Source organism: Paucibacter sediminis (assembly GCF_030254645.1).
GTDB lineage: Bacteria > Pseudomonadota > Gammaproteobacteria > Burkholderiales > Burkholderiaceae_C > Paucibacter_B > Paucibacter_B sediminis.
In genome coordinates, this window is the sequence record NZ_CP116346.1 from 114,573 (window position 1) to 336,807 (window position 222,235).

The window sequence follows — 222,235 nt, forward strand, 5'->3', positions numbered from 1 at the left end:
TCCCTCGGAGACCTCCATGCGCAAGCTCAAGATCATCGAACACATCTCGCTGGACAGCGTGATCCAGCATTCCGCGGATGACGGCGACGGTTTCCCCTACAGCGACTGGACCGCGCCCTACCGCTCCCCGGCGGGCCGGGATGCGATGCTGGCGGCCTATGGCCAGCGTTTCGATTTGCTGCTGGGCCGGCGCACCTACGACATCTGGTCGGGCTTCTGGCCCCAGGCGCCGAGCAGTCCGATGGCCGACGGCCTCAACGCGGCCACCAAATTCGTCGCCACCCATCGCCCGGAAAGCCTGGCCTGGGGCCCGTTCGAGGCCCTGGGGCCGGACATCGTGGATGGTGTGCGCCGCATCAAGGCCCAAGGCGGCCCGGACCTGATCGTCTCGGGCAGTGCCTCGCTGAGCTCGACGCTGCTCGAGCATGGGCTGGCGGACGAAGTCCTGCTGGCCGTCTACCCGGTGCTGCTGGGCCGGGGCAAGCGCCTCATGGCGGAGGGAAGCCCGGCGCGCAAGCTCGAACTGCTCGCCACCCAGGCATTCCCGTCCGGCATCGTGCTCACGAGCTACAAGGCCGCCGGGCCCTTGCAGGCCGGCTAGGCAGACAGTCGGGCGGTCAGATGGAAGGCGGGGAAGGCGGCAGGCGGCCCGGTCCGGCCGGAGCGGCCGCCTGCCTTGGGGACTCTTCTTTGCCGAAACACGTATTTGCTTATTCCGGATAAGCAAATACCAAAACTGTCGTTCCGTGAATAAGCGGAGCTAGGCAAGCTGCGAAGCATCGTCAATCTCGACAGCTTGCCCGTAGCCATCATGTCCCTGCGCTCGAACCGCCGTACCACCCTGCTGTCGCTGCTCGCGGCCCTGGCCGCCGCGCCCTACACGCACGCTTGGGCCAGCGATGGTAGCAATGCCTTGTTGAACGTCTCCTACGACGTCTCGCGCGAGCTCTACAAGCAGGTCAATCCGGCCTTTGCCGCCGCCTGGAAGGCCAAGACCGGCCAGGCCCTGACGCTCAACCAGTCGCATGGCGGCTCCAGCAAGCAGATCGGGGCGGTGATAGGCGGCCTGGAGGCCGATGTGGTGACCATGAACCAGGCCACCGATGTCGACGCCCTGGCCGAGAAGGGCTACACCACGGCCGACTGGCGATCGCGCTTTCCCAACAACGCCGCGCCCTACAGCTCCACCATCCTGTTCCTGGTGCGCAAGGGCAACCCCAAGGGCATCAAGGACTGGGCCGATCTGGCCAGGCCCGGCGTGGGCGTGATCATCCCCAACCCCAAGGTCACCGGCAATGGCCGCTACAGCTATCTGGCGGCCTGGGGCAGCGTGATCGCCAAGGGCGGCAGCGAGGCGCAGGCCAAGGAGCTGGTGGGCAAGATCTTCGCCAACGTGCCGGTGCTGGACGGCGGCGGCCGCGGCGCCACCACCACCTTCACGCAGCGCAGCATCGGCGACGTGCTGCTGACCTTCGAGAGCGAGGCCGAGCTGATCGAGAACGAGTTCGGCAAGGGCTTGTTCGAGGTGGTGAACCCGAGCGTGTCGATCGACGCCGAGGCCCCGGTGGCCATCGTCGACAAGGTGGTGGCCAAGAAGGGCACGGCCGCCGTGGCCAAGGCCTATCTGGACTTTCTCTACACGCCCGAGGCCCAGGAGCTGATCGCCCGCAACAACTTCCGCCCGCGCGACGCCGCGGTCTTCAAGCGCCATGCCCAGCGCTTCGCCGACATCAAGCTGTTCGGCGTCGACCAGCTGCTGGGCGGCTGGGCCAAGGTCAACAAGGTGCACTTTGCCGATGGCGGCACCTACGACCAGATTCAAGCGGCCATCAAGCGCTGAGCCTCCACCATGAGTTCCGCCGTACTGGACGCGCCCCTGGGCGCTCCCATCAAGACCCGCAGGCCGCGCCGTGTGCTGCCCGGTTTCGGGCCCACCATGGGCTTCACGCTGTTCTATCTCTCGCTGCTGGTGCTGATCCCGCTCTCGGCGGTGTTCATCAAATCGGCCGGCCATGGCCTGGACGCCTTCTGGGCCGCGGCCACGGCGCCACGCGTGATCGCCTCCTACAAGCTCAGCTTCGGCGCCTCGCTGCTGGCCGCCTTCATCAACCTGCTGTTCGGGCTGATTCTGGCCTGGAGCCTGGTGCGCTATGAGTTCCCCGGCAAGAAGATCGTCGACGCCCTCATCGACCTGCCCTTCGCCCTGCCCACCGCGGTGGCCGGCATCGCCCTCACCGCGCTCTATGCCGGCAATGGCTGGCTGGGCCGGCTGCTGGAGCCCTGGGGCGTGAAGGTGGCGTTCACGCCGCTGGGCATCCTGGTGGCGCTGATCTTCATCGGCCTGCCCTTCATCGTGCGCACCGTGCAGCCGGTGCTGGAGGACATGGAGACCGAGCTGGAAGAGGCCGCGGCCTCGCTGGGTGCGCACCGCTGGCAGACCTTCCGCCTGGTGGTGCTGCCCACCCTCACGCCGGCCCTGCTGACCGGTTTTGCGCTGGCCTTTGCGCGCGCGGTGGGCGAATACGGCTCGGTGATCTTCATCGCCGGCAACCTGCCGATGGTGAGCGAGATCACGCCGCTGATGATCATCTCCAAGCTGGAGCAATACGACTACGTGGGCGCCACCGCGATTGCCGCGGTGATGCTGGTGTTCAGCTTCGCGCTGCTGCTGCTCATCAACGGCCTGCAGGCCTGGAGTTCGCGCCGCAATGGCGAAGGGGCGCGCAAATGAGCGGCGCCGCATCTACCTTCTCCCTGGGCGTGCCGCAAGCCGGCAGCGGCGGCCGCTACCAGCGCAACCCCGCCACGCGCGAGGCGCCCTGGGTGCGCTTCACCCTGCTGACCCTGGGCCTGGCCTTCTTCGCGCTCTTCCTCGTCATGCCCCTGGTGGCGGTGTTCCACGAGGCGCTGCGCAAGGGCTGGGAGCTCTACTTCGCCTCGCTGGTGGAGGCCGATGCGGTCTCGGCCATCAAGCTGACCCTGATCGCCGCCCTGGTCTCGGTGCCGCTGAACCTGGTGTTCGGCGTGAGCGCGGCCTGGGCGATTGCCAAGCACGACTTCCGCGGCAAGCAGCTGCTCATCACCCTGATCGACCTGCCCTTCTCGGTCTCGCCGGTGGTGGCGGGCCTGGTCTATGTGCTGCTGTTCGGCGCCCAGGGCTGGTTCGGCCCCTGGCTGCAGGCGCATGACCTGAAGATCATCTTCGCCGTGCCCGGCATCGTGCTGGCCACCGTGTTCGTGACCTTCCCCTTCGTGGCGCGCGAGCTGATCCCGCTGATGCAGGCCCAGGGCCGCGACGAAGAAGAGGCCGCCACCGTGCTGGGCGCCAGCGGCTGGAAGACCTTCTGGCTGGTGACCCTGCCCAACGTGAAGTGGGGCCTGCTCTATGGCGTGATCCTGTGCAATGCGCGCGCCATGGGCGAGTTCGGCGCGGTCTCGGTGGTCTCGGGCCATATCCGCGGCCAGACCAACACCCTGCCCCTGCATGTGGAGATCCTCTACAACGAGTACCAGTTCGCCGCCGCCTTCGCGGTGGCCTCGCTGCTGGCCCTGCTGGCCCTGGTGACCCTCGTTCTCAAACAGTTCGTCGAGTGGAACGCCCACCGCACCCTGAAAGAAGCAACGCCATGAGTATTCAGGTCAGAAACATCCACAAGTCCTTCGGCGCCTTCACCGCGCTGGGCGACGTGAGCCTCGACTTCCCCACCGGCGAGCTGGTGGCCCTGCTGGGCCCCTCGGGCTGCGGCAAGACCACGCTCTTGCGCATCATCGCCGGCCTGGAGACGGCCGACCGGGGTCAGGTCTTGCTGGAGGGTGAGGACGCCAGCGACACCCATGTGCGCGAGCGCCAGGTGGGCTTCGTGTTCCAGCATTACGCGCTGTTCCGCCACATGACGGTGTTCGACAACGTCGCCTTCGGCCTGCGCGTGAAGCCACGCAAGCAGCGCCCCAGCGAGAGCGAGATCAGGAAGAAGGTGCACGAGCTGCTGAGCCTGGTGCAGCTGGACTGGCTGGCCGACCGCTACCCGCCCCAGCTCAGCGGCGGCCAGCGCCAGCGCATCGCCCTGGCGCGCGCGCTGGCGGTGGAGCCGCGCGTGCTGCTGCTGGACGAGCCCTTCGGTGCGCTCGACGCCAAGGTGCGCAAGGAGCTGCGCCGCTGGCTGCGCCGCCTGCACGACGACCTGCACATCACCAGCATCTTCGTCACCCACGACCAGGAGGAAGCGCTCGAAGTGGCCGACCGCGTGGTGCTGATGGACCATGGCAAGGTCGAGCAGGTGGGCACGCCGCAGGAGGTCTACGAAAAGCCCGCCACGCCCTTCGTCTACGGCTTCCTGGGCGCGGTGAACCGCTTCGAGGGCCAGGCCGAGCGCGGCGTGATCCATATCGGCGAACACCGCCTGCCGCATGGCTCGCCGACATCGGGCGCCGGCCATGTGCAAGCCTATGCGCGCCCGCACGAGCTGACCATCCTCACCGCCGCCGACGCCCAGGGCCTGGCCGCCACGGTGGAGCGCGTGCTGAGCTTCGGCGCCGCCGCGCGCGTGGAGCTCACCGGCCCCAACGGCCAGCACCTGGAGGCCGAGCTGAGCCGCGAGCAGGCCCTGGCCCTGAATCTGCAGAGCGGCCAGCGCGTGCACCTCAACGCCTCGCGCCTTTCCCTGTTTGAAGCAGCATGAACTTCCAGCAACTGCGCATCATCCGCGAGGCGGTCCAGCAGAACTTCAACCTCACCGAGGTGGCGGCGGCGCTGTTCACCTCGCAGAGCGGGGTCAGCAAGCACATCAAGGACCTGGAGGACGAGCTCGGCGTGGAGCTGTTCGTGCGCCGCGGCAAGCGCCTGCTGGGGCTCACCGCGCCGGGCAAGGAGCTCGCCATCATCGTCGAGCGCATGCTGCTGGACGCCAAGAACATCAAGCGCCTGGCCGACCAGTTCGCCGATGCCGAGGCCGGCCAGCTCACCGTGGCCACCACCCACACCCAGGCGCGCTACGCCCTGCCCCAGGTGGTGGCGCGCTTCAAGGCCGCCTTTCCCAAGGTGCACCTGGTGCTGCTGCAGGCCAACCCGGCCGAGATCGTCTCGCTGCTGCAATCCGGCGAGGCCGATATCGGCATCGCCACCGAGGCGCTCGACCAGGACCCCGGCTTCGTCACCTTCCCCTTCTACGGCTGGCACCACAGCGTGGTGCTGCCCGAGGGTCATGCCTTGACCCAGGCGCCGCTGACGCTGGAGGCCCTGGCCGAGCAGCCACTCATCACCTACCACGAGGGTTACACGGGCCGCGCGCGCATCGATGCCGCCTTTGCCAAGGCCGGCCTGGCGCCCGACATCGTGATGTCGGCGCTGGATGCCGACGTCATCAAGACCTATGTGCAGGTGGGCCTGGGCGTGGGCATCATCGCCAGCATGGCCTTCGAGCCGCAGCGCGACCAGGGCCTCACCCTGCTCGATGCCTCGCAGCTCTTCCCCGCCAACACCACCCGCCTGGCGCTCAAGCGCGGCCATTACCTGCGCGGCTATGCCTACCGCTTTTTGCAGGAATGCGTGGCCGAGCTGAACGAGGAGACGGTGCGCGCCGCGCTGGAGGCCTGAGCCTTGGTCAGTGCGGCGCGTTGCGCAGGCGCTCGGCCAAAAAGGCATCCATGCGGGCACCGTAAAAGCGACGCGCCTGCGGCGTCATCCAGGCCTCGAAACTCCGCTGCGTCTGCGTCAGCGCCTCACGGCGACCCAGGATGCGCTCCACCTTGGCGATCACCGCCCGGCCCCAGTCATTGCGCGGACAGGCCACGCCCGACATCAGCATCTCGCTGGCCCCCTGGATAGGCGCCGTCTCCAGCTTCTGCAGCAGCGGCAATTGCTCGCGCTGCGCGGCCAGCACAAAGTCGTACTCGATGGTGTAGTCGCCGCGCCCCAGGGCCACCATCTGCAGCAGCTTGGTGCCGAACTGCACCGGCGCATACAGGGCTACCGACGGTGGCGGGCGCTGCGCCAATTGCGCGTCCAGCGCCGCGCCATAGCTGCGTCCATCGATCAAGACCCCCTGCAGCTGCGCCGACTGCAATACCTGATTCAGCCCGACCTCGCCCTGCGCATTGCGGGGCAGGCGAGCCATCACCTCGGGCAGGGCCACCAGCTGCGCGGGCGGCACCAGATGGGTGATGTAGAAGAAGGCCCGGGCCTCGCGCTCGGGCGTGCGCAGCGAGACCAGATGGCAGGCCGGCTCACCGGCCTCGATCATCAGCCAGCTGCGCTTGACGTTGGCCAGCACGGCGACATGCTCGGCCGGCTCGGGCCAATGCTTTTTCAGCTCGTCCAGCATGGGCTCGGCCATGCCCCTGCGCGCCGGCAACTTGGCCGCGTTGCTCTCGGCCAGCGCGAACTCGGGCATCAGCCAGGTGATGCGCTGCTCGGCCTGCGCGGCCGGGGCCAGGCCAGCCAGCAGGGCCAGAGCGATTGCGCGCGCCTTGATGAGCATGCGCCGAGCATAGCGCGCCGGCCATGGCTCAGCGGCCGCTCAAGGCCGGCTCAGCCGCAGCACCTCGCCCACGCGTGCCTTGGCCACGTCCTCGGCGTGGAAGGGCAGGCTGGGCCATTGCTTGGCCTCGAACAGGCGCAACTGGTCGAAGGCATGGGGCGAGGCCGGATCGGTGGACTGCCCGTAGGTGAGGATGGCCTGCGCCACCGGGCCGCGCGCGTCGAAGCCCACGGTCTGGATATAGCTGGAGCCATAGTCGATGCGCAGGCCCTGGGCGCCGATGCCGGGCGCGAACTGGTTGCCCAGGTTGTTCAGCACGCCTTCGTAGTCCTCGCCGCCATGCAGGCCGATGGCGGCATCGGTGATGAGCGGCCGCTGCACCTGGGCCAGCGGCGCGTCCAGCGCAAAGCCGGCGCCGCGCACCGCCTTCACCGCCTGGGCCAGCGCCTCCCACAGCTTGGCGGCCACGGCGGCATCGTCCAGCCTCAGGCCCGCGGGCGTGGCCACCGGCTGGGCGGGGTCGAAGGGCAGGCGATGCACGCCGGGGATGGCGCGCGCGTTGCGCCAGAACTCGCGGAACAGATGGGCGCCGCGCGAGCCCAGATCGCTGCGGCGGTCCCAGCCCTGCAGGGCCGCGCAGCCGTCGCGCGCCTCGGCACTGGCGGGCGGCTGGCCGGCGCAGGCGGCCAGCAGATCGGGCAGCACCACGCCGGCCATGAAGTTGCGGTTCTCGAACAGCTGGCCCTGCACCGCTTGCGCGGTGAGCTTGCCGCGCGCCAGCAGCGCGGGGATCTCGCTCAGGCCGGCACGGGTGCGCGCACGCGTCAGGCTGGCATCGCCCACCAGCGGCGAGATGCCGCTCCAGCGCTGCTGCGGGTGGGTGTAGAAGAAGCTGTCGTTGCTGTTGTGCACCCAGTCGCTGCGCACCGCCATGGGCATGCGCGCCACCGGCATCAGGCCGGGCTGGGGCGAGGCCGGATCGCGCTGCCAGTCGCAGTCGCTGCGCGAGCCGTCCAGCACCACCAGGCCGGCGGCCGGCAGCAGCGCGGCCGCGGCCTTGCCGGGCGCGCAGCGCTGCAGCTGGGCCGCGTCCACGTCCGGCACCACGCTGGCGTCGGCATAGAGGGCCTGGCCATGGCGGTCCACCGCCAGGGTGTTGACCCAGGGCGTGCCCAGGTTCTTCAGCGCCTGCTGGATGTCCTGCACGCTGCGCGCGCGGCCGAAGCCCATCGCCGCCTCGGTGCCGCGCACATTGCCCAGGTTGGCATCCTTGAGCGCGTAGGCGGTCTTGGCGGTCCACAGCAGGCCGGCGCGCGGCAGCACCAGCACCGGGCCCCAGCGCGTCGACCAGACGCTTTGCTTGCGCGTCTGCAGGCTGCCGTCCGCGGCGCGCACCTGGATCTGCAGCTCGCGCTGCGTCATCGCCACCGGCTGGCCGTCGAGCAGGTAGCGCGTCGGCTCGCCGGGCACCAGGCTCAGCTCGTGCAGGGTGAAGCGCTTGCCGGTCGAGACCGTGTGCGACCAGGCCACGTCCTTGTTGAAGCCTATCGTGACGGCCGGGAAGTTGCCGATCGCCACCCCCATCACGTCCAGCTCGCCGGGGATGGTGAGGTGGGCCTGCCAGAAGCGGTTCACGCCGGCCCAGGGGAAGTGCGGGTTGCCCAGCAGCAGGCCGCGGCCGTCGGCGGTGACCTCCTTGCCGAAGGCCCAGGCATTCGAGCCCAGCGGCGCATCCAGCAGGCCCAGCTCGCGCAGCGCCGCGCCAGCATCGGCCAGGTCCAGCGCCGGCGGCGCGGCGGCCTGGGCCGGCGCGGGCGGCTTGGCGGCCAGCAGGGCATCGGCCAGGGCGGCGGTGGCGGCCTGCACCGCGGTGAGCTCGGCCTGGCGGCGGTAGTCGGCCAGCGTCATCGGCTGCACCCAGGGCTGGCCCTGGCAGGCCGCCGGCAGGCGGCCGGCGTGGTCGGCCAGGTAGCGGTTGTAGCCCGCCACCGCGCCGCGCGCCAGCGCCTGGGTCTCGGCGCCGGCACCCTGCCAGTGGCGCGCCAGCGCGGCATCGTCCATGTGCGCGGCGATGAAGAAATCGATCTGCTCGTTGGGCAGCATGCGCCGCGCCAGCAGGCCCGGCGTGGCGGCGCCGAAATAACGCGCACGTTCGCCGCGCACCGTCACCAGCTGGTTGGCGGTCATGCAGACGTTGTCCTGGGCATAGGCATAGGCCATGCCATAGGCCAGGGTCTCGGCATCGGGCGCGCTGATGTGCGCGACGCCGTTGGCGGTGCGCTGCAGCGTGGCGCTGGCCGCGCCGCCCTCGCCCTCGCCCGGCGCATGGGCGCAGGCCGCCAGGGTGAGTGCCAGGATGGCGGCCAGGGTGACGGTCTGTTGGCGATGCAGGGTCATGGGCGTGCTCGTGGTGGCGGGTGCTGCGAATGTAGGCACAGCGGGCGGGGCTTGGGAAGGGGGATTCCGCCAAGCCGGCCCGGCGCGCCTGCCCGCGGGCCTCGGCAGGGCCATATGCGCGCGGCGCATGTGCAGCTGCCAATCGCTTCCTTCCGCGCCGGCGCGGGCGCTCCTAAGCTTCGCTCCATCGTCAAGGAGGCCCGCGCCATGAGCATCACCGCCATCAACGTCCGCAACCAGTTCCGCGGCATCGTGCAGGAAATCATCGAGGGACCGGTGGTCTCGGAGGTGGACGTGCTGACGCCCTCGGGCCTGGTCGTCACCTCGGTCATCACCACCCGCTCGCTGAAGGAGCTGCAGCTGGCACCGGGCCGGGCCGTGGTGGCCCTGGTCAAGTCCACCGAGGTGGCGCTGGCCACGCTGTGAGGGCTGCAGCATGGCCTACCAGACCCCACGCCTGCTGATCATTCCCGGCCTGCATGACAGCGGCCGCGCGCATTGGCAAAGCTGGCTGCAGGCGCAGTACCGCGACGCGCGGCGCGTGCAGCAGCGCGACTACGCCACGCCCGATCTGCCGCGCTGGGCCGAGCGCATCCAGCGCACGCTGGAGCAGGCCGGCCCGGGCGAATGGATCGCGGTGGCGCACAGCTTCGGCTGCCTGGCGCTGGCGCGCCATCTGCTGGAGCAGCCCGATTCGCCGATCCGCCAGGCGCTGCTGGTGGCGCCGGCCGAGCCCAACAAGTTCGGCATCGCCGACCTGCTGCCGCAACGCCGCCTGGCCATTCCCAGCACCCTGATCGCGAGCCAGAACGACCCCTGGATGAGCGCCGCCAACGCGCAGCGCTGGGCCGGGCGCTGGGGCAGCAGCTTCAGCAACCTGGGCCCGGTGGGGCATATCAATGCCGAGTCGGGCTTCGGCCCCTTCCCGCTCGCCAAGCGCTGGGTGGAGGCCGCCAGGGCGCGCGCGGCGCGCGAGCAGCGCGCCCGGCACGCCGGCTTCAGCGAATGGTCGTTCGCGGTCTGAGCCGCGCCGGCGCGGCCCTAATGGCCGAGGTGCAGGGGCTTGAAGCCGGGGTGGGCGAAGTGGCTGCCGTAGGCGTTCACGGCCTGGGCGGTCTTGAGCAGGCCCTGCTCGGGGTGCAGCTTGCCAGCCTTGCCGGCCATCGCATCGCTGCCCTCGCCGAGCTCGGCGATCACCAGATGCAGCATCGCGTCGGCGCGCGGCGCGAGCTTGCACTGGGCCACGATGGCGCCCACCTGGGCCTCGACCTGCGTGGCCAGCTCGCGGTAGCCCGCCTCGTCCAGCTTGCCGGCATGGGCGGCGGCGAGCTGCGCCGCCACCAGGCCGCGGATGCGTGACATGCCTTCGCGCAGCGGCGCATCGGTGGCCCATTTGCGGCCCTGGTCCAGGCTCAGCTTGTGCGGCGCGGTCGCCGACTCATGGCTGTGCGCGGCCGGCTGGGCCAGCGCCGGGGCGGCCGACACGCCGGCCATCAGGGCCAGCGCCAGCGCAACGGGCGGAAACCTTGTGTGCGGCGTCATCTGTGGCACCTCCTCAAGAAACGCTGAAATCGATCACGATGGCGCCCGGCGCGCGCTGCTGGTAGGCCACGCTGACGCGGCTGCCATAGCGCTGCGCGATCTGCGCCAGCAGCGGCAGCGGGTCGTGGTCGTTGGCGAAGCGCATGGTCTCGCCGGGCTGCAGTGCATCCAGCGCGCCGAAGATGGCGGCATGCCGGAAGCGCTTGGCCACGCCGCGGGCGTCGAAGGGATAGATGGCGTCGGGGGACAGGTGTTGATGGGCCATGATGACTCCTGAGGGTTGAGGTCGAAATGCGAGGCCTGGGGCTCAGGCCGAGGGCGGCTTGCGCCGCCGCAGGGTGATGGGTTGGGGGGGCTGGGGGTGCCGGGGCGCGCCCGGCTTGGGCAGCGCCGCGGCGGGCGCGGCCAGATCGGCCAGGGTCGCGCCGTCGAGCTCCTTGAGAAAGGCGCGCAACGCGCTGTCGAACAGATGCTTGAGGCGGCAGGCCGGGCTCAGCAGGCATTCGTTGACTTCGGCATCGAAGCATTCCACCAGCCTGAAGTCGGTCTCGGCGGCGCGCACCACATCGCCCACGCGCAAGGTGGCCGGGTCGGCCAGCAGGCGCAGCCCGCCGCCACGGCCGCGCGTGGTCTCCAGCACGCCCTGGCGCGCCAGGTCGTTGACGATCTTCATCAAATGGTTCTTGGAGACGCCATGGCGCTCCGCCAGCTCGCCGATGGTGACGAGTTGCTGCGGGCGCGCCGCGCAGTACATCAGCACGCGCAAGGTGTAGTCGGTGTATTCGGCCAGCCGCATCGATGTCCCTAAAGATGTATGCAGTTTATTGCTTTAAGGCGCGCGGATCTTTAAGATGCATCAAAAATACTTCTTATAGAAATCCCGTTCCCGGAGCCATGCCATGACCTTCGTCGTCACCCAGGCCTGCATCAGCTGCAAGTACACCGACTGCGTGGACGTCTGTCCGGTCGATGCCTTTCGCGAAGGCCCCAACTTCCTCGTCATCGACCCCGATGAATGCATCGACTGCGCGGTCTGCGTGCCGGAATGCCCGGTGGCGGCCATCCATGCCGAGGAGGACGTGCCCGCCGGTCAGCGCGACTTCATCCCGCTGAATGCCGAGCTGGCGCGGCTGTGGAAACCCATCACCAAGACCAAGCCAGCGCTGCCGGACGCCGAGGCCTGGCGCGATGCCGAAGACAAGCGCGCCCAACTGCAGCGCTGAGGCGCAGCCATCCCATCCCTACCGCAATCCCATCATGAACATCGATAAATTCAAGCACCAGCACGCCAGCATCCTGGGCAGCATCGACGCGCTGCGCCGGCTGGCGCGGGCCGGCGTGGCACAGCACGCCGGCGACATCGCCGAGCACATCGTCGCGATGAGCTCGACCATCAAGCTGCATCTGGCGGTGGAAGACCAGGCGCTCTATCCGGCGCTGCAACGCGAGCGCGATGCCGAACTGGCACGCATGGGCCAGCGCTACCAGCAGGAGATGGGCGCCATCGCCAAGGCCTACGAGGGCTTCTCGCGGCGCTGGAACCAGGCCAACAAGCTGCAGGCCGATGCCGAGGGCTTCCGCCGCGACGCCAACCAGGTGCTGCGCATGGTCTACGAGCGCATGCAGCGCGAGAACCACGACTTCTATCCGCGCATCGAGGCGCTCTGAGCCGCACGCCGCGCGGCCGCCTCAATGCTCGTGGCGGTGGTGCGCGTCCGGGTAATGGGCGTGGCTGTGGCGCAGCGGCTCGTGCCGGTGCGCATGGCTGTGGCGCGTGCCCGCCGGCACCGGCGGCTCGTGCGTATGCTCGTGATGCGGGTCGCCACGGCCATGCACATGGCTGTGGGCATGCTCCAACGCCTCGTGCTCATGCTCGTGCTCATGCCGCTCCGTCAGGTGCAGGGCCACGCCCAGCGCCATCAGCGCTCCGGCCAGCAGCAGCTGCCAGCTCACCGGCTCGCCCAGCAGCGCGATGGCCAGCAGCGCGCCGATGAAGGGGGCCACCGAGAAGTAGGCGCCCGTGCGCGCGGTGCCCAGATGGCGCAGCGCGATCACGAACAGCACCAGGCTGGCGCCATAGCTCGCAAAGCCCAGCAGGCCGGCCGCCAGCACCGTCCCCGGGCCCGGCCATGCCGCGCCCAGCAGCAGGGCCAGCAGCAGGTTGGTGCCACCCGCCACCAGGCCCTTGCTCATGGCGATGAAGCCGGCATCGCTGAGCGAGACCTTGCGCGTGAGGTTGTTGTCCAGCGCCCAGGCCAGGCAGGCGCCGGCGATCGCCAGCGCCGGCCACCAGGCGCCGGGCCGGGCCGCGTCGCCGCCGGGCCAGGCCAGCAGCAGGCTGCCGGCCACGATCGCCAGCATGCCCAGCGCGATGCGGCGGTCGACGTTCTCCCTGAAGGCGAACCAGGCCAGCAGCGCCGTCAGCACACCCTCGGCATTCAGCAGCAGGGCCACGCTGGCGGCCGGCAGCCGGGCCAGGCCCAGCATCAGCAGCACCGGCCCCACCACCCCGCCGGCGACGATGGCGCCCAGCAGCCAGAGGCGCTCGGCGCGCGGCAACTGCACCGCCGGTGCGCGCCGCAGCAGCCGGACCAGCCATAGCCCCAGGCCCGAGCCCAGGTAGAGCAAGGCGGCCAGCAGCCAGGGGCTGATGGCGCCCAGCAGCGGCTTGGCCAGCGGCGTGCCGGCGCCGAACAGGATGGCCGCGCCCAGGGCGGCCGCGACACCGGGCTGGGGACGGAATGAGGGGATGCGCATGGTGCCGGCAGTGTAGGCAGTATGGCGAGGGGCGCCGCTACTTCCCGCGCAGCAGGCGCAGGCCGTTGAACACCACCAGCAGGCTGGCGCCCATGTCGGCGAACACCGCCATCCACATGGTGGCGCTGCCGAACAGCGCGGCCAGCAGGAAGGCCGTCTTGATGCCCAGGGCCAGGGCGATGTTCTGCAGCAGCACGCCGCGGGTGCGGCGCGAGAGGCGCACGGTCTCCGGCAGGCGGCCCAGCTCGTCGTTCATCACCACCACGTCGGCGGCCTCCATGGCCGTGTGCGTGCCGGCGGCGCCCATCGCGAAGCCGATGTCCGACTGCGCCAGCGCGGGCGCATCGTTGATGCCGTCGCCCACCATGGCGGTGGGCCCGAAGCGCTGCTGCAGCTCGCGGATGGCGGCGAGCTTGTGCTCGGGCAGCAGATCGGCGCGCAGCTCGGTGATGCCGGCCTGGCCCGCGATGACCTGTGCGGTGGTGAGGTTGTCGCCGGTCAGCATCACCGGCGTGATGCCCAGGGCCTTGAGCTCGGCCACCGCCTGGCGCGACGATGGCTTGATGGTGTCGGCCACCGCGCAGATCGCCAGCACACCGCCCGCGTCGGCCAGCATCGCGACGGTGCGGCCGGCCCGCTCGTGCAGGGCCAGGCCGGCCTCGAGCGCGGCCGAGCATTGGCCACGCTCCTCGATCCAGCGGTGGTTGGCCAGCACCAGCGGCAGGCCATCGACCGCCCCCTGCACGCCGCGCCCGGCCGCGGCCGCAAAGTCATGCACCGCGGCCGGCTGCGCGCACTCGGCCGCCAGGCCGCGCGCAATCGCCAGCGAGACCGGATGGTCGGAGCGGCTCGCCAGCGCCAGCGCCAGGCGCGCCAGTTGTGCGCGGTCGGCGCCCGCGGCCACCGGCGCGAACTCCACCAGCACCGACTGGCCCTGGGTGACGGTGCCGGTCTTGTCCAGCGCCACCACCTTGAGCAGGCGCGCCTGTTCCAGGTAGACCCCGCCCTTGATGAGAATGCCGCGCCGCGCCGCCGCGGCCAGGCCGCTCACCAAGGTGACCGGGGTCGAGATCACCAGCGCGCAGGGGCAGGCGATCACCAGCAGCACCAGCGCCTTGTAGAGCGCCTGCAGCCAACCATAGCCCATCAACCAGGGCGTCAGCAGGGCCACCGCCAGCGCCAGCGCAAACACGGCCGGGGTGTAGATGGCGGCAAAGCGGTCGACGAAGCGCTGCGTGGGCGCGCGGCTCGCCTGCGCCTCCTCGACCGCATGGATGATGCGGGCCAGGGTGCTGTCCGAGGCGGCTGCCGTGACACGGAATTCAAGCGCCGCCGCCTGGTTGATGGTGCCGGCGTAGACCTCGTCCCCGGGCCCTTTGTCGACCGGCAGGCTCTCACCGGTGACCGGCGCCTGGTCGATGGCGCTGGTGCCCGTCAAGATCACGCCGTCGAGCGGGATGCGCTCGCCGGGTCGAATCCGCACCCTTGCCCCGACCGCCACCGAGGCGGTGAGCTGCCGAGCCCAAGAGCCATCGGCCTGGCGTACCTCAGCGTCTTCCGGCGCCATCGCCAGCAAGCTCTTGATGGCATTGCGCGCGCGGTCGACGGCGCGCGCCTCGATCAGCTCGGCAATGGCGTAGAGCGCCATCACCATCGCGGCCTCGGGCCATTGGCCGATCAGAAAGGCGCCGGTCACCGCCACCGCCATCAGCGCATTGATGTTCAGGCGCCCGGCGCGCAGGGCATAGAAGCCCTTCTTGTAGGTATCGAAGCCGGCCAGGGCGATGGCCGCGGCGGCCAGGCCCATTTCGGCCAATTGCAAGATTTGCGAGCCCGGGCCCGCGGCGGCGGGAATGAAGGTCAGGGCCTCGGCGGCCAGCGCACACAGCAGCGATGCCAACAGGCGCGGCAGGCCCTCGCCGGCATGCCCATGATGCCCGTGCGGGGTCGGTGCCGCGGCGGCGCCCGCCAGCGGCTGCGGATCGAAACCCATGTTGCGGATGGCAGCGAGGGCCGCCTCCAGCACGGGCGGCGCAGCGGCCAGGCTCAGCGTGCGCTGGGCCAGGTCGAAACGCAGGCCCTCGATGCCGGCGATGGGCGCCAGCGCGCGGCGGATCTCGCCCTCCTCTACAGCGCAGTCCATGCTGGGGATGTGAAAGCCCACCGCCCCTGCACGCGCAGGCGGCGTCGGCGTGGGCGGTGGCTCTGCAGCGCCGCAGCAGTGGCTGCCGCAATTCGACGGAGCGGGCGTGGATGCAATCGGTGTGTCCATGCTGCCATTGGAAACCCTGCACCTGGACCAGAGTCAAGCGCGCTGCAAAGCAAAGCAGGATTTCTTGGTTCGCGCGCGCCGCCCGCCTGCCTACAGTCGGCAGCATTCCGAACCACTGCCACCCGCCAACACCGTGAACCCCATCCGCCGCACCCTTTTTTCCCTCGCCTCGCTGGCCCTTGCGCTGGGCGCCGCCGCCGCCCATGCCGATGTGAACCTGCTGAACGTTTCCTACGACCCGACGCGCGAGCTCTACCAGGACTTCAACGCCGCTTTTGCCAAGCAATGGAAGGCCAAGACCGGCGAGACCGTGGCCATCAAGCAATCGCACGGCGGCTCGGGCAAGCAGGCGCGCTCGGTGATCGACGGCCTGGACGCCGACGTCGTGACCCTGGCCCTGGCCTATGACATCGACGCCCTGCACGACCAGGCCAAGCTGATCCCCGCCGACTGGCAGAAGCGCCTGCCCAACAACGCCAGCCCCTACACCTCCACCATCGTGTTCCTGGTGCGCAAGGGCAACCCCAAGCACATCGCCAACTGGCCGGACCTGGCGCGCAGCGGCATCGACGTGATCACGCCCAACCCCAAGACCTCGGGTGGCGCGCGCTGGAACTACCTGGCGGCCTGGGGCTATGCACTCAAGCAGCCGGGCGGCAACGCCGATTCGGCCAAGGCCTTCGTCAAGCGCATCTATGCCAACACCAAGGTGCTGGACTCCGGCGCACGCGGCTCCACCACCACCTTCGTGGAACGCGGCATCGGCGACGTGCTGATCGCCTGGGAGAACGAGGCCTATCTGGCGGTGAAGGAGCTGGGCCCCGACAAGTTCGAGATCGTCACCCCCAGCCTCTCGGTGCTGGCCGAGCCGCCGGTGGCGGTGGTGGACAAGAACGTCGACAAGAAGGGCACGCGCAAGCAGGCCCAGGCCTACCTCGAGTACCTCTACACGCCCGAAGGCCAGGAGATCGCCGCCAAGAACTACTACCGCCCGCGCGACGCCAAGGTCGCCGCCAAATACGCCAAACAGTTCGCCGCCGTGAAGCTCTTCACCATCGACGAACTCTTCGGCGGCTGGCGCAGCGCACAGAAAACCCACTTCGACGACGGCGGCGTGTTCGACCAGATCTACGTCCCCGGGGCGCGCTGAACCACAGCCACCAAGCCCGGCAAGACCTGACCCCTTGTCTCCTCGGTAGGCCCCGCAGCGCTCGCGCCGCACTTACCGTTCATGCCCTCGGCGAGCTTGCGCTTGCCGGGGGCTTTTTTCGTCAGCAGAGCGGCGCTCAGGCCTTGCGCATCAACAACAAGGCCAGCGTCACCGCGCTGATCATGGCACCGGCCACGAAGGTTGCCGGCGCGCCGAGCGTCTCCCACAACAGCCCCGCCGCCACGCTGGCGATCAGCATCGCCACGCCGCTGAGCAGGTTGAAGAAGCCGTAGGCGGTGCCGCGCAGCTCGGCGGGCGCGACGTCGGCCACCATGGCGGCCAGCAGGCCCTGGCTCATGCCCATGTGCAGGCCCCACAGCGCCACGCCGCCCAGCAGGGCCGGCAGGGCCGTGCTGCTGGCCAGCAGCAGGTCGGCGGCGATCAGCAGCAGCAGGCTCCAGGCCAGCAGGCTGCGATGGTTGACACGATCGGCCAGCGCGCCGAGCGGGTAGGCGCTGAGGGCATAGACCACATTCATCGCCACCATCACCAGCGGGATCAGCGCCAGCGCCAGCCCGCTCTGCTGCGCGCGCAGCACCAGAAAGGCCTCGCTGAAGCGCGCCAGCGTGAACACCGCGCCAATCATCACCACCCACCAATAGGCCGGGCCGAGCCGGCGCAGCTTGGCGCGGCTGATCGGCGCGCCGCGCGGCGCGGCGCTGGCGGCATGTACGGGCTCGCGCACACCCAGGGCCAGCAGCAGCACGGCCAGCACCGCCGGGATCACCGCCACCCAGAAGATGGCGCGGAAGTCGTTGGCCCACAGCAGCATCAGGCCCACGCCCAGCAGCGGCCCGGCGAAGGCGCCCACGGTATCGAGCGACTGGCGCAGGCCGAAGGCGGCGCCGCGCTGCGCGGGCGGGGCGATGTCGGCCACCAGCGCGTCGCGCGGCGCGCCGCGTATGCCCTTGCCCAGGCGGTCGATCAGGCGCGCCGCCAGCACCAGGCCGGCGCCGCTGGCGATCGCGAACAGCGGTTTGGTGGCCGCGCCCAGGCCATAGCCCAGCAGGGCCAGGCCCTTGCGCTTGCCCCAGTGGTCGCTCAGCACGCCGGAGAACACCTTGACGATCAGCGCGGTGGCCTCGGCCGCGCCCTCGATCAGGCCCACCGTGAACACCGAGGCGCCCAGGCCGCCCACCATGAAGAGCGGCAGCAGGCTGTGGATCATTTCCGAGGAGATATCCATCAGCAGGCTCACGAAGCCAAGCACCCAGATGCCGGCCGGCAGGCGGGGTTTGGCGGTGGAGACCGCAGTTTTCATATGAGCTGTCAAAACATTGTTGTTCGTCAAATCACTGTCACACAGACTCGGCACAATGCAAAGCATCCAAGGCGACAAACCGGCTGCAGATTGGGCAGAACACTGGAACCCGTCACCAGCGCCAAGGGAACCGTCTCGGGGTGCAAACCTCCTGTCCGGTAAGCAGGGCCACCATCGGTGGCCCTTTGCTTTTTGTGGCCCTAAGCGCACAGCTGCCGCGCGGCGCTTGACCGGCGCGGCGCGCCTGCAGCACACTCGCGGCTCGTTCTTCTTCCTTCAACTCAACAGGAGATCACCATGGCCAAGACTGATATTGCCCGCCTCCTGTCGGCCGCGTTCACGACACGCCGCACCTGAGTTGGACCCGCCACGCAGCCTGCGTGGCCTGAGCTAGCTTCCGAGCCGCCCCCCGCGGCCGACGCATTCCCCCGCTGTCACCGGCAAGGCCCGCGCCCTGCCGAGTCTCCACATGCCTGGAATCGTCACTCATGCTCGAAGCAACGCAACAACACCTGACCCTGTTGCAGACCCTGGGTCTCAACCACAGTCTCCGTTCCCATCTGGCCGGCCTTGACTGGCCCGCCAACACCGACGCGATGCGCGTCGTCGAAGTGCAGCGCGACCGCGTCCAGCTGCTGGGCGCCCACCAGCGCGCGTGCAGCGCGCGCATCGCGGCCGAACTGCAGCAGGCGCTGCGCGACGAGGGCCAGTCGCTGGCCGTGGGCGACTGGGTGCTGGCCGGCCCCGACGCCTTCGGCGAGCATTGGGTGCGGGCCCAGGCGCCGCGCCTGAACGCGCTGACCCGCCGCAACCCCGAGGGCCTGCGCCAGACCCTGGTGGCCAATGTCGACACCGCCCTGCTGGTGATGGGGCTGGACCACGACTTCAACCTGGCGCGCCTGGATCGCTACCTGGTGCTGACGCATGCCGCCGGCATTGCCAGCGTGGTGGTGCTGAGCAAGGCCGACCGCTGCGCCCAGGTGCAGGCACGTCTGGCCGAAGTGCAGGCCCACTTGCGCGCCTGCCGCGAGGGGCCACAGGCGGTGCTGGCGGTGAACGGCACGCAGGCGAGCGCGCGCGAATCGCTCTGGCCCTGGCTGGGCGCGGGCCAGACCCTGGTGCTGCTGGGCTCCAGCGGCGCCGGCAAGAGCACGCTCACCAACAGCCTGTGTGACGCGCACTTGCAGGGTACGGGCAGCGTGCGCGAGGACGACAGCCGCGGCCGCCACACCACCAGCGTGCGCAGCCTGCACCGCGCGCCCTGCGGTGCCTGCATCATCGACACCCCGGGCCTGCGCGGCCTGCAGCTGGATGTCAACCAGCAGGAACTGGCCGAGGCCTTCGACGACATCAGCGGCCTGGCGCCGCAATGCCGCTTCCGCAACTGCAGCCACCAGGACGAGCCGGGCTGCGCGGTGCGCGATGCCCTCAGCGCCGCCCGGCTGAAGAGCTATCACAAGCTGCAGCGCGAGCTGGGCCGCGAGCAGCGCACGCCGCTGCAGCGCCAGGCCCAGCTGTCGGAGTGGAAGTCGCGCTCGCGCGAGGCGCGCATCCGCATACGCGCCAAGAGCGGTGGTTAGGCAAAGTAGCCGAGCGTCGGCGTGGCGAAGTTGGCCAGCTGCGGGAACAGCAGCGGCAGGTCCGCCGCGCCCACGCCCAGCCAGCTCGCCAGCGTCGCGCTCATCTGGTCCACCGCGGTGCTGGGCAGCCAGCGGCCCTCGTCCGAGACATCGTCGGGGCCGCCCAGCAGCAGCTGCGGCATGCGGCCATAGAGCCCGCGCCTGACCGCCCCGCCCATGATGAGCTGGTGGTTGCCCCAGGCATGGTCGCTGCCGCCGCCCGAGGCCGGCTGCAGGGTGCGCGCGAAGTCCGAGGCGGTGAAGGTGGTGACCTGCTTGGCCAGGCCCAGCTGCTGGGTCGCGTCGTAGAAGGACCTGAGCGCCGGCCCCAGCTGGCCGAACAGGTTCTCCTGCTGCGCGAGCTGGTTGTTGTGGGTGTCGAAGCCGCCCAGCGAGACAAAGAAGATCTGCCGCGTCACCCCCAGGCTGGCGCGCACCTCCAGCAGCTTGGCCACCGTCAGCAGTTGCTGGGCGATGGCGCTGCCCTGGCCGGCGAACAGGCCCGCCACGCTGCCGGCGGAGGCCAGCGCGCCGTTGAGCGCTTCGCTGGCGCGCAGGGCCTGGTTCAGCACCGCGGCGGCGGCGCGCTGCTCGGCATTCGCATAAGGCTGCTGCAGCAGGCTGGTGTAGAGGCCGTAGAGCGGGTTGCGTGCCGGGTTGGCGCCGAAGCCCTTGATGGCGAAGTTGCCGCCCGCGGAGACCGCCAGGCCCTGGCTGCTGGCGCCGTTCATGAAGACGTTGTTGCCGCTCACCGAGATCACCGCGGGCACGGTGCTGGCGGGCTGCAGGTCGGCGATGCGGCCGCCCCAGCCGCTGCTGCCCTGCGCGCCCGAGCCGCCCTGCTGCCATTGCGCCTGCTGGTCGCTGTGCGAGAACAGATTGCCCGGCACGCCGCTGCCGCCATTGGCGAACTGCGCCTTGCTGAGCGGCCGCAGCAGCGTGCCCACATTGGCCTGCAGGGCCAGATGGCCCTGGTTCCAGAGCTCGGCCAGCGGCGCCAGCGCGCCATGCAGGCCCAGCGTCAGGCCGTCCAGCGGCGCCAGGCTGGAGGCCTGCAGCGCCAGCCCGCCGGCGGCGGCATTGCCGCGCGCCTTCGCATAGGCGGCATAGCCTGCCGCATCCATCGGCACCAGCATGTTGTTGCCGTCGTTGCCGCCGTAGAGGAACACGCAGACCAGGGCGCGGTAGTCGCTGCCCTGCAGCGGCGCGGCAAGACCCGACCCCAGCGCGAAGGGGCCGGCGGCAGAGAGCGCGGCGGCGCGGGCGAGGAACTGGCGGCGGTTGGCTGTGTAGTCGCTCATCTCAGTGCTCCACCAGATACTCAGGGGACATGACGGCCAGGAACAGCGCCGCCCGGGCGCGCTCCAAGGGCTTGCCCGCGGGCGCGAGCTGCGCGGCTTTCAAGAGCGCCTGCTCCAGGCTGCTGCTCATGCGGCCGGCGAACAGCACGCGCCTGATCTCCTTCACCAGGGCCGCGGGGTCGGCCGCCAGGGCCTGCCAGCGCGTCAGGTCGATCTTGCTGCCGGTGCTGCCGGCGACCTTGTCGTCGGGCGGCACGCCCTTGCCGTTCAGCGCGGTCGCGAACATCCCGCTGAGCCGGAAGGCGGCGCTGGCATTGAAGACACCGAAGGCCGGGCCATCCAGGCTCGGATCGTCGGGCAGGTCGTAATCGGGCGGGAAGAAGTTGAACACCGAGGGCGGGCTGTAGATCGGCTGGCCCAGCGCCGCGGCCTGGCCGCGCAGCCAGACGCCATCGCTCTCGCCGCCGAGGGCACGGAACAGATGCGTCAGCTGCAGGATCGGTTCGCGCAGCTTGCCGAAGTTCTGCGGCTGCGGCGGGGCGCTGGCCTCGGGGTCCAGCAAGATGGCGCTGAGCGTGGCCTTCATGTCGCCGCGCGCCGACCCACCCTGAGCGCCGGAGCTGCCATTGAAGGCGGCCGCCACGCGCGCCACATAGGCCGGGCTGGGGTTGGCGGTGACGAGCTGCTGGATCAGCTGCCGGCCGATGAAGGGGCCGACATTCGGATGCCTGAAGACGTTGTCAAGGGCGGCCTCTAGATCGGCCGCGGCGCCCTGCCCCGCCGGCAGGGTCTGCCCCAGCAGCAGCTGCTTGGCGCCCAGGTCGTGGTGGGCGGCATAGGCCAGCATGGGGCCGCTGAAGTTGGGCGGATTCGGGAACCTGTCGCGCCCGCCGGGGCGCGGCGGATAGCTCCAGCCGGTGAACACATGGGCAAAGCCCTCCACCACCTCCTGGTCGTAGCTGGGCAGGGGCAGGCCACGGGCGTCGAGCTGCTGGCTGCCGTCCGGGTTCAGCTGCCACAGGCCGATGCTGAACAGCTGCAGCAGCTCGCGCGCATAGTTCTCGTTGGGCGCGATGCCCTTGGCCGGATTGGGCTTGTCGTTGTTGGCCATGTTGAGGAAGCGGCCCATCGCCGGGCTCAGCGTCACCTCACGCAGGATGTCGCGGAAATTGCCGAAGGCATGGCCGAGGAAGATGCGCTCGTAGTTGGCCATCGCATAGGGCAGCCTGATCTGCTGGCCCGACACCACCAGGATCTGGCTCAGCGCCAGGGCGGTGCGCTGGCGCAGTTGGTCGGGCCCGCCGAGCGCGTTGCGGAAGAACTGCAGCTGCAAGGGGAACAGGCTGTAGTTGTCGCGCTTGCAACCGGGCGGCGCGCCCTCCGGGCAGCCGATCTTGGCGTTGACGTCCACCGCGACGATGCCGACGAAGTCCGAGGCCGGCTGAGCGAACTGCTCCTGCAGCCAGGCCGCCTTGCCGCTGGCCATCAGCGCCTGGGTGCTAGCCTCGGTGGGCCCGAAGCTGGCCTGGGCCAGGAAGCGCCGCGCCTCGCCCTCGTCGAGGCCGGCCGCCCGCGCGCCGGCCATCATCGTCAGCAGCATCGGCGCGCCGAGGGCGCAGGCGCAGATCGCGCGGCGGGTTGTCAGGAGCAAGGTCATGGACGCCTCCGTTTGTGCGCATGGTAGAAAAGTCGCCGGCTGTTGGTGCGCTTGCCGGTGTAATGATGTGTGAAGTTGCGCCAGCCCGGCGCCGCCCCCTCACTGGCGCCCATCACCATGAGCACGCTGCCGACCCGCATCGACGGCCATCTGGCCGCCCTCACCCGCCCGCAGAGCCCCGGCCATGCGGTGGCTGTGGCACGCCACGGCGAGCTGCTCTACGCCAGCGGCCATGGCCTGGCCAGCCTGGAGCAGCGCAGCGGCATCGGCGCGGAGACGCTGTTCCGCATCGCCTCGGTGAGCAAGCAATTCACCGTGGCGGCCGGCCTGCAACTGGCCGCCCAGGGCCGGCTCGATCTGGGCGCCGATGCGCGCGGCATGCTGCCCGAGCTGGCGCAGCTGCCGCAGGCCGTGACGGTGGACCAGCTGATGCGCAACTGCAGCGGCCTGCCCGACTTCCTGGAGCTGCTGCGCCTGGGTGGCGTGGGCCTCGAACACCTGACCCGCCGCGCCAGCATGGCCGCGGCGCTGGCGCGCAACCGCCACCTCAACAGCGCGCCGGGCAGCCGCTTCCTCTACTGCAACAGCAACTACCTGCTGCTGGGCCTGCTGGTGGAGCGACTCAGCGGCCAGAGCCTGGGCGACTATCTGCAACAGGCCATCTTCGCCCCGCTGGGCATGGCGCAGACCCGCATGGTGGTGCCCTGCGACCTGGCCCTGCCGGGCCTGGCCGCACCCTATCTGCGTCAGGCCGATGGCGGCTACCGCCGCGCCCTGCATGGCTTCGAGCATGGCGGCGAGGGCGGCCTGGTCTCCAATGTGCTGGACCTGACGCACTGGGCCCAGGCCCTGCTGGCGCCGCCGCCCGAACTGGCCGCCCTGGCCGAGGCGCTGATGGCGCCCACCTTGCTGAGCGGCAATCAACCTGCCGCCTATGCGCGTGGCCTCGAACACAGCCAGTGGCGCGGCCATGCCTGCGTGGGCCATGGCGGGCTCTGGCCGGGCTACCGCAGCGAGTTCCTGCTGCTGCCGGCCGAGGGCCTGAGCATCGTCGTGATCAGCAACGACAGCGGCAGCAACCCCTACAAGCTCGCCCGCGAGCTGTTGGACCTGGTGCTGCCGCCCGCTGCCATGGCCAAGGCGGCGGCACCTGATTGGGCGGGCGAGTGGATCAACGCCGAGGCCGGCTTGCTGCTGGGCCTGCAGCAGGGCCCCGGCACGCACCTGACGGCGCAGCAATGGGGCCTGAGCTTCGAGCTCTACCCCGAGGCCGATGGCAGCTGGCTGCCGCTGCGCGGTGCCTATGAGTTCCGCCTGCGCGCCGGCACCGGAGGCACGCTGCTGCTGGACAGCGGCGCCGGCCAGCAACATCAGTTGCAGCCCCTGGGCCAGCGCGCCGGCCTGCCCGCGGGCCTGGCCGGCCGCTGGCATTGCCCGGACATCGCCAGCACCTGGCAGATCGCCGAAGACGGCAGCGTGACAGTCGAGGGCCCGCTGATGCGCAGCCCGCAGCCCTGGCAGTTGCTGGGCCTCAGCGACACGTTGATGGAGCTGCGCGCGCCGGGCTACTGGATGAGCAGCAGCCAGCTGCTGCGCGTGGCCGAGCGTGCCGCCGATGGCCGCATCCTCGGCCTCAGCCTGGACTGCAGCCGCATCCGCGGCCTGCGTTTCAGCCCGCTGCCCTGAACGCGACAGCACTGTAAAGAAGTTAAAAAGCCCGGCCTGGCCTTCGGGTGCCGGCGCCGCTGCGTGCGATGCTTCGCCACCTTGCCGGCCCCCGCCCTGCATTCACCCACCCACTCACGCACGATGCGCCGTCTCCTTCCCCTGCAACTCGCCCTGGCCTGCGCACCCGCGCTGGCGCAGCAGGCCGAACCGCCCGCGGCCGCGGCCAGCGCAACCGCCGCCAAGCCCCGCCCGGCCGCCAAGCCGCCCACCGAACAGCTGAACCGCGTGGAGGTCCAGGGCGGGCCCAGCGATGACGCGCTGCGACGCGGCGCCACCGCCGCCAAGATCATCATCGGCCGCGAGGAGATCGAGCGCTATGGCGACTCCACCATGGGCGAGGTGCTGAAGCGCCTGCCCGGCGTCACCACCGGCGGCCGGCCCGGCCGCGGCGGCGAGATCCGCATGCGCGGCATGGGCGGCGGCTATACCCAGATCCTGGTGAACGGCGAGCGCATGCCGCCGGGCTTCGCGCTCGACCAATTGCCGCCCGAGCAGGTGGAGCGCATCGAGGTGATGCGCGCGCCGACCGCCGAGTACGGCGCACGCGCGGTGGCCGGCACCATCAACATCGTGCTGCGCGAGGCGCTGCAAAAGCGCATCAACGACATCAAGCTCGGCTTCGGCGCCGAGCGCGGCCGCATCAGCCCCGGCATCAGCTGGACCCGCAACGACAAGCTCGACGAGCGCGGCGGCGCCTACAACCTGAACGTGAGCCTGCTCAATGGCAGGCGCCTGGACGACATCAACAACCGCACGCGCAGCACCGACCTGGCCAGCGGCCAGCAGAGCCTGCGCAGCCTGAGCGGCCAGACCGAGGGCGAGACCCGCGGCCTGCACGCCGCCGGCCGCATCCAATGGCGCCTGGGCGGTGGCGACACGCTGGCCCTGCAGAGCTTTCTGGTGGCCAACGAGAACGACAGCGAAAGCCATGCGCTGCAAACGCCCCCCCAGGCCTTTGATGTGGCCGATACCAGCAGCCACAACCGCTTCACCATGCTGCGCCTGGGCCCGCAATGGCAGACCCGGCTGGACGAGAGCACGCGCCTGGAGCTGCGCGCCGGCTTGGGCGCCGGCCGGGGCAAGGGCCACAGCCTGCGCCAGGAATACCTGCGTGGCGCCGACGGCAGCCTGCTGCCCGCGCGCACGCAGGACGACCGCACCGACAGCGATGACCGCAGCTGGAGCCTCAACGGCAAGCTCTCGCGCCAGCTAGAGAATGAGCACAGCCTGGTGGCCGGCCTGGAGGCCGAGAGCACGCGCCGCGACCAGACCCGCATCTGCCTGGAGAACGGCCTGGCCTGCCACAACCTGCTGGACTTCGGCGACGAGCTCTCCGCGTCCACGCTGCGCCTGGCCGCCTATGCGCAGGACGAGTGGAGCGTGGGCAAGCAATGGGCCTTCTATGCTGGCCTGCGCTGGGAGGGCATAGCGACCAAGAGCACCGCCGCCAGCTACAGCGTCAGCAACAAGTCCGGCGTCTGGACGCCGCTCCTGCATGCGGTCTGGAAATTCGATGAAAAGAGCCGCGACCAGATCCGCATGAGCCTGACGCGCAGCTACAAATCACCCCAGCTGCAGGACCTGATCGCAAAGCCCAGCATCAACAACACCAATGGCTCCTGCCCGCTGGCCGGCCAGCTCTGCGGCCCCAACACCCCCGACCAGCCCGACCGTGCCGGCAACCCCGAGCTGCGCCCCGAACTGGCCACCGGCATCGACATCGCCTACGAGACCTATCTCAGCAAGGGCGGGGTGCTGAGCGCCAACCTGTTCGTGCGCCGCATCAAGGACCTGATCCGCAGCAATCCGCAGCTCGAGACGGTGGGCTGGGCCAGCGAGCCGCGCTGGATCACGCGGCCGCGCAATATCGGCCAGGCCCGCACCATGGGCCTGGAACTGGAGGCCAAGTTCCGCCTCGACGAATGGTGGGACGAGGCCTGGCCGGTGGCGCTGCGCAGCAATCTGAGCCTGTTCAGCTCCAGGGTGGATGGCATCCCCGGGCCCGACAACCGGCTCGACCAGCAGCCGCGCGCCACCGCCAACCTGGGCGCCGACTACCGTCTGCGCAGCCTGCCGCTGACCCTGGGCGCCACGCTCAACTGGACGCCCGCCAACACCATCCAGCAAAGCGCGCTGCAGCAGAGCCAGACCACGCGCAAGCTGGTAGCCGATGCCTTCGCGATGTGGAGCTTCAACCCGAATGCGCAGCTGCGCCTGTCGGGCAGCAATGTGGCGCCGCTGGACTACAGCAGCGCCACCTTGTTCAATACCGCCAGCCAGCAGATCGCCAGCGAGAGCGCGGGCCGCAGCTACACGCAATGGCAGCTGCGCCTGGAACTGAAGGTCTAGTGCTTCTTGGCGGCAGGCGCCTTGGCCGCCACGGGCGCCAACTGCGCCAGCCGTTCGGGCTCCTGCGACTGCGAGAGCTGCATCCAGCCCAGCAGGCCGGCGCTGGCCGCCAGGGCCAGCCCCAGCGCCAGGCCCCAGGCCGGGCGCTGACGCTGCACGCGCCGCGGCGGTGCCGGCGTGGCCCAGGCCTGGTTGACGACGCGCCTGCTGCGCTGCACCTTGACGGCCTGCTTGCGTCCGTCACGCCCGGTCACAATTTCGAAGCTCAGCCACTCGTCCTGGGTGGGGGGTGCGGCATCCGTTGGGAAGGCCGAGATGTGCACAAATACCGGCTGACCGCCGTTCTCGGGATCAACCAGGCCGTGACCGCGCTCCGCATTCCAAACCTTCAATGTGCCTACGAATCTCATGATGGTCCCCAACAAGGCTGGGGCGCTCCGGGCTGGAGCCGCCTCCGTCAGGCCGTCGTCGCGGCCCATGGAACGCATCATGAGGCGTGCGGCGCGATGGCCTGCAACAGCCTGTAAGTAGTGCAATCTGGGCCGGGCCTGCCAGGCCCTAAGATCGGCGCGCCGCTGACGGCGTCCCAAGTGAGTTGCCCTTGCTGCTTGTTGCTGAAATTCTGAGGCTTTGCGCGCGTGCCCTGCTGGCGCTGCTGCTGTGCATGGCGGGAGCCGCCGCCACGGCGGCCGGCGCGGTGAAGTTGAGCGAGGCCGAGCGCGGCTGGATCGCCGCTCACCAGAAACAGGTTTTCACGGTCGGTTTCGATCCCTTTGGCGGCATGGACAGCTTCGAGTTCCGCGGCCGCCGCGTCGGCCTGCTGCCGGCGCTGCTGGACGATATGCGCACACAGCTGGGCCTGAGCCTGGTGCCCGCCGAGGTGAAGAGCTGGGACGACGCCTACAGCCGCTTCGTGCAGGGCCGCATCGACGTGCTCTACGGCGCCAACGCCACCCCCGAGCGCGAAAAGATCATGCGCTTCACCCGGGCGGCCTGGAAATACCCCTACACGGTGTTTGCGCGCAAGGACTCGAGCGTGCAGACCCTGGGCGACCTGGACGGCAAGCGCGTCGGCTTTCTGGCCAACGACTTCGTGCTCGAGCAACTGCCCAAGGAATTCCCCAACATCCGCTTCGAGCCGCGCAATTTCGAAGACCAGACGGCCGGCCTGGCCGCGCTGGCCGCCGGCCAGGTGGACGGCTTCGTCACCTCGGGCGGCGGCGTCGAATACGAGTTCCTGCACGAGCACCCCACCTTGACCCTGGTGGCCGAGCTCAAGTCCATCACCTCGGACATGACCTTCGCGGTGGCGCGCGAGCAGCAGCTGCTGGGCCAGATCATCAACCGCTACATCGAGCAGCGCCAACCTCATATCCAGCAGCTCGCGCGCGAGGCCGGCCGCCTCTACAACCGCAAGGTGCTGCGCCTCAGCGAGGCCGAGCTGGCCTGGCTGGAGCTGCAGGGCGAGGCGGTGGTGGGCGTGGCCGAGGACTATCTGCCCTTCGACTACTTCCACGAGGGCCAGTACAAGGGCATTGCCGGCGCCACCCTGCAGCGCATCGGCGAGATCGTCGGCATCCGCTTCAAGGTGGTGAGCGGGCCCTTCGCCCAGCTGATCGAGCAGGTGCGCGCGGGCAAGGTCGATGTGCTGAACATGGCCAAGACCGAGGACCGCCTGGCCGACTTCCTGTTCCCGCGCGCCATCAGCACCGAGCGCGACATCATCGTCGGCGCCAAGCGCAGCGCGCCGGTGCAGGATGTCTACGGCCTGGACGGCCAGCCGGTGGCGGTGATCGACGGCTTCTGGCACGAGGAATACCTGCGCAAGAACCTCAAAAACCCGCGCATCGTCAAGACCGCCAACATCATGGAATCGCTGCAGCTGCTGCGCGATGGCGGCGCCGCCTACATGATCGAGAACCCCACGGTGGTGGAGTTCTACATCAACGGTCTGGGCTATACCGACCTGGTCAAGCGCGGCATCACCTCCAAGGACTCCTTCATCTATTTCGGCGTCGGCAAGCGCCAGCCCGAGCTGGCCGGCATCATGGACAAGGTGATCCCGCTGATCCAGTTCGACGAGATGAAGTACGCCGGCATCCAGACCGTGCCGACGCTGCGCAACGAGGCCAACCGGCGGCTGCTGATGCTGCTGGCCGGCCTGGGCCTGGTGCTGCTGGCGATCCTGGCGGTGACGGTGCGCATCGTGCGCAAGCTGATCGAGCAGCGCGCCAAGACCCAGTTCCTGCGCGAGCGCGAGCACCTGCTCTACACCGACAGCCTGACCGGCTTCCACAACCGCAACTACTTCAGCCAGCGCGCCGAGACCGCCGCGGGCGACTACCCGCAGGCCATCGTGGTGGCCGACATGAACAACCTCAAGCGCGTCAACGATGCCCATGGCCATGCCGCCGGCGATGCGCTTATCACCCTGTTCGCCGAGACGGCGCGCGCGCAATGGCCGCAGGCCGACGCCTTCCGCATCGGCGGCGACGAGTTCGTCTTCATCCTGCCCAATATCGGCGAGGCCCAGGTACTGGCCGAACTGGAGGCCTTGAAGACGCGCTGCCAGCAGACGCGCCGCGAGCTGGCGCCGGGCGCCTGGATCAGCCCCAGCGCCGCGCTGGGCCATGCCATGCGCGCCAGCGCCACGCAATCGCTGCATAGCTGCGTGGCCCAGGCCGACGCACGCATGTACGAGGCCAAGGCCGGCATGAAGAAGCGCAGCACCGACCTGGCCGAGCCCTGAGGTCGGCGCCGGCCGCCCCTCCGGCGACCATGTTCTGCGGGATGGTGATGGGAGTGCAGAGTGCCTACGCTGAGCCGGTGGCACGCCAGGCGCGCGGCCACACCCACCACACCAACACCCATGGAGACCCGGTATGGAAAAGCTTTCCTTTCAAGCCAAGGGATCGATCACGCTGGCAGCCACCCTGCTGCTGCTGGGCATGAGCTCGCCCGGTCAGGCGGACACGGCGGTCCTGATCGACGGGGGCACGGCGAATGCGCGCTGTACGCTTGGCTATCCGGGCAGCGGCGGCCCCGACCAGCTCTCGGCCTGCCAATGGGACATGGCGGTGATCAAGGCCGGCGCGGCGCGCGCCAAGGCCACCGGCAAGGGCGTCAAGGTCGGCGTCATCGATGGCGGGATCGACTTCTACCACCCGGACCTGGTGGGCGCCATCGACGTGGCACGCTCCTGCTCCTTCATCTACGGCAGCACGCCCACCGCCGACCCGGCCGAGATCGCCAATGGCGACTGCACGAACAAGGGCGCGGTGCAGGATCTCGGCGGCCACGGCACGCACACGGCCACCACCATAGGCGCGCGCGCCAATGGCATCGGCATCATCGGTGTGGCGCCCGAGGCCAGCATCGTGGCGCTGAAGGCCTGCACCATCAGCGGCTACTGCTTCGCCGACTCGGTGGCGGCGGCGCTGCGCTATGCCGGCGACCAGGGGCTGGACGTGGTCAACCTCAGCCTGTTTGCCGATCCCTATCTGTACTACTGCGCCAACGAGGCCGGCCAGCGCGCCATGCTGCGCGAGCTGCAGGACGCCGCACGCTACGCCCAGTCGCGCGGCGTGGTGATCGTGGCGGCCGCCGGCAACGAGGCGCAGGACCTGGGCCACCCCAGCACCGACGACATCAGCCCCGACTGGCCGCCCGGCGGCGCCATCGGCCGCGTGGTGCGCAACAACTGCCGCGTGGCGCCGGCCGAGCTGCCGGGCGTCATCACGGTGTCGGCCACCGGCGTGAGGACGCTGGCGAGCTATTCCAATGTCGGCACGCCGGTGGACGTGGCGGCCCCCGGCGGCGATGCCAGCCAGACCGCCGGCACAGTGTTTGGCCGCGGACGCGTGCTGGCCGGCTGGTCCATCACCGACGCCACCGGCACCTGGGAGGCCCTGATCGGCGCCAACCGCGCCGTTGAAAGCGGTGGCGGGCGCTATGTCTGGATCAGCGGCACCTCGATGGCCTCGCCGCACGCGGCGGGCGTGGCGGCGCTGATACGCGAGCGCCATCCCGGCATGCCCGCGGGCGCGGTGGCGGCGCTGCTGCGCGCCTCGGCCAGCCCCATGGCCTGCCCGGCCGACTGGCCCAGCGGCGACGCGCGGCAATGCACAGGCGGCATGGGCAACACCTCCTTCTTCGGTGCCGGCATGCTGGACGCGGCGGCGGCGGTGAAGTAGCGCTGGCTAATCGAGCGCGGCGGCGGCGCGCAGGCCCGCCGGATCGAGGATCTCGATGCCGCCGCGCTGCAGGCTCACGATGCCGCGCGCCGCCAGCGCCTTGAGCAGCTGGTTGGCGGTCTGGCGCGACACCGCCACCATCATCGCCAGCTGCTCCTGCGACAGCGCGATGCGCTGGCACGGGCCGCCGGGCCGCGTCTCGAAGCCCTCGGCCAGCATCAGCAGGCGGCGCGCCAGCCGCGGCCCAGCGCCCAGCAGGGCCTGGTCCTCGAAGGCCAGCAGCGCGCGCCGCAGCTTGTCGGCCAGCAGCAGGCCCAGCTCGCGCCAGTACTGCGGCCGCGCGGCCAGCAGGGCGTCGAGCCGGCTGCTGGGCACATGCAGCAGCAGCGCGTCCTGCAGCGCCTGGGCATCGTGGGTGCGCGGCCCCCCGTCGAACAGCGCGATCTCGCCGAACCAGCTGGGCGGCTCCAGCACCAGCAGGCTGCTCTGCCGGCCGGCCTCGCTGACGCCGCTGATCAGCAGCGCACCGCGCAGCACCGCGTAAAGGCCGTCAGCCGGCTCGCCGCGGCCGAACAGCCGGGCGCCGGCAGGCAGGCTGCGCAGCGCGGCCGCGTCCAGCAGGGCCTCGCGCAGCGGCGCCGAGATGCCGGCGAACCAGCGCCCGCGCAACAGCAGCGCCAGGTGCTGGCGCACATCGTCGTTGGCAGCGGGCTGGCTTCGGGCTGGCATCTAGCCGCTGATTCTGCGCTTCACCGCGCGCGTCACCATGCGCAGGCGCTGGGCGAGCGGGAAGCGCCTGAAGTTGACCTTCACCGCGCCCTCGGTGAAGGCGGTGCGGCGGCTGTAGTCGATCGCCACGTCCACCACCGCCACGCGGCCGCGTGCGGCGCTGGCGCGCGCCCGCGCAATGCCCTCGGCCAACTGGGCGTCGCTGGCGATCGCCACATAGTCGGCGCCGGTGGCCTGGGCCACGCCGGCAAAGTCCACCGCGCCCAACGCGGTGCAGGGCTTGCGGTTGTAGGGGATCTGCTGCGCCTGCGCGATCTGCGAGAGCTCGCCGTCGTGGAAGATGAAGCACACCAGGCCCAGGCCCAGGCGCGTCGCCGATACCAGCTCCATGCAGCTCATCATGAAGGCGCCGTCGCCGATGATGGCCACCACCTCGCGCCGCGGATTCGCCAGCTTGGCGCCGATCGCCGCCGGCGCCGCATAGCCCATGGCGTTGAAGTCGGTGGGCACGATCAGCGAGCCCAGGCTGCGCACCGGGAACAGCTCGGCGGTCAGGTAGGTGTGGTTGCCATCGTCGACCACGGTGATGACGTCGTCCGGCAGCACCTCGCGCAGCGCCTGGAAGAAGCGCGCCGGGTTGACGCGGCCGCGGCTGTCGTGCGCCAGCCAGGCGCGCTGGTAGTCGGCCTTGGCGCGCGCGATGCGCTGCTGCAGCGCGCTGTCCGGCGCCCGCGCCGGGCCCAGGCGTTGCAGCTCGGCCAGCAGCGCCGTCAGCACCGGGGCGGCGTCGCCGGGCAGCCGCACCGCGGCCGGGTAGTTGGCGTCGAACACCGCGGGATTGATGTCCTGGTGCACCAGCGCCGCCGGCACCGCCACGCCATAGCTGCCGGTGGCGATCTCGCCGAAGCGCGTGCCCACCGCCAGCATGGCGTCGCAGCCCTCGAAGGCGCCGCGCGCCGCCGGCACCGCGGCGGCGCCGAAGCCGAAGCCGCAGTGCAGCGGATGCTGCGCCTCGAAGGCCGACAGGCCCTGCAGCGTGGTGGCCACCGGCGCCTGCAGGTATTCGGCGATGGCGCGCGTCTGCGCGCCCGCGCCGCGCGCACCCCAGCCGAGGAACAGCCCCGGCCGGCGCGCGCCGCGCAAGAGCTCGGCGGCGCGCCGCAGCGCCTCGGCCGGCGGCAGGGGCGGCGGCTCCAGCCGCGGCGGCGCGGGCAGCTCGTCGCCGACCTCGGCCGGGAACAGCTGCAGCTCCACCGGGATCTCGACGAACACCGGCCCCGGCTCGCCCTCGTTGGCGATGCGCCAGGCCTGGTAGAGCGTGGGCACGATGTCGGCATGGCGCTCGATCAGGAAGCAGGCCTTGGTGAGGCCGCGCATGAAGCCCTGCTGGTCGATCTCGTGCAGCTGGTAACGCCGGCCGCTGTCGCGCCTGATGCCGCCGCAGATCACCAGCATCGGGATGCCGTCGAGAAAGGCCTCGCCGATGCCGCTGGCCGCATGGGTGGCGCCGGCCGCGGGCACGATCACCAGGGTGCCGGTGCTGTCCGAGGTGCGGCTCACCGCGTCGGCCATGAAGGCCGCGCCGCCCTCGTGCGTCACCAGCACCGGGGTGATCAGGGCCGAGCTGTTGAGCTCGTCGTAGATCTCGGTGTTGTGCACGCCGGGGATGCCGAAGGTGTAGCGCACCCCCAGGCGTTCGAGCGCCTGCACCGCCAGCCAGGCACCGGTTCTTTTCTTCGTCATGATGGTCTCCGTCGTGTTCAGGTCTGGGCCGCCGCGCTGCGCCCGGCGATGCGCCCGCTCAGCACGCAGCCGCCCAGGAAGGTGCCCTCCAGCGCGCGCAGCCCATGCAGGCCGCCGCCGCCGAAGCCCGCGGCCTCGCCGGCCGCCAGCAGGCCCGGGATGGGCTGGCCCGCATGGCACAGCACGCGGCTGGCCAGATCGGTCTGCATGCCGCCCAGGCTCTTGCGGCTGATGATGTGCTCGCGCACCGCGATCAGCGGGCCGGCCCGCGGGTCGAGCAGGGGGCGGGGCTTGCAGGTGCGGATGCGGTCGCCCTTCCACTCGCGCAGCTGGGCGATGCGGCGCAGCTGCTCGTCGTTGTGCAGGGCCGGGCCGCGCGCGACGTTGGCGTCGTAGGCCTCGACGCCGGCGCGCACGCGCGCCAATTCCACCGCCTGGTCGCCCTGCAGCGCGTTCATGCGCGCCACCAGCCCGGCCAGGTCGGGGGCCTGCACGAAGTCCGGGCAGCCCGCCAGCATCTCGCGGTAGAGCCAGCGGTTGCCCAGCAGCAGGTCGCGCGCAAAGCCGAGCCAGCGGCGCTCGCGCACCGAGGGGTTGAACTCTGCGCCCGAGACCGCCAGCTCCTTGAGCGCGATGCGGCGGTTCATCAGCTGCCAGGAATAGGCGCGCGGCTCGGCGCAGATGCGCGCCACCAGATCGCGCGTGTCATAGCCGGTCACCAGCGGCATGGGGCCGATGCGATCACCACGCCAGTTCAACCACAGGGCCGAGCGCGGCGGCACCAGCGAGAGCCCATGCTCGGGCTTGCGCGGGCGCGGATGGGCCACGCCGGCGGCGTAGTTCCACTGCCGGTCCAGATGGGTGATGCAGCCGCCCGCGGCGGCCACGGCATCGTGCAGCAGGCCATCGGCATAGCGGTGCGAGCCATTCAGCAGGCGCGCGGGCGGCTGGCCCCAGTCGGCATGCCAATGGGCGCGCACGCGCGCCAGGTTGCCGTTGATGCCGCCGGCGGCCAGCAGCACCGCGCCGGCATGGTGCTCGAACTCGGCCCCCTCAGCCCCTTCAGCCCCCTCGGCATGGCCGGCCACGCCCACCACCGCCCCGCCCTGCTGCAGCAGGCGCTCGACGCGCTGGCCGAAGCGCAGCGTCAGCGCCGCGCGCCGCGGGTGGCGTTCGATGCGATCGAGCAGGTGCTGCACCAGCGCCTCGCCGGTGCCCCAGACGATGTGGAAGCGCGGCACCGAGTTGCCCGGCAGGTAGAGGCCGCGCTCCACCCAATTGGGCACCGGGAAGTAGCGCAGGCCGCCGGCGCGCAGCCAGTCGCCTACCTCGGCGGTGCAGCGGCTCACATAATGCTCGGCCCAGGCGCGCGGCCAACGCTCGTCGGCGCCGAACTCGGCAAAGCTGAGCCAGTCGGCCAGCGCCAGCGCCTCGCTGTCGCGGATGCCGGCGCGGCGCTGCTCGGGCGTGTCCACCAGGAACATGCCGCCAAAGCTCTCCCTGGCCAGGCCGCCGATCGCCTCGGGGCGGTCGCGGTCCAGCAGCAGTACGCGCCGGCCGGCGTCCAGCAACTCCAGCGTGGCGCTCAGCCCGGCGATGCCGGCGCCCACCACCAGCACATCCGCGCCATCGTCTGCACTGCCCATGTCCCGTCTCCTGCTGACTGCGCCGCGTCAGGGGCGAAGGCCCCGCATCGGTCTGGGGCGCAGACTAGGCGGCGCCCCGGACAAGCGTCTGTCAGCTTGCCGACATAGGCGCGCGGGCGCCTCGGCAATCAGGCGGAAGTTTGTGCGACGTCAAACTCGACGGGGCAGCTCAGGGCCGCAGATAGCGGTCCAGGAAGGCCAGCATGCGGCGATTCGCCTCGATCTGGTTCTTCTTCTTGGAAAAGCCGTGGCCCTCGTCGTCGAACACCAGGTACTCGACCGGCACGCCATTGGCCTTGACCGCGGCGACGATCTCGTCGCTCTCGGGCTTGATGACGCGCGGGTCGTTGGCACCCTGTATCACCATCAGCGGCTTCTTGATCTCCTTGGCATGGAACAGCGGCGAGGTGGCAACCAGGAAGTCCCGGTCCTTCACCGGATCGCCCACCTCCTGGTAGAGCGCCTTGCGGAAGCTCTCCCAATAGGGCGGAATGGCCTCCAGCGTGCGCAGCCAGTTGCTGACGCCGAAGATATCGATGCCGACCTTGAAGGCCTCGGGGCGGAAGGCCATGGCGGCCAGCGTCATGTAGCCGCCATAGGAGCCACCGATGATGCCGATGCGTTCGATATCCACCACGCCGGTGCCGGCCAGATAGGTCTTGGCCTCGATGCAGTCCCACAGCGGCTCGCGGCCATGCTTGCCGTCGTCGGCGGTGAAGAAGCTCTTGCCATAGCCCGAGCTGCCGCGGTTGTTGATGCCCAGCACCGCGTAGCCGTGGTTGGCGAAGTACTGCATCAGCGCCGAATAGCCGCGCATGGTCTGGCCGCCAGGGCCGCCATGCACCCACACCAGGGCCGGCACCTTGCGGTTCGGTGACGCTTCCTTGGGCAGGTAGAGCACGGAGGGGATGGCAAGACCGTCGAAGGACTTGAAGCGCACCACCTGCGAGTCCACCAGGTCGGCGCTGGCAATCTCCTTGGACAGGCTCTGTGTCAGCTGCCTGGCCTGCTGGCTGGCAAAGTCGTAGACCACCAGATTGTTGGGCGAGCGGTCGCCGTTCAGGTAGAAGGCCATCTTGGCGCCGCTCCTGGAGAAGCTCACGCCGCGGATCTCGCCGCCCGGCAGCTTGGGCAGTTGCACCGGCTTGCCGCTGACGGCGTCCTGCACGCGGATCGCGATGCTGGCGTCGGCGTTCACGCCGGTGACGCGGTAGCGCCCGTCGCGCGAGAAGTAGCTGTACTCGATGTCCCAGTCGGCCTTCTCGAGCTCGCTGGTCTGGCCGCTGGCCAGCTCATAGGCCTGCAGGCGCTTGAATTCGGTGCCGGCGTCGCTGAGTATCAGCAGGCGCTGCGAGGCCGGATCGAAGGCGGCGGCGCGCTGGCCGGCCACGCCCTCGTGCGGTGTCAGGTGCTTGAGCGCCAGGGTCTGCGTGTCATAGAGATAGACGTCGGAGTCGGCCGTGGTGTTGATCTTGCCCAGCGCGATCCAGCGCCCGTCGCGGCTGACGGCCGAGATCTCGAAGGCCTGCTCGTTCCTGAACACCAGGGTGCGCGCATAGCTCCGAGCGTCGTAGCGATACAGGTCGAAGCTCTTGGCATCGCGTTCGTTGCTGCTGACATAGAAGGCGCTGCCGTCGCCGGCCCAGCCCACGAAGCTTGCCTTGAGCTTGTCGCCCGGGGTCAGGTCTTGCTCCTTGCCATCCAGCTCGCGCACATAGAGGTGGTTCTGCTCGTTGCCGCCCTGGTCGCGCGTGTAGAGCACGCGGTCGTCATCGGGGAAGTAGCTGACGGCGTAATGGCTGTCCTTGGTCGAGTTGGTGAGTGCCGTCGGCGCGCCGCCCGCGACCGGCATGCTGTAGACATTCGGCAGGCCGCTGGCATTGCTGGTGAAGAGGATGCGCTGCTCGTCGGCGCTGAAGGAGGCGCCGCTGATGGCCGTGGTGGCCATGAACTGCTCGATGGTGTAGCGCCTGGGCGCCTCGCTGGCGCGGCTCGCCATGCCTGACTTCGCCACCGCAGCGCCGGCCGCCGTCCCAGCCCAGCAGCCACCCGCCAGCAAGCCGGCCAGCAGCACGGGCAGCGCATGCATTTTCTTCTTCCCCAGCATCTTCATCCTCCACTCCCATGTTTCGAACCAGGCCGACCGCCGGCCCGGATTGGCGCGACTGTAAGGGCAGGCCCCAAGCCATGGCACAGCGTTCGGACAGACTGCGGAATCCGTGGCGTAGGCGGGCTCTTTCCGCTGAAACGCCTTGCAACCGTCTGCACCCCTGCTTGCCGGCTGCCGTGACCACAATGCGGTCCATGAGCAGTCAGAGCAAAGACAGGGACGAGCAAGTGCCCAACGCGGACCAGCGTTTCATCGACAAGCAGATGGCGGCCGTCATCGAGGCCATCATGACCCAGAGCTACAGCATGGCCAACCGCGGCTTCATTCCCGCGCAGCAGCAGATCGCCGCCTATATCGCGGGGCTGGACGAGGCCGCCCTGCTGCAGAAGATCCGCACGCACCCGGGTGCAGCGGCCACGCGCGCCCTGCTGGCGGACGACGCCGAGTTGCTGCGTTGGTCGCGGCTGGTGGGGCGTGACGCGCCGCGCTGAGGTTTCCGCAAGGTAAGAACGGTAAGCGATGGCAGCCATGCCTTGCCCGCCATCGCTGGCGGCGCGCGCCGGCCGGTTTCTACAAGGCTCGTAATCCCTCCCCTGGCCTGTCACTGCTATTGCCGGGTTTCCGATTGCACCGGCGCGGCGGCTCCGGTCTGATCGGATCAGCCTGGCCGCTCTGCAGCGGCTGCCGCGGTCGGGTCGGGGATCGCTGCGTGACCCACCACATTGCGCGCCGCTGGGACGAGCAAGGAGCTCATATGGACACCTACAAGACAACAAGGCAATGGCAGAGGCTGGCCTTGGCCGGCTTGACCGTGACCGGCTTGCTATGCACGGCGCTGCCCGCCGCTGCGGACGCCTCCGACAACAACTGGCCGACTGCCGGCCAGAACCTTGGCAACACGCGTTACCAGAACCAGAGCGGCGGCATCAGCGTGCTGACGGTCGGCGGGCTGAGCCCGAAATGGGTCTTCACCACCGCCGGCGACGTGTCCGCCACCCCTGCCGTCGATGCCAACCGGGTCTACTTCCCCGATTGGGCCGGCTATCTGTATGCGCTGGATCGCAAGACCGGCCAGCAGGTCTGGCGAGTGAAGCTGTCGGATGTGAGCGGCTCAGCCATGGACAAGGCGCGCGCCACCCCGGCGCTGACCGAGGACAAGCTCTATATCGGCACCCAGGGCGGGGCCATCGCCGGCGGTGGCCAGGGCGGCATGATGCTGGCCTTCGACAAGAGCACCGGCGCGCTGCTGTGGAAGACCCAGCTGGACAACCACTATGCGGCCATCGTCACGCAATCGGCCACGGTGCATGACGGCCGCGTGTTTGTCGGCGTCGCCTCGATGGAAGAGGCGCTGGCCGGCCTGGTCGGCTTCTGCTGCAGCTTCCGCGGCAGCCAGCTCGCGCTGGATGCCGACACCGGCGCCATCCTGTGGAAGACCTATACGCTGCCGCTGGGCTATACCGGTGGCGCGGTCTGGGGCAGCTCGCCGGCGGTCGACGTGCGGCGCGGCCAGGTCTATGTGGCCACCGGCAACAACTACTCGATCCCGGACGCAGCACGCACCTGCGTGATCGCCGCCGGCACCGACACCAACGCGGTGCGCGCCTGCCTGGCCGCGGACAACTTCTTCGACGCCGTGCTGGCGCTGGACATCCGCACCGGCGCGATCCGCTGGGGCACCAAGGCCTTGCCGGCCGACACCTGGATCGCCGCCTGCATCGGCTTTGGCGACCCGAGTGCCTGCCCCAGCCCGACCGGCCCCGACTACGACTTCGGCCAGGCGCCGGCGCTGTTCAGCGCCACGCCCAACGGCGCGAGCAAGCCGCGTGAAATGGTCGGTGCCGGCCAGAAGAGCGGCAAGTACTGGGCACTCGACCCCGACACCGGCGCGGTGCTGTGGGTCACCCAGGCGGGCCCCGGCGGCACCGCTGGCGGTCTGCAATGGGGTTCGGCGGTGGACGGCCGGCGCGTCTACACCGCCAATTCCAACAGCGACCTGGTGCCCTGGCCCAGCGCCGGCGGCTCGACCAGCGGGGTCTGGAGCGCGCTTGACGCCGCCACCGGCCAGTTGCTGTGGCAGACCCGGCCCTCGGGCGGCGGCAGCACCTCGGGCCCGGTGACCACCACCAATGGCGTGGTGTTCGGTTGCTCGCTGGACCGCATCAACGGCTATATGTATGCGCTGGATGCGGCCACCGGTGTGGAGCTGTGGAAGTTCAGCAGCGGCGGCTCCTGCCTGTCGGGCGCGGCGATCTCGCGCGGCGAGGTGTTCTGGGGCTCCGGCTACGGCAATCTGTTCGGCACCTTTGGCAGCCCGAACAACAAGCTCTACGCCTTCACCCTGCCCAAGTGAGGAGGTGAAAAAAAGGCCACCGCGCCCGATGGCGCGGTGGCCTTGCTCGTCAGCTGCCGGCGCGCGCCGGGCACGGCCTCACTTGCCGCTCGGCACCTTGCCTTCCACGCCCTTGACGTAGAAGTTGATGCCGGAGAGGAACTTGTCGTCCGCGACCTCGTCCTTCTTCACCATTTCCTTGCCGTCCTGGCCGAGGATGGGGCCCTTCCAGATCGCGAACGTGCCGTCCTTCAGGCCGGCCTTGACCTTGTCGATCTGTTCGCGCGTCTCGGCGGGCACGGCCTCGTTGAGCGAGACGAGATCGATCGCGCCCTCCTTCACGCCCCACCATGCATGCTTGCCGGCGCCGGCCTGCCACTTGCCGTCCAGCGCCTCGCGCACCGCGGCCACGTAATAGGGGCCCCAGTTGATGACGGCCGAGGCCAGGTGGGCCTTGGGGCCGTAGGCGGTCATGTCGGAATCCCAGCCGAAGGCGTACTTGCCGTTCTTCTCGGCGGTCTGCAGCACGGCCGAGGAGTCGGTGTTCTGCATCAGCACATCGGCACCGCCGTTGATCAGCGATTGCGCGGCCTCGGTCTCCTTGGGCGGGTTGAACCATTCGTTCACCCACACCACCTTGACCTTGACCTTCGGGTTGCTGCTCTGCGCACCGAGGGTGAAGCTGTTGATGTTGCGGATCACCTCGGGAATGGGGATCGAACCCACCACGCCCAACGTGCCGCTCTTCGTCATCTTGCCCGCCACCACGCCGGCCATGTAGGCGCCCTCGTAGGTGCGCGAGTCGTAGGTGCGCATGTTGTCGGCCTGCTTGTAGCCGGTGGCATGCTCGAACTTCACGTCCTTGCTGTCGGCCGCCACCTTGAGCATGGACTCCATATAGCCGAAGGTGGTGCCGAAGATCAGCTTGTTGCCCTGGCCCACCATGTCGCGGAACACGCGCTCGGCGTCGGCCGCCTCGGGCACTTTTTCAACGAAGCTGGTGACGACCTTGTCGCCGAACTCCTTCTCCACCGCCTTGCGGCCGTTGTCATGCGCGAAGGTCCAGCCGCCGTCGCCCACCGGGCCGACATAGGCAAAGGCGATCTTCAGCGGCTCGGGCTTGGGCGCGGCGGCCGAGGCCGGCGCGGACGCGGCCGGGGCGGCTTGTTCCTCCTTCTTGCCGCAGCCCAGCAGGGCGGCGGTGGCGGCAACAGTCGTCCAGCCGGCGATGCGGAGGAAGTGGCGCTTGGGGTCTGAAACAGTCATGGGTTGGCTCCGTGCTTGGGCTGCGGGTCAGAAATGGTACTCGGCGCGGATCATCGGCGTCTTGGCAATGGCACCCTTGCCGGCCGGGCCGCCGCTGTCGTTGCCGAACTTGTTCTTCCAGTACTGGTACTCCAGGCCCAGCTTGAAGGTGTTCTTGCCGCCGCTGAGGTCGTACATCAGCTGCATGTCGACATTGGTCTCGCGCGCGGTCTGGCCGCCGAATTCGTCGCGGCCCTTGGCGGCGATGAAGTTGGCATAACCCTCGAAAGACAGCGGGATGCCGACGTTGAAGGGGATCGCCCAGGCCGCCGTCAGCATCCAGTGGAACTTGTAGTCGTAGCGCGGCGTGGCCGTGCCCGAGAAGGTACTGTAGGGCGCATTGCTTTCCTTCAGGCCCAGCAGGCTGACGTTGAGAAAGCCCGGCACGTCCAGCATCAGCGTCGGGCCCGCCACCAGCATGCGCTTCTTGCTGTTGTAGCCAGCATCGGTCTTGGTGTTGAAGTCGAAGCCCGCCGTCACGCCCAGGCCGCGCACCGGGCCGAACTTGAAGGGGCTGCCGCTCACCTTCTCCAGGTCGAGCGTGTGGCGGTACACCACATAGACCTCGTGGGCGCCGTCCTTGGACCCGGCGCTGGAGGGGTCCTTGCTGTCGGACAGCAGCAGGTCGGCATTGAAGAAATTCGTGCCGTATTTGTAGCCGCTGGCATGCGTCAGGTTGAGGATGTTCTTGCTGATGTCCTGCGGGTTGTAGGGCTCGGCGAACTTGCTGCCGTAGCGGTAGCCGATCGAGCTATCGCTCCAGTCGGCGGCCTGGGCGGACAGGCCGGCGGCAAGCAGGCTCAGGGCAAGAAGGGTGCGGGCCAAAGGCATCATCGGGGGGACTCCCAAGGTTGTGAAAACTGCTGACAGACTCGGAACGGAACCGTTGCACGTTCCATGCCAAGGATCTAGGCGCCCGGGAAGAAGGGCTTGCCCAGCGAGGCCGGCATGTTGGCGCGGATGAAGTTGGCATTGCTGGAGATCAGCACCAGCACCGCGATGGTGGCCAGATAGGGCAGCATGCTGAGGAACTGGCTGGCGATCTCGACGCCCTGCCCCTGCAGATGGAACTGCAGCATGGTGACGCCGCCGAACAGATAGGCGCCCAGCAGCACGCGCGCGGGCCGCCAGGTGGCGAAGGTGGTGAGGGCCAGCGCGATCCAGCCCTTGCCGGCGATCATGCCCTCCACCCACAGCGGCGTGTAGACCACCGACACATAGGCCCCGGCCAGGCCGCACAGCGCGCCGCCCGTCATCACCGCGGCCAGGCGGATGCGGCGCACCGGATAGCCCAGGGCATGGGCCGACTCGGGTGATTCGCCCACCGCACGCAGCACCAGACCGGCGCGCGAGCGGTACAGAAACCAGCCCAACAACAGTGCCAGCGCGATCGCGCCATAGACCAGCGGATGCTGGCGGAACAGCGCCGGGCCGATGAAGGGGATGTCGGCAAGACCTGGCACCGCGAAGTTCGGCCGCGGGCCCAGCTTGGCCTGGGTGTAGGAAATGCCCACAAAGGCCGAGAAGCCGCCGCCGAACAGGCTCAGCGCCAGGCCGGCCGCGTACTGGTTGGTGTTGAGCCAGATCACCAGCACGCCGAAGGCCGCCGCCAGCAGCGCGCCCGCGCCCATGCCGGCGGCAAAGCCCAGCCAGTCGCTGCCGGTATGCACCGCGGTGGCGAAGCCGGCGATGGCGGCCACCAGCATCATGCCCTCGGCGCCCAGGTTGACGATGCCCGAGCGTTCGTTGATCAGCAGGCCCAGGGCCGCGATGGCCAGCAGCGTGCCGGCGTTGAGCGTGGCGGCGATCAGCAGTGCGATCGATTCCATCTGGTCAGCTCCTGGCCCGACGAATGCGGTAGTGGATCAGTGTGTCGCAGGCCAGGAGCGTGAACAGCAAGAGGCCCTGGAACACCCCGGTGATGGACTTGGGCAGGCCCAGGCGCGATTGCGCCAGTTCACCGCCGATGTAGAACATGCTCATCAGGATGGCCGAGAAGATGATGCCCACCGGATGCAGGCGCCCCACGAAGGCCACGATGATGGCGGCGAAGCCGTAGCCGGCCGGCACATAGGGCGTGAGCTGGCCCAGCGGCCCGGCCGCCTCCAGCGCCCCCGCCAGGCCCGCCATGCCGCCGGACAGCAGCAGGGCCAGCCAGAGCGAACGCCGCGAGCTGAAGCCCGCATAGCGCGCCGCCGCCGGCGCCAGCCCGCCCACCTGCAGGGCAAAGCCGGCATAGGTGCGGAACAGCAGCGCCCAGCAGGCAAGGACTGACCCCAGCGCGATCAGCACGCCGATATTGACGCGCCAGCCGTCGAACAGCTTGGGGATCTTGGTGACGGCCAGGAAGCTGATGCTTTGCGGGAAGTTGTAGCCGTTCGGGTCTTTCCAGGGCCCGTAGACCAGGTAGCCCAGCAGCAGGTCGGCCACATAGACCAGCATCAGGCTGACCAGGATCTCGCTGGCGTTGAAGCGGTCGCGCAGCCAGGCGGTGAGGGCGGCCCAGGCCATGCCGCCGGCCACGCCGGCCAGCAGGATCCACAGCACGATGCTGCGGCCGCTGCTGGCATCCGCCTGCATCGCCACCCAGCCGCCGGCCAGCGCGCCCACCACGAACTGGCCCTCGGCGCCGATATTCCACACGTTCGAGCGGAAGCACACCGCCAGGCCCAGCGCGATCAGCACCAGGGGCGTGGCCTTGATGCCCAGCTCGCTCCAGCCATAGGCGCTCTTGATGGGCTCCCAGAAGAACATCTGCAGGCCGCGCAGCGGGTCCTTGCCCAGCAGCAGGAACAGCGCAATGCCCAGCAGCGTGGTGATGGCCAGCGCCAGCAGCGGCGAGGCCAGCGACATCAGCTTGGACGGCTGCGGGCGGATCTCAAGCCTGAGCATGCTGCGCGCCCTCCTCCTGCCAGAGCCCGCTCATCCAGGCGCCGATCTTTTCCACCGTGGCCTCGGCCATGGTGATGGCCGGCGAGACGCGCCCATTGGCCATCACCACCAGCCGGTCGCTGATCTCGAACAATTCGTCCAACTCCTCACTCACCACCAGCAGCGCGCAGCCGGCATCGCGCAGCGCCAACAACTCGCCGCGTATCTGCGCCGCCGCGCCCACGTCCACGCCCCAGGTGGGCTGGGCAATCACCAGCACCTTGGGTTTGGCATCAATCTCGCGGCCGACGATGAACTTCTGCAGATTGCCGCCCGAGAGGCTCTTGGCCGCGGCGCCCGCGCCGCCGGCCTTGACCTTGAAGCGCGCGATCAGCTCCTCCGCCAGGCGCTGCACCGGGCCCTGGCTGATCCAGCCCGCCGCGTTGACCGCCTCGGTGCGCGTCAGCAAGGTGTTCTGCGCCAGCGAGAGCGTCGGCACGGCGCCGCGGCCAAGGCGTTCCTCGGGCACGAAATGCAGGCCCAGGCGGCGGCGCTTGCGCGCGCTGGCCTGGGCGATGTCCTGGCCGAACAGCTGCACCGAACCGCGCGGCGCGCGCGCGTCCTCGCCCGAGAGCGCGGCCATCAGCTCCTGCTGGCCATTGCCCGAGACCCCGGCCACGCCGAGGATCTCGCCGGCATGCAGCCGCAGCGCGATGCCCTCCAGCGCGGTGCCGAAGGGCTCCGCCTTGGGCAGGCTCAAGCCCTTCAATTCCAGCGCCAGCGCGCCGCTGCCGCGCGGCGCGGCGTGCCGCAGCTGGGGCGGCTCGGCGCCAATCATCAGGCGCGAGAGTTCGGCATTGCTCTGGCCGCGCGGGTCCACCTCGCCGGTGACGCGGCCGGCGCGCAGCACCGTGCAGTGGTGGCACAGGGCGCGGATCTCGTCCAGCTTGTGGCTGATGTAGAGGATGGAGCAGCCCTGCTCGGCCAGCTTGCGCAGGGTCTGGAACAGCGTCTGCACCGCCTGCGGGGTCAGCACCGAGGTGGGTTCGTCGAGGATCAGCAGCTGCGGATTCGTCATCAGCGCGCGCACGATCTCGACGCGCTGGCGCTCGCCCACCGAGAGCGTGTGCACCGGCCGCGCCGGGTCCACCGCCAGGCCATAGCTCTGCGCCACCGCGCTGATGCGGGCGGTGACCTCGGCCAGGCTGAGCGATTTGTCCAGGCCCAGCCAGACGTTCTCGGCGGCGCTGAGGGTGTCGAACAGCGAGAAATGCTGGTAGACCATGCTGATGCCCAGCTGTCGCGCCTGTGCCGGGCTCCTGATGCTGACGGCCTGGCCGTTCCACAAGACCTGACCCTCGTCGGGCTGCACCGCACCGTAGATGATCTTCATCAGGGTGCTCTTGCCCGCACCGTTTTCGCCCAGCACCGCATGGATCTGGCCCGGCGCCACGCTCAGGTGCACACCATCGTTGGCCTTCACGGCCGGGTACTGCTTGCTGATGCCACTGAGTTGCAGGCGCAATGGTTGGATCATGTGGGTCGTTGGTAGCGCGTGCGGCCAGCCACCAGGCTGGTCACCAGATTGCGTTCATCGGACAGCGTCATCCAGGCAAACAGCTTCTCGTGCAACTCGCGTGCCACCTCGAAGCGGGCCTCGGCCACCGGGCCCCGGGCCCAGTCCCAGACACAAACGTCGGCCAGTGTACCCAGGCCGAAGTGGCCGATCTCGTGCTGCAGGCCCAGGCCCTCGGCGGCGCCGCGCGTGGCCGCGTGCAGGGCCACCCAGGCGGTGAGGCGCTGGCCGGCCATGGCCTGCACCTTGTAGCCGTCGGCGAGCGTGCGCTGCATCGACAGGCTGGTGCCGCCGCCCACATCGCTGGCCGCGCTGACCGCAAAGCCGGCCGCGCGCGCACCCACCCAGTCGAACAGGCCGCTGCCCAGGAACAGGTTGGACGAGGGGCAGAAGGCCACCTGGGCGCCGCTTTCGGCAAGCACGGCGCGGTCCGCCTCGTCCAGCCAGATGCCATGGGCCAGCACCGCCCTGGGGTGCAGCAGGCCCTCGCGGGCATAGACGTCCAGATAGCTGCGCGCCGCCGGGAAGAGCCTGGCCACCCACTCGACCTCGCTGCGGTTCTCGGCCACATGGGTCTGCACATATAGCGAGGCATCCGCCCGGCACAGGGCGCCGGCCATGGCCAATTGGGCCGGCGTGCTGGTGGGCGCAAAGCGCACGGTCACCGCATAGGCCAGGCGCTCCTGGCCATGAAAGCGTTGGATCAGATCCACACAGTCGCGCTCGGCCTGGGCCACATCGTCGCGCAGGCCGTCGGGCGCGTGCCGATCCATCAGCACCTTGCCGGCGATCAGGCGCATGCCGCGCGACCGAGCCGCCTCGAACAGCGCCTCGGCCGAGACCTTGTGCACGGTCGGGAACACCACCGCCGAGGTCGTGCCATGGGCCAGCAGCGCATCCAGAAAGCGCGCCGCGCCGCGCCGCGCCAGCGCCGGGTCGGCATAGCGCTGCTCGGCCGGGAAGGTGTAGGTGTTGAGCCAGTCCAGCAGTTCGGCGCCATAGGAGGCAATCACGTCCAGCTGCGGGGCATGCACATGGGTGTCGATGAAGCCGGGCAGGATCAGGCGGCCGCGGTGGTCCTGCTTGGTCCAGCTGGCATCGGGCTCCTGGCCTTGCGTGCCGGCGATGCGGCCATACTCGTCGATCAAGAGCCAATGGTCGGGCTGGAAGCGCACGGCGGGGCTGTCCAGCTGGCCCCAGGCGGGGCTAGCGGTGAAGTCGAGCAGGTCGCCGCGCAGAGCGAGCTTGGAACGGGAGGTTGCGGAGGTCACGGGGTTCGCAGGAGTCATGGGTCAGGATCGGACGCGCGAGCTGGCGGGCGCCTGCGCCACCAGGGTGCGCGCCACCTCGCGCACCTGCTCGCGCAGCCAGCGCATCGGCGCGCTGGCATGGCTCACATCGTGCCAGAGCTGGTAGTAGGCCATGGGCGGGAAGCTCACCGGGCAGCGCAGCACGCGCACCGGCAGGCTGTCGAGATAGCGCGAGCAGAACAGGCGCCCGGTGGTCAGCACCAGCAGGCTATGGGCCACCATCTGCGGCAGCTGGCCGAAATGGGCGCTGCGCACCGCGATCGTGCGCGCCAGGCCCTGCTTGGCCAGGTGCTGGTCGATCACCCCGGGCAGGCCGGCCGAGAGCGGCATCGGCGCCAGGTGCTGGCTGGCCAGGTAGCGCTCCACGGTCCAGCCCCGGCCGTTGCTCCTGGCCATCGGATGCTGCTCGCTCACCAGGCACACCACCTCGTCGCTGAGCAGGCGCGCCAGGTGCAGCTCCTCGGGCGGCTCCAGCCAGTTGCCGATCACCAGGTCCACCTCGCCGCGTGCCAGCGCGCGGCGGTAGTCGTAGTCGGCCGAGAGCGGCTGCAGGTCCAGCTGCACGCCCGGCGCAAGGCGCAGCAGGTGGGCGGCCAGCTCGGGCAGGAAGAAGGGGTCGAGGTAATCGCTGGCGGCAATGCGAAAGCGCAGCTGGGCGGTGGCGGGTTCGAAGCCGCTCAAGCGCCGCCGCGCGCCGAACAGGGTCTCGGCCTCGCGCAGCAGGCGGCCGGCGGGCTCCAGCAATTGCAGGGCGGTGGCGGTGGGCGTCATGCCGGCGCCGCTGCGCACCAAGAGCGCGTCGCCGGTAAGGGCACGCAGGCGCCGCAGCTGCGCGCTCACCGCGGGCTGCGTACTATGCAGGCGCAGGGCCGCCTTGGAAACGCTGCGTTCCGAGATCACGGTATGCAAGACCCGCACGAGTTGAAGCTCGATCTTGTCGAAGTCCGCCTTCAGGCTCATACGCGCTGCTTGATGAAGTCCATTGTTTGGGTCGTATATTGTCTATGAGCAAAGCCATTACCGTTCGGGATTGTCCGGAGCCAGCCTTTTTTCCTTCTCGTCCATGAACACGCGCCCCATCCGCTTCTATCACCGCGGCCAGATCCAGGAGGTCCAGGGCCTGCCGCCCACCACCACGGTGCTGCGGTGGCTGCGCGAGCATGCCCATCACTGCGGCACGAAGGAGGGTTGCGCCGAGGGCGACTGCGGCGCCTGCACCGTGCTGGTGGGCGAATTGCAGGGCGAGCAGGAGTTGCAGCTGCGCAATGTGAATGCCTGCATCATGTTCCTGCCCAGCCTGGACGGCCGCGCCCTGCTGACGGTGGAAGACCTGGGCTCGGCCCAGGCCCTGAACCCGGCGCAGCAGGCCCTGGTGGACTGCCATGGCTCGCAATGCGGTTTCTGCACGCCCGGTTTCTCCGTCAGCATGCAGGCCGTCTACGAACGCCACCAGGCCGCCGGCACGCGGCCGACGCGCCAGCAGCTCGCCGACGATCTGGCCGGCAACCTGTGCCGCTGCACCGGCTACCGGCCTATCCTCGATGCCGGCGAGCGCATGTTCGATGCGCCCGCCGCGCCGCTGGAGCGCGCCCCCATCATCGCGGCGCTGCAGGCCCTGCGCGCCGACGCAGGCCTGCATTACCGCGGCCCCAACCCGGTCACCGGCGCCGAGGACTGCTTCCACATCCCGCGCAGCCTGCCCGACCTGGCCACCCTGCGCATGAGCAAGCCCGGCGCGCGCCTGCTGGCCGGCGCCACCGATGTGGGCCTGTGGGTCAACAAGCAGCACAAACAGCTGGGCGACGTGATCTTCCTCGGCGCCGTGCCCGAGCTGCGCGAGATCCGCAGCGAGCCCTTCCAGGGCCTGCCCGGCCTGTGGATAGGCGCCGGCGCCAGCCTGGAAGACGCCTGGCGCGCGCTGGCCGAACAGCTGCCGCCGCTGCGCGAGCTGTGGCTGCGCTTTGCCTCGCCACCGGTGCGCCATGCCGGCACCCTGGGCGGCAATATCGCCAACGGCTCGCCGATCGGCGACGGCGCGCCGGCCCTGATCGCGCTGGGCGCCGACATCGTGCTGCGCCGCGGCGATGCCCAGCGCCGCCTGCCGCTGCAGGATTTCTACCTCGACTACATGAAGAACGCGCTGCAGTCCGGCGAGTTCGTCGAGGCCCTGCACCTGCCCCTGCCCGCGGCCGGCACGCAGCTGCGCGCCTACAAGATTGCCAAGCGCTACGACAGCGACATCTCGGCCGTGTGCGGCGTGTTCGCGCTGCGCGTGGAGGCCGGCGTGGTGAGCGAAGCGCGGCTGGCCTTCGGCGGCATGGCCGCCATCGTCAAGCGCGCCGCCCAGGCCGAGGCCGCCCTCCTGGGCCGGCCCTGGAGCGAGGCCAGCGCCCGCGCCGCCGCCGATGCGCTGGCGCAGGACTTCACGCCGCTCAGCGATATGCGCGCCAGCGCCGCCTACCGCCTGCAGGTGGCGCAAAACCTCATGCGCCGCTGCTGGCTGGAAACCAGACCCGACGCACCACTCAGCCCCGCCCAGACCAGCGTCTGGCAGGCCGTGGCCTTCGAGCGGAGCCTGCCATGAACAAGCCCAGCGATCTGCCCCTGATGGCCGAAGCGCAAGTCGGCACCAGCCGCGCGCATGAATCCGCCCACCTGCATGTGAGCGGCGAGGCCAGCTATATCGACGACATCGCCGAGGCCCAGGGCACCCTGCATGCGGCGCTGGGCCTCTCGCCGCTGGCGCATGGCAGGCTGCTGGCCATCGACCTCGAGCTGATCCGGCGCCAGCCCGGCGTGGTGGCGGTGTTCACCGCCGCCGACTTCCCCGGCGAGAACAACTGCGGCCCGCTGCTGCACGACGACCCCATCCTTGCCTCGGACACGCTGCGCTACCTGGGCCAGCCGGTGTTCGCGGTGATTGCCACCGAGCGCGAACTGGCGCGCCGCGCCGCCGCGCTGGCCAGCCAGGCGCTGCGCTGCGAAGCCCTGCCCGCGGTGCTGACGGCCAGGGAGGCCCATGCCCTGGGCCAGTACGTGATCCCGCCCATGCACCTGACGCGCGGCGAGCCGGCCGCAGCCCTGGCCGCCGCGCCGCATCGCCTGGAGGGCGAATGGTCGGTGGGCGGGCAGGAGCAGTTCTATCTGGAGGGCCAGATCTCCTACGCCCTGCCGCAGGAAGACCGCGGCCTCTTGATCCACTGCTCGACCCAGCATCCCTCGGAGATGCAGCAGCTGGTGGCCCATGCCCTGGCCTGGCAGGCGCACCAGGTGCAGGTGCAATGCCGGCGCATGGGCGGCGGCTTCGGCGGCAAGGAATCGCAATCGGCGCTGTTCGCCTGCGTGGCGGCACTGGCCGCGCACAAGTTGCAAAAGCCGGTAAAGCTGCGCCTGGACCGCGACGACGACTTTCTGATCACCGGCCGCCGCCATGGCTTCGACTATCGCTGGACCGTGGGCTACGACGACGCGGGCCGCATCCTCGCCGCCGAGATCGACCTGATCTCCAACTGCGGCCACTCGGCCGACCTCTCGGCCCCGGTGCTGACGCGCGCGCTGTGCCATTTCGACAATGCCTACTGGCTGCCCCATGTGGCCATGCATGGCTATGGCGCCAAGACCAACACGCAGAGCAACACCGCCTTCCGCGGCTTCGGCGGCCCGCAGGGCGCGCTGGCCATCGAGATCATCATCGACTCGGTGGCGCGCCGCCTCGGGCTGGACCCGCTGCTGGTGCGCCAGCGCAATTTCTACCAGGCCGACCCGGCCAAGGGTCAAGACCTGACCCCCTACGGCCAGCAGGTCAGCGACAACATCCTGCAGCCGCTCACCGAGCGCCTGGTGGCGAGCAGCGACTACCACGCGCGCCGCGCCGCCATCGCCGCCTGGAACGCGCAGAGCCCGGTGCTCAAGCGCGGCCTGGCGCTCACGCCGGTGAAGTTCGGCATCTCCTTCAACGTGGTGCACCTCAACCAGGCCGGCGCGCTGGTGCATGTCTATACCGACGGCTCGGTGCTGGTGAACCATGGCGGCACCGAGATGGGCCAGGGCCTGAACACCAAGGTGGCCCAGGTGGTGGCGCATGAGCTGGGGCTGGACTTGGCCCAGGTGCGCGCCAGCGCCACCGACACCCAAAAGGTGGCCAACACCTCGGCCACCGCCGCCTCCACCGGCAGCGACCTCAACGGCAAGGCCGCGCAGGACGCTGCGCGCCAGATCAAGCAGCGCCTGGCGGCGCTGGCCGCCGAGCTGCTGGGCCTGCCGGCCGAGCAGCTGCAGTTTGCCGGCGGCAGGGTCGGCGGCAGCGGCGACAGCAACGGCAAGCAGTCCATCGCCTTCAAGGAGCTGGTGGCCCAGGCCTATCTGAAGCGCATCCAGCTCTGGAGCGACGGTTTCTACGCCACCCCCGGCCTGCACTGGGACCGCAGCCGCCTGCAGGGCCGGCCCTTCTACTACTACGCCTATGGCGCGGCGGTGGCCGAGGTGCTGGTGGACACGTTGAGCGGCGAAAGCCGCGTGCTGCGCGCCGACGTGCTGCACGATGTGGGCCAATCGCTCAACCCGGCGCTGGACATCGGCCAGGTTGAGGGCGCCTTCGTGCAGGGCCAGGGCTGGCTCACCACCGAGGAGCTGGTGTGGCATCCCAAGACCGGCATGCTGAGCACCCACGCCCCCAGCACCTACAAGATCCCCACCGCCAACGACAGCCCGCTGGACTTCCGCGTCGCGCTCTACGACCAGCCGAACCGCGAAGACAGCATCCACCGCTCCAAGGCGGTAGGCGAGCCGCCGCTGCTGCTGCCCTTCTCGGTGCTGCTGGCGATCAAGGACGCCATCGCCGCCTGCGGACCCGCGCACTGCGACCCGCCGCTGCGCGCGCCGGCAACCGCCGAGGCGGTGCTGAGGGCGCTGGGCGCGCTCGCCTAGCGTCAACAGGCCCTAACGCGACAACACCCACTCGATCAGATTGATCAGCTCGGCGTCGTTCTCGACCTTGACGATCTTGTGCGGTGCCGTCTTGCCATCGGTGCCCTTGGCGGGCTCACCGGAGGTCAGGTGGTACTTGATGCGGGCCGCAGCGCCCGTATCCGCCTTGTACTTCCAGGCGACGTACTTGAAGGAAGGTCCTTCCTTCAGGCTGCCGGTCTCGTGGCACTTGAAGCATTCGTTCTGGCGCGCCGTCTGCTCGGCGGCTGCAACGTCAACAGCCAAGGCGCTGCAGGAGCAGAAAGCCACAGCTGCGGCGAACGAGAGCTTGGCGAAGGCAAGAGTTCCAATCCGATTGGTGTCGTACTTCATCGCGATTTCTCCTTTGACCGAGTACCCATTTGAGCCCTGCGATTCCGTCGAGCCCTTGATGTCGGTCAGGAATGAATGAGGGGTGGCGCGCTGAGCTACAGGGCGTTGACCGGGCTGCAGGCCGCGCGGGGTCGTCCAGATCTCGCAACCTTGCCATGCAGGAACAGCAAGGCCGACAAGGCCTGCCGATGCGTTGACGCCGCCACGCCGCGATCGTCGGCGAGCCAGCTCAAGAAGGATTCAACGGCGTGCTTCGCTTCCAGTTCCGGCGGACGCTGCAGCCGATGGAAGCGCATGAACGCCCGGCACCGGTAGACATAGGCCCCCTCGGTCCGCCGGCTGCAATGCAGAAACCGGATGCGCGCGCGCAGCTGATCCAACAAACGGGCGGACCGCAGCGGCGGCAGCGACGGAGCCAGCACGGGCGCTTCCCTCCGTGGGGCGATTGACGTGCCAGGCATGCGCACCTCCAATCCGAGCCATTCGCCATAACGGCTCCGGCACGCGCATACCCTGAGGCCGCAATTGGCTTGAACGGCGAAACTTGCAAGCTGCCGGACTTGGCAGTCTGATCATGCTGTACAAATTGACTGTCAATCACCAGCGAATCAAGGATGGGCGCGGCCTGCAGCGCGGCCACAAGTCCGATGTTAGGGAGATAGTTGCCGGTGTTATCCATCAGAACTGCGCCCTACAACCTAGTTAGGCATTCGTGCAAATCCACCATAGACATATGCGACGACAGTTCTTGATGCTTTTGGCTGCATCGCCGTTTCTTGGATGCTCTCGCGTCGAGAAGGAGGTTCCGACGGACTGGAAGTCGCTCGCACTGCCTGGCAAGTCTCTGGAGCTAATTGACGAGAAGTACGTGGAGAACTATCGCTTCGCGGAGGACGGCATGGCAATCGCCACATTCGGCCTCAAGGACGGCGCGGTTGCGGGCCCAATCGTCTACTGGAAGATTGAAGAAAATCGGCTGGTGATCTCAATTGATCCCGAGTCAGAAATACTTCAAGAGCTTGTATCACCCTCGATCCGAGGAAGCGTCGTGACCGCAACAAGGAAGTCCGGTGCCAAGGCTAAATACAAGTTTGCGTAGTCCAATGCCTAACCAGTCGCTCGAGCCGAATCGCGTAGGCAGGCCGCCGCTCGCGGCTCAGCTTCAACGTTAGCCATCTCTGTTCCATTCTATTTTTCGCGAAGTACCAGAAATGCAAATTCGAGAAGCCTCTTCCGCGGATCGCTCAACGATCGCAATGCTCGTCAGCGAAGCCAACAAGGACGTGGCGGTGCAATTCGGCTTAAACATCGAAAACTGCCCGAAGCACCCATCGTTCTATACGCCGTCCTGGGTGGATGCTGATTTCTCCCGGGGCGAGAAGTATTTCATCGCGGAAGACAACCTAAGTCCAATTGCTTGTGTGGCCTACGAAATTCCAAGCGCCGGTCTCGCTTACCTGAATCGCCTTTCTGTGCTTCCCGCTCACCGCCGCAGCGGTGTTGGCGCAAAGCTCGTGCGACACGTAGTTGATCAGGTTCGCACTTTGTCGGTCAGTACCATCAGTATTGGTGTTATTGGCGAACACACGGTGCTACAAGCCTGGTACAACAAGCTTGGTTTTACGGATGGCGAAATCAAGCGGTTTCCTCACCTACCGTTTTCGGTCAAATACATGGCGTATGCGGTACAGGCTGGCTAACCGATCGCTCGAGCCGACGTCCCTCGGCAAGCCTCGGTCCGCGGCTCAGCTTCAACGTTGGGCATCATGAAATACCTTTTGCCACTTCTCGCTGTATTGGTTTTTCCGCTTGGCCAGGTCGCAGCGCAGCCTGACCTCCAGCGCTCCCACATCGAGGTAAACCTTCCGCCGCAAGAAGTCTTTGAAAGCTACCTCAGGCGCGATCTTCTCGGCTATTTCAATCGGGCTGCCACACAAACCGCGACAGCCGTAGAGTCCCGGCCGCTCCGCAACGGTCCAACCCAATCTGGCACTTCGTATCCAAAGTTTTATATCTGGGTCAAGGTGTATGCGGGCACAACGGTTCAGAACGAAGGCGCCGTTCGAGTGGCCGCAGTCGAGCGCACTCACTTCGACGTCACAGACTTCCTGTCCAAATCGAACATTCAGGCCAATCCAAGTGAGGTCGGTGGCATATTCCCCGCAGCCTTGGTCCCCGCCATCCTCGAACTCGCAGGAGCGCCCCAGAGATGATGCCCAACCATTCCATCGAGAGGGCAGCCAACAGCGAGCATGGTTTGCGCCGGTTGTCGAAGCTGCCGCCGCCGTCGTCTGCCCGTCATGTCAAACGTTATGCATCAAATACCATGTTCCGAATAGTTCTATTTACAGCCATTGCCGCCGGGGCTTCCGGTTGATGACCACACCTGTCAGTACTGAAATAGTCGCGTCATGGGGCCAGAGGCCGGAGGAGCGAGGCCGGTTGCCGGTGGGGAAAGTTGTGTCGGTTGAACGTATCGACTTCACCAATGAACACCGTGCGCTATCTAAAGAGCAACAGGCTGGACTTGTCGGAGGAATGGGTATTGGAGCGGGCGGAGCCATTGTCGCTGCGATCAATTCCGCCCGAACTGCTGATGCCCTCTTCAAGACTAAAGTTCTAATGAAAACTGGAGAAGAGTGGGTTCGCGACTTGAACTACATGCTCAAGCCTGGAGATTGCGTTGCATTCCGATCTGGCCTAACTCCGGATGACGTACTTGCGATTCCCGCGCTGCCAGATGAGTGCTCCTGATGCATAACCTTTCGCTCGAGCCGATTCGCAACAGCAGGCCGCTCAAGGCCCCATTTCATTCTGGGCCTTGCGCAGCGTTCTGGCGCTCGCGGCTCAGCTTCAACGTTAGCCGTCAATCATGCTCAAGTGCCCAACATGTTCGCGAGAGGCCGTCTCCCTTGGGGGCGCATGGCGTTCCAGCGTATCCAGCCCGGCCGCGTGTAGCGCGTGCGGATCGACTTGCTATGTCCCGAGTTCCTCGTCTGGGATTCCACTCGTTTCAGGCGTTGTTGTCGCAGTTGCAGGACTATGGATTGCGGGGGCAATGCAATCCCTACTGGCGCTCGTGTTGGGTATCGCCGCGGCGGGCGTTTGCTACGCCCTGATCTGGAGCAGGCTCAAGCCTGTGTCTGTGGTTGCTATGTCAGTTCCCCCGCCAACCAAGGCCACCGGGCTCTGGGTCATATTCGAAGTTCTCACGGTGTTTTCCTTGTGGAAATAGTCCTCTGTACGGTGTCGGTTGCCTTGGTTGCGGCCAGGCGGTCTGATTCCGATGTGCCGACTACATTCCTCGCAGAGCTATCTGTCCCCGGTTAAATTCGAGCCACAGCAGCGCCAGCGATGATGCGTCAACTGAATCGGTGCAAGCTCCCTCGCTTCGGCAGTCTGAAGGCCAGTCGCCAATAGCTGCCTCGCCACGCGTCCCGGTCGGAACAAACGCGCATGTCCACCAAAACCAAGCTGCTCGCAGGCGGGAATCCGCAGATCGCCAAGGGCGATGGTGATGGCCCGGTCCAGGCTTACATTGCGGCCATGCCTGGCTGGAAGGGCAATGTCGGCCGCGTCATCGATGCCTTGATCGACCGCACCGTGCCGGACGTATCCAAGGCGGTCAAATGGAACTCGCCCTTCTACGGCATGCCGGGCCAAGGGTGGTTCTTGAGCTTTCACTGCTGCGCAAAGTACGTCAAGGTCGCCTTCTTCCGTGGCAGCGCGCTAACGCCGCTGCCGCCTGTCGAATCCAAGCAGCAGCAGGTGCGCTACCTCCACATTCGCGAAGGCGAGCAAGTCAACGAGGCCCAGTTTTCCCACTGGGTCGGGCAAGCCAGCAAGCTGCCTGGGTGGGGTGGCGTCGAACACCAGAGAGCATCGCCATGAATAGCGCCATCCCCGGCAAGCGCTCGCCAACCAAGCCGCCTGCCCGTCCCCGCGCCCTCGGCTTGATCGCCGCCCTCGTCACGGCGGCCGCGGTGTCGTGGTCCACGCCGGACGGCAATCTCGTCGTGACCTTGGTGCCCGCGCTGGCAGTCGGGCTGGCGGTGTTCGGCATCGCTTCGTGGCGTTGCCGTCGCGATGAGTCGGAGTGATCCGTGCAAGGTCATCCGGGCGCTGCAAGAATAGTGTCGCCCCGGCCTTCGCCCGCCCCGCAACCATGCCGCTGCCCTTCGAATATCAGAACGCCACGCTGGAGTTCGAGCGCTTCATGGTCGACGCGCGCGATCTCGCGGGCCTGAACACCACCAATATGGCGTGGAACATGGTCGTCGGCGTGCTGCACACCTTTCGCCGGCGGCTCTCGATCGACCAGGCGCTGCGATTTGCGGACCTGCTGCCACCCGTGCTGCGCGCCATCTTCGTGGAAGGCTGGCGCCCCGGCGAGCCGGTGGCCGGCTTCGGCACACGGGAGGAACTTCTGGCCGAGGTTCGCGCCGTGCGCCCGGCGCATAACTTTTCACCTCCGGACGCGATCGCCGCGGTTGCGGCCGCGCTGCGCCGGCATGTCGACGTGGCCGCCCTCGAGCGGCTGCTGCCAAGCCTGCCCGCGGGTGCGAAGGAGTTCTGGTCGGGCCAGGTCTCTTGAGCCCGGCCCGTTCCGGCGCGCGCCACCCCCCGATTCAACCGCCACTGAGGGCCAGCACAATGGCCACGGCGTCGTCCGGCTGCAGCTCATGCCGCAGTTCCCGCACACCCAAGCCGTTGACGAAGATGCGCATATTGGGCCGCAGCAGGCCGCGCTCGTCGACGACGCGAAACCGCAGCCCGGGGTAGCGCTGCTCGAGGTCCGCGAACATGGCGTCCAGCGAATCGCCCGTGGCCGCCACCCGCGCAGCGCGCGTGTAGGACTGCAGTGCGGCGGGGATCAAGACCTGCATGCTGCCGGCTCCGGTACGCGGGCGCCGCCACTCATGCAGCGAGCTCGGCCACTTCCACGGCGTAGATCTCCGGGAGGTGGCGGGCGATGTTGCTCCAGCTCGCGCCTTCGTCCCTGCCGATCCACAACTCGCCGCTGGTGGTGCCCAGGTAGAGGGCCGGCGTGGCCAGGGCGTCCGCCGTCATGGCCTGGCGCTTCACGGTCCACCAGGCCTGACTTTCCGGCAGGCCCTGGTCCAGCCGCTGCCAGCTCTTGCCGGCATTGCGCGTGACATAGGCCGCCGGGCGCCCGGCCGGGCTGGTGCGCGGCCAGACGGTCGTGCCATCCATGGGGAAGACCCAGGCGGTATCGGCCTCGCGCGGGTGCACCACCATCGGGAAGCCGATGTCGCCCACGCGCTTGGGCATCTTGCGGCCGATGCGCTGCCACACATCAGCCGCCGGGCTGGCCGAGGTGCTGCCCGACCTGTCCATCCGGTAGATGCCGCAATGGTTCTGCTGGTAGAGGCGATCGGGCATGGCGGGGCACAGCCGCACGCAATGCGGGTCGTGGAAGGTGACGGTGCCCGGATCGAAGCCCTCCACCACCTCCAGGCCCTGGATCAGGGTGGACCAGCTGGCGCCGCCGTCGCGCGACTCGTGCACGCCGCCGCCCGACATCGCGAAGTAGAGATGTTTTGCATCCCGCGGGTCGACGATCACCGAATGCAGCTTCGGCCCGTCCGGCGTACCGTCCTGCACCGAGCCCATCCATTCGCGCAGCTGCGGGTTGTCGTTGACGGCGGGCAGCGGCAGCCAGCTGACGCCGCCATCCTCCGAGCGGAACAGGCCCTGCGGCGAGGTGCCGGCATACCAGCTGCCCGGCTCGCTGGCATGCCCGGGGGTCAGCCAGAACACATGGTCCACGGCGCGGCCTGGCAGGCCGCCGCTCGGCTGGGCGAAGGCGGGCGGCTGCTGCGCCTCCTTCCAGCTGCGGCCGAGGTTGGTGGAGCGGAAGATCGTCGGGCCGAGGTGGCCGGTCTTGGCCGCGGCCAGCAGGGTGCGGCCGTCGCGCGGGTCCAGCTGCAGGTGGCTGATGGTGTGGCCCAGGAAATGCGGCCCATCGGCCGTCCAGGTCTTGCGCCTGGCATCGCCGTGGAAGAGCCAGGCCCCCTTGCGCGTCGCCACCAGCAGCACGAGGCGCGTGGCGGCCTTGCGCCGGCTGGACGAAGAGGAAGAGGCAGGCGAGGCTGGGGGGGCGGTTCGGCGCATGGCGGCTCCTTGCTATGGGCAGACGAAGGGGGACTCACTCCACGACGCGCCATCGTGGGGGATTTCGACAAGCGGCGCGCAGAAATATTCACGCTCTCGCAAACTACTGTATATTCGTACAGCATCAACGCAGCCCCGCGCTGCCCCGTTCGAGGAGCGTAAAGCCATGATCCTGAATCTGAACGATCCCGCCAGCATCCTGGCCTGGTGGCAGGTCCTGCCCCAGCGGCATGGTTCACAGCTGCTGGCGATGGCACGGCTGCGGCCGCAGTTCGCGGCGCCCATCCAGGCGGCGCTGCGGCGCATCCGCGCCGACGCGACCCTGAACGCCCAGTTCGAGCGCGGCCTCACGGACGCCGCCCTGCTGCCCATGCGCCCCGCCGGCCATTGGCAGACCGCCGCCGACGAAGACCGGGCCGAAACGAGCGAGTGCCAGGCCGAGGCGGTGCACTGAGCCGCGGCTGGCTCACGCCATGAGCCAGCCGGCCATGAAGATAGCCCCATGAGCAAGACTGTTGAATTCTGGTACTGGCTGCTGCGCGACCCCGCCACCGGGCGGCGCAGGCAGTCGCTGTGCCGCCTCACCGAGGCGGATGCGCTGCGGCGCGACCCGCAGGCCCAGCGCCTGGCCGGCAGCTGCGAGCTGCGCGTGCTGCCCAAGCATCCGGACGACTATTTTCCGCGCCTGGCCCTGGGGCGCGGCCGCTTGCAAGCAACTGCAGCGCGGGGTAACAGCGGGTAAGGCGGGGCGGCAAGCGCGCCCTCAGGCACTAGCATCCCGGCACTCGGCACACCCGCACGAAAGTCGGGGTCGCAAAGTTTCCGGTCTAAAGCGCTGCCGGTCGCCGGCACCGCCATGACAGCGGGGCCGCCTGCATCTGCTGCAGCGTTCCCGGCGGTCGGATCGGCCTGTTCTCGCCCACGGAGTCCGCCCCACCATGAAGCCGATCAAGACGCTGCTCGTTCTGCCCACCCTGCTGGCCATGGCCTGCACCGCCTGGGCCGCCGGCCCGGCCAGCCCGGCCGTGCCGCATCTGCAGAAGCCGCCCTTCCCGTCCGTCAGCCTGCCCGACAAGCAGGCGGCGGGGCAGCGCGCCATCGACCTGCTGGGCAGTCGCCTGCCCGAGGTGGCGGCCTGGTATCGCAAGTCGCCCGACGAGTTCAAGGCCCTGCTGCTGGCCGACAAGCGCATGCGCATCGACCAGCGCGGCCGCGTGTTCTTCGTCGAAGAGCTCGACCAGGCCTTGCCCGCGGCCTCCAGCCCGGGTCTGCTGGACGGCAGCCTGGCGCCGCTGGAGCAGAGCTTTCTGCTGCACAGCCGGCCCGGCGCGCAGCGCACCATCTACCTGAACTTCAAGGGCGCCACGCTCAGCGGCACCGCCTGGAACGGCAGCGGCGGCAGCATCATCGCCCCGCCCTTCGATCTGGACGGCCTGCCCGGCAGCTTCTCCACCACCGAGCTGCAGCGCATCCAGTACATCTGGCAGCGCGTGGCCGAGGACTATGCGGCCTTCGATGTCGACGTCACCACCGAGGCGGTGGCGCCCGAGCTGCTGACGCGCGCCGGCAGCACCGACCAGGTGTTCGGCACCACCGTGCTGATCACCAGCCGCACCGGCGTCTACAGCTGCAGCTGCGGCGGCGTGGCCTACCTGGGGGTGTTCGACGACACCAGCGACTACTACAAGCCCGCGCTGGTGTTCTACGACGCCCTGGGCCCCGGCAACGAGAAATACGTGGCCGAGGCGATCTCGCACGAGGCGGGCCACAACATGGGCCTGAGCCATGACGGCACCGCCACCACCGGCTACTACCAGGGTCAGGGCAGCGGCGCCACCGGCTGGGCACCCATCATGGGCGTGGGCTACTACCAGGCCCTGGTGCAGTGGAGCAAGGGCGAGTACAGCGGCGCCAACAACGTGCAGGACGACTACGTCGTGATGCAGAGCAACGGCCTGCCGCTGCGGCCCGACGACCATGGCAACAGCGCCGCCACCGCCACCCCGCTCACCGGCAGTAGCAGCGGCGGCATCACCAGCGCCAGCGCCCAGGGCGTGATCGAGCGGCCCGACGATGTCGACGTGTTCGCCTTCTCGGCCGCGGCCGGCCCCGCCAGCTTCAACCTCAGCCCGGCGGCGCGCTCGCCCAATCTCGATGCCCTGATCAGCCTGCGCAACAGCGCCGGCGTGCTGCTGGGCCAGGCCAATCCGCTCGACGCCCTGAACGCCAGCCTCGGCCTCACGCTGCCGGCCGCCGGCAGCTATTACCTCTCCGTGCAGGGCACCGGCAAGGGCGATCCGCTCGTCACCGGCTACAGCAATTACGGCAGCGTGGGCCAATACGCCCTCAGCGCCAGCTATCCCAGCGCAGGCAGCCAGGCGCCCATCGCGGCCATCAGCGCCTCCACGCTGCGCGGCACCGCGCCGCTCAACGTGAGCTTCTCCGGCGCCGGCTCCAGCGACCCCGACGGCAGCCTGGTGGCCTATGACTGGAGCTTCGGCGACGGCGGCAGCGCCAGCGGCGTCAGCAGCGCGCACAGCTATGCCAACCCCGGCAGCTACAGCGCGCAATTGCGCGTCACCGACAACAGCGGCCTCTCGGCCGCCAGCAGCGTCACCATCACGGTGGACGCGCCGGTGGCCATCGTCGAGATGCGCGTGGCCGACATCGCGATGAGTCTCAACGTCGCCAAGAACGGCAACGCGCAGGCCGGCGCGGCCGTCAAGGTGCTGAGCGCCGCCGGCCTGCCGGTGGCCGGCGCCACCGTCACCGGCAAGTGGAGCGGCCTGGTCTCGAGCAATGCCGTCTCCGCCGTCACCGACAGCACCGGCGTCGCGCGCTTCAGCTCGCCCAGCACGCGCAAGACCGGCGGCAGCTTTGTCTACAGCGTCACCGGCGTGAGCCTGAGCGGCTACAGCTACGCGCCGCTGACGAATACCGAGACGAGCGACTCGATCGCGCGCTGAGCGCCGGCGCTCAGCCCGCCGCCTCACCCTCGGCATAGCGGAAGCAGCCGCGCCCGGCCGCCTTGGCGGCGTAGAGCGCCTGGTCGGCCCGGGCCAGCAGGCTGGCCGGGTCGGCCGGCTCCTCACCCTGGTAGCAGGCGATGCCGATGCTGGTGGAAAGCTGCAGCGGCCCCTGCGCCAGCTGCAGCGGCTGGGCCACGGCATCGAGCACCTTCTGCGCCACCAGCCCCGCCTCGGCGGGCGCGTGCAAGCCCTCCAGCAGCAGCACGAACTCATCGCCGGCCAGGCGGCACACCAGGTCGGTGCCGCGCACGCAGGCGCGCAGGCGCTGCGCAAACGCCTGCAACACCGCATCGCCGGCCGCATGGCCCAGGCCGTCGTTGATGCTCTTGAACTTGTCCAGGTCCAGGAACATCAGCGCCATCAGCTGCTGGCCGCGCTGGCAGCGCGCCATCGCCTCGGGCAGGCGTTCATCGAAATGGCGCCGGTTCGGCACGCCGGTCAGGCTGTCCACCCGGCTCAACGCGGCCAGCACGCGCTCGGCGCGCTTGAGCCGGGTGATGTCGAAGCTCATCAGGTAGAAGCCCTGCACCAGGCCGCCGGCGTCCAGGTCGGGCACCAGATGGGCCTGAAAGTGCGCGTCACTGCCGCCCAGCTCCAGCGCGCCGATGAAGTGGCAGCTCTGGCCCGCCAGCACCTGCCGTACATAGGGTTCGTGCAAGGCGTAGCTGGCCTCGCCCAGGCCGGCGCGCAAGCTCATGCCGAGCGCCTGGCTGGCGCTCAGCCCGTGCACCTTGAGCGCCTGCGAGTTGGCGAAGTGGCAATGCTGCTCGCGGTCGAAATAGCCCACCATGGCGGGGATGTTGTCGGTCACCGCGAGCAGGCGCTGCTCGCTGGCGGCCAGCTGGCGCATGGCATCGCGCAGCTCCGCGGTGCGCGCCTGCACGCGCTGCTCCAGCGAGGCGTTCAGCTCGCTCAGGGAGGCATCCTGCTCGGCCTGGCGCTGCGCCAGCTCGGCCAACGCGTTGGAAAGCAGCTGGGCCTCGCGGTAGCCCCCCACGCGTGGCAGCTCGCCCTCGCCCAGATGGTGGCGCGCGGTGATCGCCGCGGCGAGCTGGCGCAGCGGCGCCGACAAGCGCCTGGCCAGCCACCAGCTCAGCGGTAGAAACAGGATCAGCAGGGCCAGCGCGCAATAGCCGATCTGGCGCCGCAGGCTGAAATAGTCGGCCAGCGCCACCGCCACCGGTTGGCGCACCAGCACCTGCCAGCCCAGGCCGGGGTAGCGCTCGTGGCCGCGCGTGGGCAGCACCGCGACATAGAAGGCCTCGCCATCGAACTCGCGCTCCACGCGGCTGGGCCCGCCCTGGCTGGGCAGTGGCTGGCCCTCCAGCGCCGGCGGGCCGAGGATCACCTTGCCATGGCGGTCCAGCACCAGGGCCTCGGCGCGGTGCGAAGCCAGCGTGGCGTCGATCAGCTCGGCCTTGACCTCGCGCGCCCAGGACCAGCTCAGGTGCGCACCCAGCACGCCCGCGCCCTCCCCCGCGGCACCGGGCAGCGGCAGCGCGAAGTCGACGAAGCGCCAGGGCTCGGTCTGCTTGGGCAGGAGGCGCTCCAGCAGCACCGCGGCATGCACATCGCCCACAAACGGCGCCTGGCGTCCGCCCTGCCACCAGGGCCGGGCCGACACGTCCACGCCTTCCAGCAGGCCACCGCTGGCGGCCAGCACCCGGCCCTGCGCGTCGGTCACGCCCAGCCAGGCAAAGTGGCTGAAACCCTGCTGGATCTGCTCCAGCGTGCGGCGCAGGGCGGCAGGCCGCGCGGTCTGCTGCAGGGGCTCCAGCTGGGCCAGCACGATCAGCTGCCGGAACTGCTGGGCCATGCCGCGATCCAGCGCGTCGCGGAAGTCGGTGGCCACCAGCTGCAGCGCATCGATGGCACGCCGCTCGGCATGGGCGCGCGCAAAGTTCTCGATCAGCAGCACGGTGCCCAGCAGCACCAGGCAGACGGCGCTCAGCAGCAGGCCGGCCAGCCAGCTGCCCAGCGAGGGGATGTAGCGCGGCGCGCGCTCGGCGGGGATGAGCATGCCTCATTGTGTCTTGGGATCCGGGCGATCCGCGACATGCTGCCGGCTAGACTGAAGGCCCGTCCGCCGGCCTCGCCCATGAACACCAGCCCCCTGCCCATGCTGCCGCCCCCCGCCCGCCCCGGCGATCCGCTCGGCGCCATCGACACCCCTGCCCTGCTGCTGGAGCTCGATGCCTTCGAGCGCAACCTGGCGCGCATGCAGGCCGCCGCCGCGGCCGCCGGCGTGGCGCTGCGCCCGCATGCCAAGGCGCACAAATGCCCGGCCATCGCGCTGGCCCAGCTGCAGCGCGGCGCCGTGGGCATCTGCTGCCAGAAGGTCAGCGAGGCCCTGCCCTTTGTGCGGGCGGGGGTGCGCGACATCCACATCAGCAACGAGATCGGCGGCGCCGCCAAGGCGGCCCTGCTGGCGCAGCTGGCCCTGCACGCGCGCATGAGCGTCTGCGTGGACCATGTGCAGCAGATCGAGGCGCTGGCGTCCGCCACGCGCGCGGCCGCCAGCCGGCTCGACGTGCTGGTGGAGATCGATGTCGGCCAGCACCGCTGCGGCGTGGACGACGCGCCCGCGGTACTGCGCCTGCTCGATGCCCTCGGCCCGCACGCGCAGCTGCGCTTTGCCGGCCTGCAGGCCTACCAGGGCTCGATCCAGCATCTGCGCGGGCATGGCGAACGCCGCGCCGCCGCGGCCCTGGCCGCCGAGCGTGCCGGCGCGGTGGTGGCGGCGCTGGCGGCCGCGGGGCAGCGCTGCGAGGTCGTCACCGGTGGCGGCACCGGCAGCGTCGAGTTCGATCTGGCCAGCGGCGTCTACACCGAGGTGCAGCCGGGCTCCTATGTCTTCATGGACGGCGACTACGGCCGCAACGAGGTCGCGGGTGCGCTGCGCTTCGAGCACAGCCTGTTCCTCGCCAGCACGGTGATGAGCGTGGGCAACGGCGAGCGCTGCGTGCTCGATGCCGGTCTCAAGTCGCTCGCCACCGATTCTGGCCTGCCCGGCGTCTGGGGCCAGCCGCAGCTGCACTATGTGTCGGCCAACGACGAGCATGGCATCGTGCAGTGCGGCGTGGACGGCGGTGCTGTGGCGCGGCCGGCGCTGGGCAGCCAGCTGCTGCTGGTGCCCGGGCATTGCGACCCGACGCTGAACCTGCACGAGCAGCTGGTGGCGGTGCGCGCCGGCCGGGTCGAGGCGCTGTGGGAGATCGCGGCGCGCGGGCTCAGCCGCTGACGGGCCAGTTCAACTGAACCAGAGCCGCCACAGGCCCACGGCCACATGGCCCCAGATCAGCAGGTTGATGCCGAACATGCCGGCGGTGCGGCTGACGTTCCACAGCGCCCTGGCACGCTGCGCGGCACGGTCGTCGCCCGTGATCGCATACAGCAGCAGATAGAACACCGAGGGCACGAACGTGCCGACGATGAGCAGGCCCATGACCCAGTAGAAGATGACCATGGCTCGATGTTACGACGCCGGCCGGCCGCCGGTGTCAGGTCTTGCCCAGGCTGACGCGGTTGCGCCCTTCCTGCTTGGCGCAGTAGAGCGCGGCATCGGCCAGCGCGAACAGCGATTCGGCCGAGGCCTGCTCCGAGGGGATGCAGGAGGCCACGCCCAGGCTCAGCGTGATCACCTCGCCCACCGGGGCGGCGGGGTGCGGGATCGCCAGCGCCTCGCAGGCGGCGCGTATGCCCTCGGCCACCTGCAAGGCGGCGGCCGCGTCGGCCCCTGGCACCAGCACGACGAACTCCTCGCCGCCATAGCGCGCCGCCAGGTCGCCGGCGCGCCCCACCGCATGCGCGAACACCGCGGCCACCGCGGTCAGGCAGCGGTCGCCCTCCAGATGGCCCAGGCGGTCGTTGTAGAGCTTGAAACCGTCGATGTCGGCGATCACCAGCGCCAGCGGCACGCGGTTGCGGCGCGCGCGCCGCCACTCCTCGGCCAGCACCTCGTCGAAACGGCGGCGGTTCGCCAAGCCGGTGAGCGCATCGACGAAGGAGAGCCGCGAGAGATGCTCGTTGGCCTGCCGCAGCTCCTCGGTGCGCTGCGCCACCAGGCGCTCCATCTCGACATGGCGGGCGCGCAGCGCGTGGGTGCGCAGGCGGAACAGCGCCACCAGCGCCGCCAGCGTGCCCAGCAGGACCAGCGCCATGAACCAGCCAGTCTGGTAGACATAGGGCCGCACGGTGATCAGCAGCGGCGCCGCGGCCTCGCTCCAATGCACGCCATCGGTCGAGGCGGCAACGCGGAAGCGGTACTGCCCATGCGGCAGCGCCGGGAAGGCGGCCTCGCGGCTGCGGCCCGCGTCCACCCAGTCGCGCGTGATGCCCTCCATCTGGTAGCGAAAGCGCACGCGGTCGGCGTTCAGCAGGGTCATCGCGGCATAGCGGATCGTGAGCGGCACCGAGCCCGGCGGCAGCAGCACCTCGGCATCCAGCGGCCGGCTCACGCCATCCAGCAGCACGCCCTCCAGCTGGGTCTGCGGCGGCTGCCCCGCGCCCGGCAGGCGGGCCGGGTCGACGATCACCAGGCCGTTGGATGAGGGCAGCCAGAGCTGGCCGCGCGCGTCGATGGCACCGGCAGGCTGCAGGCCACCGGCGAAGGTGGTGCTGCGCAGCGCATCGCCCGGGCCGAAGCCGCTCGAGCTGACCTTGGCCTGGCGCCCTTCGACAAAGGCATTCAACTCGGCGCGCGCGACGCGGAAGAAGCCGCGGTTGCAGCTCATCCACAGATAGCCGGCGCGGTCTTCCAGAATGGTCAGGGCGATGCCGTCCCAGAGCCCGTCGGCCGGGCGTATCGCCGTCAGGCGGCCGTCGCTCAGGCGGTTCATGCCCTCGCCGTTCGTGCCTATCCAGAGCTTGGCGTCGGCGTCCTCGTAAAGCGCCATGACCCAGTTCGAGACCAGGCCGTCGGCCTTGCTGAGGGTATGAAAGCGCCCGTCGCGCAGGCGCACCAGGCCGTCGCCGGTGGTGCCGAACCAGAGCGTGCCCTGCCGGTCCTGCAGCATCGCCGCCACGCCGCCGCGCGGTGCGCCCTCGTCGCGCACCGCTTCGAAACCCTTGCCGCTGAAGCGCGCCAGCCCCGACTGCGTGCCCGCCCACAGCGTGCCGCTGCGGTCCTGGAACAGCACCCGCACCTCCGCGCTGGGCAGGCCCTGGGCCGGGCCGAAGCGCTCGATCTTGCCGCCCTGCAGGCGCGCCACGCCGGCGGTGTAGCTGCCGATCCAGAGCGCGCCATCGCGGTCCTCGAGCAGGCTGGAAATCTCGTCGGTGGGCAGGCCATCGGCCTTGCGCAGCGCGCTGATGCGCTGGCCCTCGATGCGGTTGAGCCCGCCGCCCGAGGTCGAGACCCAGGTGACGCCCTGGCGGCCATGCAGCACCGCGCGCACATTGTCGTGCGACAGGCCCTCGGGCGTGCCCAGCACCCCGAAGGCGCGATTGCGCAGCCGGTTCAGGCCGCCCACCCAGGTGCCGATCCAAATGCTGCCCTCGCGGTCGGCCTGCACGCTCCAGATCTGGTCACCGGCCAGGCCGTTGGCGCTGGAGATGGTGCTGAAGCGGCCGTCCTCGAGCATGCGGCTCACGCCGGCGCCCCAGCTGCCGATCCAGAGCGCCCCCTGCGCATCGCGCGCCAGGCTGGTGAGCTGGTCGGTGGGCAGGCCATCGGCCACCGTGTAGACACGGATGCGGCCATCCTCCTCCACACGCGCCAGCCCGCCGCCGGCGGTGGCGGCCCAGATGCCGCCGGCGGGGTCGGCGATGACATGGCGCACCTGCAGATGCGGGAAGCCCTGCTCCGGGCCCAGGGTGCGGAAGCGCCCGGCGGCAAGCGCCACCAGGCCGCCGCCCGAGGTGCCGATCCAGAGCGTGCCAGCGCGGTCGAAGGCGAGCGTGCGCAGGCGGTTGGTGGGCAGGCCGTCGGCCTGCTGGTAGAGCCTGGTAGCGCCCTTGCCCGGCCCCTGTTCCCAGCGCACCAGGCCGTTCTCGGTGGCGGCCCAGATCACGCCGTCGGCCGCCTGCGCAAAGGCCCAGACACGCCGGCCATCGGTGACCTCGCTGCCGAACATGGCCTGGAAGCTGCCCTTGCGGTAGATGGCCGCGCCCTTGCTGTGGCCGATCCAGAGGTTCTGCTGCGCGTCCTCCATGAAACCGAACACCGGCTCGGAGGCCATGCTGGGCGCCTGGCGCGCATCGAAGCCGGTGAAGCGGGCGCCGTCGAAGCGCGCCAGCCCGCCCGCCGTGCCGACCCACAGATAGCCGTCATGGCTCTGGTAGAGCGCCTGCACCGTGTTGAGCGGCAGGCCCTGCTCGGTCTGCCAGCTGTCCACCTTGTACTGGCTCAGCGCCCTGGCCGCGCCGCCCGGCCCCAGGCCCTGCGCCCGCACGGGCAGCGGCGCCGCGGCCAGCATCAGCAGCAGGCCAAACATCCAGGCCAGCAGGCGGGCCAGGGCGGCATGTGGGGCTGGTGGCAAGAGCGAGGGGACAGTCACGCCCGAGAGCATAGCCGCCCGCTCCGCTTATGCTGCGCCGACAAAGCAGGAGAAGCGATGAACGATGAGCAATTTGACAAGGGTTTGGCCATGCGCAAGCAGGTCATGGGCGAGGACTTCGTGGCGCGCGCCTATGCCGGCGCGAGCGAGTTCAGCGCGCCGATCCAGCAGCACATCACCCGCAATGCCTGGGGCGATGTGTGGCAGCGGCCCGGGCTGGACCTGAAGACGCGCAGCCTCGTCACCGTGGCCATGCTCACCGCACTGGGCAAGCAGCATGAGCTCAAGGGCCATGTGCGCGGCGCGCTCAACAACGGCGCCAGCGTGCAGGAGATCCAGGAAGTGCTGCTGCACGCCACCGTCTACTGCGGCGTGCCGGCGGCGGTGGAGGCCTTCCGCAGCGCGGCCGAGGTGGTGGAGGCGAGCCCGCCGCGCTGAGCCGCTTCAGCGCCGCTGCAGCAGCTGCGTGAGCTCGCGCGCCTGCGCCAGCTTGTCGGCCGGCACATGGCGGCCCAGCACCACCACGCGCGCGCGGCCCGGCAGCTCGGCGGCGTCGTAGACGCGCTGCGCGAGGTCATCGAGCGCCTCGTCCGAGAGGCCGGGCCGGCATTGGAGCCAGAGCGTGAAGTGGCGGCGCGCCGGCTTCACCTCCAGCGCCTGTTCGCCCACCCAGGCACCGCGCAGATCGGCCTCGCGCAGCGTGATGCCACGCAGCCCGCGCAGCTGGGCCTCGTCCAGCTGCGCCGGCATGCCTTGCTCCCAGGGCATGAGCTGCTGGAAACGCTCCCAGGCCGCCTCCTCCAGCGCGCGGCTGCTCTCCAGGCGTTCGCGCCAGAGGCGGCGCTGCTCGGGCGGCAGCGGCGCGTCGCGCGCGCTGCAGGCATCCACCCAGGTCTGCGCCAGATCGGCGGCAGCCCAGGCCAGCGCCTCGTGGCGCTGGTACAGCGTCTCCAGCCAGGCCCCCACGCGCGCATCGCCGCTGGGCGCATGGCGGCGCGCCAGCCGGTGCAGCGCTTGCGGGTCCTCGGGCGCGAGCAGCAGGGCGCGCTCCAGCCAGGGTGTGGGGTCCTTGTCGCTGAGGCTTTCCACCGCATCGGCCCAGCGCAACCACTCGGCGGCGCTGAGTTCATGGGCGCGCTGGCTGAGCGCCTGCGCCTCCGCGTTGAGCGCGCGCAGGCGCTCGCCGTGGCTGCGCCAGTCGGCGCGGTTGGCCTGCCACCAGGCGGCGTCCAGCGCCAGCGCGATGCGCGCCCGGCCCTGGCCCAGCAAACGCAGCGAGTGCATCGCCGAGAGCCGCTGCAGGCCGGCGGCCTGGCCGAGGCTGGCGAGGCGGTCCTTCAGCACCGGGTGGGTGTCGTCGAAGCCGGCCAGGCGTTTGAACTCGCGCTTCAGGGCCTCGCGCTGCCAGGCCGCGTCCAGCGGCTGCTGCAGCAGCTTGTTCATGCCGGCATAAGGCCCGACGCAATGGCCGGTGCTGGCGGCCTCATCGGTGCGCGCGCGGCGCCACCACAGGCGCCAGAAGTCGCTGCCGAACCACTGCGCCTTCAGCGCCACCTCCTGCAGCGTATGGGCGGCCAGCTCGGCACCGAACAGGCGCGCCGACACGCGGTCGGCCTCGTACTCGTCCTGGCGCGCCAGCGCGAAGCTCATCGCGTTGAAGCGCGGGAAGTACCAGGCCACGAAGCCGGCCATCAGCCAGCCCAGCGCCGAGGAGCTTTCCTCATAGCGCTGGCTCAGCCTGGCCCAGGACATGCGCGTGCGGTAGATCCAGGCCGAGAGCTTGCCATGGTCGCCGCGCAGATGGCCGTATTCATGCGCCACCACGGCGAACATGCGCTTGGGCTCCAGCGCCGCCAGCAGCGGCCAGCCCAGCAGCAGGAAGTTGCGATGCCACAGCCCCAGCAGCATGGGCTGCTGCACGATGGCGGCGTTGAAGTCGTCGGTGATCAGCACCTGGTGCAGCGCCGGGCCCTGCACCTTGGCGCGGATGCGCGCCAGCCCGGCAAACAGCTCGGGGGCCTCCTGCGCCGCGACCGGCTGGCCCTCGGGCAGCCGGAACGGCACGCGCAGGCCCTGCAGCGTGGCCCACAGCAGGCCCAGGCAGGCCAGCCCGCCCCAGATCATCCAGCCCGCCAGCCTGGCCCCATGCTGCCAGCGCCAGCCCAGCCACAGCAGGCCGGCCAGCGCCAGCAGGCCGAACAGGAACACCGCCACATAGCCCAGCACCGCAAAGCGCAGCACGCGCTGGCGATAGCGCTCGGGCGCTTCCCGGCTGGCCTGCTCGTTGAGCCGCAGCAGGTGCACATAGTCCGCACTCTCCATCCCTCGCCCCCGGGGTCACATCGTCGTTGGAGGCGAAGGATAGCCGCGCGCGGCGGCCGCCCGGCGCAGCGGCCTGGCCTACACTCGGCCGGACAGGCCCGCCACCCGCTGTATGTCCGCGCCGTCCGACCACGCCACCGCCTCGCCCGACCCGGCCTTCCCGGCCCTGCTGGCGCAGGCGCGGCGCTGCATCCTCGTGAACCGCAGCGCCGACGCCTGGCGCTGCCTGGGCCTGTGCCAGGGCCTGGCGCCGGCGCAGGCCGATGTGGCCTCGGCCCAGCTGGCAGTGCAGGCGCTGGACCTGCGGCTGCGTGCCAGCGCCGCGCCGTCGGTGTCGCTGGACTGCGTGGCCGAGGCGCAGCGCCTGGACACCCTGGCCAACGCCGGCCTGACGGCCTCCACCTGCGCCGAGATCGCCATCACCCTGGGCGAGGTGTTCGGCCGCCTCGGCCTGGAGGAGCCCGCGCTCAGCGCCTTCGGGCGCGCACGCGCCTGGCTGCGCGGCGGGCACGACGCCGAGGCCCTGGTGGTGCTGGACGTGAGTGCCGCCAACGCGCTGCTACGCTGCGGCCTGCAGCGCGAGGCCATCGAGCTGCTGCAACCGCTGGCCGAGACGCTGGCCGATGCCGAGCTGCGCCTGCTGGTGTGCAGCCAGCTGGGCTCGGCGCACTACTTCCTGGCCGAGGCGGGCGGCGCCGACGCGGCCGCGCACCGCGATGCCAGCCTGCACTGGCATGCGCGCTCGCGCCTCGATGCCGAGGCCAGCGGCCCGCCCTATGCCCGCTACCGCGCCGCCGTCAACCTGGCGATCGGCCATGCGCGGCGCGGCGACATCGCGCTGGCGCGCCAGCATCTGCAGCAGATGCGGGGCTTGCTGGACCTGGTCTGGCCGCCCAGGGCGGATGGCGGCAGCGAGCGCGCACGCGATGAGCAGCGCAGCTGGACCGCCTTTGTCGAGGCCCTGATCGCCCTGGGCGAGGGCCGGCGCGATGCGGCCATCCGCGGCTTCCAGACCATCCTGGCGGAGTTCCGCGACGTCGGCATCAACAGCTATCTGGGCATGCTGCAGCTGCGCGTGGCCGAGCTGCTGGTGAGCACCGCGCACCAGGCGGGGCTCGACAAGCTGGCCTACCAGGCCCAGCTGGAGCTGCAGGCCCTGCAGGAGCGGCGCAACCGCCAGCGCCAGGAGCTCAGCTCGCGCCTGCTGGCCGATGCGCTCACGCTCTCGCAGCTGCGCGTGCAGAACGATCTGCTGCAGCAGCATGGCAACGAGCTGCAGGCGGCACTGGCGCAGCGCCATCAAGAACTGACCCTCACGCTGGACCAGCTGCGCGCCGAGGTCTCGATACGCCAGGCCACCGAGGCCGCGCTGCAGCAGGCCCATGACGAGCTGGAGCGGCGCGTGCGCGAGCGCAGCGCCGAGCTGCACCAGACCCTGCAGGCCCTGGCCCACCAGGAGCGCCAGGCGGCGATGGCGCATATCGTGGTGGGCGTGGCGCACGAGCTCAACACACCGCTGGGCAATGCGCTGCTGGCCCTCTCCACCGAGGCCGATGCCACCGCCGAGCTGCGCCGCCGCCTCGCCGATGGCCAGCTCAAGCGCGCCGAGCTGCACGAGTTCCTGGCCCTGCTGGACAACAGCCATCTGCTGGGTCACAAGGCGCTGACGCGCGCCGCCGATCTGGTGCAGCGCTTCAAGGAGCTCTCGATCGAGCAGATGCCGGAGCCACGCCGGCGCTTCGACCCGCGGCGGCAGATCGAGCAGGCGCTGCAGCGTTGGCATGGCAGCGCCGGCGCGCGCGGCGTGACGCTGCGGGCGCTGCTGCAGCCGGTCGGCAAGGTCGACGGCTATCCGGGCGCCCTGCTGCGCATCCTCGACCAGCTCATCGACAACGCCCTCACCCATGCCTTCGAACCGCCCCTGCCGGCGGCGCCGGCCATCGAGGTCAGGCTGGCCCGCGAGGCCGAGGGCCTGGAGCTGTGCGTGCAGGACAACGGCCGCGGCATCGCCAGCGAGCTGCGCGAGCAGGTGTTCACGCCCTTCATGACGACGGCCCGCGGCCATGGGCACGCGGGCCTGGGCCTGCATGTGGTGCAGGTGCTGGCGCAGCAGCAATTGGGCGGCAGGCTCGGCATCGAGGCCGCCTGGCCCAGCGGCACCTGCGTGCGCCTGCACTTCCCGGCCGAGGCACCCACGCGCGCTCAGCCGGAGGCTAGTCGCGCGCCAGCGCCTGCAGCGCCGTCAGGCACAAGACCTTGACGCTGTAGCCCTGCACCTCGATCACGCCCTTGCGGTTGAGCTGGCGCATCATGCGCGACAGCGTCTCCGGCGTGATCGCCAGCTGGGCCGCGATGTCGCGCTTGCGTTCCTTCAGCGAGATCGCCGCGCCGCCATCGGCCTCGGGCACCGCGCGCTGCAGCAGCCAGGCGGCCAGGCGCTTCTCGGCGTCCTTGTGCATCAGGTCATGGGTGACACCGGTGAGGCTGTGCACGTTCTGCGCCAGCGCCACCAGCAGGCGGTCCAGCATATCGGCCTGGCGCGCGATCAGCTGACGCATACCCTCCACCGGCAGCCTCAGCACCAGCGCCTCGTTCACCACCCGTGCATCCTGGCCGTAGCCGCCGCCCAACCAGGCGCTGCTGACGTCCAACCAGTGCGGGCCGCGCACCGTATGCTCCAGGTGGAAGGGCGCATCGTCGCGCGCCAGGCCGAGGCCCACCGCGCCGTCCACCACCGCCACCAGGTACTCGGCGGGTTGCAGGCGCGTGAACACCATGCTGCCCACCGCCACCTGCTGCAGTTGGGCCATCGCATTGAGGGCCAGCAACTCGGTGCTGCTCAGGCTCTCGCCACCCAGCACCGCCTGCCACTCGGCGGCACCGAGCCGAAGATCGGCAACCGCTACCGAGCCGGTCACCGGCTTGCGCGCCGGGCGCGCCGCTGTGAGGTTGAGACTGTCCACGATGTTGTTCTGCTATGTGTGCTGAGATGATTCGCAATGTGGGCCAGGGCCTGGCCGGTGTCCTTGCGTTGCATCAAACCGCCCACATTCGGGCGCTCAGCGCCCCGCGGGCCAGGGACAATCCCCACATGCCCTTGATTCAGCCCAAATCCGCCATGAGTTCCGGCACGCCGGCCCTGCAGCCTGGCAGCAGCTATGCGCAGCCCTTCGAGCTGCTGGGTGCCTGCCATGAGCGGGTGCAGCGCAGCCTGGATCTGCTGGAGCGCCTGCTCGCGCATCTACAGGAGCAGCAGGCTTGCGACGAGGCCGCCCGCAGCGCCGCGCGCGATGTGCTGCGCTACTTCGACGTGGCGGCGCCGCTGCACCACCAGGACGAGGAGCTGCATGTGTTCCCGGCGCTGGAGGCCGGCGGCGATGCCGCGCAGAAGCAGGCCTGCGCCGAGCTGCGCGCCCAGCATGTGCAGATCAGCGCCGCCTGGCAGGCGCTGCGCAGGCCGCTGCACGAACTGGCGGCCCTGCCCGATGGCCCGCTGGACTCGCACCTGCTGCAAGACCTGACCCCGGCGGCGACACTGTTCGTGCGCCTGCACGATGCCCATCTGCGCACCGAGGACGGCCTGGTCTTTCCGGCCGCCGCGGCGCTGCTGGCCGAGCCGGCGCAGACCGAGATGGGGCGCGAGATGGCGGCGCGGCGCGGGCTCGCTATCTAGGCAATCAAGAGCGCCCGGAAGTCGTTCACATTCGTGTAGGTGGGCCCGGTCACCAGCAGATCGCCCAGGGCGCCGAAGAAGCTGTAGGCGTCGTTGCGGTCCAGGTAATCGCGCCCCTTCAGTCCCAGCGCCGCGGCGCGCGCCAGCGTGTCGGGCGCGACGAAGGCGCCGGCGTTGTCCTGCACGCCGTCGATGCCATCGGTGTCGGCGGCCAGCACATGCACGCCGCCCACCCCGCCCAGCCCCAGGGCGCAGCCGAGCAGGAACTCGCTGGCGCGGCCGCCACGGCCGGACTTGTCGCGCACCGTCACGGTGGTCTCGCCGCCGGAGAGGATCACGCAGGGACGGGCAAAGGGCGTGCCGTGCAGGGCCACCGAGCGCGCCAGCGCCGCATGCATGGCACCGATCTCGCGCGACTCGCCCTCGATCTCGTCGGACAGGATATGCGCCGCCAGGCCCAGCTCACGCGCCCGGGCCGCCGCCGCATCCAGGCTCATGCGTGGCGTGGCCAGCATGCGCAGGGTCTGGCCCTGGAAGCAGGCGGCGCCGGGCTTGGGCGTTTCCAAGGCGCCGCTCTGCAGGCCGGCCAGTGCGGCCGGCGGCAGCGCGATGCCGTAGCGCGTGCAGATCGCCAGTGCCTCCGCGCAGCTCGTCGGATCGGGCAGGGTCGGGCCGGAGCCGATCACCGCCGCGTCGTCGCCCGGCACATCGCTGATCAGCAGGGTCAGGACTTGCGCCGGATGGCAGGCCGCCGCCAGCCGCCCGCCCTTGATGGCGGAGAGATGCTTGCGCACGCAGTTCATCTCGGCGATGGTGGCACCGCTCTTCAGCAGGGCGCGGTTGACCGCCTGCTTGTCGGCCAGGCTCAGGCCCGGGGCGGGCAGGCTCAGCAGCGCGGAGGCGCCGCCGGAGATCAGGCAAATCACCAGATCATCGGGGGTCAGGCCCTGCGTCAGTGCCAGCATGCGCGCGGCGGCCTGTTCACCCGCCGCATCGGGCACCGGGTGGGCGGCCTCCACCACCGCGATGCGCCCGGGGCGGGCGGCATAGGCGGGCGGGGTATGGCCGTAACGCGTCACCACCAGGCCGCTGAGCGGGGCCTCGGCCGGCCACAGCGCGTCCAGCGCTTCAGCCATCGCGCCGCCGGCCTTGCCGGCGCCCAGCACCAGGGTGCGGCCATGCTGCGGGGGCGCCGGCAGTTGCCCTGCCATCACCTGCAGCGGCTGGGCGCGCGCCACCGCGGCGTCGAAGAGCCGGCGCAACAGCTCGCGCGGCGGCAGCGTCATCGGGCCGGCAGCGCCTTGGGCGCAGCGTCCAGCGGGAATTTGCTGCAACCCAGGCGCGCCGAAATGTCGCGGCTGGCGGCGGTGAGCATGGCAATGATCTCCGGGGCCTTGGCTTCGTCGTAGCGGAAGCTCGGGAAGGACACGCTCATGCCGGCAATCGGCTGGCCCAGGCGGTCGAAGATGGGGATGCCCAGGCAGCGGATATGGTCGTCGAACTCCTCGCGGTCCTCGCCATAGCCCTGCGCCTTGACACGCTCCAACTCGGCCAGGAACTCGCTTCGATCCACGATGGTCTTGTCACGAAAGCGCTGGAACTCGGCGCCGTCGAGCACCCGATCGCGCCGCTCGGGATGCTCCCAGGCCATCAGCACCTTGCCGATGGCGGTGCAGTGCAGGGGCGCGCGCCGGCCGATGCGTGAGTACATGCCCAGGGTGTGGCGCGAGTCGATCTTGTGCACATAGATGATCTCGCTGTCGATCAGCGTGCCCAGGTGCACGGTCTCGCCGGTGGCGTCGGCCAGCATCTGCATATGGTGCTTGGAGAGGTCCACCAGATCCGGGTACTGCAAGGCCTTGGCACCCAGCTCGAAGGCCTTCATGGTCAGGCCGTAACGCTCGCTGCCGGACTCCTGGCGCACATAGCCCAGGGTCATCATGGTCTGCAGAAAGCGGTAGACCGTGGCCTTGGGCATGGCCAGCCGTACCGAAAGCTCGGAGATGCCGGTTTCGCTGCGCTCGGAGAGCGCCTGCAGGATGGCAAACACCTTGAGCACCGCGGCCACCGACTCGGGCTGCTGCTTGGATGAATCAATCGAATCGTCGTCCATGCGCTGATTGCTGCTTGTTGAATGCTTCGGTCGGGTGTGTCAGATTCAGAGCGACATTGTCCACTGTGTGCGGCCCTGCTACAGCGCCGACTGGTTGCGGTATTCACTGAGGCGCTGCGTCGCCGCGTCAAAGGGGCGCCGCGAGGTGGAGGGCCCCCAGCCGCGCAGGTGCGGGCCGAGCTGGCTGTCGCGGATCAGGGCCTGCCCGTTTGGCGACACGCCCGCCTGCCAGGCGCCACGCGCCACGCCGGCATCCCAGACCCGCCCGAGCGCGATGCTGGCTGAGGCCACACCGGGCTCGGCCAGCAGGCGGCTGCCCTCTACCAGGATGCCGAAGGGCTGCTGCGGCGCCGTGCTGGGCGCGAGCAGATAACCGCCGCTGCCCGGCACGCGGCGGCCGGCGCGGCTGAGGACGGTGCTGTCGCTGATCACCAGCGTGCCATTGCCGAAGATGAAGTCCACGTCGCCCGCGATCAGGCTGGCCCGCAGCCACACGCGCGACGGTCCGCCCCGCGGCTTGGCACGCACGAAGAAAGTGTCCTGGTGGCCCAGCAGGCGCACGTCCTGCATCTGCAGTCGGTCGCCCTCGGTCATCAGGGCCACGGCCTGGGCGCCACCGCTCTCGCCCACCGCGGCCGGGTAGCCCTGGCCCTCGCGCACCGCGTCCATGGCATCGTTGACCACGCTCAGGTGCGCCAGCTGCACATCGTCGCTGAAGATCGCCAAGGTGGCGCTGCCGGCGGTGCCGTACTGGCTGGCGGCGAGGTCCGGCGTGCAGGGATTGGCGGGCGCGCCCACCGGCTTGGGCTCGGAACTGAAATGCCCATGCGCGATCTGCACCGCGGCGGCATCGCCGGGCTGGCCATAGAGCGTGAACGGCGCCTTGCCCTGGATGCACAGCTGCTCGCGGTAGCGACCTGGCTTGAGCCGGATGTAGCGGCGCCGGCCCTGGGCGGGCAAGGCATCGATGGCGGCCTGCAAGCTGCGGTGGGTGCCGCTGCCATCGGCGGCCACCACGAAGTCCGCTGTCCAGGTGCTGGCGTCCAAGGGGGCAGGCTGCCAATCACCGAGGTAGTCGGCCAGCCGCATCGCGGCGGCCTGCGCCTCGCTCAGCTGCGGGCGTTCCTGGGCCTGCACCGGGCTGACCCACACCAGCAAGGCGACCAAGGCGGCCCGCATCAAAGATCGGCCAGGAACAACGCCGGCTCGCCGTCGCAGTCCGAGCTGTAGAGCACCTGCTGCTGGTCGGGCGTGAACGAGGGATGCGGGTGCGTGACCTGGCGGTTGCCCTTGTAGACGCGCCAGCTGCTGTCGTGCCGCGCGACCTTGCGCTCCGTGCCCGCCTTGAGATCGAAGAGATGCAGGTAGGGGTCGGTCTGGATCTGGTGGCTGCCGGTGTCGGCCACATCGGCAGGCGAGTCGCAGCCATCACCGATCAGCAGCGTGCCGTCGAAATTGCTCATCAGGTGCGAGCAGGGCGGCATCAGGGCCAGGCGCTTGCTCTCCAGCGTGACCGGGTCCAGCGAACAGATCCAGCGCTCGCTCTGGCCCTTGAGGTAGGAGACATAGATCATGGCCGAGCCGTCGGGCACCCAGAACTCATGCGTGCAGGCCTCACCCTCGAGATGCTGCTTGCCGCAGCGCATGTTCGTGCCGTCCTCGTTGATGAACCACATGCGCGCATCCACCAAGTCATGCGGGCCTTCGTGGCAATAGGCCACGGTGTGATCGTCAAAGGGGCGGTACTGCGGATGGCCCAGCCAGCCCTGCTTTTCCAGGATGATCTCGCGCGCGCCGGTCGCCAGGTCGATGCGGATCAGGCGGCAGCGCGGCTTGGCGTGGAACATCTGGTGGAACTTCTGCCAGTCGGAGAGCGGGAACCAATCGTCCGCATGGATCTCGATGCCCACCATCCGGGTGCAGGCGCTGTTGGACACCCAGGTGCCATAGCCCACCCAGCCCTGCGGCACGGTGTAGACCAGCTCTTCGCTCAGATCACTCAAGGCCAGGCGTATCAGCTGCCGCTCGGCGCGCACGAAATAGAGATACCGGTCGTCGGGGCTGAGAAAGCCGCCAAAGGTGTTCTCGCCGGCCTGGTCGGTGAGCTGGGTGGCCACCTGGGTGCGCAGATCCAGCAGGTGGTAGTTCCAGGCGCTGCCCGGTCCGAATTCGGCACCGAAGATCAGGCGCTCGCCATCGTTGCTGAAGCACTTCTGGTAGAAGTAGTTGCGATGGCAGGTGACGTCCGCCGGCGTCAGGCGCGTGATGCGTGCGCCGGTGTCGGGATCCTCGCGGGTCTCAAAGCTGAGTTGTCGGCTGTGGTGTTTCATGGTGCTTCGCTATTTGATTCGCTTCAACAGGGCATTGCCCTCGTCGACCAGGCGGCGCGCGGCCTCCTCGTTGCTGGTCTTGCCATAGGCGACGGTCTCGAACACCTCGCGCATGAACTTGTGCAGGCGCGCATGCTCGAACAGCGGCGCCGGCACCGGCACGCGCCCGGCCTCACGCTGCGCCTTGATCTGTTCATGGGCAGCCAGTTCCATCGCCGGCAGCTTGTGGGCCTTGGCCAGCACCTCGAACTGCCGCGCCGCGGCCGGCACGCCGCGCGTCTTGCCCAGGATCAGGGCGGCATCGGGGTCGGTGAGCAGGTAGTTGATGAAGCGCGCCGCCAGTTCGGGCTGCTTGCTGTGGCGCCCCAAGGCCAGCATCACGGTGGGTCGGCCGAACATGCCGCTGGTCTTGGCATCCGGCAGGGTCGGGAACTCGCCCAGCACCAGCTTCTGCTCGCGGTTGAGCGTCGCGGCACGCAAGGGGATGGCCGAATCCCAGGTGAAGTTGCCGGCCCAGTTGCCCACCACCCAGTCCTGCTGCTGTTCGGTGGGCTTGTCGGCGCCCCCCAGGCTGGCGCGCAGCGGCAGCGGCGTGGCCACATGCTCGTCCACCAGGCGGCGGTAGATGCGCACCCAGTCCAGCGCCGCGGCCTCGCTCATGGCCACGCGCGGGCTCAGCGGGTCAACATAGGGCGTGCCGTATTTCTGCTGCACCCAGGCCTGGGCCAGCAGGATCATGTCGTAGAGCTCGCCGTCCAGCGGATAGGCCTGGGCCCCTAGCCGCTGCTTGAACAGCGGGCCGGCGGCGAAGAGATCGTCCCAGCTACGCGGCAAGGGCACACGGGCGCGCTGGAAGGCGGCCTCGTTCCACAGCATCACACGCGCGCTGTAGGCCGTGGGCAGGGCGTTGAGCTTGCCACCCACCATGCCGGCGGCCAGATCGTCGGCGCGGAACTGGTCCAGCGCCAGCACGTTCGCATGGCGGTTCAGGTCGGCAAAGCCATTGCCGCGCTTGCTGAACATGGCCAGCCAGGCCCAGTTGATCTGCATGATGTCGGGCTCGGAGCCGCCCGCGATCTGGGTGGTGAGCCGCTCCAGATAGCCGTTGAAGCCCATGTACTCGGCCTTGATCTTGAGGCCGGGATGCTGGCGCTCGAAGGCGGCGATGGCCTTGAGCGTGGCCTCGTGCCGACCGGCGCCGCCCCACCAGGCGAAGCGCAGCACGGTGGGTTCGGGCTGGGCACGCACCAGCAGGGGGCTGAGCGCCAGCGCGGCGCTGAACTGTCGGCGCTTCACAGCAAGAGGTTCGCGCCGGTCTCGGCATCGAACAGATGGCAGCGCTCGAGCTGCAGGTGGAACACATGCGCTGCACCGCGCGTCTTGCCGGCCAGCTCGCCCAGCTGATCGGCCGGCACACGCGCCGTCATGGCGGTCTCGCCGATGCTGAAATGCACGAACACCTCGCTGCCCATGTGCTCGACAAAGCGCAGACTGCAAGGCACGGCCAGGCTGCCTTCGCGCGGCAGTGCCGTCACATGCTCCGGCCGCAGGCCGAACTTGACGGCGCCGCTGCGGCTGCGCAGTGGCTGCGCCTTGGCAGCCGGCAGCGGCAAGACCTGGCCCCCGAGCACAACAGCCAGACCCTCGCCCTGCGGCTGCAGCTGCGCCTCGTGGATGTTCATCTCGGGCGAGCCGATGAAGCTGGCGACGAAGGCGTTGGCCGGATGGTCGTAGAGCGCGGTGGGCGTGTCCACCTGCTGGATCACCCCCTCCTTGAGCACGCAGATGCGCTCACCCATGGTCATGGCTTCCACCTGGTCGTGCGTCACATAGACCACGGTGGCGGGCTGGCCCGACTCGCGCAGATTGCGGTGCAGTTCGGTGAGGCGCACGCGCATCGAGGCGCGCAGCTTGGCATCCAGGTTGGAGAGCGGCTCGTCGAACAGAAACACCTCGGGCTTCTTGACGATGGCGCGCCCCACCGCCACGCGCTGGGCCTGGCCGCCGCTGAGCTGCTTGGGATAGCGCTCCAGCAGATGCTCCATCTCCAGCAGCTGGGCGGCATGGCGCACGCGCTGCGCCACCTCTGGCTTGGGCGTGCCGGCCAGCTTGAGCCCGAAGGCCAGGTTCTCGTACACCGTCATGTGCGGGTACAGCGCATAGTTCTGGAACACCATGGCAATGCCGCGCTGCTTGGGTGCGAGTTCATTGACCTTCTTGCTGCCGATGTGCAGCTCACCGCCGGTGATGCTCTCCAGCCCCGCGATCATGCGCAGCAGGGTGCTCTTGGCGCAGCCCGAGGGGCCCACGAAGACCATGAACTCGCCGTCGCGCACCTCCAGGTCCACGCCATGCACGGCCTTGAAGCCATTGGCATAGACCTTCTCGATTTTCTTCAGGCTCAGATGGGCCACGACTCTATCCTTTGATTCCGCTGCTGGAGGCGCCTTCGATGAAGTGCTTTTGCGCCATGAAGAACACGGTGACCGAAGGGATCAGCGCCACCACCGATATCGCGATCACATTCGCCCACTCCACTTCCTCGGTGGCACCGATGCTCATCTTCAGCGCCAGCGAGACCGGGTATTTCTCCACCGAGGCCAGGTAGATCAGCGGGCCCATGAAGTCGTTCATGGTCCAGATGAACTGGAACACGACCACCGAGATGATGGCCGGCTTGAGCAAGGGCACGATGATGTGCCAGAGCAGTTGCAGCGCGTTGCAACCGTCGATCTGCGCGGCCTCTTCCATGTCACGCGGGATGCCGCGCAGGAACTGCACCAGCATGAAGACGAAGAAGGTGTCGGTGGCAAAGGCGGAGGGAACGATCAAGGGCAGGTAGCTGTCCAGCCAGCCGAGCTCCCGAAACAGCAGGTACTGCGGCAGGCGTAACACGATCAGCGGCAGCATCATGGTGCCGACCATGACGGAGAACAATAACTTCTTGCCCCAGAACTCGAAGCGCGCGAAGGCATAGGCCACCAGCACGCAGGAGATCACCGTGACGATGATGCGCGGGATGGTGATCAGGAAGCTGTTGAGGAAGTAGGTGGCGAAGCTGTATTCCGTGCTCGTCTTCCAGCCCTTGGCATAGGCGGAAAAATCAAAACGACTGGGCCAGAAGCCGATCTCGCTGAAGATCTCGCCATTGCTCTTGAAGGATGCACCCACCAGCCACAACAAGGGGTAGAGCATCACCAAGGCCACCAGGCCCAGAGCCAGGTAGCGCAACCAGGGGCGGCCGCGCTCGCGGTTGAGCACCAGGGTCTCTGTACTGCTCGTCATTTGCGCTCCTTCTCACCGGCGTAGAAGACCCAGTACTTGGAGCTCCAGAAGGAGAAGGCGCTCAGGCCGCCGACCAGGGCGAACAGCACCCAGGACAGCGCCGCGCCGTAGCCCAGATTGAAGAAGCGGAAGCTCTGGTCGTAGATGTAGAGCGCCAGCACATAGGTGGAGCTCAGCGGGCCGCCCTCGGTGATCAGGTAGGGCCCGTTGAACTCCTGGAAGGCATGCACCATCTGCATGATGAGATTGAAGAAGATCACCGGCGTGATCAGCGGCACCGTGATGCGCCAGAACTGCTGGAACTTGCTCGCGCCATCGCATTCGGCCGCCTCGTACAGCGAGACCGAGACGTTCTGCAGCGCCGCCAGAAAGATCACCATGGCCGAGCCGAACTGCCAGGTGAACAGCAGCACGATGGTCCACATGGAGTAATGCTCGTCGGCCAGCCAGGCGATGGGCTCGATGCCGAGCTGCGAGAGCAGCAGGTTGACCAACCCGTTCTTGGAGAAGATGAAACGCCACAGCACCGCCACCGCGATCGAGCCGCCCAGGATGGAGGGCAGGTAGAAGGCGGCGCGGAAGAAGTTGATGCCGCGCATCTTGAAGTTCAGCACATGGGCGATGAAGAGCGCAAAGCCCACGCGCAGCGGCACGGCCAGCGCCGCGAACAGCAGCGTCACGCCCAGCGATTTGCGGAACAGCGGGTCGCCGGTGGCCAGCTCCTGGTAATTCGCCAGGCCCACGAACTCCGGCGGGTCGATCAGGTCGTACTGGCTGAAGCTGAGCGCGAAGCTCGCCACGAAGGGAAAGAGCTTGAACAGCAGCACGCCCAGCACGAAAGGCAGGACGAACAGGAAGCCGAGGCGTTTGTTCTCGTACATGGCATGCGGCCTCGGCCGCCTCAAGAGGTGTGATCAGCGCGCAAGCCAGCCGCCGTCGACGGCGACGGTATAGCCGTTGACATAGTCCGATGCCTGCGAGGCCAGGAACACCACCGGCCCGGCCAGATCATCGGGCACGCCCCAGCGCCCGGCCGGGATGCGCTCAAGGATGGAGGCATTGCGGCCCTCATCGGCACGCAGCGCCGCGGTGTTGTTGGTGGCCATATAGCCTGGCGCGATGGCATTCACATTGATGCGGTGGGCCGCCCATTCATTCGCCATCAGGCGCGTGATGCCCATCACGCCGCTCTTGCTGGCGGTGTAGGACGGCACGCGCACACCGCCCTGGTAGGACAGCATCGAGGCCACGTTGATGATCTTGCCGCCACCGCCCTGGGCCAGGTACTGGCGCGCCACCGCCTGCGAGAAGAAAAACACCGTCTTCAGGTTCAGGTCGATGACGTCGTCCCAGTCCTTCTCGCTGAACTTGATGGCGTCCTCGCGGCGGATGATGCCGGCGTTGTTGACCAGGATGTCCACCCGGCCGCTGAGGCTCTTGGCCTGCTCCACCAGGCCCTCCAAGCAGCTGATGTCGGAGAGATTCGCGCGCAGGTCCAGGAAGCGGCGGCCCAGCGCCTCGACCTGGGCACGGGTTTCATCCGGCTCGGAGACGTTCACGCCCACGATGTCTGCGCCTGCCTGCGCCAGCGCGCGGGCCATGCCCTGGCCCAGGCCGGTGTTGCAGCCAGTGACGATGGCCACGCGGCCGTGCAGTTGGAAGTTATCGAGGATCATGCTGCGGCTCCCCTCAACGCAAGGCCGTCATCGGGACATGGTCCATGTCCTTGAAGACCTGGTTTTCGCCCACCATGCCCCAGATGAAGGTGTAGGCCTGCGTGCCGACGCCCGCGTGGATGCTCCAGCTCGGGTTGATGACGGCCTGTTCGTTGCGCACCACCAGATGGCGTGTCTGCGTCGGCTCGCCCATCATGTGGAACACCGCGGCGTTCTCGCTCATGTCGAAATAGAAGTAGACCTCCATGCGCCGATCGTGCGTGTGGCAGGGCATGGTGTTCCAGAGGCTGCCGGGCTCCAGCTGGGTCATGCCCATCAGCAGCTGGCAGGTGGGCAGCACATCGGGCACCAGGAACTTGTAGATGGTGCGGCGGTTGCTGGTTTCGGCGGCGCCCAGGGTCTCGGGCGAGGCCTCGGCCAGTGTCACCTTGCGGTGCGGGTAGGCCGTGTGTGCCGGCGCGCAGTTGAAGTAGAGCTTGGCGGGCACGGCGGCATCCACGCTTTCGAACTGCAACTGCTGGGCACCCTGCCCCACATACAGGGCTTCGCGCGGGCCGATCTCGAACACCTGGCCGTCCACCGTGGCGCGTGCGGCGCCGCCGATATTGATGAGGCCCAGCTCACGGCGCTGCAGAAAGAAATCGGTGCCGGTGTGGCGCCCCAGCTCGGGCGAAAAGCTCACCGCCTGAGTCACCGGCATGATGCCGCCGACGATGATGCGGTCGATCTGGCTGTAGGTCAGCGTGGCCGCATCGGGCTTGAACAGATCTTCCACCAGAAAGTGGCGGCGCAGGCCTTCGGTGTCCAGGGTGCGCGCATGTTCGCTGTGGATGGGTTGGCGGATTTCCATCGTGCTTTTCCTTGCTCTGGCAGGGTTCTTGGCGGCCCTGCCGAGGCGACAGGACGGGGTGATTGGACGCAAGCTTAGACAGCTCGGGACTTTCCCGGAATTATGGTTTCTATTTAGTGAACCACTGTTTCATTTTTCTGTGCGGCCGCTATAGTAATTCGAAATCGCAGCGCCAGGAGTGCCCGCATGAACCCGTTTTTCGACGCCGCCACCACCCCTTGGGAAGAACTGGGCGACGGCATCCGCCGCAAGATCGTGGGCCACACGCCCGGCTTGATGTCGGTGCTGGTGCAGTTCGACCAGGGCGCCATCGGCACCCCGCATGCCCATGACGAGCACGACCAGATCGCCTACGTGATCAGCGGCTCCTTCGAAGCCGAGGTCGCCGGCCAGAAGCGCGTGCTGCGTGCCGGCGACGCCTTCATTGCCCCGCGCCTGCACGCGCATGGCGTGGTGGCCCTGGAAGCCGGCAGCACCTTGCTGGACCAATTCACCCCCCGCCGCGAGGACTACCTCTAGCCCTCCTAGCCACACAGCGGCGGGCGGCACTGCAGCAGCTCTCCGAGTCACCCCAGGCGCCCTGCGCGCGCCCCCATGGTCAACCCGACCGAGCCACGGACACAGAAACCGGGCCAGGGCAAGACTTGCAAAACAATCGGAGACATCGCACATGCAGACCCGCCAACGCCACACCCCGCCCCGCCTTTCCAAACTGAACGCCTGCCTGCTGGCCGGCAGCAGCCTGCTGATCGCGTCCGCCGCACAGGCCCAGCAGACCGCCAAGAGCGAACCTGCTGCGCTGGACCAGGTGGTCGTCACCGGCCTGCGCGCCTCGCTGGAAAGCGCCCTGCGCACCAAGCGCGATGACAGCGGCATCGTCGATGTCATCAAGGCCGAGGACATGGGCAAGTTCCCGGACACCAACCTGGCCGAATCGCTGCAGCGTGTGCCCGGCGTGGTGATCGACCGGGATGCCGGCGAGGGCCGCAGCATCACGGTGCGCGGCCTGGGGCAGGACTTCACCCGCGTGCGCATCAACGGGGTGGAGGCCCTGGCCACCACCGGCGGCACCGACAGCTCGGGTGGCGCCAACCGTTCGCGCGGCTTCGATTTCAATGTGTTCGCCGCCGATCTGTTCAGTTCGCTGACGGTGCGCAAGAGCAGCTCGGCCGATGTGGACGAAGGTTCGCTGGGTGCGACGGTCGACCTGCAGACCGCCCGCCCCTTCGACCTGAAAGGCTTCACCGCCGCGGTGTCGCTGAAGGGCGTCTACAACGATCTCTCGGGCAAGACCAATCCCAAGGCGTCCTTCCTGGTCTCCAACACCTTCGCCGACAACAAGGTGGGCGTGCTGCTCTCGGGTGCGTCATCCAAGCGCCAGTTGCTGGAAGAAGGCTTCAGCACGGTGCGCTGGGACAACGGCCCCTCCTCGGGAGGCTGGTGCCCGCCGCAAGGCATCACCACAGGCTTGCCGGCCGGCTCCACCGCCACCACCTGCGGCCCGGCCGCCCAAGGCGTGACACGCCTGCCAAACACGCCCGAGAACATCGCCGCCTTCAACGCCGCCAGCAAGGCAGAGAACTTCCACCCGCGCCTGCCACGCTATGGCCGCCTCACCCACGACCAGGACCGCCTGGGCCTGACCGGTGCGATCCAGGTCAAGCCGGCCGAGGGCACCCTGCTGACGCTGGACATGCTGTACTCCAAGCTCAAGGCGACGCGGCAGGAAGACTTCCTGGAAGCGATCTCCTTCAGCCGCACGCTCTCGCAGGGCGGCAAGCCACAGACCAGCGTGCTGGCCACGGAATACGGCCCGAACGGCGAGTTGCTCTATGGCAAGTACAACGGCGTGGACATCCGCTCGGAATCGCGCTTCGACGAGCTCTCCACCACCTTCACCCAGCCCACGCTCACGCTCGAGCAGGACATCGGTGATTCGCTCAAGCTCACCGCCCGCGTGGGCCGCGCGACCTCGAAGTTCAGCAACCCGATCCAGACCACCACCACCCTGGATGCGGCGAACGTGAATGGCTACGAGATCGACTTCCGCGCCAATGACCGCGCGCCGTCCATCACCTATCCCTTCAGCCCCACCGATCCGAACGGCCCGCTGAAGATCCTGGGCGTGCCGGTGGGCTCCAGCAGCATCACCAATTTCACCCCCAGCGAGATCCGCATCCGGCCCCAAGGTGCCACCAATATCAACGACATCGCGCACCTGGACCTGGCCTGGGAGCTGATCCCCGACCGGCTCACCCTGAAGGGCGGCGCCGACTACAAGAAGTTCAGCTTCACGACCTTCGAGTCGCGCCGCACGGTGGAGACCATGAACACCCTGCCGGCCGGCGTCAGCCAGGCCAGCCTGGTCACCGCACTCAACGGTTTCGGCAAGGGCCAGAGCCTGCCGGCCGGCACCGCCACGGCCTGGCTGATCCCCGACCTGAATGCCATCGCCGCCGCCTACGACATCTACTGCAACTGCCTCAAGACCGGTGCGGCCGGCGGCCCGGGCGACTTCACTCTCACCTCCATCACCAACGGCAACGCGCGCGGCAACAACCGCGCCGTGGTGGAGACGGACACCGGTGGCTTCCTGCAGGCCGACTTCAACACCAGCCTGGCCGGCGTGCCGCTGCGCGGCAATGCCGGCGTGCGCTATGTGAAGACCAATATGACGGCCGATGGCTACCTGGCCACCGCAGGCGGCACCGCCGTCACCGCCGAGAACAGCTACAGCGACGTGCTGCCTGCGGTGAATGTGGCCGCCACGCTGAGCAAGGACCTGATCCTGCGCGGCGCGGTGGCCAAGGTGATGTCGCGGCCGCAGCTGGGCAATCTGAGCCCGGGCGGCACGCTCAACACCACCGGCACGCTTTCCTACACCGGCGGCAACCCCCTGCTCAAGCCCTTTCGCGCCACCACCTACGACACCAGCCTGGAGTGGTACCACGCGAAGAATGCCTTCGTCGGCCTTGGCCTGTTCCAGAAGAACATCAAGACCTATATCCAGACCCTGCGCACCAACATCCCCTACAGCCAGACCGGCCTGCCGATGGCCCTGCTGCCGCCCGGCTTCACGGGTGAGGAGGTGTTCCAGGTCTCGGCCCCGATCAACACCGATGGCGGCAAGCTCAGCGGCTATGAGCTGAACGTGCAGCAACCCTTCAGCTTCCTGCCGGGCTGGGGCAAGAACTTCGGTGCGCTGCTGAACTACACCTATGTGAAGTCCAAGATCCAGTACGTGGTATCGCCCACCAGCAACACCACCATCACCGACGATCTCATCAACCTCTCGCCCAAGTCCTACAACGCCACGCTGTACTACGACGACGGCACCTTGAGCGCGCGCCTGTCGGGCTCGCAACGATCGAGTTATCTGACCCGCGTGCCGGGCCAGAACAACAACGATGTCGAAGGCAAGAACAAAACCTTCAACGTCGACTTCTCGATCTCCTACAAGGTGACACCGCAGCTGGACGTGACCCTGGAGGGCGTGAACCTGACCAACCAGCCGAACGACCAGTTCATCAGCCGGGCCCGCGACAGCGTGGTGGTCAACAACGTCACCGGGCGCGAGTACCTGATCGGCCTGCGCTACAAGTTCTGAGCCGCGTGATCCGCAGGCTGGCACTCTCCGCGGCCCTGCTCTGCAGCGTGGCGCTTCCCGCCCACGCGCAGACGCTGGGGCTGCGCATCCTCCTGGTGGGCGACTCCACCATGGCGCCGCGCAGCGGCTACGGCAATGCGCTGTGCCAAAGCCTGGACCAGCTCGCCTGCCTCAACCTCGCGCGCGGTGGCCGCAGCAGCAAGAGCTACCGCGCCGAGGGCCTGTGGGGCGCCGTGCTCACCTTGCTGCGCGACGGCGGGCAGCGCGATCTCGTGCTGATCCAGTTCGGCCACAACGATCAAGCCGGCAAGCCCGGTCGCTCGACCGATCTGGCCACCGAGTTCGGCCCCAACCTGGCCGCCTATGTGCAGGAAGTGCGCGCCCTGGGCGCCCATCCGGTGCTGCTGACGCCGCTCACACGGCGCAGTTTTGCCCAGGGCGTGTTGCAGAACGACTTGCGCCCCTGGGCCGAAGCCTGCCTGCGCGTGGCGGCAGAGCTCGATGTTCCCGTGATCGACCTGAACGCAGTCAGCGCCGCCGCCGTCGAGGCCTTGGGGCAGGCCGGCGCCGACGCACTGGCAATGGCGCCGCCGCAGTTCGACCGCACCCATCTGGGCAGGCAGGGCTCCGCCCTGTTCGCCGAGCAGGTGTTGCAGGCCCTGCTGGCTTTGCATCCCGAGTTGCGGGCGGCGCTCAGCACGGCGCCGTGAGCGCCAGCCACCCACCGCGCGCCATCCGCCTCAGTGCCGCGACGACCAGCGTTCGTAGGCCGCCAAGGCCTTCAGCGGCCAGGTGCCGAACCAGGCATAGCCATTGCGGCGCTCCGCGCTGATCTCGTTGACGTCGTCGTGCAGGGTCTTGTCGCGGTCGCCGAACACCGGCTTGAGCGTGCTGGCGTCGTAATAGCGTGCCCACAGCGGGCTGGCGCCCGACTTGTGGCTGAGGCGCCTGCCCTGGCTGTCGTCCTGCCGGGCCCACTGCACATCGGCAAGCGCCAGCTCACGCAAACTGGCGATGCCGGCCTCGACGGCCTGCTTCAACTCGGGCGACGGTTGCGGTTGGCGCATCAGGTAGAGCAGCACATCGGCGCTCTCGCCGCTGCACAAGGAGGCAGGCTCGTAGTTGCGCGCTGCCACTGGCGCCAGGCTCAGGGCATCGTACTGCTGTGCCCAGATCAGCTTGCGGCGCTGGCCGCGCACTTGCGCCGCCAGCAGCAAGGCGATGGCACGCTGCTCGGCAGCCAGCGCCTGCGCGCGCAGCGCGCCTGGCACAAAGCGCCACTCGGCCGCCCCCTGCCCGGCCTCGCCCAGCAACTCGGCCACCTCCACCACGGCGTTGTCGTTCAGGGTGATGGCGTCGTGGTAGCCGCCTTGCAGGGGCCAGACCTGCGGCCAGCCGCCGTTGGGGAACTGGGCTGCCAGCAGGTAGGTCAGACCCTTGAGCGCGCTGGCCCGATAGGCGGCTGCAGCGGCCGCATCGGGCAATTGTGCCGCCACCTTGGCCAGGAAGCGGATCTCGCTGATGGTGGCGTCGTTGTCGATGGTGCCCACATAGCTCCAGCGCGGGTTCTCGGCCAGATCGAAATCGCCTGACAGCGCACGCAGCGAGTTGTTGTCGGCCACGTAGTCCTGGCCGGGCAGGCGCGGCGCTCGGTCGCGCGGCTGGTTCTTGCCCCAACCGCCCGCCGGGGTCTGGAAGCTCACGATGTTGTCCGCCACCTGGCGCGCCGCGGCGCTGGCGTACCAGTCCGGGCTTTGGTTCAGCGGCATGCTCTTGTCAGCATGGCCACCCTCGGGTGCGGGCGGCACCGGGGTGCCGCTCGGCAAGGCGGCGCGCTCGGCGGCCAGCGCCGCACGGTCGGCCTCGCGCTGCTGCTGCGAGCGCGCCAGATAGTCCAGCCAGGGCGCACGCTGATCAGGCGCCAGCGCCGCTTCGACGCGCGCCACCGTCAGCGAGTTCGCGGGCACATTGATGCCGATGACGGCGGCCCGCACCGCGCCCACCTGCAACAGGCTCAGGCCGAACAGGCCCGCAAGCACCAGGCGCGCAGCCCTCATGTCAAAGCCTCCTGCATCAGGTCGCTCATCGCCGCGAGGGGAATCACGGCGCCACGGTGCTGGATGACGCGCGCAGCCAGGCGGTTACCGAACCGGGCGGCCTCCAGTGCCGAACGCCCCAGCAAGCGCCGACTCAGGTAGCCGGCGGCGAAGGAATCGCCCGCGGCGGTGGTGTCCACCACCTGGGCCACCGGTTCGGTGGCAGCTTGCTGCCAGCCGGCATCCGCAGCGCCGCGCACCAAGGTGGCGGCAGCACCGCGCTTGATCAGCAGTTCGGGGCTGGGCAGCGTTTGCGCGGCTGCCACGGCAGTCTCCAGGTTGGGCAGGCCGAACAGGGCCTGGTGGTCGTCGGCCGTGACCAGCGCGATGCTGGCCAGCTCGAAGGCGCGAGCGAAGGCCGCGCGCGCCTGCGCCGCATCGGGCCAGAGCCGCGGCCGGTAGTTGTTGTCGAACACCACCGCGGCGCCGCGCTCACGCAGCGCCTGCATCAGCATGAACAGGCGCTCGCGCCCGGCTGGCGGCAGGATGGCCAGGCTGATGCCGCTGAGGTAGAGCGCATCCCAGTGGTACAGCCCCTGCTCCAGCGGCGTGATGCCGCCGTCAAAGTAGGCCTTGGCGGCGCTGTGCTCGCGCCAGTAGCTGAAGCTGCGTTCGCCGCGCTCGTCCACCTCGATCAGGTACTGGCCTGGCAGGCGGCCGGGAATCTGCAACACCAGATCCAGGGCCAGTCCATCGCCGGCCCAGCGCTGCAGCAGCTTGGCGCTGAGGGGATCGTCGCCCAGCGCGGTGGCGTAGTGGCAGCGCAGGCCGGCAGCGGCACCACAGCGCGCCAGGTAGACCGCGGTGTTGAAGGTGTCGCCGCCATAGCTTTGTGTGAGCGTGCCCAGGGCCTGGCCCTGCAGCTCCAGCATGCACTCGCCCACCAGGGCCACCTGCTTGACGCGATCGGCTGGGATGCCTGCCTCCATGCAATCACCTAGTTGTTTTGAAACACTGTTTCGTTATTCTATTTTTCCCAGCGGATTTTCCGAAACGGTAGTGACCCTGATGCCCACCTCACCCGCCCCTGGGCTGCTGCTGCTCACCGGTGCCGCCGGCAGCCTGGGCCGTCTCCTGCGCGAGCCGCTGGCCACGCTGTGCGGGCCGGCACAGCGCTATGCCGGCCTGCGCCTGAGCGATCTGGGCGCTGAAGCCGCCACGCCCGGATGGCAGCGCTGTGACCTCGGCGAGCGCGCCGCCACCGAGCAGCTGCTGCAAGGCGTGGCCGCGGTCGTGCACCTGGGCGGGGTGGCGCTGGAGAGCCCCTTCGATGGCATCTGCGATGCCAATATCCGCGGCGTGTTCCATTTGTACGAGGCGGCACGCCTGGCCGGCACGCGCCGCATCGTGTTCGCCAGTTCCAACCATGTGACCGGCTGCTACCCACAGGGCGACATGCTGGACCCGTCCAGCCCACCACGGCCCGACGGGTTCTACGGCGTCAGCAAGCTGTTCGGCGAGGCCATGGCGCAGCTCTACTGGGACCGCTACGGCATCGAAAGCGTGTGCCTGCGGCTGGGCTCGGTGACGGCCCGGCCCGAGGACAGGCGCGCACTCGCCACCTGGCTCAGCCATGGCGATCTGCTGCGCCTGGTGCGCGCCGCACTGCAGGCGCCCGCGGTGGCTTGCCTCACCGTCTATGGCGTCTCGGCCAACCCTGGCCGCTGGTGGAGCGAGGCGGGCTGGGCGCAGCTGGGCTACGCGCCGCAGGACAGCGCCGAGCCCTGGCGCGCGACCCTGCAAGACCTGACCCCAGCGCCCGACTCACCGATGGCGCGCCTGCAGGGCGGCAGCTTTCTCGGCCTGGGACCCTTCCCGCGTGAGCCATGAGGATCGAGCGCTTCTGGTCCGGCCGGGCCGACCTCGCCGAGAGCCCGCTCTGGGCGCCGGCCGAAGCGGCCTTCTACTGGGTGGACATCGAGCGCGGCCAGATCTGGCGCCATGATGGCTCGACGCGCCCGGCGCGCTGCTGGCAACTGGACCAAGCGGTGGGCTGCATCGCCCTGCGCACCGGCGGCGGCCTGCTCGCGGCGCTGCGCGACGGCGTCTATGCGCTGCGCCTGCAGGACGACGGCAGCCACCATGCCGAACGGATCGCCGCCGCGCGCCACGGCCCGGGCCTGCGCTTCAACGACGGGCGTTGCGATCGTCAGGGTCGCTTCTGGGTCGGCAGCATGGACGACAGCAGCGGGGCCGCCGCGCCCCTCGGCAGCCTGGCCCGGCTCAGCAGCGCGAGCGAAGCCGGCGGCCAATGGCAGCCCCCCTTGCGCGGCGATCTGCGCGTACCCAATGGCCTGGCCTTCAGCCCTGACGGGCGACGCCTCTACTTCAGCGACTCACATGCCTCGCAAGCCATCGTCTGGGTCTGCGAGTACGCGGTAGAGAGCGGCCAGGCCGGCCCGCCACGCCGCTTCATCGAACGCCTGCCCGCAGGCCGCCCGGACGGCGCCGCCGTCGACGCCGAAGGCGGCTACTGGATCTGCGCCAACGATGGCGCGGCCGTGCTGCGCTACACCCCCGATGGCCAACTGGACCGGCGCATCGCGCTGCCCATGGCCAAGCCCACCATGTGTGCCTTTGGCGGCCATGACCTGGCGACCTTGCTGATCACCTCGATGCGACCCGCGTGCGGGCCCGGTTCGGAGCACGATGGCCGCCTATGCGCGCTGCGGCCAGGCGTGTGCGGCCTGCCCGAGGCCAGCGCTATCTGACGCGTGCCTCGAACCAGCGGCCCAGCAGGGCCCGCTCATCCTCGGTGATGCCGGTGGCATTGCCCAGCGGCATGGTCTTCTGCAGCACCGCCTGCTGGTAGAGCGCGGCGGCGTTGCGTTCGATCAGCGCGGCCGTGTGCAGTTGCATGCCCTTCTGCGCCAGCTGCTCGTTGTGGCACAGCACGCAGCGCTGCTGCACGATGGCCTGTACCTGGGCCAGGCTGGGCGCCGCCGCCACGGCCGGCCGCGGTGCCGGCGCCATCCAGGCGATCAGCCCGGCCAGCAGCGCCAGCGCGGCGACGATCAGGCCCCAGGCGTTGACGCCCTTGTGACGCTTGACGAACCAGGTGCGCACCAGCACGCCCACCGCCATCAGCACGATCAGCGTTAACCAGTTCTGGGGGTGGTTGAAGAGCATGCCGTAGTGGTTGCTCAGCATCGCGATCAGCACCGGCAGGCCGAAGTAGGTGTTGTGCACGCTGCGCTGCTTGCCGCGCTGGCCGAACATCGGGTTCACCGGCCGGCCGACGCGCATGTCGGCAATCACCTGCTTCTGGCCGGGGATGATCCAGAAGAACACATTGGCGCTCATGATGGTCGCGATCATGGCGCCCATCAGCAGGAAGGCGGCGCGGCCGGCAAACAGCTGGCAGGCGCCCCAGGTGGCGGCGGCCACGAAGGCAGAGATCAGGCCCAGCACCAGGCCGTCGTTGCCGATCTGCCCGTTCTTGGTGTGGCCGAAGCGGCGGCAGATCTGGTCGTAGAAGATCCAGCCCGCGGCGAGGAAGCCCAGCGCCCCGGCCACCGCGGCCGGCGCGCTCCAGTCGTGCACGCGGCGGTCGATCAGAAAGCTCTCCGCATTGAAGAGATAGAGCACCACGAAGAGCGCAAAGCCGCTCATCCAGGTCCAGTAGCTTTCCCAGTAGAACCAGTGCAGGTGCTGCGGCAGATTGGCCGGCGCCACCATGTACTTCTGCGGGTTGTAGAACCCGCCGCCGTGCACGGCCCACAGCTCGCCGTCCACGCCGCGTGCCTTCAGGTCGGGCGCCTCGGGCTTGGTGAGGTGGTTGTCCAGCCAGACGAAATAGAACGACGCGCCGATCCAGGCGATCACGGTGACGAGGTGCAGCCAGCGCAGCAGCAGATTGGCCCAGTCGAACAGATAGGCTTCCAAGCGCATCCTTTCCATGCGGCCCACCACAGGCGGGCGCTGTGGGCTGCGGTAGGGGTCGCGCCTTCCCGGTGCTGGACGCGGGCGCCGCTGCGACGGGCAAAGTGTATACAGTTTTGCCGCAAGCAAGCAGGCAGGCGGGCGATGCGGGCTGCGTCCGGCCCTCGGGTGTCAGCGCCGGCAATTTGGTTGATATTGCTACATGACGTAGTAATATCTACTTCATGAAATGGCTGCTACTGATTCTTTCGCTCCCCACCGAGAACGCCACCGCGCGCATGCGCTGCTGGCGCGCGCTCAAGGCCTGCGGCGCGGCGGTGCTGCGCGACGGCGTCTATCTGCTGCCCGAGCAGGGCGAGCACGCGGCCACGCTGGCCGCGATTGCCGAGGATCTGCGCAACAACGCCGGCACCGCGCACCTGCTGCCCACGCAGAGCGAGGAGCCCGAGTTCAAGGCCTTGTTCGACCGCAGCGCCGAGTTCGGCGCACTGTTCGAGCAGATCGCCACATGCCGGGCCGGGCTGAAGCAGGACGACGACGGCAGCGCGCTCGATGTGCTCAAGCAATGCCGCAAGCTGCGCAAGAGCCTGGAGCAGTGGGTGGCCATCGATTTCTTTCCGGGCGAGGCACAGCGGCAGGCCGACGCCGCCCTGCAGGCGCTGGAGCACGACGCCATGCGCGTGCTCTCCCCCGACGAGCCCCACAGCACGCAGCAAGGCATTGCCCTGCTGAACATCGAGGACTATCGCGGCCGCACCTGGGCCACGCGCGCGCGCCCCTGGGTGGATCGCCTTGCCAGTGCCTGGCTGATCCGGCGCTTCATCGACCCCGACGCCCGGTTTCTCTGGCTCAAGGCGCCGGCGGACTGCCCCAGGAAGGCGCTGGGCTTCGACTTCGATGGCGCCACATTCACCCACGTGGGCCCGCGGGTGACCTTCGAGACGCTGCTGGCCAGCTTCGGCCTGGAGACGCCGGCCCTGCTGCGTCTGGGCCTGCTGGTGCACAGCCTGGACGCCGGCGGGGTGCAGCCCCCCGAGGCGGCCGGCGTCGAGCGCGTGCTCGCCGGCATGCGGGAGGCGATCACCGACGACGACCAGCTGCTGCTGGTGGCCGCGGGCGTCTTCGAGGGGCTGCTGACCGCCTTCAAGCAAACAGAGGACAAGACATGAACGCCCTGCCCAAGGACCTCCCCTTCGACCCCAGCCAGTTGCAGGGCCTGTCGGAGCATTTGCTGCGCAGCCATCACCAGAACAACTACGGCGGCGCCGTCAAGCGGCTCAATGCCATCCGCGCCGAGCTGCGGCAGGCGCGGCCCGGTGCCATGGCCGGCTTCCAGCTCAATGGCCTGAAGCGCGAGGAGCTGATCGCCAGCAACTCGATGCTGCTGCACGAGCTCTACTTCGACAGCCTGGGCGCGGCGGGTCAGCCGATGGCGCCCGCGATGGCGCTGGCCCTGGCCGGCAGCTTCGGCAGCGTCGAACGCTGGCGCGAGGAGTTCGTGGCCATGGGCAAGGCGCTGGGCGGCGGCTCGGGCTGGGTGCTGCTGAGCTTTCAGCCGCGCGAGGGCACGCTGGTGAACCAATGGGCGTCCGATCACGGCCATGCGCTGGCCGGCGGCACGCCCGTGCTGGCGCTGGACATGTACGAGCATGCCTACCACCTGGACCACGGCGCGGCGGCGGGCGCCTACGTCGACGCCTTCATGGCGCAGATCGACTGGGGCAAGGTCTACCAGCGTTACCAGCAGGCCGTCCACGCCGGCAGCGCGGCCTGCGCCGCCGACCTGGCAGGGCTGGAGCTGGGCCGGCTCGTCGTCATCGACGTGCGGCGCGACGCCATGTTCGAGCAGGCGCAGACCATGCTGCCCGGCGCGCGCTGGCGCGATCCGGCCAGCGTGGCCGACTGGGCCGACGAGCTGCCGCGCGACGCCGAGGTGCTGGTCTATTGCATCTATGGCCACGAGGTCGGCCGCGCCACCGCGCTGAAGCTGCGCGCGCTGGGCCTCAAGGCCAGCTACCTGCCCGGCGGCATCGACGCCTGGGCCACGGCCGGCAAGCCCCTGCAGGCCAAGGAGCCCGCGGCATGAGCGACGCACAGCCGGGCGGCGCTGCGCCCTCTTCACCGCGCTACACGCTGTGGCAGTTGCTCGCCTACATGCTGGGCCTGGGCAGCTGAGGCTTCGGCGGCCCGGTGGCCCTGGTCGGCTTCATGTACCGCGACCTCGTCGAGCGCCGGCAATGGATAGGCGAGGCCGACTACAAGGAGGGCCTGGCCCTGGCGCAGCTGATGCCGGGGCCCCTGGCGGCGCAGCTGGCCATCTACCTCGGCTATGTGCATTACCGCGTGCTGGGCGCCACGGCGGCCGGGCTGGCCTTTGTGCTGCCCTCCTTCTGCATGGTGCTGGCGCTGGGTGCCGCGTACAGGGCCTTTGGCGGCATCGGCTGGATGCAGGCGGTGTTCTACGGCGTTGGCGCCGCCGTCATCGGCATCATCGCGATGAGCGCCTACAAGCTGACGAGCAGGAACATCGGCAAGGACGGCCTGCTATGGGCGATCTTCCTGCTCAGCGCCGGCGTCACGGTCATCACCAAGTCGGAGCTGGTGTGGCTGTTCCTCGGCGCCGGCGTGCTGGTCTGGCTGCTGCGCGCGCCGCCCCGGTTCACCGGTCGGCTCAACGGCTGGGCGGCCTCGGCCCCGATGGCCGGCGCCGCACTGCTCGCCGGCGCGGACTGGCCCAAGCTGGTCGAGCTCGGCGCCTTCTTCGCCTACGCGGGCAGCTTCGTGTTCGGCAGCGGCCTGGCCATCGTGCCCTTTCTCTACGGCGGCGTGGTGCAGGAACACCATTGGCTGAATGACCGGCAGTTCGTCGATGCGGTGGCCGTTGCCATGATCACGCCCGGCCCTGTCGTTATCACCACCGGTTTCATCGGCTATCTGGTGGCGGGTTTCTGGGGTGCGGTGGTGGCCGCGCTGGCCACCTTCGTGCCCTGCTATCTGTTCACGATCCTGCCGGCGCCGTATTTCAAGAAGCATGGCAAGCGGCCCGGCATCGTCGCCTTCGTCGATGGGGTGACGGCCGCGGCCATCGGCGCCATCGCCGGCGCCGTCATCGTGATCGGCCAGCGCTCGATCACCGATGGGCCGACCGCCGCGCTGGCGATCCTCACCGTCGCCTTGCTCTGGCGCTTCAAGCAGCTGCCCGAGCCGCTGATCGTCTTGGTCGCCGCCGTGGCCGGGCTGCTGCTGTACCCGCTGAGTCATGCCTGAAACCAGGAGTCCGCCATGCCATCCATCGCCTTGCTCTACCCCGGGGACCGCGCCGCACGGGATCGCAGCGCCCCCAAGGAGAGCCGCTTCGCCGCGCTCTTCGAGGCCTTCGCCAAGGCCGGTGTCGCGGCGCAGCCGGCGGTCTACAGCGACGAGTTCGCAGCCGAGGTCGCCGCGCAGCTGCGCGGGGTCGACGGCGTGCTGGTCTGGTGCAATCCGATCGAGTCGGGGCACCGGCGGGAGCGCCTCGACGCCCTGCTGAGGGAGGCCGCCGCGGCCGGCGTCTTCGTCAGCACGCACCCGGACACCATCCTGAAGCTGGGCACCAAGGACGTGCTGCTGGAGGTGCGCGAGCTGCCCTTCGGCAGCGATGCGGTACGCGTGGACAGCCTCGCCCAGCTGGCCGCCGAGCTGCCGGCGCGCCTGCAGTGCGGCGCGCGCGTGCTGAAGCAGTACCGCGGGCACAGCGGCATGGGCATCTGGCGTGTCGAGCGCGTCGAGCAGCCGGCGGGCGCCGCGCTGCTGAAGGTCAGGCACGCGCTGCGCGGCAGCGAGGAGGAGCAGCTCGACCTCGCCACCCTGCTGCAGCGGCTGGCCGGCTACTTCGAGCCCGAGAACGGCGGCCACATGATCGACCAGGCCTGGCAGCCGCGCCTGGTGGAGGGCATGGTGCGCGCCTACCTGGTCGAAGACCGCGTCGCGGGTTTTGGCCACCAGGCGGTCAATGCGCTGTACCCGAGCCAGGCGGGCAAGCCCGGCGAGCCCGCGCCCACGCCCGGCCCGCGCATCTACCACCCGGCCGACCTGCCGCAGTTCCAGCCGCTGCGGCACCTGCTGGAGACCGGATGGGTCGAGCAGCTGCGCGCCTGCGTCGGCCTGGCGCGCGAGCAGCTACCGATGCTGTGGGACTGCGACTTCATGCTGGGCGATCCCACGGCCGAGCAGCCGGAGCGTTACGTGCTCTGCGAGATCAATGTGAGCAGCGTGTCGCCCTTCCCGCCATCGGCGATTGCACCGCTGGTGGCGGCCGTCAAGGCAAGGCTCGCCAGGGCCCGCGCTGAGGCTGCCGCGATGCGCACTCACCCGAGCTCACGCCCGCTGGCATGCCTGCTTGCCAGCCTGTCTGGCTGCTTGATGGCCGTCACCCTGGCGGCCAGCGCCGTGGCTGCCCCCACCGGCGCGGACGCGCTCGCGATCCGGTCGCATGTCGAGTTCCTGGCAGACGACCTGCTGGAAGGCCGTGAGGCGGGCACGCGTGGCCACGACATTGCGGCGCGTTATGTGGCGAGCCAGTTTGCCCGCAGCGGGCTGCTGCCGGCTGGCGACGCGGGCGGCTTTCTGCAGCGCCTGCGATTGCGCGCCACGCGGCTGCTGCCGGACGCGGCCGAATTCGAACTGGCCGGGCCGGGCGAGCCGCAGCGCTACAGCTACGGTGCAGACTTTGTGCCGCTCCCCAGCCGTGATGCCGGCAGCACCGACGCCAGCGCCGACATCGTCTATGCCGGGCATGGCATCGTGGCGCCCCATCTGGGCCTGGACGACTATGCCGGGCTGGATGCCAAGGGCAAGTTTGTGCTGGTCCTGGCAGGCAGCCCACGCCTGATGTCGGGCGACCAGGCGGCCCACTTCGCGAGCCCGCGACTGAAGCAGGCGCTCGCCGCCGCACACGGCGCCATCGGTCTCATCACGCTGCAGACCCCGGCCAACGAAGCGCAGTTTGGTTTCGCGCAACTGCTGCGGACGCTGCAGGACTTCCGTTCCTACGCCTGGTTGGACGCCAGCGGCAAGCCGCAGGGCGGCGCCACCGCCGTGCCGCACCTGGCGACGCTGTCTGTCACCGGGGCCGAAAAGCTGCTGAACCGCGCGGGCATGCGGCTGGCGGAGCTGATCGCGCGCGCCGACCAGGGCCTGCCCCCGCCACGTCTGGCGTTTGGCGCCAAGCTCCGCATCGCGCGCAAGAGCCAGCTGCAGGACATGGCCAGCGCCAATGTGCTGGGCCGCATCGAAGGCAGCGACGCGCTGCTCAAGCACGAGCATGTGGTCGTGACGGCGCACCTGGACCATCTGGGCACGGCGCCCGGCGCGACGGGTGACAAGGTTTACAACGGCGCGCTGGACAACGCCACGGGTGTGGCCGTGATCAGCGAGGCCGCCCGCCTGATCGCCGCCCTGCCGGCCCGGCCACGGCGCTCAATCCTGTTTGTCGCGAGCACCGCAGAGGAGGCCGGCCTGCTGGGTTCCGAGTACTTCGTGAACCAGGCGCAGGCGGCAGGGCTGACGCTGGTGGCCAATCTCAATGTCGACATGCCGATACTGACCTATGACTTCCTCGACGTCTGCGCCTTTGGCGCGGAGCACTCGAGCATGGGCGAGTTGCTGCTCAGCGTCGCGCAATCACATGGTGTACCGGTCTCGCTGGACCCCAAACCGGAGCGGCGCCGATTCACGCGCTCGGACCAGTACTCCTTCGTCAAGGCAGGCATCCCGGCCGCCTTCCTCAACACCGGCCTGCACTCGCGCAGCGAACAAGGCGCCGGCCAACGCGCCCGCGACGAGATAGAGTCCAAACACTATCACCGCGTCAGCGACGACAGCACCCTGCCCATCAACTACGACGCAGCTGCCAGATTCGCCGACCTGACCGCGGCCATGCTCGTCGAATTGGCGAACACGCCGACACGTCCGCAATGGAAACCAGGCAACTTCTTCGGCGAGACCTTTGGCCGTGGCGCCAGCCGCGACGATGGCGATGACGAACAGCGCATGCGCATTGGGGCTTGGCCGCCAGCGCCTGCCGTCCGTGGCAAGTAGACACCATTGCCATGTGCATGCCCCTTCGGCCGGGGTCCGTTGACGCCAAATGTCGCGACTGGCCGATTGGTGGGAACGCTAACGCTGTGCGCCGATGCTGTGGAACTGCGACTTCATGTTGGGCGAGCCCACGACCGAATATCCGGAGCGTTATTTCTAGTGGGCGTCCGACGCCGACGTCCATCTGGTGGATCGCGTCATTCGACTGCCGCAGGCTCGTTCTCCGTGTGCCGCTCAGGCTCCGTGGTGCGGAGGATTTCATTCAGTACGGACGTGGCGTAAGTCCCGGCGGGCAAGGAGAACGTGAGCACCAGTTGATCGGCTTGCGGCCATTCCCATGACATGTCCACCGGGCTCGCCACCAGGGCGCGGCGCTCCTGATCCAGGCCGGCGTGTTCCATGCCGTCGCACAGGGTGGCGTGACGTTCAGCCACGCCGTTCTCCAGAGCCTGCGCTTGATCGGTGGTGATCACGCGGCCACGGCCCCAGAGCGGCCCGGTGGGTCGGCCCGCCTCGTCCATCACGTCACCGGGCAGGGTCTTGCCCCAGAGTCCCTGCTGAATGCGCAGCGCCAGCACTTCATTGAAGACGAAGGAGCGCACCGCCGACAGGTAGATGCCCTTCTTCTTCGGGTTGCGCACGCGGATCTCGCGCGCCAGCATGGCGCGGCCCTGCTCGACGTTGCCGCCCTCAAAGCCGAAACGCTGGGCGCCGAAGTAGTTGGGCACACCCTGTGACGAAATAGCCTTCAGATTGGCCTCGATGGCGGCAATGGCATCGGGGCCGCCGCTCAGCTCACGCAGCACGATGCGAAACCGGTTGCCCTGCAGATCACCGGGGCGCAGCTTCTTCACATGGCGGCTCTGGCTCAACACCTTGAATTCCGGATGCTGAAGCAGGGTCAGGTCGGGCGTCTCGCCCTTCGGAAAATAGATGCTGAACCACTGACGGGTGATGGCGTAGCGGTCCTTGAGGCCGGCATAGCCCACGTCCCATTCCTGCACGCCGGCGGCCTCGGCCAGCTGCTGGGCGACGAAGGCGGTGTTGGCGCCGTTCTTTTCGATCTCCAGCCAGATGTGTTCGCCCGCACCGGAGGGCAGCTGCAGCGGCAGTTCGGTCACGCCGAAATCCTCGTTGTGGCCTTTCAGGGTGGCGCTGGCGCCGCTGGCCGGATAAGCGTGGGGCCACTGCGGCAAGGTCGTGTATTGATAAGCGTCGGTCATGAGCGGTCTGAGGGCAGCAGTTGTAGGTCGGGACAGGCTGTCAAACCGACCAGGGGCAGTCCAGACCGTGATTCTCGCCCTGCCCGCATGCCTTGATGAGCGTCAGGCCTGACCGCTTAGGCGATGCCCGCCACGCCATCGAGGTACCGGGAAGGCTGTTGGTCGATGCGTCCCCGAAAGACGTAGGATGACCCCGGGGCGTCCGGTCGCTTCGATGGTACCCGTGCCCAACCTCGGTGGTTCACCGCCTCTGAGCATGCCCTACCTGGCCTACTTGCCAACTGAATGGAGGTCAACATGGTACGTGTCGACATTCGCACTTCATTCTCACTGCTTTGTTTGCTGCTTTTCCAAGCGGGTGCGGCCGTTGCGCAGGCTGATAGCGGTGCTACATCCAATGAGGCGCTTGCGACAATTTCCGGTTTTGCGCGAGAGTTTTGCCTCTCCGCCGATTCGACCTCCCGCAGCACCTCTGTGGAGCTCTCTGGTGATGCGAAGGTCAAGCTCAACGCCGTAATCAGCAAGATAGTGGGCCTCGAAATCGGCGGCGGCGGCAAGTACATCGACACAAATACAGAAGGTGTCCTGCAAAAGGACCTTGCCGCCGCGTATCAGGACACGAACCGTTGTCGAATGGCGGTTTTGGAACTGCTAGGGAATCGCCTGCTACCGGCGCAAGCCCCAAGTGCGTCCGCAGCCAGGATGGCTGGCCGATGGCGCGACGGCACGGACGATACGGTCTTCATAAATGTCGTCGTTCGCGGCCGAGATTTTCATTCAATCGAGTACAACCGATTTGGTCAGCCGACCGGCTCCATTGATGCCGTTGTCGCGGAGGGCAATGTCGAAGGCATGTATTTCATAGAGCCGACGCAGCCAGGGAACAAGACCTTCGTTGTCGCAGAGCGAACCATGGTAGGGACTGTGACGATGCGACTGTCGCAAGATGAACAGCGGCTCGTCGGCACGTTCGTGACTAAGAAGGCCAACATGGCGGTTCCGTTCGAATGGGTTCGACCGTGAAACCCATATCAGGGCACGGCACAGAGGAGAGGCTCCGCCCTCCTACAGTGAGGCGAAGCACCATGGGTCCCACGATCGTGCGGACCGGCCTCAGGAGCCAGTCACCCAACTGACTGGGCCGAGGGTCGGCTCCTGGCCGACCCCGTGCCCTCGACACTGGCAGTCCAGTCGCGCCCCTCAGCAGCAGCGCCCTCCCGCCGCGCAACACCCCGACTCCGTGGCGCCTGCGCCCTGCCCCAGCAGCGTCGACGCCGCGATGATGCCTGCCTTGACGATGAGCGCTTCGGGAATGGCCTCGAAGCTGACGCCATCGACCTCCATGGTGCGGCAGGGCAGGTCGCCGCAGACCTCGCAGCAGGGGCTGCTGCCGGCGCGGGCACCCAGCCATTCCTCCATGGGCTTGCCGCCGATCCAGATCCGGTTCGACTCGGCCGGATGGGCGCGGAACGCCGCCTCGTCCAGGGTCTGGGTTTCAAGCGCCGGCGCGATCCCCAGCGGGCCGAGTGCGGCCTGCAGCTTGGTCATCGCCGCGGCCAGGTTCTGCTGCGTGGATCCGCAGCGCGGGCAGGTTTCGCCCTCGGTGACGAGGCGCTTCCATACGATGGGCAATGGCTGCATCTGAGACTCCCGCTGCGTGCGATCGACCCCCAGCATAAGCGCAAGGCCCCGCCGCTAGGGTAGCCCATGGCGCTGGCGCGCCGCCAGGCATTTGGCATCGCCGGCCACCACCTCGCGGCAGGGCGAGGGGCGCTGCGCGTAGACGCTGCAGGCCACCGCGCCGCCGATCTCGCCTTGCAGGGCGGCACAGCGCGGCGCCTTGCTGTGGGTGCCCGCCATGCAGCTGTAGAGCGGGCTCACGCGCTCGGTGAGCGCATCCGGCAGGTCCGACGCCTCGGCCCAGTAGAACGAGACACGGAAGCTGGCGCAGCAGGCGCCGCAACTCATGCAGGGATTGACGGCAGCGGCAAGGGGGCGGCAAGCGTTCGCATCAGCCATGAGCAAGCGTTGGCCGCGCCCTTGACGCCGGCCTCATCAGGCGTCCACACACCTGGCGGGCAGATTCTAGAAAAATCGACAGGCGGGCCGTGCTGCCGACGAGCGTCGCGGCGCATCGTCAGTTTGACGGGGATCAAGGTTTGCCTTGCCCTCGAGTCGCAAGATGGACTTGCACGCCCCACCGGGGCCGGGCAGCGCGAGCCCATCATGACCACGATGCTGAGACGAACCACCAGGCAAGGCCTAGCCACAGCCATGCTGTTCGTCTGGATGTTTGCGCTGGTCAGCGGCATGGCCAATGCTTGCGCCCTCGGCAAGAGGAGTCCCCTTGACAGCAGCCCGATCACGACGACCTATCGCCACAACGACGCGGCCGGCGTGCATGAGCATGATGACCACAGCGCGGCGGGTTTCACCGCCCCGCGCTCAAGCGATCACGAGGATGCCTGCCAGCGCTTCTGCGACGACGAATGGTCGACGCTGAATCCACTCTCCAAGGACCTGGGCAGCCCGGCCAGCATGCTCCCGCTGCTGTTCGAATCGACCACCTTGGTCTGGACGTCGGAACAGGCCCTGGCGCCGGCGGCCCCTGCCCGTGCGGTGCCGATGCGTGGGACGGGGCCACCGATCCCGATCCGCTTCCTGAGACTGACGATTTAGCAACCATCCACCGGGCACGCCGGGCCGCGCCCGGAGCTGCCGGTATCGCACGCCCGTGCAGGCGCGTGCTGGATGGCGAAACAGCGCGCGTGCATTCGACCTGGAATTTGCAGGTTCTTTCCTTCTCTTCGCCGCAGCCCATCGGAGCGCACCATGAACAAGCTCGTCGTCACTGCTTCCGCGCTGCTCATCGCAGCCGGCATCGCCACCGCCCAGTCCAAGGATGAAGAAGATCACCAGGCCCATCACCCGGACGGCGCGGCCTCGGCCGCCATCGTCAAGGCGCCCGTCAAGGCACCCCTGAATGCACCCGTCAAGGCCGGCACGGCCGCGGCCATGAAGAGCGCCGACTCCGCCGCCAGCATGAAGGCCATGCAGGACATGCACCAGAAGATGATGGCCGCGAAGACGCCCGAGGAGCGTCAGGCTCTGATGGGCGAGCACATGAAGGCCATGCAGGCCGGCATGGGCATGATGAAGCAGATGTCCGAACAGCCCGCGGGCGGCGCTGGCGGCATGAAGGGCATGCCGGCCGACCCCAAGGCCCGCATGCAGGCGCTGGAGCAGCGCATGGACATGATGCAGACGATGATGGAAATGATGCTGGATCGGATGCCGGCCGCGCCTGCCCAGGGCGGCAAGTGAGCCGCTCAGCTGCATCGGGAGATCATCATGGATCATCGCGACCCGCAACACCCGCCCTTCTGGCGCTCGCGTTTCGGCATCGGCTGGATCGTCATGGCAGCCGTGGCAGGCTGGTTCCTCTGGGAGGAGCACCGCGCCCATCTGCTGGGCTTCCTGCCCTATGCATTTCTGCTGGCCTGCCCGTTGATGCATGTGTTTATGCATCGTGGGCACCATCATGGCGGCGGCCACCCGTCCCATCGCGATGAGCACGGCGAAGGAGATCGGCCATGACACACGACGCCCCGGCCTATGGTCTCTGGTCCCTGGTGATCCTGAACTCGGCCGTGTTCCTGATGTTCGCGTTCAGCTTCTTCAAGCCGCAGACGGCGCGGGACTGGCGCAGCTTCGGTGCCTTTGCCGCCTTCATCGTGGCCCTGTTCGTCGAGATGTACGGCTTCCCGCTGACCATCTATCTGCTGTCCGGCTGGTTGCAGACGCGCTATCTCGGGCTCGACCCGCTGACTCACAATGCCGGCCACTTGTGGTCGACGCTGCTGGGCGAGCAGGGCGACCCGCATTTCGGTGCCCTGCACATCGCCAGCTACCTCCTGCTGGGCGGTGGCTTCTGGCTGCTGTCGAGCGCCTGGCATGTGCTCTACCACGCGCAACGCCGCCGCGGCCTGGCCACCGCCGGGCCCTATGCGCGCATCCGCCATCCGCAGTACGTCGCCTTCGTGCTGATCCTGCTGGGCTTCCTCGTGCAGTGGCCGACGCTGCTGACCCTGCTGATGTTCCCCGTCCTGCTGCTGATGTATGGCCGCCTCGCCGTCAACGAGGAGCGCGAGATGGCCAGTCAGTTCGGTGCCGAGTACCGGCGTTACGCCGAGCGCACGCCGCGCTTCCTGCCGCGCTGGTCGGCGAACGCCGACCGTCCCAATCGGGAGGCCAGATGATGGACACGCCGACGCTCTACACCTGCCCGATGCATCCGGAGATCCGTCAGGATCTGCCTGGCAATTGCCCCAAATGCGGCATGACGCTGGAGCCCCTGCTGCCCGAGCTGGAGGCGGATGAGAACCCCGAGTTGCGAGACTTCCAGCGGCGCTTCTGGTGGACCTTGCCGCTCACCGTGCTCGTGACCGCGCTGGCCATGGCCGGCCACCGGCTGCAATGGTTCGAGATGGGCACGCAGAGCTGGATCGAACTGGCCCTGACCCTGCCCGTGGTGCTGTGGGCCGGCCTGCCGTTCTTCCAGCGCGGCGCGCAGTCGGTGCTGCACCGCAGCCCGAATATGTGGACGCTGATCGGCCTGGGCACCGGCGCTGCCTTCGTCTACAGCGCCGTCGCCACGGTGGCGCCGCAGGCCTTCCCGGCCTCGTTCCGCGCCATGGGCCGCGTGGCGGTCTATTTCGAGGCCGCGGCCGTCATCATCTCGCTGACCCTGCTCGGCCAGATGCTGGAGCTGAAGGCACGCTCCCAGACCTCGGCGGCGATCAAGTCGCTGCTGGGCCTGGCGCCCAAGACGGCGCGACGCATCGACGCGCAGGGCCTGGAAAGCGATGTGCCGCTGGCTCATGTGCATGTGGGCGACCTGCTGCGCGTGCGCCCCGGCGAGAAGGTGCCGGTGGACGGCGTCGTCGTTGAGGGCCGCAGCGCGGTTGACGAGGCGATGCTGACCGGCGAGCCGGTGCCGGTCGTCAAGAGCCCCGGCGACAAGCTGATCGGCGCGACGCTGAATACCAATGGTGCGCTGGTGATGCGCTCCGAGCGCGTCGGCTCGGCCACCATGCTGGCGCAGATCGTCCAGATGGTCGCGCAGGCCCAGCGCTCCCGCGCGCCGATGCAGCGCATGGCCGATCGGGTGGCGGGCTACTTCGTCGTCGCCGTCGTCGCCATTGCCGCGCTGACGCTGCTCGCCTGGGGCTTGTTCGGCCCCGCGCCGAGCTGGGTCTACGGCCTGGTGAATGCGGTGGCCGTGCTCATCATTGCCTGCCCCTGCGCGCTGGGCCTGGCGACGCCGATGTCCATCATGGTGGCCACGGGCCGCGGGGCGACCAGCGGCGTGCTGTTCCGCGATGCGGCCGCGATCGAAAACCTGCGCAAGGTGGATGCGCTGATCGTCGACAAGACCGGCACCCTGACCGAAGGGCGGCCCGTGTTCGAGCGCGTGGTTCCGGCCCCCGGTGTCGAGCCGGATGAGCTGCTGCGCCTGGCCGCCAGCCTCGACCAGGGCAGCGAGCACCCCCTGGCCGAGGCCATCGTCAAGGCAGCACGCGAGCGCGGCCTGCAGCTCGCCAAGCCCGAAGACTTCGAGTCCAGCACCGGTATCGGCGTGCGCGGCGTGGTGGCCGGGCGCAGGCTTGCACTGGGTAACACGGCGCTGATGCGGCAGCTGGATGTGGCGGTGGACGCGCTGCTGCCCCAGGCCGAAACCCTGCGCACCGAGGGCGCCAGCGTGATGTACCTGGCCGCCGATGGCCAGCTGCTCGGGTTGCTGGCCGTGTCCGATCCGGCCAAGGCCAGCACGCCCGAGGCCCTGGCTTCGCTGCGCGCCGCCGGCATCCGCATCATCATGGCCACCGGCGACGGCCTCACCACGGCCAAGGCCGTCGGCGCCCGCTTGGGACTGGACGAGGTGCATGGCGAGGTCAAGCCGGCGGACAAGCTGGACCTGGTGTCGCGGCTGCAGGCCGAAGGGCGCATCGTCGCCATGGCCGGGGACGGCATCAACGACGCACCGGCGCTGGCCAAGGCCGACGTCGGCATTGCCATGGGCACGGGCACCGATGTGGCGATGAACAGCGCCCAGATCACGCTGGTCAAGGGCGACCTGCGGGGCATCTCGACGGCGCGCGCGCTGTCCGAGGCGACGGTCGGCAATATGAAGCAGAACCTGATGTTCGCCTTCCTCTACAACACGCTGGGCATCCCGGTGGCGGCCGGCCTGCTGTATCCGTTCACCGGCTGGCTGCTCTCGCCGATGATCGCGGCGCTGGCCATGAGCCTGAGTTCCGCTTCCGTCATCAGCAACGCGCTGCGGCTGCGGCGCGGCTGACGCGATGAGCTACAGCGATCATTACCGCGCCGAGGCGTGGCGGCAGGGTCATGCGCGCACGGCGCGGGCCGGCTTGGCGCTTGCCCGCGCTGCGGCGCGGGCGTAACCTGCGCGGGCCTGGCGGGGCCTCATTTGTCACCACCACCATGCCCGCCGGCAAAGCGAGGTCGAGATGCGCGCGAGTTGGTATGCGAAGAACGGCGCCGCCCGTGATGTTCTGGTCATCGGCGAACTGCCCACGCCGACGCCCGGCGAGGGTGAGGTTCGCGTCCGGCTCGCGGTCTCGGGCGTCAATCCCTCCGACGTCAAGTCGCGCAGCGCGCGCCCGCTCGGCGAGGGCGTCGAACGCATCGTGCCGCACAGCGACGGCGCCGGCGTAATCGATGCGGTGGGCGATGGCGTGTCGCCCGGGCGCATCGGCGAACGGGTCTGGATCTGGAACGGCCAGTGGCAGCGCCCCATGGGCACCGCGGCGCAGTTCATCGCCCTGCCCCAGGCGCAAGCGGTGAGGCTGCCCGCATCGACCGATTTCGACGCGGCCGCCTGTCTCGGCATTCCGGCGATGACGGCGTTTCACGCCATTCGCCTGCTGGGCGATATCGGCGGCAGGACGGTGCTGGTGATCGGCGCCTCGTCCGCCGTCGGCCACTATGCGGCGCAGCTCGCCGCCCTCCGGGGCGCGCAGGTGATCGGCACGGTGGGCTCCGAGGCCAAGGCCCGCCATGCGCTCGCTGCGGGCGTGGCGACGACGATCAATTACAAGACGGAATCGGTGGCGGAGCGCGTGCGGCAGCTGACGGCCGGCCGCGGCGTGGACGCGATCATTGACATGGATTTCTCGACCACGGTTCAACTGCTTGCTGCCAACGGGCTGGCGCCGCACGGAACGCTGGTCTGCTATGGCTCGAACGCCTATGGCGACATCGCGGTGCCATTTCGCCCGCTGTTGTGGAACTCGCTGAGCCTGCGCTTCTTTCTGGTCTACGAGCTGACGCCACCGGACCGGCGCGCGGCGCTCGATGGCTTGAGCGAGTTGCTGGCGGCCGGACGGCTGTCGCACACGATCGGCGCGCGCTTCGCGCTCGACGAGATGGCGGCCGCGCATGAGGCCGTCGAGGCCGGGCGCCTGATCGGCAACGTCGTGGTGACGCTGGGCTGAGAGCGCGGTTACGGCCGCGCTGGCGTCATCAGCGTCAGCAGCTGCGCCGCCACCGCCACCGCAATCACCTCGGGCTGCTTGCCCGGGATGCCCGGCACGCCGATCGGCGAGGTGATGTGCGCCAGCTCGGCCGCGCTGAAGCCGCGCGCCTGCAGGCGCTGGCGGAAGCTGGCCCACTTGCTCTGGCTGCCGATCAGGCCCACATAGGGCAGATCGCCGCGCTCGCGCTGGCGCGCGAGGCAGGCCGCCACCACGTCCAGGTCTTCGGCATGGCTGAAGCTCATGATCAGCACATGCGAACCGGGGGTCAGGTCTTGCACGGCGGCCTGCACCGGGTCGGAGTATTCGGCGCGGCAGTTCTCGGGCAGCTCGGCCGGAAAGACCTCATCACCTCGGCTGTCCACCCAATGAACCCGCATCGGCAGGCGCGCCAGTACCTCGACGATCGCTCGCCCGACATGGCCGCCGCCAAACAGCGCCACCGGCATCCAATGCTGCTCGCCGCCCAGGCGCTCGCGCAGGCCCGCGATGTCGGACGGGCCCAGCCATTCGTAGCGCAGCCGCACCACGCCGCCGCAGCATTGGCCCAGGCTGGGGCCCAGGGCATAGCGCTGTTCCTCCGCCGGCCCGACGGCGCCGCGCACCAGCAAGGCGCGCGCCTGCGCCAGGCCCTCGTACTCCAGATGCCCGCCACCGATGGTGCCGATGAAGCCCGCCGCGGTGACGGCCATCCAGGCCCCCACCTCGCGCGGGCCGCTGCCCTGCACCTGGGCGACCGTGACCAGCACGGCGGGTTCGCGCGCCAGCGTGGCGGCCAGGCGCTGCCAATCGCGCATCGCTCAGCTGCCTCGGTAGGTCGAGTAGGCCCACGGGCTCGCCAGCAGCGGCACGTGGTAATGCGAGGCCGCATCGGCAATGCCGAAGTCCAGCGGCACCTCGCCCAGAAAGGCCGGCTCCGGCAGGGCCACGCCGCGGCCGCGAAAATAGGCCTCCACGCCGAACACCAGGCGGTAGCGGCCGGGTTGCAGGGCCTCGCCCTCCAGCAGCGGCGCATCGGCGCGGCCGTCGTGGTTGAGCGTGAGCTGCTTGATGAGCCGGCCGGCCTGGCCGGCTTCCAGCCGGTAGAGCATGACCGACATGCCCGCGGCCGGGCTGCCATGCATGGTGTCGAGCACGTGGGTGGTGAGTTTGCCCATGGTGGATTCCATTCAGGTTTGCACAAAGTGTATACACTTCTGCACACATCATGAGCGCCGCCCCCACGCCAGACAGCAGCACGGACCGCATCGCCGCCTCCATCACCGAGGCCATCGTCGAGCGCCGCCTGATGCCCGGCACCAAGCTGGCCGAGCAGAAGCTGGCCGATGTCTTCCAGGTCTCGCGCACCCTGGTGCGCCAGGCGCTCAACCAGCTCAGCCGCGACCGCCTCGTCACCCTCACGCCGGCGCGCGGCGCCTATGTGGCCGAACCCAGCGTGGAAGAGGCGCGCCAGGTCTTCGAGGTGCGCCAGATGCTGGAGACGCAGATGCTGGCCAGCCTCTGCAAAAGCATCACGCCGGCGCAGATCAAGCAGCTGCGCGCCCACCTGAAGCAGGAGCGTGCCGCGGTGGCGCGCACCGATGTGAGCGGGCGCACGCGCCTGCTGGCCGACTTCCACGTGCTGCTGGCGCGCCTGCAGGGCAACGAGGTGCTGGCCCAGCTGCTCAACGAGCTGCTCTCGCGCTGCTCGCTGATCGCGCTGATGTACCAGAGCGCCCATTCGGCGGCCGAGTCGCAGGCCGAGCACGAGGCCATCGTCGACGCGCTGGAGGCCGGCGATCAGCGCGCCCTGCTCAAGCTGATGCAGGCCCATCTGGGCCATGTTGAATCCAATCTGCGGCTCAAGCCGCGCCTGCGGGACGACCTGAAAGCGCTACTCAAGCCATGAACACCCCTCGCTACCCCAGAGACCTGATCGGCTACGGCGAACATCCGCCGCATGCGCAATGGCCCGGCCAGGCGCGCATTGCGCTGCAGTTCGTGCTGAATTACGAGGAGGGCGGCGAGAACTCGGTGCTGCATGGCGATGCCGGCAGCGAGCAGTTCCTCTCCGAGCTGTTCAACCCGGCGGCCTACCCCGAGCGGCACCTGAGCATGGAGAGCATCTATGAGTACGGTTCGCGCGTGGGCGTGTGGCGGCTGCTGCGCGAGTTCGAGAAACGCGCCCTGCCGCTCACGGTGTTTGGCGTGGCGATGGCGCTGCAGCGCCACCCCGAGCTGACCCGGGCCCTGGTGGAGCTGAACCACGAGATCGCCTGCCATGGCTGGCGCTGGATCCACTACCAGTCCATGCACGAGGATCAGGAGCGCCAGCATATGGAGACGGGCATGGACATCATGCAGCGCCTCACCGGCGAGCGCCCCTCGGGTTGGTACACCGGCCGCGACAGCCCCAACACGCGCCGCCTGGTGGCCGACTACGGCGGCTTCGAGTACGACAGCGACTACTACGGCGACGACCTGCCCTTCTGGCTGCAGGTGCGCAAGAGCGATGGCGCGCTGGCCCCGCATCTGGTGGTGCCCTACACGCTGGACTGCAACGACATGCGCTTTGCCCTGCCCCAGGGCTTCAGCCATGGCGACGAGTTCTACGAGTACCTGCGCGACAGCTTCGATGTGCTCTATGCCGAGGGTGACGAGGCCCCCAAGATGATGAGCATAGGCATGCACTGCCGGCTGCTCGGCCGGCCCGGCCGGATGCGCGCGCTGCAACGCTTTCTGGACCATGTCGAGAAGCACGAGCGTGTCTGGGTGTGCCGGCGCGTGGACATCGCGCGCCACTGGCGCGCCACCCATCCCTTCGACGCAAGCAAGGCCTTCGTATGGGAATGAGCATCGAACAACTCAACGCGGCGGACCCAGCCGGCTTCGTCGCCCTGCTGGACGGCGTCTACGAGCACTCGCCCTGGATCGCCGCGCGCGCGGCGGCGCAGCAACCCTTCAGCAGCCTGGCCCAGCTCAAACATGCGCTCGCCACGGTGGTGCGCAGCGCCACGCGCGAGGAGCAGCTGGGCCTGATACGCGCCCACCCCGAACTCGCGGGCAAGGCCATGGTCAGCAAGACGCTCACCAAGGAGTCCCGCAACGAGCAGAGCAAGGCCGGCCTGACGGACTGCTCGGCCGCCGAGTTCGAGCGCCTGCAGCAGCTCAACCGCGACTACAACGCGCGCTTCGGCTGGCCCTTCATCCTGGCGGTGCGCGGCCCGCGCGGCCTGGGTCTCACGCGCGGCGAGATCATCGAGACCTTTGCGCGCCGCCTGCAGGGCCACCCGGACTTCGAGCTGGCGGAATGCCTGCGCAACATCCACCGCATCGCCGAGATCCGGCTCAACGACAAGTTCGGCCTCGCGCCCAGCCTGGGCAATCTGGTGTGGGACTGGGCCGAGCAGCTGGCCGTGCATTCCGACCCCGGCTACAAGGAGCAGGGCCAGCTCACCGTCACCTACCTCACGCCGGCGCACCAGACCGTGGCACAGCGCCTGATGGGCTGGATGCGGCAGGACTGCGGCTTCGACGAGGTCCACATCGACGCGGTGGGCAATGTGGTGGCCCTCTATCACGGCAGTGACGCGAGCGCGCCGCGCCTGCTCACCGGCAGCCATTACGACACCGTGCGCAATGCCGGCAAGTACGACGGCCGGCTGGGCATCCTGGTGCCGATGGCCTGCGTGCGCGAGCTGCACCGCGCCGGCCGCCGCCTGCCTTTTGGCCTGGAGCTGGTGGCCTTTGCCGAGGAGGAAGGCCAGCGCTACAACGCCACCTTCCTGGGCTCGGGCGCGCTGGTGGGCCGCTTCGATCCGGCCTGGCTGGCGCAGCAGGATGCCGAGGGCATCACGATGCAGGACGCCATGCGGGCCGCCGGCCTGCCCGGCAGCCTCGACGCGATCCAGGCCCTCAGGCGCGACCCGGCGCGCTACCGCGCATTCGTGGAGGTGCACATCGAGCAGGGGCCGGTGCTGAATGCGCTGGACCTGCCGCTGGGCATCGTCAGCTCCATCAACGGCAGCCTGCGCTATCTGTGCGAGGTCAGCGGCATGGCCAGCCATGCCGGCACCACGCCGATGGACAGCCGCCGCGATGCCGCCGCTGCGGTGGCCGAGCTGATCCTCTACGTGGAGCAGCGCGCCGCTTCCGCTGCGCCCGATGTGGTGGGCACGGTGGGCATGCTCACGGTGCCCGGCGGCTCCATCAATGTGGTGCCGGGGCGCTGCCAGTTCAGCCTGGATCTGCGCGCCACCACCAACGCCGCGCGCGATGCGCTGGGCCGCGATGTGCTGGCCAGGCTGGACGAGATCTGCGAGCGCCGCGGCCTGCAGTGCAGCGTCACGCCCACGCTGGCCGCCGATGCCGCGCCCAGCGACCCGGCCTGGCAGCAGCGCTGGGAGGCCGCCGTGCAGGCGCTGGGCCTGCCCCTGCATCGCATGCCCTCGGGCGCCGGCCACGACGCGATGAAGCTGCACGAGGCCGTGCCGCAGGCCATGCTCTTCATGCGCGGCGCCAACGCCGGCATCAGCCACAACCCCCTGGAAGCCATCAGCAACGACGACACCGAGCTGTGCGTGCGGGCCTTCATGAACCTTCTGGAAGCACTCCGATGAACTCCTCCTACGCAGCGCTGGATGCCTGGATCGACGCCCATTTCTACGCCGAGACGCGCTTTCTCCAGGCCCTGGTGCAGGTGCCCACCGACACCCCGCCGGGCAACAACGCACCGCATGCCGAGCGCACCGCCGAGCTGCTGGAGGCCATGGGCCTGGCCACCGAGAAGCATGTGGTGCCCGCCGATGCGGTCAGGGCCCAGGGCATGGCCTCGATCACCAACCTGATCGTGCGCCGAAAGTTCCAGGCGGGCGGCCCGGTGATCGCGCTCAACGCCCATGGCGACGTGGTGCCGCCCGGCGAGGGCTGGAGTCACGACCCCTATGGCGGCGAGGTGGACCATGGCCGGCTCTACGGCCGCGCCGCCGCCGTCAGCAAGAGCGACTTCGCCACCTACACCTTCGCGCTGCGCGCGCTCGAATCGCTGGGCGTGCCGCTGAAGGGCGGCGTCGAGTTGCACTTCACCTACGACGAGGAATTCGGCGGCGAGCTGGGCCCCGGCTGGCTGCTGCAGCAGGGCCTCACCAAGCCCGATCTGCTGCTCGCAGCCGGCTTCAGCTACCAGGTGGTGACGGCGCACAACGGCTGCCTGCAGATGGAGGTCACGGTGCATGGCCGCATGGCCCATGCCGCCATCCCGCACACCGGCGTGGACGCGCTGCAGGGCGCGGTGGCGATCCTGAATGCGCTGTACGCGCAGAACCAGCTGTACCGGCAAGTGAGCAGCCAGGTGGCCGGCATCACCCACCCCTATCTGAACGTGGGCCGCATCGAGGGCGGCACCAATACCAATGTGGTGCCCGGCAAGGTCAGCTTCAAATTCGACCGGCGCATGATCCCCGAGGAGCAGCCGGAAGCCGTCGAGGCGGCGCTGCGCGAGGTGATCGCGCAGGCCGCCGCCGCCCTGCCCGGCATCACGGTCGAGATCAAGCGCCTGCTGCTGGCGCGCGCCCTCACCCCCCTGCCCGGCAACGCGGCCCTGGTGGCGGCGCTGCAAAAGCATGGCGAGGCGCTGTTCGGCGAGCCCATCCCGAGTTCGGGCACGCCGCTCTACACCGATGTGCGGCTCTATGGCGAGCAGGGCATCCCGGCCGCCATCTACGGCGCCGGCCCGCGCACCGTGCTGGAAAGCAATGCCAAGCGGGCCGACGAGCACCTCGTGCTGGAAGACCTGCGCCGCGCCACCCAGGTGGTGGCACGCACCCTGCTGGATTTGTTGCACGCTTGAGCAAAGGCAAGGCGCGGCCGCGCAAGCGCGCCGCAAGGCGCTAAGCTGAGCCAGCCATGTCCATCCATCCGGCTCCGCTGTCAGCGCTGGCGCATGCCCTGCGCGCGGCCGCCTATCTGCTGGCATGCCTCCTGGCCTGCCTCGGCGCGAGCCTGCCGGCGGCGGCGCGCGAATGCGAGCGCGTGCTGATCACGGCCGATCCGGCCTATCCGCCCCTGCATTGGTACGACGGCCAGACCCTGCGCGGCGCCAGCATCGACCTCACCGTGGAGGTGCTGCAGCGCCTCAAGCTGCCCTATGAAGTGCGCTATCTGGGCCCGCTGAACCGCGTCATGCGCGCCGCCCAGGCCGGCGAGGTCGACATGGTGGTGACGCTCAAGGACACCCCCGAGCGGCGCGAGTTCCTCAGCTATCCGGCCACGCCCGCGTTCGTGAATCCGATTGCGGTGTTCGTGCACCGGGCGCGCAGCTTCAGCTACCACGGGCCCGAGGACCTGCGCGGCCGGGCCGGCGGCATGGCGGCGGGCAACCGCATGGCCGGCGCGGAGGGCCAGCGCCTGATGGACGAACTCAAGATCGAGCAGGCGCTGGACGCCTCCGCCAATTTCCGCAAGCTGCAGCTGGGCCGCATCGACTACTTCATCACCGGGCTCTACACCGGCCTGGCGACGCTGTCGACCCGCCCCGACGGCGCCGATTTCATGGCGCTGCGCCCCTATCTGCAGGAGTCCTTCAACTACACCCCCTTTGTGAAGGCCAGCCCCTGCGCAGTGCATCTGCTCGATTTCGACCGCGAGCTGCGCCTGCTGCTGCGCACCGGCGCCGCCGAGCGCATCCTGAGCAGCAACCTCGAGGCCTGGCGCAGCAAGCCGGTCGTGATGACGGCGCCAACGCATTGAAGCCGAAGCCGCCGCGCGGCCCCCATCGTCTATGACCTTGGTCAAGCGGCCGCGCGCCGGGGCCTCGCTAGAATCGCGCCGTGCCCCCTCGCCGCTCCCACCGCCCCGCATCGCTGCTGTCACGCTGGCTGGTCGTCCTGACCTTCTGGCTGGCGGCCTGCGTGCCCGCGGTATCGCTGGCGCTGGCGGCCGAGCGCGGCGATCTGCCGCCCTGGACGCAGCTGTGCCGCGCCAGCCTGGTGGGCCCGCGCGCCCAGCCCGCGGCGGCCGCCATCCAGCCGGATGCGCAGACCGGCACCCATGGCCTGTTCGCCGGCTGCGCCTGGTGCGGCCTGCAGGTGCAGGACCTGAGCCTGCCGCCGCCGGCCGCGCCGGCCCTGACCCTGCGCCAGGATCTGCGCGAGGCCCTGCCCGCCTTGGGCCTGGGCACGGCCATGCGGCCGGCCCCCTGGCCCAGCGCGCCGGCGCGCGCGCCACCGCAAGGCGTCTGAGATCCGTTCGCGCGGGCGCCCTTGCCCGCAAGCTCCGCTCGGGCGCGCCCGCCTCCGAGTGCTCAGTCCCCTCTCGCTTGCCAGGAGCCACCGCTCATGAAATCCATCTTCAAAATTTCGCTCGCCATCGCCAGCCTGGCTCTCGCCGGCCAGGCGCTCGCCCAGGTTGACGTCAGCCAGGCCTGGGTGCGCGCCACCGTGGCCCAGCAAAAGGCCACCGGCGCCTTTCTCCAGCTCAAGGCCAAGCGCGACAGCCGCCTGGTCGAGGCGCACAGCAAGGCCGCCGGCGTGGTCGAGGTGCACGAGATGGTGATGGACGGCAGCACCATGAAGATGCGCGCCGTGCCGGCGCTGGAGCTGCCGGCCGGCCAGCTGGTGGAGCTCAAGCCGGGCGGCCTGCACGTCATGCTGATGGACCTGAAGCAGCCCATCAAGGCCGGCGACAAGCTGGTGCTGACCCTGGTGTTCGAGGATAAGGCCAGCAAGCAGCGCGAGAGCGTCGAGGTGCAGGCCGAGGCGCGCCAGCTGGGCATGCCCGCGCACTGAAAAAGTAAGCCCATGCTGCTGCGCCGCCCCGGGTTGACGAGCCGCTGGCTGGTCAATCTGTGCCTGCTGTTCGCGATGCTGGCCCCGGCCGCCTCGCAGGCGCTGGCCTGGGCGCGCGGCGATGCGCTGGCCTGGAGCCAGGTCTGCCGCAGCAGCGTGGTGGCGCCGCGCGCCGAGAAGCGCGACCCTGCCGGCGCGCGCGAGCAGGACCCCACCCATGGGCTGCTGGCGCATTGCCCGTTCTGCGGCCTGCAGGCGCAAGACCTGGCACCGCCACCCGCGGCCGCGCTGCCGGCGCTGCAACTGCTGCCGCTGCACTTCGAGATGCCCGCGCGCTTCTACAGCGCGCCAAGAACACCCTTCACCTGGCGCCCGGCGCAATCGCGCGCACCTCCGTCCCTGCTGGCCTGATTCACCAGCAATCCCTGGCAAGTTGCCAGGGCCCACATCCGCTCGGCCGATAGGTCGACGCACATTCGAATCGCCATGAAGTTTCCCTCCATGCCCAGGCTCTTGTGCCTGGCAATCACGGCCGCCCTGTCCGCCGCCCAGGCCTGCGAAGACTGCGGCGATGACGCCGTGGAAATTGCCGCCACGCCCTCCGCCTCCCCCGTCGCCAAGCTCGACATCGTGATGATCGTCGGCCAGGCGCCCAGCTCGCTGCCGACCCACATCCCCACCACCATGGAAGGCATCACGGCCGAGGAGATCGCGCGCAGCATCAATGCCACCGATGCCCAGGACGCCCTCAAATACCTGCCCAGCCTGCTGGTGCGCAAGCGCTATATCGGCGACTACAACCACGCCGTGCTCTCCACCCGCGCCTCGGGCACCGGCAACAGCGCGCGCTCGCTGGTGTTTGCCGACGGCATCCAGCTCTCCAACCTGCTCGGCAACGGCGCCAGCTTCACGCCGCGCTGGGGGCTGGTGACGCCGGAGGAGATCGCGCGCGTGGACGTGCTCTACGGCCCCTTCTCGGCCGCCTATGCCGGCAATTCGGTGGGCGCGGTGGTGGACTACCAGACGCGCAGCCCCAAGGCCTTCGAGGCCCATGCCAAGCTCGGCCTGTTCCACCAGCCCTTCAAGCTCTACGGCAGCGAGGCCAACTACGGCGGCCAGCATGCCAGCGCCTCGCTGGGCGACCGCGCCGGCGCCTTCTCCTGGTGGATCAATGTGAACCGCCTCGACAGCGATGGCCAGCCGCTCACCTTCATCACCAAGCCGCTCTCCAGCAGCGCGCCGGCCGCCGGCGCCCCGCCGCTGAGCGGCAGCATCCTGAACGCCGACAAGAGCAACACGCCCTGGCTGCTGCTGGGCGCCGGCACCCAGATGCACACGGTGCAGCAGCATGCCAAGATCAAGCTCGCCTACGCGCTGAGCCCGAGCCTGCGCGCCAGCTACACCCTGGGTTGGTGGGGCAATGAGACGCGCAACCAGAGCATCAGCTATCTGCGCGACGCCGCCGGCATGCCCTTCTATGCCGCGGCCGCCAACAGCGGCACGGCCAAGGCCACGCCCGTCAGCCTCGATGGCAAGGGCTACAGCCTGGGCGCGAACGATTTCGGCCAGTCGCGCGACGCGCTGCAGCACCTGATGCAGGGCCTCTCGATCAAGAGCCACAGCGGCGGCGCGTTCGACTTCGAGCTGGCCGCCAGCGCCTACCAGTACGACCGCGACGAGTCGCGCGCGCCGCTGCTGGCGCGCCCCGGCGCCGATGCAGGCGGCAGCGGCCGCCTCACCGACCAGGGCGGCACCGGCTGGTCCACGCTGGCGGCCAAGGGCGTGCTGCGCCCCGGCGCCGGGCATGTGCTGGACTTCGGCCTGCAGCAGGACAGCTACCGCTGGCGCCAGCGCGTCAGCGAGCTGGCCGACTGGCGCGGCGGCGCGCCCACGGCGCTGTTCACCGCCTTCAGCGGCCGCACCGAGCTGCGCAGCGCCTACGCCCAAGATGCCTGGACGCTGAGCCCGGCGCTGCAGGCCGTGCTGGGCCTGCGCGCCGAGGAATGGCGCGCCAGCGAGGGCAGCAAGACGGCCTCGCCGGCCTCGGACGGCAAGACCCTGGGCTTCGCCACGCGCGTGGCGCGCGCGCTCTCGCCCAAGGCCGCGCTGGGCCTCGAGATCAACGCCGACTGGACCGCCAAGCTCTCCACCGGCCGGGCCGTGCGCTTCCCCACCGCGGGCGAGCTCTACCAGGGCGGCGTGAGCGCCGGCGGCGCCTATGTGCCCAACGACCCCGTCACCAACCCGGATCTGAAGCCCGAGCGCGGCTGGACCAGCGAACTCAGCCTGGGCTGGTCGGACGGCACGCGGCAGCAGCTGCGCGGCACGCTGTTCCACGAGGATACGCGCGATGCGCTGTACGCGCAGGCCGCGGTGATCGAGGGCAGGTCGGTCAGCAGCACGCAGAACATCGCGCGCATGCGCACGCTGGGCATGGAGCTGTCCTACCAGGGCAGCGATCTGCTCACGCGGGGCCTGGAGCTGGCCGCCAGCCTGACCTACGCGGACTCCAAGATCCTCGCCAACGAGGGCTTCGTCGCGCAGCCGGGCGACACCATCGGCCGCCAGCAGCCGCGCGTGCCGAAGTGGCGCGCCACCGCGCTGCTGAGCTACGCGCTGACGCCGGCGCTCTCGGCCTCCTACGGCCTGCGCTACTCGGGCCGCCAGTACGGCACGCTCAACAACAGCGACCCCAACGGCTTTGCCTACCAGGGCTTCTCGAAGTTCTTCACCACCGATGTACGCATGCAGTGGCAGGTGAGCAAGCAATGGACCCTGGCCGGCGGCATCGACAACCTCAACAACTACCAGTACTGGAACTTCCACCCCTATCCGCAGCGGACCTTCCATGCGGAACTGAAGTTCGACCTCTGAGCGGAGCACCTCATGCAAATCATCAAACCCATCCTGTTCAGCGCCCTGCTGCTGAGCGCCGCCGCCCACGCCCATGTCACGCTAGAGCAGCCCGAGGCCCCGGCAGGCAGCCCCTACAAGGCGGTGCTGCGCATCGGCCATGGCTGCGAGGGCTCGGCCACCACGCGCGTGAGCGTGATCCTGCCGCCCGGCTTCCGCGGCGCCAAACCCGTCCCCAAGCCGGGCTGGACGCTGGCGCTGCGCCGCGAAAAGCTCGCCACGCCCTACGAGAGCCATGGGCGCAGCGTCACCGAGGAACTGGCCGAGGTGAGCTGGACCGCCAGCAGCGAGGCCTCCTATCTGCAGGACGACTGGTACGACGAGTTCGCGCTGCGCGGCAGCCTGCCGGCCACGCCCGGCACGCTCTGGTTCAAGGTCAAGCAGACCTGCGTGAAGGGCGAGTGGGACTGGAGCGAGGTGCCGGCCAGCGGTAGCAGCAGCAAGGGCCTCAAGGCCCCGGCGGTGCGGCTGGAGCTGCGTCCGACGGCGCCCTAGCGGGCGCGTCCAGCCAGCGCTCGAGCAGCTGCGCCGCCGGCATCGGCCGGCCGAAATGGTAGCCCTGCACGGTGTCGCAGCCGGCCTGGCGCAGGAACTCGGCCTGGTGCGGCTGTTCCACGCCCTCGGCCACCGTGTGCAGGCCCAGCGCGCGGGCCAGCGCGATGACGGCGTGCACGATCGCCTCGCCGCCGCTGTCCTCGCCGATGTCGCGCACAAAGGACTGGTCGATCTTGAGCCGGTGCAGCGGCAGCCGACGCAGATAGGCCAGGCTCGAATGGCCGGTGCCGAAATCGTCGATCGCGAATTCGACCCCCAGGCTCAGCAGCTCCTGCAGATGCCGCTGCGCCTGCTCGGGCTGGCGCATGATCAGCGACTCGGTGACCTCCAGCTCCAGGCGCGCGCCGGCCAGGCCGCTGTGCGCCAGCGCCTGCGCCACCCGCGCCATGTGCTGCGGGTCCTCGATCTGCTGCACCGAGAGGTTGACGGCGATGCGCGGCACGCGCAGGCCCTGGGCCTCCCAGGCCACCATCTGCGCGCAGGCCTGCTGCAGCACCCAGTCGCCGATCTCGCTGATCAGGCCCACCTCTTCGGCCAGCGGGATGAACTGCGCCGGCGACACCAGGCCCAGCTGCGGATGCTGCCAGCGCACCAGCGCCTCCACGCCGGCCAGGGCGCCGCTGCGCAGATCGATCTGGGGCTGGAAATGCAGCCGCAGTTCGCCGCGCCCGGCGGCGCCGCGCAGCGCCGTTTCCATCATCAGGCGTTCCAGCACCCCCGCGGCCAGGCCGGGCTCGAAGAACTGGTAGGCATTGCGCCCCTTGGTCTTGGCCTCGTACATGGCGCGTTCGGCATGCCGCACCAGGGTGTCGGCGTCGCTGGCGTCCTCGGGGAACAGGCTGATGCCCAGACTCAGCGTCACCACCAGGGCATGGCCACCGATATGGAAGGCGCGCTCGAAATCGAGCAGCAGGCGCTGCGCGCAGGCCAGGCAGCCATGCACGCTGGCATCGTCGTCCAGCACCAGGCCGAACTCGTCGCCGCCCAGGCGCGCCAGCAGCGTGGTGGGCGGCAGCAGCGCGCGCAGGCGCTGGCTGGCGGAGCGCAGCAGCTCGTCGCCGAGCGGATGGCCGAGCGTGTCGTTGACGTTCTTGAAGCGGTCGAGGTCGACGAAGATCATCGCCAGCACCCGGCCGTCGCGGCGGGCACGCTCGATCGCCTGCTGCAGCCCCTCGCGGAACACGGTGCGGTTGGGCAGGCTGGTGAGGGCGTCGTGGCCGCTCAGGTGGTCCAGCTGCTGCTGCGCCTCGCGCATCAGGCTGAGGTCGTTCAGCACGCTCACATAGTTGGTGACCTCGCCGCGCTCGTTCTTCACCACGCTCAGCGTGACCCAGGCCGGGAAGATCTCGCCGCTCTTGCGCCGGTTCCAGATCTCGCCATGCCAGCGCCCGGTGTGGAGCAGGCTGGTCCAGAGCTCGCGGTAGAAGCCGGGCGACTGGCGGCCCGACTGCATCAGGCGTGGATTGCGGCCCAGCACCTCGGCCTCGGCGTAGCCGGAGATCTGGGTGAAGGCGGGGTTCACCGCGACGATGCGGGCCTGCGCATCGGTCAGCATGATGGCCTCGCTGGTGCTCTCGAACACGCTCGCGGCCTGGCGCAGCTTTTCCTCGGCGGCGCGCCGGCTGCTGATGTCCTGGATCACTGTCACGATGCCGGGCGCGGGCACGCCCTCGGCGCCCATGCTGGCCACCGTCAGCGACAGCCAGATCGTCGTGCCATCGGCGCGCACAAAGCGCGCCTCGGTTTCGAACTCGTGGATCTGCCCCTCCCGCAGGGCTTCCAGTTGCGGCTGCAGGCGTACCAGGTCCTGCGGGTCGGCCAGCTCGCGCCAGGCCTTGCCGCACAGGTCCACCTGGCTCCAGCCCAGGATCTGCGCGCAGCGCTGGTTGACGCGCTCCACCCGCCCCTGCGCGTCGGTCTGCGCCACGCCCACGGCGGCGAGCTCGAACAGCGCGCGAAAACGCTGCTCGCTCTCGGCCAGCGCCGCACCGGCGGCCAGGCTCTCGGTCTCGCGGCGCTCCAGCGCCCCCAGCATGCTGTCGAAGCCTTCGCCCAGGCGGCCCAGCTCGTTGTGGCGCTGCGCGCCGAGGCGGAAGCCGCGCTGGCCCAGGCTGACCTGGTCGAGCGCATCCACCAGGCGCTGCAGGCCGCGCGTCAGCCCATCGGCGATCAGCACCGCCACCACGCCGCCCAGCAGCAGGGCCAGCAGCAGCATCCACAGGGCCTGGGTGCGCGCCTGCTCGACGCCGCGCTGCACCGCCTCGTTGCCCATGCCCACGCGCGCCCAGCCGAGCTGGCGCGCGCCCGCCATCACCGGCGCCGCCATGTCGGTGAAGGTCTCGCTGGCCGCCACGATCTGCACCCGCGCCGGCTGCGCCAGCAAGGCCCGGCTGGCGGCGTCGCTCATGAAACGGCCGGTATGGCCGGCCTGGCTGTGCGCCATCACGCGCCCCTGCAGCGACACCAGCATGGCATAGCGCACCTCGGAGGCCTGGGCCACCGAGGCAATCACCTCCTGCATGCCCGCCAGGTCGTCCGCCATCACCCAGGGCGCGGCGCTGACCGCCAGCGCGCCGGCCAGGTCGCGCGCCTGGGCCAGATGCTGCGCGCGCAGCAGCTCGCTCTGCGTGCGCAGCTGCTGCCAGGCCAGCAGGCTCACGCACAGCGCCAGGCTGGCCGCCATGCCCAGCATCAGCTGCATGCGGATGGAGATGCCACGCCACCAGGCCAGCAGCGGCCGCAACAGTCGCATCATCCCTGCACCCCGCGCACCGAGCGCTCGAATTCGTCCATGAACTGGCGCACCGGCCGATAGGTCGCCTCGTCGGCGCCCTCGAACAGCGTCAGCGGGATGCGCGCCAGCAAGACCTGACCCTCGGCGTGACGATGCAGCTCCAGCAGCAGCTGGCGCAGCCGCGCCACCAGCGCGGCCGGCACGTCGTCGCGCGCCACCAGGGCGTTGTTGGGCAGGGTGTCGGTCTGCCAGGCCTGCACCAGCCGGGCGGCCTCGTCGGGATGCTCGCGCTGGAAGGCGCGCCAGGGCAGCGGCCAGGTCGACGCCGCCGCGGTGTTGCCCAGCACGGTGTTCATGATGGCCGACTCCTGCGAGCCGACGTAACGCTGCTCATAGGCGGCCAGCGGCAGGCCGTGGCGGTGCAGGAAGTACTGCGGCATCATGGTCGCCGCCAGCGCGCTGCGCGCCGGGAAGCTGATGGCGCGGCCACGCAGATCGGCGATCGCGTGCACCGGCCCGTCACGCCGCAGCAGCAGGATGCCGCGGAAGGATTCGTCGTCGCCCATCTTGGCGAACACGCGATAGCCATGCCGGCTGGCCAGCAGGGTCTGGTAGGGATTGGGCAGGGCGAAGGCGAAGCGCCGCTGCTGCAGCTGGCGCTCGAACTCCTCGTAGTTGCGCGAGGCCTGCAGCTTGAGCCTGGCCTCGGGCAGCTGGCGGTTGAGCCAGTCCACCAGAGGCCCGTAGACCTCGAACAGCTTGGCCGGGTTGTGCAGGGGATGGACCGCGAACAGCAACTCGCCCTCGGCCCCCGCCGGCGCATCGGCATAGCTGGGCTGGTAGTCGCCGGCCGGCGCGGGGTCGCGGCCGCAGGCCGCCAGGCTCGTCAGGCCGGCCAGGCAGGCGCGCCTCGTCCACATCCGCAAAATCACGCCCCTCTGGTCAGGATCGGTCGAAATAGCGGGAAAAACAGACCATCAAGATTGCCTCGATAGTGGCGCCTTCTTCGGCGCAATACCCCGCTTGCCCTTGGCCGATGATAGCCTCATGCGCTTTCGCAACAGCCGCCCCGCCCCCGTCCGCGTGCCGTATCACCGGCCCGCTCCACGTCGCGGTCTGGCGTCTGTGCCGGCCATGCCACTGATTTCATAGCGCCCGGGCCGCGTGCCGCCCGGCGGCTCGCTCTTGCCTGCGCATTTGCGCTCGCCTCCACACCGCAGCCCCACAGGCTTTTGCCATGTCCACGGGCGGTGTCTTATTCAGCGCATTTGGGCGGACCCCTCACCGGGTCCGCCCTTCTTTCTTTAGCCGCGCGAGCGCTCAGCGCAGCAGCTTGGCCGCCGACAGCTCGCCGACCTTGTTGCCCAGCGCGCGGCCGACCTCGCCCGAGTTGCGGTAATGCACGCCGTCGTAGACGCGCGCATTGATGACCTCCTGCATGAAGGCGTCGACGCTGGTCCATGAGCGCGTCACGCCGGGCAGGGTCGGGCTGGTGGTGGACAGGCGCGGCGTCGGCCCATCGCCGATCTCGGCCTTCAGCACCGCGCCCAGCGAGCCGGCGATGGTGCAATGCGCGCAGGGGTACTCGGGGTGCATGGGCGTGTCGATCAGGGGCAGCCAGCCGGCGTCGCGCTCGGTGGCGTCGTTGCCGTCCCGGTCGCCATTGCGGATCGCCGTGAAGGGGCGCCAGAAGTGGTAGTGGTACTTGGCGTCGAAGACGGCGTCGATGGCGTCCACCATGGCCTGCCCGCTGGCCGCCAGCAGGCGCGCGTTCTGCGTCGGCTCGCGCCCAGGCTGGTTCGCCACCGAGCGGGCGATCGGGTAGTAGATGGTCGGCGTCGTCGCGGCCCAGAAGCGGGCGATCTCGGTCTGCTCGGCATCGCGCTGGCTGCCGGTGCGCGCACCGAAGGCCTTGACCTCGTTGTAGTCGCGCGCCCAGACCGCGCTCTTCAGATCAGGGGGCGGCCCGGGGCGGAACTGATCGGGCCGCTCGAGCAGCCAGCATTTCCCGGGCGGCAGGTCGGCCATGACCGGCAGCACCGTCGGCACATACTGGCCGGGGCCGGTGACGGGGCGGTAGAACACCGGCGACGCGCCCGTGGGGGCCCGCAGCGCCAGGATGCCGGCCACGGCCTTCTCACCCAGCGCGATGCCGTCCGCCTTGGCGGGCCCGTCCGGGATCGCGGCCAGCGCCGCCTGGTAGGCCGCCTCGATGGCCGCGGTCTGCGTCGTCGCCATGCGGTTCAGCACGACGCGGTTGGCCGCGGCCACGGCGGCGTCGATCGAGGCCCCGGCCGGCGCCTCCAGCTTCAGGTAGCCGGCCTGCGGAAAACGCCGCGTGATGGCATTCACGGATTCGAACACCGCCGCCTGGATCAGCACCATCGGCGCCTGGCCCCAGGGCCCGGCCTGGTGGGCCACGGTGATCTCGCTGGCCCTCTGGTTCCAGTCCGTCACCACATCGGCTCGCGCGCCCGCAGCCAGCAGGACGGGCATGGCAACAACACTCAGACGCAGCAAGGTGTTCATGGTCGCTCCCGGTTTACGAAGGAGCTTCGATCATGGAACCCTGGCGGCGTCGCGACAAAACCCTGCTTGTCCCTTCTTCTGCCGCCCGCCGCCTAGGCCGCGCACAGCAGGCTCTCCAGCGCCTGCTCGCGCACGCCGTAAAAGCGCTTGATCTCGGCGATCTGGTCCAGCAGCTCCTGGCGCCGCGCCGCCGGCAGCGGCACGGCGCGCTTGACCGCCAGAATCATCTTGTTCTTGCTGGTGTGCTCCAGCGAGATGAACTCGAACACCTGGGTGTCGTAACCCTCGGCCTCGAGCAGCAGCGCGCGCAGGCCGTCGGTCACCATCTCGGCCTCCTGGCCCATGTGGATGCCATGCTGCAGCAACGGCCGCAACAGCGCGGGCGACTTCAGCTGCGGGCGCAGCTGCTTGTGGCAGCAGGGCGAGCACATGATGATGGCGGCGCCGGCGCGCAGGCCCAGGTGGATGGCGTAATCGGTGGCGATGTCGCAGGCATGCAGGGCGATCATCACGTCCAGCCGCGCCGGCGTGTAGCTGCGCACATCGCCCTGGTCGAAGCGCAGGCCCGCCAGGCCATGGCGGGCCGCGGCCGCGCCGCACAGCTTCACCATGTCGTCGCGCAGCTCGACACCGGTAACCTGGGCGTCCTTGCCCAGGCCGCGCAGATAGTCGTAGGTGGCAAAGGTCAGATAGCCCTTGCCCGAGCCGAAATCGGCCACATGCACGTCCGGGCTGTCCGCCAGGCGCGAGGCCTTCAGCGCGGCCGCGAACACCTCGATGAATTTGTTGATCTGCTTCCACTTGCGCGACATCGCCGGCACCAGCTGCAAATCGCCCTTGACCGAATGGGTGAGGCCGAGATCGGCCCAGAACGGGCGCTGCAGATCCAGGTAGCGCTGCTTGTCGCGGTTGTGTTCGTCGGTGCCGGCCTCGGCAGCACTGGCATCGGCCGCTGCGCTGAGCTTGCCGACCCGCAAGCTGGCCTTGCCCTTGCGGCTGAAGCTCAGCTGCACGTCCTCGCCCTGGGTCAGCAGATGGGCATGCAGGAACTGCCGGCCCAGCAGCCCATGCAGCAGCGCCAGGCCCTCGTCGAAGCCGTGGTTCTTGGTGACGTCCTTGGTGCGATGGCGCCACACCATCGAGAGCTGGCGCTCGCCGCGCAGCTGCACCTCGCGCACCAGCAGGCGCTCCAGATCGGCATCGCCGCCCTGCGGCTTGCCCAGCATCAGCTTGCCGAAACTGCCGGTCTGCAGGGACAGGGCCAGCAGATGCATGAAGCGCTGGAGGGCATCCGGGGCGGCAGGGGCTTCGCTGCGCAGGAGTTGCTGGAAAAAGGAAGGGGACACGGGCGGTGCTGGTGCTAGGGCGGGTCCCGATTGTCCGCCATCGCGCACAGGCGCCGCCCGGGCTCGCGTGCCCAGCGCTCCAGCCCGGCCCACAGGCGCTGCAGATGGTCGCCCCCCGGCGACTGCAGGCCATGATTGCCCTCGGGCACCGGCCAGTCGCAGAAGGACTCGGGACGGCGCACAGCGGCCAGCGCCGCAAAGCGCTGGTAGGCCAGCGGCGGCACCAGCGCGTCGCGGCCGCCCCAGGCACGCAACAGGTCTGCGTCGCCGGCCAGCAGGGGTTCGGCCACGCGCCAGGCCAGCAGGTCGCGCCAGTAGCCGAGGCTGCGGCCATCGCGCAGCGTGGCGTCAGCGAGCGGCCCTTGTGCGGCGGCGCGCACGCTGGCCCAGGCGCGCGCCTCGCCCAGGCGCCGAGCCTGCAGCTCGGCCGCTTCGGCCGGGTCCAGGCCCGAGCCACCAATCATCACCAGTCCGCGCAGCCCGGGAATCTCGGGCGCCAGCTCGGGCAGCAACTCGGCCCCCTCGGAGACGCCGATCAGCAGCACCGGCAGGCCTGCGGGGCCAGACTCGGACTGGGGCCGGCGCACCCAGGCCTGCAGGGCCGCGCGCGCGTCGGCGAGCCAGGCGCTCAGGCGATCGGCCCGCACGAAATCGGCGGGGCAATCCTCCGCAGCGTGGCGCTCCCAGGGCTGCACGCCTGGCTTGTGCAGCAGCAGTAGCTCGGCATGGCCAAGGCCACGGAACATCGGCTCGGCCACCCCCGCCCAGCCACTACAGCCCGAGCCGGGCAGCACCAGCACCTGGTAGCGCGCCGGCGCCAGCAGGGCCGGCCGGTGCCAGGCCAGCAAGACCTGAGCCTCACGCGCCGTCGGCAATTCCAGCGGCGTGAATAAAGCAGAAGGCCCGGCCCCCCAGCCGGGCGTGCCCAGCAGCAGGAGCCAGGCCATGCAAGCCCGGCGCAATGCGCGCGCAACGATCACTTCAGGATCACGGTGCCCTCGTTGGAGGCCGGCGGCGGCATCGCATTGCCGCTGCGGCGCGGCGTGTTGCCGCTCTCGGGCAGGCCCGGCAGGCCCAACTGGTCGGCCATCTGCTCGTAGACGTTCTCGGCCAAGCTCTTGGAGGTCTCGCGTATCACCTTGCCGCGGTTGGGCGGTTGCACGTCGCCGCGGTTGGAGAGCAGCTTGGTGTCGTTGCCGGCGCCCTGGGCCGAGAACGAGGCCTTGATCTCGTAGGTCTTGGTGCTGATGAGCGAGAAGTCGGCCACCAGGTCCAGGCTGAACTGGTAGGAGGCGCTGGTGGTGCCCTGCAGGGGCGAGAGCGAATCGCGGAACTCCAGGCTGGTGAGGGTGCCGAACAGCACATAGTCGGCGCCGTTGAACTCACCCTTCTTGATGCGCGCGATCACGTCCTTGACCTCGGGCTGGCGCACCGGCTTGGCCATCTTGCCGGTCTGGATCTGGTTGAGCGCCTGCTCGGCCTTGGTAGGCTGCGGGTCACCGGCATCGAAGCGCTTGCCCTGCACCAGGCGGAACTGGCCGCCCTTGAGCATGGCGCCGCGAATGTCGTTGCTGAAGGAGCCCAGCTCACGCTGCTCCATATAGCTGTAGGTACCCGAGACATAGGTGCCCGAGCTCTGCTGGGTGGCGACGATGCCATGCTGGTTGGCCGTGACGCCACCGCTGCTCTTGACGGTGCCGGCTTCGAAGTACTGGGCCACCGCCTGGGTGTAGGCAAGGTCGGTGACGGCCACCTTGGGCGGCTGGCCCTGCTGGGCCTGGGCCACGCCGGCCAGAGCGGCCAGCGCGGCCAGGCAGGCGCCGGTGATGATGTTGCGACGGTTCATATGCTCTTCTCCCTGCTCAGCGCTTGCTGGTCTTGCGGATGTCTTTTTCTTCCTGCCATTCGATCGTGCCTTCCTGCACATCGAACATCTTCAGCGTGAACTTGTAGTACACGTCCTTGGTCTGCGAATTCTGCTTCACGATGGAAGTCAGCTCGCCTTCCAGGCTGTACTTGGCGGCCGTCATCTGGCCCACCTTGGCGGTGGTGTTCTGCTTGTAGAGGCCGCTCTGGTTCTGGCGCTGCAACTCGTCCACACCCTGCTGCATCTCGTTGATCGAGCGGGTGAAGCGCACCTTGCCCGACTTGACCAGGGCGGTCTGGATCGAGTTCATCACATTGGTGGTGTCGATGTATTCGCTGGTCTTGTTCTTCACCGTCGAGATGGTCACCGTGGGGCGGCCCTGGAAGATGCCGGTCTCGAGCAGGCTGCCCACCATCTTCTCGGCAATCATCTGCAGGTCGGTGGAGCCGAACTCGTTGGTGACCAGTTCCACCGCCTTGGAGTCGCCATAGTTCACCTGGCGCTGGAAGCGCACCACCGGTGAGGAAACATGGGTCTCGCAGCCGGCGAGGACGGCGCTCGCCAGCAGGGCGGCGAGCGTGAGGGTCGTACGGATCGTGAGCTTGGTCTTCATGTTCTTGTCCTTCCTTGTTCTGTCTGTGCGCGCCGGGCGCTCACTTGCTTTCCACGCTCATCTCGAGCTTGAGGTCCACGGCCGAGGGATGCTGGGCCACGCCCTTGAGGGTGACGGTCTGCAGGCCCAGCACGGTGGTCTGCTTCCAGCCCTCGCCATCGCCCACTTGATTGCCCACCGAGTCGAGCCAGCGGAAGCGGTGGAACACCACGCGGTCCTTGTTCTCGACGTTCTGCAGATCGGCCTGCACCACCAGGGTGTCGTTCTTGCGCTGGATGCGCATCTCGGCCACCTTGATGCCCTTGGGCGAACCGCGCAGGTCCAGCTTGGCGGCGATGGCGGGCGAGGTTTCGTCGGCCTTCTGGGCCTGGGCGCCGGTGCCGAGCAGCAGGCCCAGGGCGAACAGGGCGGCGCTGACGGGTTTGATTGCCTTGCGTTGCATCTTCTTGATCCTCACTTCAGTTCTTCGTCGGCGTGGCGGTGGCGGCTGCCGCGGGCTTGGCGGCGGCCGGCTTGGCAACGGGCTTGGCGGCCGGCTTGGCCGCGGGCTTGACCGGTTCGCTCACCACCGCAGCGGTGGCGGCGGGTGCGGCGGCCGGCGGCGCGGCGGCCATCAGGCGGCCGAACTGCGACACGTCGCCGACCAGGAATTGCTCCTCGTAGACGCGCAGCGGCACCACGGCGTACTGGCCCGCCACCTTCACCGGTGCATCCAGCGCGCGGCCATTGATGCTCACCTGATGCTCACCGGGCGGCAGATAGCCGCGGGCCAGATAGACGCGACCGGGCAGCATGCGCCAGATGCGGTCGTCGGCCTGCTCAGTCACCGCCGAGGCGGCGATGCCCACCAGCGCGCCGAACATGCCGGCACGCTTTTCCAGCTCGTTCTGCACCACTGCCTTGGCGACCGCGCGGGTCACGCCACGCAGCACCATGCCGGGCATTTCGTCCTTCAGCGCCCGGCGTGCCATCACGTTCACGTCCACCACGCGCTCGAGCTTGAAGTCACGGCCGCCGGCCTGCAGATTGCTCAGCATCGCGTCCTTGGACGGGTCGATCACCGGGTAGGAAATGCTCACCGTGCGGAGCGAACCGCCCACCGGCACCGGGATGGTGAAGCCCTTGGGCTTGCGCGCCGGTGCATTGCCGGCCTCCACCACGAACAGCACGTCGGTCATCTGCTGGCGGCGCTTGTGGGTGAAGCTGGTGCGGTCGTCCAGGCCGCGCAGGCCTTCTTCCAGCAGCGGCGTCTCGGGGCGCAGCTCGATGGCCTTGCGATAGCCCGGTGCTGCCAGGCCCGGCTCATTGGTCACCTCGTAGATGAAGCCGGCCAGGTAATGGCTCAGCGCATTCTGGTAGCCGTTCTTGAGTTGCAGCACCTCGGGGTCGTTGAGCGTCTCGACCGGATAGCCGTTGAGCTCCTTGCCCTTGGCATCCACGCCCTTGGACTTGGCTTCCTCCTCGGCCGCCGCGGTGTCCTTGGCGCGCAGCTCGGCAATCACCGCCTCGCGCTCGTGGGTGCGCTTGACGTCGACGCGCGCCTTCTCCAGGTCACCCTCGGAAAGGCGGTTCAGCGCCAGGCGCGTGGTCAGCCAGACCTTTTCATAGTCCTGGCCTTCGTAGACCTTGAGGCGCTCGCTGATCAGCGCCGCACCGGCCATGCCCAGCAGCTTGCTGGGGTTGGTCTTGGCGGTCTCTTCCCATTGCTGCACCTTCTGGTCGGCCAGCAGGAAGGCCTCGGTGCTGTCGGCATAACGCTTGTTCAGGCGCAGCAGCTCGCCGCGCTCCATATTGAACAGCAGCTCGGCCTTGGCGTCGGCCGAAGTGGCGGAGGCCTCATGCTGGGCCAGCGCCGCCGCCACGCCGCCGGTACGGGCGGTGGCCTGCACGGCCGAGGCATGCTTGTCGTGGCTCTGCATGGACGCGCAGCCGCCCAGCAGCAACAACGCGCCAGACAGGCTCAGGGCACCCCATGAGCGCAAGATCTTGTGATTATTCAAATTACTCTCCCAGCTCGATCGGAGAGAGCAAGGCCGATCCGCTTGCACGGACCCATCCCGGCGCGCCCTGCATCCTCTCGTGAGCATTGCATTGAACATGCCGCCAATGCAGCGGCGCCGTTGTCCAAGCACCCCGGCCTTGCGCGGCCGGAACGCGTCAAACGGCGGAAAATGTAGCACGCTGTTACTTTTCGTATATCCCATGAAGGGGGTAGAAGTTGGGGAGAAAGTCACAGGGCAAGACCTGACACTCAAGCAGGGTTTTCGGCAGGCGCGCACATCGCCCGGCGGTCGGATCATTGGGCTCATGCATCTGCCCGCATTCCCGTCCATCGCGCCCCCGGCCGTTGCCGGCCTGCTGCTTTGTTGCGCCTTGCTGGGGGGCTGCGCCGGCGGGCGGATGGCGCCGCCCGAGCGCAGCACCAACAGCCTGGGCATGCACTTCGTCACCATCCCGGCGGGCGAGTTCATGATGGGCAGCGACGAGCGCCCGGACGCCCTGGCCCAGGCCTACCCGCAATACCCGCGCGAGCGCTTCCTGCTGCTGGCGGACGAGGCGCCGGTGCATAGGGTGCGCATCACACGCGCCTTCCAGATGGGCCAGCACGAGGTCACGGTGGGCCAGTTCCGCCGCTTTCTGCTCGCCTCCGGCTATGTGCCCGACGCCGAGCGCGACGGCACCGGGGGCTATGGCTACAACCCCAGTTACGACCCCGCCAGCAGCGCGCGCGGCGACGCCTTCGAGGGGCGGCAGCGACGCTACTCCTGGCGCAACCCCGGCTTCACGCAGAGCGAAGAGCATCCGGTGGTGAACGTGACCTGGCACGACGCCCAGGCGCTGGCGGCCTGGCTCAGCCAGACCGAGGGCCGGCGCTACCGCCTGCCCACCGAGGCCGAATGGGAGTACGCCTGCCGCGCCGGCAGCCGCACCCGCTATCACAGCGGCGATGCGCCCGAGAGCCTGGCCCAGGTGGCGAATGTGTTCGACCAGGACAGCGCCAGCCTCTGGCCCCAATGGCGTGCCTTTGCGCTGCCGCATCACGATGGTTTCTCCTTCACCGCGCCGGTGGGCAGCTTTGCGCCGAATGCCTGGGGTCTGCACGACATGCATGGCAACGCCTGGGAATGGGTGTCGGACTGGCATGGCGACGACTACTACGCCCACTCGCCGGTGGAAGATCCGCAGGGCCCGGCCGAGGGCGGCGTCAAGGTGCGGCGCGGCGGCTCCTGGCACACCTGGAGCTTCTATGCCCGCGCGTCCTATCGCAACTGGAACGATCCGGACACTCGCTACACCCTGGTGGGCATGCGGCTGGTGCGCGAGTTGCCCTGACAGGCTGACCCATTCAGACCTGACCCCAATCTGCCGATACCCCATCATCCGGATCTGACGGAATGACTTAGGGAGAGCATGGAGCGTTTGGTCGAACAGCTGGTGGCCTGGCACAACCGGCATCCATTGGCGTTGCGCATCACACCCGGCGATGTGCACACCCTGGGTGTCGTGGCCCTGCCCTTCATGCGCGGCAGCCGGCCAGCGGAGGCGAGCGAGCCGACCCTGACCGACGAGGTCAGCGAGGAGGAGGCACTGACACGCGCGGCCGATGCAGCCAGCCGGGCGACCGCGGCCTTCGCTGCGCCGCAGCCCTGGTGGAAGGCGCTGGACCCGCGCCAGCTGTTTGCCAGCCCGACCCGCGGCCTGCTGGGCGAACTGCCCTGGCCGGTCTTCAGCGAACGCTTCATCCCGGGCCTGCGGTCGGCCCAGGTGGCCCAGTTCGCGCTCGCCCATGGCTACACCGCCCAGCCCGGCGAGGCCGATTGGCCGCAACGCATCGTCGCCATCGACGAAAGCCTGGTGGCCAGGGCCAGCCAGGGGGCCTGGCCGATGGAGCTCTACCTTGCCAGCGCCGGCATCGATGTCGGCGACGCCCGCACGCGCGTGCTGATCGGCCAGGGCGATGGCAGCGAATTGCTGATGCTGGGGCGGCGCTGCTTGGACAAGCGCCGTGTCGCCGCGCTGGGCCTGCTGCTGGCCGCCCTGCTGGCCCTGCCGGCCTGGCTGCTCTGGCCCTCGGCCGGGCCGCAGCAGGAGGCGCCACCAAGCGCCGCCTCCGCGCCCAGCCCGGCCGCCAGCCCCGCCAGCGCCATCAACGCCGGGAGCAGCGCGGCCAGCGCGCCCGCCAGCGCCGCAGCCGAGCCGGTGGCCGCGCCGGCCAGCCAGCCCAGCATGCCGGCGGCCACGGCCGCTTCCGTGCCGGCATCGTCACCAGCATCGGCATCCATCCCGGCATCGGCGCCACCTCCGGCAGCCGTGGGCGTGACGGCAGCCGAGCTGCCGAACGAACTTGCGCCGGCCGGCACCATTCCCAGCATCAGGCCGAATATGGTGAGCACGCCGCGCACCCGCAAGGCGGCCGCCGAAGCTGCCAGCCAGGCCGCCAGCCAGCCGCCCAGACCGGCGATGGCGGCCGCGGCGAGCGCGCCCGCGCCCAAGCCGGCGCCGGCCAAGAAGCCGGAGCCCGCGCCCGCCGCCTCCGCGGCCGGCACGCTCTCGGGCGAAGCGCCCTCGGAGGCCGCCAAGACGGCCACCGCCCGGCTCGCCGCGCGCAGCCAGAGCGTGGTGGCCCTGGTGGGCCCCAGCCTGGCCAGCAAGAGCGACGCCGAGGCGATGCTGACGCGCATGCGCGCCATGGTGGCGCAAACCGTGGGCGATCGCAGCCGCCTGCAGGCCGAGGTGATGCAGACGCCCGAGGGCTGGCGCGCCACCATCTGGCCCTTCGCCACCCGCGAGGAGGCCCAGCTGATCAATGCCACCTTGATCGCGAGGGGCATGAAGACCCGGGCGGTAGACTTTTAGGGGCCCTCTGCGAGCCCTCCATGGCCGCGTTCGTGAGAGAACGGGCCGGCTCGTAGGCGCGGCGCGATGGTCGGGCTGCGGCCCGAAGCCGAGCACCGCAACGCCCGAGCAGGCCCGTTATCTCGCGAACCCTTCGGGGCGGGACTTGGCGGGCGTTGGCCGGCGTTGCGAGCCTTGCCCAGACACCGGTCTGGGCGGCGGTTCGCGCCTTGGCCAACATCCCGCTAAGATCCCGCCGCGACCCATGGAGGGCTCGCAGAGGGCCCCTTAGCATGCTGACCGTCAACAAACTCATTCCCCGCGGCCAGGGCCTGGCCCCGGCCCTGCTCAAGCGCGCCACCAGCCTCTCGCTGGACTGGGACCAGCGCCAGAAAAGCCGGCTCGATGCGAGCGACAGCCAGGGCCGCGCCCTGGGCATCTTCCTGCAGCGCGGCACCGTGATGCGCGGTGGCGACGTGCTGGTGGCCGAGGATGGCTCGCTGATCCAGGTGCAGGCCGCACCGCAGGCGCTGCTGCGCGTCAGCAGCTGCGCCGAGCATGGCTCGCCCTTCGACCTGCTGCGCGCGGCCTACCACCTGGGCAACCGGCATGTGCAGCTGGAACTGACGCCCGAGCATCTGCAGCTCGAGCCCGACCATGTGCTGGCGCAGCTGCTGCGTCAGATGCATCTGATCGTCACCGAGGTGCAGGCCGCCTTCGAGCCCGAGGCGGGCGCCTATGCGGAATCACATGCCGGCCATGGGCACGATCACGGGCACGGCCACCAGCACGAGCAGGTCGTGCATGTGCATGGGCCGGGCTGCCGGCATTGATGCACGAACTCAGCTGCGGTAGTCGGCGTTGATCGACACGTAGTCGTGGCTGAGGTCGCAGGTCCACACCGTGGTGTGGGCCAGGCCGCGGTGCAGCTTCACGCGCACCGTGATCTCGGCCTGCTTCATGACGCGCTGGCCGTCTTCCTCGCGATAGTCGGGGTGGCGGCCACCCTGGCGCACCACATGCACCTCGTCGAGGAACAGATCGATCAGGGTCTGGTCCAGGTCGGCGATGCCGGCATAGCCCACCGCCGCCAGGATGCGACCCAGGTTGGGGTCGCTGGCGAAGAAGGCCGTCTTGACCAGCGGTGAATGCGCGATCGCGTAGGCGGCCAGCTGGCATTCGGCCTCGTCGCGGCCGCCCTCCACCTGCACCGTGATGAACTTGGTGGCGCCCTCGCCGTCGCGCACGATCGCCTGGGCAAGCTGCTGCGACACCGCGATCACCGCCTCGCGCAAGACCTGACCCTCGGCGCTGGCCAGGCTCTCGATGCGCGCATGGCCGGCCTGCTGAGTGGCGATCAGTACGAAGGAATCGTTGGTCGAGGTGTCGCCGTCGATGGTGATGCGGTTGAAGGAGGCGTCCGCCGCATCGCGCACCAGGCTTTGCAGCAGCTCGGGCGCAATGTTCGCGTCGGTGGCCACGAAGCCCAGCATGGTGGCCATGTTCGGACGGATCATGCCGGCGCCCTTGGAGATGCCGCTGATGGTGACGGTCTTGCCAGCGATCTGCACCCGGCGCGAGGCCGCCTTGGGCAAGGTGTCGGTGGTCATGATGCCGGCGGCGGCATCGGCCCAGGCATCGGCCTTCAGCGCCGCCAGCGCGGCCGGCAGGCCGTCGATGATGCGATCCACCGGCAGGGTTTCCATGATCACGCCGGTGGAAAAGGGCAGGATCTGGCTGGGCTGCACGCCCATCAGCCGGGCCAGCGCGTCGCAACTCTGGCGCGCGCGCTGCAGGCCGTCTTCGCCGGTGCCGGCATTGGCATTGCCGGTGTTGATGAGGATGGCGCGGATGCCGCCGTGCGAAGCCAGGTGCTCGCGGCAGATCTGCACCGGCGCGGCGCAGAAACGGTTCTTGGTGAACACGCCGGCCACCGCGGCGCCCTCGTCCAGCGCGATCACGCTCAGATCGCGCCGGTTGGCCTTGCGTATGCCGGCCATCGTCACCCCCAGGCGCACACCGGGCACGGGGAACAGAGAGGCGGGATCGGGGGCGCTGAGATTGACGGGCATGGGCTGGCTCTGACAGAAGGGAATGGCGCGAATTGTAGGCACCCCCGAATGACAAAGGGCTTCCGAAAAAGCCCTTTTCCTGCCTGCGCCCTGCGGGCCCTGGGCTCAGCGCCCCTGGCGGCGGCGCGCCATGAAGCCCACCGCCATCAGGCCGGTGGCCATCAGCAGATAGCTGCCGGGCTCGGGCACGCTGGAGACCGTCACCAGGTCCTGGTAGGTCGGGTTGGACAGGCGCGTCAGCGTGTACTTGGCGTCGCCCTGGTAGCCTTGGGCGTCCGACAGGTACTTGTTCGCCAGCGAGGCCAGTGCCGAGTCGTCGGCCGTGCTGCCGGTGCTGGTCCAGCCGAACTGGAAGGTGCCGGCGTTCACATCCAGCGCGGCCGTCTTTTCATGCGTGATCTCCCAGATGGCCGTCTGGAAGGCGGCCTTCTGGAAGTCGCTGCTGACGCTGCCGTAGTTGCTGGAGAACAGGCCTTGCAGCAGCACGCCGGTCGCGCCGCCGAAGCTGGAGGCGGTGTAGATCTGGCTGCCCAGGGCGGACGGGGCATGCGTCTGCGCCAGTTCGATGCAGAAGGCGGCAAAACTCTGGCCGCCCGCGGTGTACTGCATCGCGCCGGACAGGAATTCATCGGTCAGCGTGGTGCTCAGCTCCACACCGCTGGTGGAGACATATTCGATGCTCACATTGCCTAGGGCCTGCGCCCCGGCGGCGCCGGCCAGGGCCAGCGTGGCGATCAAAGTCTTGCTGTAGGCGTTCATCTCGTCGGTACCTTGTTGTCGGGGCGAGGACAGGGATCAGCGCGCCGCGCGCTTGCGGCCAAACACGGCCACACCGGCCAGCGCCAGCGCGACCAGCGCCAGGCTCTGCGGCTCAGGCACCGCATTGGCCGTGACGGTGTAGGAGCCCGCCACCTTGTCGTTGCGATCCAGGCCGTTGACGGTCAGCGTCCAATGCCCGGCGCTCAGGAACACGCGGCTGAGCGCGATGGTGTCGTCGAAGAAGGTCACCGGAATCGTCTTGCCCTTGGCATTCGTCTCGGTCCCCGCGACGATCTGCCAGCCGGAGCTGATGAAGGCGGTGGCGTCGGGCGTGCTGTCGAACACGAAGGATTGCGCGCCCTTGCTGAGCACCACCGACTGGATGGTGACGTCATTGGCGTCCTTGCTGCGGGTCAGCAGGCTGAGGTCGAACAGGCCGTCGGCATCGACATTGAAGGGGTGCGACTCGCTGAACGCCCCGCCATTGAGCAGATTGCCGTGCAGGACGCCGCTGTTGAAGCTGACCGGCGCGGCAAGCGCCGAGCCAGCGGCCAGAGCCAAGCAGGTGGAAATTGCCGCAAGTTTGATCTTCTTCATAAGCGTGGATGTCTTGTTGGGTCTGGATGCACCGGCACGGTGCCTACCTCCCGCACCGTGGACTTCACTTTAGGGGGGTACCCGGGTTCTGGGCACCCCCCACCCATGTGGGCGGCGCTTGAAATTCGCGCAATAGCGCACAGTCCCCCGCAAGCCGGGGGGATGCCCGCACATGAAAAAGGGCCGCGGAAGCGGCCCTGCTGCGGGAACTCCAGCGGCTCAGCTGAGCTTGCCGTGGCAGGCCTTGTACTTCTTGCCGCTGCCGCAGGGGCAGGGATCGTTGCGGCCGACATGGCCGAACTGCGTGGCCGGGTCGGTGTCCTGCGAGACCGAACCATCCTCGTTGGGGTGGGTGTAGGTCACGTTGCTGACTTGCTCGGCACGCTCCTCGATCGCCTCGGCGGCGCGGCTGGCCTCCTCCTGCGACTGGATGCGCACGTTCAGCAGGGTGCGGGTGACTTCCATCTTCACCACGTCCAGCAGCTGGGAGAACAGCTCGAAGGCCTCGCGCTTGTACTCCTGCTTGGGGTTCTTCTGGGCGTAGCCGCGCAGATGGATGCCCTGGCGCAGATAGTCCAGCGCCGCCAGATGCTCGCGCCAATGCTGGTCGATCGACTGCAGCAGCACCATGCGCATGAAGGGCGTGAACTGCTCCAGGCCCACGCGCTCGAGTTTGTCGGCGAAGGAGGCGTCGCCGGCCTTCACCACCAGTTCAACGATGTCTTCGTCGGTGATGGAGTCGCTCTTCTTGAGCTCGGCCACCAGCGGCACCTCGAGCTGCCACTCGTCCTTCAGCACGCGCTCGAGCTGGGGCAGGTCCCACTGCTCTTCCAGGCTCTCGGCCGGCACAAAGGTGCGCACCACATCGGTCAGGCTGCTGGCGCGCAGATTGGCCATCTGGGCCACCAGGGTCTCGGCCTCGAGGATGTCGTTGCGCTGCTGGTAGATCACCTTGCGCTGGTCGTTGGAGACGTCGTCGTACTCGAGCAGCTGCTTGCGGATATCGAAGTTGCGGGCCTCGACCTTGCGCTGCGCGCTCTCTATCGAGCGCGTCACGATGCCGGCCTCGATCGCCTCGCCCTCGGGCATCTTCAGGCGGTCCATGATGGCGCGCACGCGGTCGCCCGCGAAGATGCGCATCAGCTGGTCGTCCAGCGAGAGGTAGAAACGCGAGGAGCCGGGGTCGCCCTGGCGGCCCGAACGGCCGCGCAGCTGGTTGTCGATGCGGCGGCTCTCATGGCGCTCGGTGGCGATGATGCGCAGGCCACCCTCGGCCTTGACCTTATCGTGCAGGCCCTGCCACTCGTCCTTGAGCTGCTGGATGCGCGCGGTCTTGTCGGCCTCGGCAATCGCCGCGTCGGCTTCGATGAACTGGATCTGCTTCTCAACGTTGCCGCCCAGCACGATGTCGGTGCCGCGGCCCGCCATATTGGTGGCGATGGTGATGACACCCGGGCGGCCGGCCTGGGCCACGATCTCGGCCTCGCGGGCATGCTGCTTGGCGTTCAGCACCTGGTGCGGCAGCTTGGCCTTCTTCAGCAGCTCGGAGATCAGCTCGGAGTTCTCGATCGAGGTGGTGCCCACCAGCACCGGCTGGCCGCGCTTGTGGCAGTCGCGGATGTCCAGGATCACCGCGTCGAATTTTTCCTTCGAGGTCTTGTAGACCAGGTCCAGCTCGTCCTTGCGGATGGTCGGGCGGTTCGGCGGGATCACCACGGTCTCGAGGCCGTAGATCTCCTGGAACTCGTAGGCCTCGGTATCGGCCGTGCCGGTCATGCCCGAGAGCTTGCCGTACATGCGGAAGTAGTTCTGGAAGGTGATGGAGGCGAGCGTCTGGTTCTCGCTCTGGATCGCCACGCCTTCCTTGGCTTCCACGGCCTGGTGCAGGCCATCGCTCCAGCGGCGGCCCGTCATAAGGCGGCCGGTGAACTCGTCGACGATGATGACCTCGCCGTTCTGCACCACGTAATGCTGGTCCTTGTGATACACGTGCTGGGCGCGCAAGGACGCGTACAGGTGGTGCATCAGCGTGATGTTGCCGGCGTCGTAGAGGCTCGCGCCCTCGGCCAGCAGGCCGGCCTCGGCGAGCAGGCGCTCGGCGTTCTCGTGGCCGTCTTCGGTCAGGTAGATCTGGTGCGACTTCTCGTCGACGGTGAAGTCGCCCGGCACCTCGACGCCCTCGCCGGTGCGCGGGTCCAGTTCGCCGATCTGCTTCTTCAGCAGCGGCGAGACCTTGTTGATGGCCAGATAGACATCGGTCTGGTCATCGGCCTGACCCGAGATGATCAGCGGCGTGCGCGCCTCGTCGATCAGGATCGAGTCGACCTCGTCGACGATGGCGTACGAGAGGCCGCGCTGCACGCGGTCCTTGGTCTCGTAGACCATGTTGTCGCGCAGATAGTCGAAGCCGTATTCGTTGTTGGTGCCGTAGGTGACGTCGGCGGCGTAGGCGGCCTGCTTCTCCTCGCGCGGCATCTGCGGCAGGTTGATACCCACCGTGAGGCCCAGGAAGTTGTAGAGCTTGGCCATCCACTCGGCATCGCGGCGTGCCAGGTAGTCGTTCACCGTCACCACATGCACGCCCTTGCCGGTGAGCGCATTCAGGTAGACCGGCAGCGTGGCCATCAGGGTCTTGCCCTCGCCGGTGCGCATTTCGGCCACCTTGCCGGAATTCAGCACCATGCCGCCGATCAGCTGCACATCGAAGTGGCGCATCTTCAGCGCGCGCTTGCCGCCCTCGCGGCAGACCGCGAAGGCCTCGGGCAGGATCGCGTCCAGGCTCTCGCCGCCGGCCACGCGCTGCTTGAACTCCGCCGTCTTGCCGCGCAGCTGCTCGTCGCTGAGCGCCTCGAACTGCGGCTCCAGCGCATTGATCTGCTGGACGATGCGACGGTAGCCTTTGAGCAGGCGGTCATTGCGACTGCCGAAAATCTGGGTAAGAAGCTTGGGCAACATGCAGCGTAGTGGTTCGGTAGCGTGCGCCCCGGCGCAAGCCTGGACGCTAAAGATGTTCGGCGGCGCCAGGCGCACCGGAATGCGGTCGCGCTCAGGCCGTGGCGGGTTTGTTTATTGGTTTGGAAATTTCTGACGCCGGAACAAACTGGGGGCGCCCCCGCGCAAATGCAAGCGCGCGCCCGGCAGCTTCTCGCTCCAGAAAAACCCGCGGAGTTTAGCATCCGGCCCCCTGTGCCCTCGCCGCGCCGGCCCCGGGACTACACTGAGGCCATGCGTTCCCGCTCGCCCCGCTACCTGGCCCAGCCCAAGGGCCCCTCCGTGCCCGAGCCCCTGACCATCGCCACGGCGCTGAGCCAGCATAGCGGGCTGGCGCGGCTGGGCCTGCTGATGCAGGAATCGAACCGGCGCATGGCCGTGGTGCGCGTGGCCCTGCCGGGCGCGCTGGCGCGCTTCGTGTTCGCGGGGCCGCTGGATGAGGAAGGTTGGACCATGCTGGCGGCCAATGCCGCGGTGGCCGCCAAGCTGCGTCAGCTGCAGCCCCGGCTGGAGCTGCTGCTGCAGGAACAGGGCCTGATGCAGGGCAAGCTACGCATCAAGGTGCAGCAGCATTAGATGGGGCTTGAAGCGCCTGATTCAGCGAGATGGTGCGGCTATCGGATTCGAAAAGTCGTGATAACCAATTGAATTCATTCACAGACAACAGGAACATTCGGAATTCGTGCCCCCCAGTTGTTCCCCCATCACCAAGTAGCTAACAGCAGGCCCGTTCTAGCCGGTACGCAAAGCAACGGAACAAACTAAACGGGCCACTGGCAAGTCTTGCCGGTATGCAGTTGCTTCTGAAGCTCAGCTTGCAAGCGGTCGTTGCCGCGATTGGCAATTTCGCTCATTCGAATCTCTATATCCCGAATCTCGCGCGACGAAGCACAGCGCTTTGCAGCAGGTTGATAAGCCGGCCCTCCGCCCTCGGTGTCCTGGATCGCCGTGACGATGCCATTCTTTGTGTAGACATAGAGGGTTCGGCCGTTACGGTAGTAAATCAACTGATCCTGCTGCTGCGCACCGTACTGGGCCGCATTCACACGATCCGGCAGCCCAAGCGCCCCTTCTAACTCAGCCCGCGTCATGGAAACCATGGGGCGGCCGGTGGCTATTGCCTCCCTGACCATCCGGCGGCGGTCTAGTTCCGCTCCTTGAGCCCTGTAGTCAATTGGTGATCCGTCTGCTGAGGGCGTGGGGGATGGTTTGATGTCCAACTGCTGCTGGGCACTTCCTTGGGGGCAAGGGGACTGTTGGAAACTAGTGCTGCCATCTGGCAGTTTGCACTTGTACTGAGCCGCCGCCGTGCTTACGACGGCGCAGAGTGCAAACAAGGCACCCAACTGGCGCACGCTATCTCGCATATGGGAATATCTCAAGGCTCGGGTGGGCTGGCGGATAGTGTGCACAACGCCCGGTGGCAGATACCTCCGAAAGGGCGATTCAAGTTTCAGGAAGCAGAAACGCATGGCAGAAGGGCTGTTTCGCCCCCGTATTCAGCCGAGAGCCCCTGGGGCCCCCTTGGGCACAGGCGCAAGGCATGCGCGGCCCGGACTGGCGTGTGGCATTGCGCCGAAGCTGACAGATTCGGCGCCATCACGCACGTTGACAGGCTCAGCGTTAAACTCGCTTGAAACTTGCCGTGCGATTTAGCTCAAAATAGTATCGAGCCCGCATGCACGGCATTGTTAATTCAGCATGCCCCGCTTGACATTTTGCCTATTAACCGATTCGCTCAATTTCAAATGCTCGCGGACCTTTATTCTCTTCCTGCAATATAAAGCTAACTTGCGCCCCATCGAAAAGCATCTCCTCACCCGACGCATCGCTTCGATAGAAGAAAACGTCCTTGCCCTTCAATCGTCGGATAAATCCATAGCCTTTAAGCGGGTAGTAGCAGCGAATCACGCCAACGCTTCGTCCGGTCAAAACTTCAGCCATATATCGCTTCCTCCTTCTTCATCGTCGGAGCGTGGCGACTTAGCCGATGATGAAGCTCACGGGCGAGGCCTGTATCAGTTCGGCCCACAATATTAACCCTATAGCGGGCTTGGAAAAATCGATGAATATACGATGCGGAGTCCCTGCCACGAACCGGAACTTTGCAGATTGAAGCCACCAACTTGCAGGTTTTCTTTATTTCTACAGGCGAGTAATGTGGCGTCGTCAATTTTAGAGCGCTTCTGTATCGACCGGCTTCTGGATGACTTAGCTGGGCAAGCATCGCGACTCGACCAGAGGTTCGATTGTGCAATTCATGATATTCAGAGCTTGTGCGATCAAATCGACACTCTTGAATACACTGCCGAACTTCCTTTCTGATTTTATCGCGCTCTTCCCGCCTTACTCGTGGCTCGCCTCTATTTAGCCACAGCCCTGTAACCTCCATGAGGTCAGCAGCGTTGCTTTTCGACGCAATCTTTGTTTTGGGTCGCTTTAGCGTAAAGCCCCGACTCTTCAGCATCTCGGCGACTTGGATTACCAGTGATTCCACGCGTTTCTGAGCCAAAGGCCTTGGCGATGAAATGGAAATGTCGTCAATCAGACGGCTATAAGTCAGCCCTTCATTTCGCAGGTTAGAAACCAAACGATGCTCGATGTCGTGCAAAGCCAAATTAGCGATATACGAACTCGTACAGGCGCCTTGTGGCACTTGCCCGTCTTTTGTGCAGAGGTCAGCAAGCAGACTTGCAACGCCATCTGGGAAGTGAAAGAAATTCTTGAAGATGCTAAAAACGGCCGTCCGCTTTATTGACGGAAAGTAGTTCTTTACATCGACCGCAACAATTACGTGCGCCCGAGCATGAGACTTCGCATTCTGAACGTAGTCTCGCTCAGGAATGCTGCCATATAAATAGCTAGGGAAGTCAACTCGCGTAAGAATCTGGCGATTAATACGCCGCTGCACAATCTTTAGTTCTTCCGTTGGTCCTGAGACAGACCTGAACCCACCATCGCGCTTCTCAATCTCGAAGTCACGATAATGTCCGGATACCGAACCCGCTATTGTTCGCAGCTGCTGCGAAGACAAGTCAAGTGCACGGGCTAACGCATCGACTGATGCAATCGGCTTGCCTTTGAAGACTGGTCGCATGGAAAGGGACAGACACCTACTTAGCCAAACAGATTACTCTGTTCAAACAAAGATTTGAGAAATTCAATCAGCCGCAAGGCGGTGTTGATATTTCCGAACAAACGAAGAGCCATGCCGATAACCGAACCCCATTCAAGCTGGATTTGGTTATTCTTTTTAGCGATGTTTCCACCGCAATTCGACGAACTTGGCTTTTTGGACTTACGTACCATAGCGATCTCCTTAAAAGTCTGGGTGGCCACACAACCCTTTGTGTGACTCGCTCAACTTCGGAGACCGGCCGGAAATAACAACTCTTCGTGCTCAGGTGTCTGCACATTCGCTCAACAACGGTGTATGTCCTTTCAGGTGTTGTCGCCGCTCTCGTTCAGAGTCGGCCGCACCATGGGGACATCCGGGTCTAGCCCTGACAAGCAAGGCGCCTCTTTCGAGGCATAGACTTTCCAGCCCAAGTTCGCAAATTTTCAAAGAACAGCATGTCAGGCCTTCACCTGATGACGCATTAAAGCGCACCTACATGCTAACTCAGCGATCCATGCTCACCACCCCTCTAAAGGGGGATAAACGATGCTGGCCGGGCTGCGTCACCGGCTTAGGCCGAATCGTGCAAGTGGGGTCAATCGGACAGTCTGACTGCTCTGCCCCAAAGAACGCGGCGCCACCTTGATAGCGTCTGGAGCGTTGGGACTGGGCCGCGTAACCCGATCCATGCGCGTGGCGTAGTCCCCGCACCCCTAGGACACTACCTTACGCAGTGTCCTAGGGCGTGCTGAGGCGCCTGTGTAAGGCTACTCGTTTGTGACCCTACGCAGCTTACGCAACTTGAGGCTGAGCCGGCAACGCGTACACCTCAGCCAAATTTCGACCTTCGTCGCGCCTAGATGCTCGGACGAGCAGTCCCGTCGCCTCAGCCTTCTCGAGCAGACCCCAAGCTGCTTTGTCATCCAGGCCCTGCGGATATTCCGGCCGATGCTTGAGCATCTTGACAGCGGCATAGCCACTCTGCTTGGACGGCGCGAGCCGCTGACCCGATGCGAGCGCTGCCGCGACACAGGCCATCAGCAGCTCCAGTTGGGCACCTTCGGGCGGCATACTGATGGCAGCCAGCCCTCCACTTTCAATCCAGCGAAGACGCATAGGTGGCTCTAGGCGTCCAAAATTGGACTTCTGGTGCTGGATCTCAATCGTCTCCTCGTCTACCTTGAACATGAAAAGCCGCGATCGGCTGGAGTTATGCCAGGCGGTTGAGCCGCTATAGCCCTCATCGTCCTCGGGTCTGCGCCCGGCCCGGCTGGTCCCTTTGCTCACATGAGCAAGTAGCAGAACTGCACCTCCCCGCGGCCGAACAATGGCCGTCAGCTTACGAACGAAATCTCGAACCTGGGAACGGTCGATCTCGTCGCCAGCGTAGGTGTCGCTCGCGTTGTCCACGATAACCACCTCAAAGCGCCCATGCTGCACCAACCCTGCAAGCTCTTGGTACCTGGCGGTTGGGGCACCCTTGCGACTGGTCCGATCACCGGCATAAAGCACCGGGTCTGCCGTCGCATCTTCCACGCGAAGCCAAGACCCCAAATCAGAAAAGCTGACGTTGCGGCGGCGGGCAACAGCCTTGAGCCTGTATGCCAACACGCCGCTGGGATCCTCGGCACTTAGGACCAAAACGCGTCCTCTCTTGGTAGACCGCCCAAAGGCATCGTGGCCCAGAGCAATGGAGACCGCCAGCTCAAGTACCAAGGTTGACTTTCCTGTGCCTCCAGCCTTTCTGACAGCAGCATGGATGCGGTCCGCAATATCCAGGCCGGTGCCATCAAGCGGCGAATCGAAAAGATAGATCACCTGGAAGTTTCCGGGGCTGGTCTCAGTCACTACCGAGGGTGCCAACTTCCTCTTCAAATCGTCCAAGCTGATGGACTTCGGCGTGCCCACATCGTCCAGCATAAGGCCATAGATGCGCGCGCAAGTGGCACCGCTTCGAGCCGTCCCTATGCGATAGGTTGCAAGGGTGAAGTACACGTTTGAATCCTGACCATCGACCAGCCCCATTCCGGCCGCCCACGGGTAGCCGCGCCAGGCCTCCCTTTCTTCGTCAGGGCGCCCGGGAAACATACAGGCCCACGGGCTTTGGTCAACAGGAAGGGCGCCGAAGATGGCACCAAGAAAAGCGTCATTTGTCAGCGGGATCATCTAGAAGCCTCCGCCGGGGCAAAGAAGTGGATCGATTCAAGCTCGGCCATGAGTTGTTGCATCCCTGGCAGCGACTTGAAGCCGTCACTGCTCGCCTTGAACAAACATGCCCGACACATCTGCAGCTTGAATCGAAGCCCCCGAGGTTTGGATGAGTTCGGCATGTAGGCGTAGGGAACAATGCCCCTACGCTTACGCGCCGCAGTGAAGGGCTTCCCGCAACCAGCGCAACATGTGAAGGCACCGCGGGCTTTCGTATTCAACAATTCACACATATCATCACGTCCGGAAGTTTTGTGACCTGAGCGCCCCAAGCCGTTGCCGCGGTTCGGGGCGTTTCTCTTAGTGCCCTGCGACATCGCGCTGCCACGCTTCGACATCAGCCCAGAGCCACACAGTGACGCGGCCTGAAAGCTTGGAGGGGGCAGGGAACGCCCTGTTTGCGACGAGTCGCCACAACGTTGATGCACTAAACGGCAACACGCCAGGCTTTCCCGGACGGGGGGATCTTGGATACTTGCCTGCTGCGCGGTTACGAGCAGCTTCGTCGGGCGTGACTTCGCGGCGACCTACTAGATCGCTCTCGCGAACATAAAGGGTCTTGACTGAGACAGACATTGAATGCGCTCAAAAGGGTTAAACACCCGCGCATTGTTTCGACGCCAGCCCTTCAAGTCACACACGAGTATTTCGTTTTCCGAGGCCCGCAGTTCAGGCAGTCTTGAATGCCAATATCCAGCAGAAAGGGCACGCTGACGTCACGTAGAGGCAAGGAGCCCAGCCACGGGAACAGATCGTTCTCGCAGCAGCGCAACCACTGCGCCGCATGCCCTGCACTCCAGTCACCGGCCTTGGTCTGGTGGCACTCCCGAGCTACAGCTTCGAACGTAACCGCCGCTGACACTCTCCTGGCAATCTTCTCTGCCTTGCGGGCCTGGACGGGATCAGTGCCCGCGCCCCGGGTCTTGCGAGCATCGTCCCTCCCCTCGCGCGCCAACTTCAAGGAAACATCAGGATAGCTGCCGAGCGCCAGCCGCTTCTCTTTGCCAGCAAAGCGGTACTTTGCGAACCACCGCTTGGAGCCTGCAGGCGTCACTTCCAAGTACAGACCGCCGGAATCAGGCAGGCGAACTCGCGTTTTGCCCGCAGGGCACAAGGCATTCTTACAGGCAGCGTCGGTCAACATGGGGGAACAATTTCGGCGAATGCGGGGACAAAGCGTCTTGTTCCCCTGGATGTTCCCCCGCCACCACTGCGATGTAAAGGCCGTTGTCGGGATGTAGTGACAAGAAAAAAGCTCCTAAGTGATTGACCCACCTGGAGCTTTGAAATGTCTTGATTCCTTGTGATGCAAGGAGGTGGTGCCGGCTATCGGATTCGAACTGATGACCTACCGCTTACAAGGCGGAAAATTCGCCTCCGCCGTCGGAGAGAATACCTAGGTTATTCAATAACTTTCCGGTAAGCAGGCACTAACTATAAAAGCCGCGTTTGGTGAACGTTTGGTGAGTTTTGCATATAAAACTGCCCATGACTAAACCTTGGTTCAGACACTGCATTTTGGAAGGAATGCAGTATGGCCAGAGTCGCCAACAAGATTAAGGTCACGACGACCAAGGACGGCAAGAAGAAATTCAAGGCACAGATTTGGCATAAGGGCATCTATTACTGCTCGAAGACCTTTGACACGCTGGCGCTGGCCACGAAGTACAAGGAAGCCGAGCTTGCCAAGGTCGTCGCCGGCAAGCTTGAATCCGCAGGTGCGCGACGCGCCATCCGCATCGCCAACGAAGCCCTCGACCAGCCCATGGCGCACTGGGTCGAGGTCTACCTCGAGGAGTTCCCCCATGGAAGCTCCCGCGCCGCCGAGTACAGGCTCGTCGGCGACCTGCTAGCCGACCGAACGCTCAAGGACTTCGACGGGAAGGCCGGCGGGCAGCTCTTCCGGCAACTGGCCCGCGAGTGGAAGGTCAACGGCAGGTCTCGCCACAAGGCGCCAAGCCAGGGCGATACGGCGGAGCCGGTCAAGCCGCTCGCCGACCAGACAGTCCGGCTGCGCCTGACGGCTTTGGCAAGAGTCATTGAATTCGCCTCGGAGCGATTGCCAGATGAAGTTGACTTCAACATGCCAGCACTTGGTGGCAAGTTCAAGTTCAAGCTTCCACCTGCATACAGCCGCCCGCGCAGGCGCGAGCCCTCTGACCAGGAGGCTGCCAACGTTTTGCGCCACGTCGGCCTGGAGAGCGACGTCGGCCATCTGCTGAGAGTCATTGACGAAACGGGGTGCCGACTCAGCGAGGTGCGTCTGGCTCACGGGCGCAATGTGAGCTTCTTCGAGGCCGAGGGCCAAGTTCTCGGCGGCTACTTGACGCTCGAGGCGCACAAGACAGACGAGCATGTCGGCACTCGTGAAGTACCGCTCTCTCGCTATGCCGCCCAAATCATGCATGCGCGCAAGTCCCGATTCGGCGACGGCGCACTGTTCGAAGCACTCGGCAATACTGACAAGGTCTGCAAGGCATTCGACGAAGCCTGTGAGGCCTTGGGCATCAACGAACTGCTCCTCAAGGACTATCGCCGCGCCTTCATCAACCGCAACAAGAACGACGTGGCGTATGTGGACATGGTCAAAATCATCGGCCACTCAACCTTGCTCGACCCCAAGGCCCTCTCGCAGGCCGAACGCGACACGCTCGCCGCCGTAGGTCATACGAGCATCAACACGACAGTGGGGTATGCCCAACCGAGGTTGGCGGAACTGGCCGACGTGTTCACTCGGAAGAGCCGCTGGCCGCGCTTGGCGGCGATGTTGAACTTGACCGTCGACCAGCCCGCAGCGATGGCCGTCCCGACGCCGCCACCGGCCCCGACCATCGAGAGCCTGCAAAGGGAACTGCTCGACATCGCCAGGAAACTGGCATTGGCAGGCGGCACACCGATGATGGCCTGAACGCTGGGCGCCTCCGGGCGCCCTCTTTTCTTTTGTTAGTGCGTCCCCTTCCGGTGAATCGCCATTCCGGCCGTCGTCCCCGGCTGGGTACCCACCTCTCGGTTGGCGACCATCACCGTCGCTGAGTCCGCCAGTCGGTACCGCAGATGCCCACTACAGCCGAGCCACCCCGCCCAAATCCGAGCGCGCGCGCAATGCTTCGTACAGCTGCGCCGGCCCCAGCAGGATGTCCTTGAGGCCATCGCGCACGCGTTCCGAGCCCAAAGCCTGCGAGCTCATCGTCTGGTGGGCCTCGAACGCGTCGATGATGGCGTCCATCAAGGCCTTGCCGAGGTCGGGCGAGTTGGCGAACTGCTCTTTGGTGTTGCTGGCCGCCTGCTGCATCAGCGTGTCGTTCTCCAGCAGCTTGCCGCGGAGCACGCCGTTGACATAGACGAGCTGGTCATCGTCGCTCAGCTCGCCTTCGAAGAGCCCGTTTACCTTCTGGATGATTTCCACCAGATAGGCCTGCTGCTTCTCCTGCACCGAGCCACTGCCCACCGCGTCCATCGGTGGCAGCTTGTAGCTGCCGTCGGCATTCAGGTTCAGCGGCTGCTTGCCGGCATTCTTCAGAGTGTGATGGGTCAGCACGACCTTACTCAGGTCCACGGTATCGCGCTCGCGGCCAAAGTCCAGCAGCGGGATGAGCCGCTTGTAGAACAGGAAGCGCTTCTCGATGTCGGTATTGCCGTAGTCGAAGATTTGCGAGAGGAAGGCATAGAGCCGCACGTAGGCGCCCATGTCGTTCTTGAACAGCACCAGGGCATCGAGCGTGTCCTTGGCCGCCTGGCTCGCCTTGCCGTCCTGCTCGCCATCGGCCGCTGCCTTCGCCTGCTGGGCCGCCTTGTAGCGCTTGAGCAGCCGGTCAGCCACCGGCGCAATCGCGGCGTCCAGGGCCTTCTGCGTACCGTTGGGGTCCGTGTCCACCTTGGCCACGCGCTCGACCTCGTAGTCGTCGTAGTGCCCGCTGGCATCGAGCTTGGCGCGCAGGTCATAGACCAGGTGCGGGTCGGTCGTGGCTTCCAGCTCGGCCGTCTCGTAGTAGGTCTTGAAGGCCTTCAGGATGTCGTCGCCGTCGTTGACGAAATCGAGGATGTAGGTCGTGTCCTTACCCGGATGCGCGCGGTTCAGCCGTGACAGCGTCTGCACCGCCTGAATGCCGCCCAGCATCTTGTCCACGTACATGCCGCACAGCAGGGGCTGGTCAAAGCCAGTCTGGAACTTGTTGGCCACCAGCAGCAGGTGATAGTCGGGTTCGGCGAAAGCCTCGCGGATGTCGCGGCCCTTGAGCCCTGGGTTCAAATCCTTGCTGGTCTCCGTCACGGCTTGCGGATAGCTCTCCGGGTCGTTCACCTCGCCCGAAAAGGCCACCATCACGCCCAGCGGGTAGTTCTGCTTCTGGATGTAGGCGCGAATGGCCTTCTGCCAGCGCACCGCCTCCTTGCGGCTGCCCACCACGACCATGGCCTTGGCCCGCCCCGCCAGCAGCGGCTGCACGTTCTCGCGGTAATGCTCGACGACGATTTGCACCTTGCTGGCGATGTTGTACGGGTGCAGTCGGACCCACTGCATGATGCCCTTCATCGCCGCACTGCGCTCGACCTGGCTCTCGTCGTACTCTTGGCCGTTGTGGGCCAGCTTGAACGCCAGCTTGTAGCTGGTGTAGTTCTTAAGCACGTCGAGGATGAATCCCTCTTCGATGGCCTGACGCATCGAGTAGACGTGGAAGGGCTGCGGCAGGCCATCGGCGCCAGGCCGGCCGAACAGCTCCAGCGTCTTCTGCTTGGGCGTGGCGGTGAAGGCCACATAGGTCAGGCCCTTGGCCTCGCCGCCGCTGCGCGCCGCCATCTGCGCGGCCAGCAGCGCCTCGGTGTCCACCTCGCCACCATCCTGCAGTTCCGCCCATTCCTGCGCAGACAAGAGCTGCTTGAGCTTGGCGGCTGCCTCGCCGGTCTGCGAGCTGTGGGCCTCGTCGGCAATGACGGCGAAGCGCTTGCCCTCGGTGGCCGCCAGCTCCTGCACAGCCTGCAGGGCGAAGGGAAAGGTCTGGATGGTGCAGACAATGACCTTCTTGCCGTCCTTCAGCGCCTGCGAGAGCTGGGCGCTCTTGCTGCCCGACTCGTTGGTGATGCTGGCCACCACGCCGGTGGTGCGCTCGAAATCGAAGATGGCTTCCTGCAGCTGCGCGTCCAGCACATTGCGGTCGCTCACCACCAGCACGCTGTCGAACATCTTTTGGTGCTCGGCATCGTGCAGGTCGGCCAGGAAGTGCGCGGCCCAGGCAATCGAGTTGGTCTTGCCCGAGCCGGCCGAGTGCTGAATCAAATAGCGTTGGCCCGCGCCGTTGGCCAGCACATCGGCCACCAGTCTGCGCGTGGCATCGAGCTGGTGATAGCGCGGGAAGATGACGCTCTTCAACTGCTTCTTGTCGTCGCGCTTGCCGATGAGATAGCGATGCAGGATGTCCAGCCAGCTTTCACGGGCCCAGACCTCTTCCCACAGATAGGCCGTCGCGAAGCCGGCCGGGTTCGGCGCGTTGCCGGCCCCGCCGGCGTTGCCACGGTTGAAAGGCAGGAAGTTCGTCGCCGGCCCGGCCAGGCGGGTCGTCATCATCACTTCGCTCTGGCTGACAGAGAAGTGCACCAGGGCCCCACCGGGGAAGCCCAGCAGCGGTTCCTGCACGCCCCCCTTGGGTTGCGGATGGCGGTCGAAGCGGTACTGGTCCACCGCGTCGTGCACGCTCTGCGTGAAATCGCTCTTCAGCTCGGCGGTGGCCACCGGGATGCCATTCAGGAACAGCACCAGGTCCAGCTCCGCCTTGGGATTGTTCGGCGAATGGCAGACCTGCCTCACCACGCGCAACCGGTTGGCCGCGTAGTGGGCCTGGGTGGTGGGGTTGATGGCCAACGCTGGCTTGAACTGCGCCAGCATCAGCGGCTCCTTGAGACCGAGCAGCTCGACGCCGCGCCGCAGCACCTCCAGCGTGCCGCGCTCGTTGAGGCTCTTGCGCACGCGCTCGGCCAGCACCTGAGGCAGCGCCGCGCCATGGGTCTTGTTCAGACGCTGCCAGCTATCAAGCTGAGTGGCTTCCACCCAGGCCAGCAGGTCGGGCATGAACAGGCCGCTGGCCCGGTCAAACAGCGCCGCGTTGCCCTCGGCATAAAGCCAACCGTTCGCGGCCAGGTGGGCACAGATTTCGGCTTCGAAGTGGTGTTCCTGGTGCAGGTTCATTGGCTCAGGGCTTTCAGGCGGTCCGTGACGAGGCCGGCGCGCTCAGGGTCAGCAATCAGGCCCGGGAGCACGTTCACGAAGTCCGGGTTCTTCAGCAGTTGGGCAAAGGCAGTAGCCACGGCCCGTCGCAGCTCAGCGGGCGCGGCGGCCATCTCTTCGGCCAGCTCTTCGCGCCCATCGACGATGTTCAGTACATCCTCGAGGTCATGGCTGCTCATGAAATCGCCGTTGCCCCGGCCGGCAAAGGCCTCCAGCTTGGTCGCCACGAAGGCGACGGCGCTCACGAGTCGAATCGTCAGGCCAGAGCCCAAGTCCAGGGATACAGCGGTCTCCACCGCATAGGGATACCAGCGGTTGGAGAAGCCCAGCACCTCCGGCTGCACCGGCATCAGGTCGAACAGCACGCCCGAGTCCTTGTGCACCCATCTGCAAATCACATCGCTGCTGATGTCGCGCGCAAACCCACGCTCGGCCACCGCTTCCTCGATGCGATGGAACATGGCACGGCTGGCATTCACCACCGCATCCACGTCACGGGTGGCGCGAACGGCGTCCGCCAGCGGGTCGGTCACGAGCAGGCCAGCCACGGCGCCGCCGACAAACACCACCTGCTCGCGCAGCTCACCCAACGCCTCGGCGATGTGGCGCAGATAGGGCAGGTTCGGGTCATCAGCTCTCATCGGCAACCCCGTCACCGCCCGAGTCGAAGCGCATCAGCTCCGCTTTCATCAGGTTTGCGGCGAGCGCGCGCTCCCGTGCCCGACCGACCCGTAAGGCATCCAGCAGGGCCAGCAGGCGATGCAGCGCCGGGTCGGCCAGCGCGGCCAGCGGCGCGGTCCGGTAAATCGGCGAGAGCGTGGGCCCCTTGGCGCTGCCGGTGGGGTGGGCCCAGACGGGCGCTTCCCCCGGGGCCACCGTCAACTGGCTGGCCAGGGGCTCGGCGCCAAAGGCCGTCAGCACGCCGCGCTTGACCGGCCCGGGCGTGGCCGGCCAGATGTAGCGCACGCCGTGCAGCATGAACTCCAGCAGATTGGGCCTGACCGGCGACCATTCGCCGCGCCCAGGAGCCACTGCCAGGCCAGACGCCACCGCACGTTTCACGCTGGCGTGGGCCTCCGAAGCACTGATGGCCAAGGCTTCGCCCAGCGCGGCATAGGTCCAGCGCTGCGGCGGGTGTGCTGCCACCTTCAGCAGTACCAGCAGGTCTTGGGGTTTGAGTTCCATGGGGGAGCGATATTCGCCATTCGCGAATCACGAATATCGCCGATGGAACCGTCTTTGGGCAAGCGGGCCGTGGCGATGCAACGACCCAGCGTTGGCGGACGGCTACATCTTCCTGGCGGCGCCGGCCAGAGCGGCAAAGAGTTCGTTGATTGACTCTTGCAGTTGGCCCACGCCGACGTAGGTCTCGCCGGGAACTGGTGAGACCTGCTTGCTGCCCCCGTACTTCTCCTCGCCATAGCGGAAGGCCATCGAATTCGGGTCGAGAGCGGCAAGCTCATTCAGCCGGGTGGTAATCCAGTTCGGCACCTCCTGCTGATACTTCTTGCGGACGTAGGTCTTCAGGTCCGCGCCCAGCGCATCTAGCCGGTGATGGGTGCTGCTGCTGCGCAGCAGCGCCTTCAGCACCAGTTCCAGCGCATGCCTGTAGAGGAACAGCACTGGATTTGCCAGGCGGTAGTCTTCCTGTTCCTGGCGCTTGATGGCGTCGGCAAGGACATTGGCCGCGTGCAGGTACTGCTCGGCCATCTCCAGCGTGGTCGGAATGAATTCCCCACCGACAACGAATCCGTGCGGCCCAGAAAAGGCATCTTCCCGTTGATGTTCCTCTGAAAGCTCCACGAAGAGGGGAGTTTGGCCACCGACCTTAGGCATTGACAATGGCTCGCACGTCGATTTGGCCGGTGACGGCGGCGGCGATGAGGGCGGAGCGGCGCTCCTTGAGCAATGCGATGGCGCGCTCAGCTTCTGCTTGGAGCACGTCAAGTTTCGCAGTCTCGGAGTCGAGAAGGCGAACAACTTCAACCTGCTCATCAACGGGCGGAACTGGGAGTCGAATCTTCGCAATGAGGCCTGCGCTGAGGTTCATCTGGCTGGTCTCGTTTCCTGCGTCCCGCACATGGTCATACGCAGCCATGAAGAAGTAGCGACCAAACTCGGGAACGAGGCGACGTCCGAACCGAATCGCCGCACATGCTTGGTTGTAAGTGGCCTCTATCTCCAGAAGGGCAACACGTCCACGCGTCACTCCCTGGCCATACATTGCCATGAGCAGCGTGCCTGGCCTTGCAGTCTTCGCCGCTGAGTTTGCGAGCCCCGCCTCAGTAATGAATTCCTCGGCCTCGCGTATGGGTGCCCAGTTGATTTCGCCCGTCTTCAGCCAAGGAATCGAGCCATTCCAATACCGTGGTTCAGCCCGGTCGGGCGTCGAACCTGTTTCGATTGAAGCGAGATAGCTGAGCGCACTAACTGCCCAGTGCGTTGGCACATCGCCCAGCCACGCCACGCCGGAATTCTTCATCGGCGCGTTGGGATTGAGTCCCTTGGTGACGGCGTGGGAAATGGTGGCCTGGCGCTTTTCGGCCAGCAGGGCGATGAGCTTTTCCTGCTCGGCAATCAGCGCGTCGATTTTGGTGGTTTCACGGTCGAGGAAGAAGACGACAGCAGCTTGCTCGTCGAGGCTCGGCAACACCACGCGGTACTTGGAAATGGCCGCCTGCGATATGCCAAGGAAGGTCGCACCAGTGCCGTTGACCTTTATGTGCTCCTGGAAGAGTCCAGTTTGCATGTAGTAGAACAAGAACTTCGGTTCGTATGTGGGCGTTGTCTCATCCGAACGCAGTGGGCGGAACAGGAGTAAATGGCTGTTCAAACACGACTTGCCTGGAAGGTCAGCAACAAAGGCAAGCTTTCCCATCGCCGCCCCATCCTTCATGAGAAGGACATCTCCGTCTTCCAACTGGATGTTGCTATCTGTCTCGTAGCGTTCATCAGAAACCCTGGGACATTCATCCCAACGAATCTTGAACTCGGAGAAGTGCGCACTGCTAACGACATACGGACCTTCGTCTCGGTATTCATCTGCCTTGAGACCTTGCCAGCCGAGTCTGCCCTTCATTGATGAAATAGAGCCCAGCGAAATTGGGCCTCGCCAGTGAGCGGGGACGGCGCCTATCCAAGCCAGTCCACTTTCCCTGTATTCCTCATACTTTGGCAAGCTCATTCCGCCAGCTCCTCCAGCATCTTCATGATGTTGGCCGTGACGGTCTTCAACTCTTCGTCGATGGCGTGCAGGCTGCGCGGCGGCTCGAAGACGTAGAAGTGCCGGTTGAACGGAATTTCGTAGCCGACCTTGCTCTTCTCTTCGTCAATCCATGCGTCCGGCGCGTGCGGCAGCACCTCGCGCTCGAAGTAGGCCTGGATGTCCTCGCCCAGCGGTACGTTCTCGGTGTCGCGCTGCGCGCTGTCGGCCTGGGGCTTGCCCTTTTGCTTGCCCTTGAGGCCCAGCACGACCTGACCCTTGTCATCCCGTAGCGGGCGCTCTACCGTGATGGTGGTGTAGCCGAAGTCCTCATTCCTGAAGATGCGGGCGATGGGCACGCGCTTGAGCTGACCACCTTCCGGAACGTCGGGCGCAGACGCTCCAGTGGGCAACACCCACTGACCGGATACGTTGCCCTGCGCGTCCATGACGGTTAGCAGCTCGGCCTCCATGAACTCGCCGAACAGGCGGGTCACGGTGGCAATGTGGGCCTCGCTCATCTCCTTGCGCTTACTGCCCAGACTCTTGCGCATCTTCTGCCAGAAAGAGCTTGCGTCTATGAGTTGCACGAAGCCCTTGCGGTCTTCCACCTTCTTGTTGGAGAGAATCCATACGTAGGTGGCGATGCCGGTGTTGTAGAACATGTCAGTAGGCAGGCCAACGATGGCCTCCACCAGGTCGTTCTCCAGCACGTAGCGGCGGATTTCGCTCTCGCCGCTGCCGGCGCCGCCCGTGAACAGGGGCGAGCCGTTCAGGACGATGCCAAAGCGGCTACCGCCATCCTTGGCCGGGCGCATCTTGGACAGCAGGTGCATCAGGAACAGCATTGAGCCGTCGCTGACGCGCGGCAGGCCGGGGCCGAAGCGCCCGTCGAAGCCCTTTTGCTCGTGCTCCTGGCGAACGACCTTCTCGACTTTCTTCCACTCCACGCCGAAGGGCGGGTTGGACAGCATGTAGTCGAACTTGGTGTGGGCGTGGCCATCGTCGCTGAGCGTGTTGCCGACGACGATGTTCTCCACCGGCTGGCCCTTGATGAGCATGTCCGCCTTGCAGATGGCGTAGCTCTCGTCGTTCAGCTCCTGGCCGTACATGGTCAAGCGTGCCTGCGGGTTGTGCTCCAGCAGGTACTCGCCCGCGACCGAGAGCATGCCGCCGGTGCCGGCCGTTGGGTCGTAGATGGTGCGGACCACAGCATTGCCCGGCGTGAGCACGTCATCGTCCTCGATAAACAGCAGGTCTACCATCAAGCGGATGACCTCGCGCGGGGTGAAGTGCTCCCCGGCAGTTTCATTGCTGATTTCGGCGAACTTGCGAATCAGCTCCTCGAACACCGCGCCCATGCTGGCGTTGTCCACGGCCTCAGGGTGCAGGTCGATATTGGCGAACTTCTCGACGACCAGGTAGAGCAGGTTGGCCTTGGCCAGGCGCTCGACCTGGGTGTAGAAGTCAAAGCGCTCGAAGATGTCTCGGGCGGCCGGTGAGAAAGCCTGGACGTAGGCGTACAGGTTCTGCCGGATGTGGTCTTGGTCACCCAGCAGCTTGACCAGGTCCAGCGGGGAGCTGTTGTAGAAGCTGGTGCCCGACTTGCGCAGCAGGAAGGGGTCGGGGTTCAGCCCCGCTTTGGTCTTGGCCGCGAACTCGGCCAGCACGGCGGGCTTGGTGGCTTCCAGGACGCAGTCCAGCCGGCGCAGGACGGTGAAGGGCAGGATGACGCGGCCGTATTCGGATTGCTTGTAGTCGCCTCGCAGGAGGTCGGCGACGGACCAGATGAAGGACGACAGCGCTTGGTGATTCATGGACTCCCTAGATGGCCAGAGGCAGCAGCCTCCACAACCGGTGGATTTTCGCCGCAAAGCTGGCGACCTTATCGTGCGGATATCCCAGGTGCGGCGGCGTAGGGTATCCAAGCAATGGGCGCTTGCTGGTTGCCGACGCTAAGCGCTGCTGCGGGTGTGACTTCGCCGGCGGATATGGCGCCCCTGGGCGCTCAGGTCGGCCAAATCGCGCGAAATGCTTCCGCCGAAGAACTAACGGAGACGGAGTGCCAAGAATCCAGTATTCGTGCGGCCTGGCGGCCCGTTGAAGCCGGTCAACCGTCATGGGAAGCAGGAAACAGTGGGAAAAGTTGCGCGTGGTTTTCGGCCGGCAATTGGGAAATTGGGGGAATTAGCGGGAACAGCGGACTGATTTTCCGGTCAACCGTCATGGAACTACTGGGAAACAGCAGGAATCCGTTGGCGATGAGCAGCCTCGCTGACGCGCTCTTGCCCGGCTCACCCGCCCATGGGCGCCATCGTGGCGAGATTCATCGCCAAGGATTCGTCAGTCGGCAAAACCAAGCTGCGCTTGGGTGCCATCTGCGCCAGCGGATGTGTCTCGCCCCGTTGATTTCGCAGGCTGCGGTAGCTTTCGCCAGTGAACCTGGTCGCCCTTGAGTGACCACCCCTTGTCGATGATGCCCTCGTCACTAAGCTGCGTCAGCGACTTGCCCAGCATCTCTCGGAATGTCTTGTCATTTGCTTCGGAGCCGCAACGCGCCCGCAGGTCGTCAATGCGCCAAGGAATCAAGCGCGACTGGCTACGCACATAGCCATAGAGCCAGGTGCTCAGCCCCTCGGACAACCTCTTGCGTACCTGGAGGTCCAGCCAGACTTCCGGTTGTCCGAGAAACAGCCGCACGATGTCCCGGTCGAGCGCCACGGACCATTCGCCATGCTGAGGGTGTTCGAAACGCTGGACCAGTTGCACCGTGAATCCGGAGACCTCGATGGTGGCGCGCTGCAGGCGCTGGATGGTCCTCTTCAAGAGCGCACGCCGTTGACCGTTGTAAGCACCCCAGAGCGCATCGGTCATGCTGACCACGCTAAAGCAAGCCTGCTTGCCAACGCGGTAGTCGCGGCACAGGTTCAGCAGCGCCATGAAGACCAGCCCGTCACCTTGCCGCAATTCCGGGCCGACATAGCGCGGCCCGTCGGCCGACCTCGCATCGAGCTGAAATTCCAGATGCGGCGCTCGCAGTGCAGAGCGGCTCTTCACGTGGAAGAGCCTGTCGCAGAAGAAGTTCCGAGGGCTGATGAGCTGGCGCTGCGAATGCTTGGGGATGAAGTCCCGCGCTAGCGCTGCCTCGAGCACTTCCAACTCCGATGAGATGTGCTGAATGCCCTGCAAGACCTCGTTAGCATCCCCCTCCTTCGTGCGGAGCTCGCCTTGCAGGCCCTCAAGCTGCCGTCGCCGCCCACGAATCTCCATTTCCCGGGGCAGCCGCAGGTCGCGCGCCCGGTCTCGACTCGGGTCGAGCAGACGAGTGGAGGGGAATGCCACTGACGGCGGGGCGCTCGCAGGCATTGACGAAGCACCCGAGTTCCGAGGGGCCCTGGTGGGCGCTGCCAGTTCTTCCCTTAGAACGTCCAGCCGGCTTTTGAGCATGCCTGTCCGCCGTCGTTGAGGGGCCGAGGCAAATGCGTCAGCTGCTGCGCCTGAATGGATGCCTGCATCGCGGACCTCTTCCAAGAGGCCTTGGGCTGGTGCGGTTGCGCCGACGATGGGGCCGGCGCGCATGATTTTTCTGACGGTTCTCGTCGAGACCTTTGCCGACATGACTTGTCCTGCAGTTGATGACAGTCCGTCTAGCGCAAGAGGTTTATTCGGCAGCTGACGCCGGCCTGCCGAAGGCTGGTGCCGGTAGGTCGTCAGCAGCGTTTTGCAGGTCCATCGCGCATCGTCGCTATACGGAGTTCCAAGGCCATTTTTAGGAACCCATGTCCACATTTGACGAAATCGACCCCAGCGCAGCGCTACGCATCGGCAGCGTGCTCGACCCCGAATCCATTTGCAGCGACGCAGGCATCGCGACTGAAGGCGTCGACTTGGCGGGATATTGCTTATCCATCTGGACACCGTCAGGCGTCGCCGAAGCGTTCGCCAGCCTGGGAACAGCGGGGGCGCGCATGAAGCAGCAACTTGACGTACTCGAGTCGCATGACGGAACGGGCCGGATTGCACTGCTCGTCGTGCAGGCTGGAACGGCTCAGATTCGCATGGTCATGCCATTCGCCGACGAAGCCGTACAGAAGTACCTCGCCGACTGCTCCAAGCGCGGTCGCCTCCGTCTCTGGCTCGACAACGATGCCACGCAGAAGGTCAGCATCGTGGACCTGCCGGGCGGTGTGCGCGCGCCAGCATTGCTGAAGCGACTGATAAAGGAGGCCGCTGGCGATTCATGTGACCACCGCGCGCTGCTCGACCTCGGCCGTGCGCTACATCCGCTCAACGGCGTGCGGTCGCTGATTTCGGACGCTGCGGTGAACCAGGCCATGACGGTACTGGTGTCTCAGGACCTCAAGAACGAAATTGAAGGGGGTACGCTGGCTGGAGTGACAGTTGTGAGGCGGCGCTTGCACTGAACGAGCGGCTATCGGCACAGTCTTGCCACTGGGGAAATTCAAGAGGGGTGCGCTTCGGCGTACCCCTTTCCATTTCGGACACGACCATGCTGGAATGCCGAGATGAACTGACCATGTAGACCAGTCGACCGCTTCGCGGTGGCCTTGCCGGCCGCACCAAGCTGAAAGCTGACGCCCCAGATGGTCAGGCTGTATGACCTAGTCTTCTGGGTCGTAGGTAAGCAGCGTGACCTTGTATCCATCGTCCTGCACAAGCGTCTGTTCGTACAAGGAATCGGGCAGCGCGCCTTCTCCCTTGGAATCGTCAAGCCACCAGTGCGAATCAATTTCGTTCCAGTCGTCCATGCTGCTAGTGCCGAGCCGGCTTAGGCTCTTGGCAGGCAACGGCGAATCCTTCCGGACCGTCAACCGCGCGCTGAAGTACTCGCTGAAGTTGGTGTAACGGACCTTGTTCTCGTGCGAGAACACGACGGCATAGGCAAGCTCACTGCGCTCGATGATGCGGCGAATCGTCGACTCCATGCTTGTGCCAAATGCGTCTCGCGCCCGAATGACGTCGGCAAGGTCGAACTCGCGAGAGGGGCTGCATTCGCGGGCAAGCAGGGCCTGCGGCATGAGAAGCTCAGCGGAAAAGCGATTAGCTTCGAGCTCCCACCCAGCCTTTGTGGTCTTCAGGTCATCAGCTGAGCAATTGAAGGTTGCCTGACGATGCCACGGCAACAGGAAATGGCCCAGCTCGTGACCTATCGTGAATCTTTGGCGCGGTCGGGGAACGCTGGAGTTGTAGAAGATGTGTCCGTCGGACTTCTCGAGGTTTGTGATGAGCGTGCCTTCGAAACCAGTCGATTCAATCGAGGCAATCTTTGAGATACCTGCCAAGCGAGCAATTTCCTCGATGGGTACCGGGACCGGCATCTGAGGGTTCTGCCGCATGATTTCGGCGACGAGTTGTTCTGGCCGCGTGAGGTCGGCCAACTCTACAAGGTCAAGCTCCACCATCTCCCTGAATCCTCTTCTTCTTAAAGAGGTCCAGAGTTTGCTTCAAGACGGCCTGCTCGTCCTCCGAAAGCGACTTGAAGTCGCGAAAGAACTGATGAGCTTCTACGTCATCTAGAGATTCTTCGCTGTCGGCGTCCGCCAAATAGGTCAAAGGAACTGCGAAGTTGGCGGCTAGGCCTTTAAGTAGGTCCATTGAAGGGTTGCCACTCGCGCCCTTCTCAAGTTGCCAGATGTGAGTCTTCGAGACTCCCACTGCTGTTGCTACGTCCTGGAGCGATTGCCCCTTCCGAAGCCGAAGCTCCGCCAGCTTGGCACCAAGCGACATGCGCGTTCCCCTGCCTACAAACAGTTCTCAGTTGCGGAAATTCTAGTCTACGAACGATGTGTTCGCTGTAGTTGACAAGTAGAAATCGTTCATTTAATCTAACGATGCGTTCTTAAATCAGGCTCCCTGGCCACTGCAGTCCGCACGGCCGCCATCAGACTCAAGAGGTACCCTGCATGTCCATCGAACCTTCCGTTCATCAAGACGACGCCTCCAAAGGTAAGGAGAAGTCGTTCGACATCGTCATCAACGGTCAGCAAGAGACCGTGAAGGACAACCACCTGACGTACGAACAGGTGGTGCGCCTGGCCTTCCCCGGCGGGCCGTTCGACATCCTGTACTCCGTCACCTACGCCAACCCGCATGGCCATGACGGCACCCTGGCTCCGGGCCAGAAGGTAACCGTCAAGGATGGGATGAGCTTCAATGTCGTCAAAACCAACCGCTCCTGATTCGGCCCTGCAGCAGCTCGCCGCGGCCGGGTTCGATGTGGAGGTGCACCAGCAGCATCTGCTGGTGCACCAGGTGCCCTACGTCAACGAAGCCGGGGTTGTGAAGCGCGGTACGGTCATCTGCAAGTACGTGGAATCCGGCGGCCAGTTGCTTCCGCCGAATGCAAATCACGGCGACAGCCACCAGGTCTGGTGGCAGGGCGAGTACCCCTGCTATGCGGACCGTCGGCGCCTGGCCGAACTGGAAAACGAAAACCAAGGGCAGGAGCTCTTCCCTGGTTGCACCTTCAATTTCCGGTTCTCCAACAAGCCGGTCGGCGTGGACCACTTCCAGACGCATGTCGAGAAGGTGATGCACTACGTCGACCTGATTCAGGCGCAGGCCGGCGTTCTTGAGCCCTGGTCGCGTGCGCAGGCCGGTGGCGTAAAACGCAGCGAGGACGAGTCGGTGTTTCAGTACCCGGACTCGGCTTCGGCCCGCGCGGAGATTCTGATGACATCGGCCCAGCTGGCCATCGGGAAAGTTGCCATAGTAGGCCTGGGTGGCACGGGCAGCTATGTGCTTGACCAGTTGGCCAAGACGCCTGTGCCGGGCATCGAGCTCTTCGACGGCGACCTTTTCGAGCAGCACAACGCGTTCCGCTCCCCCGGTGCGGCCACCGAGGCCGAAATCGACGCGCGGCTGCCCAAAGTCGAAATCTATAAGCGACGCTACAGCGCGATGCACCGCGGCATCGTCAGCCATCCGTACTTCTTGGACGAGGCCAACGTAGCAGAGCTGGCGGAGTTCAGCTTCGTTTTTGTCTGCGTTGACCGAGCCGATGCTCGCCGCCTCATCTTCAGGTTCCTCCAGTCGCGCGGCATTCCGTTCGTCGACGTCGGCATGAACTTGCAGCAGGTCAAGGGTTCGCTGCGCCTCATCGGAAGCTGCCGCGCGACCCTGGTGACGCCCGAGCTGAACGACCATGTCGACAACAGCGTCCCGCTCGGAGATGGTGACGACGATGCGCTGTATCGCCAGAACATCCAGGTAGCCGATATGAACGCGCTGAACGCGCAGATGGCCGTGATGCTGTGGAAGCAGTACTGCGGGTTCTACCAAGCAGATTTTGCGACGGTGAACATGCTGTTCTCGGTCAACCAGAACATGCTTGCGAAGACGGTTGCTGGCCTCGGAGAGCGCGATGAAGGCTAGCGCTATCAGGCCGGAGTTCGTCGAGTTCATTCCGAAGCTTCTCGAGCCCGGCGTGCTGTATGTCAGCGAGAAGTACCGTACCGCCTCGCACCTCTGCGCATGCGGGTGCGGCGAGAAGGTCGTGACCCCTTTGTCGCCGGCGGATTGGCACCTGAGCATGGACGGCGGGAAGGTCAGCCTGCATCCGTCCATCGGCAACTGGAACTACGCCTGCAAGTCGCACTACTGGATTCGCCGAAACGCGATTTCGTGGGCGGGCGGCATGAGCAAGGGCCAAATTGAACGGGTTCAGGCACGGGATTTTGCCGACCGGGCAAGCCAGGTCGCGCAAATCAATCGTGAGCGAGATGAGCAGCGAGCCGCTGCATCGGGTGGCTTCTTCGGCCGGGTGCTGCGTACGCTGCGCCGGTTGCTGAAGCTGTAGTCAATGGAAGATGGCGTTCGCGCCAAGGAAGAAAGGGAATCTCATGCCGAAGAATGAAAAGACCTCGCCGAAGGTGGCGAGCACGGCTTCCGCAATCCTGCGCAGCACCTCCTCGACCAAATCCGAACGCTCGGTCGCCGGGAGCGCACTGTCTCAAGCCGGGTCCGGCCGGGTCACCTCGACGGCGGTTGCCACAAAGGCTGCGAGGACTCTCGACAGCACTCGAACGTCCCCCGCTTCGAAGTCCGTGGCAGGAAGCGTTCTTACGCAAAAGGTGAAGCGCTAAGTCAGCGCTTCGCGCTCAAACGAAGCCTCTGGAGAAGCTCATGAAAGACATCCGGCGCCAAGTTAGCCTGCAATGCCCTACCTGCGGCAAGACTGATTTTCAGTTCGACGAGCCTGAAGGCCCCAGTGGAATCGTCACCTGCGCATCCTGCGGCAGGCAGCTGCGCCGCGACGAGCTGGAGAGCTACAACTCCGAGCTCATTGAGGCCGCGAAGAAGGAGGTCGTCAGCGAAGCCAAGAAGGAGTTGGAGCAGATGATGCACCGGACACTTCGCGATGCATTCCGCGGCAACAAGTTCATCAAGATTCGATAAGCGATGACGTCCTCGGACTATGTCGCGCTGTTTGCGCTCGGCGTCTCGGCAGCCGCGCTGTTCATCACGTACCGGTTCAATGAGCGGCAGAAGAAGTTCTTCGAGAACCAAGAATTGCTCAACCGAACCTTGCAACGCAAAGAGGATGCAGAGGTCAAGGCATCCAGGCAAGCAGAACTCGACGCGAATTTCCTGAAGATTGGAACCGGGTACCGGCTTCGAGTGTTCAATCGAGGAAAGGCAGCGGCCAGGCATGTGCGTGTCGAGTTCGCAGATGAGAGCAGCGCAGACGATTTCATCTCCAGCGATGTCGAGCGCAAGTTCCCGCTCGAAGTCATGCAGCCACATGGTTCGGTGGACCTCATCGCCGCGGTCTCAATGGACTGTGCCAGCAAGTACTCGATTCGACTACTTTGGGAGGACGACCACAGTTCTTCGAATGAGCGGATGGTGTATCCAACAATTTGACGGCCTCGAACGCTACGTGGCGGTCAGGCAGAACGCAGCAAAAGGCGGGACGCAGCAGGACTCGAACCCACGAGGCCCCATGCTTCCCACCCAGTACTGCTTGGCGCTGCAGGCATCCAAGCCGAATTCTGTTTCGTCGCCGAAGCGATATATGCGGTGTAGGCCTTGCTGCCTCCCATTCCAAGTCTATGCGACCAGCGCCGGCCCCTGCTTGGACGCCGCGATTGCGGCCGTTGCAAGAAGGTTGGTCACGGTCCACCGGCATGCTGGACCACCGTGGCCAGCGCCTGGTGACGCGCCCCCAATTTCCACCAATCACGCGCAAATTTGCGCGTGATTGGTGGAAATTGAATGGAGACAACGACTAGTAGCGCCCGGATTGCTGTGCGCTCGAGTTCCGCCTGCGGGGCACTGGCGCCTCGGAGGTTTACACCTCGTATTTGTCACCCGACTGAGTGTGCTCGTCGGGCATTGCCCGCAGCTTGACCACCCCCGCGGCGTCGCGTACACAAGCCGTTTCAAGGGGGAGTCCAGCTTGGTTGCCGGCAATTTGGTCCTGCGGACGTTCTATGTTGACAGGGACCTCGACGATGCGATTTGCGCCTGTGACGAGCACTACCGTTTCCGCTTTGAGCTCTTTCGACGTTGGCTCGTCGCGGGAATGCGCTCGGCCGGCGATTGCGTCGAAAACGTCGCGCCTTCTGCCAGCGGGCGTCCGCCGGTCGTTCGCACAGTTTGGATTGATGCGCGGATAGATAGCCAGCTGCGAAGAGAGGCGTTTCACAGTGGCGACGCCAAAAATCTCATCGCGATGAAGTACCTACGGGTAGGCATGCAGGGTGCTCCGAAGTTGAAGCGCTTCGCTTTGGTCCAAACCCTGGCGAGCATGCCAAATGTCGGGAACGACGACGATTTTGAGCGTTCAAGCGGTTGAGCAACTGCTCGACGGCTGGGCCCCTTCTGTATCGGCAGAAATTGCATCTAAGTTGTTGTCGCAAAACGCTTCCATCATGTATGCGCAAATTTGCGCGTACATGATGGAAAACTAGCTGGGACAACGACTTAGCCGCGTTTGCGGGCGCCTTGTCCGCTCGCGAGTCGCCCTCAGGGCAGTGGCCCAACTCCTTGGCCGCGACGAAATCTGGACACCCCTGGCGGCCAGCCCAAGTCGCCCGCTATGGCCAGTTATGGGTCAAAAGTACAACTACAGAAATCGCCATAACTTCCCCGAGCCAGCCCGTCCGGCTCCGCAGGCCGACGTCTGCAATGCTGGGCCGCGGACATGCGTTATTCCCGCCGAACGTGGGCAAGCCTGTGGACAACCCGCCGACCAGCGACCTAAGTCCTTGTCGCCCGGCGACTCGTCACAAGTTGCCTAGAAATTGGGCACATCTCTGCCCCGCTTGAGGCCGGCCGGGAGCGAGCTCCGATTGCGCCTTCGCCGCGACGAAGCCATTTGGTGGGGGCGAGTCTATGGTTTCATCGAGTCAGGCGCCGATGTCTTGACTCTATGTGCGTCGGCAAGCCTGACCAGCCCTGGGTCCTTAGACCAACCGTTCCGCCGCGCAAATGGTGTATCGGTAGCCTGTTCAATCATCTTGCTGAACGAGAACCAGCACAGTATCCAATCGCGCTCACCGTCCTTGCTCAGCATCGCCTGCAGTTTGCTCTTGTTGAAGGACTTGCCATCTTTCGCTGTCTGCTTGTATGCCTGGATGTCGCTACTGACCTCATCTATAAGAGCAAGCAGGCTGCTGACCTTTTCGCTGAGCGTCATGCTCACCGCTGCCGAAGGCGGTGGCTCGACCGACGCCACATCGGAGTCGTTGGCTGCGCCGCCCAGTTCCGCCAGAACCATCTCACAGAGTTCGCCGTCCGCGGTCAACTGAGAGATGAGCCGAACAGCCAGCTTCTTTCGGAGCCGCGCTCCTCGCTTGGCCTCGAATGCAGCTTGGTGCGAGTCGCTCCTCACCTTCTTCGCCGGCAGCCTCATCTCGATGTATGCGATTTCCTGGAGCGACAGGCCTTGCTCCGCGAATGCTCGTCGGTCGCTTGCCGTCAATGCGCCGGTTCCAGCCGCCAGCGTGTGGTCGAGATACACGGGCACTCGGACCTCCTTCACCGTCGAACCAATCTCGACGTGCTGGAGCACTTTCTTGACCACATGAATCGGTCCTGGTCCGACGCCCGGCTGCAAGCGCTGATGCACCTCAACGTGAATAGGCTTGTGGGCCTTGGTAGGAGCGTTGGTTCTTGTTTTCGTGGATGTCATTGATTCGTTCGGGTTGGCTGCAATGACTTCGTATAGCAACTGCCGTTTTATTCATCGCGTCGATGCCCGATGGGCGATGTGGCGGTTGCTTCCACAGCGGCGCGGTGCTGCAACGTGGCACGCCTTGCGGGTGTGGCCGGGGGTATCGCCCGCGGGCTCATTTGCCATCCGCCGAAGCTCAGAGAGATGGACTACCGGCGATGCCGAATTGGCGGACGCCAAGGCGGCTCTGTCGCCGCTTGCGGCAGCACGGGGCGACGAAGGCCATCCTCCGAGAAACGATTGCCCAAGCCCCGGAGGGGTGGCCGCGGTAGCGTGCCAGGCCGGCGGTGAGCCGGACCGACGGAGCTGGGCGGTCAGCCTGGCTCCATGGGGACGACCCGGCGGCAGTGCCGACCGCCGAGTCTCCCGGTAGGGGGATGAGGCGGTCGGGGCTGGTAGCGCGGAGCGCTGACTCCCCGGCCGGGTCGTCCCCATAGGCGTGTCGCGGGTTCCGGCGGAACCAAGCACGCGTGTGGCCATCGACGGTGCACTCGTAGTGCCTATACCTCTGAAAGCGAGTGCGCTTTCGGAGACCGGATGACCAACAAAACTTCAAACATAGCGTGGCCCCAACGGGCCCCAACCCAGCAGACCGAGTCGGCGGCCGCGGTAGCGGCCAACCTCGCAAATTCGGTTGCAAACACTGATGTCGTAACTGCACCAGCGGCGACGAACCATCGCACGCAATATGACGATGCAACCGCAGCAAATCTCAGCGTGCGGTTGCACGCTGCCCCGCCGCGCAAGCGCAAAGCGCCCTCGGCTGAACCGCTAGCGAAATTCAGGTCGAAGGGCATTTCGACCTGGGACAAGGCGCAGGACTACGAGTGGGCTGCTACCTTTGCCGTGGGACATTTCGGGCTGATGAGCACCCGGCAACTGGGCGAATGGGTCTTCAGGGAGCTCGCTACGACGGGGGCTCGACACCGTCAAGCCCAGGCGCTGACCCTGAGGCTATGTGTCCAAGCTCGTGCCGGAAGCGTCGCGCAGCGCCTGGCTACCGAAGGCCATCGAGCCGTATTGCGCACGCTCGGCAGAAAGCGGGTCGGCAAGTGCTTCTACTACTACCTCAACGCGGCGGGGTTGCGGTACATGCAGATGAACTTTGGCCTGTCGCTGCCAGACGCGTCGAAGTCGCTGACGACGGCCAGCGACATGGCCAAGCGAAAGCTGGTCTTCGAGCATTGCTTGAGCTTGTACCGGGCCAATCCGGATTTGACCTTCGTCGGCCCCGCAGCGCTTGCAGCCGACGTCTATCGCAAACAGCACTCGGACCCGCTCGAGCGCGCGCTGCTGAGCTGTCTTGCCAACCTCTGGTGTGCCGTCGATGCGAATGGCCGAGCGACCTACACCTACGCGGCCGACCGGCCCGGTTCATCGAACGGTGTCAGCGTCGCCAACTATCGAGAACTCGCGAAAGCCGCGTCGCTCTTGCTCGGCCGCGACATTGGGATTGATGTCATTGGCCGCCGCATGCCGAACGGGGATAGCCTTGCATTGACCGACACGCGCCTGGCACGGGACATCGTGAAAGCTACCGAGAAGGAAGTCTTCCGGACGCCGGATGGGCACTACAAGGTGGAGAAGCTGGTCGCGTTCTTCGTCTCGCTCAAGCCTCATGCGGCGCGGCTGCGCGCGTTGATGGAACAGCGTCATGCTTGACCACATGTTGTCGCCGCTGATGCCAAATGCCCGAGAGTTGCTCGAACGGGTTCAACCCTGGCTCTTTGATGACGACTGCGCCGCCGACCTCGCATTGCTGCAGGCGGTGGGTGTCCTGGGCTCAATGCGTGAGGCTGAACTGGCGCTCTTCTTCCGCGGCAGCCTGGAGCCAGTCGAAGGAACGCAAGGCTACGGCGCGGAGCTCACCGTCGTCTATCCGGCATCCAACGGTCAGGGTGAGGTGACGAGTGACAGCGCGGTGCATGCGACCCGGCGCCGGTTGCGTCGACTGGTTGAGCGCAAGTTGCTGGCCGTGGCTACTGTTGAGCGCACGACTTCGGACCACCTGGCCGGGCGTTATTACTGGCTCACCCGCACCGGTGCGCGCTACGTTCTCGATGCCGGGTATCGAGTCCGCGGGCGGCAGAACATCGACAACATGAGTCACGTTGGCTCAGTGCAGGACAAGCATCGGCTGCTCGAGCAGCAGTACATCGTCGCGCGCCGTCTCGTCCAGCCATCGCTGCGGGTCTGGGGGGAGTACGCAATCCGCTCCGGGTTGGCCAGGCAGCCAGTGCATGCTGATGCGGGAACCAAACTGGCCACCATTCAGGAGCAGCTCCGGGCGATGTCGGGCGAGCTCTTTCTGACCCCCGAGGAGCTCAGGCGGGCAGGAGTCGCCGGAGCACTTGCCCAGCGCAGGCATTTCACGCGCAGGCCGGACGCGCTACTGCTGGACGAGCTGCCTGAACGAAGTCGATATCTCGAATCGACCGGCAATCACCCCGAGTCGAGGCCCCCGCGTGAGTTTGGTGACATCGAGTGGGTTGAAATCGAGGCCAGCAAGAAGGACTCGGTCACGCAGGCCAGGTCGTTCAACGGCATCTTCTACCTAGGTCGGATGCTCGACGCCACTCTCGAGCGTGGCCTTGTCACGAAGGTCTCTCTGGTCACGCGCAATCATCCGCACACCAATCTGCGAGCCAAGCTGCTCGATGCCTATGAGCGCTGGCGGGCGCGAGCCGATGTGGAGGCCATGTTGCAGAGGCACGCCCGGTTCACACCGGGATTTGACCCTGGGCGACTCAGCGAGCAGCTGTGGGTCGCCGAGTTGACGCAGGATGCGGAGCACCGCTTGACCAGCATTCGCATGGAGTCCGTCGCATCTATTGCCGTGCGCGAACGGCGTGGTGGGGGATGACCCAGTGGAACGTTTTCAACGTTGAAAACCGGGGCTGAGCAAGCTGCTGTGACCCGCAGCGCGCCTCCCTGTGCCCATAGCGCAGGCATCCTCCGCTGCAATGGCATTACCTACACGAGATGCCGCACGGAATTCCGGGCGGCTTCAAGGAAACCACTTCAGAAGAGGAAATGACATGGCAATCGGAACTGATGGGCGCTTCACGCCCAATGCGACCAAGGGGGCGCTCGAGCTGTTCTCCGCGACCGACATGGCTCGCGTGCTTCACAAGCTCGACTGCGGGCTGACGCGGGACCAGGTGGCGTTGATGACATCAGCCTACGAGCAGTTGTTCACACCGGCCACGGTTCGTCGCAGCCGCAATGGCTTAGTCCGAGAACGGCTGATGCGCAAGGTGCAGGAGGTGTTTACGTCGGCGCGGCTGGTGCAGCCCGTGGCGGCGGCCTGCGCTGTGGTCCACGACCAAGTGCTCGACGTACGCGACGGCGATTGGGCGGGGCTTAATGTCCGGCTGGCCGTCGCGCTCGGCATGGACCCCGAAGCAGCCGAATGCGCTCGCGCAGTGATTCAGTTGCGGCGCGAGCAGGGCAAGTGGGGTGAGGACGCCAGGTTTGCCGCCGAGCAGTTCACCGAGCTGTGGTCAAAGGCGGATGGCGCCGCGCTGGATGACGCCCGTGAGGTCGAGAGCATCCTGCGCGATGTCTCGAAGACCTGCATGGTCGTCGCCCAGAAAGGGGCTCTCGATGGATTCAAGGCTGCCGATGAGGGTTTGCGACGGGAGGCTGCAAAGCTCAGCGGGCGCCAATGGTCAGACCGTTCACCGGGTCGCCGCCAGTCGGCGACTCTCGCGCAACGCTAATTCATGGAAGCCCCTTCGGGGGCTTTTCATTTCGGCGAGCGTGCGATTGACTGCCTTCGCCTGGACGTACGTAGCCGGGCGGCGGCCCATAACGATGCCAGGAGCGCTTGCAGTGCGTGCAGGCCATCCGTCAGAGGCAACATGCCCCCGATTCAGCGCAGGCCTCGGCAGCAGGCCTTCTCGAAGTCCTCTCGTTTGAAGTAGAGCTGGCGGAAATTCCCGACCTTCTTTGGCGCCGGGAGGACGCTGTTTCTAATCATCCGGTAGACCGTTTTCCGACTGACGCGCAGCTCCAGGCACGCGTCCGCCATTGTCATCAAGTCAAGCTTGGGGCGCTCATCCGCCATCTTCGAACCCATCATTTGCTCCTGTTTGGTGTCCAGAAGCGGATAGCGATGCCTTTTATTTGCGTCACGGTTGAGGGCCCGTTCCGGTGTGCCCAGAGCTTTGCAGGCGTGCCAAATTTCGGCGTCAGTCAGCATTGAGCAGCAGCGCTGGTCGGCGGCGATGTCGCGCGGGCACCAGGCATCTGCGAATCGCACATCCAATTCGTGAACGCGAGGTAATCTCCAAAGCTGAAGCAAAACGTTGGTCAGGTTGAATCGGCACGGCCGGCCATGATGCACAACGCACGCGCCAAGCCCTGCCTATGGCGCGAGGGAGAAAACTAATGCTGACCAGAGACTTTCCACGCGTCCGCGAACGAGAAATTCTGCGTATTGCTGGCGAACTTGGCGGCGCCGACGCTGCCTCGGCTGCCAACTTGGCGCGGCACGAAGTGCTCAAGTGGGCAGCGACACAATTCGGCGCCCCGCTGCCCACCAACGCCTCCGAGGCAGATGCCTTCGAGATATTTCGTGGCGGTCGTACATGCATCGCAACAGGCTTGGTCGACGACCAGCGCACTTTGTGGGCGTTGCGGGTGGACCGTCCTGACGCCAACGTTGCGGAGCGTACTTGGACCACAGAAGTCACACTCGGCTACGCACCTGGCAACGGACGCGCCCTGTTCAGCCTGCGCCTGCTCGTCGGAACACCCGAAGAAGAGCTGCTCATCGAGCCTGCTGTGCCTGCGGTCCTACGTCAGGTCGCAACTGCCTGTGGTCTGTTACAGGGAGGCGTGCCGCTGGCCAGCGCCCCATGGACAGTGACCTCGGAACAGGACGCCGAAGACCTCGTTGAGCAATTGCTGCGTCCCAATCGCACCATCACCTACCTCGTATGCACGGTCCCCGACGGGGAAGTTTCACCGCTCATCAACGCGCCCGTGCTCGCCAAGGTCATGCTCGGCCTTGCCAGAGTCGTCATCGTTCCCTCCGCCCACACCTGGGTTTTGACTCGCCAACTCGGCAAGTCGCTATCTGTCTACAACGGTGCTGCACGCGCATACCTTCCGGGCTTCTCGCTAGACGCCAACCCCGTGGCGCACCGGCTCTTCCTCGTCAATTGGAAGCCCGGCGAGGACCGAGCCCGCGCGGCCGCTACGGCGCTGAGGTGGATGGCAGCCAACGAAAGTACCCGCCGCCTCCAATTGGGCTCGGATGTGCTCGCTTTCGCCGACGTGCGCCAGGCCAGCTTGGACCATGAACGCGAGCGCCTCCGCCAGAGCGGGAGTGCAGACAAAGACCAGTTGGTGGCGGCCCTGGCACAAATTGCGGCGCTCAAGGACGACCTGCGCCGCGCCGCCGATACCCAGCAATGGCTATCCGACGAGCACGCTCATGCCGAAGAGCGCGCGCAGACTCTTGAGCAGCAACTGCATGGCGCGCACGACCGCATCCAGCATCTGACCAACCAGATTAAGGCGCGGGGAGACGTGCCAGATACAGGCCTGCCCCTGCCCACCACCTGGGCGGAGTTCGCCAACTGGTGCGACCAGGTGCTGAGCGGCCGTGTTGCGCTTGAAGCAAGCGCGCGGCGGGAAGTTCGCTCTGCCCAATTCGAAGCCCCACAAGAGGCAGCACGCTGCCTCTTGTGGCTAGGTGACGAATACCGCGACTCGCGCATCAACGGCGGCGATGGCGACCTGCGCAAGCCAATCGCCGAGGGGATACACAACGACCGTTGCGGCGCAGACAGCTTCGACTACACAGGCAGTAATGGCCGGGTGACCGTGGAGTGGCACATCAAGAACGGCGGCAATACGCGAGACCCTCGCCGCTGCCTGCGCATCTACTACTACTGGGACGAGACCAGCCAGATGGTGATGGTGGTCTCCATGCCGGCGCACAGACGCACAGGTGCGACTTGAGCACCACAACGCGACTGCGCCAGTGGCGTTTGGTGAGCGTTTGGTGAGAATCGGGCTGGATTTGGCCGTCTGTGGCCCGATTTGACACAGTACACCATGGGGTCTTTCGCCGCCGGATGGTGTATAAAAGCAAAAGTCCTTGTGCGATAAGTTCTTATCACGCAAGGACTTTTTTGAAAACCCGCAGTGTCTAGAGCTTAGACCAACGGGCTGGATGGATGGTGCCGGCTATCGGATTCGAACTGATGACCTACCGCTTACAAGGCGGTTGCTCTACCAACTGAGCTAAGCCGGCACGGCTTCAAGAGCTGCGCATTCTATGCGCAAAAAACATCACTTCACGCGCTTGAGCGAGGGCCGTCCGCCGCCCGGGCCGGCCGGCGTGTCGTCGCCATCGTCACGGCCCTCGTCCTTCGCAGGCTCGGGCACCACCGCCGGCGCGGGCGCCGGTTCCGCCTGGCCGGCCAGGCGCAGGCCGCGCAAGGGCGTGGCCGGGCGCGGCGCGGCCGTAGCCGCGGGCGGCGTGACCACGGCATTGGGCTCTTCCGGCGTGGGCGCCGGGAAGGCCATGCCCTGCCCGTTCTCGCGTGCATAGATGGCCACCACGTGATCGACCGGCACGTGGATCTCGCGCGCCACCCCGCCGAAGCGGGCCTTGAACTGGATGAACTCGTTCCCCAGGTCCAGGCTGCTGGTGGCCTCGAAACCCACGTTCAGCACGATCTCGTTGTTGCTGACGTACTCCATCGGCACCTGCACATGGCGATCCACATGCACCGCGATATAGGGCGTGAAGCCGTTGTCGGTGCACCAGTCGTGCAAGGCCCTGATCAGATAGGGCCGGGTGGACGTGCTGGGCGCGCCGGCGGACGCGCCGCCATCAGAGTTTTGATCCATGCTGCGGCGGTGCCCTCTTACTTGCGCATGACCTTTTCGGACGGCGTCAGCGCCTCGATATAGGCCGGGCGCGAGAAGATGCGCTCGGCGTACTTCAAGAGCGGCAGGGCGTTCTTCGACATGTCGATGCCGTAGTAGTCCAGGCGCCACAGCAGCGGCGCGATGGCCACGTCGAGCATCGAGAAATCGTCGCCCAGCATGTACTTGTTCTTCAAGAAGATCGGCGCCAGCTGGGTCAGGCGATCGCGGATCTGCGAGCGCGCCTTCTCAAGCTGCTTGTCGGTCGCCTTGACGGCTTGCGAGCGGCCTTCCAGCACGTTCACATGTGCGAACAGCTCCTTCTCGAAGTTGAGCAGGAACAGGCGCACGCGCGCACGCGCCACCGGATCGCCGGGCATCAGCTGCGGATGCGGGAAGCGCTCGTCGATGTACTCGTTGATGATGTGCGACTCGTACAGGATGAGGTCGCGCTCGACGAGGATGGGCACCTCGTTGTACGGGTTCATCAGGGCGATGTCTTCGGGCTTGGCGAACAAGTCCACATCGCGGATTTCGAAGTCCATGCCCTTCTCGAACAGCACAAAGCGGCAGCGGTGCGAGTAGGGGCAAGTGGTTCCAGAATAAAGCACCATCATGGCGGCGGACTCCTGAAGTTCAGGTCAAGGACAGATTTCATGTCCGGGCAGCGGGCCCGATCACAAAAGGCAAACGCAGTGGGTGCCCGAGAGCGCCCCACTGCGTACTGGGCCCGGCTGGTGCCGGGCCGCGGATGCTTACTTCACGTCTTTCCAGAAAGACGCATTCAGACGCCATGCAAACACGGTGAACACCGCAAGGAACAGCAGCACCATCACGCCGAGGCGGAAGCGCTGCGCCTGGGCCGGCTCGCCCATCCACTGCAGATAAGCCACCAGATCACCCACGGCCTCGTCGTACTGGCGCGGGCTCAGGGTGCCGGGCGTGAGCTGCTCGTAGCCCTTGAACACATGCACCTTCTTGCTCGCATCGTGCGGATCGGCGGCTTCCTCGAACTTGGCGGCACGCTGGCCCTGCAGTTCCCACAGCACATGCGGCATGGCCACGCTGGGGAAGACCATGTTGTTCCAGCCGGTGGCCTTGGTCTCGTCGCGGTAGAAGGTCCGCATATAGGTGTAGAGGTAATCCGCACCCGAACCCTTGGCACCGTCGGCACGCGAACGTGCGATCACGGTCAGGTCAGGCGGCAGCGCCCCGAACCATTCCTTGGCCTGCTTGGGGTCCAGCGACACCTTCATGGTCTCGCCAACCTTTTCCGACGCGAACAGCAGATTGCTCTTGATCTGGGCTTCGGTGAGGCCCAGGTCGCGCAGCCGGTTGTAGCGCATGAAGGCTGCCGAATGGCAGTTCAGGCAGTAGTTGACGAAGATCTTGGCGCCGTTTTGCAGCGCCGCCACGTCCGTCATCTTTTCCTTGGGGAACTTGTCCCACTCGATGCCGCCCGCGGAGGCTTGAGCGCCGCTCACGAGGCCCAGGCCCAGCAGCAGCGTAGCGATGAGTTTTTTCATATCGGTCGACTCCGGTGCTGTTGGCTCAGTGAGGGTGGAAGGTCACGCGCTCGGGCACCGCCTTGGGCGTGCCCAGCTTGCTCCACCAGGGCATCAGCAGGAAGAAGCCGAAGTAGAACAGCGTACCGACCTGGGCGATCAGGGTGCCGATATCGGTCGGCGGCTGGATGCCCAGATAGCCCAGCACCAGGAAGAACACCACGAACACGCCGTACATGTACTTGTGCCAGTCGGGGCGATAGCGGATCGACTTGACCGGGCTGTGATCCAGCCAGGGCAGGAAGAACAGGATCACCACGGCACCGCCCATCACCACCACGCCCCAGAACTTGGCGTCGAAGGTCTTGAGCAGGAAGATGGCCACGGCAGCGATCACCAGCGTGGCAATCTTGCCCTTGCCGGAGAAGTTGCCCTTCAGCACCGTCAGCACCGCACCCAGGCCCACCACGCCGGCCAGCACGTTCACCATCGGATCGGTGGTGGCGCGCAGCATCGAGTAGAAGGGCGTGAAGTACCACACCGGCGCGATGTGCGCGGGCGTCTTCAGCGGATCGGCCGGGATGAAGTTGTTGTACTCCAGGAAGTAGCCGCCCAGTTCCGGTGCGAAGAAGATGATGGCGGTGAACACCATCAGGAACAGGCCCACGCCATACACATCGTGCACGGTGTAGTAGGGATGGAAGGGAATGCCATCCAGCGGATGGCCGTTCGCATCCTTGGGTGCCTTGGGGCCCTTGATCTCGACGCCGTCGGGATTGTTGGAACCCACTTCATGCAGCGCAATGATGTGCGCCACCACCAGGCCCAGCAGCACCAGCGGCACCGCGATGACGTGGAAGCTGAAGAAGCGGTTCAGCGTGGCATCGCCCACCACGTAGTCGCCGCGGATCAGCAGCGCCAGGTCGGGGCCGACGAAGGGCACGGCGGCGAACAGGTTCACGATCACCTGGGCGCCCCAGTAGGACATCTGGCCCCAGGGCAGCAGATAACCCATGAAGGCCTCGGCCATCAGGCACAGGAAGATGCCGCAACCGAAGATCCAGACCAGCTCGCGCGGCTTGCGGTACGAGCCATAGATCAGGCCGCGGAACATGTGCAGATACACCACCACGAAGAACGCCGAGGCGCCGGTGGAGTGCATGTAGCGGATCAGCCAGCCCCAGGGCACATCGCGCATGATGTACTCGACCGAGCCGAAGGCCAGGGCCGCATCGGGCTTGTAGTGCATCACCAGGAAGATGCCGGTGACGATCTGGATCACCAGCACCAGCATCGCCAGCGAACCGAAGATGTACCACCAGTTGAAGTTCTTCGGAGCGTAGTACTCCGACATGTGCTCCTTGTACATCTTGGTGGCCGGGAACCGGTTGTCCACCCAGGTCATGAGCTGTTCGCCCATGGATGCGCCTGCGGGAGCTTCTTTGAATTCAGCCATGTTGATTGACCTCTGTGCTCTAGCGTCAGGCAGCCTTGTCCTCACCAATCAGCAGCTTGGTGTCGGACAGGTACATATGGGGCGGCACTTCGAGGTTGTCGGGCGCCGGCTTGTTCTTGAACACGCGGCCCGCCAGGTCGAAGGTCGAGCCGTGGCAGGGGCACAGGAAGCCGCCGGTCCAGTCGTCGGGCAGCGAGGGCTGGGCACCGGCCTGGAACTTGTCGCTCGGCGAGCAACCCAGGTGCGAGCAGATGCCCACCACCACCAGATACTCGGGCTTGATCGAGCGCGCCGGGTTCTTGGCGTACTCGGGCGTCGGATAGGCCGTGCGAGCCGAGGCCGGGTCGGCCAGCTGCGCCTCGTTCTTCTTCAGCGCTTCGAGCTGCTCGGGCGTGCGGCGGACGATCCACACCGGCTTGCCGCGCCATTCGACGGTCAATTTTTCGCCGGGTTTGACGGCGCTGATATCGACTTCAACGGCAGCACCGGCGGCCTTGGCACGCTCGGAGGGCGAAAAAGTACTGACAAAGGGCACGGCGGTGGCGACGCCGCCAACGGCACCGGCGCAACCGGTGGCAATCAGCCAGGTGCGCTTGCCTTGGTCCACTTGCTGGTCACTCATGTGGGTCCTCAATGGAGACTTCTGATCAGGGGCAACCGGGGATTCTAACGGACGCCGTCAAGCCCCCGACCCGGCTTTGATCTGCGCGAGCGCAAAAACCCTTGATCGACCGCCGCACGAGGCATGATCTGACCCCTGGTTTAGCCTGAGGCCGAAGCCGCTGCAGGACGGCCCCAAACAAGCACAATAGCGCCAGACCAAACAAACGGACCGCCATGGTCCACACAGGAGCGACACATGGGTTTCATGAGCGAATTCAGGGAGTTTGCCGTCAAGGGCAATGTGGTGGACCTGGCGGTGGGCGTGATCATCGGCGGCGCCTTCGGCAAGATCGTCGACTCGGTGGTGAAGGACCTGATCATGCCCCTGGTCGGCAAGGTGGTCGGCGGCCTGGACTTCTCCAACTATTTCGTCATGCTCAGCAGCCCGCCGGCCGACTTCAAGGGCCCGATGACCTATGAGGCGCTCACCAAGGCCGGCGTGCCGCTGTTCGCCTATGGCAGCTTCCTCACCGTGCTGCTGAACTTCCTGATCCTGGCCTTCATCATTTTCCTGATGATCAAGCAGATCAACCGCCTCAAGCGCAGTGACGCCCCGGCACCCGCCCCGGTGGAGGCGCCGGTGACGCCGGAAGACATCGTGCTGCTACGCGAAATCCGCGATTCGCTCAAGCGTGACAAAGCGTAAGGCATGCCGGATCTGTCAGGTTTTGCGCAGGGCCTGTGCGCCATGCGCAGGCAATGTCATTGAGCGCCCGGGAATGGCGCGATACTTGCCGGCATAGCTTGTGGCTTCAAACCCACAGCAAGGCCCATAACCCGCCATGAATTCGCCCGACATCCGACTCAACCCGCACCTGGAAGCTGCACTGCAGCGCGTACGCACGGCCGCCGAGCAGGCCGCCGAGCGCGCGGCCGAGGGCATGGGCATGGCCGCACTGTCGGCCGGCCAGGCCAAGCGGCGCGACGTGCTGCTGGTGACGCAGATGCTGTTCCGCAAGCAGCAGGCGTTGTTTTCCAATGGCTTCTACCAGTCGCTGCGGCGCCAATTGGCGGCGAACGCTGTGCCCGTGGCCGTGAAGGCCGGCGAGCCGATGGCCAAGAGCGCCAAGAGCAGCACCAACTGGGGCGAGCTGTCGCTGATGGACGACGACCAGGTCAACGCCATGGTCGCGGCCGACCGCATCGGCCTGGCGATCGGCCACCAATGCGAGTGGGAACTGCGCGAGGTCGAGTCCTATATCGGCAATCTGGCGCCCGACTCCGAGCGTCCCGAGGACCGCAACCCCCTGCGCCCCCAGGTGATCGCCCAGGCCCTGCTGGACGGCATCCAGGCCGTCAGCGACGACAGCGAAACACGCCAGATCCTGTCCGATGAGCTGACCCGCTCGCTGGCGCAGGAAATGCGCGCCTGCTACGCCGACATCGCCGGCCTGCTACGCAGCCGCGGCCTGCGCCCGCAGGACCTACGCGTGCGCGGCACCGCATCCGCACGCGCGCCCGGTGCCCCCGACACCATGAACAGCGCCTACGGCGACCTGGCCTCGACGCGCAGCGGCATGCCGACCATGGGCGGCGCCTGGGGTGGCCGCGGCATGGCTGCTGCGGGCTCCATCGGCGAGGTCGACCCGCGCATGATGGACCTGCTGCGGCGCCTCGCCCACATGCCCGTGATGCCGGGCGCGTCCGGGGCGGGCGCGATGCAGGGCGACAGCGCCTACGGCGCATCCGGCCACTTTGGCGGTGGCGGCCGCATGACCGGCTGGGATGAGGACTACGGCGACCCCGCCTGGGCCGGCCAGCTGCCGCCCAATCTGATCCATGTGCATCGCGATGAGCTGCGCCAGGCCGCCAGCGGCAACCTCGACCACATGGTGATCGACGTGGTTGGCAGCCTGTTCGACCAGATTCTTTCCGACCCCAAGGTGCCGCCGCAGATGGCGCGCCAGATCGCGCGCCTGCAATTGCCGGTGCTGCGTGCGGCGCTGGGCGACAACAGCTTCTTCTCCTCGCGCAAGCACCCGGTGCGGCGCTTCGTCAACCGCATTGCCTCGCTGGCCTGCGCCTACGACGATTTCTCCGAGGACCCGGGCAAGGCCTTCCTGGCCCTGGTGCGCGAGCTGGTGCAGGAAGTCGCCAACGGCGATTTCGATCGCATGGATCTCTACGAGACCAAGCTGGACGAGCTTGAGCGCTTCATCGGCGAACAGACCAGCGCGGCCCTGCAGGCGCAGGGCAATGCCGCCGAGCTGGTGGAGCGCAAGGAAACCGATCTGCGCCTGCAGCAGCGCTACACGCAGCAGCTGCAGGCGGCGCTGGCGCCCGTCACCATGCCGGAATTCCTGCGCGTGTTCCTGGCGCAGATCTGGAGCCAGGCCATCGTGCTGGCGGCGCGCGACCCCAAGTCGCCGCCCGAGCGCGCCGAGCGCTTCCGTCAATTCGGCCGTGACATCGTGCTGAGCGTGCAGCCCAAGGCCGGCTCGCCGCAGCGCCAGGCATTCCTGGCCTCGCTGCCCAAGCTGATGGCCACGCTCAACGAGGGGCTGGACCTGATCCGCTGGCCGGAGGCCGCGCGCAAACAGTTCTTCGGCGCACTGCTGCCCGCGCATGCCGATTCGCTCAAGGGGCAAGCGCTGACCCCGCTGGAATACAACCTGCTGGCCAAGCAGCTGGAGGGCGTGTTTGGCTGCGCCCCGCCGAGCGAGAAGGATCTGCCCGCCGGCGGCAGCGTCACCGTGCCGGCCGAGCTGGACATGGGCAGCCGGCTGAGCGCCGACGAGGCCAAGAGCTTGGGCCTGATGAACGAGGCCGCGGTGGACTGGAACGGCCAGGTCGACATCGACCTCGGTGCCGAGGCGCCGCTGCAGTCCGTGGACATCAGCATCGACGGCCTGCCCGCCGTCGAGGACGAGGCCGAACCCAGCTCGGGCGGCCTGCTGATCGACCATCTGCAGCTCGGCTTCGCCTACCAGATGCACACCGGCGACCAGTGGCACAAGGTACGCCTGGCCCATATCAGCGCCGGCCGCAGCTTCTTCATCTTCACCCAGGGCCACAAGCACCAGGAAACCGTCACCATGACGGCGCGCATGCTGCGCAAGCTGTGCGAGTCCGGCCGCCTGCGCGCCTTCGAGAACGCCTACCTGATCGAACGCGCCACCGCGCGGGCCCGCAAGCAGCTGGCCGCGCTCAACTCACGCCACTGATCAGAACACGCGCCGGGGTTCGCGGAAGTCCTTGGGCTGGCTGTCCGAGGTCTCGAGCTGCAGCGACACCAGCGCCCGTCCCTCCACCGGCTTGCCGTTGACCTCCTGCGGCCGGAAGCGCCAGGCCTCCAGCGAAGCCTTGCCGAACTTGCGCACCGACTCCGGCATGCCCGGCAGCGCATCCACCACGATGTCGCGGCACAGGCCCTCGACGGTGACGGTGCAGGCCACCGTGACCGCGCCGCTCCAACCCGGCGAATTCTTGGCATCGGCCGGGTAGCCGACGAAGTTGCGCTCGATCGGCAGCGGCGCCATCTCCAGGCCCTTGATGGCCACCGCGCCGGCGGCGGCGTCCTTGCGCACCTCCAGGCTCACCCGCACGCCGGTACGGAAGGTGGCGGGCTGCCCCTGCTCGCTGACCGGCGGAATGCGCGCGCGCAGCACGCGGCTGCGCAGCTGGGCCCAGAAGGCCGGCGTCTGCTCGGCCTCGTCCTGCGCCTGCAGCTCGCGCACCTGGCCGGTGGCGTCGAACAAGGCGTCGAACCAGACCGCCGTCCGGTAGCTCTCCTCGGCATGGGCACTGGTCTGCAGGGCCAGGCCGCTCAGCAGCACCCATAGAGATTTTTTCATACCGCTCCCTCGACTCGTTAGGCCTCGCAGTATGTCATGCCCCGGCGAGCAGCCGACGCGCCATGCGCAGCGCCGCCAGGAGGCTGGACGGGTCGGCGCGGCCGCTACCCGCCAGGTCGAAGGCCGTGCCGTGATCCGGGCTGGTGCGCACAAAGGGCAGGCCCAGGGTGACGTTGACGCCCTGCTCCACCCCCAGGTACTTCACCGGGATCAGGCCATGGTCGTGCGTCATCGCCACCACCACGTCGAACTCGCCCGGATGGCCCGCCGCGTTGCGGGCACGCATGAAGACGGTGTCCGGCGCAATCGGTCCGCTGGCCGCAATGCCCAGGGCGCGGGCGTCGGCGATCGCGGGCGCGATGTGCAGGATCTCCTCGTCGCCGAACAGCCCGCCCTCGCCCGCATGCGGGTTCAGGCCCGCCACCGCAATGCGCGGCGCCGCGATGCCGCAGGCGCGCAGCGCGGCATCGGTGATGCACAAGGTTTCCAGCACGCGCGCACGGCTGATCAGGTCGATCGCCTCGCGCAGCGCCACGTGGATGGTCACCAGCACGGTGCGCAGCTCCTCGTTGGCCAGCATCATGCGCACCGGCGCCGGCCGGCCGTCGGCCGCGGCCAGCATCTGCAGCATCTCGGTGTGGCCCGGATAAGGCGAACCGGCGGCGTGCAAGGCCTCCTTGTGGATGGGCGCCGTCACCAGCGCGCTACCTTGGCCGGACTGGATGGCGCGCACCGCGGCCTCGATGCAAAGCGCCGCGGCAGCGCCGGCGCGCGCATCGACCCGGCCGACGGGACAGTCCAGCAGCCCGGCGGGCAGGCCGGGCGGCTGCCACACCGGCAGCGCGCCGGGCGGTGCGGCCTCGTCGGGCGCGCTCAGGCTGGCCAGCGGCACCGCAACACCCGCCCAGGCAAGGGCACGCCGCAGCACGCCCACATCGCCGACCACGCAGACATCGCGCGGACCTGCTTGCAGCGCCTCGCGCGCCCAGGCCATCGCGATGATCTCGGGGCCGATGCCGCAGGCATCGCCCATGGTGAGGAGCAGCGGCTTGCTCATGCGGGGTTCGCAATGTCGATGAACTGCTGCTGCAGCCCCAACTCGGCGGCCAGGCGCTCGCCCAGCGCCTGCACGCCATAACGCTCGGTGGCATGGTGGCCGGCGGCAATGAAGGCCACGCCGGTCTCGGCGGCGATATGCGCCTGCGGCTCGGAAAGCTCGCCGGTGAGGAAGACATCCGCGCCGGCGGCGATGGCAGCCTCGAAATAGCCCTGCGCCCCGCCGGTGCACCAGGCCACGAGGCGCAGCGGCCGGCCATCGCCGGCCAGCACCGTGGGCGCGCGGCCCAGCACCGCCTGCACATGGCCTTGCAGCAGGGTCAGGTCTTGCTGGCCGGCGGGCAGCGCGCCGGCAAAGCCCAGCTCCTGCTCGCCGAAGCGCGCATCCGCCTGCCAGCCCAGGCGCAGGCCCAGCTGGGCGTTGTTGCCGAGCTCGGCATGGGCATCCAGCGGCAGGTGGTAGGCGAACAGGCTGATGTCGGCCGCCAGCAGGCGCGCCAGGCGCTGCTTCATCCAGCCGGTGACGCGCCCGTCCTGGCCACGCCAGAACAGGCCATGGTGCACCAGGATGGCATCGGCCCGGGCCGCGATGGCGGCATCGATCAGCGCCAGGCTGGCGGTGACCCCGCAGACGATGCGGCCGATCTCGTCGCGGCCCTCGACCTGCAGGCCGTTCGGCCCATAATCCTTGAAACGGCCCGGCTCCAGCCAGTTGCCGAGTGTGCGTTCGATGTCGGTGCGTTGCGCCATGGCTTGGGGGTCGGTTTGCAGAAGAGCGGTTTGCGTGCGTGGTGGTTGCTATTCTCCCAGGCCACGACGGTCGCGCTGGCGGCCTGGTTCGTGGTGGGCACGCTGAAGCCGCATTGGCTGCATTCTGCGACACCGGTGCTGCTGCAACAGGTGCCGGCGCCGGCGGCCTCCAGCCCCGCGCGCGTCGGCTATGCGCAGGCGGCGCGGCTGGCCACGCCCGCGGTGGTGAGCATCACCGCCAGCAAGCCGCCGGCGCGCAGCGCGCGCGGCGAGGCACCCTGGCACCCCTTCCCGCTGAACCGGCGCGGCGAGGGCCGGCCCCAGGTGGGCCTGGGCTCGGGCGTGATCGTCTCGAGCGAAGGATACCTGCTCACCAACAACCATGTGGTGGCGGGCGCCTCCGACATTGAGGTGCTGCTCAGCGATGGCCGCGAGGCGCGCGCCGAGCTGGTGGGCACCGATCCCGAGACCGATCTGGCGGTGCTGCGCATCCGGCTGCCCGGCTTGCCGGTGATACGCCTGGGCCGGGCCGAGACCCTGCAGGTGGGCGATGTGGTGCTGGCGATCGGCAACCCCTTCAACGTGGGCCAGACGGTCACCTCGGGCATCGTCAGCGCGCTGGGGCGCAGCCAGCTGGGCATCAACACCTTCGAGAACTTCATCCAGACCGATGCCGCCATCAACCCCGGCAACTCGGGCGGCGCACTGGTGGATGCCGAGGGCCAGCTGGTGGGCATCAACACGGCGATCTTCTCGCGCAGCGGCGGCAGCCTGGGCATTGGCTTCGCCATCCCCATCAGCACCGCCAGCCAGGTGCTGGAAGCGCTGGTGAAGGATGGCCAGGTGGCGCGCGGCTGGATCGGCGTGCAGACGCGCGAGCTCACGCCCGAGATGGTGGATGCCTTCAAGCTCAGTACCAAGCAGGGCGTGCTGGTGAGCGGCGTGGTGGGCAAGAGCCCGGCGGCCGCGGCGGGCGTGAAGCCCGGCGACGTGGTCACCGGCGTGGCCGGCAAGCCGGTGCTGAGCCCGGCCGAGCTGCTCAGCGCGGCGGCGGCGCTCAAGCCCGGCAGCCAGGTGCTGCTGGCGGTGCAGCGCGGCAGCGAAAGCCTGGAGCTGAAACTGCTGGTGGGTCAGCGGCCCAAGCCGCAGATCCAGGCCGACGAAGCGCCGGAGTGAAGCCGGCCGATTGGCGGCGGATCGGCGCCGTCAGGCGGCGGGGGTCTCTTCGTCCTCGGGCGCCTTGGAGTAGCGCACAAAGATGCCCGCGGCCCAGATGCCCGCCTCGTAGAGCAGGCACATGGGAATCGCCAGCGCCAGCTGCGAGACGATGTCCGGCGGCGTGATCACCGCCGCGATGATGAAGGCCAGCACGATGAAGTAGCCGCGGAACTCACGCAGCTTCTCCACGCTCACCAGGCCCATGCGCGCCAGCACCACCACCACCACCGGCACCTCGAAGGCGGCGCCAAAGGCGATGAACATCGACAGCACGAAGCTCAGATAGGCCTCGATATCGGGCGCGGCGGTGATGCTCTTGGGCGCAAAGCTCTGGATGAACTTGAACACCTGGCCGAACACGAAGAAATAGCAGAAGGCCACGCCGACGATGAAGAGCAGCGTGCTCGACACCACCAGGGGCAGCACCAGGCGCTTCTCATGCGTGTACAGGCCCGGCGCCACAAAGGCCCAGATCTGGTACAGCACCACCGGCAGGGCCAGCAGGAAGCCGGCCATCAGGGTGATCTTGAGCGGCACCAGAAAGGGCGAGATCACATTGGTGGCGATCAGGGTCGAGCCCGGCGGCAGGTGCGCCACCAGGGGCGCGGCAAGCATGTCGTACAGCCCGGCCGGGCCGGGATAGATGCACAGCACGCCGAAGCACAGCGCAATCGCGATCACCGCGCGGATCAGGCGATCGCGCAGCTCGATCAGGTGCGAGACAAAGGGCTGTTCGGTGCCGGCGAGTTCGTCTTCTTGGGGGCTTGTGCTCATGCTGCTCTGCGGGGCGGGCGGAAGCGCGCCACGCGGGCGGCGCCGGATTGGGCATGACGGCGCACGCCCTGGCGCTGCTTGTACCAGATCGGCGTGGCGCCGCGCTTCACACGCCAGTTCTTCTTCGGCGGCTTGTAGCCGGCACTGCTGGCGTAGCTGTTCTCGATCGAGGTCTGCCCGGTCACCTCGCCCCAGGTCTGCTCGAAGGCCTGGTTGGCCGAGTTGATTTCGCTTTGCACGTTCTTCTCGACCTCGCGCGCCGCGTCCTCGAACTGGCCCTTCATCTTCTTGAGCTCCTCGAGCTCGATGGAGCGGTTCACCTCGGCCTTGACATCCGCCACATAGCGCTGCGCCTTGCCCAGCAGATGGCCCACGGTGCGGGCCACGCGCGGCAGACGCTCGGGCCCGATCACGATCAGCGCCACCGCGCCGATCAGGGCCAGCTTGTCAAAACCGAAATCGATCACTGCTTGGTCTTGGCTTCAACGTCGACCGTGTTGGCATCCGCCACCTTGTTGCTGGTGACCTGCTGGGGCGGTGCGTCGGATGTGCTGCCATCCTTCATGCCGTCCTTGAAACCCTTCACTGCGGCGCCGAGGTCAGAACCCACGTTCTTGAGCTTCTTGGTGCCGAAGATCAGCACCACCACGGCCAGCACGATGAGCCAGTGCCAAATGCTGAACGAACCCATATGTCTTCTCCTGGAAACGAAGCGGCCATTCTAGGTGGCGCGCGATGACATGACCTTGAACCAGCTTAGCCTTTGAGCCAGGGCCTCGGCCCGCCCATGGCATGCATGTGCAGGTGGTAGACCTCCTGCCCCCCGTCCGGGCCGGTGTTGATGACGGTGCGGAAGCCATTCGTCACCCCCAGCTCCTTCATCAGGCGCGGCGCCAGCGTGCTCATATGGCCCAGCAGGGCCGCATGCTCACCCGTCACCTCAACCAAGCTGGGGATGTGCAGCTTGGGAATCAAGAGGATGTGCACCGGCGCCCAGGGGTGGATATCGTGAAAAACCAGCACCTGCTCGTCCTCGTAGACCTTTTTGGACGGAATCTGGCCGGCAACAATCTTGCAGAAAATGCAGTTCGGGTCGTGCGACATAGGCGGGAAAAAGAAAACTCGGGATGTCAGGGATGCGGGCGCTGGGCAAATTCTTCCAGGCCCGACAGGCCCTCGCGCCGCGCCAGCTCGGCCAGCACCTGCTCGGGGCGCAGGCCCTGAGCGGACAGCGCCACCATCGAGTGGAACCAGAGATCGGCCACCTCGTAGACGAGCTTTTGCGCATCGCCATCCTTGGCGGCCAGCACCACCTCGGTGGCCTCCTCGCCGACCTTCTTCAGGATCGCGTCGGTGCCCTTGTGGAAGAGCTTGGCCACATAGCTGGTGGCGGGATCGCCGCCGGCCGCGGGCTTGCGCGAGTCGATCACGTCGGCCAGGCGGCTGAGGATGTCGTTGCCGTTCATGCTTGTTGGGCGTAAATGCTGGCCGGATCCTTGAGCACCGGCTCGACGCTCTGCCAGACGCCGTTCTCCAGGCGCTGGTAGAAGCAGGAATGGCGGCCGGTATGGCAGGCGATGCCGGGCTGGTGGCCATGCTGGGTGATCTTCAGCAGCACCACGTCGTTGTCGCAGTCCAGGCGGATCTCGTGCACCTGCTGCACATGGCCGGACTCCTCGCCCTTGTGCCAGAGGCGGGCGCGCGAGCGGCTCCAGTACACCGCCTGACCCTTCTCGATGGTGAGCGCCAGCGCCTCACGGTTCATCCAGGCGAACATGACGACGTCGCCGCTGTCGCGCTCCTGGGCAATCACGGGCACCAGGCCGTCGCGATCCCACTTGACTTGATCCAGGCTGTTCATGCGCCAAGTTTAGCCGGCATGGCTAATCGTGATGGGTTGGACCCTGGTGGCCGCGCTCCGCCGCGAACCACTGCAACACGGGAACGGTGCCCGGCAGCACCGGCTGCACCTGCACCGGCAGGCTCTGCCAGGCCATCGCCTGCTGCTCGCGCATCTCGAACTCGCCCTGCCAGTCGTAGACCTTGCAGAAATGCAGGCGCACGCGCGCATGCGGATAGTCCATCAGCTCCACCTTCCAGGGGTGGGCGGCGCCGATCTGGATGCCCAACTCCTCGTGCAGCTCGCGCTTGAGGGCCTGCTCCACGCTCTCGCCGGCCTCCAGCTTGCCGCCCGGGAACTCCCAGTAGCCTGCATAGACCTTGCCTTCGGGCCGCGAGGTGAGCAGAAAGCGCCCTTCCCGGCCCGCGGCGTCGCGCTCCACCAGCACGCCCACCGCCACGTCCACGGGGGTCCGCTCAGACATGGTCCAGGCCCTCGGGCGGGCTGGCCATGTTGGCTTGCGCCGCGGCGGGCAGCGCCTCGGCACGGCCCGCCAGGTCGCGCGCAAACTGATAGGCCACGCGGCCCGAGCGCGAACCGCGCTCCAGCGCCCACACCAGCGAGGGCTGGCGCGCCGCTGCGATCTGGGCCTCGTCGAGGCCGAAATGGCTCAGCCATTGCGCCACGATGGCCAGGTATTCCTGCTGGCTGAAGGGGTAGAAGCTGACCCACAGGCCGAAGCGCTCGGACAGCGAGATCTTCTCCTCCACCGCCTCGCCCGGGTGCACCTCACCATCCTCGGTGTGCTTGTAGCCGAGGTTGTCGCGCATCTGCTCGGGCAGCAGGTGGCGGCGGTTGCTGGTGGCGTAGATCAACACGTTGTCGCTGCCGGCGGCGATGGAGCCGTCCAGCATGGACTTGAGCGCCTTGTAGCCCAGTTCGCCCTCGTCGAAGCTCAAATCGTCGCAGAAGATCACGAAGCGCTCGGGCCGCTCGGCCACCAGATCCACCAGATCGGGCAGCTCCACCAGATCGGCCTTGTCCACCTCGATCAGGCGCAGGCCCTGGGCGGCGAATTCGTTCAGGCAGGCCTTGATCAGCGAGCTCTTGCCGGTGCCCTTGGCGCCCGTCAGCAGCACGTTGTTGGCCGGGCGGCCGGCCACGAACTGCTCGGTATTGCGCATCAGGCGCTGCTTCTGCGGCTCGACCTCCTTGAGGTCCGAGAGGCGGATGCTCGCCACATGCCGCACCGGCTCCAGCACCATGCGGCCGGCGCGCTTGCGCAGGCGAAAGGCCGTGGAGGCCTGCCAATCGGGGGCCGCAAGCGGCTGGGGGAGCACGGCTTCGAGCCGGCCAAGCAGCGCCTCGGCGCGTGCCATCAGGTGTTCAACTGCAGACATTCCGTCAGTGTACGGAATGAACGAGGGCCTGCTAACACTACGCCAATGGGTCGCGTTGTCGGCCAGAAAGGCCGCAGGCAAGGCGCAAACCGCAGCCGGGTTGGACACCCGGCGAGGATTTGCAACGCGGCCTGCGGTCTTTCTGGCCACAACCCTGCGGGAAGGCGCGTCTCGGCGGGCCACGCGTTGTTGCAACGCTGGCCCGCACGCCAGTGCGGGCGGCGCGCCGCGCCTAGCTTGGCCCGCTGAGGCGAGCCTTCGCGGCCCATCGGCGTAGTATTAACAGGCCCTATCGCAGCATGCGCAGCGCGGCTTCCAGTTGCTCGGTGGGCTGGCGCTTGAAGCCCGAGCGCGCATAGCGCTGCAGGCGGCCGATCACGAAGCTCACCAGCACCGAGGCCTGGGCGTTCGCGTCCACCGTGGGCGTGGCCGAGCCGCTGGCCTCGGCCGCGCTGCGCAGGCATTGGCGCAGCGAGGATTCGATGCGGTCGAAGAACTGGTTCATGCGCGCCACCAGGCGCTCGTTCTCGGTCACCAGCGCGTCGCCCACCATCACCCGCGTCATGCCGGGGTTGCGCTCGCCGAACTGCAACAGCACCGAGACGATCTTCTGCGCCTGCGCAAGACCTGACCCCTCGCGCTCGGTGATTTGGTTCACCAGGCTGAAGATGCTGGTCTCGATGAATTCGATCAGGCCCTCGAACATCTGCGCCTTGCTGGCGAAATGCCGGTACAGCGCCGCCTCGCTCACCTCCAGCTTGGCCGCCAGCGCCGCGGTGGTGACGCGCTCGGCGCCGGGCTGCTCCAGCATGCCGGCCAGCACCTGCAGGATCTGCACGCGGCGCTCGCCCGGGCGCGGGCGCTTGCGCGGCGCGCCGCTGGGGGCAGAAGGCGCGGATTCGGCGTCGCTCAGGTCGTCGGGGGTGGCGTGCATCGGCTCGGTGCGCTGGCGCGGGTTGGGTGCGCCGATTCTGGCATAGGCGCCCGGCCCCGCCCCGAAACGTCAGTCGCGCAGCCAGCCGAGGCGGCGCGCCTCGTAGATCGCCTCGACCTTGGAGCGCACCTGCAGCTTGCGGTAGGTGCGCTTCACATAGGTCATGATGGTGTGCGGCGAGACGCTCATGAACTGGGCGATCTCGTCGAAGGTGAAGCCCTTGGCGGCCAGGTGCAGCACGCGCGATTCCTGCTCGGACAGCGCCACCACGGTCTCGTCGTCCAGCGGCAGGGTGCCGGTATCGGGCGCCGGGCCATGGCCGGCCTGGGGTGCCAGCCGCATCAGCAGGCGGCGTGCGATCACCGGGCTGATGGGGCTGCCGCCGGCGCGCAGGGAGCGCAACTGGCCCGGCAGATCCAGCGCCAGGCTGTCCTTCAGCAGATAGCCGGTGGCGCCGGCCTCGATGCTGGAGAGCACATGCTGCTCGTCGCCGAACACCGAGATCACCATCACCTCGCACTCGGGCATGGTGTGGGCGGCATGGCGTATCAGCTCGATGCCGCTGCCGCCGGGCAGGTCCAGGTCGACCAGCAGCACATCGGGCCGGGTCTGGTCGAACAGCTTGCGCCCCTGCGGCAGGTCGGTGGCGATGCCCAGCAAGCGTATATCCGGCGCCTTCTCGAGCGCGTGCGCGAATGCCTCTCGGAACCTGAGTTGGTCTTCAACGATCAGAACACTGAACAATGACATGCGAGGGTCGCCACGTGATGGAACCCCATTCTGGCAGCGGCAGCGGTGCCTGCAATCCCACGCTTAGAGGAGCGTAGCTTCCCTGCCCCACGGCGGTTTGCCCCAGGGCGCCGGCGGCACCGGCACGGCGATACTCAGCGCCCGCACTCCTCTGGCCGCAGCGCGCCCAGGCTGGCGATGCGCTGGCGCACATAGACGGGCCTGCGCTTGAGCGCAAGCCCGGCCTCGGGCCCATGCGTCGAGCGTGCGGCCCAGCGCTGCATCCAGGCCGTGCCCATGCCCAGGCCATGCGCCGTCTTCTGGTGGATCAGGGTGTCCTCCACCAGGATGCAGCGCCAGGGCGGCACCTTCAGCCTGGCCGCGATGTAGCGGAACATGCGCCGGTCCGGCTTGGGGCGCAGCTCGCCGAACATGGCCATGTGCTCCAGCGCCAGCACGCTGTCGAAGCAGCGCCGCATCTTCAGGGCCTTCAGCACGCGCAGCGCATAGGCCAGCGGCGCGTTCGTCAGCAGCACCTTGCGCCCCTTCAGCCGCTTCAGCGCGGCCAGGTCATGGGCATGGGTGTGCAGGCCGCCCTCCAGGCCCGGCAGGGCATGCGTGACGCGCAGGAAGTGCGCGGCGTCCACGCCGTGGTGCCGCACCAGGCCGATCAGGGTGGCGCCGTAGCGGGCCCAGTACTGGGCGCGCAGCCGGTTCGCCTCGGCCGTGTCGACGCCCAGCTCCCGCTCGATATAGCGCGTCATCGCCACATTGAGCGCACCGAACACCTCGTGCGAGGCGTTGTGCAGGGTATTGTCGAGGTCGAAGAGCCAGACCGGCTGGCGGCGCTTGCTCAACTCAGTGAGACCGGATCATGGTGCCGTAGGCCTGGTCGCTCAGGATCTCCAGCAGCATCGAGTGCGGCACGCGGCCGTCGATGATGTGCACCGCGTTCACGCCGCTCTTGGCCGCGTCCAGCGCCGAGGCGATCTTGGGCAGCATGCCACCGGAGAGCGTGCCGTCGGCGAACAGGCCGTCGATCTCGCGCGCCGACAGGTCGGTGAGCAAGTTGCCGGCCTTGTCCAGCACGCCGGGGGTGTTGGTCAGCAGCACCAGCTTCTCGGCCTTCAGCACCTCGGCCAGCTTGCCGGCCACCACATCGGCATTGATGTTGTAGCTCTCGTTGTGCTCGCCAAAGCCGATCGGGCTGATCACCGGGATGAACTGGTCGTCCTGCAGCGCCTTCACCACGCTGGGGTCGATGCTGACGATGTCGCCCACCTGGCCGACATCGTGCTCCTTGGCGGGGTCGTCCTTGTCCACCATCTTGAGCTTCTTGGCGCGGATCATGCCGCCGTCGCGGCCGGTCAGGCCCACGGCCTTGCCGCCGGCCACATTGATCAGGCCCACGATGTCCTGCTGCACCTGGCCGGCCAGCACCCACTCGACCACTTCCATGGTCTCCTCGTCGGTGACGCGCATGCCCTGGATGAAGTGGCCCTTCTTGCCCAGGCGGCTCAGCGCGCCCTCGATCTGCGGGCCGCCGCCATGCACCACCACCGGGTTCAGGCCCACCAGCTTGAGCAGCACCACGTCCTCGGCAAAGTCCTGCTGCAGGGCCGGGTCGGTCATGGCGTTGCCACCGTACTTGATGACGATGGTCTTGCCGTGGTACTTGCGGATATAGGGCAGGGCCTGCGAGAGGATCTCGGCCTTCTCGCGCGGGGCGATGTGGGAGACGTCCGTCTGGTGCTGTGCTTCTTGGCTCATGATGATGCGCTGGATCAAAAGGCGTGGATGGGGCTGCCGCAGATTGTAGGACCCGCCCCCTGCGTCGGCGGCTCCCGGCCGCGGCCGCGGCGACAATGCCGGCCATGCAAGTCAGCTCCTATCTGCGCATCTCGGTGGGCGTCGCCCTGGTGACCATCGCCCTCAAGACCGGCGCCTGGTGGTGGACCGATTCGGTCAGCCTCTTGTCCGACGCGATGGAATCGCTGGTCAACCTGGCCGGTGCGATCTTCGCCCTCGCGATGGTGACGGTGGCGCAGCGCCCGCCCGACGAAGACCACCCCTTCGGCCACCACAAGGCCGAGTACTTCTCCAGCGGCTTCGAGGGCGTGCTGATCCTGGCCGCCGCCGCCGGCATCATCTGGGCCGCCGTGCACCGCCTGCTGGCCCCGCAACCGGTGGAGGCACTGGGTTTCGGCATTGCGCTCTCGCTGCTGAGCTCGGCCCTCAACGGCGGCCTGGCCTGGGCGATGCTGCGCAAGGCCCGCGAGCACCGCTCGATGGCGCTGGAGGCGGATGCGCGCCACCTCTTCACCGACGTCTGGACCTCGGCCGGCGTGGTGGCCGGCCTGCTGGGCGTGATGGCCACCGGCTGGCTCTGGCTGGACCCGCTGCTGGCGATGCTGGTGGCGCTCAACATCATGCGCGAGGGTGCGCTGCTGATCTGGAAGTCCACCGACGGCCTGATGGACCAGGCCCTGGACGCCGAGTCGCGCGCCGCCATCCAGCAGGTGCTGGACGACTTTGCCCACCAGACCATCCGCTTCGACCATATCGCCACGCGCTGCGCCGGCCAGCGCCGCTTCGTCGACCTGCACATGCACATGCCCGCGGCCTGGAGCCTGGGGCGCGCCGCCGCGGTGCGCACCTCGGTCGAGCAGGCACTGATGAGCGCCGTGCCCGGCCTGCGCGCCACCATCCAGCTGCTGCCGATGGACGTGGAAGCCCATTTCGACGACCCGAAGGACCTGCTGTGATCGGCCTGGTGCAGCGCGTCAAGCAGGCCCGCGTGGACGTGGCCGGCCAGACCATCGGCGCGATCGGCCCCGGCCTCTTGCTGCTGGTCTGCGCCGAGCCGGGCGATGGCGAGGCCCAGGCCGAGAAGCTCATCGCCAAGCTGCTCAAGCTGCGCATCTTCAGCGACGCGGCCGGCAAGATGAACCTGAGCCTGCAGGACGTGGACGGCGGCCTCCTGATCGTGTCGCAGTTCACCCTGGCGGCCGACCTGGCCGGCGGCAACCGCCCCAGCTTCAGTGGCGCGGCCGGCCCCGAACTGGGCCGCAAGCTCTACGAGCATTGCCTGACTTTTGCCCGCGCCCGGCATGGCTTGGTACAAAGCGGCGAGTTCGGGGCCGACATGCAGGTGAGCCTCGTCAACGACGGCCCCGTCACCATCCCGATGCGCATCATCAATTGACCGAGGAGACCCGCGCCATGATCAGCTACGCCACCCTGGGCAGCAACAACCGCCAGGCCGCCAAGACCTTTTACGACGCCGTGCTGCAGCCCCTGGGCATGAAGGCCAGCTATGCGGACGACGACTTCGTCGGCTACGGCCCCGACGCGCCCGATGCCAAGACCCAGCTGTGGATCTGCAAGCCCTACAACGGCCTGGACGCCAGCGCCGGCAATGGCAGCATGCTGGCCCTGGAAGCCAGCACGCGCACCCAGGTGGACGCCGCCCATGCCGCCGCACTGGCCCAGGGCGGCCGCAGCGAGGGCGCGCCCGGCCTGCGCGAGGCCTATGGGCCGAACTTCTACGCGGCCTATTTCCGCGATCTGGACGGCAACAAGCTGGCGCTGGTATGCCGCGCCGAGGCTTGAGCGTCGTCAGCCGCCGCTAGTCAATCGGCGTACTGCCCCGCCGCCTTGATGACGGGGCCCCATTTGTTGATCTCGGCCTCGACGAACTTCTTGTGATCGGCCGGGTTGTTGCGGGCGTCGTTGACGATCACCGCGCCCAGGGCTTCCTGGCGCTTGTGGAAGTCGGCGTCCTTGAGGGCCGTCTTCAGCGCGGTGTTGAGCTTGTCCAGCACCGGCTTGGGCGTGCCCTTGGGCGCGTAGACGCCATGCCAGATCGAGACGTTGAAGCCCTTCAGGCCCATCTCGTCCAGCGTCGGCAGCTTGGCCAGCGCGGGCGCCGTGAGGCGCTTGCTGGTGGTGACCGCATAGGCCTTGACCTTGCCGCTTTCGATCTGGCTGCTGGTGTTGGTGGTCTGGTCGCACATCAGGTCCACCTGGCCGCCGATCAGGTCGGTCATGGCCGGGCCGGTGCCCTTGTAGGGCACGGTGGTCATGTCCACCTTCAGGGTGCTCTGGAACAGCAGGCCGCACAGATGCGACGCCGAGCCCAGGCCGGCATTGGCGAGGTTGATCTTGCCCTGGTTGGCCGCGATCCACTTGCTCAGCTCGGCATAGTTGCTGGCCGCCATGCTGGGCTTGGCGATCAGGGTCATCGGCACCTCGTTGACCAGGCCCAGGTACTCGAAGTCGTCCAGGGTCTTGTACTGCATATTGCGGTACAAGGCCGGCGAGGTCGACATGCCGATGTGGTGCAAGAGGATGGTGTAGCCATCCGGCGCCGCCTTGGCCACCTTGGTCGCCCCCAGGGTGCCGCCGGCACCGCCCACGTTCTCGATCACCAGCGTGGCGTTGAGGGGCTTGCGCAGGGCCTCGGCCAGATCACGCGCCACCTTGTCGGTGGGGCCGCCGGCCGCGAAGGGCACGACGATGGTGATGGGTTTTTCCGGGTACTCGGCCCAGGCGGCGGTGGTGCCCAGGGCCGCCAGGCAGGCGAGCAGCAGTTTGTTCATGTTGCCTCAACGATGGTAGGGGTGAAGCCGCATGCTAGGTCCGCCCGGCGAGGCCGTTGTTACGGAAACTACGTAAGCTCAACTTCCCGCCCGCCCTGCCGATAAGACCTTGGATAAGCGTCCGTCCGGATGCAATCCACAAAACATCGGCTGGGGTGACGAGACATGGGCATGCACAAGTTGAAGATGTCGGTAGGCCGCAGGCTGGCGCTGAGCTTCGGGGCCGTACTGGCCCTGCTGCTGCTGCTGGCGGTGCTGGCGGCGCTGCAGATGCGCTCGGTGGGTGCCAGGGTCGAACAGCTGGTGCAGGTCAACAACGCCAAGAGCGCCCAGGCCAACAGCATGCTGCATGCCATCAACGAGATGGCCATCCAGGCCCGCTCGGTGACCCTGCTAACCGACGTCAAGGAGATCGACGCCGAGGTCAAGGTGCTGAACGCCGCGGTGGAGCGCTACAAGGGCATCGAGAGCAAGCTGGCGGACCTGATGTCGCAGCAGGGCGATGCCGATGAGCAGGCGCTGATGAAGGCGGTGCAGGAGGGCGCGGCCAAGACCATCCCCCTGCTGCAGCGCGCCGCCAAGGAGGGCCAGGACGGCGCCAATATCGAGGCCACCCTGACCCTCACCCAGGCCGTCAAGCCGGTGGAGACCGCCTGGCGGCGCAAGGTCACCGAGATCGTCGAGGCGCAGGAGCGCATGAGCCAAGCGGCCAGCGTCGAGATCTCGGCCGGCGCCCGTCAGTCCCTGTGGGTGCTGGGCCTGCTGAGCCTGGCCGCGCTGGCGGTGGGCACCCTGCTGGCCTGGCGCATCACGCGCAGCATCAAGCGCCCGGTGGACCGCGCCATCGTGGTGGCCGAGCGCATCGCCCAGGGCGATCTGTCATCCAGCTTCGTGCCCGAGTCCGACGACGAGCTGGGCCAACTGCTGGCCGGCCTGGCCGCGATGCAGGACAAGCTGCGCGAGCTGGTGGGCGAGATCCGCCACACCGCGGAATCGATCCAGACCGCCAGCCAGGAGGTGGCCAGCGGCAATCTGGATCTGTCGCAGCGCACCGAGCAGACCGCCAGCAGCCTGCAGACCTCGGCCTCGCAGATGGAGCAGCTCACCGGCACGGTGCGCCAGTCCGCCGACTCGGCGGCCCAGGCCAACCAGCTCGCGCATTCGGCCGCCCAGGTGGCCACGCGCGGCGGCCAGGTGGTGGGCGAGGTGGTCACCACCATGGACAGCATCAGCCACAGCGCGCGCAAGATCGGCGACATCATCGGCGTGATCGACGGCATCGCCTTCCAGACCAATATCCTGGCGCTGAATGCCGCGGTGGAGGCGGCGCGCGCCGGCGAACAGGGCCGCGGCTTCGCGGTGGTGGCCAGCGAGGTGCGTTCGCTGGCGCAGCGCTCGGCCGAGGCGGCCAAGGAGATCAAGACCCTGATCGGCCACAGCCTCGAGAACGTCGACGCCGGCGCACGCCTGGTGGGCGACGCCGGCAGCACCATGCAGGAGATCGTCAGCAGCGTGCAGCGCGTGGCCGACATCATCGGCGAGGTGACCGCCTCCTCCGGCGAGCAGAGCCAGGGCCTGACGCGCGTGAATCAGGCCGTCTCGCAACTGGACCAGATGACGCAGCAGAACGCCGCGCTGGTGGAAGAGTCCGCCGCCGCGGCGGAATCGCTGAAGGATCAGTCGCTGCGCCTGGGCGGCCTGGTGCAGGCCTTCGTCCTCAGCCGCGAGGATCGCGAGCGCCTCGGGCGCGGCTGATCATTCGTATTTGCGCGCGTCCTCGATCACGCGCCCGTCATTGGGCAGGCTGCCGGGCGCCACGAAGCGCACCTCGGCGCGCAGCTTGGTGATGTCGCGCGCCGCGGCGGCCACGCGCTCGGCCAGGCCCTCGGGCGCTGCGTCGGGCCCACCGGCCAGCTCCAGCAGCAGGCTCATGCGGTCGTTCGCCATCTCGCCCTCCACCACCAGGCGCGCGCGGCCCAGCTCGGGGAAGCGTTTACGCAGCTCGCCCACCTGGGAGGCATGCACGAACATGCCGCGCACCTTGGCGCTCTGGTCGGCCCGGCCCATCCAGCCCTTGATGCGCTGATTGCTGCGGCCCGTGGGGCAGCGGCCCGGCAGCACTGCGGAGAGGTCGCCGGTGCCGAAGCGCACCAGCGGGTAGTCGGGGTTGAGGGTGGTGACCACCAGCTCGCCCACCTCGCCCTCGGGCACCGGGTCGCCGGTGCCGGGACGCACGATCTCGACGATCACGCCCTCGTCCAGCACCAGGCCCTCGCGCGCCGCGGTCTCGTAGGCGATCAGGCCGATGTCGGCGGTGGCATAGCACTGGTAGCCCTGCACGCCGCGCTCGGCGAGCCAGTCGCGCAGCGAGGGCGGGAAGGCCTCGCCGCTCACCAGCGCCTTGGCAAATGAAAGGCGCTGGCCCTGCTCCGCCGCCTTGTCGAGCAGGATCTTCAGAAAGCTGGGCGTGCCGATATAGCCCTGCGGGCGCAGCTCGGCCACCGCCTGCAGCTGCATCTCGGTATTGCCCACGCCGCCCGGGAACACCGTGCAGCCGAGCGCATGGGCGCCGGTTTCCATCATCGAACCGGCCGGCGTGAGGTGGTAGCTGAAGCTGTTGTGGATCAGCTCGCCGCTGCGAAAGCCCGCCGCATGGATGGCACGCGCCACGCGCCAGTAGTCGCTCGCATGGCCCTCGGGCTCGTAAATCGTGCCGGGCGATTGGAACACCCGCTTGGCGCCGCTGCTGCGCACGCAGCCGGCCCAGCCGATGGCGGAGAAACCGCCGAACACATCGCGGCCCTCCTGCAGCTGGCGCCGGGCCTGCTGGCGCTCCAGCAGCTCGTGCTTGCGCGTCACCGGCAGGCGCGCCAGCGCGGCGCGGCTGTCGACGCCGGCGGCGTCCACCCCCGCCAGCAACTCGGCGAAGGCCGGCGCCTGCCGCTGCGCATGGGCGATCTGCCGCGGCAGCGCCGCCAGCAGCGCGGCCTCGCGCTCGGCCGGGTCGCGCGCCTCGAGGGCGTCGTGGAAGGTGGTGCTATCGCTGATGCTCATGTCTCTTCCGTCCAGCGCGCCAGGCGCCGCTTGATCTCGTCCAGCAGGGCGCGCACGTCGGCGCTGTTGCGGCAGGCGCGCAGTTCCCACTCGGGCGCACGCGCCGGCCTCTTGGCCAGGCGCACATTGAGGCGTTCGCTGTCGGCGGCCAGCTCGATCACCGGCTGGCCCTGCAGGGTGAAGCTGTTGCCGCGCTCGGCCAGCGGCCGCAGATCGCGCAGATTGCGCTTGAACTGCAGCAGCGCCTGCTCAGGGTTGAAGGCGGGGGGAGCGAAGAAGTCATCCGACACGGCGGTGCTCCTGCCTCAGGCCAGCCAGCGCTTGCGGCGCTTGTAGCTCTTCACGTCCTTGAAGCTCTTGCGGTCGCCGCCGCCCATGCCGAGGTAGAACTCCTTGACGTCCTCGTTCTCGCGCAGGGCCTTGGCCTCGCCGTCCATCACGACACGGCCGTTCTCGAGGATGTAGCCGTAGTCGGCATAGCGCAGCGCCATATTGGTGTTCTGCTCGGCCAGCAGGAAGGTCGTGCCCTCCTTGGCGTTCAGGTCCTTGACGATCTCGAACACCTCCTCGACGATCTGCGGCGCCAGGCCCATCGAGGGCTCGTCCAGCAGCACCATCTTGGGGTTGGCCATCAGGGCGCGGCCGATCGCGCACATCTGCTGCTCGCCGCCCGAGGTGTAGGCGGCCTGCGAGCCGCGGCGCGTCTTCAGGCGCGGGAAATAGTTGTAGACCTTCTCCAGCGTGGCGGCCACCGCGGCCTTGCCGTCCTGGCGCGTGTAGGCGCCGGTCATCAGGTTCTCCTCGATGCTGAGGTGGGCAAAGCAATGCCGCCCCTCCATCACCTGGATCACGCCGCGGTTCACCATCTCCGAGGTGGAGAGCTTCTCGATGCGCTCGCCGCGCAGCTCGATGCTGCCCTTGGTGACCTCGCCGCGCTCGCCCGCCAGCAGATTGGAGACGGCGCGCAGCGTGGTCGTCTTGCCCGCGCCGTTGCCGCCCAGCAGGGCCACCACACCACCCTCGGGCACCTGCAGGGACACGCCCTTGAGCACCAGGATCACATGGTTGTAGATGACCTCGATGCCGTTGACGTTCAGAAGGATGTTGCTCATATCGGCCTTTGACCTTGGACCTTGGACTCTGGGCAGCACCGCACGCGATGCTGCGCAGAGGGCCCCTCGCGAGGCCCTCATCTGCTTGCTTAGCTCTGGCAGTCTTCCGGCGTGCGACGCGTCAGCTTCTTCTCGCCGGCGTACTTGTCGGCACCGGCCTTGACCATCGGCTTGATGATTTGCTCATCGGCCTGCAGCCAGTCGGAGCTGAAGTTCCACTTGCTGCCGTCCCAGGTGTGGACGCGCGCCGAGGTCGAGCCCATGTGGTCGGCGCAGGAGGTGCTGAGCGGCCGCATGATGCCGGTGAAGCCCAGCGCGTCGAGCTTCTTCTGGTCCAGCGCCAGGTTCTCCAGGCCCCAGCGCACCTGCTCGCCGGTCATGACCTTGCCCTTGCCGAAGCGCTCCTGCGCGCGGCGCACCGCCTCGATGCCCAGCATCTGGATGATCAGGCCGCGCGAATACAGCACCGAGCCAACCTCCTCCTTGGGCCCCGTGCCCTGGCCCTTGCCATGCACATGCTTGAGGATCTCCTGGATCACCTTGGGGCTCTGGCCGTAACCGTTCAGCGCCAGGGCGTTGTAACCCTTGGCGCCCTCGCCCACGTCCTTCACGTCCGGCTCGGCGCCCGACCACCACACGCCATACATCTTCTCGCGCGGATAGCCGGTGGCCTGCGCTTCCTTCAGCGCGGTGGAGTTCATCACGCCCCAGCCCCACAGCAGCACGTAGTCGGGGCGCTGCTGACGCACCTGCAGCCAGGCCGACTTCTGCTCCACGCCCGGCGCGGTGACGGGGATCTTCACCAGCTCGAAGCCATGCATCTTCTGGCGCTCGTCCAGCAGCGGCATGGGCTCCTTGCCGAAGGGCGAGTCGTGATAGACGATGGCGATCTTCTTGCCCTTGAGCTTGTCGAAGCCGCCTTCCTTTTTGGCGATGTGCTGGATCAGCATGTCGGCGGCGGTCCAGTAGCTGCCCATCAGCGGGAAGTTCCACTTGAAGACATTGCCGTCCTGCGAGGCCGAGAGGCCGTAGCCCAGCGTCACCAGCGGGATCTTGTCGTTGGGCACCTTGTCGGTGAGCGCGAAGGTGATGCCGGTGGCCTGCGGGTCGATCAGGCTGGCGCCCTTGCCCTTCAGGCGCTCATAGCATTCCACACCCTTGTCGGTGGCGTAGCCGGTCTCGCATTCCTCGAAGGTGATCTTCACGCCGTTGATGCCGCCATCGCGGGCATTGATCAGCTTGATGTAATCCTGCTTGCCATTGGCCCAGGGCGTGCCGTTGGGCGCATAGGCGCCGGTGCGGTAGACCAGCAGCGGGAAGAACTGTTCCTTGGCCTGTGCCTGGGCCTGGTTGGCCATGCCGGAGAGCCCGGCGGCCATCAGGGTGGCTGCAAATGCAAACGACTTCAGTTGTCTCATACCTTGTCTCCGGTTGCTTGCACTCGTGGTGCGGTTTTTGGAATCAATGAAGGTGAATCAATGCGGGAAAGGCCAGAGCCGCAGCTTTTCCTTGGCGGTGGCCCAGAGCCGGGCGAGGCCATGCGGCTCGACGATCAGGAAGAACACGATCAGCGCGCCGAACACCATGCTGGTGAGGTGCGAGGACATGGCGGTGGACATCGGGATGCCCAGCATCGCCGGCAGGCGGTCCAGCAGCAGGGGCAGCAGCACGATGAAGGCCGCGCCCAGAAAGCCGCCCATGATGGAACCGAGGCCGCCGATGATGACCATGAAGAGCAGCTGGAAGCTGCGGTCGATGTTGAAGGCCGCCGGCTCCCAGGCGCCCAGGTGGATGAAGCCCCACAGCCCGCCGGCCACGCCGACGATGAAGGCGCTCACCGCGAAGGCGGTCAGCTTGGCATAGACCGGGCGGATGCCGATCACCGCGGCCGCCACGTCCATGTCGCGCATGGCCATCCATTCGCGGCCGATATTCGAGCGCACCAGGTTTTTGGCCAGCAGCGCGAACACCACCACGAAGCTCAGGCAGAACAGGTATTTGGCGGCCGGGCTCTCGATCGGGATGCCGAACACCTGCAGGCCCGCCACGCTCACCGAACCCGAGTCCGAGCCGTTCGTGACCCATTTCAGGCGCAGCGCCGACCAGTCGACGAAGAACTGCGCCGCCAGCGTCGCCACCGCCAGATAGAGGCCCTTGATGCGCAGCGAGGGCACGCCGAACAGCACGCCCACCACGGTGGAACACAGGCCGCCCAGCAGCAGCGAGGCGATCAGCGGCATGCCCTCGACGCGCACCTGGAAGTTGTAGGCCGCATAGGCGCCCACCGCCATGAAGGCGCCGGTGCCCAGCGAGATCTGGCCGCAATAGCCGACCAGGATGTTGAGCCCCAGCGCCGCCAGCGAGAGGATCAGAAAGGGCGTGAGGATGGCGCGGAACCAGTATTCCGGCGCACTCAGCGGCACCACGACGAAGGCCACCAGCAGCAGCAGGGCCATCGCGATGCGGTCCTGCCGGATCGGCAGGATCTGCTGGTCAGCACGGTAGCTGGACTTGAACTGGCCGTTTTCTCTGTACAGCATGGCTCAGACCCGATCGATGATTTTTTCGCCGAAGAGGCCTTGCGGCCGCACCAGCAGGAACAACAAGGCCAGCACATAGGCGAACCAGATCTCGATGCCGCCGCCCAGCATCGGGCCGACATAGATCTCCGAGAGCTTCTCGCCCACGCCGATGATGAGCCCGCCGATGATGGCGCCGGGCACCGAGGTCAGCCCGCCCAGGATCACCACCGGCAGTGCCTTCAGCGCCACCAGCGAGAGCGAGAACTGCACGCCCAGCTTGCTGCCCCAGATGATGCCGGCCACCAGGGCCACGAAGCCCGCCACGCTCCACACGATCACCCAGATGGTGGAGAGCGGGATGCCGATCGACTGCGCGGCCTGGTGGTCGTCGGCCACCGCGCGCAGTGCGCGGCCGGTGGCGGTCTTCTGGAAGAACAGCGCCAGCAGGGCGACCAGGGCCGCCGCGATCAGGGCCGCGTAGAGGTCTTCCTTGCTGACCAGCAGGCCGCCCTGGAACAGCGACTCGCCGACGATGATGGGGTCCTTGGGCATGCCCACATCGATCTTGTAGATGTCGTTGCCGAACAGGGTCTGACCCAGGCCGTCGAGGAAGTAGGTGATGCCCAGCGTGGCCATCAGCAGGGTGATGCCCTCCTGGTTCACCAGGCGCGAGAGCGCCAGCTTCTCGATCAGCCAGGCCACCACGATCATCACCGCCATCGCCGCCACGAAGGCCAGCAGATTGGCCATCAGCAGGCTCTGCACGCCGGTCCATTGCGGGATCCATTCGGCAAAGCGCGCCATCGCCAGCGCGGCGAACAGCACCATCGCACCCTGGGCGAAATTGAACACGCCCGAGGCCTTGTAGATCAGCACAAAGCCCAGGGCAATGAGCGAATACAACATGCCGGACATCAGTCCGCCCATCAATGTCTCAAGGAAGAATCCCATGGCGCTCTCGCTCAGTGACTGGTGCCGAGGTAGGCACGGATGACGTCTTCGTTCTGGCGCACCTCGTCGGGCGCGCCATCGCCGATCTTCTTGCCGTAGTCCAGCACCACCACGCGGTCGGAGATGTCCATCACCACGCCCATGTCGTGCTCGATCAGCACGATGGTGGTGCCGAACTCGTCGTTCACGTCGAGGATGAAGCGGCACATGTCCTGCTTCTCCTCCACATTCATGCCGGCCATCGGCTCGTCCAGCAGCAGCACCGTCGGCTCCATCGCCAGCGCGCGGCCCAGGTCGACGCGCTTTTGCAGGCCATAGGGCAGGCGGCCCACCGGGGTCTTGCGATAGGCCTGGATCTCGAGGAAATCGATGATGCGCTCGACCTTCTCGCGCTGCGCGAACTCTTCCCGGTCGGCCGGGCCCCATCCCCACGGATCTCTCAGCGCCTGCAAAAAGAGGTTGCTCTTCATGTGCAGGTTGCGGCCGGTCATGATGTTGTCCAGCACGCTCATGCCCTTGAACAGGGCCAGGTTCTGGAAGGTGCGCGCCACGCCCATCTCGGCCACCTGGCGCGAGTTCATGTGCTTGAAATGCTGGCCGCGGAAGGTGATCTCGCCCTGCTGCGGCTGGTAGACGCCGTTGATGCAGTTGAGCATCGAGCTCTTGCCCGCGCCGTTGGGCCCGATGATGGAGCGGATCTCATGCTCGCGCACATTGAAGCTGATGTCGGTGAGCGCCTTCACGCCGCCGAAACTCAGCGAGATGTTCTTGACCTCGAGGATGACCTCGCCAATCTTCTTGGCCATCAAGCAGCCCTCCTGACAGCCGGAAACGTCTTCGTGTCCATGATTCTCAAATCGGCCGAGACCGAGCCGCTGCGGCCGTCCTCGAACTTCACCGCCGTCTCGATGAACTGCGAGCTCTTGCCGCCGTAGAGCGCATCGATCAGCACCGCGTATTTCTCGGCGATCGCGCCGCGCCGCACCTTGCGGGTACGGGTGAGTTCGCCATCGTCGGCATCCAGCTCCTTGTGCAGGATCAGGAAGCGGGTGATCTGGCTGCCGGCCAAGAGCTCGTCCTGGGCCAGGTCGGCGTTGACCTTCTCCACGCATTCGCGGATCAGCTCGTAGACCTCGGGCTTCTGCGCCAGATCGGTGTAGCCGGCATAGGGCAGGTTGCGGCGCTCGGCCCAGTTGCCCACCGCCTCGAAATCGATGTTGATGAAGGCGCAGACGCGCTCGCGCTTGTCGCCCAGCGCCACCGCCTCCTTGATGTGGGCGAAGAACTTGAGCTTGTTCTCCACATACTTGGGCGCGAACATGGCGCCGTCGTTGGGGCCGCCCAGGATGCGGCCCACGTCCTTGGCGCGGTCGATGATCTTCAGGTGGCCGCTGGCATCGATGAAGCCGGCGTCGCCGGTGTGATACCAGCCCTCGGCGGTGAGCACCTCGTTGGTGGCGGCCTCGTTCTTGTAATAGCCCTTCAGCAGGCCCGGCGACTTCACCAGGATCTCGCCGCTCGCGTCCAGCTTGATCTCCACGCCGTCGATGGGCACGCCCACGGTGTCGGAGCGCGCCTCGTTGTCGGGCTGCAGGCAGACGAACACCGCCGTCTCAGTGGAGCCGTAGAGCTGCTTGAGGTTGATGCCGATCGAGCGATAGAAGCTGAACAGGTCGGGGCCGATCGCCTCGCCGGCGGTGTAGGCCACGCGCACGCGCGAGAAGCCCAGGGTGTTGCGCAGCGGCCCGTAGATGAGCAGATTGCCGAGTGCGTACTTCAGCTTGTCCAGGGCGCCCACCGGCTTGCCGTCCATCAGCGCCGGGCCGACGCGCTGCGCCAGCGCCATGCAGCGCGCGAACAGCCAGCGCTTCAGGCTGCCGGCATCCTCCATGCGGATCATCACGCTGGTGAGCAGGCCCTCGAACACGCGCGGCGGTGCGAAGTAATAGGTGGGGCCGATCTCCTTCAGGTCGATCGAGACGGTGCTGGCCGACTCGGGGCAGTTCACCACATAGCCGCAGGCCAGCCACTGGGCATAGCTGAAGATGTTCTGGCCGATCCAGGCGGGCGGCAGATAGGCCAGCACTTCCTCGTGGCTGCCGAGCTTGTCGAAGCGCGCGCCGGCCTGGGCCCGGTCGATCAGGGTGGCATGGCTGTGCACCACGCCCTTGGGGTTGCCGGTGGTGCCCGAGGTGAAGAACATCGCCGCCACATCGTCGGGCTTGACGCGCTCGGCCCATTCGCGGAACAGCTGCGGCTGCGTCTTGGCGGCGGCCGCGCCGGCGGCGATCAGGCTGTCCAGCGGCGCCACGCCGGGCTCGTCGTAGTTGCGCAGGCCGCGCGGATCGTCGTACCAGAGGTGGGTGAGCTGCGGGCATTGGCCGCGTATCTCGATCAGCTTGTCGACCTGCTCCTGGTCCTCCACGATCGCGAAGGCCACCTCGGCGTTGTTGATGGGGAACACGAACTCCGCGCCCACCGCGTCCTGGTACAGCGGCACCGGAATCGCGCCCAGCACCTGGGCCGCCAGCATGCTGGCCGCCAGGCGCGGGCGGTTCTCGCCGACCACGATGACATGCTGGCCGCGCTGCACGCCGGCCTGGTGCAGGCCATGCGCCAGCGCGCACACCAGCTCCGCCAGCTGCGCCCAGCTGAGCGCCTGCCAGATGCCGTATTCCTTCTCGCGCAGCGCGGCGTCATTCGGACGCTGGGCCGCATGGTCAAGCAAGAGCCTGGGAAAAGTCGTGCTGGTCACCGTGTGTCTCCTCGGTGCACTGCGCCCCACAAGCGGGAACGAACGGAAACGGATGGGCGGTGCATGCCTTGTTGCGGTGCAATCCTAGGCCTTTACTTTGACGCCGTGTTGTCGTTGCGACGACATTTGATGGAAATCACGGCCCGTGCTTTCCCGGGGGTGCCGCGTCAGGATCACGTCATGCTGAGCGGCGATGAATAGAGGGATGAACTCGACAGTGACGCAAAACCTGACCCTTCGCCAGCGCGCGCGGCCACCCAGCGCCGCCGAACTTGAAGCGATTCCCTGGCTCGCCGTGCTGGAGCCGGCGCAGCGCGAGGCCGCCGTGGCCCAGCTGCAGGTGGCCGACGCCGAGGTGGGCGAGCGCGTCTGCCGCATCGGCAAGCCGGCCAACTTCTGGTTCGGCGTGATCGACGGCCTCTTGAAGATGAGCAACGACGATGCCGCCGCCCAGTCCATCACCTTCACCGGCGTGCCGCCGGGCGGCTGGTTCGGCGAGGGCACCCTGCTCAAGCGCGAGGTCTACCGCTACAACATCCAGCCGCTGCGCCGCAGCGTGGTGGCGGGCCTGCCGATCGAGACCTTCCACGACCTGCTGGAGCACAGCATCGGCTTCAACCGCTTCGTGCTGAACCAGCTCAACGAGCGCCTCGGCCAGTTCATCGCCGCGCGCGAGATCGACCGCATCTCCGACCCCGACCTGCGCGTGGCGCGCAACCTCGCCGCCCTCTTCCACCCCCAGCTCTATCCCGGCGTGGGCAGCCTGCTGCGCATCACCCAGCAGGAGCTGGCCAAGCTGGTGGGCCTGTCGCGCCAGCGCGTCAACGAGGCCCTGAGCCATCTGCAGGAGCGCGGCCTGATCAGCGTGGAATATGGCGGCGTGCGGGTGCTCGAACTGCAGGGCCTGAGGCGTTATCCGCAGCCCTGAGACGGCCTCCTAGAATCGCCCCACCATAACAAGGGGCTGCACCATGAGTTGGTTAGGTCTGGTAGGGGGCGTGGTGCTGGCCTGGCTGGCCGGCGAGATCTTCGGCCAGCGCGGTGGCGGCCTGGCCGTGCTGGGCGGCCTGGTGGGCGTGCTGCTGATGCGCATGCAGGCCAGGCTCAACGCCCTGGGCGAGGAGCTGCGGCAGCTGCGGCTGGGGCAGGCGCCCGCCGCCACGCGGCCAGCGCGCGCCGCCATGCCCGAACCCGAACCCGAGCCGGCGCCCGCCCCCCCGCCGCGCATCGAGACGCCGCCGGCCCTGCCACCCCGCCTGCCGCCCGAGCCGGCCGCGCGTGCGCAGCCCCGGCTGGAGCCCGACGAACAATCGCTGGCCGCGACCAGCTCGCTGGGCCGGTCGCTGCTGGCCTGGTTCCGCGGCGGCAACACCATCGTGCGCGTGGCCGTGCTGCTGCTCTTCATCGGCGTGGCCTTTCTCTTGCGCTATGCGGCCGAGAACGCCCTGCTGCCGCTGGCCTGGCGCCTCGCCGGCACGGCGCTGGCGGGCCTGGCGCTCACCGGCCTCGGCCTGCGCCTGACTCCCAAAAGGCGCGGCTACGGCCTGAGCCTGCAGGGCGCCGGCGTGGGCATCAGCTACCTGGTGCTGTTCGCGGCCTTCCGGCTCTACGGCCTGGTGCCGGCGGGCCTGAGCTTCGGCCTGCTGGCCGCGCTGGCCGCCATCACCACCGTGCTGGCGCTGCGCCAGGACGCCTTGCCCCTGGCGGCGCTGGGCTTTGGCGGTGCCTTCCTGGCGCCGGTGCTCACCTCCACCGGCCAGGGCAGCCATGTGGCCCTGTTCGGCTACTACCTGCTGCTCAACCTGGCGATCGCCTGGATCGCGCGCCACAAGGCCTGGAAGTTACTGAACCTGGAGGGCTTTGTGTTCAGCTTCGGCATCGGCGGGCTGTGGGGCTTGAAGGCCTACCAGCCCGAGCTGTTCTGGAGCACCGAGCCCTTTCTGATCGCGCAGTTCGGGCTCTATCTCTTCATCGCGGTGCAGTACACGCAGCGGGTGCTGCAGCAGAACCAGGATGGCGAAAAGACGCTGGCGCTGGTGGATGGCGGACTCCTGTTCGGCGCGCCCATCGTCGCCTTCGGCCTGCAGGCCGGCATGCTGCGCGGCCAGCCCCTGGCCCTGGCCTTCAGCGCCGCGTCGCTGGCGGCCATCTACCTGCTGCTGGGCCACTGGCTGTGGCGCCAGGCCGGCCAGCGCCTGCTGATCCTGGTGGAGGGCATGGCGGCGCTGGGCCTGGCCTTCCTGGCCCTGGTGATGCCGCTGGCCCTGGACGCACGCTGGACCAGCGCCGCCTGGGCCCTGCAAGGCCTGGGCGTGCTGTGGATCGCGCTGCGCCAGGGCCGCTGGTGGGCGGCGGTGCCCGGCATCCTGCTGCAGCTGGCGGCGGCCCTGAGCTACTGGAGTTCGCTCGGCGCGCAGGGTATGGAAGGCCGCTGGCTCTTCCTCAACAGCGCCTTCCTGGCCCTGGCGCTGCTGGTGGCGGCCGGCCTGGGCAGTGCGGCATTGTTGCGCCGGCCGCGGCCCCAGGCCCCGGCCTGGCTGCAGCCGCCCCTGCCCGAGGCCCTGATGCTGGGCCTGGCGCTGCTGCAGCTCTGGGTGGGTGGCCTGAACGAGCTGCAGGCCTGGGACCAGCACTGGCTGGACGGCGCCGCGCTCGGCGCCGGCTGGAGCGCGCTGCTGGCACTGGCGGCCGAGCTGCGCCGCCCGGCCTGGCCCACGCTGCGCTGGCCGGCACGCATCTTCATGAGCCTGGCCCTGCTGAGTTCGACCCTGGGCCTGCTGGACGCGTCCAACGCGGCCAGCCTCTGGCAGCGCTACAGCCAGGGCCCTGGCCTGCCCGAAGCCTTCGCCCTGCTGACCCTGGGCCTGTGGCGCCTGTTGCGCCAGCGCCGCGCCCCGCTGCCCGAGCCCTGGGCGCAGGCGGCTGAGCATCTGCTGCTGGCCTGGTACGCCATGCTGCAAGGCGGGCTGTGGCTCTACACCGCCGGTGCCCATCTGGTGGCCCGCCACGAAGGCTGGACACCCGCCGCCGCCATCCTGCTGCCCACCCTGCTGGGCCTGGCCCTGCTGGCGCGCCACCAATCGCAGCGCTGGCCCATGGATGTGCAGGGTCAGGTCTTGCGCCAGGGCCTGCTCAAGCCCTGGATGGCGCTGCTGATGCTGTGGGTGTTGGCCGCCAATCTGTTCAGCGATGCATCGATGGCGCCGCTGCCCACCCTGCCCCTGCTCAACCCGCTGGACCTGGCCCATGGCCTGGTGCTGATCTATGCGCTGCGCCTGCGTCAGGCCGGTCCGGGCACCGGGCGCGCGGCACGCGTGGCGCTGCTGGCCGGCGCTGGCCTGGCCTTCTGGTGGCTCAACAGCCTGCTGGTGCGCAGCCTGCACCATGGCCTGGGCACGCCGATGTGGCTGGACGGCGCGCTCGGCAGCGCCGCGGTGCAGACCGGGCTTTCGCTGCTGTGGACGCTGGCCGCCCTGGCCGCCATGCTGTGGGCCACACGGCGCGCCGCACCGGCGCTGGCGCGACCCTTGTGGATGGCCGGCGCGGTGCTGCTGGGCGCGGTGGTGCTGAAGCTGTTCCTGGTGGATCTCTCGCAGCTGGGCAGCCTGGCGCGCATCGTCTCCTTCCTGGCGGTGGGTGCGCTGATGCTGGTGATCGGCTATGTGGCCCCGCTGCCCCCCGAGGAGCGCACGACATGATGACAAAGAAAGCCCTCGTCACCGGACTGGCCTGCTCGCTGCTGCTGGGCAGCGCCCAGGCCGCGCCGGAAACCGTTCGCGCCTACAGCCACCAGGCCGCCGTGCAGCCGGCGCCGCAAGAGGGCCTGCAAAGCCTGGCCCTGCCCTGGCCCGTGCTGCAGGCCTCGCGCAGCCCCGGCCTGGCCGATGTGCGCCTGTTCAATGGCCAGGGTCAGGTCTTGCCGATGGCCTGGGCGCGGGAGTTGCCGGCCCGCGAGCAGGAGCGCCGCGTCAGCGTGCCGCGCTTTGCCTGGCCCGAGCCCGCCAGCGCCGCGCCCGGCGCCGGCCTGCAGCTCCAGCTCGATGCCCAGGGCATGGTGCTGCAGCTGCAAACCTCGGACGGCCGCCAACCAGCCGTGCCCGGCGCAGCCCGGCGCTGGCTGCTGGACCTGAGTGCGCTGCCGGCGGAGGTGGAGACACTGCGCCAGATCCGCCTCGACTGGCCACATCGCCCCGCGGGCCTGAGCAGCTCGGTGCTGATCGAGACCAGCATGGATGGCCGGGCCTGGCAGGCGCTGCAGGACCAGCCAAGGGCCGCACAACGCCTGCTGCAGCTGCCCGCCAGCGAACCCACGGCCCCCAGCCTCAAGACGCTGGACTGGCCCGCCGGCATGGCGCTGCCGCGCTATCTGCGCCTGCAGTTCGAGCAGCCGCTGGCGCTGCAGGCCAGCGAGCTGCTGCTGCTGCGCCAGGCCCCGGCCGATCTGCAGCAGGCCCTGCAGTTCCAGCCCGAGCCGGCCACCCAAACAACGGCGCCAGCGGCCTGGCAGCTCGACCTGCAAGCCCGCATCGCGCCGCGCGCGCTGGCCCTGCAGCTGCCCGCCGGCAACCATCTGCTGCCGCTGCGCCTGGAGCAGCGCGACGCGCCCGAGCAGCCCTGGCGGACGGTGAGCCGCTTCGTGGCCTGGCGCATGCAGCGCGACGGCCTGGACGCGAGCTCGCCCACGCAAGCCCTGCCGCAAGCCCCCGCCGCACGCTACTGGCGCCTGGCTGCCGAGGGGCCGGCCGTGGCATTGCAGGGTCAAGCCTTGAACGTGCAATGGCATTGGCAGGCGCCAAGGCTGGTGTTCCTGGCGCCGGGGCAGCCGGCCCAGCTGCAGCTGGCCGTGGGGCGCGCCAAGGCCCAAGCCGGCAGCCTGCCGCTGGCCAGCCTGATGCCGGGCTACCGCGAGGGCGACGAATTCAAGCTGGCACAGGCCCAGCTGGGCCCGCTGAGCGCGCAGCCCGAGCCCGGCTGGCAGGAACAGCTGCTGAGCGCGCCCGACCCCGAAACGCGCCAGCGCTGGCTGCTCTGGGCGGTGCTGATCGCGGCGGTGGCAGGGCTGGGGGTGCTGGCCTGGCGGCTGGTGAGGCAGCTGCCGGACCGACGGCAAGAGCAGGACGGCCCGGCGGCCTAGCGAGGCCTTCCGCCCCGCGGCCGCGCATGGTGGGCCGTGCCCAGGCATAACCCTCGTAGTTGACGCCTCTCGCGCTTTCTATACTGCGCGCCGTCCGGGCGCTGTGCGCCCAAACTTGCCCATGAAAACTGCCATGCACGCTCGCCCCAGCACCACCCCGCGCCATCCCCTGGGCGCCTGCGCCGCCGCATTGGCCGGCCTCCTGCTGGCGGCCTGCGCCAGCGTGGACGTCAACGACGCCGACCTCTTCGTGCGCCACCAGCAGCCGATGGAGGCCGGCTGGCTGGCGCAGGCGCAGGCACGCGCCGCCGAGTCCGGCGCAGGGCTGGAGCAGGTGCAGTTCCGCTCGGCCGATGGCACCCTGCTGGGCGGCCTGTTCCTGCGCCAACCCGGCGCCCGGCTGACGGCCGTCTATTTCCAGGGCGCCGGCAATATCGTGCAGCGCAGCTATCCCGCCCTGCTGCGCGATGCGAGCCAGTTGCCGCTCAATGCGCTGTTCTGGGACTATCGCGGCATGGGTCTGTCGGAAGGTGTGGGTGGCACCCCGCAGTTGATGGCCGATGCGCAGGCCGCCGTGCGCGAAGCGCGCCGCCTGTCCGGCGAGGCCCTGCCCCTGGCCTACTGGGGCTTTTCGCTGGGCACCCTGGTGAGCGCCCATCTGGCCCGAGAGCTGCCCCCCGATGCGCTGCTGCTGGAAGGCGCGCTGACCACAGCCCAGGCCTGGGCCGAGAACCAGGTGCCCTGGTATGCCAAGCCCTTCGTGAGCATCCGGCTGGCCGATACGGTGCGCGGCTACGACAACCACCAGGCCCTGCGCGAGCTGCGCCGGCCCACGCTGATGCTGGTGGGCAGCCTGGACCCGGCCAGCCCGCCGGCCTTCACCCACAGCCTGGCGCAGGCCATGCAGCATCGCGACAGCTGCCTGCGCGTGGTCGAGGTGCCCGAGGTCGCCCACGGCGGCGCCCTGCGCAAGCCCGAGGGCCTGGCGGCCGCCCGCGCCTGGCTGGAACGCGGCGCCGCACGGCAGGGTTGCTGATCACGCCCCAAACGGCGTCGGTTCGGGCTTTTGGCGGGGGCTGCTGGCGTATTGCGCCGCCGTCAGCTCATAGAGCAGGCTGGGCGCCTGCCCCGGCACGTCGGCGAGCGAGCCCTTGAGGCGCATGCCGATGCGCTCCAGGGTCTTGCGCGAGGGCGTGTTGGCCGGGCGCACCACCGCCAGCACGGCGGGGGCCTGCAGCTGCGTGAAGGCCAGGCCCAGGGCGGTGAGCGCCATCTCGGAGGCATAGCCCTGGCCCCAGGCCTGGGGGCGGAAGCGGAAGTAGAGGTTCAGCCCCTCCTGGCCATCGATGGGCTTTGCCATGATGCCGCCGAAGCCCAGCACCTGCTCGGGCAGTTCGCGCAGGGCAATCACCCAGTAGCCAAAGCCGCGCTGCTGCCAATGGGCCTGCCATTGCTGCAACAGCTCCTGGGCTTCCGCGCGCGCGTGCAGGGGCCCGTGCGGGCTGTGATGGTTGGTGACCGGATCGGCATGCACCTCGAACAGCGTGTCCAGGTCGGCGTCGGCGGGCGCGCGCAGCAGCAGGCGCTCGGTCTCCAGCAGCAGCGGTGCTGCCATGGGATGCGCATTCGCAACGGGACCTATTTGCCAACTCATGCCTTGCCAAAGCCTTTGGGTTCGGGGTTTTCCCTGATTATGACGGCAGCCCGGGCGGGCCGAGCCCCCTGGGCTTGGGGGCCTGTGCGCGCAGCGGATTCCGCTGTGACATGCTGCCGATTTGCATATACTGTGTTTTTGTACAGTTATCATGCCAACCGCCGTTCTCGCCGCCGATCCCAGCCACGCCGCCCTGCTGGCCGATGCACGGCTGTGGCGCGCCACCAGCCTGGGCGCCAGCGCCAGCCCCTGCATCGCCAGCGGCTTCGGCGCCCTGGATGCCCAGCTGCCCGGTGGCGGCTGGCCCACGCGCATGCTCAGCGAGATCCTGCAGGCCCAGGCCGGGCTGTGCGAATGGCGCTTGCTGGGGCCGGCGCTGGGTCGGCTGCTGCAACAACAAGCCCCGCAGCCCCAGCCCATGCGCCGCAAGCCCGTCACGCCGGCGCCCGCGGCGCGCCCCCCGCTCTTGCTGGTGAACCCGCCGCAGCAACCCCATCTGCCGGGCTTGCGCGCGCATGGCATCACGCCGCAGCAGCTGGTCTGGGTCGCGCCCGCCAATGCCTTGCAGGCGCTCTGGGCCACCGAGCAGGCCATCAAGGCGAATGCCGCCGGCGCCGTGCTGGCCTGGCTGCCCGAGGCAAGGCCGGCGCAGATACGCCGCCTGCAGGCCGCGGCCCTGGGCTCGGCGGCGCCGGTGTTCCTGTTCCGGCCGCTGGCGGTGCAAACCCAATCCTCGGCCGCGCCGCTGCGCCTGATCCTGAGCCCCGGCGCCGACTGGCAGCTGCAGCTGCACATCCTCAAGCGCCGCGGCCCCGCCCATGCCCAGGCGCTGCGGCTGGAGGCGCTGCCGGCCGAGCTGGCCGCGCTGCTGGCGCCGCGGCAGCTGCGCCCCGCCACGGTCATCGCGCCGAGCATCCCCGCCGTACCCAAGGAGCTCAGCCATGAGCCCAAACCCGCCCCATCCGCTGTATTGGCTCGCCCTGCTGCTCGCGCCGCCAGCCTGCAGTGATCCGGCCGCGCGGCAGACCCTGGCCTGGTGGAGCCTGCAGTTCACGCCGCGCGTGGCCCTGCTGGAAGATGAGCAAGAAGAAAGCCCGGCCGTGCTGCTGGAGCTGGGCGCCAGCCTGCGCCTGTTCGGCGGCCTGCGCGCCCTGCACCGGCGCGTGCTGCGAGAGGGCCCGGCCTATGGCGTGCAGGGCCTGGCCTGGGCCCCCACCAGCCTGGGCGCCTTGGCTCTCGCCAGAGCGGGCATCGTGGATGGCCTCACGCAAGACCTGACCCCACTGCTGGACAGCCTGCCCCTGCACAGCCTCAGCGCGGTGGCCGCGCACGCGCCCATGCTGGCGCGGCTGGGCTGCCAGCGCCTGGGCCAGCTGCGCGCGCTGCCGCGCGGGCCCACGGCGCGGCGCTTTGGCCCGGCCCTGCTGCAGGCGCTGGACCAGGCCTATGGCCAGGCCCCCGAGGCCCATGCCTGGGTGGTGGCGCCCGAGCAGTTCCGGGCGCGCCTGGAGCTGCCCTACCGCATCGAGAACGCGCCGGCGCTGAGCCATTACGTCGAGCAGCTCCTGCGCCAGCTCTGCGCCTGGCTGGCGGCGCGGCATGCCGGCATCAAGCGGCTCACGCTCGCCTGGCAGCACGACGCGATGCGCGCGCGCGAGGCCGGCAGCGGCGGGCAGCTGAGCCTGGGCACGGCCGATACCACGCGCGATTTCGGCCATCTCGCGCGCCTCATGCGCGAGCACCTGGCCCAGCTGACGCTGCAGGCGCCGGTGGGCGAGCTAAGCCTGTGCGCCGACGAGGTGCTGGCCCTGCAGGAACACAGCGCCTCGCTGCTGCCCCCCAATGGTGCAGGATCCCCCGAACAGCCCAGGGAGCCGCTCAACCAGCTGCTGGAGCGCATGGCGGTGCGCCTGGGCCCCGAGCGCGTGCGCCGCGCCCGCCTGCGCGAGGACCACCGGCCCGAATGCATGCAGGACTGGCTGGCCTGGGGCCAGGTCTTGCCCCCGGCCAGCATGCGCCCGGCCCTGCAGCCCCAGCCCAGCTGGCTGCTGGAGCCGCCGCTGGCGCTCAAGACGCGCCGCGACCAACCCGTTCACCAGGGCCAGGTCTTGCAGCTGCTGGCCGGGCCGCAGCGCATCGAGGGTGGTTGGTGGGGCGGCAAGGCCGTGGATCCGCAGGTGCAGCGCGACTATTTCCTCGCCCGCAGCAGCAGCAGCAGCGCCAGCAACGGCCTGAGCGGCCTGCTGTGGATCTACCAGGAGCGCCTCTCCACCGCAGAGCAGCGCTGGTTTCTGCATGGGGTGTTCGCATGAACAACCAGACGCGCGGACCGGGGGGATACGCGGAACTCCACTGCTTGAGCAATTTCAGCTTTCTGCGCGGCGCCTCCGATCCTGAGGAGCTGGTGCGGCGCGCCCACGACCAGGGCTATGCGGCCCTGGCCATCACCGACGAATGCTCGTTGGCCGGGGTGGTGCGCGCGCATGTGGGCCTGAAGCGCCTGATGGGCGAGCGGCCCGAGCTGGACCCCGAGCTGGAGCTGCCCCAGCTCATCATCGGCAGCGAGTTCCTGGTGCGCGCGGACGACGGTGAGGCGCCGCTCTTCAAGCTGGTACTGCTGGCGCCGCAGCGCGAGGCCTATGGCAACCTGAGCCAGTTCATCACCGATCTGCGCCGCGCCTCCCTCACCAAGGGCCAGTACCGGCTGAGCTGGCCGCAGCTGCATACCGCCAGCCAACAAGCCCAGTTGGACGGCTTGCTGCTCATCCTGCTGCCGCTGCGCAGCCGCAGCGATGCCGAATTGCTGGCGCAGGCACGCTGGCTGCTGGGCGCCTTCGCGGGCCGCGCCTGGATCGGCGTGGAGCTGCTCAGCGAACTCTCCGACGAGCTCTGGCTGCAGCGCCTGCGCGCGCTCTCGGAGGCCACGGAGATCCCGCTCGTGGCCTGTGGCGATGTGCACATGCATGTGCGCTCGCGCAAGCCCCTGCAGGACGTGATGACGGCCACCCGCCTCAACAAGCCCATCCATGCCTGCGGCCTGGACCTGCAGCCCAATGCCGAGCGCCATCTGCGCAGCCGCCTGCGCCTGGCCCAGGTCTACCCGCCCGAGTTGCTGGCCGAGACGCTGAAGATCGCCGAGCGCTGCCACTTCACGCTCGACGAGCTGCGCTACCAATACCCCAGCGAAGTCATCCCCGCCGGCGAGACGCCCTCCAGCTATCTGCGCCGCCTCACCTTCGAGGGCATGGCCAGGCGCTGGCCCGCGGACGGCGGCGCCGCCTGGCTGGCGCGCGTCGAGCATGAGCTGGCGCTGATCGCCGAGCTGCGCTACGAGCATTACTTCCTCACCGTGGCCGACATCGTGCGCTTCGCACGGGGCCAGGGCATCCTCTGCCAGGGGCGCGGCTCGGCCGCCAACTCGGTGGTCTGCTACTGCCTGGAGATCACCGCGGTGGACCCGGCCGAGAGCACCCTGCTGTTCGAGCGCTTCATCAGCAAGGAGCGCAACGAGCCGCCCGATATCGATGTGGACTTCGAGCATGAGCGCCGCGAGAAGGTGATCCAGTACCTCTACCAGCGCTACGGCCGCCACCGCGCCGCCCTCACCGCGGTGGTGATCGCCTACCGCGCGCGCAGCGCGCTGCGCGACGTGGGCCGCGCGCTGGACTTCGACGCGGCCTTGCTGGAAAAGCTCGCCAAGGACCATTCGGGCTGGAGCGAGGACATCCTGCCACCCGAGCGCTTCGCGCAGCTGCAGCAGGAGCTTGGCTTCGATGCCCAGGACACGAAGCTGCAGCAGCTCATCACGCTGGCGCGCCAGCTGATGGGCATGCCGCGCCACCTCAGCCAGCATGTGGGCGGCTTCGTACTCACCGAGGGGCCGCTGTCGCGCCTGGTGCCGATCGAGAACGCCAGCATGAAGGACCGCAGCGTGATCGAGTGGGACAAGGACGATCTCGACGCGCTCAATCTGCTCAAGGTCGACGTGCTGGCCCTGGGCATGCTCAGCGCGCTGCGGCGCTGCTACGCGATGGTGAACCGGCTGCGCGGCAGCACGCTGGAGCTCGCCACCACGCCGCAGGGCGACGATCCCACCTACGACATGATCTGCGCCGCCGACACCATCGGCACCTTCCAGATCGAGAGCCGCGCGCAGATGTCGATGCTGCCGCGCCTCAAGCCGCGCAAGTTCTACGACCTGGTGATCGAGGTGGCGATCGTGCGCCCCGGCCCCATCGAGGGCGGCATGGTGCACCCCTATCTGGAGAACCGCGCCAAGCACCCGGACGATGTCGTCTACCCCAGCGAGGACCTGAAGGCGGCGCTCGCGCGCACCTGCGGCATCCCGATCTTCCAGGAGCAGGTGATGCAAGTGGCGATGATCGCGGCCGGCTTCACGCCCGGCGAGGCCGACCAGCTGCGCCGCGCCATGGCGGCCTGGAAGCGGCCCGGCGACCTGGGCAAGTTCCACGAAAAAATCCTCGACGGCATGCGCGCGCGCGGCTACCAGGACGCGTTTGCCGAATCCATCTTCAAGCAGATCAAGGGCTTTGCCTCCTACGGCTTCCCCGAATCGCATGCCGCCAGCTTTGCCCTGCTCACCTATGTGAGCTGCTGGCTCAAGAGGCACGAGCCGGCGGCCTTTCTGTGCGCGCTGCTGAACTCGCAGCCGCTGGGCTTCTACACCCCGGCCCAGCTGGTGCAGGACGCGCGCCGCCATGGCGTCGAGGTGCTGCCCGCCGATGTGAGCTACAGCGATCTGGACAGCCGGCTCACCCCCGAGGTGCTGGGCGACGATGCCGCACTGGCCCAGCCCGCCGTGCGCCTGGGCCTGCGCCTGGTGCATGGGCTGGCGGATGCGGCGGCCGAGCGCATCGTGGCGGCGCGCAGCGCAGCCCTCTTCAGCGATGCGCAAGACCTGGCCCTGCGCGCCGCGCTGGACCAGCGCGAGATGCAGCTGCTGGCCGCCGCCGATGCGCTCAGTTCGCTCAGCGGGCATCGCCGCCAGCAGGTCTGGCAGGCCTCGGCGCTGCGCAGCCTGCCGCCGCTGTTGCGCGGCAGCATGCCGGCCGAGGATGAGCTGGCCTTGCCCGCCGCGCCCGAGGGCGAGGAGGTGCTGTGGGACTATGCCTCGCTGGGCCTGACCCTGCGCAGCCATCCGCTGGCGCTGCTGCGCGCACGCCTGGCCAGGCGCGGGCTGCAGAGCTCGGCCGAGCTGCAAGACTGGCCCAGCGGCCGCATGGTGCACAGCTGCGGCCTGGTGACGGTGCGCCAGCGCCCGCAGACCGCCAAGGGCACGCTCTTCATCAGCCTGGAAGACGAGGCCGGCAGCGTGCAGGTGATCGTCTGGCCCGACATCTACAAGGCGCACCGCTCCACCATCCTGGCCGCGCGCCTGCTGGTGGTGCATGGCCGCTGGCAGCACGAGAACGGCGTGCGCCATCTGCTCGGCCAGCGCTTCGAGGACCTGACGCCCTGGCTGGGGCGGCTGGGGGTCAGCAGCCGGGACTTCAGGTAGGGCCGGGGTCGGCCAGACCGGCGAGTTCCGGCACCGGGCCGCTGGCGGCACGATCGATCGAGACGCTCAGGGCCTGCCAGCGGTCGGCGAGTTCGGCGCGCTCCTGCTCGGCCTGGCGGGCATAGGCGAAGGCATCACTGCCCAGCAGGATATGCGGCGGCAGCTGCGCGGCCGCTGCCAGCTTGAGCACCACCTGCGCGACCTTGGCCGGGTCGCCGTTTTCATGGCCCCAATAGTCCTCCAGCATGCGGTTGAAGGCGCCGACCGAGGGCTCGTAATCGGGCAGCAGGGCCACGCCCTGGCCATGGGCCCGCTTGCCCCAGTTCGTCTGCATGCCGCCCGGCTCCAGCGCGGTGACCGCCACGCCGAAGGGCGCGGCCTCCTGCGCCAGGCATTCCGTGAAGCCGCCCACCGCCCACTTGGCGGCGAAATACGAGGAATTGCCGGGCCTGGTGATGCGCCCGCCGACCGAGGAGATCTGGATGATGTGCCCGCTGCGCTGCGCCCGCATCAGCGGCAGTGCGGCACGGCTGAGGTTGACGACGCCGAACAGACAGGTCTCCACCACGGCGCGGAAGTCCTCGGACGGGATCTGCTCGAAGGGGCGCGCATCGCCGTAGCCGGCGTTGTTCACCAGCACATCGAGCCGGCCGAAGGCGGCGATGGCGGCCCGTACCGCCGCGACGCCTTGCGCCTCGTCGCGCACATCGAGCGCGGCGGTACGCACGCGCGGGCCATAGCGCTCGACGAGCGCGTCGAGGGCGCGGACCTCGCGGGCCGTCGCCAGCACGCAATGCCCGGCGGCGAGCGCCGCTTCGGCGATGTGGCGGCCGAGGCCACTGCCACTGCCCGTGATCAACCAGACTTGAGTCATTGCATTCACCTGTTCCATGGGGGTTTCACTCGCTGCGGCGCACCTTCAGGCGCGCACCTCGACCACCAGCCGGCCGCGTGCGCGGCCGGCGGCCACTTCCTCATGCGCGGCCAGCGCGCTGTCCAGCGTGTAGCGGCGCGCGTCCATCAGCGGCACAAGCTGCCCGCGTTCGGCCAGCTTCGCGGCCTCTTCGAGGATGTGGCCATGGTGGGCACGGCCCTCGCCCGTGAGCAGCGGCAGCAGCGTGAACACGCCCGAGTAGCTCGCCGCCCGGAACGACAGGGGCGCCAATGCATGCGTGCCCCAGCCCAGGCAGCTCAGCACATGGCCGACATGGGGGCGCACGGCCTGAAAGGCGGCGTCGAGCACGGCACCCCCCACGGTGTCGTAGATCACATCGAAACCCAGGCCGCCGGTGTGCTCGGCCACATAGGCCTCGACGGCGGTGGTCCGGTAGTCGATCGGTGTGGCGCCAAAGCGGCGCACCGTTTCGGCCTGCTCCGGCGACACGGTTGCATACACCTCGGCGCCCAGCGCCTTGGCCAGCTGCACCGCGACATGGCCGACCCCGCCGGCACCGCCATGCACCAGCACCTTCTGACCGGCCCTGGTCCTGGCCCGGTCGACCAGCCCTTCCCAGGCCGTGATAGTGATCAGCGGCAAGGCCGCGGCCTCCCGCATCGACAGATTGGCCGGCTTGCGCGCAAGCAGGTCCGCGTCCACGGCGGCGAACTCGGCCAGCGAACCCTGCAGGCCGCCGACCCCACCCGTCAGGCCATAGACCTGGTCGCCGACGCGCAAGCGCGCAACGCCGGGGCCCACGGCCCGCACCACGCCAGCGACGTCCATGCCCAGCACGGCCGGCAGGGCATGCCGGGCATGGGCCGCCTTGCCGGCGCGGATCTTGCCGTCCAGCGGATTCACGCCGCTGGCGGCGATTTCCAGCAGCACCTGCCCCGGGCCCGGCACGGGAACCGGCAGCGTCCGGGACAGGAATGGCCCGTCGGTGGCTTCAAGCACCAGGGCGCGCATGGAGGTGGTGGTCATGGGGATCTCCGTTGTGGGTCAGTGGCGCTATTCTTGGCTCGTCAATAACGCATGTAAATTCACAACATCGCATGGACTCCATGCACATTTGTTGAGGGCATCGATGGAATGGAGTGACATCAAGGTGTTTCTCGCGATTGCGCGCGCACGCTCACTGAGCGGTGCCGCGCGTGCCACCAAGCAGAGCCAGCCCACCATGGGCCGCAGGCTCAAGGTGCTGGAGCGGGACCTGGGCCACGCGCTGTTTCAGCGCGGCAGCGAGGGCCTGCTGCTGACCGACGAGGGCGACGCCTTGCTGGCCCATGCCGAGCGCATGGAGCAGGAGGCGCTGGCCTTCGAGCGCGAGCTCGCGGGGCAGCAGACGCAGCTCGAAGGCCAGCTGCGCGTGGCGTCGTCGGACTGGTTTGGCGTCCACATGCTGACGCCGGTGTTCGCCGAGTTCGGCAAGGCGCATCCCCGCGTCAGCATCGAGCTGGTGACCGACGCGCGCCTGTTCAGCCTGGCGCGCCGCGAAGCCGAGCTGGCCTTTCGCATCCAGCCCTTTGCCGAGCCGCACGTGATCCAGCGCCGGCTGATGACCGTGCCCTACGGTCTCTATGTGGCCAAGGGAAGCCCGCGACCGGACGGCGCCGGCGGCCAGGGCAGCGCGCTGATCACGCTGGATGCCGCCTACAGCGACTTCCCCGATGCACGCTGGCTGAAGAAGACCCTGCCCAAGGCACGTGTTGCCTTCACCAGCAACAGCCGCGACGTGCAGGCGCGCATGTGTGCGCTGGGCGCCGGCTTGGCGGTGCTGCCCCGGCCGCTGGGCGACAGCATCGCCAACATCGAGCGCATCGAGATCGACCCGCCGCCGCCCGGACGCGATGTCTGGCTGGGCTACCACCGCGACCTGCGCCGCCTGCGACGGCTGCGCGCGCTGGTGGACCTGGTGGCCGCGCGCTTGGCCGAATAGGGCGGCCTCAGCGCTGCCCGGCAGGCAGGCCCGCATTGGCCGCGCGGCAGCGCTGCACATCGCAGGCGGTGGGCAGCAGCGCCCGGTACTCCACCCCCTTGGCCAGGCGCGAGCCATCGCGGATGCTGCAGACCTCGCCCATGGCGCCGGTGTAATAGGACATCACGTCCACACAGCGCTTCGAATGCGCCATCACGCCGAACAGATGGCCCATCTCGTGCGAGATCACCATCTGCAGGGTCTGCTCGGCCGGGTGGCCGGGGTTGCGCTCGTGCAGCAGCTCGAAGGCCGCCGGCCCCAGCGAGAGCGTGCGCCGGCCCAGATCGGCCAGGCCGAAGTTGCGCGCCGCGCCCTGCTCGTTCCACTGCACCAGCACCGCGCCCTGGCGCCAGGCGTTCTGCGCATGCTCGCCCAGCAGCAGGCGCGCCGGCACGCCGCAGCCGGCCCAGCCCTGCAAGGCCTTGTCGAGCGCCTGCTCCACCTGCGCCGCGCCGAACCAGTAGGGCGCGCCGCGGTGGCTGTAGACGAACAGCAGCGGCGTGGCGATGGCGGGGCGGTCCCGGCCATCGCCCCAGGTGCTGATCTCGCCGGGGCGGCATTCGGCGATCTCCTGCTCGCGCAGGCTGGCCGGCGCGGCCCGCAGCAAGAGCGGGCACAGCAGGGCAAGGCAGAGCATCAGGCGCATGACCGCATTGGAGCAGAGCCGGGTCAAGCCCCTGTCAGCTGCAGCCCGCAGACTGGGGTTCAATTTTCACCAGCAGTACCCAGCCCATGACCGTTCAGGACCTCTACCGCAGCAAGCGCCTCGGCGCCAACGACGCCCTCGGCCACTTGCGCGACGGCGATTTCATCATCGTGCCCACCGGCGTGGGCGAGCCCCCCGCGCTGCTGACGGCGCTCTCCGAACAGCGCCGGCGCTTCCGCGACATCAAGGTGGGCCAGATCCTGGCGGTGCGCAAGTTCGGCTATTTCGACCCCGAGACCGTCGAGCATGTGCGCCATGTGTCCTTCTTCTACGGCGCCGCCTCGCGCCCCGGCGGCCAGGCCGGCTGGGTGGACTTCATCCCCAGCTATTTCTCCGAGATGCCGGCCCTGATCGCGCGCGGCCAGATGGCCGCCGACGTGGTGTTCGCACTCGCCTCGCCGATGGACGCGCACGGCTACTTCTCGCTCAGCCTGGGCGCCGACTACACCATGGCCGCGGTGGCCAAGGCGCGCGCCGTGGTGCTCGAGGTCAACCCCCACGTGCCCTATGCCTATGGCAACTGCCGCGTGCACATCTCGCAGGTGGCGGCCCTGGTGGAGGACGAGACCCCGGTGATGGAGGTGGGCCTGCCCAGCATCGGCCCGGTGCAGCAGGCGATCGGCAAATACGTGGCCGACATGATCGACGACGGCTCCACCCTGCAGATCGGCTATGGCGGCATTCCCGACGCGGTGGTGATGCAGCTCACCGCCAAGCGCGACCTGGGCGTGCACACCGAGATGATCGGCGACGGCATCCTCACCCTCATCGAGGCCGGCGCCGTCACCAACCGGCGCAAGACCCACCACGCGGGCAAGAGCATCGCCACCTTCGCGCTCGGCTCCAAAAAGCTCTACCAGTACATGGAGCGCAACCCGGCGCTGGAAATGCATCCGGTGGACGTGACCAACGACCCCTACGAGGCGGCCCGCAACGACAAGCTCTGCGCCATCAACGCCACCCTGCAGATCGACCTGCTGGGCCAATGCGGTTCGGAGAGCCTGGGGCCCCTGCCCTACTCCGGCACCGGCGGCCAGAGCGACTTCGTGCGCGCCGCGAATCGCTCGCGCGAGGGCAAGGCCTTCATCGTGCTGCCCTCCACCGCCAAGGGCGACAGCATCAGCCGCATCGTGCCCACGCTCACGCCCGGCACGCACATGAGCACCAGCAAGAACGACATCAACTACGTCGTCACCGAGTTCGGCGTGGCCCAGCTGCGCGGCAAGTCGGCCAAGCAGCGCGCCCAGGAGCTGATCGCCATCGCGCATCCGGATTTCCGGGGCGAGCTGCGCGAGCAGGCCAGAAAGCTGCAGCTGCTCTGAGGCCCAGCGGCGAGAATGCGCGGCCATGAGCCCGCTCGCCCTCGCCCTCGTCCTCATCGCCGCGCTCTGCCACGCCGCCTGGAACCTGATCGCCAAGCAGGCCGGCGGCGGCCAGGCCCTGGTGCTGCTGATCGCCCTGCTGGTGCTGCTGGTCTGGGCGCCGCTGCTGCCCTGGCTGGGGCTGGAACAGGTCTTGCACTGGGGCTGGAAGGAACTGCTGGTGTTGACCGGCAGCGCCGGGCTGCACGTTGTCTACTACCACTGCCTGATGCAGGGCTATGCGGTGGCCGACCTCAGCGTGGTCTATCCGGTGGCGCGCGGCAGCGGCCCGCTGCTGAGCTCGGCCGGCGCCCTGCTGCTGCTCGCCGAGCCGCTCAGCCTGCTGGGCGCGCTTGGCGCGCTGGGCGTGGTGGGCGGGGTGTTCCTGATCGCCGGCGGGCCGGGCCTGTTCAAGCGGGCACAGCAGCCCGAGCAGCGCCGGCGCGTGCACCGGGGCCTGCTGTGGGGCGGGCTCACCGGCGCCTGCATCGCCGGCTACACCCTGGTGGATGGCTATGCGGTCAAGGTGCTGGCGATCGCGCCGGCGCTGGCCTACTACGCCAACAACCTGCTGCGCGTGCCGCTGCAACTGCCCCTGCTGGCCGGCCACCGGCGCGCCGCCACGCTCGAGGTCTGGCGCACGCGCTGGAAGGCGGCGCTGGCGATCGCGCTGCTCAGCCCCATCAGCTATGTGCTGGTGCTCCACGCCATGCGCCTGGCGCCGCTGAGCCATGTGGCGCCGGCGCGCGAGGTCTCGATGCTGTTCGCGGCGCTGGCCGGCGGCAGCCTGCTGGGCGAGGGCGACCGCCTGCTGCGCCTGCTGGGCGCGCTGTGCATCGGCCTGGGCGTGGCCGCCCTCGCGCTGGGATGAACGTGGCGGATTCGTGACACCTTACCGCCGCGCGCGCACTCAAACCCCAGCTCCAGGGTAAACGGCGATTGCCGCTGGCCGAAGTCCGGGCGATACACCCGCTCGGGCGACATCCGCACCGCCCGCCGATCGACCGAGGAGCACGAGACGATGACGGAATTCAAGCGCGCAGCCCTGTTCAGCCTCGGCCTGCTGGCCATGGCCTCGTCCATGAGCGCCCAGGCCAGCGGCGGCAGCATCGGTGTCATCCTGCCCGAGAGCTGGCCCAGCAAGGCGCAGGCCGAGGAGATCCGCAACGGCATGCAGCTGGCCCTCAAGACCTGGCCCTCGCAGCCCGTGCCCACCCTGATCGTGAAGGACAGCGGCTGCGACCCCAAAAAGGCCGAGGCCGCCACCAAGGCGTTGATCGAGGCCAGGGTGGACGTGGTGCTGGGCAACTGGTGCGAGATCGGCGGCGGCGCCGAGCTGCTCAAGAACGCCGGCATCGGCTTCGTCTCCAGCAATGCCGAACGCGTCA

205 protein-coding genes, 2 tRNA genes, 3 pseudogenes and 1 riboswitch (1 of these 211 running past the window's edge) are annotated in these 222,235 nt (G+C 67.8%); of the genes and pseudogenes, 94 read left to right on the forward strand and 116 right to left on the reverse strand.

What is annotated here, in order from left to right; translation table 11 throughout:
- The first annotated feature begins 16 nt into the window (after nt 1-16).
- The 6 genes from PFX98_RS00550 (at nt 17) to PFX98_RS00575 (ending at nt 5,593) form a co-directional block, all read left to right on the forward strand.
- Nucleotides 17-601, forward strand: coding sequence for a dihydrofolate reductase family protein (locus PFX98_RS00550; protein WP_285233217.1), 585 nt, complete (start codon nt 17-19; stop codon nt 599-601).
- A gap of 210 nt (nt 602-811) precedes the next feature.
- On the forward strand, nt 812-1,840 hold the full coding sequence (locus tag PFX98_RS00555; RefSeq protein WP_285233218.1) for a sulfate ABC transporter substrate-binding protein: 1,029 nt from the start codon (nt 812-814) through the stop codon (nt 1,838-1,840).
- A gap of 9 nt (nt 1,841-1,849) precedes the next feature.
- Nucleotides 1,850-2,731, forward strand: coding sequence for a sulfate ABC transporter permease subunit CysT (gene cysT / locus PFX98_RS00560; protein WP_285233219.1), 882 nt, complete (start codon nt 1,850-1,852; stop codon nt 2,729-2,731).
- Entirely contained in the window at nt 2,728-3,630 is a 903-nt protein-coding gene (cysW, locus tag PFX98_RS00565; protein ID WP_285233220.1) for a sulfate ABC transporter permease subunit CysW, read from the forward strand. The genes cysT and cysW overlap by 4 nt, the downstream gene beginning before the upstream one ends.
- Complete coding sequence (locus PFX98_RS00570) at nt 3,627-4,679, forward strand: sulfate/molybdate ABC transporter ATP-binding protein (RefSeq protein ID WP_285233221.1); 1,053 nt, start codon at nt 3,627-3,629, stop codon at nt 4,677-4,679. Before cysW ends, PFX98_RS00570 begins: the two co-directional genes overlap by 4 nt.
- A complete protein-coding gene (locus PFX98_RS00575; protein ID WP_285233222.1) occupies nt 4,676-5,593 on the forward strand; it encodes a CysB family HTH-type transcriptional regulator in 918 nt (305 codons plus the stop codon). The genes PFX98_RS00570 and PFX98_RS00575 overlap by 4 nt, the downstream gene beginning before the upstream one ends.
- Before the next feature lie 7 nt (nt 5,594-5,600).
- Here PFX98_RS00575 and PFX98_RS00580 read toward each other — a convergent pair whose 3' ends face one another.
- Both PFX98_RS00580 and PFX98_RS00585 read right to left on the reverse strand, forming a co-directional pair.
- Complete coding sequence (locus PFX98_RS00580; RefSeq protein WP_285233223.1) at nt 5,601-6,476, reverse strand: hypothetical protein; 876 nt, start codon at nt 6,474-6,476, stop codon at nt 5,601-5,603.
- Nucleotides 6,477-6,515: 39 nt separating this feature from the next.
- Nucleotides 6,516-8,873, reverse strand: a complete 2,358-nt coding sequence (locus PFX98_RS00585; RefSeq protein ID WP_285233224.1) for a penicillin acylase family protein — start codon at nt 8,871-8,873, stop codon at nt 6,516-6,518.
- A gap of 207 nt (nt 8,874-9,080) precedes the next feature.
- On the opposite strand from PFX98_RS00585, the gene PFX98_RS00590 reads away from it, so the two are divergent.
- Both PFX98_RS00590 and PFX98_RS00595 read left to right on the forward strand, forming a co-directional pair.
- Nucleotides 9,081-9,299: a TOBE domain-containing protein gene (locus tag PFX98_RS00590; protein WP_285233225.1), complete on the forward strand. Its 219-nt coding sequence runs from the start codon at nt 9,081-9,083 to the stop codon at nt 9,297-9,299.
- 10 nt (nt 9,300-9,309) lie between these two features.
- The gene (locus tag PFX98_RS00595) at nt 9,310-9,897 is read left to right on the forward strand and encodes an RBBP9/YdeN family alpha/beta hydrolase (RefSeq protein WP_285233227.1); all 588 of its coding nucleotides are present in this window, start codon (nt 9,310-9,312) and stop codon (nt 9,895-9,897) included.
- Between the two features lie 17 nt (nt 9,898-9,914).
- Here the strand turns inward: PFX98_RS00595 and PFX98_RS00600 are convergent, their stop codons facing one another.
- The 3 genes from PFX98_RS00600 to PFX98_RS00610 are packed head-to-tail and all read right to left on the reverse strand — an operon-like array spanning nt 9,915 to nt 11,211.
- Complete coding sequence (locus tag PFX98_RS00600) at nt 9,915-10,415, reverse strand: hypothetical protein (protein ID WP_285233229.1); 501 nt, start codon at nt 10,413-10,415, stop codon at nt 9,915-9,917.
- Nucleotides 10,416-10,428: 13 nt separating this feature from the next.
- Nucleotides 10,429-10,680 carry a DUF2249 domain-containing protein gene (locus tag PFX98_RS00605; RefSeq protein ID WP_285233231.1) on the reverse strand — a complete coding sequence of 84 codons (252 nt, stop codon included), beginning with the start codon at nt 10,678-10,680 and terminating at the stop codon, nt 10,429-10,431.
- A gap of 42 nt (nt 10,681-10,722) precedes the next feature.
- Complete coding sequence (locus PFX98_RS00610; RefSeq protein ID WP_285233232.1) at nt 10,723-11,211, reverse strand: Rrf2 family transcriptional regulator; 489 nt, start codon at nt 11,209-11,211, stop codon at nt 10,723-10,725.
- A gap of 103 nt (nt 11,212-11,314) precedes the next feature.
- Here PFX98_RS00610 and fdxA point away from each other — a divergent pair, with 103 nt between their 5' ends.
- Both fdxA and PFX98_RS00620 read left to right on the forward strand, forming a co-directional pair.
- Nucleotides 11,315-11,638 carry a ferredoxin FdxA gene (gene fdxA / locus PFX98_RS00615; protein WP_285233233.1) on the forward strand — a complete coding sequence of 108 codons (324 nt, stop codon included), beginning with the start codon at nt 11,315-11,317 and terminating at the stop codon, nt 11,636-11,638.
- 34 nt (nt 11,639-11,672) lie between these two features.
- On the forward strand, nt 11,673-12,083 hold the full coding sequence (locus PFX98_RS00620) for a hemerythrin domain-containing protein (protein WP_285233234.1): 411 nt from the start codon (nt 11,673-11,675) through the stop codon (nt 12,081-12,083).
- A gap of 21 nt (nt 12,084-12,104) precedes the next feature.
- Here PFX98_RS00620 and PFX98_RS00625 read toward each other — a convergent pair whose 3' ends face one another.
- Together PFX98_RS00625 and PFX98_RS00630 are read right to left on the reverse strand one after the other, a co-directional pair.
- On the reverse strand, nt 12,105-13,172 hold the full coding sequence (locus PFX98_RS00625) for a DMT family transporter (RefSeq protein ID WP_285233235.1): 1,068 nt from the start codon (nt 13,170-13,172) through the stop codon (nt 12,105-12,107).
- Nucleotides 13,173-13,209: 37 nt separating this feature from the next.
- A complete protein-coding gene (locus PFX98_RS00630; protein ID WP_425334647.1) occupies nt 13,210-15,444 on the reverse strand; it encodes a heavy metal translocating P-type ATPase in 2,235 nt (744 codons plus the stop codon).
- Nucleotides 15,445-15,577: 133 nt separating this feature from the next.
- On the opposite strand from PFX98_RS00630, the gene PFX98_RS00635 reads away from it, so the two are divergent.
- Nucleotides 15,578-16,594 carry a sulfate ABC transporter substrate-binding protein gene (locus PFX98_RS00635; protein WP_425334648.1) on the forward strand — a complete coding sequence of 339 codons (1,017 nt, stop codon included), beginning with the start codon at nt 15,578-15,580 and terminating at the stop codon, nt 16,592-16,594.
- Nucleotides 16,595-16,730: 136 nt separating this feature from the next.
- On the opposite strand, the gene PFX98_RS00640 is transcribed toward PFX98_RS00635, so the two are convergent.
- Entirely contained in the window at nt 16,731-17,915 is a 1,185-nt protein-coding gene (locus PFX98_RS00640) for an MFS transporter (protein ID WP_285233237.1), read from the reverse strand.
- Nucleotides 17,916-18,403: 488 nt separating this feature from the next.
- On the opposite strand from PFX98_RS00640, the gene rsgA reads away from it, so the two are divergent.
- The gene (gene rsgA / locus PFX98_RS00645; protein WP_285233238.1) at nt 18,404-19,495 is read left to right on the forward strand and encodes a ribosome small subunit-dependent GTPase A; all 1,092 of its coding nucleotides are present in this window, start codon (nt 18,404-18,406) and stop codon (nt 19,493-19,495) included.
- Here rsgA and PFX98_RS00650 read toward each other — a convergent pair.
- Both PFX98_RS00650 and PFX98_RS00655 read right to left on the reverse strand, forming a co-directional pair.
- Entirely contained in the window at nt 19,492-20,835 is a 1,344-nt protein-coding gene (locus PFX98_RS00650; RefSeq protein ID WP_285233239.1) for a DUF1501 domain-containing protein, read from the reverse strand. The genes rsgA and PFX98_RS00650 overlap by 4 nt on opposite strands.
- A 1-nt stretch (nt 20,836) precedes the next feature.
- Nucleotides 20,837-22,492 carry a DUF1800 domain-containing protein gene (locus PFX98_RS00655; protein WP_285233240.1) on the reverse strand — a complete coding sequence of 552 codons (1,656 nt, stop codon included), beginning with the start codon at nt 22,490-22,492 and terminating at the stop codon, nt 20,837-20,839.
- Between the two features lie 117 nt (nt 22,493-22,609).
- On the opposite strand from PFX98_RS00655, the gene PFX98_RS00660 reads away from it, so the two are divergent.
- Together PFX98_RS00660 and PFX98_RS00665 are read left to right on the forward strand one after the other, a co-directional pair.
- Nucleotides 22,610-24,178 (forward strand): serine hydrolase domain-containing protein, encoded by a 1,569-nt coding sequence (locus PFX98_RS00660; protein WP_285233241.1) that lies wholly within the window; start codon nt 22,610-22,612, stop codon nt 24,176-24,178.
- A 123-nt stretch (nt 24,179-24,301) separates the two neighbouring features.
- Complete coding sequence (locus PFX98_RS00665; protein ID WP_285233242.1) at nt 24,302-26,569, forward strand: TonB-dependent receptor plug domain-containing protein; 2,268 nt, start codon at nt 24,302-24,304, stop codon at nt 26,567-26,569.
- Here the strand turns inward: PFX98_RS00665 and PFX98_RS00670 are convergent.
- Nucleotides 26,566-26,979: a cold-shock protein gene (locus tag PFX98_RS00670; protein ID WP_285233243.1), complete on the reverse strand. Its 414-nt coding sequence runs from the start codon at nt 26,977-26,979 to the stop codon at nt 26,566-26,568. The genes PFX98_RS00665 and PFX98_RS00670 overlap by 4 nt on opposite strands.
- Nucleotides 26,980-27,170: 191 nt before the next feature.
- On the opposite strand from PFX98_RS00670, the gene PFX98_RS00675 reads away from it, so the two are divergent.
- Both PFX98_RS00675 and PFX98_RS00680 read left to right on the forward strand, forming a co-directional pair.
- Nucleotides 27,171-29,318, forward strand: a complete 2,148-nt coding sequence (locus tag PFX98_RS00675) for a transporter substrate-binding domain-containing diguanylate cyclase (RefSeq protein ID WP_285233244.1) — start codon at nt 27,171-27,173, stop codon at nt 29,316-29,318.
- Between the two features lie 133 nt (nt 29,319-29,451).
- Nucleotides 29,452-30,762 carry a S8 family peptidase gene (locus PFX98_RS00680; protein WP_285233245.1) on the forward strand — a complete coding sequence of 437 codons (1,311 nt, stop codon included), beginning with the start codon at nt 29,452-29,454 and terminating at the stop codon, nt 30,760-30,762.
- Nucleotides 30,763-30,768: 6 nt separating this feature from the next.
- On the opposite strand, the gene PFX98_RS00685 is transcribed toward PFX98_RS00680, so the two are convergent.
- The 4 genes from PFX98_RS00685 to PFX98_RS00700 form a co-directional block, all read right to left on the reverse strand.
- Nucleotides 30,769-31,491 carry a Crp/Fnr family transcriptional regulator gene (locus PFX98_RS00685; RefSeq protein WP_285233246.1) on the reverse strand — a complete coding sequence of 241 codons (723 nt, stop codon included), beginning with the start codon at nt 31,489-31,491 and terminating at the stop codon, nt 30,769-30,771.
- On the reverse strand, nt 31,492-33,234 hold the full coding sequence (locus PFX98_RS00690; RefSeq protein ID WP_285233247.1) for a thiamine pyrophosphate-binding protein: 1,743 nt from the start codon (nt 33,232-33,234) through the stop codon (nt 31,492-31,494).
- 17 nt (nt 33,235-33,251) lie between these two features.
- Nucleotides 33,252-34,880, reverse strand: a complete 1,629-nt coding sequence (locus PFX98_RS00695) for an FAD-binding dehydrogenase (protein ID WP_285233248.1) — start codon at nt 34,878-34,880, stop codon at nt 33,252-33,254.
- 169 nt (nt 34,881-35,049) lie between these two features.
- A complete protein-coding gene (locus tag PFX98_RS00700; RefSeq protein ID WP_285233249.1) occupies nt 35,050-36,969 on the reverse strand; it encodes a S9 family peptidase in 1,920 nt (639 codons plus the stop codon).
- Nucleotides 36,970-37,184: 215 nt separating this feature from the next.
- On the opposite strand from PFX98_RS00700, the gene PFX98_RS00705 reads away from it, so the two are divergent.
- Together PFX98_RS00705 and PFX98_RS00710 are read left to right on the forward strand one after the other, a co-directional pair.
- On the forward strand, nt 37,185-37,481 hold the full coding sequence (locus PFX98_RS00705; protein ID WP_285233250.1) for a hypothetical protein: 297 nt from the start codon (nt 37,185-37,187) through the stop codon (nt 37,479-37,481).
- Nucleotides 37,482-37,744: 263 nt separating this feature from the next.
- Complete coding sequence (locus PFX98_RS00710) at nt 37,745-39,343, forward strand: outer membrane protein assembly factor BamB family protein (protein ID WP_285233251.1); 1,599 nt, start codon at nt 37,745-37,747, stop codon at nt 39,341-39,343.
- 78 nt (nt 39,344-39,421) lie between these two features.
- On the opposite strand, the gene PFX98_RS00715 is transcribed toward PFX98_RS00710, so the two are convergent.
- The 7 genes from PFX98_RS00715 to PFX98_RS00745 all read right to left on the reverse strand — a co-directional run bounded on the left by PFX98_RS00715 (nt 39,422) and on the right by PFX98_RS00745 (nt 47,344).
- The gene (locus PFX98_RS00715) at nt 39,422-40,588 is read right to left on the reverse strand and encodes a BMP family ABC transporter substrate-binding protein (protein ID WP_285233252.1); all 1,167 of its coding nucleotides are present in this window, start codon (nt 40,586-40,588) and stop codon (nt 39,422-39,424) included.
- A 27-nt stretch (nt 40,589-40,615) separates the two neighbouring features.
- The gene (locus PFX98_RS00720; protein ID WP_425334649.1) at nt 40,616-41,461 is read right to left on the reverse strand and encodes an outer envelope protein; all 846 of its coding nucleotides are present in this window, start codon (nt 41,459-41,461) and stop codon (nt 40,616-40,618) included.
- A gap of 74 nt (nt 41,462-41,535) precedes the next feature.
- Nucleotides 41,536-42,456 (reverse strand): ABC transporter permease, encoded by a 921-nt coding sequence (locus PFX98_RS00725; RefSeq protein WP_285233253.1) that lies wholly within the window; start codon nt 42,454-42,456, stop codon nt 41,536-41,538.
- A 4-nt stretch (nt 42,457-42,460) separates the two neighbouring features.
- The gene (locus PFX98_RS00730; protein WP_285233254.1) at nt 42,461-43,519 is read right to left on the reverse strand and encodes an ABC transporter permease; all 1,059 of its coding nucleotides are present in this window, start codon (nt 43,517-43,519) and stop codon (nt 42,461-42,463) included.
- Nucleotides 43,506-45,035 (reverse strand): ABC transporter ATP-binding protein, encoded by a 1,530-nt coding sequence (locus PFX98_RS00735; protein WP_285233255.1) that lies wholly within the window; start codon nt 45,033-45,035, stop codon nt 43,506-43,508. The genes PFX98_RS00730 and PFX98_RS00735 overlap by 14 nt, the downstream gene beginning before the upstream one ends.
- A complete protein-coding gene (gene guaD / locus PFX98_RS00740; RefSeq protein WP_285233256.1) occupies nt 45,032-46,363 on the reverse strand; it encodes a guanine deaminase in 1,332 nt (443 codons plus the stop codon). The genes PFX98_RS00735 and guaD overlap by 4 nt, the downstream gene beginning before the upstream one ends.
- A gap of 3 nt (nt 46,364-46,366) precedes the next feature.
- Nucleotides 46,367-47,344: a LysR family transcriptional regulator gene (locus tag PFX98_RS00745; protein ID WP_285233257.1), complete on the reverse strand. Its 978-nt coding sequence runs from the start codon at nt 47,342-47,344 to the stop codon at nt 46,367-46,369.
- 103 nt (nt 47,345-47,447) lie between these two features.
- Here PFX98_RS00745 and xdhA point away from each other — a divergent pair, with 103 nt between their 5' ends.
- Together xdhA and xdhB are read left to right on the forward strand one after the other, a co-directional pair.
- Nucleotides 47,448-48,968 (forward strand): xanthine dehydrogenase small subunit, encoded by a 1,521-nt coding sequence (gene xdhA / locus PFX98_RS00750; protein ID WP_285233258.1) that lies wholly within the window; start codon nt 47,448-47,450, stop codon nt 48,966-48,968.
- Complete coding sequence (gene xdhB, locus PFX98_RS00755; protein WP_285233259.1) at nt 48,965-51,310, forward strand: xanthine dehydrogenase molybdopterin binding subunit; 2,346 nt, start codon at nt 48,965-48,967, stop codon at nt 51,308-51,310. Before xdhA ends, xdhB begins: the two co-directional genes overlap by 4 nt.
- Before the next feature lie 12 nt (nt 51,311-51,322).
- Here xdhB and PFX98_RS00760 read toward each other — a convergent pair whose 3' ends face one another.
- Both PFX98_RS00760 and PFX98_RS00765 read right to left on the reverse strand, forming a co-directional pair.
- Complete coding sequence (locus PFX98_RS00760) at nt 51,323-51,682, reverse strand: c-type cytochrome (RefSeq protein WP_285233260.1); 360 nt, start codon at nt 51,680-51,682, stop codon at nt 51,323-51,325.
- A gap of 95 nt (nt 51,683-51,777) precedes the next feature.
- Nucleotides 51,778-52,104 carry a phage integrase N-terminal SAM-like domain-containing protein gene (locus PFX98_RS00765; protein WP_425334650.1) on the reverse strand — a complete coding sequence of 109 codons (327 nt, stop codon included), beginning with the start codon at nt 52,102-52,104 and terminating at the stop codon, nt 51,778-51,780.
- 311 nt (nt 52,105-52,415) lie between these two features.
- Here PFX98_RS00765 and PFX98_RS00770 point away from each other — a divergent pair, with 311 nt between their 5' ends.
- The 7 genes from PFX98_RS00770 (at nt 52,416) to PFX98_RS00800 (ending at nt 56,276) form a co-directional block, all read left to right on the forward strand.
- On the forward strand, nt 52,416-52,781 hold the full coding sequence (locus PFX98_RS00770; RefSeq protein ID WP_285233261.1) for a hypothetical protein: 366 nt from the start codon (nt 52,416-52,418) through the stop codon (nt 52,779-52,781).
- A gap of 112 nt (nt 52,782-52,893) precedes the next feature.
- Entirely contained in the window at nt 52,894-53,382 is a 489-nt protein-coding gene (locus tag PFX98_RS00775) for a GNAT family N-acetyltransferase (protein WP_285233262.1), read from the forward strand.
- 66 nt (nt 53,383-53,448) lie between these two features.
- The gene (locus PFX98_RS00780) at nt 53,449-53,895 is read left to right on the forward strand and encodes a hypothetical protein (protein ID WP_285233263.1); all 447 of its coding nucleotides are present in this window, start codon (nt 53,449-53,451) and stop codon (nt 53,893-53,895) included.
- Nucleotides 53,896-54,058: 163 nt separating this feature from the next.
- Nucleotides 54,059-54,436, forward strand: coding sequence for a hypothetical protein (locus PFX98_RS00785; protein WP_285233264.1), 378 nt, complete (start codon nt 54,059-54,061; stop codon nt 54,434-54,436).
- A gap of 702 nt (nt 54,437-55,138) precedes the next feature.
- The gene (locus tag PFX98_RS00790; RefSeq protein ID WP_285233265.1) at nt 55,139-55,573 is read left to right on the forward strand and encodes a DUF1801 domain-containing protein; all 435 of its coding nucleotides are present in this window, start codon (nt 55,139-55,141) and stop codon (nt 55,571-55,573) included.
- On the forward strand, nt 55,570-55,782 hold the full coding sequence (locus PFX98_RS00795; RefSeq protein WP_285233266.1) for a hypothetical protein: 213 nt from the start codon (nt 55,570-55,572) through the stop codon (nt 55,780-55,782). The genes PFX98_RS00790 and PFX98_RS00795 overlap by 4 nt, the downstream gene beginning before the upstream one ends.
- A 65-nt stretch (nt 55,783-55,847) precedes the next feature.
- Nucleotides 55,848-56,276 carry a DUF2267 domain-containing protein gene (locus PFX98_RS00800; RefSeq protein ID WP_285233267.1) on the forward strand — a complete coding sequence of 143 codons (429 nt, stop codon included), beginning with the start codon at nt 55,848-55,850 and terminating at the stop codon, nt 56,274-56,276.
- Nucleotides 56,277-56,310: 34 nt separating this feature from the next.
- On the opposite strand, the gene PFX98_RS00805 is transcribed toward PFX98_RS00800, so the two are convergent.
- Nucleotides 56,311-56,568 (reverse strand): MoaD/ThiS family protein, encoded by a 258-nt coding sequence (locus tag PFX98_RS00805; RefSeq protein WP_285233268.1) that lies wholly within the window; start codon nt 56,566-56,568, stop codon nt 56,311-56,313.
- Nucleotides 56,569-56,599: 31 nt separating this feature from the next.
- The gene (locus tag PFX98_RS00810) at nt 56,600-57,817 is read right to left on the reverse strand and encodes a WD40/YVTN/BNR-like repeat-containing protein (RefSeq protein WP_285233269.1); all 1,218 of its coding nucleotides are present in this window, start codon (nt 57,815-57,817) and stop codon (nt 56,600-56,602) included.
- A gap of 166 nt (nt 57,818-57,983) precedes the next feature.
- Here PFX98_RS00810 and PFX98_RS00815 point away from each other — a divergent pair, with 166 nt between their 5' ends.
- The 3 genes from PFX98_RS00815 (at nt 57,984) to PFX98_RS00825 (ending at nt 60,783) form a co-directional block, all read left to right on the forward strand.
- Nucleotides 57,984-58,271 carry a hypothetical protein gene (locus PFX98_RS00815; protein WP_285233270.1) on the forward strand — a complete coding sequence of 96 codons (288 nt, stop codon included), beginning with the start codon at nt 57,984-57,986 and terminating at the stop codon, nt 58,269-58,271.
- A gap of 48 nt (nt 58,272-58,319) precedes the next feature.
- Nucleotides 58,320-58,559: a hypothetical protein gene (locus PFX98_RS00820; protein ID WP_285233271.1), complete on the forward strand. Its 240-nt coding sequence runs from the start codon at nt 58,320-58,322 to the stop codon at nt 58,557-58,559.
- A 35-nt stretch (nt 58,560-58,594) separates the two neighbouring features.
- A riboswitch (cyclic di-GMP riboswitch) is annotated at nt 58,595-58,693 on the forward strand.
- A gap of 62 nt (nt 58,694-58,755) precedes the next feature.
- Nucleotides 58,756-60,783, forward strand: coding sequence for a PKD domain-containing protein (locus PFX98_RS00825; RefSeq protein WP_285233272.1), 2,028 nt, complete (start codon nt 58,756-58,758; stop codon nt 60,781-60,783).
- A 10-nt stretch (nt 60,784-60,793) separates the two neighbouring features.
- On the opposite strand, the gene PFX98_RS00830 is transcribed toward PFX98_RS00825, so the two are convergent.
- Complete coding sequence (locus tag PFX98_RS00830) at nt 60,794-62,866, reverse strand: diguanylate cyclase domain-containing protein (protein WP_285233273.1); 2,073 nt, start codon at nt 62,864-62,866, stop codon at nt 60,794-60,796.
- Between the two features lie 78 nt (nt 62,867-62,944).
- Here PFX98_RS00830 and PFX98_RS00835 point away from each other — a divergent pair, with 78 nt between their 5' ends.
- Nucleotides 62,945-64,087, forward strand: coding sequence for a DSD1 family PLP-dependent enzyme (locus tag PFX98_RS00835; RefSeq protein WP_285233274.1), 1,143 nt, complete (start codon nt 62,945-62,947; stop codon nt 64,085-64,087).
- 9 nt (nt 64,088-64,096) lie between these two features.
- On the opposite strand, the gene PFX98_RS00840 is transcribed toward PFX98_RS00835, so the two are convergent.
- On the reverse strand, nt 64,097-64,312 hold the full coding sequence (locus PFX98_RS00840; protein WP_285233275.1) for a hypothetical protein: 216 nt from the start codon (nt 64,310-64,312) through the stop codon (nt 64,097-64,099).
- A 34-nt stretch (nt 64,313-64,346) separates the two neighbouring features.
- A complete protein-coding gene (locus PFX98_RS00845) occupies nt 64,347-67,325 on the reverse strand; it encodes a two-component regulator propeller domain-containing protein (protein WP_285233276.1) in 2,979 nt (992 codons plus the stop codon).
- 75 nt (nt 67,326-67,400) lie between these two features.
- Here PFX98_RS00845 and PFX98_RS00850 point away from each other — a divergent pair, with 75 nt between their 5' ends.
- Nucleotides 67,401-67,781, forward strand: coding sequence for a carboxymuconolactone decarboxylase family protein (locus PFX98_RS00850; RefSeq protein ID WP_285233277.1), 381 nt, complete (start codon nt 67,401-67,403; stop codon nt 67,779-67,781).
- 6 nt (nt 67,782-67,787) lie between these two features.
- Here PFX98_RS00850 and PFX98_RS00855 read toward each other — a convergent pair whose 3' ends face one another.
- Entirely contained in the window at nt 67,788-69,665 is a 1,878-nt protein-coding gene (locus tag PFX98_RS00855; protein ID WP_285233278.1) for a M48 family metallopeptidase, read from the reverse strand.
- A gap of 112 nt (nt 69,666-69,777) precedes the next feature.
- Between PFX98_RS00855 and PFX98_RS00860 the strand changes: the two genes are divergently transcribed.
- The gene (locus PFX98_RS00860) at nt 69,778-71,925 is read left to right on the forward strand and encodes a sensor histidine kinase (RefSeq protein WP_285233279.1); all 2,148 of its coding nucleotides are present in this window, start codon (nt 69,778-69,780) and stop codon (nt 71,923-71,925) included.
- Here PFX98_RS00860 and PFX98_RS00865 read toward each other — a convergent pair.
- A complete protein-coding gene (locus PFX98_RS00865; protein WP_285233280.1) occupies nt 71,879-72,628 on the reverse strand; it encodes a Crp/Fnr family transcriptional regulator in 750 nt (249 codons plus the stop codon). The two genes, PFX98_RS00860 and PFX98_RS00865, sit on opposite strands and share 47 nt — an antisense overlap.
- Before the next feature lie 128 nt (nt 72,629-72,756).
- On the opposite strand from PFX98_RS00865, the gene PFX98_RS00870 reads away from it, so the two are divergent.
- A complete protein-coding gene (locus PFX98_RS00870) occupies nt 72,757-73,338 on the forward strand; it encodes a hemerythrin domain-containing protein (protein WP_285233281.1) in 582 nt (193 codons plus the stop codon).
- Here PFX98_RS00870 and PFX98_RS00875 read toward each other — a convergent pair.
- The 10 genes from PFX98_RS00875 to kduI form a co-directional block, all read right to left on the reverse strand.
- On the reverse strand, nt 73,335-74,624 hold the full coding sequence (locus tag PFX98_RS00875) for a glycerate kinase type-2 family protein (RefSeq protein WP_285233282.1): 1,290 nt from the start codon (nt 74,622-74,624) through the stop codon (nt 73,335-73,337). The two genes, PFX98_RS00870 and PFX98_RS00875, sit on opposite strands and share 4 nt — an antisense overlap.
- The gene (gene kdgR / locus PFX98_RS00880) at nt 74,621-75,451 is read right to left on the reverse strand and encodes a DNA-binding transcriptional regulator KdgR (protein WP_285233283.1); all 831 of its coding nucleotides are present in this window, start codon (nt 75,449-75,451) and stop codon (nt 74,621-74,623) included. Before kdgR ends, PFX98_RS00875 begins: the two co-directional genes overlap by 4 nt.
- Before the next feature lie 78 nt (nt 75,452-75,529).
- Nucleotides 75,530-76,630 (reverse strand): pectinesterase family protein, encoded by a 1,101-nt coding sequence (locus PFX98_RS00885; RefSeq protein ID WP_285233284.1) that lies wholly within the window; start codon nt 76,628-76,630, stop codon nt 75,530-75,532.
- Nucleotides 76,630-77,781: an oligogalacturonate lyase family protein gene (locus tag PFX98_RS00890; RefSeq protein ID WP_285233285.1), complete on the reverse strand. Its 1,152-nt coding sequence runs from the start codon at nt 77,779-77,781 to the stop codon at nt 76,630-76,632. The genes PFX98_RS00885 and PFX98_RS00890 overlap by 1 nt, the downstream gene beginning before the upstream one ends.
- A 9-nt stretch (nt 77,782-77,790) precedes the next feature.
- Nucleotides 77,791-79,077, reverse strand: coding sequence for an ABC transporter substrate-binding protein (locus tag PFX98_RS00895; protein WP_285233286.1), 1,287 nt, complete (start codon nt 79,075-79,077; stop codon nt 77,791-77,793).
- Complete coding sequence (locus PFX98_RS00900) at nt 79,074-80,195, reverse strand: ABC transporter ATP-binding protein (RefSeq protein WP_285233287.1); 1,122 nt, start codon at nt 80,193-80,195, stop codon at nt 79,074-79,076. Before PFX98_RS00900 ends, PFX98_RS00895 begins: the two co-directional genes overlap by 4 nt.
- A gap of 4 nt (nt 80,196-80,199) precedes the next feature.
- Complete coding sequence (locus tag PFX98_RS00905; RefSeq protein WP_285233288.1) at nt 80,200-81,066, reverse strand: carbohydrate ABC transporter permease; 867 nt, start codon at nt 81,064-81,066, stop codon at nt 80,200-80,202.
- Complete coding sequence (locus PFX98_RS00910) at nt 81,063-81,947, reverse strand: carbohydrate ABC transporter permease (RefSeq protein WP_285233289.1); 885 nt, start codon at nt 81,945-81,947, stop codon at nt 81,063-81,065. Before PFX98_RS00910 ends, PFX98_RS00905 begins: the two co-directional genes overlap by 4 nt.
- A gap of 33 nt (nt 81,948-81,980) precedes the next feature.
- Nucleotides 81,981-82,742: a 2-dehydro-3-deoxy-D-gluconate 5-dehydrogenase KduD gene (gene kduD, locus PFX98_RS00915; RefSeq protein WP_285233290.1), complete on the reverse strand. Its 762-nt coding sequence runs from the start codon at nt 82,740-82,742 to the stop codon at nt 81,981-81,983.
- Between the two features lie 13 nt (nt 82,743-82,755).
- Nucleotides 82,756-83,592: a 5-dehydro-4-deoxy-D-glucuronate isomerase gene (kduI, locus tag PFX98_RS00920; protein ID WP_285233291.1), complete on the reverse strand. Its 837-nt coding sequence runs from the start codon at nt 83,590-83,592 to the stop codon at nt 82,756-82,758.
- Between the two features lie 186 nt (nt 83,593-83,778).
- Here kduI and PFX98_RS00925 point away from each other — a divergent pair, with 186 nt between their 5' ends.
- The 3 genes from PFX98_RS00925 to PFX98_RS00935 all read left to right on the forward strand — a co-directional run bounded on the left by PFX98_RS00925 (nt 83,779) and on the right by PFX98_RS00935 (nt 87,909).
- Nucleotides 83,779-84,111, forward strand: a complete 333-nt coding sequence (locus PFX98_RS00925) for a cupin domain-containing protein (protein ID WP_285233292.1) — start codon at nt 83,779-83,781, stop codon at nt 84,109-84,111.
- A gap of 151 nt (nt 84,112-84,262) precedes the next feature.
- On the forward strand, nt 84,263-87,199 hold the full coding sequence (locus tag PFX98_RS00930; protein ID WP_285233293.1) for a TonB-dependent receptor: 2,937 nt from the start codon (nt 84,263-84,265) through the stop codon (nt 87,197-87,199).
- Nucleotides 87,200-87,204: 5 nt separating this feature from the next.
- The gene (locus PFX98_RS00935; RefSeq protein WP_285233294.1) at nt 87,205-87,909 is read left to right on the forward strand and encodes a rhamnogalacturonan acetylesterase; all 705 of its coding nucleotides are present in this window, start codon (nt 87,205-87,207) and stop codon (nt 87,907-87,909) included.
- Nucleotides 87,910-87,939: 30 nt separating this feature from the next.
- Here PFX98_RS00935 and pelA read toward each other — a convergent pair whose 3' ends face one another.
- Complete coding sequence (pelA, locus tag PFX98_RS00940; RefSeq protein WP_285233295.1) at nt 87,940-89,256, reverse strand: pectate lyase; 1,317 nt, start codon at nt 89,254-89,256, stop codon at nt 87,940-87,942.
- Complete coding sequence (locus PFX98_RS00945; protein ID WP_285233296.1) at nt 89,253-90,224, reverse strand: sugar kinase; 972 nt, start codon at nt 90,222-90,224, stop codon at nt 89,253-89,255. The genes pelA and PFX98_RS00945 overlap by 4 nt, the downstream gene beginning before the upstream one ends.
- Nucleotides 90,225-90,303: 79 nt before the next feature.
- Between PFX98_RS00945 and PFX98_RS00950 the strand changes: the two genes are divergently transcribed.
- Together PFX98_RS00950 and PFX98_RS00955 are read left to right on the forward strand one after the other, a co-directional pair.
- The gene (locus PFX98_RS00950; RefSeq protein ID WP_285233297.1) at nt 90,304-91,125 is read left to right on the forward strand and encodes an NAD-dependent epimerase/dehydratase family protein; all 822 of its coding nucleotides are present in this window, start codon (nt 90,304-90,306) and stop codon (nt 91,123-91,125) included.
- On the forward strand, nt 91,122-92,006 hold the full coding sequence (locus tag PFX98_RS00955; protein WP_285233298.1) for an SMP-30/gluconolactonase/LRE family protein: 885 nt from the start codon (nt 91,122-91,124) through the stop codon (nt 92,004-92,006). The genes PFX98_RS00950 and PFX98_RS00955 overlap by 4 nt, the downstream gene beginning before the upstream one ends.
- On the opposite strand, the gene PFX98_RS00960 is transcribed toward PFX98_RS00955, so the two are convergent.
- Nucleotides 91,999-93,180: a urate hydroxylase PuuD gene (locus tag PFX98_RS00960; RefSeq protein ID WP_285235511.1), complete on the reverse strand. Its 1,182-nt coding sequence runs from the start codon at nt 93,178-93,180 to the stop codon at nt 91,999-92,001. The two genes, PFX98_RS00955 and PFX98_RS00960, sit on opposite strands and share 8 nt — an antisense overlap.
- Before the next feature lie 221 nt (nt 93,181-93,401).
- On the opposite strand from PFX98_RS00960, the gene PFX98_RS00965 reads away from it, so the two are divergent.
- The 4 genes and pseudogenes from PFX98_RS00965 (at nt 93,402) to PFX98_RS00980 (ending at nt 99,255) form a co-directional block, all read left to right on the forward strand.
- Complete coding sequence (locus PFX98_RS00965; protein ID WP_285233299.1) at nt 93,402-94,346, forward strand: chromate resistance protein ChrB domain-containing protein; 945 nt, start codon at nt 93,402-93,404, stop codon at nt 94,344-94,346.
- Nucleotides 94,343-95,263: a Fe-Mn family superoxide dismutase gene (locus PFX98_RS00970; protein ID WP_285233300.1), complete on the forward strand. Its 921-nt coding sequence runs from the start codon at nt 94,343-94,345 to the stop codon at nt 95,261-95,263. The genes PFX98_RS00965 and PFX98_RS00970 overlap by 4 nt, the downstream gene beginning before the upstream one ends.
- A pseudogene (locus tag PFX98_RS00975) lies at nt 95,260-96,444 on the forward strand (chromate transporter). The gene PFX98_RS00970 and the pseudogene PFX98_RS00975 overlap by 4 nt, the downstream one beginning before the upstream one ends.
- Nucleotides 96,445-96,459: 15 nt before the next feature.
- Nucleotides 96,460-99,255, forward strand: a complete 2,796-nt coding sequence (locus PFX98_RS00980; protein WP_285233301.1) for a Cj0069 family protein — start codon at nt 96,460-96,462, stop codon at nt 99,253-99,255.
- A gap of 197 nt (nt 99,256-99,452) precedes the next feature.
- Here the strand turns inward: PFX98_RS00980 and truD are convergent, their stop codons facing one another.
- Complete coding sequence (gene truD, locus PFX98_RS00985; protein WP_285233302.1) at nt 99,453-100,478, reverse strand: tRNA pseudouridine(13) synthase TruD; 1,026 nt, start codon at nt 100,476-100,478, stop codon at nt 99,453-99,455.
- Nucleotides 100,479-100,763: 285 nt separating this feature from the next.
- On the opposite strand from truD, the gene PFX98_RS00990 reads away from it, so the two are divergent.
- Entirely contained in the window at nt 100,764-101,501 is a 738-nt protein-coding gene (locus tag PFX98_RS00990) for a hypothetical protein (RefSeq protein ID WP_285233303.1), read from the forward strand.
- Nucleotides 101,502-101,678: 177 nt separating this feature from the next.
- Here PFX98_RS00990 and PFX98_RS00995 read toward each other — a convergent pair whose 3' ends face one another.
- Both PFX98_RS00995 and PFX98_RS01000 read right to left on the reverse strand, forming a co-directional pair.
- Nucleotides 101,679-102,119 (reverse strand): DUF2703 domain-containing protein, encoded by a 441-nt coding sequence (locus tag PFX98_RS00995; RefSeq protein ID WP_285233304.1) that lies wholly within the window; start codon nt 102,117-102,119, stop codon nt 101,679-101,681.
- A gap of 54 nt (nt 102,120-102,173) precedes the next feature.
- On the reverse strand, nt 102,174-102,446 hold the full coding sequence (locus PFX98_RS01000) for a YkgJ family cysteine cluster protein (RefSeq protein WP_285233305.1): 273 nt from the start codon (nt 102,444-102,446) through the stop codon (nt 102,174-102,176).
- A 258-nt stretch (nt 102,447-102,704) separates the two neighbouring features.
- Between PFX98_RS01000 and PFX98_RS01005 the strand changes: the two genes are divergently transcribed.
- The 6 genes from PFX98_RS01005 (at nt 102,705) to PFX98_RS01030 (ending at nt 107,998) form a co-directional block, all read left to right on the forward strand.
- Complete coding sequence (locus tag PFX98_RS01005) at nt 102,705-103,157, forward strand: hypothetical protein (RefSeq protein WP_285233306.1); 453 nt, start codon at nt 102,705-102,707, stop codon at nt 103,155-103,157.
- Nucleotides 103,158-103,310: 153 nt separating this feature from the next.
- Nucleotides 103,311-103,802 (forward strand): hypothetical protein, encoded by a 492-nt coding sequence (locus PFX98_RS01010; RefSeq protein WP_285233307.1) that lies wholly within the window; start codon nt 103,311-103,313, stop codon nt 103,800-103,802.
- 27 nt (nt 103,803-103,829) lie between these two features.
- Nucleotides 103,830-104,075, forward strand: a complete 246-nt coding sequence (locus PFX98_RS01015) for a DUF2933 domain-containing protein (protein ID WP_285233308.1) — start codon at nt 103,830-103,832, stop codon at nt 104,073-104,075.
- Nucleotides 104,072-104,737, forward strand: coding sequence for a methyltransferase family protein (locus tag PFX98_RS01020; protein WP_285233309.1), 666 nt, complete (start codon nt 104,072-104,074; stop codon nt 104,735-104,737). Before PFX98_RS01015 ends, PFX98_RS01020 begins: the two co-directional genes overlap by 4 nt.
- Nucleotides 104,734-106,839: a copper-transporting P-type ATPase gene (locus PFX98_RS01025; RefSeq protein ID WP_342399168.1), complete on the forward strand. Its 2,106-nt coding sequence runs from the start codon at nt 104,734-104,736 to the stop codon at nt 106,837-106,839. The genes PFX98_RS01020 and PFX98_RS01025 overlap by 4 nt, the downstream gene beginning before the upstream one ends.
- A 172-nt stretch (nt 106,840-107,011) precedes the next feature.
- Nucleotides 107,012-107,998, forward strand: a complete 987-nt coding sequence (locus PFX98_RS01030; protein ID WP_285233310.1) for an NADPH:quinone reductase — start codon at nt 107,012-107,014, stop codon at nt 107,996-107,998.
- 8 nt (nt 107,999-108,006) lie between these two features.
- Here PFX98_RS01030 and xdhC read toward each other — a convergent pair whose 3' ends face one another.
- A complete protein-coding gene (xdhC, locus tag PFX98_RS01035) occupies nt 108,007-108,834 on the reverse strand; it encodes a xanthine dehydrogenase accessory protein XdhC (protein WP_285233311.1) in 828 nt (275 codons plus the stop codon).
- A gap of 3 nt (nt 108,835-108,837) precedes the next feature.
- On the reverse strand, nt 108,838-109,194 hold the full coding sequence (gene uraH / locus PFX98_RS01040) for a hydroxyisourate hydrolase (RefSeq protein WP_285233312.1): 357 nt from the start codon (nt 109,192-109,194) through the stop codon (nt 108,838-108,840).
- Nucleotides 109,195-109,244: 50 nt separating this feature from the next.
- Between uraH and PFX98_RS01045 the strand changes: the two genes are divergently transcribed.
- The 10 genes from PFX98_RS01045 (at nt 109,245) to PFX98_RS01090 (ending at nt 119,208) form a co-directional block, all read left to right on the forward strand.
- A complete protein-coding gene (locus tag PFX98_RS01045) occupies nt 109,245-109,925 on the forward strand; it encodes a GntR family transcriptional regulator (protein WP_285233313.1) in 681 nt (226 codons plus the stop codon).
- Nucleotides 109,922-110,869: an allantoinase PuuE gene (gene puuE / locus PFX98_RS01050; protein WP_285233314.1), complete on the forward strand. Its 948-nt coding sequence runs from the start codon at nt 109,922-109,924 to the stop codon at nt 110,867-110,869. The genes PFX98_RS01045 and puuE overlap by 4 nt, the downstream gene beginning before the upstream one ends.
- A complete protein-coding gene (gene uraD / locus PFX98_RS01055; RefSeq protein ID WP_285233315.1) occupies nt 110,860-112,635 on the forward strand; it encodes a 2-oxo-4-hydroxy-4-carboxy-5-ureidoimidazoline decarboxylase in 1,776 nt (591 codons plus the stop codon). The genes puuE and uraD overlap by 10 nt, the downstream gene beginning before the upstream one ends.
- Nucleotides 112,632-113,864, forward strand: a complete 1,233-nt coding sequence (locus PFX98_RS01060; protein WP_285233316.1) for a M20 family metallopeptidase — start codon at nt 112,632-112,634, stop codon at nt 113,862-113,864. The genes uraD and PFX98_RS01060 overlap by 4 nt, the downstream gene beginning before the upstream one ends.
- A gap of 56 nt (nt 113,865-113,920) precedes the next feature.
- Nucleotides 113,921-114,763 (forward strand): substrate-binding periplasmic protein, encoded by an 843-nt coding sequence (locus tag PFX98_RS01065; RefSeq protein ID WP_285233317.1) that lies wholly within the window; start codon nt 113,921-113,923, stop codon nt 114,761-114,763.
- 80 nt (nt 114,764-114,843) lie between these two features.
- On the forward strand, nt 114,844-115,254 hold the full coding sequence (locus PFX98_RS01070; RefSeq protein WP_285233318.1) for a DUF2946 domain-containing protein: 411 nt from the start codon (nt 114,844-114,846) through the stop codon (nt 115,252-115,254).
- A 96-nt stretch (nt 115,255-115,350) separates the two neighbouring features.
- On the forward strand, nt 115,351-115,800 hold the full coding sequence (locus tag PFX98_RS01075; RefSeq protein WP_285233319.1) for a copper chaperone PCu(A)C: 450 nt from the start codon (nt 115,351-115,353) through the stop codon (nt 115,798-115,800).
- 12 nt (nt 115,801-115,812) lie between these two features.
- The gene (locus PFX98_RS01080) at nt 115,813-116,211 is read left to right on the forward strand and encodes a DUF2946 domain-containing protein (RefSeq protein WP_285233320.1); all 399 of its coding nucleotides are present in this window, start codon (nt 115,813-115,815) and stop codon (nt 116,209-116,211) included.
- A 75-nt stretch (nt 116,212-116,286) separates the two neighbouring features.
- Nucleotides 116,287-118,674 (forward strand): TonB-dependent receptor, encoded by a 2,388-nt coding sequence (locus PFX98_RS01085; RefSeq protein WP_285233321.1) that lies wholly within the window; start codon nt 116,287-116,289, stop codon nt 118,672-118,674.
- Between the two features lie 12 nt (nt 118,675-118,686).
- A complete protein-coding gene (locus PFX98_RS01090; protein ID WP_285233322.1) occupies nt 118,687-119,208 on the forward strand; it encodes a YcnI family copper-binding membrane protein in 522 nt (173 codons plus the stop codon).
- Here the strand turns inward: PFX98_RS01090 and PFX98_RS01095 are convergent.
- From PFX98_RS01095 to PFX98_RS01135, 9 genes are all read right to left on the reverse strand, one after another.
- Nucleotides 119,162-122,023, reverse strand: a complete 2,862-nt coding sequence (locus PFX98_RS01095) for an EAL domain-containing protein (protein WP_285233323.1) — start codon at nt 122,021-122,023, stop codon at nt 119,162-119,164. The two genes, PFX98_RS01090 and PFX98_RS01095, sit on opposite strands and share 47 nt — an antisense overlap.
- Nucleotides 122,020-122,922, reverse strand: coding sequence for a phosphate/phosphite/phosphonate ABC transporter substrate-binding protein (locus PFX98_RS01100; RefSeq protein ID WP_285233324.1), 903 nt, complete (start codon nt 122,920-122,922; stop codon nt 122,020-122,022). Before PFX98_RS01100 ends, PFX98_RS01095 begins: the two co-directional genes overlap by 4 nt.
- A gap of 400 nt (nt 122,923-123,322) precedes the next feature.
- The gene (locus tag PFX98_RS01105; RefSeq protein WP_285233325.1) at nt 123,323-124,531 is read right to left on the reverse strand and encodes a vanadium-dependent haloperoxidase; all 1,209 of its coding nucleotides are present in this window, start codon (nt 124,529-124,531) and stop codon (nt 123,323-123,325) included.
- Nucleotides 124,532-124,623: 92 nt separating this feature from the next.
- Nucleotides 124,624-125,877 carry a class I SAM-dependent methyltransferase gene (locus PFX98_RS01110; RefSeq protein ID WP_285233326.1) on the reverse strand — a complete coding sequence of 418 codons (1,254 nt, stop codon included), beginning with the start codon at nt 125,875-125,877 and terminating at the stop codon, nt 124,624-124,626.
- A gap of 14 nt (nt 125,878-125,891) precedes the next feature.
- Nucleotides 125,892-126,824: an alpha/beta hydrolase gene (locus tag PFX98_RS01115; protein ID WP_285233327.1), complete on the reverse strand. Its 933-nt coding sequence runs from the start codon at nt 126,822-126,824 to the stop codon at nt 125,892-125,894.
- A 29-nt stretch (nt 126,825-126,853) separates the two neighbouring features.
- Nucleotides 126,854-127,723: a hypothetical protein gene (locus PFX98_RS01120; RefSeq protein ID WP_285233328.1), complete on the reverse strand. Its 870-nt coding sequence runs from the start codon at nt 127,721-127,723 to the stop codon at nt 126,854-126,856.
- Nucleotides 127,724-127,739: 16 nt separating this feature from the next.
- Nucleotides 127,740-128,357 (reverse strand): penicillin-binding protein activator LpoB, encoded by a 618-nt coding sequence (gene lpoB / locus PFX98_RS01125; RefSeq protein ID WP_285233329.1) that lies wholly within the window; start codon nt 128,355-128,357, stop codon nt 127,740-127,742.
- A gap of 40 nt (nt 128,358-128,397) precedes the next feature.
- A complete protein-coding gene (locus PFX98_RS01130) occupies nt 128,398-128,799 on the reverse strand; it encodes a YcfL family putative periplasmic lipoprotein (protein ID WP_285233330.1) in 402 nt (133 codons plus the stop codon).
- A gap of 16 nt (nt 128,800-128,815) precedes the next feature.
- A complete protein-coding gene (locus PFX98_RS01135; RefSeq protein WP_285233331.1) occupies nt 128,816-130,276 on the reverse strand; it encodes a COG3014 family protein in 1,461 nt (486 codons plus the stop codon).
- 481 nt (nt 130,277-130,757) lie between these two features.
- On the opposite strand from PFX98_RS01135, the gene PFX98_RS01140 reads away from it, so the two are divergent.
- From PFX98_RS01140 to ureE, 3 genes and pseudogenes are all read left to right on the forward strand, one after another.
- The gene (locus tag PFX98_RS01140) at nt 130,758-131,690 is read left to right on the forward strand and encodes a formylglycine-generating enzyme family protein (protein ID WP_285235513.1); all 933 of its coding nucleotides are present in this window, start codon (nt 130,758-130,760) and stop codon (nt 131,688-131,690) included.
- A gap of 78 nt (nt 131,691-131,768) precedes the next feature.
- Entirely contained in the window at nt 131,769-133,214 is a 1,446-nt protein-coding gene (locus PFX98_RS01145) for a hypothetical protein (protein WP_285233332.1), read from the forward strand.
- Nucleotides 133,215-133,486: 272 nt separating this feature from the next.
- Nucleotides 133,487-134,023, forward strand: a pseudogene (gene ureE / locus PFX98_RS01150) (urease accessory protein UreE); the annotation flags it as partial.
- Nucleotides 134,024-134,035: 12 nt separating this feature from the next.
- Here ureE and argJ read toward each other — a convergent pair.
- The 4 genes from argJ to secA all read right to left on the reverse strand — a co-directional run bounded on the left by argJ (nt 134,036) and on the right by secA (nt 139,576).
- A complete protein-coding gene (gene argJ / locus PFX98_RS01155; RefSeq protein ID WP_285233333.1) occupies nt 134,036-135,265 on the reverse strand; it encodes a bifunctional glutamate N-acetyltransferase/amino-acid acetyltransferase ArgJ in 1,230 nt (409 codons plus the stop codon).
- Nucleotides 135,266-135,370: 105 nt separating this feature from the next.
- The gene (locus PFX98_RS01160; protein WP_285233334.1) at nt 135,371-136,024 is read right to left on the reverse strand and encodes a PEP-CTERM sorting domain-containing protein; all 654 of its coding nucleotides are present in this window, start codon (nt 136,022-136,024) and stop codon (nt 135,371-135,373) included.
- Between the two features lie 36 nt (nt 136,025-136,060).
- Nucleotides 136,061-136,621 carry a PEP-CTERM sorting domain-containing protein gene (locus PFX98_RS01165; RefSeq protein ID WP_285233335.1) on the reverse strand — a complete coding sequence of 187 codons (561 nt, stop codon included), beginning with the start codon at nt 136,619-136,621 and terminating at the stop codon, nt 136,061-136,063.
- A 219-nt stretch (nt 136,622-136,840) separates the two neighbouring features.
- Nucleotides 136,841-139,576: a preprotein translocase subunit SecA gene (gene secA, locus PFX98_RS01170; protein WP_285233336.1), complete on the reverse strand. Its 2,736-nt coding sequence runs from the start codon at nt 139,574-139,576 to the stop codon at nt 136,841-136,843.
- A gap of 270 nt (nt 139,577-139,846) precedes the next feature.
- Here secA and PFX98_RS01175 point away from each other — a divergent pair, with 270 nt between their 5' ends.
- Complete coding sequence (locus PFX98_RS01175) at nt 139,847-140,188, forward strand: hypothetical protein (protein ID WP_285233337.1); 342 nt, start codon at nt 139,847-139,849, stop codon at nt 140,186-140,188.
- Between the two features lie 185 nt (nt 140,189-140,373).
- Here the strand turns inward: PFX98_RS01175 and PFX98_RS01180 are convergent, their stop codons facing one another.
- From PFX98_RS01180 to PFX98_RS01210, 9 genes and pseudogenes are all read right to left on the reverse strand, one after another.
- Complete coding sequence (locus PFX98_RS01180; RefSeq protein WP_285233338.1) at nt 140,374-140,712, reverse strand: hypothetical protein; 339 nt, start codon at nt 140,710-140,712, stop codon at nt 140,374-140,376.
- Nucleotides 140,713-140,859: 147 nt separating this feature from the next.
- Nucleotides 140,860-141,084, reverse strand: a pseudogene (locus tag PFX98_RS24695) (hypothetical protein); the annotation flags it as partial.
- A 253-nt stretch (nt 141,085-141,337) separates the two neighbouring features.
- Nucleotides 141,338-141,556, reverse strand: a complete 219-nt coding sequence (locus PFX98_RS01185; RefSeq protein ID WP_285233339.1) for a retron Se72 family effector protein — start codon at nt 141,554-141,556, stop codon at nt 141,338-141,340.
- A complete protein-coding gene (locus tag PFX98_RS01190; RefSeq protein WP_285233340.1) occupies nt 141,549-142,709 on the reverse strand; it encodes a reverse transcriptase family protein in 1,161 nt (386 codons plus the stop codon). The genes PFX98_RS01185 and PFX98_RS01190 overlap by 8 nt, the downstream gene beginning before the upstream one ends.
- A gap of 20 nt (nt 142,710-142,729) precedes the next feature.
- Nucleotides 142,730-142,951, reverse strand: a complete 222-nt coding sequence (locus tag PFX98_RS01195) for a hypothetical protein (protein WP_285233341.1) — start codon at nt 142,949-142,951, stop codon at nt 142,730-142,732.
- Between the two features lie 571 nt (nt 142,952-143,522).
- Nucleotides 143,523-144,896 carry an AAA family ATPase gene (locus PFX98_RS01200; RefSeq protein WP_285233342.1) on the reverse strand — a complete coding sequence of 458 codons (1,374 nt, stop codon included), beginning with the start codon at nt 144,894-144,896 and terminating at the stop codon, nt 143,523-143,525.
- A 342-nt stretch (nt 144,897-145,238) separates the two neighbouring features.
- Nucleotides 145,239-145,514, reverse strand: coding sequence for a helix-turn-helix transcriptional regulator (locus PFX98_RS24700; RefSeq protein WP_425334651.1), 276 nt, complete (start codon nt 145,512-145,514; stop codon nt 145,239-145,241).
- Between the two features lie 52 nt (nt 145,515-145,566).
- Nucleotides 145,567-146,082: a tyrosine-type recombinase/integrase gene (locus PFX98_RS01205; protein ID WP_285233343.1), complete on the reverse strand. Its 516-nt coding sequence runs from the start codon at nt 146,080-146,082 to the stop codon at nt 145,567-145,569.
- Nucleotides 146,083-146,255: 173 nt separating this feature from the next.
- Nucleotides 146,256-146,367, reverse strand: a tRNA-Ser gene (locus PFX98_RS01210).
- A 105-nt stretch (nt 146,368-146,472) separates the two neighbouring features.
- Here PFX98_RS01210 and PFX98_RS01215 point away from each other — a divergent pair.
- Complete coding sequence (locus PFX98_RS01215) at nt 146,473-147,846, forward strand: site-specific integrase (RefSeq protein ID WP_285233344.1); 1,374 nt, start codon at nt 146,473-146,475, stop codon at nt 147,844-147,846.
- A gap of 153 nt (nt 147,847-147,999) precedes the next feature.
- On the opposite strand, the gene PFX98_RS01220 is transcribed toward PFX98_RS01215, so the two are convergent.
- The 7 genes from PFX98_RS01220 to trfA form a co-directional block, all read right to left on the reverse strand.
- Nucleotides 148,000-151,116, reverse strand: coding sequence for a type I restriction endonuclease subunit R (locus PFX98_RS01220; protein WP_285233345.1), 3,117 nt, complete (start codon nt 151,114-151,116; stop codon nt 148,000-148,002).
- Complete coding sequence (locus tag PFX98_RS01225) at nt 151,113-151,796, reverse strand: nucleotidyl transferase AbiEii/AbiGii toxin family protein (RefSeq protein ID WP_285233346.1); 684 nt, start codon at nt 151,794-151,796, stop codon at nt 151,113-151,115. The genes PFX98_RS01220 and PFX98_RS01225 overlap by 4 nt, the downstream gene beginning before the upstream one ends.
- Nucleotides 151,786-152,340, reverse strand: coding sequence for a hypothetical protein (locus PFX98_RS01230; RefSeq protein WP_285233347.1), 555 nt, complete (start codon nt 152,338-152,340; stop codon nt 151,786-151,788). The genes PFX98_RS01225 and PFX98_RS01230 overlap by 11 nt, the downstream gene beginning before the upstream one ends.
- Before the next feature lie 102 nt (nt 152,341-152,442).
- Nucleotides 152,443-152,991 (reverse strand): HEPN domain-containing protein, encoded by a 549-nt coding sequence (locus PFX98_RS01235; RefSeq protein ID WP_285233348.1) that lies wholly within the window; start codon nt 152,989-152,991, stop codon nt 152,443-152,445.
- The gene (locus PFX98_RS01240; RefSeq protein WP_285233349.1) at nt 152,984-154,339 is read right to left on the reverse strand and encodes a restriction endonuclease subunit S; all 1,356 of its coding nucleotides are present in this window, start codon (nt 154,337-154,339) and stop codon (nt 152,984-152,986) included. Before PFX98_RS01240 ends, PFX98_RS01235 begins: the two co-directional genes overlap by 8 nt.
- Entirely contained in the window at nt 154,336-156,174 is a 1,839-nt protein-coding gene (locus PFX98_RS01245; protein ID WP_285233350.1) for a type I restriction-modification system subunit M, read from the reverse strand. Before PFX98_RS01245 ends, PFX98_RS01240 begins: the two co-directional genes overlap by 4 nt.
- Before the next feature lie 526 nt (nt 156,175-156,700).
- Nucleotides 156,701-157,975 carry a plasmid replication initiator TrfA gene (gene trfA / locus PFX98_RS01250; protein ID WP_285233351.1) on the reverse strand — a complete coding sequence of 425 codons (1,275 nt, stop codon included), beginning with the start codon at nt 157,973-157,975 and terminating at the stop codon, nt 156,701-156,703.
- A 161-nt stretch (nt 157,976-158,136) separates the two neighbouring features.
- Between trfA and PFX98_RS01255 the strand changes: the two genes are divergently transcribed.
- A complete protein-coding gene (locus PFX98_RS01255) occupies nt 158,137-158,781 on the forward strand; it encodes a hypothetical protein (protein WP_285233352.1) in 645 nt (214 codons plus the stop codon).
- Between the two features lie 198 nt (nt 158,782-158,979).
- Here PFX98_RS01255 and PFX98_RS01260 read toward each other — a convergent pair whose 3' ends face one another.
- Both PFX98_RS01260 and PFX98_RS01265 read right to left on the reverse strand, forming a co-directional pair.
- A complete protein-coding gene (locus tag PFX98_RS01260) occupies nt 158,980-159,780 on the reverse strand; it encodes an ImmA/IrrE family metallo-endopeptidase (RefSeq protein ID WP_285233353.1) in 801 nt (266 codons plus the stop codon).
- Nucleotides 159,767-160,105, reverse strand: coding sequence for a helix-turn-helix domain-containing protein (locus PFX98_RS01265; protein WP_285233354.1), 339 nt, complete (start codon nt 160,103-160,105; stop codon nt 159,767-159,769). The genes PFX98_RS01260 and PFX98_RS01265 overlap by 14 nt, the downstream gene beginning before the upstream one ends.
- A gap of 176 nt (nt 160,106-160,281) precedes the next feature.
- Here PFX98_RS01265 and PFX98_RS01270 point away from each other — a divergent pair, with 176 nt between their 5' ends.
- The 6 genes from PFX98_RS01270 (at nt 160,282) to PFX98_RS01295 (ending at nt 164,177) form a co-directional block, all read left to right on the forward strand.
- Nucleotides 160,282-160,557 carry a multiubiquitin domain-containing protein gene (locus tag PFX98_RS01270; RefSeq protein ID WP_285233355.1) on the forward strand — a complete coding sequence of 92 codons (276 nt, stop codon included), beginning with the start codon at nt 160,282-160,284 and terminating at the stop codon, nt 160,555-160,557.
- The gene (locus PFX98_RS01275) at nt 160,532-161,752 is read left to right on the forward strand and encodes a ThiF family adenylyltransferase (protein ID WP_285233356.1); all 1,221 of its coding nucleotides are present in this window, start codon (nt 160,532-160,534) and stop codon (nt 161,750-161,752) included. Before PFX98_RS01270 ends, PFX98_RS01275 begins: the two co-directional genes overlap by 26 nt.
- Entirely contained in the window at nt 161,742-162,176 is a 435-nt protein-coding gene (locus PFX98_RS01280) for a ubiquitination-like system serine protease family protein (RefSeq protein WP_285233357.1), read from the forward strand. The genes PFX98_RS01275 and PFX98_RS01280 overlap by 11 nt, the downstream gene beginning before the upstream one ends.
- Before the next feature lie 326 nt (nt 162,177-162,502).
- Nucleotides 162,503-162,775 carry an ECs_2282 family putative zinc-binding protein gene (locus PFX98_RS01285; protein ID WP_285233358.1) on the forward strand — a complete coding sequence of 91 codons (273 nt, stop codon included), beginning with the start codon at nt 162,503-162,505 and terminating at the stop codon, nt 162,773-162,775.
- A gap of 3 nt (nt 162,776-162,778) precedes the next feature.
- Nucleotides 162,779-163,243: a hypothetical protein gene (locus PFX98_RS01290; RefSeq protein WP_285233359.1), complete on the forward strand. Its 465-nt coding sequence runs from the start codon at nt 162,779-162,781 to the stop codon at nt 163,241-163,243.
- A 535-nt stretch (nt 163,244-163,778) separates the two neighbouring features.
- Entirely contained in the window at nt 163,779-164,177 is a 399-nt protein-coding gene (locus PFX98_RS01295; RefSeq protein WP_285233360.1) for a hypothetical protein, read from the forward strand.
- A gap of 537 nt (nt 164,178-164,714) precedes the next feature.
- Here the strand turns inward: PFX98_RS01295 and PFX98_RS01300 are convergent.
- Nucleotides 164,715-165,554: a hypothetical protein gene (locus PFX98_RS01300; RefSeq protein ID WP_285233361.1), complete on the reverse strand. Its 840-nt coding sequence runs from the start codon at nt 165,552-165,554 to the stop codon at nt 164,715-164,717.
- 540 nt (nt 165,555-166,094) lie between these two features.
- Here PFX98_RS01300 and PFX98_RS01305 point away from each other — a divergent pair.
- The 3 genes from PFX98_RS01305 to PFX98_RS01315 all read left to right on the forward strand — a co-directional run bounded on the left by PFX98_RS01305 (nt 166,095) and on the right by PFX98_RS01315 (nt 169,279).
- On the forward strand, nt 166,095-167,219 hold the full coding sequence (locus PFX98_RS01305; protein WP_285233362.1) for a hypothetical protein: 1,125 nt from the start codon (nt 166,095-166,097) through the stop codon (nt 167,217-167,219).
- Complete coding sequence (locus tag PFX98_RS01310) at nt 167,212-168,420, forward strand: hypothetical protein (protein WP_285233363.1); 1,209 nt, start codon at nt 167,212-167,214, stop codon at nt 168,418-168,420. The genes PFX98_RS01305 and PFX98_RS01310 overlap by 8 nt, the downstream gene beginning before the upstream one ends.
- A gap of 175 nt (nt 168,421-168,595) precedes the next feature.
- On the forward strand, nt 168,596-169,279 hold the full coding sequence (locus PFX98_RS01315) for a hypothetical protein (protein WP_285233364.1): 684 nt from the start codon (nt 168,596-168,598) through the stop codon (nt 169,277-169,279).
- Nucleotides 169,280-169,431: 152 nt separating this feature from the next.
- Here the strand turns inward: PFX98_RS01315 and PFX98_RS01320 are convergent, their stop codons facing one another.
- Nucleotides 169,432-169,821, reverse strand: coding sequence for a helix-turn-helix domain-containing protein (locus PFX98_RS01320; RefSeq protein WP_285233365.1), 390 nt, complete (start codon nt 169,819-169,821; stop codon nt 169,432-169,434).
- Nucleotides 169,822-169,949: 128 nt separating this feature from the next.
- Here PFX98_RS01320 and PFX98_RS01325 point away from each other — a divergent pair, with 128 nt between their 5' ends.
- Nucleotides 169,950-171,530 carry a hypothetical protein gene (locus tag PFX98_RS01325; RefSeq protein WP_285233366.1) on the forward strand — a complete coding sequence of 527 codons (1,581 nt, stop codon included), beginning with the start codon at nt 169,950-169,952 and terminating at the stop codon, nt 171,528-171,530.
- A gap of 219 nt (nt 171,531-171,749) precedes the next feature.
- Here PFX98_RS01325 and PFX98_RS01330 read toward each other — a convergent pair.
- The 6 genes from PFX98_RS01330 to petA all read right to left on the reverse strand — a co-directional run bounded on the left by PFX98_RS01330 (nt 171,750) and on the right by petA (nt 176,028).
- A tRNA-Thr gene (locus tag PFX98_RS01330) sits at nt 171,750-171,825 on the reverse strand.
- A gap of 38 nt (nt 171,826-171,863) precedes the next feature.
- On the reverse strand, nt 171,864-172,427 hold the full coding sequence (locus PFX98_RS01335; protein WP_285233367.1) for a ClpXP protease specificity-enhancing factor: 564 nt from the start codon (nt 172,425-172,427) through the stop codon (nt 171,864-171,866).
- Nucleotides 172,428-172,444: 17 nt separating this feature from the next.
- Nucleotides 172,445-173,062: a glutathione S-transferase N-terminal domain-containing protein gene (locus tag PFX98_RS01340; RefSeq protein WP_195793978.1), complete on the reverse strand. Its 618-nt coding sequence runs from the start codon at nt 173,060-173,062 to the stop codon at nt 172,445-172,447.
- 138 nt (nt 173,063-173,200) lie between these two features.
- Entirely contained in the window at nt 173,201-173,971 is a 771-nt protein-coding gene (locus PFX98_RS01345) for a cytochrome c1 (RefSeq protein WP_285233368.1), read from the reverse strand.
- Nucleotides 173,972-173,996: 25 nt separating this feature from the next.
- On the reverse strand, nt 173,997-175,406 hold the full coding sequence (locus PFX98_RS01350; RefSeq protein WP_285233369.1) for a cytochrome b: 1,410 nt from the start codon (nt 175,404-175,406) through the stop codon (nt 173,997-173,999).
- Nucleotides 175,407-175,431: 25 nt separating this feature from the next.
- On the reverse strand, nt 175,432-176,028 hold the full coding sequence (gene petA, locus PFX98_RS01355; RefSeq protein WP_285233370.1) for a ubiquinol-cytochrome c reductase iron-sulfur subunit: 597 nt from the start codon (nt 176,026-176,028) through the stop codon (nt 175,432-175,434).
- A 237-nt stretch (nt 176,029-176,265) separates the two neighbouring features.
- Between petA and mscL the strand changes: the two genes are divergently transcribed.
- Both mscL and PFX98_RS01365 read left to right on the forward strand, forming a co-directional pair.
- Nucleotides 176,266-176,715: a large conductance mechanosensitive channel protein MscL gene (gene mscL, locus PFX98_RS01360; RefSeq protein WP_285233371.1), complete on the forward strand. Its 450-nt coding sequence runs from the start codon at nt 176,266-176,268 to the stop codon at nt 176,713-176,715.
- Between the two features lie 136 nt (nt 176,716-176,851).
- Nucleotides 176,852-179,233 carry a DUF1631 family protein gene (locus PFX98_RS01365; protein WP_285233372.1) on the forward strand — a complete coding sequence of 794 codons (2,382 nt, stop codon included), beginning with the start codon at nt 176,852-176,854 and terminating at the stop codon, nt 179,231-179,233.
- Here PFX98_RS01365 and PFX98_RS01370 read toward each other — a convergent pair whose 3' ends face one another.
- Genes PFX98_RS01370 through PFX98_RS01380 form a run of 3 tightly spaced genes read right to left on the reverse strand, consistent with a single transcriptional unit; the run spans nt 179,234 to nt 181,669 of the window.
- Nucleotides 179,234-179,863 (reverse strand): energy transducer TonB, encoded by a 630-nt coding sequence (locus tag PFX98_RS01370; RefSeq protein WP_285233373.1) that lies wholly within the window; start codon nt 179,861-179,863, stop codon nt 179,234-179,236. It abuts the gene before it with no gap.
- Nucleotides 179,864-179,897: 34 nt separating this feature from the next.
- On the reverse strand, nt 179,898-180,920 hold the full coding sequence (pdxA, locus tag PFX98_RS01375; RefSeq protein WP_285233374.1) for a 4-hydroxythreonine-4-phosphate dehydrogenase PdxA: 1,023 nt from the start codon (nt 180,918-180,920) through the stop codon (nt 179,898-179,900).
- On the reverse strand, nt 180,917-181,669 hold the full coding sequence (locus tag PFX98_RS01380) for a Nif3-like dinuclear metal center hexameric protein (RefSeq protein ID WP_285233375.1): 753 nt from the start codon (nt 181,667-181,669) through the stop codon (nt 180,917-180,919). Before PFX98_RS01380 ends, pdxA begins: the two co-directional genes overlap by 4 nt.
- A 30-nt stretch (nt 181,670-181,699) precedes the next feature.
- On the opposite strand from PFX98_RS01380, the gene PFX98_RS01385 reads away from it, so the two are divergent.
- Complete coding sequence (locus tag PFX98_RS01385) at nt 181,700-182,845, forward strand: S1C family serine protease (protein WP_285233376.1); 1,146 nt, start codon at nt 181,700-181,702, stop codon at nt 182,843-182,845.
- A gap of 30 nt (nt 182,846-182,875) precedes the next feature.
- Here PFX98_RS01385 and tatC read toward each other — a convergent pair whose 3' ends face one another.
- From tatC to argB, 12 genes are all read right to left on the reverse strand, one after another.
- A complete protein-coding gene (gene tatC, locus PFX98_RS01390; RefSeq protein WP_285233377.1) occupies nt 182,876-183,661 on the reverse strand; it encodes a twin-arginine translocase subunit TatC in 786 nt (261 codons plus the stop codon).
- Nucleotides 183,658-184,128: a Sec-independent protein translocase protein TatB gene (gene tatB, locus PFX98_RS01395; protein ID WP_285233378.1), complete on the reverse strand. Its 471-nt coding sequence runs from the start codon at nt 184,126-184,128 to the stop codon at nt 183,658-183,660. Before tatB ends, tatC begins: the two co-directional genes overlap by 4 nt.
- Complete coding sequence (gene tatA / locus PFX98_RS01400) at nt 184,125-184,352, reverse strand: Sec-independent protein translocase subunit TatA (RefSeq protein ID WP_285233379.1); 228 nt, start codon at nt 184,350-184,352, stop codon at nt 184,125-184,127. Before tatA ends, tatB begins: the two co-directional genes overlap by 4 nt.
- Before the next feature lie 65 nt (nt 184,353-184,417).
- The gene (locus PFX98_RS01405; RefSeq protein ID WP_285233380.1) at nt 184,418-184,765 is read right to left on the reverse strand and encodes a histidine triad nucleotide-binding protein; all 348 of its coding nucleotides are present in this window, start codon (nt 184,763-184,765) and stop codon (nt 184,418-184,420) included.
- 26 nt (nt 184,766-184,791) lie between these two features.
- Nucleotides 184,792-185,127, reverse strand: coding sequence for a phosphoribosyl-ATP diphosphatase (locus PFX98_RS01410; protein ID WP_285233381.1), 336 nt, complete (start codon nt 185,125-185,127; stop codon nt 184,792-184,794).
- Nucleotides 185,124-185,522: a phosphoribosyl-AMP cyclohydrolase gene (hisI, locus tag PFX98_RS01415; RefSeq protein WP_285233382.1), complete on the reverse strand. Its 399-nt coding sequence runs from the start codon at nt 185,520-185,522 to the stop codon at nt 185,124-185,126. The genes PFX98_RS01410 and hisI overlap by 4 nt, the downstream gene beginning before the upstream one ends.
- 22 nt (nt 185,523-185,544) lie before the next feature.
- A complete protein-coding gene (locus PFX98_RS01420) occupies nt 185,545-185,985 on the reverse strand; it encodes an NUDIX domain-containing protein (RefSeq protein ID WP_285233383.1) in 441 nt (146 codons plus the stop codon).
- The gene (locus PFX98_RS01425; RefSeq protein WP_285233384.1) at nt 185,978-186,901 is read right to left on the reverse strand and encodes an ATP-binding protein; all 924 of its coding nucleotides are present in this window, start codon (nt 186,899-186,901) and stop codon (nt 185,978-185,980) included. Before PFX98_RS01425 ends, PFX98_RS01420 begins: the two co-directional genes overlap by 8 nt.
- Nucleotides 186,902-187,190: 289 nt before the next feature.
- The gene (gene slmA / locus PFX98_RS01430; RefSeq protein ID WP_285233385.1) at nt 187,191-187,835 is read right to left on the reverse strand and encodes a nucleoid occlusion factor SlmA; all 645 of its coding nucleotides are present in this window, start codon (nt 187,833-187,835) and stop codon (nt 187,191-187,193) included.
- A gap of 69 nt (nt 187,836-187,904) precedes the next feature.
- Nucleotides 187,905-188,585, reverse strand: a complete 681-nt coding sequence (locus tag PFX98_RS01435) for a response regulator (RefSeq protein ID WP_285233386.1) — start codon at nt 188,583-188,585, stop codon at nt 187,905-187,907.
- 134 nt (nt 188,586-188,719) lie between these two features.
- Nucleotides 188,720-189,421 (reverse strand): HAD-IA family hydrolase, encoded by a 702-nt coding sequence (locus PFX98_RS01440; RefSeq protein ID WP_285233387.1) that lies wholly within the window; start codon nt 189,419-189,421, stop codon nt 188,720-188,722.
- A gap of 1 nt (nt 189,422) precedes the next feature.
- Nucleotides 189,423-190,334, reverse strand: coding sequence for an acetylglutamate kinase (gene argB / locus PFX98_RS01445; RefSeq protein ID WP_285233388.1), 912 nt, complete (start codon nt 190,332-190,334; stop codon nt 189,423-189,425).
- Between the two features lie 104 nt (nt 190,335-190,438).
- Here argB and PFX98_RS01450 point away from each other — a divergent pair, with 104 nt between their 5' ends.
- From PFX98_RS01450 to PFX98_RS01460, 3 genes are read left to right on the forward strand one after another with little or no spacing between them, the layout of a single operon-like run.
- Nucleotides 190,439-191,329: a cation diffusion facilitator family transporter gene (locus PFX98_RS01450; protein WP_285233389.1), complete on the forward strand. Its 891-nt coding sequence runs from the start codon at nt 190,439-190,441 to the stop codon at nt 191,327-191,329.
- Entirely contained in the window at nt 191,326-191,769 is a 444-nt protein-coding gene (gene dtd / locus PFX98_RS01455; RefSeq protein ID WP_285233390.1) for a D-aminoacyl-tRNA deacylase, read from the forward strand. The genes PFX98_RS01450 and dtd overlap by 4 nt, the downstream gene beginning before the upstream one ends.
- A gap of 17 nt (nt 191,770-191,786) precedes the next feature.
- Entirely contained in the window at nt 191,787-192,176 is a 390-nt protein-coding gene (locus PFX98_RS01460) for a VOC family protein (RefSeq protein WP_285233391.1), read from the forward strand.
- Between the two features lie 20 nt (nt 192,177-192,196).
- Here PFX98_RS01460 and PFX98_RS01465 read toward each other — a convergent pair whose 3' ends face one another.
- On the reverse strand, nt 192,197-193,165 hold the full coding sequence (locus PFX98_RS01465) for a tripartite tricarboxylate transporter substrate-binding protein (RefSeq protein ID WP_285233392.1): 969 nt from the start codon (nt 193,163-193,165) through the stop codon (nt 192,197-192,199).
- Between the two features lie 171 nt (nt 193,166-193,336).
- Here PFX98_RS01465 and PFX98_RS01470 point away from each other — a divergent pair, with 171 nt between their 5' ends.
- Entirely contained in the window at nt 193,337-194,920 is a 1,584-nt protein-coding gene (locus PFX98_RS01470) for a methyl-accepting chemotaxis protein (protein WP_285233393.1), read from the forward strand.
- Here PFX98_RS01470 and PFX98_RS01475 read toward each other — a convergent pair whose 3' ends face one another.
- The 8 genes from PFX98_RS01475 to PFX98_RS01510 form a co-directional block, all read right to left on the reverse strand.
- Complete coding sequence (locus PFX98_RS01475) at nt 194,921-196,219, reverse strand: phenylacetate--CoA ligase family protein (protein WP_285233394.1); 1,299 nt, start codon at nt 196,217-196,219, stop codon at nt 194,921-194,923.
- A complete protein-coding gene (locus tag PFX98_RS01480) occupies nt 196,216-196,509 on the reverse strand; it encodes a hypothetical protein (RefSeq protein ID WP_285233395.1) in 294 nt (97 codons plus the stop codon). The genes PFX98_RS01475 and PFX98_RS01480 overlap by 4 nt, the downstream gene beginning before the upstream one ends.
- A 15-nt stretch (nt 196,510-196,524) precedes the next feature.
- Complete coding sequence (locus PFX98_RS01485; protein WP_285233396.1) at nt 196,525-197,331, reverse strand: ABC transporter ATP-binding protein; 807 nt, start codon at nt 197,329-197,331, stop codon at nt 196,525-196,527.
- 89 nt (nt 197,332-197,420) lie between these two features.
- Nucleotides 197,421-198,749 carry an ABC transporter substrate-binding protein gene (locus PFX98_RS01490; protein ID WP_425334652.1) on the reverse strand — a complete coding sequence of 443 codons (1,329 nt, stop codon included), beginning with the start codon at nt 198,747-198,749 and terminating at the stop codon, nt 197,421-197,423.
- Nucleotides 198,750-198,806: 57 nt separating this feature from the next.
- On the reverse strand, nt 198,807-199,871 hold the full coding sequence (locus PFX98_RS01495; protein ID WP_285233397.1) for a branched-chain amino acid ABC transporter permease: 1,065 nt from the start codon (nt 199,869-199,871) through the stop codon (nt 198,807-198,809).
- Between the two features lie 3 nt (nt 199,872-199,874).
- Nucleotides 199,875-200,804: a branched-chain amino acid ABC transporter permease gene (locus PFX98_RS01500; RefSeq protein WP_285233398.1), complete on the reverse strand. Its 930-nt coding sequence runs from the start codon at nt 200,802-200,804 to the stop codon at nt 199,875-199,877.
- Nucleotides 200,805-200,815: 11 nt separating this feature from the next.
- Nucleotides 200,816-201,613 (reverse strand): ABC transporter ATP-binding protein, encoded by a 798-nt coding sequence (locus PFX98_RS01505; RefSeq protein WP_285233401.1) that lies wholly within the window; start codon nt 201,611-201,613, stop codon nt 200,816-200,818.
- Complete coding sequence (locus PFX98_RS01510) at nt 201,610-203,559, reverse strand: AMP-dependent synthetase/ligase (protein ID WP_285233402.1); 1,950 nt, start codon at nt 203,557-203,559, stop codon at nt 201,610-201,612. Before PFX98_RS01510 ends, PFX98_RS01505 begins: the two co-directional genes overlap by 4 nt.
- Before the next feature lie 205 nt (nt 203,560-203,764).
- Between PFX98_RS01510 and PFX98_RS01515 the strand changes: the two genes are divergently transcribed.
- The 4 genes from PFX98_RS01515 (at nt 203,765) to PFX98_RS01530 (ending at nt 209,729) form a co-directional block, all read left to right on the forward strand.
- Nucleotides 203,765-204,487 carry a Crp/Fnr family transcriptional regulator gene (locus PFX98_RS01515; protein WP_285233404.1) on the forward strand — a complete coding sequence of 241 codons (723 nt, stop codon included), beginning with the start codon at nt 203,765-203,767 and terminating at the stop codon, nt 204,485-204,487.
- A gap of 43 nt (nt 204,488-204,530) precedes the next feature.
- Complete coding sequence (locus PFX98_RS01520) at nt 204,531-207,257, forward strand: DUF2339 domain-containing protein (RefSeq protein WP_285233406.1); 2,727 nt, start codon at nt 204,531-204,533, stop codon at nt 207,255-207,257.
- A complete protein-coding gene (locus PFX98_RS01525) occupies nt 207,254-208,693 on the forward strand; it encodes a DUF3999 family protein (RefSeq protein ID WP_285233407.1) in 1,440 nt (479 codons plus the stop codon). Before PFX98_RS01520 ends, PFX98_RS01525 begins: the two co-directional genes overlap by 4 nt.
- Nucleotides 208,694-208,826: 133 nt before the next feature.
- Entirely contained in the window at nt 208,827-209,729 is a 903-nt protein-coding gene (locus tag PFX98_RS01530) for an alpha/beta hydrolase (protein ID WP_285233410.1), read from the forward strand.
- Here the strand turns inward: PFX98_RS01530 and PFX98_RS01535 are convergent, their stop codons facing one another.
- Entirely contained in the window at nt 209,730-210,308 is a 579-nt protein-coding gene (locus PFX98_RS01535) for a GNAT family N-acetyltransferase (RefSeq protein WP_285233411.1), read from the reverse strand.
- A 190-nt stretch (nt 210,309-210,498) separates the two neighbouring features.
- On the opposite strand from PFX98_RS01535, the gene imuA reads away from it, so the two are divergent.
- From imuA to PFX98_RS01550, 3 genes are read left to right on the forward strand one after another with little or no spacing between them, the layout of a single operon-like run.
- Nucleotides 210,499-211,356 carry a translesion DNA synthesis-associated protein ImuA gene (gene imuA, locus PFX98_RS01540; protein ID WP_285233412.1) on the forward strand — a complete coding sequence of 286 codons (858 nt, stop codon included), beginning with the start codon at nt 210,499-210,501 and terminating at the stop codon, nt 211,354-211,356.
- Nucleotides 211,289-212,659, forward strand: a complete 1,371-nt coding sequence (locus PFX98_RS01545; RefSeq protein WP_285233413.1) for a Y-family DNA polymerase — start codon at nt 211,289-211,291, stop codon at nt 212,657-212,659. The genes imuA and PFX98_RS01545 overlap by 68 nt, the downstream gene beginning before the upstream one ends.
- On the forward strand, nt 212,656-215,865 hold the full coding sequence (locus tag PFX98_RS01550; RefSeq protein ID WP_285233414.1) for an error-prone DNA polymerase: 3,210 nt from the start codon (nt 212,656-212,658) through the stop codon (nt 215,863-215,865). Before PFX98_RS01545 ends, PFX98_RS01550 begins: the two co-directional genes overlap by 4 nt.
- On the opposite strand, the gene PFX98_RS01555 is transcribed toward PFX98_RS01550, so the two are convergent.
- On the reverse strand, nt 215,858-216,739 hold the full coding sequence (locus tag PFX98_RS01555) for an SDR family NAD(P)-dependent oxidoreductase (RefSeq protein ID WP_285233415.1): 882 nt from the start codon (nt 216,737-216,739) through the stop codon (nt 215,858-215,860). The two genes, PFX98_RS01550 and PFX98_RS01555, sit on opposite strands and share 8 nt — an antisense overlap.
- Before the next feature lie 45 nt (nt 216,740-216,784).
- Nucleotides 216,785-217,786, reverse strand: coding sequence for a zinc-dependent alcohol dehydrogenase family protein (locus PFX98_RS01560; RefSeq protein ID WP_285233416.1), 1,002 nt, complete (start codon nt 217,784-217,786; stop codon nt 216,785-216,787).
- 103 nt (nt 217,787-217,889) lie between these two features.
- Between PFX98_RS01560 and PFX98_RS01565 the strand changes: the two genes are divergently transcribed.
- Nucleotides 217,890-218,741, forward strand: coding sequence for a LysR family transcriptional regulator (locus PFX98_RS01565; RefSeq protein ID WP_285233417.1), 852 nt, complete (start codon nt 217,890-217,892; stop codon nt 218,739-218,741).
- Between the two features lie 7 nt (nt 218,742-218,748).
- On the opposite strand, the gene PFX98_RS01570 is transcribed toward PFX98_RS01565, so the two are convergent.
- Nucleotides 218,749-219,426, reverse strand: coding sequence for a zinc metalloprotease (locus tag PFX98_RS01570; RefSeq protein WP_285233418.1), 678 nt, complete (start codon nt 219,424-219,426; stop codon nt 218,749-218,751).
- Between the two features lie 86 nt (nt 219,427-219,512).
- On the opposite strand from PFX98_RS01570, the gene PFX98_RS01575 reads away from it, so the two are divergent.
- The 3 genes from PFX98_RS01575 to PFX98_RS01585 all read left to right on the forward strand — a co-directional run.
- Nucleotides 219,513-220,808, forward strand: coding sequence for an acetyl-CoA hydrolase/transferase family protein (locus PFX98_RS01575; RefSeq protein WP_285233419.1), 1,296 nt, complete (start codon nt 219,513-219,515; stop codon nt 220,806-220,808).
- Between the two features lie 25 nt (nt 220,809-220,833).
- Complete coding sequence (locus PFX98_RS01580) at nt 220,834-221,718, forward strand: EamA family transporter (protein ID WP_285233420.1); 885 nt, start codon at nt 220,834-220,836, stop codon at nt 221,716-221,718.
- Nucleotides 221,719-221,868: 150 nt separating this feature from the next.
- Nucleotides 221,869-222,235, forward strand: partial view of a hypothetical protein gene (locus tag PFX98_RS01585; RefSeq protein ID WP_285233421.1) — the 5' portion only. 608 nt of this gene lie beyond the right edge of the window; 367 of the gene's 975 nt are visible here — the first part of the coding sequence; the start codon lies at nt 221,869-221,871; the stop codon falls past the right edge of the window.

What these genes read in the sequence shown, in the direction of transcription:
- PFX98_RS01010 (WP_285233307.1), top strand. Translation starts at nt 103,311, where the DNA reads ATGAACAAGCTCGTCGTCACTGCTTCCGCGCTGCTCATCGCAGCCGGC.
- uraH (WP_285233312.1), bottom strand. Translation starts at nt 109,194, where the DNA reads ATGGGCAAACTCACCACCCACGTGCTCGACACCATGCATGGCAGCCCG.
- tatC (WP_285233377.1), bottom strand. Translation starts at nt 183,661, where the DNA reads ATGAGCACAAGCCCCCAAGAAGACGAACTCGCCGGCACCGAACAGCCC.
- PFX98_RS00575 (WP_285233222.1), top strand. Translation starts at nt 4,676, where the DNA reads ATGAACTTCCAGCAACTGCGCATCATCCGCGAGGCGGTCCAGCAGAAC.
- slmA (WP_285233385.1), bottom strand. Translation starts at nt 187,835, where the DNA reads ATGCACGCCACCCCCGACGACCTGAGCGACGCCGAATCCGCGCCTTCT.
- PFX98_RS00840 (WP_285233275.1), bottom strand. Translation starts at nt 64,312, where the DNA reads ATGGTCATCTTCTACTGGGTCATGGGCCTGCTCATCGTCGGCACGTTC.
- PFX98_RS01405 (WP_285233380.1), bottom strand. Translation starts at nt 184,765, where the DNA reads ATGTCGCACGACCCGAACTGCATTTTCTGCAAGATTGTTGCCGGCCAG.
- PFX98_RS00785 (WP_285233264.1), top strand. Translation starts at nt 54,059, where the DNA reads ATGACCACACCTGTCAGTACTGAAATAGTCGCGTCATGGGGCCAGAGG.
- PFX98_RS01535 (WP_285233411.1), bottom strand. Translation starts at nt 210,308, where the DNA reads ATGGCAGCACCGCTGCTGCTGGAGACCGAGCGCCTGCTGCTGCGCGCG.
- PFX98_RS01120 (WP_285233328.1), bottom strand. Translation starts at nt 127,723, where the DNA reads ATGAACCGTCGCAACATCATCACCGGCGCCTGCCTGGCCGCGCTGGCC.
- PFX98_RS01160 (WP_285233334.1), bottom strand. Translation starts at nt 136,024, where the DNA reads ATGAACGCCTACAGCAAGACTTTGATCGCCACGCTGGCCCTGGCCGGC.
- PFX98_RS00550 (WP_285233217.1), top strand. Translation starts at nt 17, where the DNA reads ATGCGCAAGCTCAAGATCATCGAACACATCTCGCTGGACAGCGTGATC.
- PFX98_RS00760 (WP_285233260.1), bottom strand. Translation starts at nt 51,682, where the DNA reads ATGAAGTACGACACCAATCGGATTGGAACTCTTGCCTTCGCCAAGCTC.
- PFX98_RS01435 (WP_285233386.1), bottom strand. Translation starts at nt 188,585, where the DNA reads ATGTCATTGTTCAGTGTTCTGATCGTTGAAGACCAACTCAGGTTCCGA.
- PFX98_RS00745 (WP_285233257.1), bottom strand. Translation starts at nt 47,344, where the DNA reads ATGAGCCTGAAGGCGGACTTCGACAAGATCGAGCTTCAACTCGTGCGG.
- PFX98_RS00925 (WP_285233292.1), top strand. Translation starts at nt 83,779, where the DNA reads ATGAACCCGTTTTTCGACGCCGCCACCACCCCTTGGGAAGAACTGGGC.
- trfA (WP_285233351.1), bottom strand. Translation starts at nt 157,975, where the DNA reads ATGTCGGCAAAGGTCTCGACGAGAACCGTCAGAAAAATCATGCGCGCC.
- PFX98_RS01285 (WP_285233358.1), top strand. Translation starts at nt 162,503, where the DNA reads ATGAAAGACATCCGGCGCCAAGTTAGCCTGCAATGCCCTACCTGCGGC.
- PFX98_RS01465 (WP_285233392.1), bottom strand. Translation starts at nt 193,165, where the DNA reads ATGAACAAACTGCTGCTCGCCTGCCTGGCGGCCCTGGGCACCACCGCC.
- PFX98_RS00955 (WP_285233298.1), top strand. Translation starts at nt 91,122, where the DNA reads ATGAGGATCGAGCGCTTCTGGTCCGGCCGGGCCGACCTCGCCGAGAGC.
- PFX98_RS00715 (WP_285233252.1), bottom strand. Translation starts at nt 40,588, where the DNA reads ATGACTGTTTCAGACCCCAAGCGCCACTTCCTCCGCATCGCCGGCTGG.
- rsgA (WP_285233238.1), top strand. Translation starts at nt 18,404, where the DNA reads ATGCTCGAAGCAACGCAACAACACCTGACCCTGTTGCAGACCCTGGGT.
- xdhB (WP_285233259.1), top strand. Translation starts at nt 48,965, where the DNA reads ATGAACAAGCCCAGCGATCTGCCCCTGATGGCCGAAGCGCAAGTCGGC.
- PFX98_RS00860 (WP_285233279.1), top strand. Translation starts at nt 69,778, where the DNA reads ATGTCCGCGCCGTCCGACCACGCCACCGCCTCGCCCGACCCGGCCTTC.
- PFX98_RS01105 (WP_285233325.1), bottom strand. Translation starts at nt 124,531, where the DNA reads ATGAACACCTTGCTGCGTCTGAGTGTTGTTGCCATGCCCGTCCTGCTG.
- PFX98_RS01365 (WP_285233372.1), top strand. Translation starts at nt 176,852, where the DNA reads ATGAATTCGCCCGACATCCGACTCAACCCGCACCTGGAAGCTGCACTG.
- PFX98_RS01045 (WP_285233313.1), top strand. Translation starts at nt 109,245, where the DNA reads ATGAGCGCCGCCCCCACGCCAGACAGCAGCACGGACCGCATCGCCGCC.
- PFX98_RS01180 (WP_285233338.1), bottom strand. Translation starts at nt 140,712, where the DNA reads ATGGTTTCCATGACGCGGGCTGAGTTAGAAGGGGCGCTTGGGCTGCCG.
- PFX98_RS01410 (WP_285233381.1), bottom strand. Translation starts at nt 185,127, where the DNA reads ATGAACGGCAACGACATCCTCAGCCGCCTGGCCGACGTGATCGACTCG.
- mscL (WP_285233371.1), top strand. Translation starts at nt 176,266, where the DNA reads ATGGGTTTCATGAGCGAATTCAGGGAGTTTGCCGTCAAGGGCAATGTG.
- PFX98_RS00825 (WP_285233272.1), top strand. Translation starts at nt 58,756, where the DNA reads ATGAAGCCGATCAAGACGCTGCTCGTTCTGCCCACCCTGCTGGCCATG.
- PFX98_RS01190 (WP_285233340.1), bottom strand. Translation starts at nt 142,709, where the DNA reads ATGCGACCAGTCTTCAAAGGCAAGCCGATTGCATCAGTCGATGCGTTA.
- PFX98_RS00995 (WP_285233304.1), bottom strand. Translation starts at nt 102,119, where the DNA reads ATGCAGCCATTGCCCATCGTATGGAAGCGCCTCGTCACCGAGGGCGAA.
- PFX98_RS01565 (WP_285233417.1), top strand. Translation starts at nt 217,890, where the DNA reads ATGGAATGGAGTGACATCAAGGTGTTTCTCGCGATTGCGCGCGCACGC.
- guaD (WP_285233256.1), bottom strand. Translation starts at nt 46,363, where the DNA reads ATGACTCCTGCGAACCCCGTGACCTCCGCAACCTCCCGTTCCAAGCTC.
- PFX98_RS00585 (WP_285233224.1), bottom strand. Translation starts at nt 8,873, where the DNA reads ATGACCCTGCATCGCCAACAGACCGTCACCCTGGCCGCCATCCTGGCA.
- kduD (WP_285233290.1), bottom strand. Translation starts at nt 82,742, where the DNA reads ATGATCCTCGATAACTTCCAACTGCACGGCCGCGTGGCCATCGTCACT.
- PFX98_RS01080 (WP_285233320.1), top strand. Translation starts at nt 115,813, where the DNA reads ATGCTGCTGCGCCGCCCCGGGTTGACGAGCCGCTGGCTGGTCAATCTG.
- PFX98_RS01525 (WP_285233407.1), top strand. Translation starts at nt 207,254, where the DNA reads ATGATGACAAAGAAAGCCCTCGTCACCGGACTGGCCTGCTCGCTGCTG.
- PFX98_RS01165 (WP_285233335.1), bottom strand. Translation starts at nt 136,621, where the DNA reads ATGAAGAAGATCAAACTTGCGGCAATTTCCACCTGCTTGGCTCTGGCC.
- PFX98_RS01425 (WP_285233384.1), bottom strand. Translation starts at nt 186,901, where the DNA reads ATGTCTGCAGTTGAACACCTGATGGCACGCGCCGAGGCGCTGCTTGGC.
- PFX98_RS01225 (WP_285233346.1), bottom strand. Translation starts at nt 151,796, where the DNA reads ATGAGAGCTGATGACCCGAACCTGCCCTATCTGCGCCACATCGCCGAG.
- PFX98_RS00735 (WP_285233255.1), bottom strand. Translation starts at nt 45,035, where the DNA reads ATGATCCAACCATTGCGCCTGCAACTCAGTGGCATCAGCAAGCAGTAC.
- PFX98_RS00725 (WP_285233253.1), bottom strand. Translation starts at nt 42,456, where the DNA reads ATGGAATCGATCGCACTGCTGATCGCCGCCACGCTCAACGCCGGCACG.
- secA (WP_285233336.1), bottom strand. Translation starts at nt 139,576, where the DNA reads ATGTTGCCCAAGCTTCTTACCCAGATTTTCGGCAGTCGCAATGACCGC.
- puuE (WP_285233314.1), top strand. Translation starts at nt 109,922, where the DNA reads ATGAACACCCCTCGCTACCCCAGAGACCTGATCGGCTACGGCGAACAT.
- PFX98_RS00720 (WP_425334649.1), bottom strand. Translation starts at nt 41,461, where the DNA reads ATGATGCCTTTGGCCCGCACCCTTCTTGCCCTGAGCCTGCTTGCCGCC.
- PFX98_RS01005 (WP_285233306.1), top strand. Translation starts at nt 102,705, where the DNA reads ATGACCACGATGCTGAGACGAACCACCAGGCAAGGCCTAGCCACAGCC.
- PFX98_RS01025 (WP_342399168.1), top strand. Translation starts at nt 104,734, where the DNA reads ATGATGGACACGCCGACGCTCTACACCTGCCCGATGCATCCGGAGATC.
- PFX98_RS01115 (WP_285233327.1), bottom strand. Translation starts at nt 126,824, where the DNA reads ATGGCCTGGCTCCTGCTGCTGGGCACGCCCGGCTGGGGGGCCGGGCCT.
- PFX98_RS01090 (WP_285233322.1), top strand. Translation starts at nt 118,687, where the DNA reads ATGCAAATCATCAAACCCATCCTGTTCAGCGCCCTGCTGCTGAGCGCC.
- PFX98_RS01270 (WP_285233355.1), top strand. Translation starts at nt 160,282, where the DNA reads ATGTCCATCGAACCTTCCGTTCATCAAGACGACGCCTCCAAAGGTAAG.
- PFX98_RS01310 (WP_285233363.1), top strand. Translation starts at nt 167,212, where the DNA reads ATGCTTGACCACATGTTGTCGCCGCTGATGCCAAATGCCCGAGAGTTG.
- PFX98_RS01200 (WP_285233342.1), bottom strand. Translation starts at nt 144,896, where the DNA reads ATGATCCCGCTGACAAATGACGCTTTTCTTGGTGCCATCTTCGGCGCC.
- xdhC (WP_285233311.1), bottom strand. Translation starts at nt 108,834, where the DNA reads ATGCGCGATTGGCAGCGCCTGGCCGCCACGCTGGCGCGCGAACCCGCC.
- PFX98_RS01345 (WP_285233368.1), bottom strand. Translation starts at nt 173,971, where the DNA reads ATGAAAAAACTCATCGCTACGCTGCTGCTGGGCCTGGGCCTCGTGAGC.
- PFX98_RS01545 (WP_285233413.1), top strand. Translation starts at nt 211,289, where the DNA reads ATGAGCCCAAACCCGCCCCATCCGCTGTATTGGCTCGCCCTGCTGCTC.
- PFX98_RS00770 (WP_285233261.1), top strand. Translation starts at nt 52,416, where the DNA reads ATGCGACGACAGTTCTTGATGCTTTTGGCTGCATCGCCGTTTCTTGGA.
- PFX98_RS01575 (WP_285233419.1), top strand. Translation starts at nt 219,513, where the DNA reads ATGACCGTTCAGGACCTCTACCGCAGCAAGCGCCTCGGCGCCAACGAC.
- PFX98_RS01325 (WP_285233366.1), top strand. Translation starts at nt 169,950, where the DNA reads ATGCTGACCAGAGACTTTCCACGCGTCCGCGAACGAGAAATTCTGCGT.
- PFX98_RS01030 (WP_285233310.1), top strand. Translation starts at nt 107,012, where the DNA reads ATGCGCGCGAGTTGGTATGCGAAGAACGGCGCCGCCCGTGATGTTCTG.
- PFX98_RS00650 (WP_285233239.1), bottom strand. Translation starts at nt 20,835, where the DNA reads ATGAGCGACTACACAGCCAACCGCCGCCAGTTCCTCGCCCGCGCCGCC.
- PFX98_RS00870 (WP_285233281.1), top strand. Translation starts at nt 72,757, where the DNA reads ATGCCCTTGATTCAGCCCAAATCCGCCATGAGTTCCGGCACGCCGGCC.
- hisI (WP_285233382.1), bottom strand. Translation starts at nt 185,522, where the DNA reads ATGAACAGCCTGGATCAAGTCAAGTGGGATCGCGACGGCCTGGTGCCC.
- PFX98_RS00630 (WP_425334647.1), bottom strand. Translation starts at nt 15,444, where the DNA reads ATGGACACACCGATTGCATCCACGCCCGCTCCGTCGAATTGCGGCAGC.
- PFX98_RS01140 (WP_285235513.1), top strand. Translation starts at nt 130,758, where the DNA reads ATGGCGCCGCCCGAGCGCAGCACCAACAGCCTGGGCATGCACTTCGTC.
- PFX98_RS00890 (WP_285233285.1), bottom strand. Translation starts at nt 77,781, where the DNA reads ATGAAACACCACAGCCGACAACTCAGCTTTGAGACCCGCGAGGATCCC.
- PFX98_RS01255 (WP_285233352.1), top strand. Translation starts at nt 158,137, where the DNA reads ATGTCCACATTTGACGAAATCGACCCCAGCGCAGCGCTACGCATCGGC.
- PFX98_RS00595 (WP_285233227.1), top strand. Translation starts at nt 9,310, where the DNA reads ATGGCCTACCAGACCCCACGCCTGCTGATCATTCCCGGCCTGCATGAC.
- PFX98_RS01085 (WP_285233321.1), top strand. Translation starts at nt 116,287, where the DNA reads ATGAAGTTTCCCTCCATGCCCAGGCTCTTGTGCCTGGCAATCACGGCC.
- PFX98_RS01220 (WP_285233345.1), bottom strand. Translation starts at nt 151,116, where the DNA reads ATGAACCTGCACCAGGAACACCACTTCGAAGCCGAAATCTGTGCCCAC.
- PFX98_RS24700 (WP_425334651.1), bottom strand. Translation starts at nt 145,514, where the DNA reads ATGTCTGTCTCAGTCAAGACCCTTTATGTTCGCGAGAGCGATCTAGTA.
- PFX98_RS01290 (WP_285233359.1), top strand. Translation starts at nt 162,779, where the DNA reads ATGACGTCCTCGGACTATGTCGCGCTGTTTGCGCTCGGCGTCTCGGCA.
- PFX98_RS00710 (WP_285233251.1), top strand. Translation starts at nt 37,745, where the DNA reads ATGGACACCTACAAGACAACAAGGCAATGGCAGAGGCTGGCCTTGGCC.
- imuA (WP_285233412.1), top strand. Translation starts at nt 210,499, where the DNA reads ATGCCAACCGCCGTTCTCGCCGCCGATCCCAGCCACGCCGCCCTGCTG.
- argJ (WP_285233333.1), bottom strand. Translation starts at nt 135,265, where the DNA reads ATGCCCGTCAATCTCAGCGCCCCCGATCCCGCCTCTCTGTTCCCCGTG.
- PFX98_RS01490 (WP_425334652.1), bottom strand. Translation starts at nt 198,749, where the DNA reads ATGAGACAACTGAAGTCGTTTGCATTTGCAGCCACCCTGATGGCCGCC.
- PFX98_RS01475 (WP_285233394.1), bottom strand. Translation starts at nt 196,219, where the DNA reads ATGAGCATCAGCGATAGCACCACCTTCCACGACGCCCTCGAGGCGCGC.
- PFX98_RS00800 (WP_285233267.1), top strand. Translation starts at nt 55,848, where the DNA reads ATGCCGCTGCCCTTCGAATATCAGAACGCCACGCTGGAGTTCGAGCGC.
- PFX98_RS00815 (WP_285233270.1), top strand. Translation starts at nt 57,984, where the DNA reads ATGATCCTGAATCTGAACGATCCCGCCAGCATCCTGGCCTGGTGGCAG.
- kduI (WP_285233291.1), bottom strand. Translation starts at nt 83,592, where the DNA reads ATGGAAATCCGCCAACCCATCCACAGCGAACATGCGCGCACCCTGGAC.
- PFX98_RS01060 (WP_285233316.1), top strand. Translation starts at nt 112,632, where the DNA reads ATGAACTCCTCCTACGCAGCGCTGGATGCCTGGATCGACGCCCATTTC.
- pdxA (WP_285233374.1), bottom strand. Translation starts at nt 180,920, where the DNA reads ATGAGCAAGCCGCTGCTCCTCACCATGGGCGATGCCTGCGGCATCGGC.
- PFX98_RS00965 (WP_285233299.1), top strand. Translation starts at nt 93,402, where the DNA reads ATGAAATGGCTGCTACTGATTCTTTCGCTCCCCACCGAGAACGCCACC.
- PFX98_RS00820 (WP_285233271.1), top strand. Translation starts at nt 58,320, where the DNA reads ATGAGCAAGACTGTTGAATTCTGGTACTGGCTGCTGCGCGACCCCGCC.
- PFX98_RS00775 (WP_285233262.1), top strand. Translation starts at nt 52,894, where the DNA reads ATGCAAATTCGAGAAGCCTCTTCCGCGGATCGCTCAACGATCGCAATG.
- lpoB (WP_285233329.1), bottom strand. Translation starts at nt 128,357, where the DNA reads ATGAAGACCAAGCTCACGATCCGTACGACCCTCACGCTCGCCGCCCTG.
- PFX98_RS00625 (WP_285233235.1), bottom strand. Translation starts at nt 13,172, where the DNA reads ATGCGCATCCCCTCATTCCGTCCCCAGCCCGGTGTCGCGGCCGCCCTG.
- PFX98_RS01485 (WP_285233396.1), bottom strand. Translation starts at nt 197,331, where the DNA reads ATGAGCAACATCCTTCTGAACGTCAACGGCATCGAGGTCATCTACAAC.
- PFX98_RS01335 (WP_285233367.1), bottom strand. Translation starts at nt 172,427, where the DNA reads ATGGATCAAAACTCTGATGGCGGCGCGTCCGCCGGCGCGCCCAGCACG.
- PFX98_RS00620 (WP_285233234.1), top strand. Translation starts at nt 11,673, where the DNA reads ATGAACATCGATAAATTCAAGCACCAGCACGCCAGCATCCTGGGCAGC.
- PFX98_RS00665 (WP_285233242.1), top strand. Translation starts at nt 24,302, where the DNA reads ATGCGCCGTCTCCTTCCCCTGCAACTCGCCCTGGCCTGCGCACCCGCG.
- PFX98_RS00695 (WP_285233248.1), bottom strand. Translation starts at nt 34,880, where the DNA reads ATGGGCAGTGCAGACGATGGCGCGGATGTGCTGGTGGTGGGCGCCGGC.
- PFX98_RS00685 (WP_285233246.1), bottom strand. Translation starts at nt 31,491, where the DNA reads ATGCCAGCCCGAAGCCAGCCCGCTGCCAACGACGATGTGCGCCAGCAC.
- PFX98_RS00930 (WP_285233293.1), top strand. Translation starts at nt 84,263, where the DNA reads ATGCAGACCCGCCAACGCCACACCCCGCCCCGCCTTTCCAAACTGAAC.
- PFX98_RS00605 (WP_285233231.1), bottom strand. Translation starts at nt 10,680, where the DNA reads ATGGCCCATCAACACCTGTCCCCCGACGCCATCTATCCCTTCGACGCC.
- PFX98_RS01460 (WP_285233391.1), top strand. Translation starts at nt 191,787, where the DNA reads ATGATCAGCTACGCCACCCTGGGCAGCAACAACCGCCAGGCCGCCAAG.
- PFX98_RS01275 (WP_285233356.1), top strand. Translation starts at nt 160,532, where the DNA reads ATGTCGTCAAAACCAACCGCTCCTGATTCGGCCCTGCAGCAGCTCGCC.
- PFX98_RS01000 (WP_285233305.1), bottom strand. Translation starts at nt 102,446, where the DNA reads ATGAGTTGCGGCGCCTGCTGCGCCAGCTTCCGTGTCTCGTTCTACTGG.
- PFX98_RS01135 (WP_285233331.1), bottom strand. Translation starts at nt 130,276, where the DNA reads ATGCAGAGCCACGACAAGCATGCCTCGGCCGTGCAGGCCACCGCCCGT.
- kdgR (WP_285233283.1), bottom strand. Translation starts at nt 75,451, where the DNA reads ATGGACGACGATTCGATTGATTCATCCAAGCAGCAGCCCGAGTCGGTG.
- PFX98_RS01230 (WP_285233347.1), bottom strand. Translation starts at nt 152,340, where the DNA reads ATGGAACTCAAACCCCAAGACCTGCTGGTACTGCTGAAGGTGGCAGCA.
- fdxA (WP_285233233.1), top strand. Translation starts at nt 11,315, where the DNA reads ATGACCTTCGTCGTCACCCAGGCCTGCATCAGCTGCAAGTACACCGAC.
- cysW (WP_285233220.1), top strand. Translation starts at nt 2,728, where the DNA reads ATGAGCGGCGCCGCATCTACCTTCTCCCTGGGCGTGCCGCAAGCCGGC.
- PFX98_RS00795 (WP_285233266.1), top strand. Translation starts at nt 55,570, where the DNA reads ATGAATAGCGCCATCCCCGGCAAGCGCTCGCCAACCAAGCCGCCTGCC.
- PFX98_RS01305 (WP_285233362.1), top strand. Translation starts at nt 166,095, where the DNA reads ATGACCAACAAAACTTCAAACATAGCGTGGCCCCAACGGGCCCCAACC.
- PFX98_RS00850 (WP_285233277.1), top strand. Translation starts at nt 67,401, where the DNA reads ATGAACGATGAGCAATTTGACAAGGGTTTGGCCATGCGCAAGCAGGTC.
- PFX98_RS01450 (WP_285233389.1), top strand. Translation starts at nt 190,439, where the DNA reads ATGCAAGTCAGCTCCTATCTGCGCATCTCGGTGGGCGTCGCCCTGGTG.
- PFX98_RS00680 (WP_285233245.1), top strand. Translation starts at nt 29,452, where the DNA reads ATGGAAAAGCTTTCCTTTCAAGCCAAGGGATCGATCACGCTGGCAGCC.
- pelA (WP_285233295.1), bottom strand. Translation starts at nt 89,256, where the DNA reads ATGAGGGCTGCGCGCCTGGTGCTTGCGGGCCTGTTCGGCCTGAGCCTG.
- PFX98_RS01550 (WP_285233414.1), top strand. Translation starts at nt 212,656, where the DNA reads ATGAACAACCAGACGCGCGGACCGGGGGGATACGCGGAACTCCACTGC.
- PFX98_RS01315 (WP_285233364.1), top strand. Translation starts at nt 168,596, where the DNA reads ATGGCAATCGGAACTGATGGGCGCTTCACGCCCAATGCGACCAAGGGG.
- PFX98_RS00980 (WP_285233301.1), top strand. Translation starts at nt 96,460, where the DNA reads ATGCCATCCATCGCCTTGCTCTACCCCGGGGACCGCGCCGCACGGGAT.
- PFX98_RS00950 (WP_285233297.1), top strand. Translation starts at nt 90,304, where the DNA reads ATGCCCACCTCACCCGCCCCTGGGCTGCTGCTGCTCACCGGTGCCGCC.
- PFX98_RS00810 (WP_285233269.1), bottom strand. Translation starts at nt 57,817, where the DNA reads ATGCGCCGAACCGCCCCCCCAGCCTCGCCTGCCTCTTCCTCTTCGTCC.
- PFX98_RS00875 (WP_285233282.1), bottom strand. Translation starts at nt 74,624, where the DNA reads ATGACGCTGCCGCCGCGCGAGCTGTTGCGCCGGCTCTTCGACGCCGCG.
- PFX98_RS01265 (WP_285233354.1), bottom strand. Translation starts at nt 160,105, where the DNA reads ATGTCGCTTGGTGCCAAGCTGGCGGAGCTTCGGCTTCGGAAGGGGCAA.
- PFX98_RS01380 (WP_285233375.1), bottom strand. Translation starts at nt 181,669, where the DNA reads ATGGCGCAACGCACCGACATCGAACGCACACTCGGCAACTGGCTGGAG.
- PFX98_RS01580 (WP_285233420.1), top strand. Translation starts at nt 220,834, where the DNA reads ATGAGCCCGCTCGCCCTCGCCCTCGTCCTCATCGCCGCGCTCTGCCAC.
- PFX98_RS01205 (WP_285233343.1), bottom strand. Translation starts at nt 146,082, where the DNA reads ATGTTGACCGACGCTGCCTGTAAGAATGCCTTGTGCCCTGCGGGCAAA.
- PFX98_RS01245 (WP_285233350.1), bottom strand. Translation starts at nt 156,174, where the DNA reads ATGAATCACCAAGCGCTGTCGTCCTTCATCTGGTCCGTCGCCGACCTC.
- PFX98_RS00835 (WP_285233274.1), top strand. Translation starts at nt 62,945, where the DNA reads ATGAACACCAGCCCCCTGCCCATGCTGCCGCCCCCCGCCCGCCCCGGC.
- PFX98_RS00670 (WP_285233243.1), bottom strand. Translation starts at nt 26,979, where the DNA reads ATGAGATTCGTAGGCACATTGAAGGTTTGGAATGCGGAGCGCGGTCAC.
- PFX98_RS01350 (WP_285233369.1), bottom strand. Translation starts at nt 175,406, where the DNA reads ATGGCTGAATTCAAAGAAGCTCCCGCAGGCGCATCCATGGGCGAACAG.
- PFX98_RS01130 (WP_285233330.1), bottom strand. Translation starts at nt 128,799, where the DNA reads ATGCAACGCAAGGCAATCAAACCCGTCAGCGCCGCCCTGTTCGCCCTG.
- PFX98_RS00655 (WP_285233240.1), bottom strand. Translation starts at nt 22,492, where the DNA reads ATGACCTTGCTCCTGACAACCCGCCGCGCGATCTGCGCCTGCGCCCTC.
- PFX98_RS01555 (WP_285233415.1), bottom strand. Translation starts at nt 216,739, where the DNA reads ATGACTCAAGTCTGGTTGATCACGGGCAGTGGCAGTGGCCTCGGCCGC.
- PFX98_RS00640 (WP_285233237.1), bottom strand. Translation starts at nt 17,915, where the DNA reads ATGAAAACTGCGGTCTCCACCGCCAAACCCCGCCTGCCGGCCGGCATC.
- PFX98_RS00580 (WP_285233223.1), bottom strand. Translation starts at nt 6,476, where the DNA reads ATGCTCATCAAGGCGCGCGCAATCGCTCTGGCCCTGCTGGCTGGCCTG.
- PFX98_RS00660 (WP_285233241.1), top strand. Translation starts at nt 22,610, where the DNA reads ATGAGCACGCTGCCGACCCGCATCGACGGCCATCTGGCCGCCCTCACC.
- PFX98_RS01145 (WP_285233332.1), top strand. Translation starts at nt 131,769, where the DNA reads ATGGAGCGTTTGGTCGAACAGCTGGTGGCCTGGCACAACCGGCATCCA.
- argB (WP_285233388.1), bottom strand. Translation starts at nt 190,334, where the DNA reads ATGAGCCAAGAAGCACAGCACCAGACGGACGTCTCCCACATCGCCCCG.
- PFX98_RS01075 (WP_285233319.1), top strand. Translation starts at nt 115,351, where the DNA reads ATGAAATCCATCTTCAAAATTTCGCTCGCCATCGCCAGCCTGGCTCTC.
- PFX98_RS01370 (WP_285233373.1), bottom strand. Translation starts at nt 179,863, where the DNA reads ATGAAAAAATCTCTATGGGTGCTGCTGAGCGGCCTGGCCCTGCAGACC.
- PFX98_RS01560 (WP_285233416.1), bottom strand. Translation starts at nt 217,786, where the DNA reads ATGACCACCACCTCCATGCGCGCCCTGGTGCTTGAAGCCACCGACGGG.
- PFX98_RS01015 (WP_285233308.1), top strand. Translation starts at nt 103,830, where the DNA reads ATGGATCATCGCGACCCGCAACACCCGCCCTTCTGGCGCTCGCGTTTC.
- PFX98_RS01470 (WP_285233393.1), top strand. Translation starts at nt 193,337, where the DNA reads ATGCACAAGTTGAAGATGTCGGTAGGCCGCAGGCTGGCGCTGAGCTTC.
- PFX98_RS01280 (WP_285233357.1), top strand. Translation starts at nt 161,742, where the DNA reads ATGAAGGCTAGCGCTATCAGGCCGGAGTTCGTCGAGTTCATTCCGAAG.
- PFX98_RS00830 (WP_285233273.1), bottom strand. Translation starts at nt 62,866, where the DNA reads ATGCTCATCCCCGCCGAGCGCGCGCCGCGCTACATCCCCTCGCTGGGC.
- PFX98_RS00610 (WP_285233232.1), bottom strand. Translation starts at nt 11,211, where the DNA reads ATGCGGCTGGCCGAATACACCGACTACACCTTGCGCGTGCTGATGTAC.
- PFX98_RS00590 (WP_285233225.1), top strand. Translation starts at nt 9,081, where the DNA reads ATGAGCATCACCGCCATCAACGTCCGCAACCAGTTCCGCGGCATCGTG.
- xdhA (WP_285233258.1), top strand. Translation starts at nt 47,448, where the DNA reads ATGAACACGCGCCCCATCCGCTTCTATCACCGCGGCCAGATCCAGGAG.
- PFX98_RS01520 (WP_285233406.1), top strand. Translation starts at nt 204,531, where the DNA reads ATGAGTTGGTTAGGTCTGGTAGGGGGCGTGGTGCTGGCCTGGCTGGCC.
- PFX98_RS00705 (WP_285233250.1), top strand. Translation starts at nt 37,185, where the DNA reads ATGAGCAGTCAGAGCAAAGACAGGGACGAGCAAGTGCCCAACGCGGAC.
- PFX98_RS00570 (WP_285233221.1), top strand. Translation starts at nt 3,627, where the DNA reads ATGAGTATTCAGGTCAGAAACATCCACAAGTCCTTCGGCGCCTTCACC.
- PFX98_RS00970 (WP_285233300.1), top strand. Translation starts at nt 94,343, where the DNA reads ATGAACGCCCTGCCCAAGGACCTCCCCTTCGACCCCAGCCAGTTGCAG.
- PFX98_RS01235 (WP_285233348.1), bottom strand. Translation starts at nt 152,991, where the DNA reads ATGCCTAAGGTCGGTGGCCAAACTCCCCTCTTCGTGGAGCTTTCAGAG.
- PFX98_RS01240 (WP_285233349.1), bottom strand. Translation starts at nt 154,339, where the DNA reads ATGAGCTTGCCAAAGTATGAGGAATACAGGGAAAGTGGACTGGCTTGG.
- petA (WP_285233370.1), bottom strand. Translation starts at nt 176,028, where the DNA reads ATGAGTGACCAGCAAGTGGACCAAGGCAAGCGCACCTGGCTGATTGCC.
- PFX98_RS00700 (WP_285233249.1), bottom strand. Translation starts at nt 36,969, where the DNA reads ATGCATGCGCTGCCCGTGCTGCTGGCCGGCTTGCTGGCGGGTGGCTGC.
- PFX98_RS01500 (WP_285233398.1), bottom strand. Translation starts at nt 200,804, where the DNA reads ATGGGATTCTTCCTTGAGACATTGATGGGCGGACTGATGTCCGGCATG.
- PFX98_RS01215 (WP_285233344.1), top strand. Translation starts at nt 146,473, where the DNA reads ATGGCCAGAGTCGCCAACAAGATTAAGGTCACGACGACCAAGGACGGC.
- PFX98_RS01495 (WP_285233397.1), bottom strand. Translation starts at nt 199,871, where the DNA reads ATGCTGTACAGAGAAAACGGCCAGTTCAAGTCCAGCTACCGTGCTGAC.
- cysT (WP_285233219.1), top strand. Translation starts at nt 1,850, where the DNA reads ATGAGTTCCGCCGTACTGGACGCGCCCCTGGGCGCTCCCATCAAGACC.
- uraD (WP_285233315.1), top strand. Translation starts at nt 110,860, where the DNA reads ATGGGAATGAGCATCGAACAACTCAACGCGGCGGACCCAGCCGGCTTC.
- PFX98_RS00910 (WP_285233289.1), bottom strand. Translation starts at nt 81,947, where the DNA reads ATGTACGAGAACAAACGCCTCGGCTTCCTGTTCGTCCTGCCTTTCGTG.
- PFX98_RS00600 (WP_285233229.1), bottom strand. Translation starts at nt 10,415, where the DNA reads ATGACGCCGCACACAAGGTTTCCGCCCGTTGCGCTGGCGCTGGCCCTG.
- PFX98_RS00730 (WP_285233254.1), bottom strand. Translation starts at nt 43,519, where the DNA reads ATGCTCAGGCTTGAGATCCGCCCGCAGCCGTCCAAGCTGATGTCGCTG.
- truD (WP_285233302.1), bottom strand. Translation starts at nt 100,478, where the DNA reads ATGACCGACGCTTATCAATACACGACCTTGCCGCAGTGGCCCCACGCT.
- PFX98_RS01095 (WP_285233323.1), bottom strand. Translation starts at nt 122,023, where the DNA reads ATGATGCGACTGTTGCGGCCGCTGCTGGCCTGGTGGCGTGGCATCTCC.
- PFX98_RS00805 (WP_285233268.1), bottom strand. Translation starts at nt 56,568, where the DNA reads ATGCAGGTCTTGATCCCCGCCGCACTGCAGTCCTACACGCGCGCTGCG.
- PFX98_RS00780 (WP_285233263.1), top strand. Translation starts at nt 53,449, where the DNA reads ATGAAATACCTTTTGCCACTTCTCGCTGTATTGGTTTTTCCGCTTGGC.
- PFX98_RS01260 (WP_285233353.1), bottom strand. Translation starts at nt 159,780, where the DNA reads ATGGTGGAGCTTGACCTTGTAGAGTTGGCCGACCTCACGCGGCCAGAA.
- PFX98_RS00555 (WP_285233218.1), top strand. Translation starts at nt 812, where the DNA reads ATGTCCCTGCGCTCGAACCGCCGTACCACCCTGCTGTCGCTGCTCGCG.
- PFX98_RS01420 (WP_285233383.1), bottom strand. Translation starts at nt 185,985, where the DNA reads ATGTCTGAGCGGACCCCCGTGGACGTGGCGGTGGGCGTGCTGGTGGAG.
- PFX98_RS00945 (WP_285233296.1), bottom strand. Translation starts at nt 90,224, where the DNA reads ATGGAGGCAGGCATCCCAGCCGATCGCGTCAAGCAGGTGGCCCTGGTG.
- PFX98_RS00690 (WP_285233247.1), bottom strand. Translation starts at nt 33,234, where the DNA reads ATGACGAAGAAAAGAACCGGTGCCTGGCTGGCGGTGCAGGCGCTCGAA.
- PFX98_RS00885 (WP_285233284.1), bottom strand. Translation starts at nt 76,630, where the DNA reads ATGCGGGCCGCCTTGGTCGCCTTGCTGGTGTGGGTCAGCCCGGTGCAG.
- PFX98_RS01515 (WP_285233404.1), top strand. Translation starts at nt 203,765, where the DNA reads ATGAACTCGACAGTGACGCAAAACCTGACCCTTCGCCAGCGCGCGCGG.
- PFX98_RS00855 (WP_285233278.1), bottom strand. Translation starts at nt 69,665, where the DNA reads ATGGAGAGTGCGGACTATGTGCACCTGCTGCGGCTCAACGAGCAGGCC.
- PFX98_RS01020 (WP_285233309.1), top strand. Translation starts at nt 104,072, where the DNA reads ATGACACACGACGCCCCGGCCTATGGTCTCTGGTCCCTGGTGATCCTG.
- PFX98_RS01185 (WP_285233339.1), bottom strand. Translation starts at nt 141,556, where the DNA reads ATGGCTGAAGTTTTGACCGGACGAAGCGTTGGCGTGATTCGCTGCTAC.
- PFX98_RS01175 (WP_285233337.1), top strand. Translation starts at nt 139,847, where the DNA reads ATGCGTTCCCGCTCGCCCCGCTACCTGGCCCAGCCCAAGGGCCCCTCC.
- tatA (WP_285233379.1), bottom strand. Translation starts at nt 184,352, where the DNA reads ATGGGTTCGTTCAGCATTTGGCACTGGCTCATCGTGCTGGCCGTGGTG.
- PFX98_RS00905 (WP_285233288.1), bottom strand. Translation starts at nt 81,066, where the DNA reads ATGACGAGCAGTACAGAGACCCTGGTGCTCAACCGCGAGCGCGGCCGC.
- PFX98_RS01340 (WP_195793978.1), bottom strand. Translation starts at nt 173,062, where the DNA reads ATGATGGTGCTTTATTCTGGAACCACTTGCCCCTACTCGCACCGCTGC.
- PFX98_RS00990 (WP_285233303.1), top strand. Translation starts at nt 100,764, where the DNA reads ATGGAGGTCAACATGGTACGTGTCGACATTCGCACTTCATTCTCACTG.
- PFX98_RS01530 (WP_285233410.1), top strand. Translation starts at nt 208,827, where the DNA reads ATGCACGCTCGCCCCAGCACCACCCCGCGCCATCCCCTGGGCGCCTGC.
- PFX98_RS01100 (WP_285233324.1), bottom strand. Translation starts at nt 122,922, where the DNA reads ATGTGGACGAGGCGCGCCTGCCTGGCCGGCCTGACGAGCCTGGCGGCC.
- PFX98_RS01065 (WP_285233317.1), top strand. Translation starts at nt 113,921, where the DNA reads ATGTCCATCCATCCGGCTCCGCTGTCAGCGCTGGCGCATGCCCTGCGC.
- PFX98_RS00790 (WP_285233265.1), top strand. Translation starts at nt 55,139, where the DNA reads ATGTCCACCAAAACCAAGCTGCTCGCAGGCGGGAATCCGCAGATCGCC.
- PFX98_RS01570 (WP_285233418.1), bottom strand. Translation starts at nt 219,426, where the DNA reads ATGCGCCTGATGCTCTGCCTTGCCCTGCTGTGCCCGCTCTTGCTGCGG.